This window comes from Phyllobacterium pellucidum (assembly GCF_013327855.1).
Taxonomy (GTDB): domain Bacteria; phylum Pseudomonadota; class Alphaproteobacteria; order Rhizobiales; family Rhizobiaceae; genus Phyllobacterium; species Phyllobacterium pellucidum.
Window position 1 is genome coordinate 1,293,158 of the sequence record NZ_JABUMX010000001.1, and the last position, 230,686, is coordinate 1,523,843.

General features: G+C 59.7%; 201 protein-coding genes, 2 tRNA genes, 3 pseudogenes and 1 riboswitch (1 of these 207 only partly in view). Of the genes and pseudogenes, 105 read left to right on the top strand and 101 right to left on the bottom strand.

Annotated elements, in window-relative coordinates; translation table 11 throughout:
• Positions 1-39 precede the first annotated feature (39 nt).
• Positions 40-174, bottom strand: a complete 135-nt coding sequence (gene rpmH, locus HQ945_RS06400) for a 50S ribosomal protein L34 (protein WP_040853797.1) — start codon at positions 172-174, stop codon at positions 40-42.
• A gap of 240 nt (positions 175-414) precedes the next feature.
• Between rpmH and HQ945_RS06405 the strand changes: the two genes are divergently transcribed.
• Both HQ945_RS06405 and HQ945_RS06410 read left to right on the top strand, forming a co-directional pair.
• Positions 415-1,914: a sensor histidine kinase gene (locus tag HQ945_RS06405; RefSeq protein WP_113280272.1), complete on the top strand. Its 1,500-nt coding sequence runs from the start codon at positions 415-417 to the stop codon at positions 1,912-1,914.
• Positions 1,915-1,928: 14 nt separating this feature from the next.
• The gene (locus HQ945_RS06410) at positions 1,929-3,389 is read left to right on the top strand and encodes a phospholipase D-like domain-containing protein (RefSeq protein ID WP_113280271.1); all 1,461 of its coding nucleotides are present in this window, start codon (positions 1,929-1,931) and stop codon (positions 3,387-3,389) included.
• Here HQ945_RS06410 and HQ945_RS06415 read toward each other — a convergent pair.
• The 3 genes from HQ945_RS06415 to HQ945_RS06425 all read right to left on the bottom strand — a co-directional run bounded on the left by HQ945_RS06415 (position 3,361) and on the right by HQ945_RS06425 (position 6,582).
• Complete coding sequence (locus HQ945_RS06415) at positions 3,361-4,224, bottom strand: endonuclease/exonuclease/phosphatase family protein (protein WP_091919996.1); 864 nt, start codon at positions 4,222-4,224, stop codon at positions 3,361-3,363. The two genes, HQ945_RS06410 and HQ945_RS06415, sit on opposite strands and share 29 nt — an antisense overlap.
• Positions 4,225-4,273: 49 nt before the next feature.
• Positions 4,274-5,557, bottom strand: coding sequence for an NAD(P)/FAD-dependent oxidoreductase (locus HQ945_RS06420; protein ID WP_113280270.1), 1,284 nt, complete (start codon positions 5,555-5,557; stop codon positions 4,274-4,276).
• Positions 5,558-5,655: 98 nt separating this feature from the next.
• Positions 5,656-6,582: a LysR family transcriptional regulator gene (locus tag HQ945_RS06425; RefSeq protein ID WP_113280269.1), complete on the bottom strand. Its 927-nt coding sequence runs from the start codon at positions 6,580-6,582 to the stop codon at positions 5,656-5,658.
• A gap of 121 nt (positions 6,583-6,703) precedes the next feature.
• On the opposite strand from HQ945_RS06425, the gene hglS reads away from it, so the two are divergent.
• Positions 6,704-8,110, top strand: a complete 1,407-nt coding sequence (gene hglS / locus HQ945_RS06430) for a 2-oxoadipate dioxygenase/decarboxylase HglS (protein ID WP_113280268.1) — start codon at positions 6,704-6,706, stop codon at positions 8,108-8,110.
• A 122-nt stretch (positions 8,111-8,232) separates the two neighbouring features.
• Entirely contained in the window at positions 8,233-9,744 is a 1,512-nt protein-coding gene (amaB, locus tag HQ945_RS06435) for an L-piperidine-6-carboxylate dehydrogenase (RefSeq protein WP_091920002.1), read from the top strand.
• Positions 9,745-9,814: 70 nt separating this feature from the next.
• Here amaB and HQ945_RS06440 read toward each other — a convergent pair whose 3' ends face one another.
• On the bottom strand, positions 9,815-10,048 hold the full coding sequence (locus HQ945_RS06440) for a hypothetical protein (protein WP_027230524.1): 234 nt from the start codon (positions 10,046-10,048) through the stop codon (positions 9,815-9,817).
• 265 nt (positions 10,049-10,313) lie between these two features.
• On the opposite strand from HQ945_RS06440, the gene HQ945_RS06445 reads away from it, so the two are divergent.
• Positions 10,314-10,390: transfer RNA gene (locus HQ945_RS06445), tRNA-Arg, on the top strand.
• A 16-nt stretch (positions 10,391-10,406) separates the two neighbouring features.
• Here HQ945_RS06445 and HQ945_RS06450 read toward each other — a convergent pair.
• Positions 10,407-10,658: a DUF1127 domain-containing protein gene (locus HQ945_RS06450; protein ID WP_228017226.1), complete on the bottom strand. Its 252-nt coding sequence runs from the start codon at positions 10,656-10,658 to the stop codon at positions 10,407-10,409.
• A gap of 322 nt (positions 10,659-10,980) precedes the next feature.
• Here HQ945_RS06450 and HQ945_RS06455 point away from each other — a divergent pair, with 322 nt between their 5' ends.
• On the top strand, positions 10,981-12,489 hold the full coding sequence (locus HQ945_RS06455; RefSeq protein ID WP_113280267.1) for a winged helix-turn-helix domain-containing tetratricopeptide repeat protein: 1,509 nt from the start codon (positions 10,981-10,983) through the stop codon (positions 12,487-12,489).
• A gap of 13 nt (positions 12,490-12,502) precedes the next feature.
• On the opposite strand, the gene HQ945_RS06460 is transcribed toward HQ945_RS06455, so the two are convergent.
• Positions 12,503-12,895: a GFA family protein gene (locus HQ945_RS06460; RefSeq protein ID WP_091920119.1), complete on the bottom strand. Its 393-nt coding sequence runs from the start codon at positions 12,893-12,895 to the stop codon at positions 12,503-12,505.
• Positions 12,896-13,059: 164 nt separating this feature from the next.
• On the opposite strand from HQ945_RS06460, the gene HQ945_RS06465 reads away from it, so the two are divergent.
• A complete protein-coding gene (locus tag HQ945_RS06465; RefSeq protein ID WP_113280266.1) occupies positions 13,060-13,569 on the top strand; it encodes a GNAT family acetyltransferase in 510 nt (169 codons plus the stop codon).
• Between the two features lie 179 nt (positions 13,570-13,748).
• Positions 13,749-15,008, top strand: a complete 1,260-nt coding sequence (locus HQ945_RS06470; protein WP_091920123.1) for a hypothetical protein — start codon at positions 13,749-13,751, stop codon at positions 15,006-15,008.
• 7 nt (positions 15,009-15,015) lie between these two features.
• Here HQ945_RS06470 and HQ945_RS06475 read toward each other — a convergent pair whose 3' ends face one another.
• The 5 genes from HQ945_RS06475 to rfbA form a co-directional block, all read right to left on the bottom strand.
• On the bottom strand, positions 15,016-16,428 hold the full coding sequence (locus HQ945_RS06475; RefSeq protein ID WP_113280265.1) for a phosphomannomutase: 1,413 nt from the start codon (positions 16,426-16,428) through the stop codon (positions 15,016-15,018).
• A 92-nt stretch (positions 16,429-16,520) separates the two neighbouring features.
• Positions 16,521-17,426 carry a dTDP-4-dehydrorhamnose reductase gene (gene rfbD / locus HQ945_RS06480; protein ID WP_113280264.1) on the bottom strand — a complete coding sequence of 302 codons (906 nt, stop codon included), beginning with the start codon at positions 17,424-17,426 and terminating at the stop codon, positions 16,521-16,523.
• Positions 17,423-18,493, bottom strand: a complete 1,071-nt coding sequence (rfbB, locus tag HQ945_RS06485) for a dTDP-glucose 4,6-dehydratase (RefSeq protein ID WP_174207814.1) — start codon at positions 18,491-18,493, stop codon at positions 17,423-17,425. The genes rfbD and rfbB overlap by 4 nt, the downstream gene beginning before the upstream one ends.
• A gap of 13 nt (positions 18,494-18,506) precedes the next feature.
• The gene (gene rfbC, locus HQ945_RS06490) at positions 18,507-19,064 is read right to left on the bottom strand and encodes a dTDP-4-dehydrorhamnose 3,5-epimerase (RefSeq protein ID WP_027230531.1); all 558 of its coding nucleotides are present in this window, start codon (positions 19,062-19,064) and stop codon (positions 18,507-18,509) included.
• Entirely contained in the window at positions 19,057-19,941 is an 885-nt protein-coding gene (rfbA, locus tag HQ945_RS06495; protein ID WP_091920143.1) for a glucose-1-phosphate thymidylyltransferase RfbA, read from the bottom strand. The genes rfbC (HQ945_RS06490) and rfbA overlap by 8 nt, the downstream gene beginning before the upstream one ends.
• Before the next feature lie 257 nt (positions 19,942-20,198).
• On the opposite strand from rfbA, the gene HQ945_RS06500 reads away from it, so the two are divergent.
• Entirely contained in the window at positions 20,199-21,008 is an 810-nt protein-coding gene (locus tag HQ945_RS06500; protein WP_081815779.1) for an ABC transporter permease, read from the top strand.
• Between the two features lie 35 nt (positions 21,009-21,043).
• Positions 21,044-21,790 (top strand): ABC transporter ATP-binding protein, encoded by a 747-nt coding sequence (locus HQ945_RS06505; protein ID WP_091921474.1) that lies wholly within the window; start codon positions 21,044-21,046, stop codon positions 21,788-21,790.
• 17 nt (positions 21,791-21,807) lie between these two features.
• Here the strand turns inward: HQ945_RS06505 and HQ945_RS06510 are convergent, their stop codons facing one another.
• On the bottom strand, positions 21,808-22,722 hold the full coding sequence (locus HQ945_RS06510) for a glycosyltransferase family 2 protein (RefSeq protein ID WP_343051177.1): 915 nt from the start codon (positions 22,720-22,722) through the stop codon (positions 21,808-21,810).
• Positions 22,723-22,962: 240 nt separating this feature from the next.
• On the opposite strand from HQ945_RS06510, the gene HQ945_RS06515 reads away from it, so the two are divergent.
• Positions 22,963-23,036 (top strand) — tRNA-Gln (locus tag HQ945_RS06515).
• A gap of 639 nt (positions 23,037-23,675) precedes the next feature.
• Here the strand turns inward: HQ945_RS06515 and HQ945_RS06520 are convergent.
• Together HQ945_RS06520 and HQ945_RS06525 are read right to left on the bottom strand one after the other, a co-directional pair.
• Positions 23,676-24,791 carry an NAD(P)/FAD-dependent oxidoreductase gene (locus HQ945_RS06520; protein ID WP_174207816.1) on the bottom strand — a complete coding sequence of 372 codons (1,116 nt, stop codon included), beginning with the start codon at positions 24,789-24,791 and terminating at the stop codon, positions 23,676-23,678.
• Positions 24,792-24,797: 6 nt separating this feature from the next.
• Positions 24,798-25,097 (bottom strand): hypothetical protein, encoded by a 300-nt coding sequence (locus tag HQ945_RS06525; RefSeq protein ID WP_174207817.1) that lies wholly within the window; start codon positions 25,095-25,097, stop codon positions 24,798-24,800.
• Positions 25,098-25,523: 426 nt separating this feature from the next.
• Here HQ945_RS06525 and HQ945_RS06530 point away from each other — a divergent pair, with 426 nt between their 5' ends.
• Both HQ945_RS06530 and HQ945_RS06535 read left to right on the top strand, forming a co-directional pair.
• Complete coding sequence (locus tag HQ945_RS06530) at positions 25,524-26,969, top strand: oligosaccharide flippase family protein (RefSeq protein WP_228019323.1); 1,446 nt, start codon at positions 25,524-25,526, stop codon at positions 26,967-26,969.
• Positions 26,970-27,006: 37 nt separating this feature from the next.
• On the top strand, positions 27,007-28,002 hold the full coding sequence (locus HQ945_RS06535; protein ID WP_027230540.1) for a glycosyltransferase family A protein: 996 nt from the start codon (positions 27,007-27,009) through the stop codon (positions 28,000-28,002).
• 23 nt (positions 28,003-28,025) lie between these two features.
• Here the strand turns inward: HQ945_RS06535 and HQ945_RS06540 are convergent, their stop codons facing one another.
• Entirely contained in the window at positions 28,026-29,231 is a 1,206-nt protein-coding gene (locus HQ945_RS06540) for a polysaccharide pyruvyl transferase family protein (RefSeq protein ID WP_174207819.1), read from the bottom strand.
• A gap of 305 nt (positions 29,232-29,536) precedes the next feature.
• Here HQ945_RS06540 and HQ945_RS06545 point away from each other — a divergent pair, with 305 nt between their 5' ends.
• The 5 genes from HQ945_RS06545 (at position 29,537) to HQ945_RS06565 (ending at position 36,129) form a co-directional block, all read left to right on the top strand.
• On the top strand, positions 29,537-30,733 hold the full coding sequence (locus tag HQ945_RS06545) for a glycosyltransferase family 4 protein (RefSeq protein ID WP_174207820.1): 1,197 nt from the start codon (positions 29,537-29,539) through the stop codon (positions 30,731-30,733).
• Positions 30,734-30,857: 124 nt separating this feature from the next.
• Positions 30,858-32,228 carry a glutamate-1-semialdehyde 2,1-aminomutase gene (locus HQ945_RS06550; protein WP_174207821.1) on the top strand — a complete coding sequence of 457 codons (1,371 nt, stop codon included), beginning with the start codon at positions 30,858-30,860 and terminating at the stop codon, positions 32,226-32,228.
• Positions 32,221-33,549, top strand: coding sequence for a glycoside hydrolase family 140 protein (locus HQ945_RS06555; RefSeq protein WP_174207822.1), 1,329 nt, complete (start codon positions 32,221-32,223; stop codon positions 33,547-33,549). The genes HQ945_RS06550 and HQ945_RS06555 overlap by 8 nt, the downstream gene beginning before the upstream one ends.
• A gap of 161 nt (positions 33,550-33,710) precedes the next feature.
• The gene (locus HQ945_RS06560) at positions 33,711-34,781 is read left to right on the top strand and encodes an NAD-dependent epimerase/dehydratase family protein (RefSeq protein WP_027230544.1); all 1,071 of its coding nucleotides are present in this window, start codon (positions 33,711-33,713) and stop codon (positions 34,779-34,781) included.
• Between the two features lie 46 nt (positions 34,782-34,827).
• A complete protein-coding gene (locus HQ945_RS06565; RefSeq protein ID WP_174207885.1) occupies positions 34,828-36,129 on the top strand; it encodes a DUF4910 domain-containing protein in 1,302 nt (433 codons plus the stop codon).
• Positions 36,130-36,134: 5 nt separating this feature from the next.
• On the opposite strand, the gene rfbC (HQ945_RS06570) is transcribed toward HQ945_RS06565, so the two are convergent.
• A complete protein-coding gene (gene rfbC / locus HQ945_RS06570) occupies positions 36,135-36,674 on the bottom strand; it encodes a dTDP-4-dehydrorhamnose 3,5-epimerase (protein WP_027230546.1) in 540 nt (179 codons plus the stop codon).
• A gap of 330 nt (positions 36,675-37,004) precedes the next feature.
• On the opposite strand from rfbC (HQ945_RS06570), the gene HQ945_RS06575 reads away from it, so the two are divergent.
• The 6 genes from HQ945_RS06575 to HQ945_RS06600 all read left to right on the top strand — a co-directional run bounded on the left by HQ945_RS06575 (position 37,005) and on the right by HQ945_RS06600 (position 44,452).
• Complete coding sequence (locus tag HQ945_RS06575; RefSeq protein ID WP_091920197.1) at positions 37,005-38,300, top strand: class I SAM-dependent methyltransferase; 1,296 nt, start codon at positions 37,005-37,007, stop codon at positions 38,298-38,300.
• Positions 38,297-39,109: a sugar phosphate nucleotidyltransferase gene (locus HQ945_RS06580; RefSeq protein ID WP_113280252.1), complete on the top strand. Its 813-nt coding sequence runs from the start codon at positions 38,297-38,299 to the stop codon at positions 39,107-39,109. Before HQ945_RS06575 ends, HQ945_RS06580 begins: the two co-directional genes overlap by 4 nt.
• Positions 39,106-39,765 carry a PIG-L deacetylase family protein gene (locus HQ945_RS06585; protein ID WP_113280251.1) on the top strand — a complete coding sequence of 220 codons (660 nt, stop codon included), beginning with the start codon at positions 39,106-39,108 and terminating at the stop codon, positions 39,763-39,765. The genes HQ945_RS06580 and HQ945_RS06585 overlap by 4 nt, the downstream gene beginning before the upstream one ends.
• Before the next feature lie 682 nt (positions 39,766-40,447).
• Positions 40,448-40,927, top strand: a complete 480-nt coding sequence (locus HQ945_RS22810) for a response regulator transcription factor (protein WP_228017261.1) — start codon at positions 40,448-40,450, stop codon at positions 40,925-40,927.
• A gap of 49 nt (positions 40,928-40,976) precedes the next feature.
• Positions 40,977-43,181, top strand: a complete 2,205-nt coding sequence (locus HQ945_RS06595) for a GumC family protein (protein ID WP_113280250.1) — start codon at positions 40,977-40,979, stop codon at positions 43,179-43,181.
• 8 nt (positions 43,182-43,189) lie between these two features.
• Positions 43,190-44,452 carry a polysaccharide biosynthesis/export family protein gene (locus tag HQ945_RS06600; protein WP_051614622.1) on the top strand — a complete coding sequence of 421 codons (1,263 nt, stop codon included), beginning with the start codon at positions 43,190-43,192 and terminating at the stop codon, positions 44,450-44,452.
• A gap of 127 nt (positions 44,453-44,579) precedes the next feature.
• Here HQ945_RS06600 and HQ945_RS06605 read toward each other — a convergent pair whose 3' ends face one another.
• Both HQ945_RS06605 and gmd read right to left on the bottom strand, forming a co-directional pair.
• Positions 44,580-45,569, bottom strand: coding sequence for a GDP-L-fucose synthase family protein (locus tag HQ945_RS06605; protein WP_091920201.1), 990 nt, complete (start codon positions 45,567-45,569; stop codon positions 44,580-44,582).
• Positions 45,562-46,632 carry a GDP-mannose 4,6-dehydratase gene (gene gmd / locus HQ945_RS06610; RefSeq protein ID WP_027230553.1) on the bottom strand — a complete coding sequence of 357 codons (1,071 nt, stop codon included), beginning with the start codon at positions 46,630-46,632 and terminating at the stop codon, positions 45,562-45,564. The genes HQ945_RS06605 and gmd overlap by 8 nt, the downstream gene beginning before the upstream one ends.
• Before the next feature lie 371 nt (positions 46,633-47,003).
• Here gmd and HQ945_RS06615 point away from each other — a divergent pair, with 371 nt between their 5' ends.
• Genes HQ945_RS06615 through HQ945_RS06625 form a run of 3 tightly spaced genes read left to right on the top strand, consistent with a single transcriptional unit; the run spans position 47,004 to position 50,721 of the window.
• On the top strand, positions 47,004-48,263 hold the full coding sequence (locus HQ945_RS06615) for a glycosyltransferase family 4 protein (protein ID WP_027230554.1): 1,260 nt from the start codon (positions 47,004-47,006) through the stop codon (positions 48,261-48,263).
• Positions 48,260-49,516 carry a glycosyltransferase family 4 protein gene (locus HQ945_RS06620; protein WP_051614624.1) on the top strand — a complete coding sequence of 419 codons (1,257 nt, stop codon included), beginning with the start codon at positions 48,260-48,262 and terminating at the stop codon, positions 49,514-49,516. Before HQ945_RS06615 ends, HQ945_RS06620 begins: the two co-directional genes overlap by 4 nt.
• Positions 49,513-50,721: a glycosyltransferase gene (locus tag HQ945_RS06625; RefSeq protein ID WP_174207823.1), complete on the top strand. Its 1,209-nt coding sequence runs from the start codon at positions 49,513-49,515 to the stop codon at positions 50,719-50,721. Before HQ945_RS06620 ends, HQ945_RS06625 begins: the two co-directional genes overlap by 4 nt.
• Positions 50,722-50,746: 25 nt before the next feature.
• Here HQ945_RS06625 and HQ945_RS06630 read toward each other — a convergent pair whose 3' ends face one another.
• From HQ945_RS06630 to HQ945_RS06645, 4 genes are read right to left on the bottom strand one after another with little or no spacing between them, the layout of a single operon-like run.
• The gene (locus HQ945_RS06630) at positions 50,747-51,337 is read right to left on the bottom strand and encodes an LbetaH domain-containing protein (RefSeq protein WP_027230555.1); all 591 of its coding nucleotides are present in this window, start codon (positions 51,335-51,337) and stop codon (positions 50,747-50,749) included.
• Between the two features lie 60 nt (positions 51,338-51,397).
• Complete coding sequence (locus HQ945_RS06635) at positions 51,398-52,069, bottom strand: YdcF family protein (protein ID WP_174207824.1); 672 nt, start codon at positions 52,067-52,069, stop codon at positions 51,398-51,400.
• On the bottom strand, positions 52,066-52,878 hold the full coding sequence (locus HQ945_RS06640; protein WP_091950859.1) for a glycosyltransferase: 813 nt from the start codon (positions 52,876-52,878) through the stop codon (positions 52,066-52,068). Before HQ945_RS06640 ends, HQ945_RS06635 begins: the two co-directional genes overlap by 4 nt.
• 43 nt (positions 52,879-52,921) lie before the next feature.
• Entirely contained in the window at positions 52,922-54,094 is a 1,173-nt protein-coding gene (locus HQ945_RS06645; RefSeq protein WP_091920219.1) for an MraY family glycosyltransferase, read from the bottom strand.
• A 478-nt stretch (positions 54,095-54,572) separates the two neighbouring features.
• On the opposite strand from HQ945_RS06645, the gene HQ945_RS06650 reads away from it, so the two are divergent.
• On the top strand, positions 54,573-55,340 hold the full coding sequence (locus HQ945_RS06650; RefSeq protein ID WP_162737147.1) for a helix-turn-helix domain-containing protein: 768 nt from the start codon (positions 54,573-54,575) through the stop codon (positions 55,338-55,340).
• Positions 55,341-55,355: 15 nt separating this feature from the next.
• Here the strand turns inward: HQ945_RS06650 and HQ945_RS06655 are convergent, their stop codons facing one another.
• Complete coding sequence (locus tag HQ945_RS06655; RefSeq protein WP_174207825.1) at positions 55,356-56,540, bottom strand: MFS transporter; 1,185 nt, start codon at positions 56,538-56,540, stop codon at positions 55,356-55,358.
• Positions 56,541-56,660: 120 nt separating this feature from the next.
• On the opposite strand from HQ945_RS06655, the gene HQ945_RS06660 reads away from it, so the two are divergent.
• Genes HQ945_RS06660 through HQ945_RS06670 form a run of 3 tightly spaced genes read left to right on the top strand, consistent with a single transcriptional unit; the run spans position 56,661 to position 57,667 of the window.
• The gene (locus HQ945_RS06660; RefSeq protein WP_174207826.1) at positions 56,661-57,032 is read left to right on the top strand and encodes an ArsR/SmtB family transcription factor; all 372 of its coding nucleotides are present in this window, start codon (positions 56,661-56,663) and stop codon (positions 57,030-57,032) included.
• Positions 57,032-57,433, top strand: a complete 402-nt coding sequence (locus HQ945_RS06665; RefSeq protein WP_174207827.1) for a (R)-mandelonitrile lyase — start codon at positions 57,032-57,034, stop codon at positions 57,431-57,433. The genes HQ945_RS06660 and HQ945_RS06665 overlap by 1 nt, the downstream gene beginning before the upstream one ends.
• Positions 57,434-57,478: 45 nt before the next feature.
• Entirely contained in the window at positions 57,479-57,667 is a 189-nt protein-coding gene (locus HQ945_RS06670) for a hypothetical protein (protein ID WP_027230559.1), read from the top strand.
• Positions 57,668-57,670: 3 nt separating this feature from the next.
• On the opposite strand, the gene HQ945_RS06675 is transcribed toward HQ945_RS06670, so the two are convergent.
• Positions 57,671-57,913: a hypothetical protein gene (locus tag HQ945_RS06675; RefSeq protein ID WP_174207828.1), complete on the bottom strand. Its 243-nt coding sequence runs from the start codon at positions 57,911-57,913 to the stop codon at positions 57,671-57,673.
• Between the two features lie 116 nt (positions 57,914-58,029).
• Between HQ945_RS06675 and HQ945_RS06680 the strand changes: the two genes are divergently transcribed.
• Entirely contained in the window at positions 58,030-58,923 is an 894-nt protein-coding gene (locus HQ945_RS06680; protein WP_174207829.1) for a LysR substrate-binding domain-containing protein, read from the top strand.
• Here the strand turns inward: HQ945_RS06680 and HQ945_RS06685 are convergent.
• Entirely contained in the window at positions 58,920-59,081 is a 162-nt protein-coding gene (locus HQ945_RS06685; protein WP_091920228.1) for a Thivi_2564 family membrane protein, read from the bottom strand. The genes HQ945_RS06680 and HQ945_RS06685 overlap by 4 nt on opposite strands.
• A 164-nt stretch (positions 59,082-59,245) precedes the next feature.
• Between HQ945_RS06685 and HQ945_RS06690 the strand changes: the two genes are divergently transcribed.
• Together HQ945_RS06690 and HQ945_RS06695 are read left to right on the top strand one after the other, a co-directional pair.
• On the top strand, positions 59,246-59,662 hold the full coding sequence (locus HQ945_RS06690; protein WP_174207830.1) for a VOC family protein: 417 nt from the start codon (positions 59,246-59,248) through the stop codon (positions 59,660-59,662).
• A 6-nt stretch (positions 59,663-59,668) separates the two neighbouring features.
• On the top strand, positions 59,669-60,556 hold the full coding sequence (locus HQ945_RS06695; RefSeq protein WP_174207831.1) for a DMT family transporter: 888 nt from the start codon (positions 59,669-59,671) through the stop codon (positions 60,554-60,556).
• Here HQ945_RS06695 and HQ945_RS06700 read toward each other — a convergent pair.
• Complete coding sequence (locus HQ945_RS06700; protein ID WP_174207832.1) at positions 60,547-61,413, bottom strand: protein-L-isoaspartate O-methyltransferase family protein; 867 nt, start codon at positions 61,411-61,413, stop codon at positions 60,547-60,549. The genes HQ945_RS06695 and HQ945_RS06700 overlap by 10 nt on opposite strands.
• A 14-nt stretch (positions 61,414-61,427) precedes the next feature.
• Positions 61,428-62,366 carry a LysR family transcriptional regulator gene (locus tag HQ945_RS06705; RefSeq protein ID WP_174207833.1) on the bottom strand — a complete coding sequence of 313 codons (939 nt, stop codon included), beginning with the start codon at positions 62,364-62,366 and terminating at the stop codon, positions 61,428-61,430.
• A 160-nt stretch (positions 62,367-62,526) separates the two neighbouring features.
• Between HQ945_RS06705 and HQ945_RS06710 the strand changes: the two genes are divergently transcribed.
• Together HQ945_RS06710 and HQ945_RS06715 are read left to right on the top strand one after the other, a co-directional pair.
• Positions 62,527-63,711 carry an MFS transporter gene (locus HQ945_RS06710; protein ID WP_174207834.1) on the top strand — a complete coding sequence of 395 codons (1,185 nt, stop codon included), beginning with the start codon at positions 62,527-62,529 and terminating at the stop codon, positions 63,709-63,711.
• Between the two features lie 15 nt (positions 63,712-63,726).
• Positions 63,727-64,551 carry an aldo/keto reductase gene (locus tag HQ945_RS06715; protein WP_113280235.1) on the top strand — a complete coding sequence of 275 codons (825 nt, stop codon included), beginning with the start codon at positions 63,727-63,729 and terminating at the stop codon, positions 64,549-64,551.
• Between the two features lie 117 nt (positions 64,552-64,668).
• Here the strand turns inward: HQ945_RS06715 and HQ945_RS06720 are convergent, their stop codons facing one another.
• The 6 genes from HQ945_RS06720 to HQ945_RS06745 form a co-directional block, all read right to left on the bottom strand.
• Complete coding sequence (locus HQ945_RS06720) at positions 64,669-65,496, bottom strand: D-alanyl-D-alanine carboxypeptidase family protein (RefSeq protein ID WP_051614826.1); 828 nt, start codon at positions 65,494-65,496, stop codon at positions 64,669-64,671.
• A gap of 192 nt (positions 65,497-65,688) precedes the next feature.
• Positions 65,689-66,735, bottom strand: a complete 1,047-nt coding sequence (locus tag HQ945_RS06725) for an L-idonate 5-dehydrogenase (protein ID WP_174207835.1) — start codon at positions 66,733-66,735, stop codon at positions 65,689-65,691.
• Entirely contained in the window at positions 66,732-68,138 is a 1,407-nt protein-coding gene (locus tag HQ945_RS06730; RefSeq protein ID WP_113280233.1) for a TRAP transporter large permease, read from the bottom strand. The genes HQ945_RS06725 and HQ945_RS06730 overlap by 4 nt, the downstream gene beginning before the upstream one ends.
• A 3-nt stretch (positions 68,139-68,141) precedes the next feature.
• Positions 68,142-68,714, bottom strand: a complete 573-nt coding sequence (locus HQ945_RS06735; protein WP_113280232.1) for a TRAP transporter small permease — start codon at positions 68,712-68,714, stop codon at positions 68,142-68,144.
• Between the two features lie 69 nt (positions 68,715-68,783).
• Positions 68,784-69,761, bottom strand: a complete 978-nt coding sequence (locus tag HQ945_RS06740) for a sialic acid TRAP transporter substrate-binding protein SiaP (RefSeq protein WP_113280231.1) — start codon at positions 69,759-69,761, stop codon at positions 68,784-68,786.
• Between the two features lie 23 nt (positions 69,762-69,784).
• Complete coding sequence (locus HQ945_RS06745) at positions 69,785-70,537, bottom strand: FadR/GntR family transcriptional regulator (RefSeq protein WP_091950778.1); 753 nt, start codon at positions 70,535-70,537, stop codon at positions 69,785-69,787.
• 295 nt (positions 70,538-70,832) lie between these two features.
• Here HQ945_RS06745 and HQ945_RS22815 point away from each other — a divergent pair.
• Positions 70,833-71,255: pseudogene (locus tag HQ945_RS22815) on the top strand (transglycosylase SLT domain-containing protein); the annotation flags it as partial.
• 202 nt (positions 71,256-71,457) lie between these two features.
• Here the strand turns inward: HQ945_RS22815 and thiD are convergent.
• The 11 genes from thiD to HQ945_RS06805 form a co-directional block, all read right to left on the bottom strand.
• On the bottom strand, positions 71,458-72,252 hold the full coding sequence (thiD, locus tag HQ945_RS06755) for a bifunctional hydroxymethylpyrimidine kinase/phosphomethylpyrimidine kinase (protein WP_113280229.1): 795 nt from the start codon (positions 72,250-72,252) through the stop codon (positions 71,458-71,460).
• Positions 72,249-72,911 (bottom strand): thiamine phosphate synthase, encoded by a 663-nt coding sequence (gene thiE / locus HQ945_RS06760; protein ID WP_113280290.1) that lies wholly within the window; start codon positions 72,909-72,911, stop codon positions 72,249-72,251. The genes thiD and thiE overlap by 4 nt, the downstream gene beginning before the upstream one ends.
• Before the next feature lie 14 nt (positions 72,912-72,925).
• Positions 72,926-73,888 carry an ABC transporter substrate-binding protein gene (locus HQ945_RS06765; protein ID WP_113280228.1) on the bottom strand — a complete coding sequence of 321 codons (963 nt, stop codon included), beginning with the start codon at positions 73,886-73,888 and terminating at the stop codon, positions 72,926-72,928.
• 32 nt (positions 73,889-73,920) lie between these two features.
• Positions 73,921-74,664 (bottom strand): ABC transporter permease, encoded by a 744-nt coding sequence (locus HQ945_RS06770; RefSeq protein ID WP_246272560.1) that lies wholly within the window; start codon positions 74,662-74,664, stop codon positions 73,921-73,923.
• 108 nt (positions 74,665-74,772) lie between these two features.
• A riboswitch (TPP riboswitch) is annotated at positions 74,773-74,875 on the bottom strand.
• A 48-nt stretch (positions 74,876-74,923) separates the two neighbouring features.
• Positions 74,924-75,883 carry a TadE/TadG family type IV pilus assembly protein gene (locus HQ945_RS06775; protein ID WP_162737146.1) on the bottom strand — a complete coding sequence of 320 codons (960 nt, stop codon included), beginning with the start codon at positions 75,881-75,883 and terminating at the stop codon, positions 74,924-74,926.
• 147 nt (positions 75,884-76,030) lie between these two features.
• A complete protein-coding gene (locus HQ945_RS06780; protein ID WP_113280226.1) occupies positions 76,031-76,792 on the bottom strand; it encodes an ABC transporter ATP-binding protein in 762 nt (253 codons plus the stop codon).
• Positions 76,789-77,622, bottom strand: a complete 834-nt coding sequence (locus HQ945_RS06785) for an ABC transporter ATP-binding protein (RefSeq protein ID WP_027230578.1) — start codon at positions 77,620-77,622, stop codon at positions 76,789-76,791. The genes HQ945_RS06780 and HQ945_RS06785 overlap by 4 nt, the downstream gene beginning before the upstream one ends.
• Entirely contained in the window at positions 77,619-78,551 is a 933-nt protein-coding gene (gene nikC / locus HQ945_RS06790; protein WP_027230579.1) for a nickel transporter permease, read from the bottom strand. The genes HQ945_RS06785 and nikC overlap by 4 nt, the downstream gene beginning before the upstream one ends.
• Complete coding sequence (locus HQ945_RS06795) at positions 78,548-79,615, bottom strand: ABC transporter permease (RefSeq protein WP_113280225.1); 1,068 nt, start codon at positions 79,613-79,615, stop codon at positions 78,548-78,550. The genes nikC and HQ945_RS06795 overlap by 4 nt, the downstream gene beginning before the upstream one ends.
• A gap of 22 nt (positions 79,616-79,637) precedes the next feature.
• Entirely contained in the window at positions 79,638-81,248 is a 1,611-nt protein-coding gene (locus HQ945_RS06800; protein WP_162737145.1) for an ABC transporter substrate-binding protein, read from the bottom strand.
• 35 nt (positions 81,249-81,283) lie between these two features.
• Entirely contained in the window at positions 81,284-82,339 is a 1,056-nt protein-coding gene (locus tag HQ945_RS06805) for a dipeptidase (RefSeq protein WP_113280224.1), read from the bottom strand.
• Between the two features lie 283 nt (positions 82,340-82,622).
• Here HQ945_RS06805 and HQ945_RS06810 point away from each other — a divergent pair, with 283 nt between their 5' ends.
• Entirely contained in the window at positions 82,623-82,862 is a 240-nt protein-coding gene (locus HQ945_RS06810; RefSeq protein ID WP_027230583.1) for a FitA-like ribbon-helix-helix domain-containing protein, read from the top strand.
• Positions 82,859-83,287: a type II toxin-antitoxin system VapC family toxin gene (locus HQ945_RS06815; RefSeq protein ID WP_113280223.1), complete on the top strand. Its 429-nt coding sequence runs from the start codon at positions 82,859-82,861 to the stop codon at positions 83,285-83,287. The genes HQ945_RS06810 and HQ945_RS06815 overlap by 4 nt, the downstream gene beginning before the upstream one ends.
• On the opposite strand, the gene gyrB is transcribed toward HQ945_RS06815, so the two are convergent.
• From gyrB to HQ945_RS06830, 3 genes are all read right to left on the bottom strand, one after another.
• Positions 83,288-85,729: a DNA topoisomerase (ATP-hydrolyzing) subunit B gene (gene gyrB, locus HQ945_RS06820; RefSeq protein ID WP_036813457.1), complete on the bottom strand. Its 2,442-nt coding sequence runs from the start codon at positions 85,727-85,729 to the stop codon at positions 83,288-83,290. It abuts the gene before it with no gap.
• Between the two features lie 259 nt (positions 85,730-85,988).
• Entirely contained in the window at positions 85,989-86,411 is a 423-nt protein-coding gene (locus HQ945_RS06825; RefSeq protein WP_091950798.1) for a hypothetical protein, read from the bottom strand.
• The gene (locus HQ945_RS06830) at positions 86,408-88,171 is read right to left on the bottom strand and encodes a S10 family serine carboxypeptidase-like protein (RefSeq protein ID WP_113280221.1); all 1,764 of its coding nucleotides are present in this window, start codon (positions 88,169-88,171) and stop codon (positions 86,408-86,410) included. The genes HQ945_RS06825 and HQ945_RS06830 overlap by 4 nt, the downstream gene beginning before the upstream one ends.
• 217 nt (positions 88,172-88,388) lie before the next feature.
• Between HQ945_RS06830 and HQ945_RS06835 the strand changes: the two genes are divergently transcribed.
• From HQ945_RS06835 to HQ945_RS06845, 3 genes are read left to right on the top strand one after another with little or no spacing between them, the layout of a single operon-like run.
• Positions 88,389-89,768 (top strand): cytochrome P450, encoded by a 1,380-nt coding sequence (locus tag HQ945_RS06835; protein WP_113280220.1) that lies wholly within the window; start codon positions 88,389-88,391, stop codon positions 89,766-89,768.
• A 53-nt stretch (positions 89,769-89,821) separates the two neighbouring features.
• Positions 89,822-90,205, top strand: a complete 384-nt coding sequence (locus tag HQ945_RS06840) for an MbcA/ParS/Xre antitoxin family protein (protein ID WP_091950804.1) — start codon at positions 89,822-89,824, stop codon at positions 90,203-90,205.
• Positions 90,165-90,926, top strand: coding sequence for an RES family NAD+ phosphorylase (locus HQ945_RS06845; RefSeq protein WP_113280219.1), 762 nt, complete (start codon positions 90,165-90,167; stop codon positions 90,924-90,926). Before HQ945_RS06840 ends, HQ945_RS06845 begins: the two co-directional genes overlap by 41 nt.
• Here HQ945_RS06845 and HQ945_RS06850 read toward each other — a convergent pair whose 3' ends face one another.
• Positions 90,927-92,558, bottom strand: a complete 1,632-nt coding sequence (locus HQ945_RS06850) for an alpha-D-glucose phosphate-specific phosphoglucomutase (RefSeq protein ID WP_174207886.1) — start codon at positions 92,556-92,558, stop codon at positions 90,927-90,929.
• A 270-nt stretch (positions 92,559-92,828) separates the two neighbouring features.
• On the opposite strand from HQ945_RS06850, the gene HQ945_RS06855 reads away from it, so the two are divergent.
• Positions 92,829-96,005: a GH92 family glycosyl hydrolase gene (locus HQ945_RS06855; RefSeq protein ID WP_162737144.1), complete on the top strand. Its 3,177-nt coding sequence runs from the start codon at positions 92,829-92,831 to the stop codon at positions 96,003-96,005.
• Positions 96,006-96,081: 76 nt separating this feature from the next.
• On the opposite strand, the gene HQ945_RS06860 is transcribed toward HQ945_RS06855, so the two are convergent.
• Positions 96,082-96,699, bottom strand: coding sequence for a L,D-transpeptidase (locus tag HQ945_RS06860; RefSeq protein WP_027230592.1), 618 nt, complete (start codon positions 96,697-96,699; stop codon positions 96,082-96,084).
• Between the two features lie 180 nt (positions 96,700-96,879).
• Between HQ945_RS06860 and HQ945_RS06865 the strand changes: the two genes are divergently transcribed.
• Positions 96,880-97,374, top strand: coding sequence for an MmcB family DNA repair protein (locus tag HQ945_RS06865; RefSeq protein ID WP_113280217.1), 495 nt, complete (start codon positions 96,880-96,882; stop codon positions 97,372-97,374).
• Between the two features lie 56 nt (positions 97,375-97,430).
• Here HQ945_RS06865 and HQ945_RS06870 read toward each other — a convergent pair whose 3' ends face one another.
• The 3 genes from HQ945_RS06870 to hrpB all read right to left on the bottom strand — a co-directional run bounded on the left by HQ945_RS06870 (position 97,431) and on the right by hrpB (position 101,895).
• Complete coding sequence (locus HQ945_RS06870; protein WP_027230594.1) at positions 97,431-97,994, bottom strand: ActR/PrrA/RegA family redox response regulator transcription factor; 564 nt, start codon at positions 97,992-97,994, stop codon at positions 97,431-97,433.
• Positions 97,995-98,061: 67 nt separating this feature from the next.
• Positions 98,062-99,363 carry an ActS/PrrB/RegB family redox-sensitive histidine kinase gene (locus HQ945_RS06875; RefSeq protein WP_027230595.1) on the bottom strand — a complete coding sequence of 434 codons (1,302 nt, stop codon included), beginning with the start codon at positions 99,361-99,363 and terminating at the stop codon, positions 98,062-98,064.
• 84 nt (positions 99,364-99,447) lie between these two features.
• Positions 99,448-101,895 (bottom strand): ATP-dependent helicase HrpB, encoded by a 2,448-nt coding sequence (gene hrpB / locus HQ945_RS06880; protein WP_113280216.1) that lies wholly within the window; start codon positions 101,893-101,895, stop codon positions 99,448-99,450.
• Positions 101,896-102,080: 185 nt separating this feature from the next.
• On the opposite strand from hrpB, the gene HQ945_RS06885 reads away from it, so the two are divergent.
• The 6 genes from HQ945_RS06885 to HQ945_RS06910 all read left to right on the top strand — a co-directional run bounded on the left by HQ945_RS06885 (position 102,081) and on the right by HQ945_RS06910 (position 107,624).
• Complete coding sequence (locus tag HQ945_RS06885; RefSeq protein WP_027230597.1) at positions 102,081-103,193, top strand: S-(hydroxymethyl)glutathione dehydrogenase/class III alcohol dehydrogenase; 1,113 nt, start codon at positions 102,081-102,083, stop codon at positions 103,191-103,193.
• Positions 103,193-103,666, top strand: coding sequence for a GNAT family N-acetyltransferase (locus HQ945_RS06890; RefSeq protein WP_113280215.1), 474 nt, complete (start codon positions 103,193-103,195; stop codon positions 103,664-103,666). Before HQ945_RS06885 ends, HQ945_RS06890 begins: the two co-directional genes overlap by 1 nt.
• A 23-nt stretch (positions 103,667-103,689) precedes the next feature.
• Positions 103,690-104,349 (top strand): DUF1345 domain-containing protein, encoded by a 660-nt coding sequence (locus HQ945_RS06895; protein ID WP_027230599.1) that lies wholly within the window; start codon positions 103,690-103,692, stop codon positions 104,347-104,349.
• A 13-nt stretch (positions 104,350-104,362) separates the two neighbouring features.
• Positions 104,363-105,199 carry an S-formylglutathione hydrolase gene (fghA, locus tag HQ945_RS06900; protein ID WP_113280214.1) on the top strand — a complete coding sequence of 279 codons (837 nt, stop codon included), beginning with the start codon at positions 104,363-104,365 and terminating at the stop codon, positions 105,197-105,199.
• 262 nt (positions 105,200-105,461) lie between these two features.
• Positions 105,462-107,222, top strand: a complete 1,761-nt coding sequence (locus tag HQ945_RS06905; RefSeq protein ID WP_207719701.1) for a S10 family serine carboxypeptidase-like protein — start codon at positions 105,462-105,464, stop codon at positions 107,220-107,222.
• 12 nt (positions 107,223-107,234) lie between these two features.
• Positions 107,235-107,624: a hypothetical protein gene (locus HQ945_RS06910; protein WP_113280213.1), complete on the top strand. Its 390-nt coding sequence runs from the start codon at positions 107,235-107,237 to the stop codon at positions 107,622-107,624.
• A 171-nt stretch (positions 107,625-107,795) separates the two neighbouring features.
• On the opposite strand, the gene HQ945_RS06915 is transcribed toward HQ945_RS06910, so the two are convergent.
• From HQ945_RS06915 to HQ945_RS06925, 3 genes are all read right to left on the bottom strand, one after another.
• Positions 107,796-108,995 (bottom strand): Mrp/NBP35 family ATP-binding protein, encoded by a 1,200-nt coding sequence (locus tag HQ945_RS06915; RefSeq protein ID WP_174207836.1) that lies wholly within the window; start codon positions 108,993-108,995, stop codon positions 107,796-107,798.
• A 97-nt stretch (positions 108,996-109,092) separates the two neighbouring features.
• Entirely contained in the window at positions 109,093-109,794 is a 702-nt protein-coding gene (locus HQ945_RS06920; RefSeq protein ID WP_343051178.1) for a histidine utilization transcriptional repressor HutC, read from the bottom strand.
• Entirely contained in the window at positions 109,791-111,173 is a 1,383-nt protein-coding gene (locus tag HQ945_RS06925; RefSeq protein ID WP_113280211.1) for a formimidoylglutamate deiminase, read from the bottom strand. The genes HQ945_RS06920 and HQ945_RS06925 overlap by 4 nt, the downstream gene beginning before the upstream one ends.
• 84 nt (positions 111,174-111,257) lie before the next feature.
• Here HQ945_RS06925 and hutI point away from each other — a divergent pair, with 84 nt between their 5' ends.
• The 17 genes from hutI (at position 111,258) to HQ945_RS07010 (ending at position 134,792) form a co-directional block, all read left to right on the top strand.
• Positions 111,258-112,451 (top strand): imidazolonepropionase, encoded by a 1,194-nt coding sequence (gene hutI, locus HQ945_RS06930; protein WP_174207837.1) that lies wholly within the window; start codon positions 111,258-111,260, stop codon positions 112,449-112,451.
• Between the two features lie 2 nt (positions 112,452-112,453).
• Positions 112,454-113,995: a histidine ammonia-lyase gene (hutH, locus tag HQ945_RS06935; RefSeq protein WP_113281190.1), complete on the top strand. Its 1,542-nt coding sequence runs from the start codon at positions 112,454-112,456 to the stop codon at positions 113,993-113,995.
• Positions 113,992-114,795: an N-formylglutamate deformylase gene (gene hutG / locus HQ945_RS06940; protein ID WP_027230606.1), complete on the top strand. Its 804-nt coding sequence runs from the start codon at positions 113,992-113,994 to the stop codon at positions 114,793-114,795. Before hutH ends, hutG begins: the two co-directional genes overlap by 4 nt.
• Complete coding sequence (hutU, locus tag HQ945_RS06945; RefSeq protein WP_113281189.1) at positions 114,795-116,465, top strand: urocanate hydratase; 1,671 nt, start codon at positions 114,795-114,797, stop codon at positions 116,463-116,465. The genes hutG and hutU overlap by 1 nt, the downstream gene beginning before the upstream one ends.
• Positions 116,465-117,010, top strand: coding sequence for a HutD/Ves family protein (locus HQ945_RS06950; protein WP_113281188.1), 546 nt, complete (start codon positions 116,465-116,467; stop codon positions 117,008-117,010). The genes hutU and HQ945_RS06950 overlap by 1 nt, the downstream gene beginning before the upstream one ends.
• 77 nt (positions 117,011-117,087) lie before the next feature.
• A complete protein-coding gene (locus tag HQ945_RS06955) occupies positions 117,088-117,468 on the top strand; it encodes a hypothetical protein (protein WP_027230608.1) in 381 nt (126 codons plus the stop codon).
• An 81-nt stretch (positions 117,469-117,549) separates the two neighbouring features.
• Positions 117,550-118,911, top strand: coding sequence for a PepSY-associated TM helix domain-containing protein (locus HQ945_RS06960; RefSeq protein WP_113281201.1), 1,362 nt, complete (start codon positions 117,550-117,552; stop codon positions 118,909-118,911).
• Positions 118,912-118,934: 23 nt separating this feature from the next.
• Complete coding sequence (locus tag HQ945_RS06965; protein WP_113281187.1) at positions 118,935-119,459, top strand: copper chaperone PCu(A)C; 525 nt, start codon at positions 118,935-118,937, stop codon at positions 119,457-119,459.
• Between the two features lies 1 nt (position 119,460).
• Positions 119,461-120,054 carry an SCO family protein gene (locus tag HQ945_RS06970; RefSeq protein ID WP_113281186.1) on the top strand — a complete coding sequence of 198 codons (594 nt, stop codon included), beginning with the start codon at positions 119,461-119,463 and terminating at the stop codon, positions 120,052-120,054.
• Positions 120,055-120,488: 434 nt separating this feature from the next.
• A complete protein-coding gene (locus HQ945_RS06975; RefSeq protein ID WP_113281185.1) occupies positions 120,489-120,995 on the top strand; it encodes a hypothetical protein in 507 nt (168 codons plus the stop codon).
• A gap of 12 nt (positions 120,996-121,007) precedes the next feature.
• Positions 121,008-121,202, top strand: coding sequence for a hypothetical protein (locus HQ945_RS06980; RefSeq protein WP_174207838.1), 195 nt, complete (start codon positions 121,008-121,010; stop codon positions 121,200-121,202).
• 301 nt (positions 121,203-121,503) lie between these two features.
• Entirely contained in the window at positions 121,504-122,535 is a 1,032-nt protein-coding gene (locus HQ945_RS06985) for a sulfate ABC transporter substrate-binding protein (protein WP_113281183.1), read from the top strand.
• 4 nt (positions 122,536-122,539) lie between these two features.
• Positions 122,540-123,400, top strand: a complete 861-nt coding sequence (cysT, locus tag HQ945_RS06990; protein ID WP_113281182.1) for a sulfate ABC transporter permease subunit CysT — start codon at positions 122,540-122,542, stop codon at positions 123,398-123,400.
• Positions 123,390-124,274, top strand: a complete 885-nt coding sequence (gene cysW / locus HQ945_RS06995) for a sulfate ABC transporter permease subunit CysW (protein ID WP_027230616.1) — start codon at positions 123,390-123,392, stop codon at positions 124,272-124,274. The genes cysT and cysW overlap by 11 nt, the downstream gene beginning before the upstream one ends.
• Positions 124,275-124,285: 11 nt before the next feature.
• The gene (locus HQ945_RS07000) at positions 124,286-125,323 is read left to right on the top strand and encodes a sulfate/molybdate ABC transporter ATP-binding protein (protein WP_036813478.1); all 1,038 of its coding nucleotides are present in this window, start codon (positions 124,286-124,288) and stop codon (positions 125,321-125,323) included.
• A 283-nt stretch (positions 125,324-125,606) separates the two neighbouring features.
• Complete coding sequence (locus HQ945_RS07005) at positions 125,607-134,240, top strand: GH36-type glycosyl hydrolase domain-containing protein (RefSeq protein WP_113281181.1); 8,634 nt, start codon at positions 125,607-125,609, stop codon at positions 134,238-134,240.
• 117 nt (positions 134,241-134,357) lie between these two features.
• Complete coding sequence (locus tag HQ945_RS07010) at positions 134,358-134,792, top strand: Fur family transcriptional regulator (protein ID WP_027230617.1); 435 nt, start codon at positions 134,358-134,360, stop codon at positions 134,790-134,792.
• Positions 134,793-134,874: 82 nt separating this feature from the next.
• On the opposite strand, the gene ptsN is transcribed toward HQ945_RS07010, so the two are convergent.
• The 6 genes and pseudogenes from ptsN to lptC all read right to left on the bottom strand — a co-directional run bounded on the left by ptsN (position 134,875) and on the right by lptC (position 140,241).
• The gene (gene ptsN, locus HQ945_RS07015; protein ID WP_113281180.1) at positions 134,875-135,339 is read right to left on the bottom strand and encodes a PTS IIA-like nitrogen regulatory protein PtsN; all 465 of its coding nucleotides are present in this window, start codon (positions 135,337-135,339) and stop codon (positions 134,875-134,877) included.
• A gap of 63 nt (positions 135,340-135,402) precedes the next feature.
• Positions 135,403-135,996, bottom strand: a complete 594-nt coding sequence (gene hpf, locus HQ945_RS07020) for a ribosome hibernation-promoting factor, HPF/YfiA family (RefSeq protein WP_036813481.1) — start codon at positions 135,994-135,996, stop codon at positions 135,403-135,405.
• A 215-nt stretch (positions 135,997-136,211) separates the two neighbouring features.
• Positions 136,212-137,849, bottom strand: coding sequence for an RNA polymerase factor sigma-54 (gene rpoN, locus HQ945_RS07025; RefSeq protein WP_113281179.1), 1,638 nt, complete (start codon positions 137,847-137,849; stop codon positions 136,212-136,214).
• Between the two features lie 154 nt (positions 137,850-138,003).
• A pseudogene (gene lptB, locus HQ945_RS07030) lies at positions 138,004-138,732 on the bottom strand (LPS export ABC transporter ATP-binding protein); the annotation flags it as partial.
• Between the two features lie 118 nt (positions 138,733-138,850).
• Complete coding sequence (locus HQ945_RS07035) at positions 138,851-139,447, bottom strand: LptA/OstA family protein (protein ID WP_027230622.1); 597 nt, start codon at positions 139,445-139,447, stop codon at positions 138,851-138,853.
• Between the two features lie 56 nt (positions 139,448-139,503).
• Complete coding sequence (lptC, locus tag HQ945_RS07040; RefSeq protein ID WP_091920303.1) at positions 139,504-140,241, bottom strand: LPS export ABC transporter periplasmic protein LptC; 738 nt, start codon at positions 140,239-140,241, stop codon at positions 139,504-139,506.
• Between the two features lie 258 nt (positions 140,242-140,499).
• On the opposite strand from lptC, the gene sppA reads away from it, so the two are divergent.
• From sppA to HQ945_RS07115, 15 genes are all read left to right on the top strand, one after another.
• A complete protein-coding gene (sppA, locus tag HQ945_RS07045; RefSeq protein WP_027230623.1) occupies positions 140,500-141,486 on the top strand; it encodes a signal peptide peptidase SppA in 987 nt (328 codons plus the stop codon).
• Positions 141,487-141,571: 85 nt separating this feature from the next.
• On the top strand, positions 141,572-141,856 hold the full coding sequence (locus HQ945_RS07050) for an integration host factor subunit beta (protein WP_027230624.1): 285 nt from the start codon (positions 141,572-141,574) through the stop codon (positions 141,854-141,856).
• Between the two features lie 41 nt (positions 141,857-141,897).
• Positions 141,898-142,230, top strand: coding sequence for a lipopolysaccharide assembly protein LapA domain-containing protein (locus HQ945_RS07055; protein WP_027230625.1), 333 nt, complete (start codon positions 141,898-141,900; stop codon positions 142,228-142,230).
• Positions 142,231-142,263: 33 nt separating this feature from the next.
• A complete protein-coding gene (lhpI, locus tag HQ945_RS07060) occupies positions 142,264-143,241 on the top strand; it encodes a bifunctional Delta(1)-pyrroline-2-carboxylate/Delta(1)-piperideine-2-carboxylate reductase (protein ID WP_174207839.1) in 978 nt (325 codons plus the stop codon).
• 144 nt (positions 143,242-143,385) lie between these two features.
• Positions 143,386-144,420: an RsmD family RNA methyltransferase gene (locus HQ945_RS07065; RefSeq protein ID WP_425500630.1), complete on the top strand. Its 1,035-nt coding sequence runs from the start codon at positions 143,386-143,388 to the stop codon at positions 144,418-144,420.
• Positions 144,417-145,286 (top strand): TrmH family RNA methyltransferase, encoded by an 870-nt coding sequence (locus HQ945_RS07070; RefSeq protein ID WP_174207841.1) that lies wholly within the window; start codon positions 144,417-144,419, stop codon positions 145,284-145,286. The genes HQ945_RS07065 and HQ945_RS07070 overlap by 4 nt, the downstream gene beginning before the upstream one ends.
• Positions 145,287-145,298: 12 nt before the next feature.
• A complete protein-coding gene (lspA, locus tag HQ945_RS07075; RefSeq protein WP_027230629.1) occupies positions 145,299-145,802 on the top strand; it encodes a signal peptidase II in 504 nt (167 codons plus the stop codon).
• Between the two features lie 247 nt (positions 145,803-146,049).
• Positions 146,050-146,892, top strand: coding sequence for a l-ornithine N(alpha)-acyltransferase (olsB, locus tag HQ945_RS07080; RefSeq protein WP_091920315.1), 843 nt, complete (start codon positions 146,050-146,052; stop codon positions 146,890-146,892).
• A 175-nt stretch (positions 146,893-147,067) separates the two neighbouring features.
• Complete coding sequence (gene mutS, locus HQ945_RS07085) at positions 147,068-149,725, top strand: DNA mismatch repair protein MutS (RefSeq protein ID WP_174207887.1); 2,658 nt, start codon at positions 147,068-147,070, stop codon at positions 149,723-149,725.
• An 87-nt stretch (positions 149,726-149,812) separates the two neighbouring features.
• Positions 149,813-152,626, top strand: coding sequence for a [protein-PII] uridylyltransferase (locus tag HQ945_RS07090; protein ID WP_113281175.1), 2,814 nt, complete (start codon positions 149,813-149,815; stop codon positions 152,624-152,626).
• Entirely contained in the window at positions 152,627-154,225 is a 1,599-nt protein-coding gene (gene murJ, locus HQ945_RS07095; RefSeq protein WP_113281174.1) for a murein biosynthesis integral membrane protein MurJ, read from the top strand.
• Positions 154,222-154,620: a VOC family protein gene (locus tag HQ945_RS07100; protein WP_027230634.1), complete on the top strand. Its 399-nt coding sequence runs from the start codon at positions 154,222-154,224 to the stop codon at positions 154,618-154,620. The genes murJ and HQ945_RS07100 overlap by 4 nt, the downstream gene beginning before the upstream one ends.
• A gap of 90 nt (positions 154,621-154,710) precedes the next feature.
• Positions 154,711-155,790, top strand: a complete 1,080-nt coding sequence (gene trpS, locus HQ945_RS07105; RefSeq protein ID WP_113281173.1) for a tryptophan--tRNA ligase — start codon at positions 154,711-154,713, stop codon at positions 155,788-155,790.
• 54 nt (positions 155,791-155,844) lie between these two features.
• Positions 155,845-156,333, top strand: coding sequence for a universal stress protein (locus HQ945_RS07110; RefSeq protein WP_174207842.1), 489 nt, complete (start codon positions 155,845-155,847; stop codon positions 156,331-156,333).
• Between the two features lie 98 nt (positions 156,334-156,431).
• Positions 156,432-157,010: a NifU family protein gene (locus HQ945_RS07115; RefSeq protein ID WP_027230637.1), complete on the top strand. Its 579-nt coding sequence runs from the start codon at positions 156,432-156,434 to the stop codon at positions 157,008-157,010.
• 53 nt (positions 157,011-157,063) lie between these two features.
• Here HQ945_RS07115 and HQ945_RS07120 read toward each other — a convergent pair whose 3' ends face one another.
• The 3 genes from HQ945_RS07120 to xylF form a co-directional block, all read right to left on the bottom strand.
• Entirely contained in the window at positions 157,064-157,843 is a 780-nt protein-coding gene (locus tag HQ945_RS07120) for an ATP-binding cassette domain-containing protein (RefSeq protein ID WP_113281172.1), read from the bottom strand.
• A 13-nt stretch (positions 157,844-157,856) separates the two neighbouring features.
• A complete protein-coding gene (locus tag HQ945_RS07125; protein WP_051614660.1) occupies positions 157,857-159,176 on the bottom strand; it encodes a sugar ABC transporter permease in 1,320 nt (439 codons plus the stop codon).
• Positions 159,177-159,259: 83 nt separating this feature from the next.
• Positions 159,260-160,303 carry a D-xylose ABC transporter substrate-binding protein gene (gene xylF / locus HQ945_RS07130; RefSeq protein WP_027230640.1) on the bottom strand — a complete coding sequence of 348 codons (1,044 nt, stop codon included), beginning with the start codon at positions 160,301-160,303 and terminating at the stop codon, positions 159,260-159,262.
• A 213-nt stretch (positions 160,304-160,516) separates the two neighbouring features.
• Between xylF and HQ945_RS07135 the strand changes: the two genes are divergently transcribed.
• Genes HQ945_RS07135 through xylA form a run of 3 tightly spaced genes read left to right on the top strand, consistent with a single transcriptional unit; the run spans position 160,517 to position 164,548 of the window.
• Positions 160,517-161,761 (top strand): ROK family transcriptional regulator, encoded by a 1,245-nt coding sequence (locus HQ945_RS07135; protein WP_174207843.1) that lies wholly within the window; start codon positions 160,517-160,519, stop codon positions 161,759-161,761.
• 25 nt (positions 161,762-161,786) lie between these two features.
• On the top strand, positions 161,787-163,241 hold the full coding sequence (gene xylB / locus HQ945_RS07140; protein ID WP_174207844.1) for a xylulokinase: 1,455 nt from the start codon (positions 161,787-161,789) through the stop codon (positions 163,239-163,241).
• A complete protein-coding gene (gene xylA, locus HQ945_RS07145) occupies positions 163,238-164,548 on the top strand; it encodes a xylose isomerase (protein ID WP_113281170.1) in 1,311 nt (436 codons plus the stop codon). The genes xylB and xylA overlap by 4 nt, the downstream gene beginning before the upstream one ends.
• Before the next feature lie 119 nt (positions 164,549-164,667).
• Here the strand turns inward: xylA and HQ945_RS07150 are convergent, their stop codons facing one another.
• A complete protein-coding gene (locus HQ945_RS07150) occupies positions 164,668-165,417 on the bottom strand; it encodes an SDR family NAD(P)-dependent oxidoreductase (RefSeq protein ID WP_027230644.1) in 750 nt (249 codons plus the stop codon).
• Between the two features lie 120 nt (positions 165,418-165,537).
• Between HQ945_RS07150 and glpK the strand changes: the two genes are divergently transcribed.
• Complete coding sequence (gene glpK / locus HQ945_RS07155) at positions 165,538-167,028, top strand: glycerol kinase GlpK (RefSeq protein WP_113281197.1); 1,491 nt, start codon at positions 165,538-165,540, stop codon at positions 167,026-167,028.
• Positions 167,029-167,073: 45 nt separating this feature from the next.
• Here the strand turns inward: glpK and HQ945_RS07160 are convergent, their stop codons facing one another.
• Positions 167,074-169,257, bottom strand: a complete 2,184-nt coding sequence (locus HQ945_RS07160) for a transglycosylase domain-containing protein (RefSeq protein ID WP_091946906.1) — start codon at positions 169,255-169,257, stop codon at positions 167,074-167,076.
• Between the two features lie 180 nt (positions 169,258-169,437).
• Here HQ945_RS07160 and HQ945_RS07165 point away from each other — a divergent pair, with 180 nt between their 5' ends.
• Both HQ945_RS07165 and HQ945_RS07170 read left to right on the top strand, forming a co-directional pair.
• Positions 169,438-169,596 (top strand): hypothetical protein, encoded by a 159-nt coding sequence (locus tag HQ945_RS07165; RefSeq protein ID WP_155810823.1) that lies wholly within the window; start codon positions 169,438-169,440, stop codon positions 169,594-169,596.
• Between the two features lie 345 nt (positions 169,597-169,941).
• Complete coding sequence (locus HQ945_RS07170; RefSeq protein WP_113281169.1) at positions 169,942-171,057, top strand: acyltransferase family protein; 1,116 nt, start codon at positions 169,942-169,944, stop codon at positions 171,055-171,057.
• A gap of 14 nt (positions 171,058-171,071) precedes the next feature.
• Here HQ945_RS07170 and HQ945_RS07175 read toward each other — a convergent pair whose 3' ends face one another.
• Positions 171,072-171,689, bottom strand: a complete 618-nt coding sequence (locus HQ945_RS07175) for a ribonuclease D (RefSeq protein WP_113281168.1) — start codon at positions 171,687-171,689, stop codon at positions 171,072-171,074.
• A gap of 17 nt (positions 171,690-171,706) precedes the next feature.
• Positions 171,707-173,095, bottom strand: a complete 1,389-nt coding sequence (locus tag HQ945_RS07180; RefSeq protein WP_113281167.1) for a M20/M25/M40 family metallo-hydrolase — start codon at positions 173,093-173,095, stop codon at positions 171,707-171,709.
• A gap of 479 nt (positions 173,096-173,574) precedes the next feature.
• On the opposite strand from HQ945_RS07180, the gene polA reads away from it, so the two are divergent.
• Positions 173,575-176,526, top strand: a complete 2,952-nt coding sequence (gene polA, locus HQ945_RS07185; RefSeq protein ID WP_113281166.1) for a DNA polymerase I — start codon at positions 173,575-173,577, stop codon at positions 176,524-176,526.
• Between the two features lie 27 nt (positions 176,527-176,553).
• Here the strand turns inward: polA and HQ945_RS07190 are convergent, their stop codons facing one another.
• The 10 genes and pseudogenes from HQ945_RS07190 to HQ945_RS07235 form a co-directional block, all read right to left on the bottom strand.
• On the bottom strand, positions 176,554-178,137 hold the full coding sequence (locus HQ945_RS07190) for an FGGY-family carbohydrate kinase (protein ID WP_162737221.1): 1,584 nt from the start codon (positions 178,135-178,137) through the stop codon (positions 176,554-176,556).
• Complete coding sequence (locus HQ945_RS07195; protein WP_091946927.1) at positions 178,134-178,820, bottom strand: HAD family hydrolase; 687 nt, start codon at positions 178,818-178,820, stop codon at positions 178,134-178,136. The genes HQ945_RS07190 and HQ945_RS07195 overlap by 4 nt, the downstream gene beginning before the upstream one ends.
• A gap of 1 nt (position 178,821) precedes the next feature.
• Positions 178,822-180,300 carry a mannitol dehydrogenase family protein gene (locus HQ945_RS07200; RefSeq protein WP_113281164.1) on the bottom strand — a complete coding sequence of 493 codons (1,479 nt, stop codon included), beginning with the start codon at positions 180,298-180,300 and terminating at the stop codon, positions 178,822-178,824.
• A gap of 55 nt (positions 180,301-180,355) precedes the next feature.
• Positions 180,356-181,132: an L-iditol 2-dehydrogenase gene (locus HQ945_RS07205; RefSeq protein WP_027230654.1), complete on the bottom strand. Its 777-nt coding sequence runs from the start codon at positions 181,130-181,132 to the stop codon at positions 180,356-180,358.
• A gap of 15 nt (positions 181,133-181,147) precedes the next feature.
• The gene (locus HQ945_RS07210) at positions 181,148-182,149 is read right to left on the bottom strand and encodes an ABC transporter ATP-binding protein (protein WP_027230655.1); all 1,002 of its coding nucleotides are present in this window, start codon (positions 182,147-182,149) and stop codon (positions 181,148-181,150) included.
• Positions 182,150-182,167: 18 nt separating this feature from the next.
• The gene (locus tag HQ945_RS07215) at positions 182,168-182,998 is read right to left on the bottom strand and encodes a carbohydrate ABC transporter permease (protein ID WP_027230656.1); all 831 of its coding nucleotides are present in this window, start codon (positions 182,996-182,998) and stop codon (positions 182,168-182,170) included.
• Between the two features lie 4 nt (positions 182,999-183,002).
• Positions 183,003-183,875: a carbohydrate ABC transporter permease gene (locus HQ945_RS07220; RefSeq protein WP_027230657.1), complete on the bottom strand. Its 873-nt coding sequence runs from the start codon at positions 183,873-183,875 to the stop codon at positions 183,003-183,005.
• Positions 183,876-183,972: 97 nt separating this feature from the next.
• Positions 183,973-185,292 carry an ABC transporter substrate-binding protein gene (locus tag HQ945_RS07225; protein ID WP_027230658.1) on the bottom strand — a complete coding sequence of 440 codons (1,320 nt, stop codon included), beginning with the start codon at positions 185,290-185,292 and terminating at the stop codon, positions 183,973-183,975.
• Between the two features lie 121 nt (positions 185,293-185,413).
• Entirely contained in the window at positions 185,414-186,370 is a 957-nt protein-coding gene (locus tag HQ945_RS07230; RefSeq protein WP_113281163.1) for a sugar-binding transcriptional regulator, read from the bottom strand.
• A 112-nt stretch (positions 186,371-186,482) separates the two neighbouring features.
• A pseudogene (locus HQ945_RS07235) lies at positions 186,483-186,755 on the bottom strand (Rdx family protein); the annotation flags it as partial.
• Between the two features lie 225 nt (positions 186,756-186,980).
• Between HQ945_RS07235 and HQ945_RS07240 the strand changes: the two are divergent.
• The gene (locus tag HQ945_RS07240) at positions 186,981-187,463 is read left to right on the top strand and encodes a hypothetical protein (RefSeq protein WP_246272562.1); all 483 of its coding nucleotides are present in this window, start codon (positions 186,981-186,983) and stop codon (positions 187,461-187,463) included.
• Between the two features lie 82 nt (positions 187,464-187,545).
• Here the strand turns inward: HQ945_RS07240 and HQ945_RS07245 are convergent, their stop codons facing one another.
• Entirely contained in the window at positions 187,546-187,764 is a 219-nt protein-coding gene (locus tag HQ945_RS07245) for a hypothetical protein (RefSeq protein ID WP_113281161.1), read from the bottom strand.
• Positions 187,765-187,769: 5 nt separating this feature from the next.
• On the bottom strand, positions 187,770-189,578 hold the full coding sequence (gene lepA / locus HQ945_RS07250; protein ID WP_027230661.1) for a translation elongation factor 4: 1,809 nt from the start codon (positions 189,576-189,578) through the stop codon (positions 187,770-187,772).
• Positions 189,579-189,719: 141 nt separating this feature from the next.
• Between lepA and HQ945_RS07255 the strand changes: the two genes are divergently transcribed.
• The 4 genes from HQ945_RS07255 to HQ945_RS07270 all read left to right on the top strand — a co-directional run bounded on the left by HQ945_RS07255 (position 189,720) and on the right by HQ945_RS07270 (position 198,008).
• The gene (locus tag HQ945_RS07255; protein WP_113281160.1) at positions 189,720-190,289 is read left to right on the top strand and encodes a DUF2239 family protein; all 570 of its coding nucleotides are present in this window, start codon (positions 189,720-189,722) and stop codon (positions 190,287-190,289) included.
• Between the two features lie 709 nt (positions 190,290-190,998).
• Positions 190,999-193,188: an alpha/beta hydrolase gene (locus HQ945_RS07260; RefSeq protein WP_113281159.1), complete on the top strand. Its 2,190-nt coding sequence runs from the start codon at positions 190,999-191,001 to the stop codon at positions 193,186-193,188.
• Between the two features lie 134 nt (positions 193,189-193,322).
• Positions 193,323-195,572 carry an alpha/beta hydrolase gene (locus HQ945_RS07265; RefSeq protein WP_113281158.1) on the top strand — a complete coding sequence of 750 codons (2,250 nt, stop codon included), beginning with the start codon at positions 193,323-193,325 and terminating at the stop codon, positions 195,570-195,572.
• Positions 195,573-195,713: 141 nt separating this feature from the next.
• A complete protein-coding gene (locus HQ945_RS07270) occupies positions 195,714-198,008 on the top strand; it encodes an alpha/beta hydrolase (protein WP_207719702.1) in 2,295 nt (764 codons plus the stop codon).
• Between the two features lie 182 nt (positions 198,009-198,190).
• On the opposite strand, the gene HQ945_RS07275 is transcribed toward HQ945_RS07270, so the two are convergent.
• From HQ945_RS07275 to pgi, 5 genes are all read right to left on the bottom strand, one after another.
• Complete coding sequence (locus HQ945_RS07275) at positions 198,191-200,173, bottom strand: PhoX family protein (protein WP_113281157.1); 1,983 nt, start codon at positions 200,171-200,173, stop codon at positions 198,191-198,193.
• A gap of 91 nt (positions 200,174-200,264) precedes the next feature.
• The gene (locus tag HQ945_RS07280) at positions 200,265-201,254 is read right to left on the bottom strand and encodes a threonine/serine dehydratase family protein (RefSeq protein WP_027230668.1); all 990 of its coding nucleotides are present in this window, start codon (positions 201,252-201,254) and stop codon (positions 200,265-200,267) included.
• Between the two features lie 115 nt (positions 201,255-201,369).
• Entirely contained in the window at positions 201,370-202,110 is a 741-nt protein-coding gene (locus HQ945_RS07285) for an HAD family hydrolase (protein ID WP_113281194.1), read from the bottom strand.
• The gene (locus HQ945_RS07290; protein ID WP_027230670.1) at positions 202,110-203,168 is read right to left on the bottom strand and encodes a M14 family metallopeptidase; all 1,059 of its coding nucleotides are present in this window, start codon (positions 203,166-203,168) and stop codon (positions 202,110-202,112) included. The genes HQ945_RS07285 and HQ945_RS07290 overlap by 1 nt, the downstream gene beginning before the upstream one ends.
• A 44-nt stretch (positions 203,169-203,212) precedes the next feature.
• Positions 203,213-204,865, bottom strand: coding sequence for a glucose-6-phosphate isomerase (pgi, locus tag HQ945_RS07295; RefSeq protein ID WP_113281156.1), 1,653 nt, complete (start codon positions 204,863-204,865; stop codon positions 203,213-203,215).
• Positions 204,866-205,060: 195 nt separating this feature from the next.
• Between pgi and HQ945_RS07300 the strand changes: the two genes are divergently transcribed.
• Together HQ945_RS07300 and HQ945_RS07305 are read left to right on the top strand one after the other, a co-directional pair.
• The gene (locus tag HQ945_RS07300) at positions 205,061-205,504 is read left to right on the top strand and encodes an SRPBCC family protein (RefSeq protein ID WP_027230672.1); all 444 of its coding nucleotides are present in this window, start codon (positions 205,061-205,063) and stop codon (positions 205,502-205,504) included.
• Positions 205,505-205,634: 130 nt separating this feature from the next.
• Positions 205,635-207,248, top strand: coding sequence for a GMC family oxidoreductase (locus tag HQ945_RS07305; protein ID WP_113281155.1), 1,614 nt, complete (start codon positions 205,635-205,637; stop codon positions 207,246-207,248).
• A 5-nt stretch (positions 207,249-207,253) separates the two neighbouring features.
• Here HQ945_RS07305 and HQ945_RS07310 read toward each other — a convergent pair whose 3' ends face one another.
• A complete protein-coding gene (locus HQ945_RS07310) occupies positions 207,254-208,888 on the bottom strand; it encodes a Na+/H+ antiporter (RefSeq protein ID WP_027230674.1) in 1,635 nt (544 codons plus the stop codon).
• Positions 208,889-209,413: 525 nt separating this feature from the next.
• Between HQ945_RS07310 and HQ945_RS07315 the strand changes: the two genes are divergently transcribed.
• A complete protein-coding gene (locus HQ945_RS07315; protein ID WP_113281193.1) occupies positions 209,414-211,135 on the top strand; it encodes a long-chain-fatty-acid--CoA ligase in 1,722 nt (573 codons plus the stop codon).
• A gap of 16 nt (positions 211,136-211,151) precedes the next feature.
• Here HQ945_RS07315 and HQ945_RS07320 read toward each other — a convergent pair whose 3' ends face one another.
• The gene (locus HQ945_RS07320) at positions 211,152-212,741 is read right to left on the bottom strand and encodes a peptide chain release factor 3 (protein WP_027230676.1); all 1,590 of its coding nucleotides are present in this window, start codon (positions 212,739-212,741) and stop codon (positions 211,152-211,154) included.
• Between the two features lie 295 nt (positions 212,742-213,036).
• Complete coding sequence (locus HQ945_RS07325; RefSeq protein WP_113281154.1) at positions 213,037-213,846, bottom strand: class II glutamine amidotransferase; 810 nt, start codon at positions 213,844-213,846, stop codon at positions 213,037-213,039.
• 163 nt (positions 213,847-214,009) lie between these two features.
• Between HQ945_RS07325 and dut the strand changes: the two genes are divergently transcribed.
• The 6 genes from dut (at position 214,010) to HQ945_RS07355 (ending at position 218,015) form a co-directional block, all read left to right on the top strand.
• On the top strand, positions 214,010-214,495 hold the full coding sequence (gene dut / locus HQ945_RS07330) for a dUTP diphosphatase (protein WP_027230678.1): 486 nt from the start codon (positions 214,010-214,012) through the stop codon (positions 214,493-214,495).
• A gap of 36 nt (positions 214,496-214,531) precedes the next feature.
• Entirely contained in the window at positions 214,532-215,350 is an 819-nt protein-coding gene (locus tag HQ945_RS07335; protein ID WP_027230679.1) for an isocitrate lyase/PEP mutase family protein, read from the top strand.
• Complete coding sequence (locus HQ945_RS07340) at positions 215,351-216,007, top strand: HAD family hydrolase (protein WP_027230680.1); 657 nt, start codon at positions 215,351-215,353, stop codon at positions 216,005-216,007. It begins immediately after the preceding gene.
• On the top strand, positions 216,007-217,011 hold the full coding sequence (locus tag HQ945_RS07345; RefSeq protein WP_174207845.1) for a proline racemase family protein: 1,005 nt from the start codon (positions 216,007-216,009) through the stop codon (positions 217,009-217,011). Before HQ945_RS07340 ends, HQ945_RS07345 begins: the two co-directional genes overlap by 1 nt.
• Before the next feature lie 63 nt (positions 217,012-217,074).
• Positions 217,075-217,455 carry an ArsR/SmtB family transcription factor gene (locus tag HQ945_RS07350; protein ID WP_113281152.1) on the top strand — a complete coding sequence of 127 codons (381 nt, stop codon included), beginning with the start codon at positions 217,075-217,077 and terminating at the stop codon, positions 217,453-217,455.
• A gap of 17 nt (positions 217,456-217,472) precedes the next feature.
• A complete protein-coding gene (locus tag HQ945_RS07355; protein ID WP_113281151.1) occupies positions 217,473-218,015 on the top strand; it encodes an SRPBCC family protein in 543 nt (180 codons plus the stop codon).
• Positions 218,016-218,031: 16 nt separating this feature from the next.
• Here the strand turns inward: HQ945_RS07355 and HQ945_RS07360 are convergent, their stop codons facing one another.
• From HQ945_RS07360 to ubiE, 5 genes are all read right to left on the bottom strand, one after another.
• Positions 218,032-218,619: a GNAT family N-acetyltransferase gene (locus HQ945_RS07360; protein WP_174207846.1), complete on the bottom strand. Its 588-nt coding sequence runs from the start codon at positions 218,617-218,619 to the stop codon at positions 218,032-218,034.
• Between the two features lie 11 nt (positions 218,620-218,630).
• Entirely contained in the window at positions 218,631-219,104 is a 474-nt protein-coding gene (locus HQ945_RS07365) for a GNAT family N-acetyltransferase (protein ID WP_162737219.1), read from the bottom strand.
• A gap of 35 nt (positions 219,105-219,139) precedes the next feature.
• Positions 219,140-220,522, bottom strand: a complete 1,383-nt coding sequence (gene coaBC / locus HQ945_RS07370) for a bifunctional phosphopantothenoylcysteine decarboxylase/phosphopantothenate--cysteine ligase CoaBC (RefSeq protein WP_113281148.1) — start codon at positions 220,520-220,522, stop codon at positions 219,140-219,142.
• A gap of 68 nt (positions 220,523-220,590) precedes the next feature.
• Entirely contained in the window at positions 220,591-222,168 is a 1,578-nt protein-coding gene (gene ubiB / locus HQ945_RS07375) for a 2-polyprenylphenol 6-hydroxylase (RefSeq protein WP_113281147.1), read from the bottom strand.
• A 7-nt stretch (positions 222,169-222,175) separates the two neighbouring features.
• Positions 222,176-222,952, bottom strand: coding sequence for a bifunctional demethylmenaquinone methyltransferase/2-methoxy-6-polyprenyl-1,4-benzoquinol methylase UbiE (gene ubiE, locus HQ945_RS07380; protein WP_113281146.1), 777 nt, complete (start codon positions 222,950-222,952; stop codon positions 222,176-222,178).
• Positions 222,953-223,060: 108 nt separating this feature from the next.
• On the opposite strand from ubiE, the gene HQ945_RS07385 reads away from it, so the two are divergent.
• Complete coding sequence (locus tag HQ945_RS07385; RefSeq protein ID WP_113281145.1) at positions 223,061-224,080, top strand: adenosine deaminase; 1,020 nt, start codon at positions 223,061-223,063, stop codon at positions 224,078-224,080.
• A gap of 32 nt (positions 224,081-224,112) precedes the next feature.
• Positions 224,113-224,739 (top strand): uracil phosphoribosyltransferase, encoded by a 627-nt coding sequence (gene upp / locus HQ945_RS07390; protein WP_027230687.1) that lies wholly within the window; start codon positions 224,113-224,115, stop codon positions 224,737-224,739.
• A 64-nt stretch (positions 224,740-224,803) separates the two neighbouring features.
• Here the strand turns inward: upp and deoA are convergent, their stop codons facing one another.
• The 7 genes in view from deoA to HQ945_RS07425 are tightly spaced (at most 40 nt apart) and all read right to left on the bottom strand, a layout consistent with a single transcriptional unit that may run on beyond the window.
• Complete coding sequence (gene deoA, locus HQ945_RS07395; RefSeq protein ID WP_027230688.1) at positions 224,804-226,117, bottom strand: thymidine phosphorylase; 1,314 nt, start codon at positions 226,115-226,117, stop codon at positions 224,804-224,806.
• 6 nt (positions 226,118-226,123) lie between these two features.
• A complete protein-coding gene (locus HQ945_RS07400; RefSeq protein WP_027230689.1) occupies positions 226,124-226,924 on the bottom strand; it encodes a purine-nucleoside phosphorylase in 801 nt (266 codons plus the stop codon).
• 40 nt (positions 226,925-226,964) lie between these two features.
• Positions 226,965-227,375, bottom strand: coding sequence for a cytidine deaminase (locus HQ945_RS07405; RefSeq protein WP_027230690.1), 411 nt, complete (start codon positions 227,373-227,375; stop codon positions 226,965-226,967).
• Complete coding sequence (locus HQ945_RS07410; RefSeq protein ID WP_027230691.1) at positions 227,375-228,346, bottom strand: ABC transporter permease; 972 nt, start codon at positions 228,344-228,346, stop codon at positions 227,375-227,377. Before HQ945_RS07410 ends, HQ945_RS07405 begins: the two co-directional genes overlap by 1 nt.
• The gene (locus tag HQ945_RS07415; RefSeq protein ID WP_091947021.1) at positions 228,346-229,491 is read right to left on the bottom strand and encodes an ABC transporter permease; all 1,146 of its coding nucleotides are present in this window, start codon (positions 229,489-229,491) and stop codon (positions 228,346-228,348) included. Before HQ945_RS07415 ends, HQ945_RS07410 begins: the two co-directional genes overlap by 1 nt.
• Positions 229,488-230,039 (bottom strand): cysteine hydrolase family protein, encoded by a 552-nt coding sequence (locus tag HQ945_RS07420; protein ID WP_091920400.1) that lies wholly within the window; start codon positions 230,037-230,039, stop codon positions 229,488-229,490. Before HQ945_RS07420 ends, HQ945_RS07415 begins: the two co-directional genes overlap by 4 nt.
• Positions 230,036-230,686, bottom strand: partial view of an ABC transporter ATP-binding protein gene (locus HQ945_RS07425; RefSeq protein ID WP_113281144.1) — the end only. Its footprint extends 882 nt past the window's final position; 651 of the gene's 1,533 nt are visible here — the last part of the coding sequence; its start codon lies beyond the right edge, outside the window; it ends in the stop codon at positions 230,036-230,038. The genes HQ945_RS07420 and HQ945_RS07425 overlap by 4 nt, the downstream gene beginning before the upstream one ends.

Below are 230,686 nucleotides of genomic sequence, written 5' to 3' on the forward strand. Positions count from 1 at the left end.
CCAACTTTGGCAACCGCACCAAGTCGCGCGGTTTTGCCTTTATGCCGACAACCGCTTGCGACCGCGGGCGCGGCGCGCTGCGATTACCTTGCGGCCGCCAGCCGTAGCCATGCGGGCGCGAAACCCGTGGCGACGTGCGCGGACAAGCTTGGATGGCTGATAAGTACGCTTCATTTGTTAAATACCGCGGTGTGCGGCCCTTCTTGTGGTCTGTTCTTTGACAGGAGCATATCAGGACCGCCATTAGCGCATAAAAACACGCCGCCGGGGCGGTCAACCCGGACGTGCGCGGCTTATAGAGGCCCGATGCCGAGAAGTCAATTCGTTGCCGTGATTCAAAATAGGCAAAAACGGCCAAGTGAATTATTGTGCTAATTCATCAGGCGGCTTACACCGCCTGACGACGGAGATCAAATGGCTGCACCGGAACAAAAGTCTGCCGAAACGAGCGCGACACGGCACGCCGGACGACGCTTGCCCGTCTTCAAGCGCCTTTCGGGCAAGCTGCTGCTGCTCACCCTCCTCTTCGGCCTCGTCGCCGAAGTGATGATCTTCGTGCCTACCATGGCCGACATGCGCATTCGCTGGCTGTCGGATCGCCTCAATACCGTCGCCGCCGCGAGCGTTGTCCTTGCGGCAAACGACAGCGAGGAAATTCCGCGCACGGTGCAGGACGACGTACTCCTTGCCACCGGCACGAAAGCAATCGCCTTGCGCGAAAAAGGCGCCTCGCGCCTGCTCGCCGTAGCGGAAATGCCGTCGAAGGTCGATCGCCACGTCGATATCACTGTGACCGACCCGATCACCGTAATTCGCGACGCTTTCGATACGGTAATCAACGGCGGCAACCGGATCATTCGCGTCTACGGTCCGATCGGCGACACGGGCAAGGTCATCGAGCTCCTGACCGCCGACGGGCCGCTGCGCAATGCCATGCTGCGCTATGCAGGCAATGTGGCACTCATCTCGCTGTTTATCTCGGCGATCACCGCCGGTCTCGTCTTCCTTGCCATAAGCCGTCTGCTGATCCGGCCAATCCAGCGCATGAGCGACAATATGCTCGCCTTTGCGCGCTCACCGGATGATCCGCAAAAAATCATCAAGCCCGAGAACCGCGAGGACGAACTCGGCATTGCCCAGCGCGAGCTTGCCGACATGCAGCGCCAGCTCCAGCGCACCCTTTCTGAACAGAAGCATCTCGCCGATCTTGGCCTTGCCGTCTCCAAGATCAATCACGACATGCGCAATATCCTCGCCTCGGCGCAGCTGATGTCCGATCATCTCGCCAATACCAGCGATCCGGCGATCCAGCGCTTTGTCCCCAAGCTCGTACGCACGATCGACCGCGCGATCAATTATTCACAGACGGTTCTCGCCTATGGCGGAACGCAGGAGCCACCGCCGCAACGCCGGCGCGTGAAGCTGCGCACGCTCGTCAACGAAGTTGAGGAAATGCTCAGCATCGACCCGAAATCCGGTATTGAATTCAAAAATCTCGTGCCGGAATCCTTCGAGTTCGATGCCGATCCGGACCAGTTTTTCCGGATCATTCTCAACCTCTGCCGCAATTCGGTACAGGCCATGACCGGCGACACGCGCGACGACGACGCCATTATCAAGCGGCTGACAATAACGGCCGGCCAGATCGGGACGACATCGATCATCGGCGTCGAGGACACGGGGCCGGGCCTGCCCGCCAAGGCGCGGGAGAATCTGTTCAGGGCATTCAGGGGATCGGCACGCTCCGGGGGTACCGGACTTGGCCTTGCAATCGTACACGAGCTGGTACGGGCACATGGGGGAACAATTGAATTGCGTGACAATGAAGGGGCGGGAACGAGTTTCGAAATTCGTATTCCCGACCAGCCTATCTCGCTGGCCGAATGGCGTTCGCGTCGGGATTCGATTTCCTGATATGATGCGTTCGCATGTCTAATTTCATTACAACCTACTGGCCGCACATCTTTTTCGTGCTCTCGGTTCTTCTTGGTGTGCCGGCCGCTATCCATGCGACGATGACCAAGGAGGAGGTGCGCGCAGCGATTGGCTGGGTCGGCGTCATCATTCTCTCGCCGGTCATTGGCGCCGTCATCTATGCCGTTGCCGGAATTAATCGCATCCGGCGCTCGACCATCTCGTCGCAGCGCGAATTCCTGCGCGAGATTGGCCAGGATCAGCTCGTGCGCTTTCACGCGCGCGATCAGGATGTCCTTGCGCATTTCGAAAAGCGCCTCGCCACGATGAAGACGCTCGGCGATAGGGTCAGCCGCTGTCGGCTCACCACGGCAAACGACATCGACATGCTGCACGGCGGCGACGAAGCCTACCATGCCATGCTTGCGGAAATTCAGGGCGCGCAACGCAGCGTCCTCGTCGAAACCTATATTTTCGACCGCGACAAGATCGGTCTGCGCCTCGCCGACGCGCTCATTGCCGCAAAGAAGCGCGGGGTGGAAGTCAGGGTGCTTATCGATGCCGTCGGCGCGCGCTATTCGATACCGACGATCGTCGGCTATCTGGCCAAGCACGGGGTCAAGGTCGACGTCTTCAACGGCAACATCATTATCGGCCTGCGCCTGCCCTATGCCAACCTTCGCACCCACAGGAAGATACTGGTCGTCGACGGCAGGGTCGCCTTTACCGGCGGCATGAACATTCGCGCCGGCTTCTCGCGCGAAATTTTCGGCGAAGACAATGCGCGCGACACGCACTTCCGGCTGACAGGGCCGATTGTCACCGACCTTTTCCACGTGGCGGCAGAAGACTGGCGCTTCACCACGCGTGAGCACCTTGGCGGCGAGGCCTGGGCCATCGAGCCGCCGATAAAGCAGCCGGGCCAGCCGGTGTTTATCCGGGTGGTGCCGTCGGGTCCCGATCGGAGCGTCGAAGCCAATCATCGCATGCTGATGGGCGCTTTTTCGGTGGCGCAGCAACACATCCGCATCATGTCGCCCTATTTCCTGCCTGACCGCGAGTTGATCAGCGCGCTCGTGACCGCGGCGCGGCGCGGCGTCGAGGTCGATATCGTCGTGCCGTCGGTCAATAATCTCAAGCTGGTCGACCGGGCCATGACCGCGCAGTTCGATCAGATATTGAAGAGCCATTGCCGCATCTGGCGCGCATCCGGCAACTTCAACCATTCGAAACTGCTCGCCATCGACGGCGCCTGGTCCTATGTCGGATCGTCGAACCTCGATCCGCGCTCGCTGCGGCTGAATTTCGAGGTCGATCTTGAAGTCATTGATGCGCCGTTCGCTACCGAAGTGGAGGCGCTGATCGACACGGCAATCGCCTCAGCGAAACCGGTGCTCCTGCAAAAGCTGCGTGCCCGCTCATTCTGGGCGAGGCTGATCGACCGGATTATCTGGCTAGGTTCGCCCTATCTTTGATGGCGTTTGTCTCGGCAATCGCGGCCTTGAGATCAACATGCGCCTTGATCGGAAGGTGATCGGAGGCGACGCGCGCAAGTGGCGTGTCGTGCACCTCGATCGCCGTGACGAGGCTGTGCGGATGGCCGAGGACACGGTCGAGCGCGAGCACAGGAAAGCGCGACGGGAAGCTCGGAACGGCGTTCCTCGCCGGATCGAAGATAGGCTTCAGGAAGTGCAGGGACGATCCCTTGCCGACGCGCCACTCATTGAGGTCGCCGAGCAGGAGCGTCGGGCGCGAGGGGTCGGCATGCACCGCATCGAGGATCGCTTCCGTCTGCTGCTGGCGCGAATGCTTGAGCAGGCCAAGGTGGGCGGCAATGATACGTAAGGGCCCCGCCTGAAGGTCGATATCGGCAACCAGCGCGCCCCTCGGCTCCAGCCCCGGCAGCACCAGTTGCTGTACGCGCTGGACGACGCCGGCGCGAAACAGCAGCAGATTGCCGTGCCAGCCATGGCCTTTGGGATAGAGCGACGCCACCGGCACGGGGATCAGCTTGTTCTCCCGCTCGAGGCGCGCCAGGTCGAGAAGCCCGCTGCGTTCGCCAAAGCGCTTGTCGGCCTCCTGGATGGCGACGACATCCGCCCCAATCTCGCTGATGACGTGCGCAATGCGGTCCGGATCGAACTTCTTGTCGATGCCGACGCATTTGTGAACATTGTAGGAAGCGATGAGCAGATCGCTGCGCACGACCTTGGTCGCGCCTGTGGAGCGCTTGTTGCGGTTCCTGACCGCTGCGAGAATGCTGGCGGAGACGCTCGGTCTGAATGGCCGCGTCGGCTTCTTGCTATCCATCCGCTAGGAATATGTCGCAACGCGCAAGATGGCAAGCAAATGCGGATGGCTAAAACCTGTTCCCGACGAAATGCGCGATTTGGGCGCCGACTTCGTAATAACCTTCGCGAACAGTACGGAGTCCCTGCTCCCGCGGCTGGGTGACCGGCAGCGGCAGGTCTGTTTCGCTGACCTTGCCTGCAACGTGCTCGGCAAGAATGCGGCCGAAGACCGTCCCGGGCGCGATGCCACGACCGTTATAACCGCTGAAACTGATGATCTTCGGAGCGAGCGTGTGGAAGCGGGGAAGGCTGTCGCTGGTCATGCCGATCTGACCGTACCAGCCGGCTTCGAATTGCACATTCTTGATCTGCGGAAACACCTTGCGGATCGAGCGTGCCGCCCAGGCCTTGTGCACGGCCATGCCGGTGCCGCGCAGGGCGCCGACGCTGCCAAATACCAGGCGCCCTGCCCTGTCCATGCGGAAGGAGCTAAGAATCTCCTTCGTATCCCAGCCGCCCTGCCGCTCGGGAAGAACAGTTTTCCGAATGTCTTCCGGCAATGGTGTGGTCGCAAAGTTGAAATAGGGCAGATGCAGGAGTTCGGCTCGCAATTGCGGCCACGGCGACGTCGTATAGGCGTTGGTCGCAACGATGATCCACTCGGCCGAGACGGTGCCCGATGGCGTGCGCACCAGCCAGCGATCGCCGCTCCGTTCGGTCGCAGTAACGGGAGAACCCGAATAGATCGCCGCGCCTCTGGAAAGCGCCGCTCGCGCAAGCCCGCGCACGTAGCTGAGGGGCTGGATCGTGCCCGCCCGGCTATCGAGAAGCGATGCGGCATAGGCGGTCGAGCCGACCTTTGCTGCGGTTTCCGCGGCGTTCAGCAGCCGCACGGCCGCTCCGCGCGCCAGCCATTGCTCGGCCCGCTGTTCGAGTTGTTTCACGCCATCATCGCCGACGGCGCAGTGCAGCGTACCATTGCGTTCGAGTTCGCAATCGATCTCGAAACGGTCGACAAGGTTGAACACCGATTGCGGCGCATTACCCAGAAGTTCAAGCAGCCTTTCGCCGTGGACCTGCCCGAGAACGCCCGGCAGGTCATTCGGCATCACCCACATGCCGGCATTGACCAGGCCGACATTACGGCCCGAACCGCCGAAGCCGATCTCCACGGCATCGACGACTGCGACCTTGGCGCCCACATCGGCAAGGTGGAGGGCGGCAGAGAGGCCGGTGAAGCCCGCGCCGATGACCGCGACATCGACCGAAATATCGCCGCGCAAAGCTTCCGTCCGAGGCGCTGGCGGGGCGGTCTTTTCCCACAAGCCGTGGGAGCGTTCATCATTGAGCATGGGATCACCTGAACAGTCGGCCGAGGGCGTGCGGCACAATTACCTATGGTGGTTATAAAGCGCAATCTTGCAACCTGAAGTGAAATTCTTCGAAGACATTATGCGGTGAGCGAATGACCGGTGCCCGCGCGTTCGGACACCTGCTCGGCGATCCAGGTGACGAAGCTCTGCATCAGCGGATTTTCCTTCTTGTGGTCCGGCACGACGAGGTAGTAGCTGTTTTCCGTCCGCAATGGTTGATCGAAGAGGACGATAAGCCGGCCGGATGCAAGCTCCTGTTCGATCAGGTAGCGCGGCAGGAGAGCAAATCCGAGCCCGGCAAGCGCAGCCTCGATGACCATGGAAAAATGTTCGAACCGGTGGCCCTTGTAGGGACTTGCGACGCTCACCTGCGCCGCCTCGAACCAGGAGGCCCAGGATTTCGGCCGCGTCGAAATATGCAGAAGCGGCGCATCGGCAAGTTCGGCCGCTGCCCTGATCGGATTGGCCGCGCAGAGTTCGGGACTGCCCACCGGCACGATCAACTCGCTGCACAGATAGGTGCAGGTGGCATGCGCCCATACCGGCTGGCCATAATGGATGGCGAGATCGAAAGGCTCATCCTCGAAATCGAAGGGCCGCGAGCGCGAGGCGACGCTCAGCGCCATTTCCGGGTTTCTGCGCACGAAATTCGGAAGGCGCGGCATCAGCCAGCGGCTGCCGAAGGTCGGCAGCGTGGCGATGCTCAGCGACGAGGCGGATTGCGAGGCGGCCATGGCTCGCAACATCGTCTCCTCGGTAAGACCAAGCAGGTGCCGCACCTCTGGCAGGAATTTCTGCCCTGCCTCGGAAAGCACCACGCGCTGGCGAACGCGCTCGAACAGCAGCACGCCGATCTGGCTTTCGAGTTCGCTCATCTGGCGGCTCACCGCGCTCTGGGTCAGGGAAAGCTCTTTGGCCGCCTGCGTGAAGCTGCCATGGCGCGCCGCGCATTCGAACGTTTGCAATATGTCGATATCCGGGATCAATCGGCGGCTTAACTTCATTCCAATCTCGCATTAACCCAGTTTGATTCTTCGCAATCCGCAGGCCGGTGACCACTCTATAATCCATAACATGCATGAACGGAAAGAAATTGCCGTCGCAAACCATAACGGAAGCAGAGTTATGAATTCAGCCACGTTTACTTCAACGGACGTGATCCGCGGATCCTTTTCGACAGCGATGTCGGCCATGTACAGGACCGAGGTTCCCGCCTACGGAACGCTCCTCGAGCTCGTGGCGCAGGTGAACGACGATACGCTCGCCGCTTCGCCGAAACTGCGCCACCGGCTGGAACAGACCGAGACGCTCGACCGCATCTCTGAGGAGCGGCATGGCGCTATCCGCGTCGGAACCCCTGCCGAACTTGCCATGCTGCGCCGTGCCTTTGCCGTCATGGGCATGTATCCGGTCGGCTATTACGATCTCAGCGAAGCCGGCGTGCCGGTCCATTCGACCGCTTTTCGGCCTGTCGGTGACGAAGCGCTGAAAATCAATCCATTCCGCGTATTCACTTCGCTCCTGCGCCTCGATCTGATCGACGACGGCGCATTGCGGGAGGAAGCGCGCAAGACCCTCGCAGCGCGCCAGATATTCACGGACAAGGCGATTCTCCTGATCGAAAAGGCTGAAGCTGCGGGCGGCCTCGACGCTGCGGACGCCGCCCTGCTCGTCAAGGAAATCCTCGAGACGTTCCGCTGGCACGACCAGGCCAGCGTCAGCAGCGACCTCTACCGCCGCCTGCACGATGCGCACCGGCTGATCGCCGACGTCGTGTCGTTCAAAGGACCGCATATCAATCATCTGACCCCGCGCACGCTCGACATCGATGCCGTCCAGAAGCTGATGCCGGCCCACGGCATCGCGCCCAAGGCCGTTATCGAGGGCCCGCCCACCCGAGAGTGCCCCATCCTCCTGCGGCAGACCTCATTCAAAGCCCTCGAGGAAGCGGTGTCGTTCCGGGATGAAGAGGGCACGTGGGCAAAGGGTTCGCACACTGCCCGCTTTGGCGAAATCGAACAGCGCGGAGTCGCGCTGACGCCGAAGGGCCGCGCGCTCTATGATCGGCTGCTTGCGCAGGCACGAGAGGTTGTGCGTCCTGCTCCCGACGGTTCGAACGCGGCCGCCTACATCGCCGCCCTCAGCGAAGCCTTCAAAGCCTTCCCGGACGATTGGAACACGATCCGTCAGCAGGGCCTCGGCTATTTCCGGTATACGCCCGTTGAAGGGTTCCCCCGGGCAGCGCTTTCGGCGCGCGAGCCGGCGAGCCTCGAAACGCTGGTCGCCATGGGCGCAGTCGTTTTCGATCCGATCGTCTATGAAGACTTCCTCCCGGTAAGCGCCGCCGGCATTTTCCAGTCGAACCTTGGCGATAACGGTGCGCAGAAATTTGCGGCAAGCCCGAGCCAGCAGGAGTTTGAAGCCCATCTCGGCATGCCGGTCCTCGACGAATTCGCCCATTACGAAGGCCTTGAGAAGGCGTCGATCGCCCGCTGCCGCCGCGATCTCCAGCCAGTCGCACTTGTAGATTGAGAAACTAAAACTTGGGGTCAGGACCTGCTAAGGTGGCTGACCCTCGAACATGGCTGGCAAAAGCCCGTCACGCATCCAATATCTCTGCCAGCCCGGCAGAAAGACAAATTAAGGGAAGCAAGATGACCATTGCTCAAGAAGTAAAGACCCTCCTTTCCAAGCTCGGCGTCGCCGAGGCCGCCTATACAGGCGGCGCGATGCCATCGTTCAGCCCGGTCACGGGCGAGAAGATCGCCGACATTGCCGTCCACTCGGCCGACGACGCCGCAAAGATCATCGACAAGGCCGATGCCGCATTCCGCGAATGGCGCCTTGTCCCCGCTCCGAAGCGCGGCGAACTTGTCCGTCTGTTCGGTGAGGAACTGCGCGCCCTGAAGAACGAACTCGGCCGCCTGGTTTCGATCGAAGCCGGAAAGATCCCCTCCGAAGGTCTCGGCGAAGTGCAGGAGATGATAGACATCTGCGATTTCGCTGTCGGTCTTTCGCGCCAGCTTTACGGTCTCACCATTGCCACCGAGCGCCCCGGCCACCGCATGATGGAAACCTGGCACCCGCTCGGCGTCGTCGGCGTGATTTCGGCCTTCAACTTCCCGGTCGCCGTCTGGTCGTGGAATACGGCACTGGCCCTCGTCTGCGGCAATGCCGTCGTGTGGAAGCCGTCGGAGAAGACCCCGCTCACCGCTCTCGCCTGCGCGGCCATCTTCGAGCGTGCCGCAGCCCGTTTCGGCGAGGTTCCGGCCGGCCTGTCGCAGACGCTGATGGGCGACCGCACGATCGGTGAAGCCCTCGTCGACAACCGGAAGGTTGCGCTCGTTTCGGCAACCGGTTCCACGCGGATGGGTCGCGAGGTCGGTCCTCGTCTTGCAAAACGTTTTGCCCGCTCGATCCTCGAACTCGGCGGCAACAATGCCGGCATCGTCTGCCCCTCGGCCGATCTCGATATGGCGCTGCGCGCCATCGCTTTCGGCGCCATGGGCACGGCCGGTCAGCGCTGCACCACCCTGCGCCGCCTTTTCGTTCACGAGAGCGTCTATGACGCCTTGGTGCCGCGCCTGAAGAAGGCCTATGAGAGCGTCAGCGTCGGCAGCCCGCTCGAGACTTCGGCCCTGGTTGGCCCGCTGATCGATAAGGGCGCCTATGACAACATGCAGAACGCCCTTGGCGAAGCACGCGACCATGGCGGCAAGGTCACCGGCGGCAACCGCATCGAAAACGGCCATGCCAATGCCTATTATGTCCGTCCTGCCCTCGTCGAAATGCCCAAGCAGGCAGGCCCGGTTCTCGAAGAAACCTTCGCGCCGATCCTCTATGTCATGAAATATGATGATTTCGACGCAGCGATCGCCGACCACAATGCGGTTGGCGCCGGCCTCTCCTCCTCGATCTTCACGCTGAACCTGCAGGAGGCAGAGCGCTTCCTCAGCGCCGACGGCTCGGACTGCGGCATCGCCAATGTCAACATCGGCACGTCAGGGGCGGAAATCGGTGGCGCGTTCGGCGGCGAAAAGGAAACCGGCGGCGGCCGCGAATCGGGTTCGGACGCATGGAAGGCCTATATGCGCCGCGCGACCAATACGGTGAACTATTCGACGGCCCTGCCGCTTGCCCAGGGCGTCTCCTTCGACATCGAATAAGTCCAGGGCATAACAAGCCGTTCCCGGTTTCATGACCGGGGCCGGCTCCCGCAGGGGAAATTCTGTCGGCTTATTCGACGATGGTGACAGGCGCCTCGAGCTTGGCGTGCTCGCTGGCGATCTTCGCCTGCCGCGCTGCGACGATTTCCGCATTGCTCGGCTTGAACCGGCCCTGCACGTCGAGAAATGTCGAATAGAAAAGACCTGCCAGAAGCAGTATCGCCACGCCGTAGTCACATACCTTTACCAGGAACGAGCGCGCGTCTCTGCTGTCATCATCATAGTAGTCTCGAGTTTTTTTCATGGCCCCAGTGCCTTATTGTTATACCCGCGCCTATATTTTACGCCTCGCCATGACATCGGACAATTAATCAGTTAGGGGGGCATCAGCGGTGGCCGGAGTATCCCATCGACTACTATTTGGATTGGGACAGGAGTTAGGGCCTAATACTGCGTGACCTCAAGCCGGCCCCCATGTGGCAACGAAGACAAAGCAAAATTCGTCATTGAAGCCTTGGCCCGCATCGGCTAGAAACGCTTCGCGCATGTAAGGCTGACGCCTTGTATCAGCACCCGTAGCTCAGCTGGATAGAGTGCTGCCCTCCGAAGGCAGAGGTCACAGGTTCGAATCCTGTCGGGTGCGCCATTCTTCGATCCCCACCTCACCGTCTCCAGAAGCGCTTGGCGATCTCTTCCTCGACCTGCCAACTCGTCAGGCCGATATCGTCAATCAAATGCGGATTGTCCTTGGCCATTTGCGCAAGTGCCCAGCGAAAGCGGGCCCGCTCGCTCCATGCGGCCATTGTGCTGCGCAACGCCGCGAGGCTGTAGTCTCGGCGCGGTTCAGGCGCCAGGCGCGCGAGCTTCCGTACCAACTGATGCGGGACCGGGGTAATGGTGCGAATATCGTCCATGACAACCTCCTGATGGCTTCAGGACCTGAAGGCCCTAAAGAAGGGTGAATTGTGCAGGATGCGGTCGGCGTCGTAATTAAGCCCTGCCAAATAGTTCTCAAAACTTCCAAACGGAGCTGTACGGGGCGTGTTTGGCGATCGTCCGCCTATTGCTCAACGTTGTCGGCATGCAACCTCGTCCGCGAAGACGCGCATATCCTCGGGCGCCTCGAATAGCTTGAAGGTGCAGGGGGCAACGCTCGCAAACCCGGTCAACGATGCGGTTTCTTAAAGGCGTGCCCAAAGAGTTCTCAAAACGTTCCAAACCGGCTATATCCGCCATATGCAAGGATCGCGCTTTGCCTTTGGTCCGTTCGTGCTTGATCCGGGTGCGGGAACGCTCCTTCGGAACAATGAGCCTGTTGCCGTAGGCTACCGCGGGATAAAGCTGCTTGCGGCGCTCGCCGACCGGCCGGGCGAAATCCTCGGCAAGGCCGAACTGATGGACGCGGCATGGCCAGGCACGGCCGTCGAGGAAGGCAACCTCACAGTCCAGATCGCGCAGCTGCGGAAACTGCTTGGCCCAGCAACCGATGGCGGCGAATGGATCTCCACGGTGCCGCGCGTCGGCTACCGCTTCACCGGCGCCATCGAAAGGCGCGATGGCCCGGCACGAAAACCCCTGGCACTCCCCGATAAACCTTCGATAGCCGTGCTGCCCTTCGTCAATCTCAGCAACGATCCCGCGCAGGAATCCTTCGCCGACGGGCTGGCCGAAGACCTGACCACGGACCTCTCGAGAATCGCGGGCCTTTTCGTTATCGCACGCAACTCGGCCTTCGCCTACAAGGGAAAGGCGACGAATGTGCGCGAGATCGCGCAGGAGCTTGGCGTGCGCTATCTCCTTGAGGGGAGTGCACGCCATGCCGGGGGGCGCGTGCGCATCAACGCCCAGCTGGTTGATGCCGTCAATGGCGATCACCTTTGGGCGGAACGCTTCGATCGCGGCCTCGAGGACATCTTTGCCGTCCAGGACGAGGTCACCGCCAAGATCGTCGAGGCCTTGCTCGGGCGGCTGCGCGCACCGCCGCCACGCAATCGGCCCAAGAGTCTCGAGGCGTACGATCTGTGCGTGCGCGCGCGCAAGCTGATCGACGATTCGCCGCAGACGGCGCGGGAAGCGCATCTTATGCTCACGCGCGCGGTTTCGCTCGATCCGGAATATGCGGAAGCCTATCGCTGGCTTGCCATGAACCACTGGATGGGATGGGTGCATTGGGGCGATCCCATTGAACCGACGCGCCGCCTCGCCCTGGATCTGGCGCGCAAGGCCGTCGCGATCGACCCCAATGACGCCGGCTGCCGCTGGGTCCTCGCCAACCTGCTAGCCTACGAGCGCTGCTTTGCCGAGGCCGATGCGGAATTCGCCAGGGCGATCGAGCTCGACCCGAACGAGGCGGACACCTGGGCGACATTGTCAGACATCGCGGTTCTGGCCGGGCGGGTCGAGGAGGGCCTTGAGCATATCCGCAAGGCGTTCCGCCTCAACCCGTTCCCGTCGGGCTGGTACTATCTGACGCTCGGCCAGGCGCAATACGCGGCCGGCGACTACGAAGCGGCCGTCGAGACGCTGCGCCGGGACGAGACGTATCGCACGAGCTCACGGCGGTTCCTCGCCGCAAGCCTTGCGCAACTCGGCCGGTTCGACGAAGCGCGATCCGAGGTCCAACTGTTCCTTGTCGCCAATCCGCATTTCACGACAAGCCGCTGGGCCGCGACAGAGCCGTTTCGCGACGACGCTACACGTGCGCATTTCGTCGATGGCTATCTTAAAGCCGGTCTTCCGGAGTAACGGACCGACAGACCTAGTCCTCGGAGCGGCTTGTGGAATTGCGACCGCGCTCGTACCGCTTCGCCAGCGGGAACGGCGGCAACCAGGACTCGCGCCGCAGCGTCCAGCTTTCGTAGGTAGGCATCAGTTGGTCGGGGGCATCGAGCGACCCGAGATGCACTTCGATCTCGTCTTTGGTGCGTGCGAAGACCGACGAGCCGCAGCGGGGACAGAAAAACCGTCCGGCGTAATCGCGCGTTTCGCCATCGATCGCTACTGCGTCCTCAGGGAACACCGCAGCAGCGTAAAACAGGGCGCCATGATGCTTGCGGCAGTCGAGGCAATGACAAACGCCGACCCGGTATGGCAACCCCGATGCCACAATTCGGACGCTGCCGCACAGGCAACCGCCGGTGAATCGTTGCATGCCATGCCTCCTTTGAAATCAACCCGCCAGAATGGTTACAACGAACCCTGTCGAGCGTCCATGCACGATCCACCGCTCCTCGCGGCTAGCGCCCATTTTTTGCTGTTCCGCAATGACGAGAAATGTTTAAATATTCAATGGGATAGGAGAAGGGAAAGTGGCCGATGATGTTTGACCGGATTACGCGCATTGCGTTCGGTGTCGCAAGCGCATTCCTTATGCTGCTTGCGTTCGGGCTGATCGCCTATGCGGCCTATGAAGTCGTGCGCTCCCTCCTGATCGACAGAACCGACATTGGAGCAACGCTGCTCGAAGCCGTTGGCTATACAGTCATTGCCATTGCGGTGTTCGATGTCGGAAAATATCTCCTCGAGGAAGAAGCGATCCGTGGCCGGGAGATGCGGCAGGCCGCTGAAGCGCGGCGCAGCCTGACGAAGTTCATTTCCACGATCGCCATCGCCGTGTTCCTTGAGGGTCTCGTCGCCGTCTTCGAGGCCGGCAAGGAGGATCTGCGGATGATGATCTATCCGACGCTTCTGCTTTTCACCGGCGTCGCGCTTATCATCGGCCTTGGCATCTACCAGCGCTTGAGCGCCATGGTCGAGAACGAAATCAGCGATCCGGAGAGTTCAAAGAAGACACCGAAGGCAAGGACGGCGCGCGGAACGGCCTGACCGGCTCGCCCTTCAGGCATCACATATCGGAAGTCTTCACCCATTCGGCTGAGATTGCGGTCGGATCACCTAGCCTTCCGGCGCAGAAGGCGGTCTTTCGGTTTCCGTTACCCCTTATGGACAAATTGATTCCAGCGCCCGGCTGCGGTTGATTCAACGCTGCAACCGAGATTGGAAATATGGACTGGTCGGCGCTCTGGATTCTCACTCTTCTTTGTTTTGGAATGCTGGTTTACGGCCTGCTGGTGCCAGGGCGGTTCTATCATTTTCCATTTTTCGCAGCTGGCATCTTCCTCAGCTTCATCCTTCCGCAATTGCCCGGGCTTGCCAATAGCCGCTTCATTTCGGACGAGGCACTGACAAAAACCCTCCTGTTCTCGACGCTCTGCCTTGCCATGTGCGGCATAGGCTGGCGCTATGGCATGCGCGCCAGGCCGATGAAGGACCACGTTTACAGCGAAGACCATCTTTTGAAGGCTGCCGCAGTCCTCTCGGTGATCGGCGCCTATTTCTTCTATAAGTTCGGTCACCTTCCTGACGACCTTCGGCTGAAGGGCCAGCTTACGGGTCTTCCCGTCGCCTACCTGTTCTTTGCGCGGCTTCTCACCTACGGCCTCGCAATAGCGCTGGTCTGCTACGCGCGGCGCAGTTCGCCGCTCGCGCTTGGCATCATACTCTTCGACACGATCTTTTACCTAGACCGCATCGTCATTGCGGGGCGACGCGGCGAAACGGCTGAATTCTGCCTGATGATCGCGTTGGCCTTCTGGTTCCAGAGGCGTTGGGTAGTGCCGCGTATCGCTGTCGTCGCCGGCCTGTTCTTCGCTATCGTCGGTATGCTCGGCGCCGCCGAATACCGGCAGGCGACCTATTACGGGGCAACGCGCGACTGGAGCGCGGTGGCAGATATCAATCTTGCGGAAAACTGGAACCGTCTCCTCAAGGAGGGCGGACCGGAAATGACCAACGCCTTGATAGCCATCAACTACATCGATGAGACGCATGAATTCGACTACGGCATCGAACACTGGAACAGCATGGTCTTCACCTTCGTTCCGGCACAGATCTTTGGGCCCGAGTTCAAGAAATCGCTGATGATCCCGCAGGACTCCATGTTCGGGCGCTATACGCCGGGCGTCGGCGAAACGCCCACGGGCATGGCGGACGCCTTTGCATCATTCTGGTGGTTCGGATGCCTGAAATTCTTCCTGGTCGCCTATCTCATGGCGCGGCTCTATATGTCGGCGATGAAAGGCAACACTACCGCCCAGACAATCTACATGCTCTCGGCAGTGCAATCGATTCTCGTCATCACGCACTTCACCAACGAGATCGTCATCGCATGGGTCCATATGGCTATTTTCCTCGGGCCGGCGCTCTACTATGCGCGCATTCCCAATGCGCCGTTCTCCAAGTTCGCGGTGAACCCCGGCGGGTAGTCTTACCCTATAGGGCAGTGGCCGCGATCCTCAGTCCCCAGGCTAGAAGTTCCTCCGCGCGCACGTCGGAGGACGCTTCGGCATAACAGCGCAATTCCGGCGCATTGCCTGACGCGCGAAAATGGATGACCTCACCGCTCGCGAGGACGACGCGAACGCCATCGATCGAATCGTTTTCCCAAATGGTCCCGACTTCGGCAAAGAACCGCTCGCGGGCCTCGCCATCGAGGAGACTCTGGAGGAACGGACCGCTGGCGGTTGCGGGCACGTGTTCAAGCCGGCCGCTGCGCGTGAAACGCGAAGGCAGGCGCCCGAGAAGCTGCGATATCGTCGATCCGGTTCGTGCCGCCATGCCGAGAACGCTCATGACCGGGAGCACCGCATCGCGGGTCGGGAGGGCATCGAGCCTGTAGCCATCGAGGTCTGCCGGAGAGCCGAGGAGCACACCGCCATTCGCCTCAAAGCCCACGACGCTATGGTAACCGTCCTTGAGCGCCCGCTGCATGCCCTCAATGACGTAGGGCGAGCCGACCTTCGTCCGGTAGACCCGCTTGAACAAGCCACAAAGCTCGATCGCCGTGTTCGACGTAACAGGCGTAACGACCGCATCCGCGCCGAGGAAATGCGCGGTCAGCAATCCAACACTGTCGCCACGCAAAAAATTGCCGTGCTCGTCGGCAATAAGCGGGCGGTCGGCGTCGCCATCCGTCGATACCAGAGCATCGAGCGAATTTTCGTTCGTTGCTGCGGCAGCAAGGTCCACATCCTCAGGACGCAGCGCCTCCGTATCCACGGGAATGAAAACGTCAGAGCGTCCTATCGCAACGACCGTGGCGCCTGCATGCGCGAGAAGATCGACGAGTACGTCGCGCGCAACCGAACTATGCTGGTAGACGCCTATGCGCTTGCCCGCCAGGGTTCCTTTTCTGAGGATGGCACGGCCGCGAGCCATATAGTTCTGCAGCGCTTCCGGTGAAATCGCGGGAAGGCCCGCCGGACCCGGGGCGGCGGTCCGGTCGACATCGAGGACCGCGAGGATACCCGCTTCGTCGGCCTTGTCGATTTCGCCGTCCGGGCGATAGAATTTCAAACCATTGCGGTCGTCGGGTATGTGGCTACCCGTCACCATGATGGCGGGGACTCCAACCCTCATCGCGCGAAGCGCCAGCGCGGGGGTTGGCAGCGGTCCGCAGTTTTCGGCTTTCATGCCAGTATCCGTTATGGCCGCCATGCAGGCGCCGGCGATACGCCGGCTGCTTGAGCGCAGATCATATCCGACAAGAACGGTGGCATCGGCGGACGTGCCGAATGTGCCCTGCATGTGTTGCAGGAAGGCGCGCGTATAGGCCATGCAAACTGAATCGGTCAGATCCGTTACCAGTCCGCGCAGACCGCTCGTTCCAAATTTGAGACTGCTCATCGTTTTTCACGTTGGGGAAGAGGGCGACTATGGAAACGCTACTATATGCAGCATTTTCTCCCTTGGACACCCAGACGTGCGTCTGCGACAGCCTAAGAAGCGTCCCGGCCCTTTGCTTCCGCCAGGAGACGCGACACGGTGGCCTCAGTTGAAACCTGCCAGTCCGGCGCGCGCCAACCGAAAACCTTGAAAAACTTGTCCGTAGAAAGCCGCGAATTGAAGGGGCGCTTGGCCTTGGTCGGATAATCGGCACTGGCAATGTCGGCGACCTCAGCAAAAGGTCCGCCATTGTTGCGGCTCGATGCAAAGATTGCCCGGGCAAAGCCGCTCCAATTGATATTGCCGGTCCCCGCGAGATGATAGATGCCATAGCCCGTAAACGACGGTTCAACGTCGATGCGCCTGGCCGTCTCAATGATCGCGTCGGCGATATCGATTGCCGAGGTGGGGTTGCCCCATTGATCGCTGACGACCGAGACCTGGTCGCGCGTTTCGGCAAGGCGCAGCATTGTCTTCACGAAGTTCTTGCCGAACGGGCTGTAGACCCAGGCCGTGCGCAGGATGATGTGCCGCGGATTGGCGGCGATTACCGCAGCCTCGCCTTCAAGCTTGGTCCTGCCATAGACGCCCTGCGGACCCAACGCATCCGTCTCGGTGTAGGGCACTTCACCGTCGCCCGCAAAAACATAGTCGGTTGAAAGATGGATGACTGGAACGCCGAGGTCGGCAGCGGCCCGCGCCACAGCGCCGGCGCCAAGGGCATTGATTGCGTGGGCGAGCTCAGGCTCGTCTTCGGCCTGATCGACCGCCGTGTAGGCTGCAGCCGAAACAACAATATCCGGCTTGGCTTCGGCAATGGCGTTGGCCACGGTTGACGGCACGGCAAGGTCGAGATCAGGGCGCCCAAGGGCAATGATTTCGATATCGCCATGGCGCGCAGCACGCTCGACGAGGCTGCGTACGACCTGCCCCTCGGTGCCGGTGACAACGATCCTCATGCGCTCGCCTTGATGTCCGCGCCAAGACGCTCACCTGCATACCGGCCGCTGCGGATCGGCTCCCACCACCATTCATTGGCGAGGTACCAGTCGATCGTCTTGGCAAGACCCGTCTCGAACGATTCCTGCGGGGTCCAGCCAAGGTCGCGCTCGATCTTCGAGGCATCGATGGCGTAGCGGCGATCATGGCCGGGCCGGTCGGATACGAAGGTGATCAGGTCGCGGTAGCGCCCGCCACCCTTGCGCGGCCGCTTCTGATCCAGAATATCGCAGATCGTTTCAACGACATTCAGGTTGGTCTTTTCGTTGTGGCCGCCGATATTGTAGCTCTCTCCGACGGCGCCCTTGGTAACAACGGCCTCGAGCGCGCGCGCGTGGTCCTCGACATAGAGCCAGTCGCGGACATTGGCGCCCTTGCCGTAGACGGGCAATGGCTTGCCATCGAGGGCGTTCAGGATAACGAGAGGAATCAATTTCTCCGGAAAATGGAACGGCCCGTAATTGTTTGAGCAGTTGGATAGCACCACCGGCAGGCCATAGGTCTCGTGCCAGGCGCGCACCAGATGGTCAGATGCCGCCTTCGATGCCGAATAGGGGGAAGACGGTGCGTAGGGCGTCTCTTCGGTGAACATGCCGCTGTCGAAGGGTAGGTCGCCGAATACCTCGTCCGTAGAGATGTGGTGAAAGCGGAAGGCGCTCTTTGCGTCGGCCGGCAATTCGCGCCAATAGGCCAGCGCGGCGTTGAGCAGGCGGAATGTGCCGACGATATTCGTCTCGATGAAAGCGCCCGGGCCATCGATGGAGCGATCGACATGGCTCTCCGCCGCAAGATGCATGACAGCGTCGATCTTCTCGCTCCGCAGCAGGTCCAGCATCGTCGCATCGTCGCAAATATCGGCCTGCACGAAGCGGTAGTTCGGATAGTTTTCGATCTGGCGCAGCGATGTGAGATTACCGGCATAGGTCAGCTTGTCGAGGTTGACCACATGATTGCCCGGATTGGCTGCAAGCTGTCGACAAACCGCCGAGCCGATAAATCCAGCACCCCCAGTAACGAGAATCCGCATCAAATAAACTCCGTCAATAAATGAAGGTTTCAGCGTCGGCGAGCCGCGGCGCCGCGCGGTCCTTGTCCGAAAGCTGGATCAAATCGGTGGCGATAGGCCAGTCGATGCCGATCTCCGGATCATCGAAGCGGATCGAACGGTCATGTGCCGGCGAATAATAATCGGTAACCTTGTAGACGACCTCGGTATTTTCCTCGAGCGTCATGAACCCGTGGGCGAAGCCCTTGGGAACGAGAATCTGGTTCCATTTCGCAGCGGAAAGTTCAAGCGCAACCCACTTGCCGAAGGTCGGCGAGCCTTTACGGATGTCGACCGCAACGTCGATGATCGAGCCGCGAACGACGCGCACCAGCTTGTCCTGCGCCTTCGGCGGCAATTGGTAATGCAGCCCGCGCAGCACGCCCTTGGCAACCGAGAGCGAGTGATTGTCCTGCACGAAGACGAGGTCGATTCCGGCATCCTTGAACAGGGCCGCGTTATAGGTTTCCGAAAAGAAGCCGCGGTCGTCGCCGAAACGCTTCGGCGCGATCTCGAGGACGCCGTCGAGGCCGAGGGGGCGGATATCAAGCATCTGTCGCAAGCTCCGCAATACGCCGGCGCAGATAGGCGGCATAGCCGGTCTTTCCAAGCTGCGCGGCCCGAGCCAGAACCTGCTCATCGTTGATCCAACGGTTCTGATAGGCAATCTCCTCCGGGCAGGCGATCATGACGCCCTGGCGGTGCTCGATCGTCCTGACGAAGGATGACGCCTCGTGCAGGCTGTCGTGGGTCCCGGTGTCCAGCCAGGCATAGCCGCGCCCCAACCTTTGCACATGCAAATCGCCGCGCTCGAGGTACATATTGTTGACGGCGGTGATCTCCAGTTCGCCGCGCGCCGACGGCTTGATGTTGGCCGCAATATCGACAACGTCGTTGTCGTAGAAATAAAGGCCGGTGACCGCCCAATTGGATTTCGGCTTCTGCGGCTTTTCCTCAATCGAGATCGCCCGCTTGGTTGCGCGGTCAAACTCGACCACGCCATAGCGTTCGGGATCCTCGACGTGATAGGCGAAAACCGAAGCGCCCTTTTTGCGGTCGGCGGCTTCCTTGCACAATCGCGACAGGCCGTCGCCGTAATAAATATTGTCGCCAAGTACCATGGCGACAGGGTCGTTGCCGATGAATTCGCGCCCGATGATGAAGGCTTCCGCGAGGCCGTTGGGCTGCGGCTGCTCGGCAAATGTCAAATTGAGGCCGAAATCGCTGCCATCCCCGAAAAGGTCGCGGAATACCGGCAGATCGCGCGGTGTCGATATGATCAGAATGTCCCGGATACCTGCGAGCATGAGTACGCTCAGCGGGTAGAAGATCATCGGCTTGTCGTAAATCGGCAAGATCTGCTTTGACACCGCAATTGTCAGTGGATAAAGCCGCGTTCCGCTGCCGCCAGCTAAAATAATACCCTTCATGTAAGCCAAATTCCTACGTTATCGATAGCTTGGAACCGTTATCCTATCCGCTTGGATAGGACAACTCCTCAATGGGCGATCTCCCGCCAGAGGAGGTTTGCCGCTTAAGGGGGAAAAGCGGCATGAAATCGACCGCACCGCCAGACCGTCGCCATTTCTCGCTTCCGAATTGCGACAGGCAGTCACTATTAAGTCCCAATCTAATGTGCTAACCGCGAGGCTCTGCAAAAGGACGACAGAAGAGAGACTGCAATTCGATGGCCACAGCGACTTCGCAAAAGATGACGGCATGGCAAGATATTTCCGCGTCCCTTGCCAATTTTCGACTGGCGGCGCTGCTCGGATGGCAGGACGTTGCCCAGCGCTACCGCAGATCGAGCGTCGGCGCTTTCTGGCTCACGATCAACATGGGTGTGCTTATCGGCGCGCTCGGATTGGTTTTCGGCACGATCTTCAACACGCCCATGTCGGAGTTCCTGCCGTTCATATGCGTCGGCCTGATCATGTGGGGTTATTTCTCGAGCCTCGTGACCGAGGGTTGCGGCAGCTTCGTTGCCAATACCGAGACGATGCTGCAGCTTCCAATCCCGTTTTTCACCTATATCCTGCGGACCTGGTGGCGCAATACCATCATCCTCGCCCACAACATCATCATCTTCCCTCTCGTCCTCTTGATCTTCGGCAAGTTTGTCAATTTCGACGCACTATTGGCCATTCCGGGCTTCATCCTGGTGTCGGTCAACCTGCTTTGGGTGATGGTCATTCTGGCGGTTCTGTGCACGCGCTATCGCGATTTGACGCAGATCGTCCAGAATATCATGCAGGTCGGCATGTATGTGACGCCGATCATGTGGATGCCGAAAAATCTTCCGGGCGGCGCGCGCTCGCAGCTCATGCTCGACTACAATCCATTCTATCATCTCATCAGCATTGTGCGCGAACCCCTGCTCGGCGGCGTTGCGACACCGCTCAACTGGATCGTCTCGATCGGCATGGCCCTTATCGGTTGGGTCGTCGCACTCCTGTTTCTTAATCGTTACCGCACCCGGATTACTTATTGGCTATGAACATTACATCTCCGCTCCAATTTGCGCAGGCAGACATGACGTCGATGCACCTTGAAAATGTGACCGTGGATTTTCCGATCTACAACACGCGCAGCAGATCGCTGAAGAACCAGGTCATGAGTCTGGCGACGGGTGGCACCATCGGCTCGAACCCGGAAGGTCATGTCGTCATTCGCGGGCTCGAGAACGTCACGCTCAGCCTCAAGGAGGGTGAGCGGCTCGGGCTGATCGGCCATAATGGATCGGGCAAGACAACGCTCCTGCGCGTCATGAGCGGCGTCTACTACCCGTCCGGCGGTAATATCACCATCAATGGCAAGTGCACGTCGCTCATCAACATTTCGCTCGGCATCGACCCCGAGGCGACAGGCCGGGAAAATATTGGAATTCGCGGCGCGCTCCTCGGATTCAAGAAAAAGGAACTCGCAGAACGGTTGGCGGAAATCGAGGAATTCTCGGAGCTTGGCAACTTCCTCGACATGCCGGTGCGTACGTATTCAACCGGCATGCAGCTACGCCTTGCCTTCTCAATCTCGACAGTAATTCAGCCGGAGATCCTGATCATGGACGAATGGCTGGCGACAGGCGACGAAGGGTTCCAGCACAAGGCCAATGAGCGCCTGCACGATCTCGTCAACAAGACTAAGATCCTGATCATCGCCAGCCATTCAAGAGACCTGCTAGTGAAGAACTGCACACGCATTGTCTGGCTCGAACATGGGCGGGTCAAGATGGACGGCGATGCCGAGACCGTGGCCAACGCCTATTTCGGCCATCACTGACCGCCGCATACCTTCGATCAGATCTTGCCGAGAATCGCTGCCACATAGAGGCCGAGCTGCCCGAGCGCAGTCTGCCGATAGACGCCGGATCGAATGAAATAGTAAAGCCGTCGCAAGGGCCCGCGTCCTCGCGCTTTGCTGAACTCATCGAGGATGCCGCGCGATTCCGCCGTAAGCAAGTCGCGGCTTCGCTCAAGCCCCTGCAAGTTGAGGTCGGTCCACTCGGAAAGACGTCCCTTGAAGAGCAGGCGCAACCGCTGCATGGCCGCCATAATTCCTACGTTGGTACCAAACTGATTGCGCACATGCTGGCGGTAGCGCATGAGCATTTCCGGGGAATAGCGAACCTTACCACCAGCCCCCGAAACGATCAGGTAGATCCACCAATCATGGCTGACGAAGCCGGTACGGCGCGAAGCGTCGGCAAGCAAGACACGCGCTGCATGATTGAAGAGCATGGTGTTGCCGCCCGCAAGACTCTGCGCCAGCGCGTTTCTAAAGCTGGGTGAGCGCCTGAACAGCGCTGAAGGCGCGATGGTTTCGCCGTCTTCGGTTATCGCGAGGGTTCGCGAGCAGAACAAGCCGGGCGTCGACAAGGGGATTTTCTCGATCGAAGCAACTGACTTGGCTATCTTGTCGGGCTCCCAGATGTCGTCCTGATCGGAAAATCCGTAATAGTTGGAGATGATATCGGGATTGACGATCAGGGAGCGGAAGTTCTCCGCGTAGCCCTTGCACGGTCCAGGCAGGATAGTGAACCTGCCCTTCGACCACTTGCTGCGCCACACGTCCAGCACCTCCAGGGTAGCGTCGGTCGATCCGTCGTCCGAAACCCATATATCGATCGCGGGGTAGGTCTGGTTTTCGATCGAGGCCAGTTGCTCGTCCAGAAACTTGGCGCCGTTATAGGTTGCAAGGAGGATTGAAACCACTCCGGTGGATGGGGCGCCTGGCAATGCGTTAAAATCCCTGCTGAAGAATGTTCTGGCTGTCTCATGCAGATACAGCTTTTTTCCGTCGCGCATAGCCCAAAATCGCGATCGCCCCTCCTCGCCCTGCCGCCTGTTCCCGGCATTCGGCAAAACAAATGCCAAAAACATGCGATCGGGGGTTTGCATCCTCCAAGAATTCAACTATATGACGACCCGCACCGGCCGCTGCCGGTCGGCTGTTGGGGAATAGGTTAACGGTAGACCCACGGACTCTGACTCCGTTAGTCCTGGTTCGAATCCAGGTTCCCCAGCCAACTGATTTCAACACATTTTCTGATGATTGCAGCGCCAGGCTGTGCACTGCTCCGCGCACCACGTCTGTGCGATCTCCCCTGAAGTGAGCGCGCCATGGACAGGCGTGAAACCCGACCGAAACGGCGGCGGCACGGGCATCGGCGATCCACTGTTCCCACATTTATTGGAAACTAGACAACTGGTTAGCCTTTCGCCTGTCTCAACGAAGTTGACCCTATCGGCGCGTCGGAAGCCTGCCGTAAGTCAATAGTCGAACCGTACACAGGCGAGTGAGCGGTGCCGTCGTTATTGGCGCTACGCATGCTTATCACTCTTGCCAGATCGGGCAGGAGGCCATCGCCGCGCTGCGCAGCAATTGCATGCATGCCCGTCAACAGATTCTCCATGGGCCTCCACTCCAGCTTCGATATGCCTTACCGTTGCACTCGCTCAATCAGCGTGCCACCCGATTCCTGCGCATGCGGAAATTCAACCTGGGGAAACTGCGAGTTACCGCCGCAACGGCGATGGACAGCGCGGCTTTTACCCCCCGCTCCGATAACCGTTGCCGATAGAGTGGCAAGCGTGGCTTGGATAAGAACGGGCGCTGCTGCCTTGCTGCAAATACGTTTGAGGGGTGCGCCGGGCGAATCCCGGTTTCAGGAAATTTCTATCATTTTCGAGACATGCCCCGCGATGGCGAGGCAGGAGGTGAGGCCAGGGCTCTCAATACCGAAGAGATTGACGAGGCCGTTCACGCCGTGCGTTTCTGGACCTTCAATGACGAAGTCTGCAGCGGGCTCACCATCGATGATCAGCTTCGGCCGTATTCCGCAATAGGCCGGCTGCAAGGCATCGTCCGCAAGATCCGGCCAGTATTTGCGGATTTCGGCGTAGAACCGATCGGCGCGCTGCGGGTCAACGGAATAATCTATCTCTTCGACCCATTCGACGTCCGGCCCAAACCGCATGCGCCCGTCGAGATCAAGGGTAAGATGCACGCCAAGCCCTCCCTCTTCCGGCACCGGATAGATCAAGTGCTTGAAGGGCGTCCTGCCGGGTGCCGAAAAGTAGTTTCCCTTGGCATAACGGGCGCGCGGAACAAACCTCTGCGGCAGGCCGGCAATCATTGACGCCACCGCCGGCGCGTAAAGGCCGCAGGCGTTGACGAATATTGATGTTTGCAATTCGTAGCGCCGGTCGTTCTCGACGCCAATGGTCTCGAGCCGCAGCCCCTTATCATCGACCTCACCGCCCACCACTCTTGTGCCAAAGGCGATGGCTGCACCGTGGTCCTGCGCGTCGCCAAGCAGCGCGAGCATCAGTCCATGGCTATCGATGATGCCCGTCGACGGCGAAAGCAGCGCTCCATTGCAGGAAAGGTCCGGCTCCCGGCTTTTGGCCTCCGCCGCCGACAGTTCGACAAGATCGTCAACTCCGTTGGCGCGGGCGCGCGAGGCTATCGTCGCCAAAGTCCCGATCTGGTCCTCATTGGTTGCGACGATCAGCTTGCCGCAGCGCTTGTAGGCAACGCCGTGACTTTCGGCGAAAGCATAGAGCGCCCTCCTCCCCGCAACGCAAAACCGCGCCTTGAGGCTATCTTGCGGGTAATAGATGCCCGCATGGATGACCTCGGAATTGCGTGAGCTGGTCCCGGTACCGATGGTTTCCGCCGCCTCGACAACGAGCGTCTCGATGCTGCGCATCGCAAGTTCCCGGGCAATCGCCAGGCCGATGACACCGCCGCCAGCAATGACGCATTCGACGCGTTCCAACGTTTTTCAGTGCCTTCCATGCGTTGCGAGCGGAGCAAGCTTGCGTTCGAGGCTTTGCAGCGTTTCCATGATCTGCAGCCCGACCCGTTCGTAGCATGGATAATGCAAAAGATGCTCGTTGTCCCAATCGGCAGGCGACAGGCCGTGGGGGCAGCAATCCTGGGGCGCGGAGTTCTTGAGTTCTGTAAGGTATTCCTGGACTGAAACGGAGCTCGGCGGCGTGCCCGTTGCCACATGCATGAAAAGTGCACGCAGCCAGAACTGGGTGGCCATAAGTTCGATGCGTATTTGTTCGTCTTCGATCATGAAAATTCAGATCCCGCCGCAAGGGTTTAAAGCCATCTAACTAAAGACCTTTTTGTTATTGATTGATAATTCGGCTTGACGGATAGAGGACGCATCCAAAAGCGGACTGTCTGCATGCCCGCCACGGCAGTATTATAGCCGCGGTGGACGTTCGACCGATGTCAAGTGGCGTCTCGCTACATCCGATTGATCGCGTGGTCAGCCAGATTTCGCACGGCTTACCTCAAACGGCTTAGCGTGCGCTATCTCATTAGGCATCTTAAATGCCGTCCCTGCTGCAGTTACTTTCGTTGGATCACGGGAGGCAAATCATCTCCTATTGCTGTGCGATCGCAAAACAATCAACAATCAATGCCCTTCGCACATGCGGCATCGAAGCGACATACAGGAGCGCATCAATTGGGCACAGTACGCCGGGCTTTTTTCATGGCGACCTTGGAGCAATATTCCCAAGTGATCGTAAGCTTGGCAATGATCGCCGTTCTTTCGCGTCTGTTGGACACGACAGCAATCGGTATTGCGGTCATAGGCCTCGGAATTGGTACGATTGCGTTCAATATCCGCGAGTTTGCCACCTCGGAGTATCTCATTCAGCGCATCGACGTTTCGCGTGAGGATATCCGTACCGCTTTTACGCTGATGTTCGGCACATCGCTTCTTATCTGCTGCGGTCTGTCTGCCTTTGCCCCCTGGATCGCGGAGTTCTACTCTCAGCCGGCCCTGAAGATGTTCATCATTATTCTGGCATTCTCCGGCGTTATCGATTCGTCCGTCAGCACCATCGCCGCCTTGCTGAAGCGGGATATGCAGTTTGGAGCGATGACCCGGATCAACGCCCTCGGCGTCATCACCAATGCCGCCGTCACGGTCACGCTGGCCTGGTTCGATTTCGGCTTCATGAGCTATGCCTGGGGTACGCTGGTTTCCGCCTTGGTGCGGATGGTGCTTGCGTTTCACGCACGCCCCATTCTCTGGATGTATCGCCCATGCCTTAAAGGTTGGCGGTCCTTCTTCGTCTTCGGCGGTTACAAGGGGGCCTCGACCGTCCTCGACCGAACCTACGAAGCGCTGCCTCAACTCGTTCTCGGACACTTCATGCCGCTCACCGCAGTCGGCCTGTTCAACCGCGCCAATCTCGTATGCGGGCTCCCCGACAAGTTCATGCTGTCGGCGCTGTTCTCCATTGCCTTTCCGGCCTTTGCCGCTGAGGTTCGACAAAATCGCAGCGTAAAGGAAGCCTATCTCAGGTTGATCAGCTATATCACCGCCCTTTACTGGCCGGCCCAGCTTGTCCTTGCGATACTGGCCTACCCCATTGTCCACATCGCTCTCGGACCGGCGTGGGATGGAGCAGTACCGCTCGTCCAGCTCCTGTCGCTGGCTGCCATTTTCTGGTTTCCGAATATTCTGACGTTCCCGGTTCTTGTTGCCTTGGGCGCCAACAGGGAGGCATTCGAGGCGAACTTCATCGGTCGAGGTCTGGCGATGGTGGTTATCTGCGTCGCGAGCTTCTATGGCCTTTACGCACTCGTCTTCAGCCAGTTCATTGTCCTGCCCTTCCAAATGGCGATTTCATTGATCTATGTGCGCCGGCATGTACCGTTCGCATGGACTGAGTTCGCTGCGATACTTTGCAACAGCGCGCTTGTCACCTTCGGGGCTGTCATAGGGCCACTCGGCATATTGGCTGCCCATGGTTTCGCATTCGACCTGTCGATCGGCCTTGCGCTCGTCGCGACCCTCCTTTCTGCGGCCGGGTGGCTAACGGCACTCGTACTGACGAAACATCCTCTCCTTGACGAAATCATCCACATGGTCGAGCTGTTCATGCCCCGGCTGCTCGCAAACAGGCCGGGGGTACCCGCCGAATGATCACCTGGTACCGACATCCGTCTCATGGGTTCAATCGATGAAATCGGTCGATGTCGTCATACCGAACTATAATTATGCCCGCTACCTGCGAGGTTGTGTCGAAAGTGCCTTGAACCAGAATGTCGATGCAATTCGCGTGTTAATCATCGACAATGCTTCGACCGACGGCAGCCAGCAGATAGCGCGCGATATCGCAGCGGAAGATCCACGCGTCGAACTCCTGCTTCGCGAAAAGAACATGGGACCTCACGCATCATTCAATGATGGAATCGAGTGGGCCCAGTCGGACTATTTCCTCATCCTCTGCTCGGACGATCTCCTTGCCCCCGGGACCCTCGAAGACGCGGTCGGTTGCATGGAGGCGAACCCGAACGTCCACCTGACGCATGGAGCAACATTCTTCCAGGTCGAGGGCAGAGGCAGCGATATCGCGCCGAACATTGGCGCAAGGGCGCAGTGGACGATCAAGGATGGCCCGACTTTTCTGAAAGACATTTGCCGCGCCGGCCTCAATTACGTGAGTGGGCCGACCGTCGTGGTCCGTACGTCTGTCCAGAAGCAAGTCGGATACTACAACCCCGAATTGAGCCACACCGACGATATGGAAATGTGGATGAGATTTGCATTGCGTGGCTCGATTGCATCCACCGCGGCGGTTCAGGCCATCGCGCGGGTCCATTCGAACAACCAGTCTGCGACCGTTGGAAACATTCGCCAATGGAGCATTGAGTTTGAGGATGCTTACAACGCGTTCTTCAATGGTGTCGGCGCGCACCTCGACAATTCCGAGGAACTGTTGCGCACGGCGCGTCTTGCGCTCAGCGACCGGGCCTACTGGTCGGCCATCGCTCTGATATGCCGTGGCGAACCCGGCGGACGCCAACTTTTTGCCAGGGCCTTGCACTTGCATCCGGCCGCCGCATTGTTGCCACCCGTGGGATATCTGTGGAAGCGTGCTGGCGCCTGGTCCTTGGCCAAAGCCAGTATTGCATCGCTAACGCGGCGGATGACTGGAACTGCGATTGCAGATTGAAGCTCTGGCGGGCTACGCGCCGATCACCCGGCGATGACGCGATGTAGCAGGACGGCTTCCTGTTCAGCCAGCTTTTCTTGAAGCGAACGATTGACCCCCGCTATCTCTTGCTTGACGGCATCCATGTTGCCAAGCACCTGGTTCGTCTGCTGTTTGAGCTTTTCGACATCAAAGGTTTCGATGTGTTGGCAATAATGAGCCTGCCTGAACTGGGACAGCAGATAGTCGTTCTTTAGATTATAGCTCAACGAAATTGTCGGCCGGCCCGATTTCAGCGCACAGACCACGTTGTGATAACGTGAGACAACGACGATGTCCGTCTGTGCGATTTCGCTCATCAGCTCGTGCAATGAGCCCCCGTGACCGACCGCGATGCGCTCCATGGGAATATCGGGCCGTGTCGAGGAAATTGACTTCATCAACTGCTTTACGGCTCTGCCATCGCGCAGATCGCCGGTCAGAAGGCGTGCGTTATGTCCTTCGTCAATCAGCCAGCAAATATATTTCGTCAGTTTCGCAATATAGTTGTTGTGGATACGTTCGCCTTCCGCATTGTCTGCATTCGCCTTCTTCCATCCATGGTAATCCATCACACCGACCCCGACGGTCGTGCGCGCCGTGTCTTTCGCGGGCACCGAGGCAGGCAAGGGAAGCCGAAAGGCGATGTCCGGATAGCGCAGGTCCGGCGTCACATCGAGCCCAATCCCCTTCATGTATTCCAGTGAGAAATCATCGCGATACGACCGGTATTGCGCCATTCTCGCCGCGGATTTCAAAAACCAGCGACTCAAGGGGTTTTCAATGGGACCCGCTCCAATACTGACGAAGGCGATGCGCGCATTTTGCAGACGCGCAGCCAGGCACCAGCGAAATACAACGAATGGCCAACCGAACGCGGTCTCCTGAAAGTCATCGAGAATCCCCGTGCCGGGGATGATCAGGACACTCACGCCGCGCAGTCCCCTGATGACGGCATAGAGGCTGCCCAGCCTGCGAGGAAAATCCGCGAGCAACCGATTGAGCCTGTTGGACCAATTGCCTTCAAGCTTGACGCCGCCGATGCTGATTGCATCGACCTTGTAGCGTTCCGTGACCGCAGCTGGATTGGAACAGACGCAAAGCAGCGTGGCCTCCTGTTTGGAAGCACGCAGGAAATCGAGCATGGCTTCGAGCGAACCGTCATTGCCGGTGTTTCCGCTGCCAAACTGACCTAGCAAGCCGATTTTCATTCAAGCCCTCAATTGTACATTGCTCGGACCACCGATCGACGCATACTCAACACCTGACCCAAATTCTGTGGCGTGCCGTTGTTCGAACAAGCGGGGTCGATCGGGCACCGGATTTGATCTTGCTGCGCTGCGATGCAAAAAAACACATGGCTCTTGGAACACCGGGGGCACCCGAACGATGAAGGTGTTCCCCCAAAAGGCTACGGCATCTGCCCATCGCGGCAGGTACAGTCGCGAGCCAAATTGCCACTATTATTGCATTGTGGCCGGGCGATGTGGCGCGGACCCCAGCAGGATGAAGTGGAATGAAGTTCGCCTATTTTGTACGCCCGCATATCGGCGGAACCTACACGGTCTTCAAGCAGTTGCGCGAGGGGCTCGCGCCCTACGGCATCGAGGTCTGCTGGATGTCGATGGGCCAAACCGAAGCGCTGAAGGACCCGGAATGGTTCCCGGAATTTGCGCTTGGCACGTCAGTCAGTACGGATGGACTGGCGAACGAGCGCGATCAAGCCCGCGCCCTCGCGGCTGCAATCGAGGAAGGCGGCTTCGACGGCGTGTTCATCAACGTTCTCAGCGACCGAATCCAGACCAACATCGCGCGCTACCTGCCGGAAGCGATCACGCGTATCATGATCGTGCACAACATCACCGCCGGCACCTATGCAGCTGCGGTCGCCGTGCGTGATCATGTGCATGCCGCAATCGGTGTGTCGGATCGGATCCAGTCCGATCTCGTCAGGACCATGGGTTTTGATGCAGACAATACGTTCGCCATTCCGCACGCAGCCGAGACCCGATTGTCGAGACTGCTCAATCGTACGCCGCGAGCCACGGAACCGCTTCGCCTCGTGTTCCTCGGCCGCGTCGAGGACGCTTCCAAAGGCGTATTCTGGCTCGCCGACATTCTCGACCATCTCGACGCCTCCATTCATCTGACCGTGGCGGGGGATGGGCCAGACCTTCAGGCGATGAAGCTCAAGCTTGCCCGCCATGGCAAGCGTGTGACCTTTCTCGGAGCCGTACACCCGAAAGAGGTTCACAGGGTCCTGCTCCATCAGGACGTGATGATCATGCCGTCGCGGTTTGAGGGCTTTGGCCTCACGCTGACAGAGGCGATGGCAGTCGGCTGCATTCCCGTCGTTTCGCGCATCCGTGGCGTCACCGACACAATCATCGACGATGGCATCAATGGTTTTCTCTTCCAGATCGGCAACAGCGCGGAGGCCGCCCGGCTTATTACCGGCATTGCGGCGAATCCGGAAGGGGCGCAGCTCCTTTCGAGTGCCGCGCGAGACAAAGCGGAACACGTCTTCACCCTTGATGCAATGGCACGTCGCTATGCCGAAGTCATCCGTAACATCACGGCCGCGCCCCCCGAAATTGCCCCGCCCCTCGACTTTGCCGACTGGTCGTTCCCGAAAGGGCTTCGTCCGGGCCTGCGCACCTATATCCCGACTCCGATCAAGAACTGGCTGCGCGTCATGCGGGAAAGAACTTGAAGTTTAGGTCCCTACCCCTTTTGACGCTTGCTGCTGACTGAATTGCCGAAGTGAATTTTCCCGGCGCCGCCGTCATATTTGATCGTGGGAGAAAACGCCCGCGTCGTGGTTATGAGGTTAGCAAATGTCGACATTGATCGAGAGCTTCGAAAAATCGGACCAGTTGCGCGGGCCGGCGCATCACCTCATCCCGGGCGGCGCCCATACCTACGCGAAGGGCGATGATCAATATCCGGTGCTATCGCCTGGCTTCATAGCACGCGGGCTCGGCAGCCATATCTGGGACGTCGACGGCAATGAATATATCGAATATGGCATGGGCAACCGGGCCGTCGGGCTTGGCCATGCATACGCCCCCGTGCTCGAAGCGGTCACCCGGCAGTTGCAGCGCGGCTGCAACTTCGTCCGTCCGGCCGATATCGAAGTCGAATGTGCCGAGACCTTCCTTGAAACAATCCCGACGGCCGAGATGGTCAAGTTCTGCAAGGACGGATCGCACGCAACGTCAGGCGCGGTCCGTCTGGCACGAGCAGTCACGGGCCGGGACTATATTGCCCGCTGCAGTGACCATCCGTTCTTTTCGACCGACGACTGGTTCATCGGTACGACGGAAATGAATGCCGGTATACCGCAAGCCGTTCAGGAACTGACACTCGGGTTCAAGTATAATGACATTGCAAGCGTCAAGGCGCTGTTCGAGAATCATCCCGGAAAGATCGCCGGATTGATTCTCGAGGCATCGCGCGGGGACGATCCAGAAAACAACTTCCTGCATGAAGTGCGCAATCTTTGCCACCGCAACGGCGCGCTCTTCATTCTCGACGAGATGATCACCGGTTTTCGTTGGCATGTCGGCGGCGCTCAACAGTTCTATCGTATCGAGCCCGACCTCTCCTGCTTCGGCAAGGCACTCGGCAACGGCTTCTCCGTCTCCGCACTTGCCGGCAAGCGCGAATTCATGCGTCTCGGCGGGCTGGAAGAGACGGGCAAGCCGCGGGTATTCCTTCTGTCGACCACGCATGGGGCGGAAACGCACGCCTTAGCGGCGGCGATCGCCACGATGCGCATCTATCGGAACGAACCGGTTATCGAACATCTCTACGATCAGGGCCAGGCCTTGCGCGCCGGGATCGCGCAGGCAACGACGCGTCATGGTCTTAGCGCCTACGTCAAGGTAACCGGCCGCGCCTGCTGTCTGGCCTATGCGACGCTTGATCAGGATCGAGCACCTTCGCAGGCATTCCGCACCCTGTTCCTTCAGGAAACCATCAAGCGCGGCATCCTCATGCCGTCGCTGGTGGTGAGCTACACCCATAGCGAAGAAGACGTGGCCCGCACGATCAATGCAGTTGACGGGGCGTTGGGCGTCTACAAGCAGGCGCTCGAAAACGGCGTCGAGAACTACCTCGTCGGACGCCCGTCCGACGTCGTCTTCCGTCGGTTCAACACCGGACCGGTGGCGCACCGCCAACTGGAACGTGCATCGAATGGCTGAATATATCCGGCGATGGGCATGCCTGTTGCTGGTGCTTTTTCCGTTTACTAGCCATGCCGATCCGGTGGCATTTCCGCTGCGCGTTTCAGAAAATCACCGCTATCTGGAGGATGCTTCCGGCAAGCCATTCCTCGTCACCGGAGATGCCGCCTGGTCGCTGATTGGCGAGCTGTCGCGCGAAGAGGCGGACAAGTATCTCGCTGACCGGCAAAAGCGTGGCTTCAACACGATCCTCGTATCGTTGATTGAACACCGCTTCAGCCGCAACGCACCGCGCAATTTCTATGACCGCGATCCGTTTCTCGCAAAGGGCGACTTCAGCCGGCCAAATGACGCCTATTTCGACGATGCCGACTTTATCCTGCAGAAAGCGCAGGAGCGCGGTTTTCTTGTCCTTCTCGTGCCGTCCTATCTCGGAGCAGGCGGCGGTGACGAAGGCTGGTACAAGGAAATGGAGGCTGCAGGACCGGCAGCCCTCAAATCGTACGGGCGCTATCTCGGCCAGCGTTTTCGAAAGTACAAGAACATCGTTTGGGTTCAGGGTGGAGACTACAACCCGCCAGACCACGTACTGGTCAATGCAGTCGCGGAGGGGCTGGCCGAAACAAATCCAGAAGCTCTCCAAACCGTTCACGGAAGTCCGGATACCGATATTCAGCGAATGTGGGCGGAGGCGAAATGGCTCAGTTTCGATACCATCTACACCTATGACGAGGTAGAAGACAAAGCGCTCGAACGCTACACTTCCAACGCAAAAACTCCATTCCTGTTCATCGAAGGCGCCTATGAGGGGGAACACGATTCGACCGAGCAGAGCCTTCGTGAGATCGCATACGGTGCCCTTCTGGGCGGCGCCTGCGGCCAGATATTCGGCAATAACCCCATCTGGCATTTTTCCGGGCCTGGACTTTTCGATGCCAAGGACAGTTGGGAAGCGGCCCTCGGAAGCCGGGGAGCACAAAGCATTAGCTATTTGAAGCAGTTCTTTGATGCGTTGCCATGGTGGAAACTCGAGCCCGAACAGGGAAGGCTTCTGGTGGATCCGGACACGCTGTTTCCAGGCACCGCGTTTGGAAGCATGTCGAAGGACGGTAGCCTCGCCGTGATCTATGTTTCAGGGCGCAGCGACGTCGCCATCAATTCGGCGGTACTTGCGCCCCATGCCAAACGCGTCCGCTGGTATGATCCCGCATCCGGCAAATATACGGATGCCGCCGAGCAGAAAACCCAGCGGCGGGAAACGGTAACATTTGAAGTTCCGGCTGCGCAAAATGCCGCCGGTTATACGGATTGGCTCCTCGTGTTCGAGGATCGCGGCTAGAGTCCGGTTCGGTGAAAGTGCAATCGGGCAAAAGGCGTAGAGAACCTCCCCAAAGTGTAGCCCTTGTTACACCCTGATCCACCGAACTCCTCTCTCGCTGTCGAACGCGCCCGGAAGTACCGTTTTTACAAATCCAACGTAAATTTCAAAAGGATTGCGACATGAAAGTACTCGTGACAGGGCATCGGGGTTACATCGGAACGGTCATGGTGCCTTTCCTGATGAAGGCTGGCCACGACGTTCATGGCTATGACGCCGAACTCTATCGCAGCTGTGGCTATGCGCCGGGCGGCTCGATCAAGGATGTTCCGGGGCTCTGCAAGGACGTGCGCGACGTCGAGGTAAGCGACCTGAAGGGGTTCGATGCGGTCATCCATCTTGCTGCGTTGTCGAACGATCCCTTGAGCAACCTCAATCCGGATATCACCTACGAGATCAATCACCGTGGTAGCGTCAAATTTGCCGAGACCGCCAAGAAGGCAGGCGTTTCACGCTTCCTCTTTGCGTCTTCCTGCAGCAATTACGGCAAGTCCGGCGAGGGCATGATCGACGAGACGGGCGAACTCAATCCGGTAACAGCCTATGGTTCGTCCAAGGTGCTTGCGGAAAAGGACATAGCCAAGCTTGCCGATGACAATTTCACCCCGACTTACCTGCGCCCGGCAACAGCCTATGGCCTTTCGCCGATGCTGCGCTTCGATATCGTCCTTAACAACCTTGTTGCATGGGCAGTGACCGAAGGCGTGATCCTCCTGAAGTCTGATGGTTCGCCATGGCGTCCGATCGTTCATATCGAGGATATTTCGCGTGCCTTCCTCGCCGCCATGGAAGCGCCGAAGGACAAGGTGCACAACGAAGCGTTCAATGTCGGCCAGTCGGCCCACAACTATCGCATCCGTGAAATCGCTGAGATCGTTTCAGAGGTCGTTCCGGGCTGCAAGCTCGAATTTGCCGCCGATGCCGGGCCGGACACACGCTCCTATCGCGTCAGCTTCGAAAAGATTGCGCGCGTTCTCCCGGCTTTCAAGCCGGTCTGGGATGCGCGCGCGGGCGCCGAGCAGTTGCACGCGGCCTATGCGACTTCCGGCCTGACGTTGCAGGAGTTCGAGGGACCGCGCTACCAGCGCATCGCCAATATCCGCAAGTCACTGGAGGAAGGTACGCTCAACGAGAGCCTGCGCCGCGTTCCGTCCTCGAGCCGACATCCTGCCCTGGCAGATGCTGTCGTCTAAACGCAAAGCGCATGACATGAACACATTTATGGTCTCGTTCGAAAACATGCGGCCGGCGGCCGACGCGGAAGTGGATGTGGGTATCCGCATCTACGCGCTGGCGGCTCGCCTCTACCCGATCTGCCGCAGCATAACGGGCGAGGGCGTTCGCAAGACATTGCAGGTCCTTGGCCAGCAGATCGACCTGACCCAGCACGAGGTTCCGACAGGTACCCCGGTGCTGGACTGGACTGTGCCGCAGGAGTGGAACATCCGAGGCGGCTATATCAAGGACGCCTCGGGGCGAAAGGTCGTCGATTTTGCCGACCATAATCTCCATGTCCTCGGATACAGCGCGCCGGTACATCGGACGATGCCGCTAAGCGAACTCAAGGCGCATATCTACACTTTGCCAGACCAGCCTGATCTCATCCCCTACCGCACCTCGTATTACAGCGAACAGTGGGGGTTCTGCATGACGCATAACCGCTTCCTCGCCATGGAGGACGGCGAATATGAGGTCATGATCGATTCGCAAAAGGCGGACGGACATCTCACCTATGGCGAATATGTCCATAAGGGAGAGACCGACCGGGACGTGCTGCTATCGGCGCATATCTGCCATCCCTCGCTCGCCAACGACAATTGCTCCGGCCTCGCGCTGCTTGCCTGCCTGGCCAAGGCGATGCGCGGGCGCAAGACCCGCTATAACTACCGCTTCCTCTTTGCCCCCGGCACGATCGGGGCGCTTATCTGGCTAGCCCATAATGAGGCAAATGCGGCCCGGATCGATCATGGCCTCATCGTCTCCTGCGTGGGTGACGGCGGCGGACCGAACTACAAACGCAGCCGGCGCGGCGATGCCACGATCGACAAGGCGATGGAATATGTGCTCAACCGGGAAGATCGCAAGGGCACGATCAAGGATTTCAGCCCTTACGGGTATGATGAGCGGCAATATTGTTCGCCAGGCTATAATCTTCCTGTCGGCTTGTTCCAGCGCAGCGCGTTCGGCACGTTTCCGCAATATCACACGTCCGCGGACAATCTCGATTTCATCGCGCCTGAGCATCTTGCCTCGTCCTACAAGATGATCATGGAGGCAATCGATATCCTCGAACTGGACTGGACGCCGCTCAATCTCTTTCCCAAGGGCGAGCCGCAGCTCGGACGCCGCGGCCTCTATTCGGCGCTCGGCGGTGACAAATCCGCAGGCGAAACTGCCATGGCCTATCTCTGGGTTCTCAACCTCGCCGATGGTCAGCACTCGCTGCTCGATATAGCCGAACGCTCAGGGATGGCCTTCAGCGATATCGTGCGCGCAGCGCAGCTGCTGAGGGAGAACGACCTTCTCGCTGAAGCTGCCTGATCCGGTCAGGCAGGCAATTTATCGAGGAGCGGCCAGGCCTGATCCTTCTCCGACAGCACAGTCGGTTCAGCTGGCCAGGCGATAGCGAAGGCAGGATCGTTCCAGCGGACGCCGGTCGAGGCCTGCGGATTATAAAATTCCGAGATCAGGTAGGCGACAACAGCATCCTCGGTGAGGGTCTGAAATCCATGGGCAAATCCCTTGGGGATATAGAACCGGCGATTATTGCTCGCCGTGAGCTCACAGGCGGTCCAGCGGCGATATGTCGGCGAGTTCGGACGCAGATCGACAATCACATCGAGGATCGCGCCGCCAATACATGACACAACCTTTACTTCGGCGTGCGGCGCGCTCTGGAAGTGCATGCCCCGCAGCGTGTGCTTCTTGACCGAATGCGAGACGCTGTGCTGAACGAAATTGGTTTCAAGGCCATGCTCGGCATATTCCGCGGCGCAGAACGTCCGGGCAAACGAGCCGCGCTCGTCGGATATCGGCAAAGCCTCGATCAGCCAGGCGCCATTCAGTTCTGTCTCGGTGAATCGCATGCTCAAGCCTCGCATCGGTTACGTTCCGCAAGGCCAATTCTGTCAAACTCTTCGCCCGCGCGAAACTCACAATTAGGGGTAGAATTTGCCGTCGGCTCCAGCGCCGACAAGGCTCTTCAATCGCCAGTCTACGGCCGTTTTCCGCCAGATGCTGCCTCCGTTTGAACGACCTGATCCGCCTACGTTCCACCTTCGGATGACCCCACTGGTCGCATAGTCATATCGCCCCTGAAGCGCCGACGCCGTACCTTCTAGCCATGAACAGCAATGATCGGTCCGCCGGGAACGTCTCCTTTGCGCGGATCGTGGCCAGCGACCGGGAGCGACCGCATGAACATTCAAACCAGCACGCTTTTGTTGGCAAACCGCCCGAGTGACAAAGTTCACCATTGTCGCCTGTGCGGCACCGGTTTGAAGCACACCTTCATCGATCTCGGCATGCAGCCGCCCTGCGAAAGCTTCGTGCCGCGCGAACACATCGACTCGATGGAAGCCTACTATCCGCTGCACGTCTTCGTTTGCGAGGAATGTTTCCTGGTCCAGCTTGCTGAATATGTCAGCCCCCAGGCGATCTTCGAAGAATACGCATATTTCTCCTCCTACTCGACAAGCTGGGTCGCTCACGCCAAGAAGTACTGCCACCAGATGGCACGGCAGCTCGACCTCAATCGCAATAGCCTGGTCGTGGAACTGGCCAGCAATGACGGCTACCTGCTGCAACATTTTCTGCCGCTCGACATTCCAGTGCTCGGCGTCGAACCCGCAGCCAACGTCGCCAAGGTCGCGATCGAAAAGGGCGTACCGACGCGGGTCGAATTCTTTGGCGAGAACTATGCACGTGAACTCGTTGCCGAGGGCCTGCGTGCCGATCTCATCGTCGGCAACAACGTCCTCGCGCAGGTTCCGGACCTAAATGACTTCGTCGCCGGCATGAAGGTCCTGCTGAAGCCCGAAGGCGTCATTACGCTCGAGTTTCCGCATATCGAAAAGCTGATCGCCGAAAACCAGTTCGATACGATCTACCACGAACACTTCTCCTATTTCTCGCTGCTGACCATCGAGCACATGGCGAAGCGCCATGGCCTCAAGGTCATCGATGTCGAAGAACTTGTCACCCACGGCGGCTCGCTGCGCATCCATTTCGCTCACGAAGACAGTGCACGCGAGATACAGCCGAGCGTAGCGCGCGTCCGCGACAACGAACTGAAGGCAGGCCTCGACACGCTCAAAGTCTACACGTCGTTTGTCGAGCGGGCGCGCAAGGTAAAGCGTGAACTTCTCTCCTTCCTGATCAAGGCCAAGGAAGAAGGTAAGTCGATCTGCGGCTACGGCGCACCGGGCAAGGGTAACACGCTGCTCAACTATTGCGGCATTGGCACCGATTTCCTCGACTTCACCGTCGACAGGAACCCGTACAAGCATGGGCGCTATACCCCAGGCATGCATATCCCGATCGAACCTGTCGAAGCCATCGACCTGATGCAGCCTGACTACATCCTGATCCTGCCTTGGAACCTCAAAAAAGAGATCGTCAATCAAATGCGCCATGTCGCCGAATGGGGCGCGAAGTTCATCGTCCCGATCCCCGGCGTCAGCATCATCGATCCGAAGGAGTTGCAGCCATGAAAGTCGTCCTTTTCTGCGGCGGTATGGGAACGCGCATCCGCGAATACTCCGAGAACGTGCCTAAACCGATGATCCCGCTTGGCTCGCAACCGATCCTCCGGCATGTGATGCAGTACTATGCCGACTACGGTCATGACGACTTCGTCCTGTGCCTCGGCTACAAGGCCAATGTCGTCAAGGACTTTTTCCTCAACGTCCGGCCGCAGACCTTCTCGGACTGCGTGGTCTCCGGCAACGGCAATGTCGAACTCCTGGGCGAGTCGCAGAAGGATTGGCGTATCTCGCTGATCGATACCGGCATCTGGCGCAATATCGGCGAGCGCCTGTGGGCCGTGCGCGACCAGGTGAAGAGCGAGCCCATCTTTCTCGCCAATTACAGCGACGGCCTTTCCAATGTCGATCTCGACGACATGATCGACAAGTTTGAGGCAAGCGGCAAGATTGGCTGCTTCCTCGCTGTCCGCCCGCCCCTCACCTATCATCTTGCAGACATTGCCGAAGACGGACGCGTGCGCGAATTCCGTTCATCCGACCGCTCGGATATCTGGATCAACGGCGGCTATTTCCTCTTCCGCAAGGAGATCTTCGACTATATGCGCGAAGGCGAAGAACTCGTGCTTGAGCCCTTTACCCGCCTCATCGCCGAGGACAAGCTGATGGCCTACAAGCATGAAGGCTTCTGGCGATCCATGGACACCCTGCGCGACTGGCAGTCGCTCCAGGAGATGGTGGAACGGGGCGACATGCCTTGGACGGCCCATGGTGCTGCGCGAGACGGAACGAATATCCGAGTGGTCAAGGCACTATGAAGCAACTGCCTCTGGCAAAACGCGGTGAACGCCTGTCGATACTTTGCCTCGGCGCCCATTCCGATGACATCGAGATCGGCGCCGGAGGCACTATCCTGAGCCTGATCGCGGATGGAGTGCTCGTCGATGTTCACTGGTGTGTGCTGAGCGCATCCGGGGTCCGGGCACGCGAGGCCAATGATTCGGCTGTGTCGTTCCTCCAGGGCGCTGCATCCTATATGATCGACCTCGGCCAGTTCGAGGACAGTTACTTTCCCGACCAGAGCCGGGAGATCAAGCAGTGGCTGATGGCGCTGCGCGACCGTGTTTCACCCGATGTGATCTTTACGCATGTGCGCGACGACGCGCATCAGGATCATCGCGAAGTCAATCGCCTCACCACCAACGTCTTTCGCGATCATCTCGTGCTGGAATACGAGATCCCAAAATGGGATGGCGATGTCGGACAACCTAACACCTATGTGCCGCTGACCTCGAACATCATGGATCGCAAGGTGGAGCTGCTGATGAAGCATTTCGGCACGCAGCGCTCCAAGGACTGGTTCGATGAACTGACCTTCAAGGGCCTCGCGAGGCTGCGCGGCATGGAATGCCGGGCCGCCGATCGCTTTGCCGAGGGCTTCACCGTTCGCAAGCTCGCGATCACATTCAAGTGAGCTTTCACGCTTGCAAACAGCAAGCCCACGATTCGGAGGCCATTGGCGACCGAATCGCCCTATCGGCACGCTCCTGCTGTGCGTAAATTGATTATCCTAAAGTATAAACCGTGTAATTAAGTAATTAACCCGTCCGATTCTTCGCATTTTTATGACTAAACACCGGCTAAGTCGAACTAATCCTGACTAGGCCTAGATCTGGGCGCTGCCTACATCGGCCCGTTTGCCCCAATCGAATGAATTATTCGAGGATTAAAGACACCCCGAAATAATCGGCGTAAATTGAAAACCGTGAAAAGAAGTGCGGCTGGGCGTGGTTAACACGTTCAATATATCAACTCGCAACAAATATAAAAACTGGGGTAGTAAAATGGAGAATACGCATCCGTCCCTTATGGGGAAACTCGAGAATGAATCCTTTACCCGCGAAATCGTTGTAAACAACAATCAGCACCATCACGCAGTATATAGCAACGATCGCCATTTCCAAAAGTATCAGCCTGAAGATTATCTCGCAATCGTCGACAAACGCGCCCTTGAACGCGAATGTCTTGCTCAGGCTCTTCACAATCATCACATCGGTCTTAAAGTATATACATTCGGTAGCCTCGAAGAATGGCGCGCGTCAAAGCGAAGTGTTTCCCATCTTCGCGCTGTCCTGGTAAACGCCGGCAACCGCAACATGGATGATACCGATCTGACGGCGGAAATCAGCGAACTCGTTGCAACATTCGAGAGCGCAGCTGTCGTCGTCGTCGCCGAAAATGATGATCTCAACTATGTTCTGAAGGCGCTCGAAATCGGTGTTCGCGGCTATATTCCGACAACGTGCGGCATCGAGATCTGCATGCAGGCCATCGAGCTTGCCATTGCCGGCGGCAAGTTCGTACCGGCAAGCAGCGTCCTCGCACTGCGCAAGATGCTCGGCAACCGGAACGACGAATTCCGCCACATCGCAACCTCGTTCACGGCTCGTCAGTCGGCCGTCGCCGAGGGTCTGCGCCGCGGCAAGGCCAACAAGATCATCGCCTACGAGCTGAACTTGTGCGAAAGCACGGTCAAGGTGCACATCCGCAATATCATGAAGAAGCTCGGCGCGACGAACCGGACCGAGGTTGCCTACAAGATTAGCGACATGATCCCGCATGAGACCAGATTCTGACCTGACCTGGGCCAGTTAACCGAAATCTGAACTTGCAGGGGGGTCAATCATGATCGTATCCGAAGTACCGTCCACCCATGGCAGCGGCATGGCGCTGCCTCGCATCGCCTCGCTACTGTGGCGCCGAAAGCTCGTTGTTCTGGCGGGAGTTGCAACAGCCGTCGGCGTGGCGCTCGTCGGCTATATTCTCACACCGGCACAGTATAGTTCCGAAGCGATCCTCGCCCTCAATGTACGTAAACTCCAAGCATTGCCGACGGAGTCCGTGGTTTCCCCCCTGCCGCAGGAAAGTCCGGTGCTGCGGACGGAACTCGACATCATAACCTCGCGAACGATGGCAGAGAACGTCCTGGCCCGGCTCGATCGAGAGGGCTTCAACGCCAACGGGAGGCTCGTTCCCGAGGCGGAGCGAGCCGCATCGCGAGTGGAACCGCCAGTTCCGGACAGCGCCAATGCGGCGACGCTGGAGGATCAGAACCGCGATCGCATCGACAGGCTTCTGTCGGATGTGAATGTTGCCAATGACGGCCGTTCCTACACAATCTATATCAGCTACCGCTCCGATAACCCCGTCTATTCCGCAGCAGTGGCCAACGCCTTCGGCGAGGCCTATCTCGACTACCAGGTCGATGTTCAGACATCGGCTACGCGGCGCGTCGGCGACTGGCTTGGCGGCAAGATCGTCAGCCTGCGTGCAACGCTTGAACAGTCCGAACGGGCCGCCGCCGATTTTCGTGAGAAGTCGGGCCTTGTGAAGGCCAATGGCATGACATTGCAGTCCCAGCAGATCGCTGCACTCAATGGCGAATTGGCCAATCTTCGGGCAAAGCTTGCAGGGACGGAAGCCCGGCTTGCCACGGCGATCGACGCGGCAAACAACAAGGCTGGCGTCGCATTGACCGAAGTCCTGAATTCCCCGGCAATCCTGGCGTTGCGAACCGAGCAGTCCCGCGTCGAACGCGCCATTCTGGAAATCAAGCAGAGCGGCGCCACGCAAAGCGCACAGCTGCCGCAACTCAACTCTCAGCTGGATTCACTGAACGTTCAGATCAATGAAGGGATCCAGCAGATCATCAACAGCCTTCGGAGCGAGATTGATGTGACGCACCGCCAGCAGGCGGCGGTGGAAGCCAACCTGAAGGAGATTCAGGACAGCATGTCCACGGCCAACCAGGCGCTGGTACACGCGGACCAACTCGACCGCGAGGCAGCCGCCAATCGCGCCATCTATGAAAGCTACCTGACACGCTACAAGCAGACGATCGAGCAGGATGGCATTGCCTCGGCTGACGCCCGCATGATCTCGCGCGCGCAGCCGGCATCGTCCAAATCGAGCCCGCGCCTCAAGAGCTGGCTACTGCTCGGCATCATTGCCGGCACGGGTCTTGGCTTCCTCGGAGCATTCCTTATCGAATGGTTCGACCGGTCGATCCGCTCGCCTGAATCGCTCGAAACGATCACCCGCCTGCCGATCATTGGCCGTATTCCCGAGCTCACGCATCGCGAGCGCCAGGAAGTCGCCCGCATGGTAAGGGATGGCCACTCGAGCTTCGGACGAGCCATCGCTGATCTTCAGGCCCACTTGCTATTGTCGTCTTCGCCGAAGGCATCGCGTGCCATCGCAATCACCTCGGCCGGCGATCAGGAAGGCAAGACGCTGATCGTCGCCGGCCTGGCCCGGTCCCTGTCTGCGACTGGTATCCGGACTGTCGTTGTTGACGCCAATTTCCGTAACCCGATGGTTGCGCAGGAATTTGGCGACCAGTTCGGCCCCTATCTCGAAGAGGTGATCCGCGGCAGGCAGACATTGGAAGCTGCGGTTCAACACGATCTCGCGTCGACCATCGATTTCGTCGCTTCGCAAAGCTGCGAAGTTCCAGCCGAATATCTGCTGGGCCACGAACAATTCGCCAAGATGATAGCCCAGTTGAAGCGTCAGTATGACATCGTGCTGATCGATACGCCTGCCCTCAATAACGGCGCAGACGCGATCCGCGTCTCGGCGCTGGTCGATACGACAATCGTCGTCGTACGGCGCGACACGGCAAGAACCGATATGGTGGTTGCCGCCGTTAACAGGCTGCGTGCGGATGGCCGCAAGATCAGTGGCATCGTGCTCAACAGTGATCGCCGGAAAGGCAAGGCTGGCCATATCGATACCTCCCTCCCGAAGATCAAGCTTGCATCGCCTCAGGTGATCAAGAAGATCGCCGGGCATGTCAAAAAATCCCGCTCCTTCACAGCGAAGGCATGAGGTGAACCATGTCAATCAAACAAAAGAACAAAAGTAACGGCATCGGCTTTCGCATCAATCGCACAGTGGCAGCCTGGACTTTTTCGTCACTGTTGCTGCTTTCATCGACGGTGTCCCCGGCCTGGGCTGAGGAGCCTTACAAGATTGCGTCCGGAGATGTGCTGCAGATCACTGTCTATGGCGACGCCGGCCTCTCCGGGGTATTCCCGGTCGGTGTCGACGGAACGATCGGCTATCCGATCCTCGGAAACATTGCGGTCGCCGATCACAGCATCCCGGAAGTTACCGGCAGCATAAGCCAGGCGCTCCTGCAACACATACCAGGCCTTTCGGTCTCGGTGGCGGTCAAGGAATATGCTCCGGTATTCGTTATCGGCGACGTGCAGAAGCCGGGAAAGTATGAGTATCGTCCCGGCATGATCGCGCTCGAGCTCTTCGCCTTGAGCGGGGGGTTGAAACAGGATGCGGGCAAGATCGACGCTGCCGGCGTGCAGCTCGTGGCGGCCCGCCAGGATTATTCCGACACCAGCCTCCAGCTCTTCGCCCAAGAAGTCAGGGAGGCGCGGCTGAAAGCGGAGCTCGACGACAAGCCTTTCGAATATGTGCTTTCGAGCGATACACCAACCGAGGACAGGGATGCGCGCCAGGGCGTGGTCGATTCCGAACGCAGGTTATTCGACCTGCGGCTCGCAACACTCGCGAGCCAGGAACAGGCGTTGAAAGCCCAGACGCAGAACTACCGCGAGGAGATCCAGACGCTCGAAGAAAGCACACGGCTGCGCAACGACGAAATTTCGCTCCTGGAGAAGAATGTCAACGCCTCGCAGACTCTGGTCGACAAGGGCCTTACGTCGCAGTCGACGCTGCGCGACACCCAACGCCAGCTTTCGGCAATGCGCCGCGACTCGCTGGAATTTGGTTCGTTCCTCGCCCGGGCGAAGCAGAACGAGAATGCCATCCAGCAGAACCTGCTTGCCTTGCGCGAGCAGCGCTCGAACGATGCAGCCAGTCAGTTGCGGGACATCGACCTCGACATTATGAGGTTGCGCAAGAAGCTCTCCTTCATCGTGCAGACCATGTCTGAAATCGGTGCAAGCGCGCAGCGTGCAAGCACCCGCGAGGAATCGATCAAACTGACGTTCAGTGTGCTTCGCAATGTGAATGGCGATTACAAGGAAACCGAACTTTCCGAGCATGATCCGATCAAGGCGGGCGATATTCTGCGCGCGCAACTGACCATGCCGGGCCAGGTCGAAAAGAAAATCAATTAGCCAAGTAATTAAATCGAAGAAGCCCGCCGGCGGTTTTAACCCCGGCGGGCTTCTCCGTTGGGTCCAGATTGCAAAAGATCAACCCGCCAGCGCCGGAAGCGCAGGCGGGTTGATCGAATTCTGGTTATTAGGCGGCAGTATCGACGCGCTTTTCGCTGAGAGATACGTGCATGGATTGCTGCCAGCGCAGATAGAGGTCGCTAATGCCGGCCTCGAGCGCCACGCTCGGGCGCCAGCCCATGCTCTCGAGTCGCGCCGGATCGACCAATTTGCGCGGGGTTCCATCGGGCTTGGTCGTATCGAAGACAATCGTGCCTTCGTATCCCACTATCCCGGCTATGAGCTTTGCGAGTTCGCCGATCGATACCTCGCGGCCAGAGCCGATATTGATGATCTCAGGACCGGCATGGTTTTTCATGATGAACACGCAGGCGTCGGCGAGATCATCGACGTGGAGGAATTCACGCTTCGGCGTTCCGGTACCCCATACGATTGCCTTGGAACTTCCCGCGATCTTCGCCTCATGCATCTTGCGAATCAATGCCGGCAGCACATGTGCGTTCTGCAGGTCGAAATTGTCGTTCGGGCCGTAGAGATTGGTCGGCATCGCCGTAATGAATCGCTGGCCATATTGGCGCGCATAGGCCTCGGCAAGCTTCAGACCGGCGATTTTTGCGACTGCGTAAGCCTCGTTGGTTGGCTCAAGCGCACCGGTCAGCAGCGAGTCTTCGCTGATCGGCTGCTCCGCAAATTTCGGATAGACGCAGCTCGAGCCAAGCCACAACAGCTTCTGCACGCCGAGCTGATGCGCGGTGTGCATGATGTTCATGGCAATCATGGCATTGTCGTAGAGGAAATTGGCCGGATAGGTGGAGTTGGCGATAATGCCGCCAACCTTGGCCGCAGCAATGAAAATCGCATCCGGGCGGGCTCTGGCCATCCAGGCCTCGGTATCGGCCTGGCGCGTGAGGTCGAGCTCGTCATGCGAGACCTGCAGGAGGTCGCATCCCTCGTTCTGCAGGCGCCGCACCAACGCGGAGCCCACCATACCCGTGTGCCCCGCCACCCAGATGCGCTTGCCGCGCAGGTCAAAATGATGATCGTCGGTCTCAGCCATAGAAATCGTTCCGCCCTTCTTCGCGCATGATGTTCCTCAGATCAGATTCTACCATTTCCGTCACCAGCGCGTCGAACGAGACCGTATGCGTCCAGCCGAGTTTTTCCCGCGCCTTCGCAGGATTGCCAAGGAGCAGCTCGACTTCGGTCGGTCGGAAATAGCGCGGATCGATTTCGATGAGTTCCTTGCCCGACTTGCGGTCATAACCGATCTCGTCGACGCCTGAACCCGCCCACTCGATTTCCTTGCCGACGGCGCCAAAAGCCTTTTCGACGAATTCGCGCACGGTGTGGGTTTCGCCGGTTGCGAGAACATAGTCATCTGGCTGGTCCTGCTGCAGGATGCGCCACATGCCATCGACATAGTCCCGCGCGTGACCCCAGTCGCGCTTGGCTTCGAGATTGCCGAGGCGGAGCTTCTCCTGGAGGCCGCGCTCGATTGCGGCAACCGCGCGCGTGATCTTGCGGGTGACGAAGGTTTCGCCGCGCAGCGGGCTTTCATGGTTGAAAAGGATGCCGTTGGACGCATGCATGCCGTAGGCTTCACGGTAATTGACGGTTATCCAGTAGGCATAAAGCTTGGCAGCGGCGTAGGGGCTACGCGGATAGAAAGGCGTTTGTTCGTTTTGCGGCGCCTCTTTGCTCTTGCCGAACAGCTCGGAAGTCGAAGCCTGGTAGAACCGGCAGGTCTTTTCGATCTTCATGATGCGCATGGCTTCAAGCAGGCGCAAGGTGCCCAGCGCATCCGAATTGGCGGTGTATTCGGGGGTTTCGAAACTGACCTGAACGTGGCTCTGCGCACCGAGATTGTAGATTTCGTCCGGCTGGATTTCCTGGACGACACGGCAGAGGTTCGTTGCATCGGTCAGGTCGCCGAAATGCAGACGAAAGCGAATGTCTTCCTCATGCGGGTCCTGGTAAAGATGATCGATACGCGCAGTATTGAACGAGGAGGAGCGCCTCTTCAGGCCGTGAACGATATAGCCCTTCTTGAGCAGGAATTCACTCAGATAGGCGCCGTCCTGGCCTGTAACGCCAATGATCAAAGCGGTCTTCGCGGTCATATCTTATCCCCGGTCTCGTGCTCTCAGAGCTTCTTTTCATTTTGGCCTCCGGACCGACTTCCCCGAATGGAAACGGCAACCGAAAACAGTGAAGAATCCTCGTTTCACTATAGAGACCGCGGGCCGGGAGACACTTCGGCAATAGGGATAGGCGCGGCATCCAGGGCGATGGAACATAAGGCGTAGCGGGCTGATTCCGGTCGATAAAAGAGGCGACTATGGATGATGGCTTCTACGGAAGTGGTAGATCCGGGAAACGGGGCACCGACATTGGTAGTGCCTTTGTTGAACTGTCCGTGCCCGCTGCGAACTGCAACAATCGTAGCCAAGTTTTCAGGGCTGGGCACAGCCATGGCTCGAGGCAGGTCTACATGAAGATCGTATTTGCAAATCGCTACTTCTCACCCGATCAATCGGCGACGAGCCGCATGGTTTCAGGGCTCGCGTTTGCGTTGCGACGGCGCGGCTTCGATGTTGCCGCCATCGCCAGTCGCACCATGCACGACAATCCCAATATCGAGCTTCCCGCCGATGAGGTGGTCGGTGGGGTTACCGTCAAACGCCTCTGGGCAACGCGATTCGGGCGCAGCAACATTCTTGGCCGGGCAATCGACTACCTGACCTTCCATGTTTCCGCGTTCTTCTGGTGTCTCGCTAATCTGGAAAAGGGAGATATTTGCGTCGTCTGCACTGACCCGCCACTCCTTTCCGTGACGACAGCGCTGCCGATCCGCTGGCGCGGCGCACGCATGGTCAACTGGGTCATGGACCTCTTTCCGGAAGTGGCGATGGAACTCGGCATGCTGTCCGAAAAGAGCATTGCCGGCAGGCTGAGCAAGGTTGCGCGCGACTGGTCGATGCGCAAATCCACGATGATTGTCTGTCCCACCGCTTCGATGGCGTCCTACCTCGCCGAGCACGGGCTTGACGAAGACCGGCTAAGCGTCATGCATCACTGGTCCGACGGGGAAGAAATCTATCCGGTCTTTCCCGCCGACAACACTCTGCGTACGCGCTGGGGACTCCAGGAAAAGTTCGTCGTCGGCTACTCAGGCAATTTCGGCCGTGCCCACGACTTTTCGACCCTGATCGAAGCCGCCGTGCTTCTCAGCGACCATGACGACATCCGGTTCCTCCTGATCGGTGGCGGCCAGCAGCGCGCCCATGTCGAAGAAATCGTCCGCAACCGCGACCTCAAGAACGTAACGTTCAAACCGCTCCAGCCGTCCGAACACATCGCTGAAAGCCTCAGCACGGCCGACGCGCATATCGTCTCGCTCATTCCAAGGCTCGAACATTGTATCGTTCCAAGCAAGTTCTACGGCGTCCTTGCTGCCGGCCGTCCGACGCTGTTCATCGGCGACGGTAATGGCGAGGTTGCGCGCGTCGTTGCTTCGGCAGATTGCGGCGCAGCGGTCAGGATCGGTGAGGGCCAAAGGCTCGCCGATCATATTCTCAGATTGAAGAACGAGCCCGCGCACCGCGCTCAGATGGGGATCAATGCCAGGCACACGCTCGACACCGTATTTTCGCGCGACCGGGCGGTTGGAGCCTGGTCCGACGTCATGCACCAGTTCCGCCAGCAATCGGCGGCTTCATCGCAAACCTCAGTTTTCGGGCCAGCAGAATGAGCGGTAGCGTCGTTGTCAGTCAGCTCGGTGCGCGCATGCATTACGCAGTGCCACGCATCTTCGCCTCGGAGGGGCGGCTGGCACATTTCTATACGGATATCTGTGCCACTCAGGGATGGCCCCGACTCGTCAACAAGCTGCCGCGTCGTCTGCTTCCGTCATCGGTCAAGCGGCTGACGGGGCGGATACCCAAAGGGGTGCCGGCCGAACTCATCTCGACCTTCCCGAACTTCGGTGCCCGGTCGGCGGTTCGCCGGTTGCGGCAAAAGAACAGTATCGAGCACATGGCCCATACGATCTGGGCCGGTTCGGAGTTTTCGCGCCTGGTGGCGTCGAGCGGCTTCCACGGCGCCGACGGCCTCTATGCCTTTGCCGGCGATGCATTGGAGCAAATGCAAGCCGCCAAACGGCAGGGAATGTGGACCGCGGTCGAGCAGATGATCGCGCCTTGGGACACCGTCGAAGAACTCGTCGCCGGCGAACACGCGCGTTTTCCCGATTGGGCCGGTCCCTATAGCGAGAATCAATATGCGCGGGTATTTGCCGAACGGGAAAAAGCCGAATGGGCGCTTGCCGACGTTATCGTCTGCCCTTCGGAATTTGTACGGCGCAACGTCATTGCGCGCGGTGGCAGCGCGGAACGCTGCGTCGTAGTGCCATATGGGATTGATCCGCAATTTCCGGCGCAGGACATTATCCGTATCGGCGGTCCCTTGCGGGTCCTGACCGTGGGCGAAGTCGGCCTGCGCAAAGGTTCGCCCTACGTCGCCGAGGCTGCACGTATGCTTGGCAAATCCGCTACCTTTAGAATGGCTGGCCCAAGCAGATTGTCACCGGAAGTCAAGGCCGAGATCGGCCGATCCGTCGAACTGCGCGGTATCGTGCCCCGCGCTGAAATGGCCAAGGAATATGAATGGGCTGACGTGTTCCTCCTGCCATCCATATGCGAAGGTTCGGCTACCGCCATCTATGAGGCGCTCGCCGCAGGTCTGCCGGTCATCTGTACCGAAAATGCCGGCAGCGTCGTGCGGGACGGCGTGGACGGCTTCATCGTGCCTATACGTGACAGTGAAGCCATCGCCAAAGCGGTGACCGATCTTAGCGAACACCCCGGCACGCGAGCGGCGATGTCCGAAAGCGCGGTGACGCGGGCCGCAGAGTTTACGGTCAAGCGCTATGGCGAGCGCTTGCTCGAAGCACTTTCCCTGCTTCCATCGCAACAGCACACAGTCAACCAGGCCGCGCTTTCATGAAAATTTATCACGTCGTCAGTTCGATCGATCCAGCGCAGGGCGGACCACAAGTCGGCTGCTTGCGCCTCGCGGCAGCACAGGCAGCCCTCGGCCACGAGGTCGAGATCATCAGCTATGGCGGGAGCGACATCCGGCAACGTGCGTTGCGCGCGGCACACGATGTGCCGCAGCTTGCAAAAGTCCGCTGGCACCTTCTGGCCGACCCGGACAAAATCGAGCGCGTTCTCGGGCTCCGCGCAGCAAGAGCGCTTCGGAACGTATTGAAGGACGCGTCTTTCGTCCACATTCATGGCGTTTGGGAACCAATCCTGAAGCATGCCGCGCGCATTGCCCGGAGTTTGAAGGTTCCATATTGCGTTCAACCGCATGGGATGCTCGATGTCTGGAGCATGCAGCAGAAGCGCCTGAAGAAGCGTGTGGCGCTGCTGCTTGGCTACCGCAAGATGTTGAATGGGGCAAAGTTCATCCACACGCTCAACACGGACGAAGCAAACCTGCTTGACCCGTTGGGATTGACCCCGCCACGGCTGGTCATTCCGAACGGCATATTTCTCGAAGAATTCGCCGATTTGCCAGGCAAGGGATATTTTGCCGAGCGCTTTCCGCAATTGCAAGGCAAGCGGGTCGTATTGTTCCTGTCGCGCCTTCATACGAAAAAGGGGCTCGATATTCTGGCCGCGGCGTTTTCCATGTTGGCCAAATCCCACCCCGATGTCGATCTCGCCGTTGCGGGACCGGACGGCGGCGCGAAGGATGGTTTCGTCAGCCTCGTTACGGACCTCGGGATTACGGATCGGGTTCATCTTACCGGACCGATCTATGGCGCGGAGAAGTTACGGGCGCTGATGGATGCGGCGTGCTTTTGCCTGCCGAGCCGCCAGGAAGGCTTTAGCGTCGCCATTACCGAAGCCCTTGCCTGCGGCCTGCCGGTGGTGATCAGCGAGCCTTGTCATTTTCCCGAAGTCAGGACGGCCCACGCCGGCGCAGTCGTTTCGCTCGATCCCGCGAATGTTGCCGCCGCGATCGGCGATATCCTCGACGATCCGGGTATGGCCGCGATCATGGGCGAGAACGGCAAGCGCCTTGTGCACGAGAATTATACATGGCCGCGCGTTGCGGAACTGACGCTCCAGGGCTACGCATCGCCGAGCCTCAGCGCAGCGACCGGTTCAGCAAATCTCCGCGTCGCTCCCGACCATTCATAGCAGCTTGGATATGCAGGGCTGAAACTCAGCCGTTGGCTGGTTGTTTGCGCGCCCTGACCGGCTGTGCCGGATTGCCTACATAGATCATCCATGGATCGAGTTTGCGCATGGCAACACCCCGTGCACCGAGGACAGCACCTTCGCCGACGACGACGCCGGGGCCGACAAAAGCTTCGGACGCGATCCAGGCGTTGGTCTTGATTGTGATCGGCCGGCTCTTCAGCGGAAAATCCGCATCGTCCACGTCGTGCGTTCCGGTGCAAAGGTGTGTGCGCTGCGAGACGATGGCGAAATCCTCGATCGTGATCTCGGCGACGTTGTAGCAAATTACGCCGGGCCCCATGGATGCATGCTTGCCCATGATGAGGTTGCCGGGCCACCAGATCTTCACGCTGCTTCTGACAATGGCTGACGGGTCGATCGTGGCGCCGAACTTGCGCAGCAGCCAACCCCGCCATGGACTGAGCGGCGAAGGCGTCCACGATGCAAGGAGCGTCCACGATATCATCCAAAGGAGGCGCCTGAGGCGGAACCTAAGAGCAAATGTCGCTCCGCCGAGACGCGGCAAAGGCGCGCTCGCTGCGTCGAATGCCGGATCGTTGTAACGTGAGCGCATTGTCTTACCCCGCCTTACCAATTCTGTTTGATACCCTGTGCCACGTTTGCCGAGTTACATTCATGCCCGGACCTCCCGCGATGGGAACGGCGCCGGCACGAATGTCGAATTGAGACCCAGCCAACCGCGCACGGTATACCAAATCAATTTCGGGAATTCCTTTTGCAGGTAGGTGTCGGTGCCGATCGCCAGTTTCCACAGGGGCTGCAGATTTGTCACCGGGACGGACAGCCAGTGAACGTCCGGCGACGCGGCATGGAAACTTGTGATCGCTCGCCGCGAAGCATACCAGCTTGTCACCACGATGCCGCTGCGAGCGCCCATTCGCTTCACGTAGGGAGCCGAATAGAGCGCGTTTTCCCATGTCGTGCCGGACTGACACTCAACGTCGATGGCCTTCTCATCGACGCCGCGCTCTACCATTGCGGTCTTGATCCAGTAGCAATCGCCATCGCCGCTGATAAGGACGCGCGGCGCAAACTTGCCGAGCCACAGGCTGGCGGCAAGCTTGGCGCGCGCCGGGCCGTCGCCGCCAAGGACGACGATCACGTCGACTTTGGCCGGCTGGTCCTGAATGGTCAGGAACTTCTGCGCGAGGAGCGGAAGCGACAGCACGGAAAGAACTGTCAGGACCGCAACAAGCCCGATGGCCGGAAAGAGATACTCCCGTAACGGCAGGCGTCGCACGCGCTCGTCCGATACCGTCACGGAATGCGCGTTGACTGCGGTCATATCGAAAGGCCAAGCTCTCGCCGCTGCAGTTCCCGCATCTTTATAACGATCATATATTCGTATGACGCAATGAGGCGGCAGTAATGATAGCCCTGCCATCCGTCGAGAAATCCGCCGCGAAGAAAGTACATGTAGGCAAATCGTGCCAGCGGCCGGAAAGGAAGACGATAGGAGAATTCCTTGAGCGCCCTGCGCCTTGCTTCCGGCGTGGCGCTGAAGAAGCTGTGCCAGGGGATGCTTTTGCTGCGCAGGATCTGCAGGGATTCGCGCGCTTCAAAGCCGGAATAGCGGTTGTGCTTATCGAACCAAGCCGCCATGCCCTTGTTGAAGCTGTAGTGGATGAAATGCGACTTCAGGCGGCCTGTCGGACCATCGCCAACCGGTCGGGAGTGGCACTCGCGCTCATATTGGATACGTTCAGGACGTGCAAGCCGCGTGATCCAGGTCGGGTAGAGGCTCGAGTGCTTGACCCAGCGTCCCATGAACATGTTCTTGTAGCGGGCGCTGAACATCGCCTCAGGACGGTTCGGATCAGCGGCGATCGCCAGCATCTCGTCGCGCAAATCGTCAGGCGTTATCTCGTCGGCATCGGGCATATAGACCCATTCGTGCTTGAACTCGATCTCCTTCAGCCCATACATGCGCTGCTTGGTTTCGGTTTCATATTTGTGCTGATAGACGCGGGCTCCGGCGGCCTTGGCGATCTCGACGGTGCGGTCGGTGCTGAACGAATCCAGCACGACGATATCGTCACACCAGCTGAGGGATGCCAGGCAGGCCGGCAGGCACTCTTCTTCGTTGAGGGTCATGATCAATGCAGAAATCACTGTCTCGCTCCGGTTTCTTGGGTCGTCAAACTGCGTCCGAAAGGATGCCAGGCCGGGTGGGCTTGGCCGGTTGCACGGACGTGTGGGTTAAATTGAGGTCGGGCCGAATAGCGCTTGCCGAAACGGCCGAGATTTTCTGCACCGGCGCCAGCGGGCGCTGAACGGTCGTCGAGCGCCCCGACAGCGTTGCGTAGACGAAGGCGCTGTGCACGAGGAACGGCACCACCAACGCCAGTGTCATGGCAAGGTTCGAGATGCCGAGAATGATGCCGAGGCACCCTATGCCTCCGCACACCGCCGAAGCCGCAACGATCGTCAGTGTGGTTTTCGCAGGCGGGATCGCGCGGTCGAGCAGGAGGTGGTGGAGATGCCAGCGATCAGCAGCAAGCGGGCTGCGGCCGGCATGGACCCTGCGCACGATCAGGCTCAACGTATCGATGACCGGAACAATGACGATCCAGAGCAGCACGGTGAAAGCTATGTTGGCGTGGATGGACAGGGTTATGATGAAATAGGCAATGACCGCACCAAGCGCGGTGCTTCCGGCATCGCCGAGAAATATCTTGGCGCGCGCGAGCCATGGGCTGCGCATGTTGAAGGCAAGAAACCCTCCCACAGCCGCAAGAAGCACCAGCATTGGCAGGATCAGCTCCGTCACGCCCTTAAAGCCAGCAATAACCGACAGCCATAACAGGGCGACTGCGGCGCAGCCGCCAGCAAGGCCATCGACGCCGTCGATCATGTTCCAGGCATTGATAAGACCTATGACGAAGAGAATCGCGACGATGGTTAGAAGCGGAAACGATATGGCCAGCAGCGCTGGCGGCAGGGCAATGCCGGTGACAATAGTAGCTCCGGAAAAAGGATTGACCAGCGTCAGGGCAACCAGAAACTGCGCAGCCAGGCGACGCACGGCCGGCAGATCGACGCGGTCATCGGTTATGCCGACCACCAAAGTTACGAAAAGACCTGCCCAAAAATTGACGGGAAGCGACGGCGCGTGGTCGTGCAACATCATGACGAGCGCAAAGGTTGCAAAGATAGCAATGCCGCCGCAGAGCGGCACGACGCCATCGTGCAATTTGCGCCGGTCGGGATGATCGACGAGGGCGAACACAGGCGACACCCGTTTCAAGATTACGACCAGCGCAGCACTTACAATCAATGCTGCAAAACAATTGGTGATCCATGCAAACAAGGCGCACCCCCGCGAATTGAACACTCGCCATGCAAGGTGTGTTCACCTGTCACGGCCAAACCGAGTGGATTTTGGAAAACAGTACCGGCGGGAGTGATTGCGCGCCATTTAGGAGAAGTGAGAAGAGGTTCCACCTGATGGATGAACCCGGCTCGAACTTGTGTGTCCCTTTGGTGGAGTGAAAGAACTTCGCTCGTGGGAAAACAAGCGCTTCCCGTGACCTGTTAGCCGAACGCGTCAACCCCGAAATGATCGGAATAGACGTGTCCGGCCTCGCGCGCGCGTACATCGCACCTTCGCGTCACGCCCGCGTCACGTTTGGTCCATTACCCTTGCCGATTAACATGAAATACAAGGGGTTAGCCGCAACGAATCGGCCTTGGGACGGGGGCGATTCCAATCGAATCATAACAAAATCTGGCGGCTTTTTTCTCATCAAATGGCGTAGGGTAGGATCATGAGTGTGACGGTGGCGCGTATGAGGACTGACCAAATCCAAAACGGCTCCCCGAACGAGGGCGGAGCGAATTTCAAGAGCGGCATCCTCATCTATGCCGAGGCTGGCGTCGTTTTCCAGGGCCTTGTGCAATCACTCGAACGAACGTTTCCCGATCTCAAGGTCGACCTTTCGAACAAGCTTGCCGACTCCGGCGAAAACGACGACGCAATCGGCCTGGTCATGATCCACGCCGATTTTGTCTCCGACCTCATCGACTGTATCGCGCGCTGCAAAATACGCTTTCCCGATGCTTACGTGACATTGATGATCGATGACACGAGTGCGTCCATTCCGGAATTCAACACGCTCTTCGACAATAATCTGGTTCAGGGCCTCCTGCCTTTCAGCCTGAAGCTTGATGCGTGGCTGGCGGTCGTCTGGCTGATGCTCAACGGCGGCGAATATTATCCGTCAACGATTGTTCGCTCGATGGCAAAGGCTGCAAACGGCACACAGGTCAAGGCTCAGACGCCGTTCAGCGCCCAGCCGAAGCATACTTCAATGAATGCCTGGCCGGTAAAGACCCTGACCCTGCGCGAACACGAGATTTTGCAGCTTCTCTCCGAGGGTTTGCAGAACAAGATCATTGCCGACCGCCTTGCCCTTTCGGTGCATACGGTCAAGGTGCATGTTCACAATCTCATCCGCAAATTGCGCGCGCACAACCGCACCCAGGCGACGGCGATCTATCGCGACAGCATGGAGCATCACGGTCTGAAGCCCTTCGATACGACGGTCGTTCACTAGAGAACGAGGACTGCACTAGCCAAATCGAGCCATCGACAATTTCTCCTTGCGGGACGTCGCGCCCGCAAACCGGAGCACTGCAAGCCCCAGCACCGGGAAGAGCGCGCCCAGCCAGCCAAGATGGATCAGCCCGACATGGGAAAGGATCTGGCCGCCTATCATCGACCCGAATGCAACGCCGAGGTAGAGCGCGGAGAAGTTGAGCGAGAGTGCCAATGGCGCGCTTTCCGGCGCGATGGTCAGGATCCGGCTCGCCTGCGCCGGCGGGAACATCCAGGCGATCACGCCCCAGACGAACATGTGCGCGATGAGAACGGGACCGGCGATTTCGTGCGGCAATTGCATGATCCAACTTACGGTCGCCAGCACCATGGCATTGAGGACCGAGGCAGCGACGACAGTGCGGGTCGCACCGAGCCGGTCAGCCAACTGGCCTCCCAAAAAATTACCGATGGCCGCGCCGATACCGAACGATAGGAGAACCACGGGCAGCATCGACTTGCCAAGGCCGACGCCGTCAACGGCAATCGCTGCAATATAGGTGTAAACCGCAAAAGCGCCGGTCATGTAGAGCAGCGTGGTCAGCAGCGCCGGCACGAGGCCGGGGTGGCGGATCACTGAAAGGCGCTGGGACAGAGTAAGTCGGTCTGCGTAAAGTCCACGCGGCAAAAGCGACCAGACGACAACCGCTGCAATCAGACCGATCAGCGCGATGAAGGCATAGGTGCCGCGCCATCCGGCAAAAGCGCTGATAGCAGCGCCAAGCGGTGCGCCGAACGCGACAGCAAGGGTGGTGCCGCCGACGACGGCAGCAACCGCGCGGGCACGATGATGGGCTTCCGAAATGGCGACCGCTGTTGCCTGCGCCGTCGCCGCGTATAGACCAGCGGTCACTGCAATCAGGAGGCGGGCAAGCAGGAGAAGCAGATATGTCGGCGAAACGGCGGCGCACAGCGCGCCAACTACGAAGACCGTCGCGCTGCCGGCCAGAATCGTGCGGCGGTCGAGCGAGCCGGTGAGCGCGGCAACAACCGGGGCTCCGATCGCATAGGCAAACGCATAGGCCACGACAAGATAGCCGGCCTGGACCAAAGTGACGCCCGTATCGCCAGCGATCTGCGGCAGAAGACTTGCCGCGACGAATGCCTCGATACCGATGGCGAATGCACCAAGCGCTAATCCGAAAAGACGAATATCCATGGAGGTCACCTAAATGTTCAATGAACGTTGAACTAACGCCTGGGCCTTGCAGGAGTCAAGCTTTAAGTTCAACAAATATTGAACATTGAAAACTCTCCTGCCAATTGCTATTAAATTCGTATGACAGAATATCTCGATCACCCCACGGCCGAAGACATCGCGCTACCGGCCGTCCTGACCGCTCTTGGCGACGAAACCCGCCTTGCCATCATCGCAATTCTTGCCCGCAACGGCGAAAAAGCGATGACTTGCGGCCAGTTTTTGCAGCTGGGTTCCAAGACGGCCATCAGCTATCATGTGGCAAAGCTGCGCGAGGCCGGCATTATTCATGTGCGCCGGGACGGCACACGCCGCCTCCTGACATTGCGCCGCGACGACCTGGAGCATCGGTTCCCGGGATTTCTGGATTCGGTGGTCACGTCGGCTGTGGCAATGCAAACGCCTGAGGTTTTGGACTATCCGGCAGCACCGGAAACTGCGCGAGGTATGTGATGGAAATCAAAGCAATTGGCTCGGTCGCTTCGCGTCGTGCCCCGGAGGAATATTTCACCGGAACGGTCTGGCAGGACCCTATCATCGAAACGCCCGCCCCAGCGCGGCTTCAAGCTGTTCTTGTGCTCTTCGAGCCCGGGGCTAGGACCGCCTGGCACACCCATCCGCTAGGACAAACGCTGCACGTGGTTTCGGGAAAAGGGCTCGTGCAGGTGTGGGGCGAACCGATCCGCGAAATCCGCGCCGGCGATACGGTGTGGATTCCGCCGGGCGAAAAGCATTGGCATGGCGCCGGGCCTGACACCCTCATGGCGCACCTTGCCATGCAGGAGAGGCTTGAAGGCAAGGCTGCGGAGTGGCTGGAAAAGGTCTCTGACAATCAATACTCCGGCCAGGAATAATCTGTTATCATAAACTACTCAGTGTACGGCGTGAAAGGACACAACATGGCATTCGAAGACATCAAGGCGCAAATTGCCCTCTTGCTCGAAGCGATGGTCCAGCGGCCCACCGATGCCCATGAAATTCACGAGAACCTGCGTGAAAAGCTCAACGAACTCCGGGCCATGGGCATGCCCTTGCCCGATGACCTTGTTGCACTGGAAAAGCAGCTCGAAACCGATTTCGACTCCTAGACTCTAAAGAAACCGCTTCGGACCGTCTCGCAGCAACGCGCCAAGATCATCCTCCCCCGCGCGCTCGCCGCGGGCCGGACGGCCGTCAATCACGCCGATATCGCGCAGCATGTGATCGGAAAACTCTTCGGCGTCGATTCTGACGGGGCGGCGTTCGACCGGGTTTTGGCGCCCGGGCTTGGTCAGAAGGCCGCGAAGCGTCAAGTGGCCGACGGTACGAGCGGCGTGGGTTGTCATCGTGGTCATTGTCTCAACTCCAATGGCGATTTTAGTCTTGGGTGATGCGAACATGCGCCCGTTCCGCCTTGTTTTCCAACAAAACGCCAAGTAGCATGCATAAGCAGAGCTTATGTGAGACGTGAATGAACCTACCTCCCCTTGCTTCCATCCGGGTGTTTGAGGCCGCCGCCCGCCACGGTAGTTTCACCAAGGCCGCGGAAGAACTCGGCATGACCCAGGCTGCGGTCAGCTATCAGATCAAGCTTCTCGAGGAGCGCATCGGCGCGCAATTGTTCCTGCGCCGCCCGCGCCAAGTCACCCTGACGGAGGTCGGCGCCCGCTTGTCGCCGGTCATCAGCGACGCGTTCGACATGATGCGGGCGGCCATAGCTGCGACGCGCGAGAATGCCGACGGCGTATTGACCATCAGCACGATCCCGACATTCGCTGCGAACTGGCTCGTGCCGCGGCTTGGATCATTCCAACTCGCGCAACCAAACCTGGCCGTGCGCCTGCAGGCGAACCGGGAAATCATTGATTTTTCGAGGCAAGACGCCGATATCGGCATACGTTCGGGCAGCGGCAAATGGCCGGGCCTCGTCGCGCACCGTATTTTCGATGCCGATTTCACGCCCATGCTCAGTCCCAAGCTTGCCGCGTCGATTGGGGGCGTGAAATCACCCGAGGACCTTCTGAGGCTGACGATCGTCGATCCCGGCGATCCGTGGTGGCGCCTGTGGTTCAATGCGGCGGGAATTGCCGATCCCGATCTGCGCGGCGACCCCCGCAGCCGTTTCGGCGATCAGCACCTTGAAGGCAAAGCGGTCATTGCCGGCCAAGGGGTCGGCATTCTTACCCCGGCCTTCTACGAAACCGAGCTTGCACAAGGCCTGCTTATCCAGCCGTTCAATATTGTCGGCACTGCCGACCACTATTACTGGCTTGTTTATCCGGAGGCGCGGCGCAACGTGCCCAAAATCCGCGCCTTCCGGGACTGGCTTCTCGGCCAGTTGGAGCCTACTGCTGAAGAGGCTTAGAAGACCGCGAGATACTTCAGCAGCGAAATGATGCCGATCACAATGACGATGACCTGGGCGATCTGCTTCGCGCGCCCGTCAAGCGGCAGCATCTGGATGAGGTAAAGAACGAGGAAGATCACCAGAACGGTGATCAAGAGACTGATCAAAATTGACATTATAAACTTCCTGTTTTTGGGGAACCATATGAGTGTAGCCTCAGATAACTCCTTGCTTTCTATATTGGTTCCATGAAATCCATGACTTGGCAGCGGAATAGGTTTGTTTGGCTGCTTTTTTGCTGTTAGCGTCCGCCGCACCCCGCCATAGATCAGGATTTCCCATGCGCTCGTTGTTTCACCTTGCCTACCACGTCACCGATCTCGACGAGGCAAGGCGCTTTTACGGATCAATCCTCGGTTGCGAGGAAGGACGAAGCACTGACACGTGGGTCGATTTCGATTTTTTCGGCCATCAGATTTCGCTGCACCTCGGCAAGCCGTTCGAAACCACCAACACTGGCAAGGTAGGCGACCACATGGTGCCGATGCCGCATCTCGGCGTCATCCTGCCGCTTGACGCCTGGAACGATCTGGCCGCGCGCCTCGCCAAGGCGGATGTGGAGTTCGTCATGCCGCCGACCGTGCGCTTCAAGGGCGAGTCGGGTGAGCAATGGACCATGTTCTTCCCCGATCCTTCGGGCAATCCGATCGAAGTCAAAGGTTTTGCGGATTTCGCCGGAATTTACGCCAAGCAATAATTCATCATGCCGCAATCCACACTGAAGGCTGCCCTCTGGATGATGGGATCGCTCACGGCGATCCTCATGATGGCCATATCCGGCCGCGAAGCCTCTCGCGAGCTCAATGTCTTCCAGATCATGGAGATGCGCTCGCTCATCGGTCTTGCCATGCTCTATCCGCTCGTCCGTTCTTCGGGCGGCGTCAGGGCCATGAAGACGAGCCGCATCTGGCAGCATCTCGGCCGCAACGCCGCGCATTATGCCGGACAATTCGCCTGGCTCCAGGCCCTGTCGATGATTCCGCTGGCGCAGGTCATCGCTATCGAGTTCACGACGCCGGCCTGGACCGCGCTGATGGCCGTTGCCTTCCTCGGCGAGCGCCTCAATATTTGGCGCATCCTCACAATCATCCTCGGCATTATCGGCGTGGTCATCATCGTCCGCCCCGGCATCGGTTCGGTCGAAACCGGACAACTGATCGTGCTTGGCGCCGCTTTCACCTTCGGCATTTCCTTTACGATGGTGAAATCATTGACGCGAACTGACAGCGTCGTGAAGATTATTTTCTGGATGCTGATCATCCAATCGGCGATCGGCTTCCTGCCCGCCCTGCACGTGTGGCAATGGCCGTCCTTGCACGTCCTGCCGTGGGTGGTCATCATTGCCTTTACCGGCACGTTTTCGCACTTCTGCATGGCGAAGGCGCTGCAATATGCCGACGCAACGGTGGTGATACCGATGGACTTCCTGCGGGTGCCCTTGATGGCTGTTCTCGGCTGGCTGATCTATGCGGAGCGCGTGGATATGTTCACCGCACTCGGCGCAGTCCTCATCCTCTGCGGTAATCTTCTCAATCTCAAGAACCGAACGTCTGTCCGCAACAAGGATGCCGTTTCACTGGCTCAATCGTAGGCGAGACACCAGCCCATTCCCTCAAGCCAGCAACGCTCGGGGGGTACATCGTTTGAACGGTAGAGGCGCGTCACGCGCTTAAGCTCGCCATTGCCGAATGCGATGGCAAGGGCTCTTTCGGACTCTGGATCCCGCATCCCTGCGCAGGGATAAATCGCTACGCCAGAGACCGCCCGCGCAGCGTACGCATCGCCCTCACGGGTAATGAGGAACACGGCGCCGCGGGGACGCGAGCCACGGCCGATCAGGGTGAAGCCATCATCGGTCGTGAGCGGCAGAAGAAGCCGGCCCCCGTCCTTGAGACGATCGAGCCAGCCATCATCAAGCCTGGTTGCGCCGGCATTGACGTAGATCACATCGGCGGGCTCGAACGATAGTTTCGTGCCATCCCCCTGAACGATCTCGACATTGCGGTAACCGGTGAGATATTCCTTCGCGCGCGCCGCAAGATCCGCTTCGATTTCAATGCCGAGAACCTGTCCTGAAGCTCCGGCGAGATGCGCCATGATCGCGGTGTAATAGCCCGTGCCGGTGCCGATATGAACGACCCGCTCGCCTTCGGCGATGTTTGCATACCAAAGGAGGTGGGCATGCAATGACGGTTCGCCATTGTTGATGTGCCGCTCCGGCGCGATGCCGACGAGATCATCCGTATAAAGGTGAACCGGATCGTTATCGGGGCTGAGACCAAAGCCCAGTCCGTACCTGATGATCGGCCATGGACCCGGACCGAGAAAGTCCTCCCGCGGCACCTCGGCAAAGGCCCGCTCGATGCGCGGGTCGTCCACGCCAACGCTTGCAAGCACCTTGCCGGCATAGGCTCGCCTTATGCGTTTCAAGTCTTCGGAATCAGTCATGGGCATGATCTCGATCAGCCAGCTTTCGCTGCTTCAGGAACTGAGAGTTCATCGCACGGTCCAATATTCTCTACCAGAAAATCGACGAAACTGCGGACTCTTGCCGCCAGATATTCATGACCGACGAAGACCGCATGGATGAGTTCGAGGTCGCCGGGATTATATGCCTCGAGAAGCACCTTCAGACGGCCTGCACGAAGGTCATTGATCACATGAAACAGGCCGAGCCGGGCAATTCCAAGTCCTGCGACACACATCTGCTGGGCCGTTTCACCGTTATTGGAGATGAAATTGCCAGAAACGGCCAGGAGTTCTGTTTCCTTTGATTGCGGATTACGAAAAGGCCACTCGTTCAAGGTACGGCGAAAGTTGAAATTCAGGCAATTGTGGTGCTGCAGGTCACTTGGACGCTCCGGTATGCCATGCCTGTCGAGATAGTCCGGCGAGGCGATGACCACGACGCGGCTTTCGAAGAGTTTGCGCGCCTTCAATGCCGAATTGCGCATGGGGCCGACGCGGATCGCTATGTCTGCCCGCTCCTCGATAAGGTCGACAACGCCGTCGCTCAGCGAAACATCCAGCCTGACATCGGGATATTGCTCGAGAAACTTCGGTACGAGCGGCAAAACGCAGGTGACGCCAACAGGCACCGAGGAATTGACGCGCAGCAGTCCGCGCGGCTTGGCGGATGCACCATGGGCGACCGCCCGCTCCGCCTCCTCGATCTCGGCGACGATGCGCATGGCACGCTGATGATAGACCTCGCCTTCTGGCGTGAGTTGCAAGGTGCGTGTCGAGCGGACGAGAAGCCGCGTGCCAAGCCTCTCCTCGATGCGGCTGATCATCTTGCTGACGGCAGACGGCGACAGGCCAAGGCGTCGCCCCGCCGCAGAGAAGCTGTTGAGCTCCACAGCTTGAACGAAGACGTCCATTTCTCCAGCCCGGTTATCCATCTCAGCGCCATTTGTGAACCCGCGTCACAAGTATTGCGCGTTGCACCCCGATTATCAAGGTAATCGCCGCAAGCCATATTCACTGCAACGAACTCAAGGTTCGACATATTCAATTTCGCGGCCGGTTCCCAAAGATCGCCGTTTTGAAAAGGACAGCACAATGCCTCTTGCTCTTCTGGCGTTGACGATCAGCGCCTATGCCATCGGGACGACGGAGTTCGTCATCGTTGGCCTGCTACCCACGGTCGCCAACGATCTCAACATCTCCCTGCCGCTCGCGGGCCTCATTGTCAGCGTGTACGCGCTCGGCGTGACCTTTGGCGCGCCGATCCTCACCGCTCTTACCGGCCGCATCGAGCGCAAGCCGCTGTTGCTCGGGCTGATGGTGCTCTTCATCATCGGCAACACGGCCGCGGCCCTTGCGCCAAGCTATAAGCTGCTTCTCGTCGCGCGCGTGCTCAGCGCTTTCGCCCACGGGGTTTTCTTCGCCGTAGGAGCGACCATTGCCGCCGATCTCGTTGCCCCCAACCGTCGCGCTTCCGCCATCGCCATGATGTTTCTCGGCCTTACCGTCGCGATCGTCACCGGCGTCCCGCTCGGTACCTTCATCGGCCAGCAGCTTGGCTGGCGCGCCACATTCTGGGCCGTATCTGGCCTCGGCGTCATCGCTTTCGCGGCGATTGCCATCCTCTTGCCTTCGCAGATCGCCAAGGCGGCCCCTGCCCGCCTGATCGACCAGGTGCGTGTCCTTGCGAACGGCCGTCTGCTGCTCGCCTTCGGCATGACCGCACTCGGCTATGGTGGCACCTTCGTCATGTTCACATTTCTCGCTCCAGTGCTGCAGCAGATCACGGGCTTCGGCGAATCCACTATTAGCCTCATTCTCGTGCTCTATGGCCTCGCGATCGCGGTGGGCAATATGGTGGGCGGGCGTATTGCCGATGGCAATCCAGTCGGCGCGCTGGTGGTCATGTTCGGCCTGCAGGCTGCCGTGCTTGCCCTTTTCACCATCACTGCCGTATCGCCGGTCTGGTCGCTGGTGACGCTCGCCGCCCTTGGCGCGCTCTCCTTCTCCAATGTTCCGGGGTTGCAACTCTACGTAGTACAGCTTGCAAAGGTCCACACGCCCGATACAGTCGATGTCGCCTCGGCGCTCAATATTGCCGCCTTCAACCTCGGCATAGCTGGCGGGGCATTCCTTGGTGGCATCATTGTCGCCTCCCCGCTCGGCCTTGGCGCAACGCCATGGGTCGGTGCTCTTCTCGTCGTCGGAGCCCTCGGCCTGACGCTCTGGAGCCAGATGCTCGATAGGCGCGCTTCGGCCGCAGTACTGGCCACCTGTTAAGTCAAAGGAAACACCATGTTTAACGTTAATGCCAATGGCGCAGAAATCCCCGCAATCGGCTTCGGCACCTTCCGCATGCCGGGCAGCGATGTGCTGCGCATGGTGCCGGCCGCATTGAAGCTCGGCTACCGCCACGTCGATACCGCACAGATCTACGGCAACGAGGCCGAAGTTGGCGAAGCCATTGCCAATTCGGACGTCGCTCGCGGCGATGTTTTCCTGACCACGAAGGTGTGGGTGGACAAGTATCGTCACGACGCCTTCGTCAGGTCGGTTGACGAGAGCCTCAAGAAGCTGAAGACCGATTATGTCGATCTTCTTCTCCTGCACTGGCCGCAAAGCGATGTGCCGCTTGCCGAGCGCATCGGCGCGCTCAACGAAGTGCGTGATGCCGGCAAGGTTCGCCACATCGGCGTTAGCAATTTCAACACGGCCCTGATGGCTGAAGCAGTCAAGCTCAGCAAGGCTCCGATCGTCACCAACCAGGTCGAATACCATCCCTATCTCGACCAAAGCGCCGTGCTCGACGCGGCGCGCAAGGCCGGCATGAGCATCACCGCCTATTATGCCATGGCGGACGGCAAGGTCGTCGATGACCCGGCAATCAAGGCGATCGCGGCCGCCCATGGCAAGAGCGCGGCACAGGTGGTGTTGCGTTGGCTGGTGCAGCAGCAAGGCGTGGTCGCACTGTCGAAAACTGTGAGCGCGGAACGGGCAAAGGCCAATTTCGACATCTTCGACTTCGAGCTTTCAAACGACGAGATGCAAGCGCTGCATGCCCTTGCCCGTCCGAACGGGCGGATCGTCAATCCCGGCCATCTTGCGCCGAAATGGGATTGATCGGGCGCGCATTTCGCGCCCATTCATGCTCTGAATAAAATCAATGGCGGCCCCTAAGGGACCGCCATTCGAGTTTTCGCGACCATCCTGCCGCGTTTGCGACGGTTGACCTCTGGATTATCGCGATGCCACCTGGGGAAGGTATTGGTTCACAAGGTTTACGACCTGGGCGTCGCGGCTTCGCGCCGTATCGCCGCCCATCACGACGGCAACGAGCTGTCGCCCATTGTCGCTGACCGAGGTGACGATGTTGAAGCCGGAAGCCCGTACATAGCCGGTCTTGATGCCGTCGGCGCCGTTGACCTGATCGAGGACGCGGTTGTGCCCGCGGATCAGTTTGCCGTTGAAGGCGAATTCATGCACGGCAAAGTAATAGTATTGGCCCGGATAGTGCCGTCGCAATGCAAGGCCGAGGAGGGCCATGTCGCGCGCCGTGGTGATCTGCTGCGGATCAGGCAGGCCAGAGGCGTTGTGGAAGTTGGTGCCCTTCATACCGAGGCGGCGCGCCTTCTCGGTCATCAGCGCCGCAAACTGCTCTTCGCTACCGCCGAGATATTCGGCGAGCGCGACCGCGACGTCGTTGGCCGATTTTACCACGATCGCCTTGATCGCCGTATCGACATCGATGGCCTGACCCGGGCGGACGCCGAGCTTGCTGGGCGCCTGCGAGGCGGCATGAGCCGACATCGGAATAAGCGTCGATTTCGTGATGCGTCCGGACTGGAGGGCTTCGAATGTGAGGTAGAGCGTCATCATCTTGGTCAATGATGCCGGAATGCGCGGCAGATCGGCGTTGGCCGAATAAAGCACGACCCCGGTACTGCCATCGACAACGACAGAAGCATATTTCTCGGAATTCAGCGGCAGGACCGCCACTGCGGACGGCGTCGGATCAAGCGTCGCTGCCGTGGTGCAACCACTTGCGACACCGAGGATCACACCCATCAAAGCCACGGATTTCGAAAACGAATACAAAGCCCTAAGAACTCGCCCCACGTTTGTCTTCCGGATCGTTCCACTCGCGACAGAAGCAGAATTCTATCGCGGGATCGTTAATAAATCGGCGTTACCGGCGCTTGGTAACCGATTTCATCGGCTTCGCCAAGCGCCGTTATGGGCACAAATCGCCGCTGCCGCCTACGCGGTCAAAACGACCTTGACGCTGCGCGAGCGGTCGAGCGCGGTCAGAAACGCCTCTGGAGCACCGCTGAGCGGATATTGAGCAGTCACCAGCCGCAGCACGTCGATCTTGCCCTCGACAATCAGTTCGACCGCCTCGAAGAACTCTTCGCCGAAGCGGAAGGTGCCGACAAGATCAAGTTCCTTGGCCATGACCGCGTTGGCCGGCACCGGGATGGTGCCACCCGCAAGATTGCCGACCTGTACAACGGTTCCGCCGCGCCGCACGGTGCGGATCGCCGAGGCCAGCCCCGCGGCGGTTCCGGAGATCTCGAAGGCGATATCGAACGGGGTCCCCTCAGCCAGCGCCGCCAGCTGCTCTTCGCCCTTCGACAGGTCGACGATCTGGTCGGCGCCAAGCTCTTCGGCAAACTTCAGCGGCGCTGCAGCGACATCGACCATCGTCACCGAGCCCGCCTCGGCATGTTTCAGGGCGAGCATTGTCAGAAGTCCGATCGGCCCGGCCCCGAAGACGATGGTTGAGAAACCCTTGACGTGGCCCGCGCGCCGCACCGCGTGCAGGCACACGGCAAGCGGCTCAGCCAGGGCGGCGGCCTCGAACGGCAAATCGGCTGGGACCTTGACGCATTGTGCCGCCGTCGCATCGAAGACGCTGGCAAATCCACCCTGCATGTGCGGGGTTTTCGAGGCCGAGCCCATGAAGTAGATATTTTCGCACAGGTTGGGGCGCCCCTCATGGCAGTAGACGCATTTTTCGCACCAGCGCGACGGGTTGACCGCAACGTGATCGCCGACAGCCACCGACGTGACGCCGCTGCCAACGGCAATCACTTCGCCGGCGATCTCATGGCCAAGGACGAGGGGTGAGGTAACGACGAAATCGCCGGTCCGCGCGTGGCGGTAATAGTGCATGTCCGAACCGCAGATGCCGCCGGCGCCGAACTTGACCCGCACCATGTTCGGTGCGAGCTCGCCAAGATCGATATCGACGACGCGAAGGTCCTCCGCGCCGAAGAGTGTTGCAGCTATGCCTTTCATACTCATCTGATCAGACCCAATTGTGTTGGCAGCCAAAGCGTAATCGCCGGGATGAAGGTTATGGCGATCAGGGCGATAAAGAGCGGCACGAGCCAGGGCAGAATCGCCATGGTGGTGCGTTCCACAGATAGTTTTGCGACCCGCGACAGGACAAACAATACCATGCCCAGCGGCGGATGCAGAAGTCCGATCATCAGGTTGAGCGTCATGATCAGGCCGAAATGCACGGGGTCGATGCCGAATTTGAGAACGAGCGGCAAAAGGATCGGTACAAGGATCGTGATCGCTGCGATCGTATCAAGGAAACAGCCGACGAAGAGCATCAACAGGTTGACGAGGATGAGGAACACCCATTTGTTGTCCGTGATGGAGAGGATCGCCGTCGACAGGAGCTGCGCTGCCTGGCTCACGGTCAACAGCCACGCGAATACCGACGCCGCCGTAACGATGAAGAGCACCGATGCCGTTGTCTCGATGGTGTCGAAACTTGCCTTGGCAAGGCTCGACAGAGTCATGGTGCGGTAGCGGACGAGCCCGAGGAATAGCGACCAGAGTACTGCAGCGACAGCCGCCTCAGTGGGCGTGAACCAGCCCATGGTCATGCCGCCAATCAGGATGACCGGGGTCATCAGGGCCATGACCGCCGAGAAGTCGAAATACCAGTCGGCGGCAAGAAGCAGCACTAGAGCGATGCCGACGGAGGCGTTGACCGATAGCCCGGTCAGGGTCAGGAGATAGATGACAAGCGGTACGCTGAAGACGACGACGATCTCAAGCGAAGCTTCGAGAAGCTGCTTGATTTCGAAGGGCGCGTCAGAGCCCCAGCGCTTGACATAGGCGAAGATGGCGACCGTGAGCATCATCAGCACTGTCATGACGACGCCGGGCACGATGCCGGCCATGAACAGCGCGCCGATCGACACATTGGCCATCATGCCGTAGATGACGAAGGGCAGCGACGGCGGAAAGATCGGGCCAAGGGTCGCAGAGGCGGCGGTCACGCCGACAGCCGCTTCAATCGGATAACCGTGATCCTTCATCGCCTTGATCTCGATGGTGCCAATGCCCGCAGCGTCGGCAAGAGCCGTACCGGACATGCCTGAGAAAATGACCGAGCCGATGATATTGACCTGCGCCAGGCCTCCCTTCATCCAGCCGACAAGCGCGACCGCAAAAGAGTAGATGCGTCCGGTAACGCCTGCCGAATTCATCAGATTGCCTGCGAGGATGAAAAACGGCACGGCGAGCAAGGGAAAGCTCTCGACGCCGGCAATCATGCGCTGCGCAACGATGATGTCGGGCGCCACGCCAAAGAAGACGAGATAAAGCACCGAGGCGACCGCCATGGAGATCGCCACCGGCACGCCGACGAGCATAAGGAAGAGAAAGGTTCCGACGAGCAACAACATGGATCAATCCTCTACCTTGTGAAATTCCTCGGGCCGCTCGAGCACCGAATAGCCGCGGCGCATATTGGCGATGAAAACCTGAACCGAGCGGAAGAGCATCAGTACGAATGCGACGAATACGGCGTAAAAGACCATATTGCGCGGCAGGTCGACCGTGACCATACGTTCCTCGGCAACGATCTGCGTGTAACGCCACATCAGCCACACGGCATAGGCGAAAAAGCCGATGCGGACGATGTCGACGAAAGTCGACAGGGCCCGGGCGACGGAAGCCGGAAGATAGTGATAGAGGACGTCGACCTGGATGTGGCGGGACAGGCGCACGCACATCACAGAGCCGAGGAAGACGACCGCGATGAGACAGTTGGTAGCTATCTCCTCTGTCCAGGCATAGCTGTTGTTAAGGACGTAACGGGTGAAGAACTGCAGAAACACGCAGCCTGTCATGAGCCAGAATACGGCGAGCGTCAGCCAGTCTTCGACAGCATAATCCGAAACGTCGGCCACCGGCGCCGCATCCTCGAAGGAATGGGCGATCTCCTCGGCCGTAACCTGTGTGTGGACTTCCTTTGCCATTGGCATTCTCCGGTCTTCGCATCCAAGTGATGGAATGCCGGGCGGAGCAGCCGCCCGGCCCCCCGCGGATTATTCCTTGATGGCGCGAATGGCTTCCCAATCGGACTTCTCGTAGCCGAAGTCCTCAAACTTCACCTTCTCCATCACCGTCTTTTCGAAGTCGGCCTTGTCGACCTCGGTCACGTTGATGCCCTTTTCCTTGAATGTCGCAACGAGCGCCTTTTCCTTCTCCTCGATATTCTTGGTCGTACGCTCGGCCGCTTCCTGCATGACGTCGCCGAAGATCTTCTTGTCCTCGTCGGACAGGCTCGACCAGAGCTGCTTGGACACAACCGTATTGAGATGGTCCACGATATGGCCGGTCAGAACGATATTCTTCTGCACCTCGTAGAACTTCTTGGCTTCGATCGTTGTCAGCGGATTTTCCTGGGCCTCGACCGTGCCGTTCTGCAGGGCGAGATAGACCTCGGCGAAGGCGATCGGCGTCGTGTTGGCGCCGCAGGCGCGCGGCATGGCGAGATAGGCAGGAACGTCCGGCACGCGGATCTTCAGGCCCTGCATGTCCGAACACTTGCTGATAGGCTTGTTGGACGTAGTTTGGCGGGTGCCGTAATAGCTGACGGCGGCGATGTGGTTGCCGGTCTTTTCCTCATAGCCAGCGGCGAGACGCTTGAAGACGTCACTTTTCGTATAGGCGATCAAATGCTCGGGACCGCGGAAAATATAGGGGAAATAGGTCACGCCGATCGGCTTGAAATCGCGCGCTGCGAAGCTCGATCCCGAAATGATGATATCGACGGTGCCGAGCTTCAGGCCCTGGTTGATGTCCGCTTCCTTGCCGAGCTGTGAAGCCGGGAAAACATCGATCTTGTAGCGCCCATTGGTGCGCTTGTTGATTTCTTCGGCGGCCCAGACGGATTCCGTGTGGAACGGCTCCGAAGTTTCATAGACGTGCGCCCATTTCAGAGCGGTCTGGGCCTGTGCCGCAGCAGCCGAAAGTGCGAGCGCGGCCACCGCTCCCATAATGGCCATAAGCTTGATCTTCATGTCCTTCTCCTCCCAGATTGAAATCAGATCGTGGTGTTTCGTGTCGAGCCTTTCGGCGGATGACCTTTCTCGCTTTCGAGTTCGTCCTCGAAGCTCCTGGAAAATCTCGATTGTGATTGTTGCAGATGGAACTGCATCGCCGCCTTGGCGCGAGCAGGATCGCCCGAAGCAATCGCATCACGAATTGCCCGGTGTTCGGCAAATGCCTCACGCCAGGAAACCGCGCTCTCGAAGTAGCTCGCAAGCCGCTCGAAAAACGGCGTCATGCGCTGATCGAAGAGCTGTCCGACGAACCGCTCGAGCACGGCATTCTCTATGATGCCGGCGATGGTGGTGTGAAACGTCCGGTCAAGCGCAATCGAAGCATGCGGATTATTGAAGGTTTTCGCCATCCTGGTCAGCACGGCATCCATGGCTTCGACCTGAACCGGCGTCACCACTTTGGCGGCTTCCTCGACGATCGCACATTCGATGAGCGAACGCGCACGCAGCAGTTCGAACGGACCTTCGAGGTCGTCCGAGGGGGCGAGCACAGGCTTTTCTTTGCGTTGATTGGTGACGTAAACGCCCGAACCCATGCGGATATGGATCAGTCCTTCGACTTCCAGCGCAATGAGCGCTTCGCGGATTGTCGGGCGGGAAACACCAAGTTCCTCGGCAAGTTCGCGTTCGCCGGGCAATCGTTCGCCAACGGCGAACGAACCGCACTCGATCAAATCACGGATCTGTTCCGCGACCTGCTGATACAGGCGGCGCGGCTGGATCGCTGCGAACATTGGACCTCCCCGCACGGCTCCTCTCCGCGCATGACTGGTAAACTGGCCTTACCAATCATTAACTGATACATTGATATATATGTTGGAGTCAACCCGGCACAACTGGCGCCTCGATCTCAGGCAATTGTTACACATTGTATCGGAAAGTGATTGCCGTCGGCACACGCGAACAAGCTAAGAGAAATCTCGATACTCTGACTTCTTCGACCGGTGACCAATGCTGCCTCAAAACCGATTGCCGCGCGCCTTCGCCGCCCTGAGCCTTGCCTTGGTTCTGGGTGCTTGCTCGACAACCGATCCGAAGCTTCCGACCGCGGCGTCGATCCCGGTTCCCGAGGCTGCGCCACGCGTGGCGGCAACTGACTCTCAGCCTTTAGCCAAGACATCCGACAAATCCGTCGATGGCCTGATCACAAAATACTCGGTCGCCTATGCTGTGCCGGAATCCCTGGTCCGCCGTGTCGTGAAGCGTGAAAGCCGATTCAATCCCCAGGCACGCAACGGGCCCTATTGGGGGCTTATGCAATTGCTCCCAGCGACTGCACGCGGCCTCGGCCATGATGGCAACGCCAAGGATCTGCTCGATGCGGAGACCAACCTCAAATACGGGGTGAAGTATCTCGCGGGCGCCTATAAGGTGGCGGACAGCAATCCGGATCAGGCCGTCCGCCTCTATTCACGCGGGTATTACTATCAGGCCAAGCAGAAGGGCATGCTCGACGTGCTCGAACCTTCGGCAGAGCCCGTACAGACCGCTCTTGTTGCGACGTCATCGGAAGCAAGCACTGCCCCCGCCGCGCAGGCGACGAGCGCCCTGATGACGCCGACCGAACTCGCCTATGCCGACGGCAAGGTGGTGTTTCCGGCGGTGATCCCGCTGCCCTTCGAGCGGCAGGATTTGCTGGCCTCCACGATCGTGCCTACCACCACCGGTGGAAATGGTGCACGGGTCCGCGCCCCCGCCCCACTCTGAGCTCACTGCCCGCGAGCATCGCTGACGTCAAGTAATCCTTGGCGTGCGCCACCGCATCGGCCAGAATCTCGCCCTTGGCCAGTTCAGCCGTGATGGCCGCGGCAAGCGTGCAGCCGGTTCCATGGTCGTTGTCCGTGGCAATGCGGGGGCTGGAAAACCATTCTTGCGTTTTTCCGTCGCACAGAAGATCGCTGCTTTCCGATCCGCTGCCATGGCCGCCCTTGATCAAGACTGTTGAAGCACCGACAGCCAGCAGAAGCTCGGCCTGGCGCACCATTTCAGCCGCATCGCCTGCGACGGGCCGCCCGGTCAGCAGGGCTGATTCCGCAAGGTTGGGTGTGACGAGGGTTGCCTTGGGGAGAAGCACCTGCCGCAACGCATCGATGGCTCCGGGTTCGAGTAGCCGATCACCTGAGGTCGCGACCATCACCGGGTCGATAACGAGCGCCCTGTCCCAGCCGCGCAGGCCGTTGGCAATGCTCTCGATCGCTGCAACTGCGGAGACCATGCCGATCTTGATCGCGGCCACGTCAATGTCTGACAGAACGGCATCGATCTGCGCGCTTATGATCGAAGGCGAGAGATTTTCGATTGCTGTCACGCCCTTCGTGTTCTGGGCGGTGATGGCTGTGATGACGCTCGCGCCGTAGACGCCAAGCGCCGAGAAGGTCTTCAGGTCCGCCTGGATACCTGCGCCGCCGCCGCTATCGGAACCGGCAATGGTCAATGCGATCGCGGTCATCGCCGTGCCTCGAGCGCCTTGTCCACTGCCTCGCGCAGTACTTGCGCAGCGGCCTTCGGGTCGACCTGCCGAAAAATGGCCGAAATGACCGCTATGCCATCGGCCCCGGCTTTGATGGCCGGTGCAGCGCGCGCGAGATCGAGGCCGGCAATAGCGCCGATCGGCAGGTCGGGCTTCTTCGCCCGAATGACCTGCGCCAGACGTTGATAGCCGTCAAAGCCGATGGGACCGTCGGGATTGTGCTTGGCCGGCGTTTCGAACAGCCCGCCGATGCAAGCATAGTCGATATCGCCAGCGATGGCGGCTTCGGCATCGGATTCGTTCTTCACCGTCAAACCGATAATCGCATCCGGGCCAAGCAGACGACGGACGTCGGCGACCAGCATGTCCTCGCGCCCGACATGGACCCCGTCGGCACCCGTGGCAAGCGCCACGTCGACCCGGTCGTTGACGACGAAAGGAACGCCGCTGCCGACCAGCGCTGTCCGGATCGCATGGGCACGTTCCACCATCTTTCGTGTTGGCGAATTCTTGTCGCGATATTGGATGATCGTGGCGCCGCCTCGCGCCGCAGCGAGCGCCAGAGCACCAAGATCTTGCTCGCCGCCAATCGCGTCGACATCGACAATGGCATTCAGCCGGAAATCTACTTTTGGCATGATCTTCTCTTTCATTAGAGCGAAGGAGGTTGGGAGAGTTCGACGGCGAGGTCGCCGACGGCGGGGATCGATTTGATCAGCCCTGCTTCGTGCAGGAAGACACCGAGGCGTTCGTAGCGGCCGCGATCGAGAGCTGCCGGCCTTTTGGCGAAGCGTGGCAGCGTGTCCGTCCACGCCTGCCTGTTCAGCGGATTGTCGAGATCCGGGTAGGCCTTGATGAAAATCTGCCAGCTCTCGTCCGGGTGATTGGTCAGATAGATTGCCCCCTTTTCAACAGCGCCAAGAAAGCGCGGCAGGCGGTTGTCGGTAACGAGATCGCGGTGCGTGACGAAGATGAGTTCGTCATAGACCGGTACGCCGTGCTCCTCGGGAAAGAAGGCGCGGCCGCCATGACCCTCCTGTGCCATCTGAGTCAGTTCAAAGTTGCGGTAGGCTCCGACCGTCGCATCGACCTGGCCCGCGATCAGCGAGGCTGAGAGGGCGAAATTGACGTTGATCAGTTCTACATCCTTGATGGACATGCCTTCGGACTTGAGCATGGCGCCGAGCATCGCATCCTCAAACCCGGAGACCGAGAAGCCGACTTTCTTGCCCCTCAAATCCTTGAGGCTTTTGATGGGACCATCCGCCAGCGTCATCACCGTGTTGAGTGGTGTTTCCACCAGCGTCCCGAAGCGCACCAGCGGCAGGCCGGCGTCATGGTCGAGATAGAGATTGGGCTGGTAGTGGATGGCGATATCAGCCTGCTTTGCCGCAACGAGGCGTGGCGGTGCGGCCGGGTCTGCCGGCGGCATCAGATTCACATCAAGGCCGGCATCGGCAAAGTATCCCTTCTCGCGGGCGATGATAAGAGGGGCGTGGTCCGGATTGACGAACCATTCGAGCAGTACCGTCAACTTGTCGGCGGCACTGGCGGGCGCGGTTGCGGCGCAGAGCGCAAGGCATATGGCGAGGATCGATAAGCGTGTGCGGAACATCAGTCGTCCTTTGTTGCGATGATGGGAGTTGCTCATGTTTGCGGCGCCCAAGGGGTAAGGCGGCGGGTCAGGGCGTCGACGAGAAAGCGCAGGATCACGGTGAGGGCGGCGAGGATCATCAGTGCCGCGAACATGGTTTCGGTCTGCATGCGGGCATTGGCTTGCAGCATGACAAAGCCGAGCCCGCGCGACGAGCCGACCCATTCGCCAATCACGGCGCCGATCGGGGCAAAGACGGCGGCGACCCGCAGGCCCGATCCGAGCGAGGGTAAGGCACTCGGAACCCGAACGAGAAGCAGGGTTGCGAGCGGCGTCGCTTGCGTGAGCGAAGCCACATCAAGCAGATCGCGGTTGGTTCGCTGCAGGCCATCGGCAAAGGCAGACGCCACGGGAAAGAAGATGATGAGGCTTGCCATCACCACCTTGGAGGCAAGTCCAAAGCCGAACCACAGAACAAGCAGCGGCGCGATGGCAAACACCGGGAGTGCCTGCAAGACAAGAAGAAGCGGCCAGACGACATGGCGAAAGGCGGGAATGGCGGCGACAAGCAGCGCGATAATAATGCCGGCGAGCGCGCCGAATGCCAGTCCAAGCAGGATCTCGATGAGCGTGATCGATGCGTTGACGCCAAGATATTGCCGCTGTTCGACCAGCGCCGACACTACCGCAATTGGCCCGGGCAGAATGAATCGCGGAGGCTGGAACAGCCAGACCACCACTTGCCAGAAAGCAGCGACGGCGGCAAGCGCCGCGACCATGCGAATAACGAGGCGCATGGTTGGCAGCTACCGCCGCAGTTCAGATGTCAGGATGTAGGGCACGCTCAGGACTCCATTGCTTTTGGAAATCCGGTCATGCGCGAAGGTGAAGCTGAAAAGGCGCGAACTTTGCTCAATTCCCGTTCCTACGCCGGCATGACCCGGATCAGGTTCAAGGGTCCAGCTCGACGCTATCTCAGCACTGTACAGTGCCCCCCTCGGAATGAAGCGATGATGGAGCGGCGCGAGATCAAAGTCAATCGCGCCGCGTCAGGTCCTAGTGGGTCAGGCGAACGTTCTCGCCGTCGACCGATTTACAGGCGGCCGTGATCTTGTAGTAGAAGTCCTGGTTGGCCCAGCCGCCGCCGTCTTCCCACGCATGGCTGTGGGGCGTGTTGTCACAATTCATCAGGTCGTCGAGCGGCGGCTTGGATCCCACCGGCAGTTGGACGCCATCGACGAACAAATGGTTGACCGTGTTCGGATCGTCGGTTTTCAGCGTGGAATTGTATTTCGAATAGCCCGACTCATTTGTGGCAATGCAATCGACGTATCGCGATTTTCCGGCGTTCTTGTCCTTGTAGCCGACATCGCAACCGTCATTTTTGATTTCCATCTTGAGGTACAGCTTGGTGTAGTCACCGAGATCGAATGTGATCGGAACATTGATATCCGGGTCTGTTTTACCGCCGCCGTTACCATTGTAGAGGTTATGGTCGGTCGCGGTGTACTTGATGGTGCCGACGACAACGTCCTTGCCATTGCGCACGACGATGATGGAAACTTTCTTGAACCAGTAGCCCGTAACCTTGTCGATCGTGATCTTGGCCGTCGTCGGCTTCAACGGCGCGAGCGCCGTGGCGTTGACGTTGATCGGCATGTTGTCCTTGTTGAGAACATGCATGAACAGGGTGCTGGTGTGGCCGCCAAGAGTGATGGAAACCTTTTGATTTTCCGTGCTGAAGTTCAAATTGATATCTTCAGCGCGCAGGCCGAGATTGGCCTGCAGAAAGGCGCGTGCCCTCGCCTCGGCGGCCGCTTTGTTGGAACCGGTAAAGACCGAGGCTGCCGCAAGCGCCGCGGCGTCGGCCGCATTCTGCAGCCGAGAACGGTCATTGCTGGCGCGGCTATAATCCACGGCGAGCCCGGCAAACCCCAGGAGCGGTACAAGCAGCAAACCGAATGTGATCGCGGTTGCGCCGCGGCGGTCTTTTATGAATTGACGTAGATACTTCATGGCCCCACTCCAGTCGATGAGCGCAACCATCAGTTGTCCGGCGTAAATGACGGCTTATGAAATTCGTTCAGATTTTCACGATCTGCCCTGGAACGGTCGTCGGGGAAGAAATGCGTCTGCAAATGGTAAATGTTCGATGAAGCTGCATTAGGCGTTTTGAACGACAGGGCGGACAAAACCCTGGCTCGCAACAAGGAGGTTGCGCGTGTAGTCCTGCGTTACATGACGCCGGGCCAGTTCCGACGCGGTGAGCCGTTCTACCTCCGCGCCGTGTTGCATTACCATGAGCCGGTCGCACATGTGCGTTACGACTGCGAGATCATGGCTGACCATGACGAATGTCAGCTTACGGTCGCGGCGGATCTTTTCGAGAAGATTCAGCACCTCCGCCTGCACTGATGCGTCGAGCGCAGAGGTTGGCTCGTCCAGCAACAGGATCGATGGTTCGAGAATCAGGGCGCGGGCGATGGCGACACGCTGGCGCTGGCCGCCTGACAGCTGGTGCGAGTAGCGGAAGCGAAAACTGGAACCGAGCCCGACCTCGTCAAGCGCCCGCAAGATGCGCCGCTCGATATCGCCGAATCCATGTACGGCGAGCGGCTCAAGGAGCAATCGGTCGACGGTCTGGCGCGGATGCAGCGAACCATAGGGATCCTGGAACACCATTTGCACTTCGCGGTAAAAGGCCTTTGTGCGCGATGCGCCGAGCAAATTGCCATTGACCTCGATCGTCCCCGCGGTCACGGGCGCCAGACCCGCCACGGCGCGCAACAACGTCGATTTGCCCGAACCGGATTCGCCGACGAGACCGAAGGACTCGCCGGGCACCACTTCGAGGCTGACCCCGCGCAGCGCGCGAAAGCGATTGAACGTCACTTCGAGATTGTCGATCTTCAGCGACGGCGTCATGCTGCCCACTCCGGTTTGCGGTCGAGTGTCGGCAGTGGATGCCGGTCAGCACCTATTTCGGGCATGCAGTTCAGCAGTCCCTGCGTATAGGGGTGCTTGGCATTGCGCAGGTCCGTCGCCGCAATTTCTTCGACGATGCGGCCAGCATACATGACGATGACCCTGTCGCAGAACGACGAAACCAGCCGCAGATCGTGCGAGATGAAAATGAGGCCCATGCCCCTATCGCGCACCAGATTGTCAAGAATGCCGAGTACGTCGAGCTGGACCGTAACATCGAGCGCGGAGGTCGGCTCGTCCGCAATCAGCAGTTCCGGTCCGGTGATCAGCATCATGGCGATCATCGCGCGTTGCCCCATGCCGCCCGATACTTCGTGCGGATGGAGATCGTAGACGCGCTCGGGGTCGCGTATCTGGACGGCGGCCAGCATATCGAGCGCGCGTCGGCGCGCCTCGCGCTTGCTGACCTTCTCGTGGGTCCGGAGCGTTTCGACGATTTGCCTGCCGATGCTCATGACCGGATTGAGCGAATATTTCGGATCCTGCAAGATCATGGAGATACGATTGCCGCGCAGCGCCCGCCGTTCCTTGACGGACGTCTCCAGCAGATCGATGCCGTCGAAGTTCAGGGTCTTTGCGGTGATGGTTGCATGCGGAGGAGTGAGGCCCATGATGGCGCGGCCGGTCTGCGACTTGCCGGAGCCTGATTCACCGACAATGCCGAGGCGTTCGCGCCCAAGCGTGAAGGACACGCCACGCACCGCGTTGACGGCGCCCGTGCGGGTCGGAAACGTGACGCGGAGGTCGTCAACCGTCAGCATGGTGCTCATTGGTTGTTGCCTCGCGGATCAAGCGCGTCGCGCAGCCCGTCGCCAAGAAGATTGAAACCAAGGCTGACGATGAGGATGGCAAAGCCCGGCATGGCGGCGACCCACCATTGGTCCATGATAAAACGCCTTCCCGATGCGATCATGGCACCCCACTCGGGCAAGGGCGGCTGTGCGCCAAGCCCAAGAAAGCCGAGGCCAGCAGCGGTGAGGATGATACCTGCCATGTCGAGCGTCACGCGGACAATCAGCGACGACAGGCAGAGCGGCATGATGTGCCGGAGCACGATGCGCGTCGGCGATGCTCCCATCAGCCGGACGGCGGCGATGTAATCGGAGTTGCGCACCGTCAGCGTCTCGGCGCGGGCAATGCGCGCATAGGGCGGCCACGAGGTTATCGCTATGGCGATAACGGCATTCTCAATGCCCGGCCCTAGGGCGGCGACGAACGCCAGGGCCAGGATAAGCTTGGGGAAGGCAAGGAAAATATCGGTGATGCGCATCAACACGGCATCGACCCAACCGCCGGCGTAACCGGCAATCGTACCGACGAGCAGCCCGATTGGCGCCGCGATGATCGCAACGAGAATGACGACATAAAGCGTCAGGCGCGAGCCATAGATGAGCCTTGAGAGGATATCGCGGCCCTGATCGTCAGTACCAAGCAGATAGTCACCACCGGGCGGCAGCAGGCGCGCATTGCGCAGGTCGCCGGCAACGGGCGAATGCGGCGCCAGCAGCGGCGCAAAGGCAGCAACCAGCAGCAAGGCGATGATGATGGCGAGCCCGACAACGGCAAGGCGGTTGCTGGCGAAACGGCTCCAGACGAGATAGGCGCGGCCAAGTCGCGCCTGTGTCCGCGATTGCGGGCGGTCGCTCATCAGCCATTCGCGGCGCGTAAGCGGCCGCGACGTGTTGATTGCCTCTGTCATCGTGCGCGCGTCCGTGGGTCGAGGGCCCGATAAAGCAGATCGGACAGAAGATTGATGGCAACGAAGACCGTGCCGATGACGATGGTTCCGCCGAGCACCGCATTCATGTCGGCGTTCTGCAGGGAGTTGGTGATGTACATGCCGAGCCCTGGCCACGAGAAAACGGTCTCGGTAAGGACAGAGCCTTCGAGCAGGCCGGCATAAGAAAGCGCAATGACGGTGACGAGCGGAACGGCGGCATTGCGCAAGGCATGACCCCAGATGATCCGCGTTTCGGAAAGGCCTTTTGCGCGTGCGGCAACGATATATTCCTGCTCGAGTTCATTCAGCATGAAGCTTCGGGTCATGCGGCTGATATAGGCCAGTGAAAAATAGCCGAGCAAGGATGCCGGCAGGATGATGAAACTGAAGATGTTGCGGAAGGCTTCCCAATTGCCCTGGATCACTGCATCGAGCAGATAGAAGCCAGTAATGGGCGTGAAGGTATATTCATAAACCACGTCGATACGGCCGGGACCCGAGGTCCAGCCAAGCTTGGCATAGAAAACCAGCAATGCGAGAAGGCCGAGCCAGAAGATCGGCACGGAGTAGCCGATCAGGCCAATGATGCGGACGAACTGGTCAATCAGGCTGCCACGCTTGACGGCGGCGAGTACGCCGAGCGGAACGCCGATACATGCACCGATGAGCGTGCCCATTGTTGCAAGTTCCATCGTTGCCGGAAAAACCCGCCTGATATCGGTCATGACGGGGTTGGTCGTCAGGACAGAATTGCCGAAATCGCCCTGCAATATGCCCTTTATGTAGAGAAAGAACTGCTCATAGAGCGGCAGGTTCAGCCCGAGCTCCTCCCGCACCCGTTCCACCACATGGGCGGGCGCACGGTCGCCGACGATTGCCAGCGCCGGGTCGATCGGTATTACCCGCCCAATAAAGAAGGTGACTGCAAGGAGGCCCAAAAACGTGATGACTCCGATCAGCAGGAAACGTCCTCCTGCCCAGAGAAAATTACCAGCCCAGGCGCCGGAACGCCTGGACTCCATTTGTGTGTCGGTACTGCTCATTGCATCAGCCCTTGGGGCCCGATCACTTTGATACGTTGAAGACGTAGTTGGTGTCGAACGACGGTCCGAGCTTGAAGCCTTTGAGGTTCGAGCGCAGGGCCGAGACTTCCGTCTGCTGGAAGATCAAGACGAACGGGCTGGTCGCCAGAACTTTCTTCTGCAGATCCTGGTACATGGCGGCACGCTTGGCATTGTCGCGTTCGAGCAGGGCAGCTTTGGTTTCCTTGGTCAAATCCGGCACATCCCAGGCATTGCGCCATGCGAGGGTCTTGTTGGTGCCTTCATCCGAATTGTTCGGGTTGTTGGTGAAGGTGTCGGCATTCGAATTCGGATCCCAGTAATCGACGCCCCATTGACCGATATAAGAGTCGTGGGTACGAGCGCGATACTTTGTAAGCGTCTGCTTACCGTCACCCGGTATGATTTCCATCTTTACGCCGGCCTGCGCCATCGTCTGCTGAATGGATTCGGCGATGCCCGTCACCGGCTGGTTGTTGCGCACATCCATCGTGAAGGAGAAACCATCCTTCAGCCCGGCCTTTTCCAGAAGCTCCTTGGCCTTGGCGACGTCGAGCTTGTAGGGGTTCTCGTCGAGTTCGCCGAGAATGCCCTTGGGCAGGAAGGTCTGATGAATCTCGCCGATGCCCTTGATCAGCTTTTCGCCGATCGCATCGTAATCTACGAGATATTTCAGGGCTTCGAGCACTTCCGGCTTGGCGAGGTTCGGATTCTTCTGGTTGAGGCTGAAGTAATAGATCGTGCCCTTCGGGGCGCTCGTCGTGGTGATCTCGCCGTTCTTGACGACCTGTTCAAGATCGTTAGGCTCGAGGTTGCGAGCAACGTCGATATCACCCTTTTCGAGCAACAGGCGCTGCGCGGCGCTTTCCTTCACGTGACGATAAATGACGCGGTTCAGCGGCGCCTTGGTACCGTAATAATTGTCATTGCGCTCGAGGACGATGATTTCGTTGGCGCGCCAGTCGCGAATCTTCATCGGGCCCGAGCCAGCGTAAGCGGTCTTCAACCAGGCATAGCCGAAATCGTCATTGACGACATGTTCGGAGACGAGCTTCTTGTCCACCACCGAAGCGACCGTGGCCGTCAGACAGTTAAGAACGAAGCTCGGTGCATAGGCCTGATCCACCGTGAACACGAAGGTCGACGGGTCGGTTGCCTTGGCTTTTTCCGTGATATTGTCCGGCTTCAGGCCAAACTGCGTAAGGATAAACGCTGGGCTCTTGTCGAGCTTGACGGCGCGCTCGAACGACCAGGCGACATCCTCGGCGGTGATCGGATTGCCCGAGGCAAATTTCAGATCCGGCTTGATCTTGAACGTATAGGTCAGGCCATCATCGGATACTGTCCAACTTGCGGCAATATCGGCGACGATCTTCGAAGGGTCGTTGATGTCGAGCCGAACGAGCTTGTCATAGGTATTGCCATTGATTTCGCCGGTGGTGAGCTCGAAGGCTTCAGCCGGATCGAGTGTGATCACGTCGTCGATGGCGAAGGCTTCGACAAGCGTATCGGCGGGCGTTGCGGCAAATGCCGGCACGCCGGACACCAGGATCGCGGAAAGCGCAGCGCCCCCGAGCAGAAGGCGAAATTTGGAGTCGATCTTGTTCATCAGCATTGGTCAGTTCCCTGTTCTAGAGCGATGTCGTCTTGTTATTGTTCTTCATGCCAGGCGGAACGCAGCACGCGCAGCCAGTTGTCGCGGCATATCTTGGCCAGATCCTCGCCTGCGTAGCCGGCATCGCGCAGGGCAGCAACGAGGTTCTGGTTGCCGCTCGCGTCGCCGATCTCGCCGGGGATCTTGGCGCCGTCAAAATCGGAGCCCAGCGCCACGCAATCGATGCCCATGCGGTTCAGCATGTAATCGATGTGGCGGATCATATCTGAAAGTGGGGTATCGGCATTTTCGCGCGCGTCAGGCCGCAACATGGCGACCGCGTAATTCAGGCCCACCAGCCCCTTGCTCTCGCGAATAGCGTCGAGTTGCCTGTCGGTCAGATTGCGCGCGACCGGGGTCAGCGCATGCACGTTGGAATGGCTTGCAACGAGCGGCTGATCGCTGATGCGCGCGACATCCCAGAAGCCTTTTTCGGTGATGTGGGCAAGGTCGATGAGAATACCCAGTCTGTTGCAGGCCAGGACCAACGCCTCGCCCTCTGCGGTAAGGCCGGGGCCGGTGTCCGGCGACATCGGATAGGCGAAGGGCACGCCATGGGCAAAGATATTGTTGCGGCTCCAGACCGGACCAAGGGTGCGCAGCCCCGCCGCATAGAAAACGTCAAGCGCCGCCAGATCAGCGCCTATCGCCTCGCAGCCTTCCATATGCAGGACCGCAGCAAAGGTGCCGTCGCGCATGCACGCTTCGATTTCGGCCGTCGTACGGCAGAGCTTCCAGCCGCCGCCACGCTCCAGGCGCAAAGCGATGGACGCCATTTCAAGCGCGACATCCAATGAAGGAGCCCGCTCGAGCGGCGCGGCCAAGGGCGTCGAATAATGCCCGTTGGCATCGGGGGCCTTGAATGCGAGATCGCCCGAGGGAACATAGATGGCGCAGAGTCCGCCGGCGAGCCCGCCCTTCTGTGCCCTTAGCTTGTCGATGTGTCCGGAGGTCGTCCCCTTGACGAATTCTTCCACGGGATCGGCGCCGTCTCTCGAATGTTTCCACAACCGGTAAAGCACATCGTTGTGACCATCGAAGACAGGCTGCATTTCAATTCCCGATCAGGTTGGCAAACAGCGACATTTCCGTCGGGCAAGCATCCCGCCATCCCGAACCGACGTCGCCGAGTGACAAAAAATCATGACGCCAGCGAACAGGCAATAGCGTTGTTGTACAAAAGTATAAAAGACTTTAGTCGCTTCACAACTGATCGCCTGTTGCACACTGTTAAGTTGTGGACGATTGCCGCCCCCCCGGAATTCACACCGGCGGCCGTTTGCTATCATCCCACCCGATATGATATCATCCACCTGGCGTTATAGTGGAGAAATCATGGCTGCCGTAACCATCAGGAATTTGCCGGAAGAAACGCATCGTGCGCTCAAATTGCGTGCCGCCAAACATGGCCGGAGCACGGAGGCCGAAATTCGCGAAATTCTGGAGGAGGCGACACGCCCGAAGGATCGCTTGAAGATAGGCTCGGAACTTGCCGCTTTCGGCCGCCGCCATGGCGGGCTTGACCTTGAACCCGGCCGGGATCAGACACCCGCAGAACCTGCGGATTTTGAATGATCGTCCTTGATACGAATGTTATTTCCGAGCCGCTGAAACGGAGCCCGGCCCCGGGGGTATTGTCGTGGCTCGATCAACAAGGGGCCGAAACGCTGTTTCTCACCACAACAAGCCTGTCGGAGCTTCTCCTCGGGATTGAACTCTTGCCCAAAGGCAAGCGAAAACAAGGCCTTGATCGCGCGCTGAGCGAACTCATTTCGTACCTCTTCGGCGATCGGATCCTCGATTTTGACCGGCAAGCGGCCTTGGTCTACGCCCCGTTGGTGAGCCAGGCGCGTTCGACCGGACGGACGATCTCAATCGCAGACGGGCAAATAGCTGCGGTCGCAAAGAGCCGCGGATATTCCGTCGCCTCGAGAGACACAATGCCATTCACCGCGGCCGGGCTCACGGTGATCAATCCATGGCAAGAAGAAAAGACCTAGCTAAACGTCGAGGTTCGCCACACTTAGCGCGTTGTCCTGAATGAATTCGCGCCGCGGCTCGACATCATCGCCCATGAGCCGCGAGAACAGGCTGTCGGCGTCGGTAGCATCATTGACCTTGACCTGCAGCAGGGAGCGCGCGTTCGGATCGAGCGTCGTCTCCCAAAGCTGCTCCGCGTTCATTTCGCCAAGACCCTTGTAGCGCTGCAGCGAGAGGCCCTTGCGCCCGGCTGCAAAGACGGCGTCGAGGAGAGCCATCGGCCCCGCGACCGCGTCGGCCTTTTCCTTGCGGCGGAGCACCGGCGGCTGCGAATAGATATCATGGAGGCGGGCGGCGTAGCGATCGAGCTGGCGCGCATCGGCCGAGCCGAGCAGGGCCATGTCGAGGGTCACCGTCTCCTTGACGCCGCGTAAAGACCGCTCGAAGACGAAGCCGTCAACACCATCGTCAGGCGTGGCAAGGCGGCCGGTCCAGCCCTTTTCGGTTTCCTCGGCGATGAGGTCGAGCCGGGCGGCAACTTCGGCGACCAGTTCCTGCGCCTTGACGGTATCGGAGATCGCTTCGGGATTGAGCGCGCCGGCGATGGTTGCCTGTTCGACGACCGCACGGTCGTAACGCGTGTTCAGGCCCTGCAAGAGATGGCGAACTGCCAGCGCGTCATTGATGACAACGCGCAGGTCGTTGGTGGTGCGCACTTCCCCTGAAACCAGCTCCAACGAGGTTTCGTCGAGCCCCGAGTCGATTAGATATTCCTCGAAGGCGGTTTCGTTCTTGATGTATTGCGAGGACTTGCCGCGCGTCACCTTGTAAAGCGGCGGCTGGGCGATATAGACGTGGCCACGCTCGATCAGTTCCGGCATCTGGCGGAAGAAGAACGTCAAAAGCAGCGTACGGATGTGGGCGCCATCGACGTCGGCGTCGGTCATGATGATGATCTTGTGATAGCGCAGCTTGTCCGGATTGAACTCGTCTTTGCCAATGCTGGTGCCGAGCGCAAGGATCAGCGTGCCGATCTGGTCGGAAGAAAGCATCCGGTCGAGTTTGACGCGCTCGACATTCAGGATTTTGCCGCGCAGCGGCAGGATCGCCTGGTTCTGGCGCGAGCGTCCGCCCTTGGCCGATCCGCCAGCGGAATCGCCCTCGACGATGAAGATTTCGGATTTGGCCGGGTCGCGCTCCTGGCAATCGGCAAGCTTGCCGGGCAGCGAGCTGATGCTTAGCGAGTTTTTGCGGGTGATGTCGCGCGCCTTGCGGGCCGCCTCGCGTGCGGAGGCCGCCTGGATCACCTTCTCGACAAGCACCTTGCCTTCGGCCGGATGCTCTTCAAGCCAGTTCGATAGCGCCTCGTTGACGAGACTTTCAACGACCGGGCGCACTTCGGACGAGACGAGCTTGTCCTTGGTCTGCGACGAAAACTTGGGATCGGGGACCTTGACGGACAGGACCGCAGTCAGGCCTTCACGGCAGTCATCGCCGGTCAGCGTGACCTTCGACTTCTTGGTCTGGCCCGAGGCGTCGGCATAACCGGTCATCTGGCGGGTCAGGGCACCACGGAAACCGGCAAGATGCGTGCCGCCATCGCGCTGTGGAATATTGTTGGTGAAGCACAGCACATTCTCATGGTAGCTGTCGTTCCACCACATGGCGACTTCGACCGTCGTACCGTCCTTCTCACCGCGAATGTAAATCGGATCTGCGACAAGTTCCTTCTTGGTGCGGTCGAGATAGCGCACATAGGCGGTAAGTCCGCCTTCGTAGAAGAGCTCGAGCTCGACCGGATCGGCATGGCGCCGGTCGGCGAGCAGAATGCGCACGCCCGAATTCAGGAAAGCGAGCTCGCGCAAACGATGCTCAAGCGTCTTGAAATCGAACTCGACCATCGAGAACGTGTCCGTCGAGGGCAGGAAGGTCACTTCCGTACCGGTCGCATCGCCGGCATCGCCTGTCACCACGAGCGGCGCGTCGGCCACGCCATGGGTAAAGCTCATTTCATGGATCTTGCCCTGGCGGCGAATCTTGAGTTTCAGCCAGACGGAAAGCGCATTGACCACGGAAACGCCGACGCCGTGCAGACCACCCGAAACCTTATAGGAATTCTGGTCGAATTTGCCGCCAGCATGCAGCTGGGTCATTATGACTTCGGCGGCGGAGACGCCTTCGGAGTGCATGTCCGTCGGAATGCCGCGGCCATTATCCGTCACCGTGCATGAACCGTCGGGATTAAGCGTGACGGTGACGCGGGTCGCGTGGCCGGCAAGCGCCTCGTCGATGGCGTTGTCGACGACTTCGTATACCATGTGGTGAAGGCCGGATCCGTCGTCCGTATCGCCGATATACATGCCCGGGCGCTTGCGAACCGCATCCAATCCCTTGAGAACCTTGATGGACTCCGCACCGTATTCTGGCGAGGTTTCAACTGTCAGTTCCGGTGTATCGCTCATGTAGATTCAATCTTTTCTCGGGTCGCCAGGATCGGCGCGCCGTATTTATAGCAGAACCGGGCGAATCATGCCCGGTCCTTGGCCTAGATATAGTGCTTATCGCGCGTTTTTCCAATTCTAAGGGGTGTGAATATCCACGGATCATGGCCAAATTGGCTCATCCGGGCGAGAAATACGACCGGAGGTCCGCACCCGGGCGTGCGCCTGATCCGGCGGGCTGAGAACAATCCGCCAGACAGAGTTAAGGCCGCAATGCGCGCTACTCGATGATCTGGACCGATCCCGACGCAGGTTTTGCGACAGGCGAACGGGCATCGAGGAAGCTCTTGACTTCGCTGAACTTCAAGCTGCCGTCCCGGTCGCGGTCAATCTCGGCGAAGTGATCGACAAAAAAGCCGAGCCCGGAGTTTGAAGCGGATTCCTGCGTGACAAGGTGGGTCGCCGGATCCGCGGCCCGGTCGAAGAGCGAGGCTGTGCGCTGGTCGACTTCGGTCGCGACCCTTGCTCGGGTCAACGGGACCGCTGCCATCCGCGATGGCGCCTTACGCGGCGCGAAGCCACGCTGCATTCTCATGAGGCCGCGCTGCTGCCGCGACTCGCTGTCGAAATCACCCGCACTGGCGAGCGAGGCGCTGCAAATGACGCCAATCAGGATTGACGCACAGATATGATGTCGTTTCATTGTTTCACCTGTTCAAATGCGGGCGGGTTGGATGCGGCAAACATTGTCGCCGACGGCCCATCGTAGAAGGCGTCCAGATCTTGCATCAGGGTGGCATAAGAGCGGGTGTAAAAAGGCGCTACTCCGTGGCCACCCTCGTAAACCTTGACCGGCACCTTGTAGGTGAGGCCGCCTATTTGAAGGTCAACTTCCGACCGATTGAATGGCGTAATCAGATCGTAGTAGCCGTGCTGAACCATGACTTTCAAGTCTGGATTGAGCGTCATGCTGAATGTCAAATCCGGAACGCTATTACCTGCCCGTTCCTTGTTGTCTCCGATCGTTTGAGGATCGGGTCGATAATCCCAGATGTCGATGATCTTACCGTTGAAGCCAACATAAGGCGATTGAGATTCGTAGCCGATGAACTTGGCGTGGTAATCTTTTCGCCAGGCGAAGTAATCGCTCGTGCGATCAAAGGCCGGATCTACGGCTTCCGGCTCATCAAAGTAGCGTCCATCGCCGAGCAAAAGGTCTCCCGTCTCGGGCGCAAATTTATGCGTAAATTCGTCCGGGTCCATATTTGGCGTCGCAATCCAAGGATTGTTCTTTGAACTGTCGCCAGGTTGGTACATTTTACCCACACCGGTATAGGCGAATAGTTTGTCGAGGAATTTGATCCCCTCAGGCTTTTTGATGTAGTCTTCCCAAGGCTTTCTATCCGGCACTTTCGCGTCGGTTCCGCTGAAGACTTCGTAGTAAAGATTACTGAACTCGGATCCGAAGGCGCGCGCATTTGTGGCAAACACCTCAAGTCCCTGATTTCCACGAGCTGTAGACTTCTTGTGGAAGTCCGCCACCATCGCATAGGTCGGGATCGCCCCGCCGCAGCTTGTGTAGAACCGGTAGCAACCGCTCGTTTGATTCAAACTCGGGGAATTCAGGACGAGCCCGGAAAGGACATTTTTGTTCGTCGTGAAGGTCGTGTATTGGCTGGTGCCGCTCTCCAGCAGCAGACGTGCCATGATTGGCGCCCGAAATCCGCCATAAGAGACGCCGTAAATATATTTGGGCGAGTTCTGGCGGTTGTACACGTTCACATAGCGCGTGATGAAATCCCGCAAGACTTTGGCATCGCTATCGGCGCCCCAAAAGTCACTGTTTCTGTTCGGCCAGATGGCGAGGGAATTGCCGGTCCCGACCGGATCGACGAAGACGAGGTCCGTCTTGTCCAAAATCGTGTTGGGATTGTCTTTCAACGGCCCGATGACGTCCTCCGATGGGGCCGGTCCGTCTTCTTGCATCGGCCCAAGGAAGCCAATATCCAGTTCGGCGGATGAGCCGCCGGGCCCTCCGTTGAACACGAAGGTTATTGGGCGCGCATCCCGCGCCTGGTCGTCGCGCGTATAGGCCGTGTAGGAGATCACCGCTTCAGCATTGAACAGACCTGAGCCAGGTTTGGATGCAATCAGCTGACCGGCGGTCGCCGTGAAGGGAATGGAGGTTCCCTTAAGGGCGATCGTGTGCGCTTTGGCGGCCGAGACTTCGCGAGCGTCCGAATGATCCAGTCTTCCATCGGGGTCATAATCTGCAGCCGTTATCGGTTTGACCGGAATGGATGCGGGCGGAGGCGCTGGAACAGTCGACGTCGGCGCCTGCTGAGGCTTGACTGGCGCGGGTTGATTGAACGTCGGCGTCGCATCGGCGCTGTCGGAATCGGATCCTCCGTCGCAAGATGCCAGGAAAACAGCCAGCAAAAGCCAGCAAAGGCGAAAATTCATAATCAAAAACCTCACAATATGGACCGAAACGATATCCGTGCAGGCGGGTAAAAAAGAGGTAGTAGAAATCGGAATTTAAAATCACGTCGCAAGCTCGAGACGGAGCACACCTTATCCAGTTTGCGACGTCAAGTACAAAATGGCTGGTGCCGCCCCAAAAGAAACCATTGGCATTTCTGCACCCACATGCCCACATGGTCGGCAGGAGCCTGCTAATATGAATACTGTTCAAAGCGCCTTTGTTCCTCCAGCGCCCATCCCGCGTACCGGGCCGGTCGGAACCTTGCGCCTTATTCGAACCATTTATCGCAACCCGCTCGAACTATGGGGAGAGCCTTCCTATAATGAACCGTGGGTGTCGATCGACTGGTCCTTCGCCCACACGATCATCGCCAATGATCCTGGCCTCATCCGCCACGTCCTCGTCGACAATGCCAGGAACTACAAGATGGCGGCGGTTCGCCAGCGGATCCTCCGCCCCATCTTGCGCGATGGCCTCCTGACGGCCGAAGGCGAAACGTGGCGCCGTTCTCGCAAGGCCATGGCACCGGTATTTACACCTCGCCACATCAATGGTTTTGCCCAGGCGATGAGGCGGACGAGCGAGACTTTCGCCAAGCGCTACGAGAACCTTTCCGGTCCTACGGACGTGTCGCGCGACATGACCATGCTGACCTATGATATTTTGGCCGAGACGCTGTTCTCCGGCGAGATTGCGGGCGATCCGGACCAGTTTTCGCACGAGGTCGACCGCCTGTTTGAAACCATGGGCCGCGTCGATCCGCTCGACCTTCTTGGGGCGCCGAACTGGATGCCACGCTTCACCCAAATCCGGGGCAGGCGCGCCCTCGCCTTCTTCCGGCAGATCGTTGCCAACACCATGGAGATGCGCCGCAAGCGCATGGACCGGGAAGGCGACAAGGTTCCAAACGATTTTCTGACCCTGCTGCTCAGGGCGGAAGGCCCGAAGGGACTTTCGCGCGCCGAGATCGAGGACAATATCATTACGTTCATAGGCGCCGGGCATGAAACCACGGCGCGCGCACTGGGCTGGACGCTCTATCTCCTCGCCAAGGCGCCTTGGGAACGCGATCTGATCGAAGCCGAGATCGACGCCTTTATGGCGCAGGCGGACGTGCCGCCCCCGCATGCCTGGCTCGACGCATTGCCGCTCACCCGCGCCGCTTTCGAAGAAGCAATGCGGCTTTATCCCCCGGCTCCCTCCATCAACCGCGAACCGATCGAAGACGATCAATATATGGACCTGAAATTGCCCAAGGGGGCGGCTGTATTGGTTATGCCATGGACGGTCCATCGCCATCGGCTCTATTGGGACAATCCCGATGCGTTCATGCCGTCGCGTTTTCACCCGGAAAATCGCGACAGGATCGACCGTTTCCAATACTTGCCGTTCGGCGCCGGGCCGCGCGTGTGCATCGGCGCAAGTTTTGCGCTCCAGGAGGCGATCATCGCGCTGGCGACGCTGCTCCACCGCTTCAGATTCGATGTCGCCGGCGCCTACAAGCCGTGGCCCGTGCAGAAATTGACGACGCAACCCGATGGCGGATTGCCAATGACAGTGCAGGCGCGGCGCTAACTTGATTTCCTAGGAAATATTCTATATATTTCTTTCCATTGAAAGGAATATTCATGGGAATCGCTGCTCAGCCGCTATCAGAAATCCCGGATCGAACCGCCGTCGTTTCCAAGGCGCTGTTGCGGTCATCGGAACTGCTGGGCCTCACCGCAAAGGAACTCGCCCATATTGTCGGGCTTTCGGAGCCAAGCATATCGCGCTTGAAGCGTAGCCTCGATGGCGCGCCGCTCACCGGCAAGAGTTATGAACTCGCGCTGCTTTTCATCCGCCTCTACCGTTCGCTCGACGCTATCGTCGGCGGCGACGATGCGGTGGCGCGCACATGGATGCGAACTGACAACACGATGCTCGGCGGCAAGCCGCTCAACCGGATCAAAACCATTGACGGCCTCACCCATGTCCTCGCCTATCTGGACGCCCGACGCGCTCCGATCTGAAGCCAGGGACAGCCATGGCGGCTGCTGGCGTCTGGTCGAAGCGCAACATCGCGTTTCAACGATGAAACTCGTCGACACGCTCGACGAGCAGGCACTGCTTGAAGATGAACTCGAAGCCACCAAGCCGCCGCTGCCGCCCGCCTGCATTCATCTCGACTATCTGCTTGCGACCCCGTTTCGCTACGGGCGCTATCCAGGCAATTCTCGCTTTCGCCGCGAAGGCTATTCGCCGGGCGTTTTCTATTCGAGCGAGATGGTTGAAACGGCTGTTGCCGAAACCGCTTTTTACCGTCTGCTGTTTTTCATCGAAAGTCCGGGCACACCCTGGCCGCGCAATGCGCTCGAATTCACCGCGTTCGAAGCGCGCTACGCCACGACCCACGCCATCGATCTGACGGTCGCGCCCTTTGCCGAACATCGAAGCCGCTGGACGCATCCAACCGACTATTCCGCCTGCCTCGACCTTGCCGATGCGGCGCTTGCGGCGGGCATCGATCTCATTCGCTACCAGTCCGTGCGCGATCCGCAAGGCGGCGCCAATCTCGCCCTGCTCTCCTGTGCCTGCTTCGCCATGCCAAACCCCGTGCGCAAGACGACATGGCGGCTGCATTTCTCCGACTACGGCGTAAATGCCATATGCGACATGCCGGACCTGCGGCTGGGCTTCACTCTCGCGACTTTTGGCGACGATCCGCGCGTTGAAGGCGCGGCGCGGCAATAATCAAGTGATCACACTCGGCTTGTCGCGACCCGTGTGAGCCTTGATCCCGGCAAGATCCTCCGCAGCGCGGATAAGGTCGGCAAGTGCGCTCTGTGTCTCAAGATCATGGCGCTTCGGATCTGGCTCATAGCGTTCCACGTAGACACGGACCGTCGCGCCCGACGTGCCGGTGCCTGACAGGCGGAAGACGACGCGCGAGCCGCCTTCGAAGAGTACGCGTATGCCCTGGTTTTCGCTCACCGACTTGTCGACCGGGTCGTGATAGGCAAAGTCGTCGGCGGTTGCGATCGTCAGACCCTGGACCTTCGTGCCGGGAAGCGAAGCGAGTTTGCCGCGCAGATCGTCCATCATCTTGTTGGCGCCAGCCGTATCGACGCCTTCATAGTCATGACGCGAATAATAGTTGCGCCCGTAGGTCGCCCAATGTTCCCGGGCAATGTCAATAACGCTCATGCGGCGCACGGCAAGTATGTTGAGCCAGAGCAGCACGGCCCAAAGCCCGTCCTTCTCGCGCACGTGGTTCGAGCCGGTGCCGGCGCTTTCCTCGCCGCAGATCGTCGCCATATCGGCGTCGAGCAGATTGCCGAAGAACTTCCAGCCCGTCGGCGTTTCGTACATGCCGATGCCGAGCTTTTCGGCGACGCGGTCCGCGGCACCGCTGGTCGGCATCGAGCGTGCGATGCCCTTGAGACCGGCCTTGTAACCGGGGGCCAGGTGGGCATTGGCCGCAAGCATCGCAAGCGAATCGGATGGAGTGATGAAGATGCCCTTGCCGATGATCAGGTTTCGGTCGCCGTCACCGTCGGACGCGGCGCCGAAATCCGGGCCGTCCGGCAACATCAAAAGGTCATAGAGATCCTTGGCGTAGACGAGATTGGGATCGGGATGATGCCCGCCGAAATCGGTCAGCGGTACGAAGTTGACGCATGTGCCTTCCGGCGCGGCGAGGCGCTTCTCGAGAATCTCCTTGCCGTAGGGGCCCGTTACGGCGTGCATCGAATCGAAGCGGAAGGTGAAACCAGATTTGATGAGGTCACGTATCGCATCGAAGTCGAAAAGCTGTTCCATAAGCGCCGCATAGTCGGCAACCGAATCGATGATTTCGACCTGCATGCCGGTGATTTCGCGCTTGCCGATCGTATCGATATCGATATCTGCAGCTTCCGCGATGACATATTGCTTGATCGCCTTCGAACGCGCGAAAATCGCCTCGGTGATCTTCTCCGGCGCCGGCCCCCCATTGCCTATATTGTACTTGATGCCAAAATCCTCGTTCGGACCGCCCGGATTGTGGCTGGCCGAAAGAACGAGGCCGCCAAAGGCCTTGTATTTACGGATCACGTTCGATGCCGCGGGCGTCGAGAGGATGCCACCCTGCCCGACGAGCACGCGGCCAAAGCCATTGGCGGCCGCCATCTTCAAGGCAATCTGCACCACGTCGCGGTTGTAGTAGCGGCCGTCGCCACCAATGACGAGCGTCTCACCCTTATATCCTTCAAGCGAATCGAACACCGACTGGATGAAGTTTTCGACATAGTTCTTCTGCTGGAAGACCGGGACTTTCTTGCGCAAGCCGGACGTTCCGGGCTTCTGGTCGTCGAATGGTGTGGTGGCAATGGTTTTGAACATGATGACCTTCCAGTTTCTGCGCATCTGCCTCAATCTATTGGGGCGGGACGTAGCAGGTCAACATGACGATTTTCAGATGAGCCGAGCATGTTTACGACCTTCGTTGAATTGACAGGCCATGCGCGCTTGGCGATTTTCGCAAAAGGGGAGGTAAATTGGCTAAGCGCCCGCCCGGTCGCAAATTCGCGCCGGCAAACATATCGATATTGTTCGGCGATAGAGCCGGCGGATTTTGATCTTTGCACATCATATTTAATTCATTGGGAGGAAATTATGAAATCACGGACCGCATTCGCGGCGGGTCTGGTCGGCGTGTCGTTGTTGGCGGGTTGCAATAACGACAGACAGACAGACAGCAACAACGACACGAGCAGTTTCGAACAGACGATTGCCCAGCAGGCCGGCGAGATTCAAGGCCTGAAGGATGGCCAGAGCAAGCTCGAGGCGGCGGCCGGCAGTTTGGGCACAACGCTAACGCAAGGCGCTGCCGAACTGGAGCACGCGCAGACCATCATCACCGAGATGCAGGCACAACTTGCGGCCAAACCTGACGGCGATCCTGAGGCCATCAAGGCGCTGCAGGCGACGCTGACGCAATTGCAGAACGACCTTGCGGCAAAACCTGCCGGTGATCCGAAGGCTGTCGAGGCGCTTCAGGACGCGCTTGCCGAGGTGCAGGCGAAACTTGCAGCCAAACCGGACGGCGATCCCGTCGCTCTCAAAGCGCTTCAGGACACACTTGCCGAGGTGCAGGCAAAACTTGCAGTCAAACCTGACGGCGATCCTGTCGCTATCAAGGCACTTCAGGACACACTTGTCGAGGTGCAGGCGAAACTTGCAGCCAAACCGGACGGCGATCCTGTCGCTATCAAGGCACTTCAGGACACACTTGCCGAGGTTCAGGCGAAACTTGCAGCCAAACCTGACGGCGATCCAGCGGCTGTCAAAGCACTGCAGGATGCGCTTGCCCAGGTTCAAAAGGACCTTGCTGCGAAACCAAGCGGTGATCCGGAAGCCATCAAGACGATACAAGCGACGCTCGCGCAGTTGCAGAAGGAACTTGCAGCCAAACCTGCGGGCGATCCGGCAACGTTGAAGAACATCCTGTCGCGCCTGACCGAAATCGAGATGGCGTTGCGAAATCCCGATCAATCGGACATGGCACTGACCCAATTCGTCGATCCGATGATCGGAACCGGGCAGGTCCCTCCGACCGATACCGGAAGCACGGAAGACCTGCTTGGCGGATTCACCACGCCATCGGCAAATGCGCCATTCGGAATGATTGCATGGGGTCCCGATACGCCGGCAGTTCCAGGAACGTGGAGCCCGCCTGGCTATCACTACCCGCAAGCATCTATCACCGGCTTCAGCCTGACACATCTCAGCGGCGTCGGTTGTCCTTCCGGCGGCGCGATTCCAATCATGCCGCAGATCGACGCAAAAGAAGGTACTATTCCCTTCAGCCATAATGACGAGGTCGCAAGGGCCGGGTACTACTCTGTCAAAATGTCGAATGCCATTCGAACAGAACTGACAAGTACAGTGCGCAGTGGACTGGGTCGCTTTACCTATCCCGAGGGCAAGCCTGCGCTCTTGAAAATTAAGGCCAGCACAAACTACACCGGATCGTCTTCAACCATCGCGGTCAGCGAAGCCGACCGCACCGTCTCCGGCTATGCAACGGGAGGCGGGTTCTGCGGCAGCGGAAAAAGTTACAAGATATATTTCTACGCAACGCTCGACCGGGCCTTCACCGCCGTGCAAAGCGGCAACAGTGTTACCCTTGCCTTCCCGGCGCCCTCGCCCTCCGCTCCGGTCAAGGCGCTGATGAAGGTCGCTATATCCTATGTCAGCATCGCCAATGCCAAGGCAAACCTCGAAGCGGAGGGCGGGCCTCTCACGTTTGAACAGGCCCGTGAGCAAGCGGATGCGGCATGGAACAAGCGGCTGAATGCAATCCAGGTCGACGGTGGGACCAAAGACGAAAAGACGAAATTCTATACGGCCATGTATCATGCCTTTCTGGCGCCGTCCGTGTTCAGCGATGTGAACGGCGAGTACATCAGTTTCAATGACGCCGGCACCACGAAAAAGGCCCCCGAAGGCCATGTCCAATATACGACCTTTTCGAGTTGGGACACCTACAGGTCGCTTGCGCCGCTTCAGGCTCTGCTTGCGCCCGATGATGTCGGCGACATGATGCAGTCGCTCGTTTTCGACGCGGACGATTGCGGCGGGACTTTCCCGATGTGGGCGGAGGGAAATACCAGCAGCAGCATCATGCCCGGTGATGGCGCATCGATTATAGTTGCCCAGTCGAACGCCTTCGGCGCAGCAGGCTTCGACCGGCAGAAGGCGCGCAAGATCATGCTCGATACGGCGTTTGGCCGCGCCACAAAATGCCGGACGACGACTAACCTGCCGGGACTCGCCGGTTACATCGAACTTGGCTATCTGGCCAAGGGCGGCGGCGAATATCAGGCGACGTCGACGAATATGGAATATGCCAGCACCGACTTTGCCGTCTCTCGATACGCAAGCGGCATCGCTGCAACGGATCCGCAGATCGTCGCTGGAGCCGCAGCAGACGAGCCGAAGACGCTGCTGAAACGTTCCGGCAACTGGGCCAACCTGTTCAACCCGAACTGGCGCAGTGTTGCCGGGCAGCCCTATCCGCAGTTGCAGCCACGTAACAAGGATGGAACATGGACGGCGTACACGCCGAGCTCGAATGGGGATGTTGACTACCGCGAGGGCAATGCCGAGCAATATACCTTCATGGTTCCGCACGACATTCGCGGCATGCTCGCCAAACTGGTGATCGATACGGACAAAGACAAGGGAACCGAAAAGGACGGGATTGCCCGCCTGGATGAGTTCACAAAGAACCTCAATGGCGGCTGGAGCTATCAGCCCGCAAGATTGTGGATTGGCAACGAACCGGGCTTTCTTACGCCGTGGCTCTACAACTGGACGAGCCAGCCGTACAAGACGCAGGCGTTGGTCCGGCGCATCGTTGACGAGCAGTTCACGGTTTCACCTTCGGGGTTGCCGGGAAATGACGATGAAGGCGCCATGTCCGGCGTCTACATCTGGGGAGCCCTCGGCCTTTATCCGGAAATCCCGGCCGTGCCTGGATTTGCGATCAACAGTCCGATCTTCCCGGAAGCGCGGATAAAGCTAGGCAGCGGCAAGATCGTAACGATCGCGGCCGACAAGACCCCGCTCAAATATATCCAGAAACTGACGGTGAACGGTGCAGCCCATGACAGCCCATGGATCGATTTCGACAAACTATCGTCGGGTGCGCGTTTGGAGTTCAGGTTGAGCGACAAGCCGAGTTGCTGGGGTTCCAACCCGCCGGCCGCGCTGCTGCCGCCATCCTTCGCACCGGACGGGACACAGACGCCGCGGCTGAAGCCGGAGAAGGAGTGCGCCCTCAACTGACGCACAAAGCATTCGCAGGACAAAAAAGAAGGGCTCCGACATGTTGGAGCCCTTCGCTTTTTATATGCCGCGAATGCTAGCGGACGATGACCTTGGCGCCAACTTCGGCGCGATTGTAGAGGTCGATGATGTCCTGGTTCATCAGGCGGATGCAGCCCGACGACATCGCCTTGCCGATCGACCACCATTCCGGTGTACCATGAAGGCGATAGCCGGTGTCGCCGCCCTTATTGAACAGATAGAGGGCGCGGGCACCGAGAGGATTGCTCAGGCCCGGATCCATGCCGTCGCGGAACTCGGCAAGCTTCGGCTGGCGCGCGATCATTTCCCTCGGAGGGGTCCATGTCGGCCATTCGCGCTTCAAGGCAATACGGGCGCTGCCCGACCATTCGAAGCCTTGCTTGCCGACCCCGATACCGTAGCGCATGGCGCGGCCGTCGCCGAGGACGTAGTAGAGGTATTTTGCCTTGGTATCGACAATGATCGTTCCCGGCGCTTCGCCGCCGTCATAGTTGACTTCCTGGCGCAGATATTGCGGCGGGATCTTGGTGCGCGGAACCGCTGGAATGACGTATCCCGCGTCAACGACGGAATTATAGGACGCGGTCGAATAGCTGAGCCCGATTGTCGAACAACCGGTCAAGGCGGTTGCACTCATCAGTCCAACCGCAAGGACGATAGTCTTCAGTTGCATGGTCACCCCAGTGAATAATTGTGCGCGAATCGGCGTTTGGTTTAGCTGTCGCCTCTCTTGCGCCAATATTGTTAATGCCTGATTAACTGTAAAGCGCAGTGTTTCGTTAACCATGTTTTGCTCAACCTGGCGATTGGTTTTCCTACCCATGGTTGCAGTTTTGTCGGTATTGTCTCGTTTATGCCACTCGTCTCCCTAGGTCAGACAAGCCCCTTGATAGATGGCCGCCAGTCGGAAAACGCCATGATGGTGCGCCGCGGGGTGCAGCGGCTGTTCCTTGAACTCGGCCTTGCAGTCATGCCGGAACTCTCGCTCGCCTCGGGGCGGCGCGCAGATCTCGTTGCCCTGACGCGCAGTGGCGAAATCTGGATCGTCGAAATCAAATCCTCGATCGAGGATTTCCGGGTCGATCGCAAATGGCCGGTTTACCGCCAGCATTGCGACCGGCTGTTCTTCGCGACCCACCCCGGCGTTCCCGCCGATATTTTTCCGGACGATTGCGGATTCATCCTTTCGGATGGCTATGGCGCCGAGATCATTCGCGACGCCCCCGAGCACAAGTTGCCCGGCGCTACGCGTAAGGCCATGACTCTGCGCTTTGCGCGGGTCAGTGCTGCGCGCATGACGCTCGCAGAACTCGCCGGCATCGAGCTGCCCGAGACCGACGTGGAATAAAGCGTTTCGTTTCAGATTGCTGTAGAAGCAGTAAATGTTTTAATCGTCACCACGATCTAACGCGGGGCGCGCTTGGCGAGGATCCGCTGCAGTGTGCGGCGATGCATGTTAAGCCGGCGCGCCGTTTCCGAAACATTGCGGTCGCACATTTCATAGACCCGCTGAATATGCTCCCAGCGCACCCTGTCGGCCGACATCGGATTTTCTGGCGGCGCAACTTTTTCACCTGTTCGGCGCGTCAACGCGGCAAAGACCTCGTCAGCATCGGCAGGCTTCGAAAGATAGTCTATCGCCCCGATTTTGACGGCGTTTACCGCGGTCGCGATATTGCCATAGCCGGTCAGAACGATCGCGCGCGTATCCTCGCGGCGGGCGCGTATCGCCTCGATAATATCAAGGCCGTTGCCGTCGCCAAGGCGCATATCGACGACCGCATAGGCCGGCGCATTGACCTTGACGCTCGCAAGACCGGCCTCGACCGAATCGGCAATGGCGACAACGAAGCCGCGTGACTCCATGGCGCGTGCGAGCCGCTGCAAGAAGGGCTTGTCGTCATCGACCAGAAGAAGTGTTCGATCACCGCCGATCGCTTCAATATCGTCCTGATCCGTGTTTTCCATCAGGTATTCCTGCTCATTCACTGTAAATATGGATGTTAATGGTTCGCAATGAACAAAAAGTCAAAGATTATCCATCAGTAAGCAATTGATGGCGAGGCCAGATAACAACGACTTCTGCCCCCTGCCCAGGATCGTTGCGATTGCGGAAGGTAATTGTCGCGCCTGAGCGTTCGAGCAATGTCTTGGCGATGAAGAGGCCAAGGCCGAGGCCGCCGCCATGCTCGTTGATCGCGCGGTCGCGGCCGGTGGTGTACGGCTCGCCGATGCGGTCGAGGATATCGGGTGCAAAACCCTTGCCGTCATCGCTGATGACGATTTCCACGGTTCTGTCGCTCCAGCCCCAATTGACGTTGATGGTTTCGCGCGCGAAATCGACGGCATTTTCGACGAGATTGCCAAGACCGTATATAATGCCGGGATTGCGGCGGATAACCGGCTCATTGCCTTCGCCGCGCATCTTCGAGACGACGATGTTGATGCCGAAATTGCGGTTGGGTTCGATGACCTCCTCGATCAGCGAGGAAATCTTGAGGCGCGACATGTGCTCTTCACTGGTCGACGACAGGCTCGTCAGCCGCTTGAGAATTTCGCGGCAACGCTCGGTCTGCGAGCGTAGAAGCTCGATATCCTCGGCGAACCGGTCATCCTTCTTGAGACTGCGCTCCATCTCCTTGGCAACGAGCGCGATGGTTGCCAGCGGTGTGCCGAGCTCATGCGCGGCAGCGGCGGCGAGTCCATCGAGCGCGGAGAGATGCTGCTCGCGCTGCAGGATGAGTTCGGTGGCGTTGAGCGCATCGGCGAGGAGACGGGCTTCCTCGGCGACGCGGTAGGCATAGACCGCGGTGAATGCCAGAGCCGAAACGACCGAACACCAGACGCCGGCGATCAGTACGAAGGGCAGTTGCATCGTCTCGCCCTCATACCAGGGCAAGGGCAGGTAGACATAGGCGAGCAACGTTGCGCAGGCCGTTACCAAAAGGCCAAGTGCGGTCGTTGCATAGGCCGGCAGCGACGTCGCAGAGATGATGACCGGAACAATCATCAGCACGGCGAAGGGGTTCTGCAGCCCTCCGGTCATATAAAGCAGTCCCGCCACCTGCAATATGTCGAAGGCAAGCACGGTGATGGCCGCCCGCGGTTCAAGGCGGTGATTTATCGGATAGCGGAACGACATGAGAAGGTTCAGCCAGGCCGAACAGGCGATCAGCGCGAAGCATATGCTGACGGGAAACGGAAACTTCAGGTAGAGCGCGACGAAGAGCACGGCGATGCTCTGTCCTGCCACCGCAAGCCAGCGCAGCCGGATCAGCGTAGTCAGCCGGAGCCGGCGCGAGAGATAGGATGAGCGTGTCTGGAAATCCTGGACCATGCCGGTGATTTAGAACAAAGCTCACGCAAATGGAAACATGATTCCTGGGAGCCTGCTTCAGCGTTAATCGTTGGTTGTGACCGCTCAGGTTCCCCGCGGCTTCGCGCGGGCAGTGGGCACCGCATTGGCGGGGTCGTCCGGCCAGACATGCTTCGGGTAGCGGCCACGCATGTCGGAGCGCACATCGGCCCAGGAGCCCTTCCAGAAGCCGGGTAGATCACGGGTGATCTGGATCGGCCTATGGGCCGGCGACAGCAGCTCCAGCAGCAGGGGCACCGTTCCGCTGGCAATCGCCGGGTGCGTCCCGAGCCCGAACAATTCCTGCACGCGCACGGCGAGCACAGGCGCTTCCGCCTCATAGCGGATCGGAATGTTCGAGCCGGTCGGCACCTCGAAATGGGTTGGCGCCAAGGCATCGATCTTGCGCTGCAAATCATAAGGCACCAGCGCACGCAGCCCCTCGGCGATCGCATGTCCCGATATCTGGCCGAGCTGAGCCGTTCCCTCGAGATAAGGCAACAGCCAGTCTTCGAGGTTTGCTTGCAACGACGCATCGTCCATCGCCGGCCAAGGATCGCCAAGACCCTGATGCAGCCAGGTGAGGCGACGCCGCAGGATCGCCGCTTCCCTGGACCATGGCAGGATGTCGAGGCCGTGGTCCCTGACGGCCGCAATGACGCCTCGGTCGGCTTCTTCGCCAGTTGGCGCCGGCAAGGTCTTCTCTGACAATGCGATGGCGCCGATACGCGTGACTTCGCGCGCCTGCAAGGCGTTGCGGGCCGGGTCATAACTAACGTGCCTGCCATTGATGATGCGATCGCCGAGGGCGGCGCGTATGTCGGATTCGGAGATTTCCGCTGCCGAAAGAATGCGTGCACGGCCCGCCCGCCCCGCAAGATCGGCGACGACGAGCCATGGCGATTTTGCCAGCGAGGTGACGGGGTCGAGTTCGCCGCCCCGGCCATTGGCGAGCGTGAACTGGCCATTGCCGCGCGCCTTGGCGATACGGTCCGGGTAAGCGTCTATGAGAAGCCGCCCGGCACTCTCCTGCGCATCTGCCCGGCCTGTATCCTTGCCAGCGAGGCGTTTCGCCAGTCCGCGCGCGCGTGCCGCCCGATCACCGCGCTCACGTTCAAAGCGCGCCAGTCGCGTTTCGATGTCGACGTCGTTGCCGCCAAGGCCGCGCTCCGTCAAAACCACAGCGATTTCGGCAGAGCGCATGCCTTGGCCGCGCTCACGTGCCGCGAGCACCATATGGGCCAAGCGGACAGGTAAAGCGAGATTGCGCATAGCCTCGCCCATCGGCGTGATGCGATCATCGTGGAGCGCGCCAAGTTCGTTGAGCAGCGCCTTTGCTTCTTTAACCGCGGGCGTCGGCGGCAAATCGAGGAATGAAAGGCTGGCTGGGTTAGTTACGCCCCAGGCGGCGCAATCGAGGACAAGGCCGGAAAGATCAGCTTCCAGTATTTCGGGCGGCGAGAAGGCTTCGAGTGCCGCAGTCTGTTCGGCACGCCATAGACGCAACGCAACGCCGGGCTCCGTGCGTCCGGCACGCCCAGCACGTTGCTCGACGGCAGCGCGCGACGCCCGCACCGTTTCCAATCGGGTGAGGCCGGTCGCCGGTTCGAATTTCGGCAGCCGCGCCAAGCCGGCGTCGATAACGGCGCGCACGCCATCGATCGTTATCGACGTTTCGGCAATCGACGTCGCGAGCACCACCTTGCGTTTGCCGGGAGGCGGCGGGCTGATGGCAGCATCCTGGTCACGACCCTCCAGCGCGCCATAGAGCGGCGTGACAAAGGTGTCCGCCGGAACACGCCCCTCAAGCGCTGCGATGGCCCGTTCGATTTCGCGTTGTCCTGGGAGGAAAGCCAGAATGCTGCCACTCTCCCCGGCGAGCGTGTCCCGCACCGCCCGCGCCATTGCATCTTCGATCTTTTCGTCGGGCTTCCGCTCGCGATAGCGGATATCGACGGGGAAGGACCTGCCCTTGCTTTCGAGCACCGGCGCACCGCCGAGGAGTTTGGCCACGCGCGCACCGTCGAGCGTCGCCGACATCACCAGAAGCTTCAAGTCGGGCCGCAATGCAGCCTGCACATCGAGCGCCAGGGCCAGGCCGAAATCCGCATCGAGGCTACGCTCGTGAAACTCATCGAAAAGCACCACGGAAATGCCCGAGAGCCCCGGGTCATCGAGGATCATGCGGGCGAACACACCTTCCGTCACGACGAGTATGCGCGTCTTCGCCGAGACCTTGTTTTCAAGCCGCATGCGATAGCCGACGGTTTGACCCACACTCTCGCCAAGGAGGCTCGCCATACGGTTCGCGGCAGCGCGGGCAGCGAGGCGGCGCGGCTCAAGCAGGACGATCGTGCCATCCCCCCGCCATGACGCACCAAGCAGGTGCAGCGGCACTAGCGTGGTCTTGCCCGCGCCGGGAGGGGCAACGAGCACGGCAGCGATTCCATGCGCCAGCGCATCATCGAGCGCCGGCAGGATTTCGGTGACAGGAAGGGGCGGCAGTTCTTTCACGTACAGGTCCGATATCTAAGTGCAGACCTTTTGACAGGCTTGGTATCAGGGAGTCCAGAGGGATGATACGACGCGGCACCTGACGACGAGAAATGTCGCGGATCGGATTGACGACCCTGTGCCCCTTCCCGATAGTGCGCCAAAGCAAATCACATTGCTGATCGAGACGCATCAGGGAGAATTTCATGAAATCGCGCGCCGCCGTCGCCTGGGAGGCCAAAAAGCCGCTCACCATCGAAACGATCGAGATCAGCGGCCCCAAGCCCGGTGAAGTCCTCGTCGAGATCATGGCGACCGGGGTCTGCCACACCGATGCCTACACGCTTTCCGGGCTTGATTCCGAAGGGAAATTCCCGGCGATCCTCGGGCATGAGGGCGCGGGAATCGTGCGCGAGATTGGCGCGGGCGTGACCTCGCTCAAGGTCGGCGACCATGTCATTCCGCTCTATACACCCGAATGCCGCCAGTGCAAGACGTGCCTTTCGCAGCGTTCGAACCTGTGCACGGCCATCCGCTCGACGCAGGGGCAAGGCGTCATGCCCGACGGCACCAGCCGCTTTTCCTGCGAGGGCGGTGAGGTCTTCCACTATATGGGCTGCTCGACTTTCTCCAACTTCACCGTGCTACCCGAAATCGCCCTTGCCCGGGTGCGCGAGGATGCGCCATTCGACAAGATCTGCTACATCGGCTGCGGCGTCACCACCGGGATCGGCGCGGTTATTTATACGGGCAAGGTGTGGCCCGGCGCGAACGTCGTCGTCTTCGGGCTCGGCGGCATCGGCCTTAATGTCATCCAGGGCGCACGCATGGTAGGCGCCGACAAGATCATCGGTGTCGACATCAATCCCGGCAAGGTGGCGATGGCGAAGAAATTCGGCATGACCGATTTCGTCAATCCGAACGAAGTGGGCAATGACAAAGTCGTGCAGGCAATCCAGGAATTGACCGACGGCGGCGCCGATTTTTCCTTCGACGCCACCGGCAACACCAATGTCATGCGCCAAGCGCTCGAATGCTGCCATCGGGGCTGGGGCACCAGCATCGTCATCGGCGTTGCCGAGGCCGGCAAGGAAATTTCGACGCGGCCGTTCCAGCTCGTCACCGGGCGCAACTGGCGCGGCACGGCCTTCGGCGGTGCGCGCGGGCGCACAGATGTGCCGAAGATCGTCGACTGGTACATGGAGGGCAAGATCGATATCGACTCGTTGATCACTCACACAATGCCGCTCGACGAAATCAATACCGCATTCGATCTCATGCATGAGGGCAAGTCGATCCGTTCGGTCGTCACTTTCTGATGGAACCCGGTCCGTATAAAGTAATCCTCAGCGGGCTGGACGAACTCCGCCCGCGCGAACTCTATGATATGCTCAAGATGCGGGTCGACGTCTTCGTCGTCGAGCAGAAATGTCCCTACCCCGAGCTCGACGGCAAGGATGTCGACGCGCTGCACCTGCGCCTGATGGATGGCAAGACGCTCGTCGGCAGCGCCCGCATCCGCAAGCCGGAAAAGGACGAGCCCGCTGCCCGGATCGGCCGCGTCGTCGTCTCTCCGGACCATCGCGGCAAGCGTCTTGGCGAGCGGCTGATGGTCGAGGCCATTGCCCAATGCGAGCGGCTTTATGCCGAACGCCCGATCAATCTTTCGGCGCAGAGCCACCTCAAGGGTTTCTACGAATCCTTCGGTTTCGTGCCGGTGTCGGAGGAATATCTCGAGGACGACATTCCGCATATCGACATGCAGCGCCCCGCTGCGGTCGCAACAGACTAGCTGTCGTTCGAAAAAGGCCCCACATGTGGAAACGACATAATCCCTTTTACATTGCCGCCGTTGTCGGGATCGCCGTATTCGCAGTTGCGGTGTTCCTGCTTTCGTCGCGCATTGCCGCTGTCGTTGCCGCCAATGCGTTTTTCGTCATCTACCTGCTTCTGTCGGCATTCAAGGTTCACAGGCTCACGCCCGACTACCTTCGCAACAATGCGGCCAAATCGGACGAGCCTGTGGGCATCATCTTCGCAGTCACTTTTTGCACTGTGCTCGTCGCCGTCGGCTCGCTGTTTGCGCTGATCAATTCCGGTCAGGACAAGCACCCGCTCGACCTGACGCTGACGCTTTTCGCAGTCCCGCTCGGCTGGCTGACGATCCACATGATGACGGCGATCCACTATGCCCATATGTACTGGCAGCCGGACGAAGACGCTGACGGCGTGAAGGACAAGCCGCGCCACCACGCCGGCGGTCTCGACTTTCCGGGCGACAAGGAGCCCGGCGGCATCGAATTCGTCTACTTCTCCTATATTATCGGCATGACGGCGCAGACGTCCGACACCGCGATCACCAGTTCGCAGATGCGCCGGATCAATCTCGTCCACGCCATCGTTTCGTTCTTCTTCAATACGGTGCTGGTCGCAGCCGCGGTCAATGTCGCCGTCGCCCTCGGCCAACCGCAATAAATCGGGATCACCCATGGAAACGCTATCGACCGCCAGGAGCTTCGAGGGAATTCAGGGCGTCTATCGCCATCGCAGCGAAGCCTGCCAATGCGACATGACCTTTGCCGTATTCCTGCCGCCGCAGGCGAAGGACGGTCCGGTGCCGCTCCTCTGGTACCTCTCGGGGCTTACCTGCACGCATCAGAACGTCATGGACAAGGGCGAATATCGCCGCGCCGCAGCCGAACACGGCGTTGCCATCATCTGCCCGGATACGAGCCCGCGCGGCGAGAATGTGCCGGACGAAAAAGACAACTGGCAATTCGGCAGCGGTGCCGGCTTTTATCTCGACGCCACGCAGGCGCCCTGGTCGACCAACTATCGGATGGCCAGCTATATCGGCGAGGAACTTCCAGCGCTGGTCACGGCCAATTTCCCCGTGGATATGCAGCGCCAGGGCATATTCGGTCATTCCATGGGCGGTCATGGCGCGATCACACAAGCCCTGAAGCACAAGGGACGCTTCAAATCCGTTTCAGCGTTCGCGCCGATCGCGCGGCCCATGGTCGCCGGCTGGTCGCGCCCTGCCTTCGAGAAATATCTCGGGCCAGACGAAGCTGAGTGGCGGGCCTATGACAGCGTTGCGCTCATTGAGGATGGTGCTCGTGTGGCGGAGTTGCTGGTCGACCAGGGTAAGGCCGACGGATTTCTCGACGATGGTCTGCGCCCCTGGCTGCTGGAAGACGCCTGCGCCAAGGCCGGCATTCCGCTGACGCTCAATATGCGCGACGGCTACGACCATTCCTACTTTTTCATCTCAACCTTCATGGCTGATCACATTGCCTGGCACGCGAAGCGCGTGAAGGGCTAAGTGGTCGAACTATTCACCGGCGATGAATGCTGATTGCCCATGATTTGTTCAACTGACAAATCTGATCAGTCTTTAGGCGAATTGACGCTCTGCTCCGCGATCTGAAAAGGTAAACTTTTCAGACGAGGATTCAGCGCCAATGAATTTAAGATATTCATTCCTAGCCGCCTTGCTTTTGCTGACAGCCTGCGACGACAACAAAACGGCGAGTGAACACCCAAACAGTTCTGGAACGTTCGCCGCATCGACCGAGACAGCGGCAATGCCTGTCGCCTCAGTCTCAGGCGAGACCGTGGCGCCTCTGATTGTTACTCCCGACGTCGCGCCTCCTCCCATGGACGCCGTCGTTGAGAGCCCTGCCGACGTAGCCCGAAAAGAGGCGACTAAGCTGGCGGCAGTGGGCCGTACGCTGGAAGCTGGCAATTTGCTGGCCGAAGCCGGGCTTGAAGAAGAGGCATTCGCGCTTCTCGCACCCACGGACAGGGTTATCCACGATCCGAACACATACGGGACCTCGGACGATGAGGCTATTGAATTGTCGGTTGTAGACGAGACCACGTCGGTCAAGCGGAGTAAAATGATGATCAATGGCACGCTCACTCCTTTTACCGCACAAGCGGGCCACTTGATTGCCTATGCACCGAAGGACGCGGCAGCTGGCCAAGAGGCTGCCGAAGCTGCAATATTCTACACGGCCTATACGCGCGACGGACTTCCGAAGGACAAGCGGCCTGTAACATTTTTGTGGAACGGTGGTCCGGGGTCCGCTTCCATCTGGCTGCATATGGGCTCTTGGGGGCCGGTGCGGCTGAAATCCGATGCGCCTTCAATTCCCGAAGAATTTTATAAGAAACAGCCTGAGAGCCTTCCGCTTGAGGAAAACGCAATCACGCTTCTGGACAAGACAGACCTCGTTTTCGTCGATCCACCTGGAACGGGCTATTCGACGGCGATTAGTCCTTACATTAACAATAATTTCTGGGGAACCGATGCGGATGCCCGCTTGCTCCGCGATTTCATCATCCGCTACAACAACGTCAACAACCGCCAGACATCGCCCAAATATCTCTATGGCGAGTCCTACGGCGGTATCCGCACGCCGATCGTCGGAGATCTCCTGCTCGATGAGGGAACGGCGCGATTTTTGCCGGAATCCTCCGGCAAACAGAACATTGTCGTTTCGGGCTTGATTCTGAATTCGCCGATTCTCAACTATGCGAGCAACTGTCACATGGCTTACAGATCCAGTTGCGCCGGATATTTGCCTTCCTATGCGATGGTGGGCGATTATCATAAACTCGCCGCGGCTCGGGGAAATGCATCCGCCGAAAGCTACCTCCAATCCATGCGGACCTTTGTCACAGAAAAATACCTTCCATCGGTTAAGGACTGGAAGACCGTCAAGGACACCGCGCCGGGTAAGGAACTCATAGCGGAGTTGGAAGCCAGGACAGGCATCCCGGCAGCCCAGTGGACCAGCGACATCAACACCAAGCCTGATTGGGTGCAACTCAATCTTGTGCCCAGCTACAAATTGGGACGATACGATGGGCGGATGAAACTCCCGAAAAGTTCACCCTACGGTCCTGACGGTTACATCGATGACGCTTTCGTCAACCAGTTCAAAAGCTATATGAAACAATCGGTGAACTACGAGAATAGCTCGTACTACAGCGCTTGTTGCAGCGCTTACGGCTATTGGCAATGGTTTCATGACGGATTGACAAGTGGTTACAGCAGTTACGACCCCTCCAGCCTCCCGGACCTTAAGGAGTCGCTGGCTTTCAACCCGGAACTAAGGCTGCTCATCATCCATGGCTACGAGGATATAGCGACGCCGGGATTCCAGACCGAGCTTGATTTGAAGAATGCGGGAATGGCGGACCGGGTGCCGGTAAAGTGGTTCGAAGGTGGCCACATGACCTACGACACCGAAGCGTCGCGCGCGCCGCTGAAAGCGGAGATCGACAAGTATTTCGACGATCCGCGCTACAGCCTGCCGCCAGCCATTGCCTCTAACTAGGAGCAGCGAGCCATGAACCATATCATCATATCGACATCACTCTTGGCAGCGCTCATGCTTTCATCACCGGCCCAAGCCTATGACGATCTGCGCAAGCCGCCGGCAGATCCATCCGGCACGGTGCGCGAGCCCTTGACCGAGACCGGCATTCAGCGGGAACTGGACCAGCGGCTACTGCAACGCTTCAAGGTCGCGGCAGGTTCTTCCCCGCGACTGACGAAGCAGCAGGCAAAAGACGCCAATTGGGGCTTCATCGCCGATCATTTCGCCGAAATCGACACGGCTGGTGCCGGCTATGTCAGCTTCGATCAAATCCAGGCGTTCATGGATGCGCGCAGCATTGGCGCAGCCGCCAAGGCAAGGGTCAAGGCCCGGGCATCGACGGTGAAGACGATCGAGTGATGAACAGGTGTGGACGGGTCTCATCGGCCCCTTCACGCGGCCCTACGCCTCGGCTGGAGTCGGCAGCGTCTGAGCGGTTAATCTGTAGAGACCAACGGGCGGGGGTCGGTATCCCCGTGCCAAAGTCCGCAAATACCGAGCGGACTTAAATGCACCTTCAAGGAAACCGACCTACTCGAACACGATCGACGGGGCGGTGCGTCCGCCCTTGGCCGATTGCAACTCGTCCCAGACCTTCGCCGCGATCTCGCGATAGGCCTTGGCCTGCGGACCATCGGGGTTGCTGACGACAACCGGCCTTCCGCTGTCGGATGTTTCACGGATTTCCATAACGAGCGGCACTTCGCCGAGGAAGGGCACGCCGAGGCGTTCGGCCTCCTTGCGCGCGCCGCCATGGCCGAAAATATCGTAGCGCGCGCCGGTATCCGGAGCGATGAAATAGCTCATGTTCTCGACGATGCCGAGAAGCGGCACGTCGACCTTTTTGAACATGTTGAGGCCCTTGCGCGCATCGATCAGCGCCAGATCCTGCGGCGTCGAGACGATGACGGCGCCGGCAAGCGGCACCTGCTGCGCCATGGTCAATTGCGCGTCGCCCGTGCCCGGCGGCATATCGACGACGAGCACATCGAGATCGCCCCACTCCACCTCGCGCAGCATCTGCGTCAGCGCCGACATCACCATCGGCCCGCGCCAGATCATCGGCGTTTCCTCCTCGACAAGAAAGCCGATCGACATGACCTTGAGCCCATAGCCTTGCATCGGCTTCAGCACCCGGCCGGAAACCACTTCCGGCCTGCCATGCAGATTGAGGAGGCGCGGCATGGACGGCCCGTAAATATCCGCGTCGAGAATGCCGACACGATGGCCATTGGCGCTGAGGCCGAGTGCGAGATTGACCGCCGTGGTCGACTTGCCGACGCCGCCCTTGCCGGAGGCCACAGCGATGATCGCGCCAACGCCGGGCACGCCGGCCTTCACCGGCGCGGCTCCATGGGCGTGCGGCTGTGCGCCTTGCGCGGGAACGCGCGGCGGCGGCGTGGCCCCGGCAGGTGCGGAACGTTGCACGGGACGTGGTGACGGCGTTGCCCGCGGTGCGTCATCACTGGTCGGGCCGCCTTTCTTTTCCGCGGTCAAGGCGACGACTGCACCGGCAACGCCGGGCATCGCCTTGACGACGCGCTCAGCAGCGGACCGCAGCGGTTCCAGTTCCTGGGCGCGGGCAGCGGGCACAGTGATCGAGAAGAACACCTTGTTGTCGGCAATGAAGATATCCGAAACGAGGCCGAGTTCGACGATGTTGCTGTTGAAATCGGGGCCCGTCACGGTCTTCAGCTGTTCGAGAACCTGATCTTTCGTCACGTCTGCCATTTAAAATTCCATCCCTGTCGTTCCTTGGGGACTCAAATAGTGCAGTTGGGGCCAAACGCCAATGATCATTTGCATTCCAGCGACGCGGCGGGGCCGATCAGAGCTTTGTCACCATGCGGTGCGAGCCGGGATGGATCATGCGAACGAAGGTAATTGGCTTTTGCGGAAGGTAGGTCAGGCGCTCGATGACGAACACGGGATCGTTCACGCCAAGATCGAGCATGTCGGCTTCGTCCGGGTCGGCGAGGCCCGCATGGAACACGATTTCAGCCTGTGAAAACGGCGAGTGAGTGACAAGCCATTCGTTCGGGCTGACGGTCTCGAAAGTCTCGTGGCGAATGGCCGGCACTGCGTCCAGATTGATCCAGCGGTCCTCATACTGGTAGGGCTTTTCATCGGAAAGGTGCAGACAGCGCACATGCAGCATATCCTTGGCTTTGGTGATGCCAAGGCGCTTCGTCACGCATGCCGGTGCCTTTTCCACGACATTGGAAACGAGGCGAAACTGATAGGCGCCACCCTTGTTCTCGATCTCCTGGCGCACGATCGGGATGACGAAACGTGCCTCGCGCATCGGATGCAGCGCAACACGCGTGCCGGCCTTGCGCTTGCGCACCAGAACGCCGCCGCGCGCAAGCTCCTGCAGCGCCCGGTTTACGGTGGCACGGGCGCAGCCAAACTCGACTGCAAGCACCTCCTCGCCGGGTATCAGCGCGCCGGGCGCCCAGACACGCTCGGCAATGCGGCGCGCCATCTCGGCCTTGATCGCATGGAACGATTTGCGCGCGGTTGCCGTCACACTCTCTCCAGAATCGACGCAAGGCGCGCCTTGTAGGACTTGAATATTGCGGCGCGATCGCGATGCCTGCCTTCGCGCACGACATGGCGTCCGGCCGACCAGACGTCGCTTACCGCATCTCTGTCGCCGGCAAATATCCAGCCGTCAAGCAGCCTGTCGCCGGCAAGGCCTAAAACCGCTGCGTTATCAACATCAAGGGCAATCATATCCGCCCATTTGCCGGCTTCAAGGCTGCCACTCGCCCGCCCGAGTGCCTGAGCTCCGCCCAGCAACGCGGCGTCGAAAAGCGTGCGGCCGCAGGATTTTCCGTCGCGCGAAAGCGTGACGCGCGAAACGTCGCGCAGACGCTGGCTGTATTCGAGCTGGCGCAACTCCTCGGAAGGCGCAATACGAATATTGGAATCGGATCCGGTGCCGAACCGTCCGCCAGCGTTGAGATATTGGACGCCGTTGAAGATGCCGTCGCCAAGATTTGCTTCGGTGATCGGACACAGGCCGACAACCGCGCCGCTCGCCGCGACGCGCAGCGTCTCATCCTCATTCATGTGGGTCGAATGGATGAGGCACCAGCGCTCAGCGACGGGCAGATGATCGAGCAACCAGCTCATCGAGCGCTGGCCATAGGCGGACTCGACTTCCTGAAGTTCCGGAATCTGCTCGGCAATATGGATATGGAAGGGAACGCCCGGAAAATGCTGTTCCAGCGCCTTTAAGTCGCGTTCATTTACTGCGCGGATGGAATGGGGCGCGACACCGAAGCCGGCATCGGGGCTGACACTGGCCGCAGCTTTCTTTGCCTCTTCAGCCAGCCGCACATAGCGGTCGAGCTTGTTTCCGAACCGAAGCTGACCGCCAGCGAGCGCACGGCCGTCGACGCCGCCCTGCATATAGGCGACGGGTAAAATCGTCAGCCCGATGCCAGTTGCGCTGGCGGCGGCGGCGATGCGTTCCGACAATTCCCCGAGCTTTGCATAAGTCGCGCCGCCGGGCTGATGGTGCAAATAATGAAACTCGGCGACGCTGGAATAACCGGACTCCAGCATTTCGACGAAAGCGAAGGCGGCAATCGCCTCAATGTCCTCAGGATCGAGAATATCGAGAAAGCGATACATGACTTCGCGCCACGTCCAGAAGCTGTCGCGTCCGGCGGGGCTGCGTGTTTCCGACAAGCCCGCCATGGCGCGCTGAAAGGTGTGACTGTGCAGGTTGCTTTGCGCGGGGAGCAACGCGTCGACGGTATAAGCATCTGATTCTTCGATGGTTTCCGGTGTCACCGACGCGATGCGTCCGCTCGCGTCCACGCGGATGAGAACGTTGTTTTCCCAGCCATTGGCGGTCAGGGCCCTGCGCGCAAAAACTGATTTCGTGGCCTCGCTCATTTCTTCTCCTGCACCCGATTGACATAATATGTATATACATAATAATGGTATGAGCAAGACCATAATGGGACACGGCCAACGCCAATGAGAAAAATCCTTTCGGGACTTCGGATCGCAACGCTGGAAGACATCGGCGCGCCTTACGGCTTGATCGAGGATGGCGTAATCGGCGTGAAAGACGACCGCATCGCCTGGGTTGGCAAAGACGTTCCCGCCGACTGGAACCATGTAGAAATCGAGAATTTCGGTGGCAGGCTGGCAACGCCGGCGCTTGTCGATTGTCACACCCACCTCGTTTTCGGCGGCAACCGCGCCCGCGAGTTCGAAATGCGCCTCGAGGGCGCAACCTACGAGGAAATCGCGCGCGCCGGTGGCGGCATCGTATCATCGGTCAAGTCAACCAATGCGCTCAGCGAGGATGAACTGGTGGCGCAAAGCCTGCCGCGGCTCGACACCCTGCTGGCCGAGGGGATTTCGACGATCGAGATCAAATCCGGTTACGGCCTGAATATCGAAGCCGAACTCAAGATGCTGCGCGTTGCGCGAAGGCTTGCGACGCTGCGCCCGGTGCGGATCAAGACGAGCTATCTTGGCGCGCACGCCGTGCCGCCCGAATACAACGGCCGCGCGGATGATTACATCGCCGAGGTCGCCCTGCCGGGTCTTGAAGCGGCGCACGCGGAAGGACTGGTCGATGCGGTGGACGGTTTTTGCGAAGGAATCGCCTTTTCGCCGGCACAGATCGCGCGCGTGTTCGACAAGGCCAAAAGCCTTGGCCTGCCAGTAAAACTTCATGCCGAGCAATTGTCCAATCTCGGTGGCGCAAAGCTTGCGGCATCCTACGGCGCCCTGTCGGCCGACCATCTTGAATATCTCGACGCCGAGGGCGCCAACGCCATGGCCGAAGCCGGTACCGTTGCCGTGCTCCTACCCGGCGCCTTCTACGCCTTGCGCGAGGAACGGGCTCCTCCCGTGAAGCTGCTACGCGAAGCAGGCGTGCGCATCGCCGTCGCCACCGACTGCAATCCCGGCACGTCGCCGCTCACCTCCTTGCTTTTGACGATGAACATGGCGTGCACTTTGTTCCGCCTCACCGTCGAGGAAGCACTGGCCGGGGCAACCCGCGAGGCAGCGCGCGCACTCGGGCTCCACAAGGATATCGGCACGATCGCGCCCGGAAAACGGGCCGAGATTGCAATCTGGAATGCAGAGCAACCGGCGGAGCTCTGTTACCGCATTGGCTTCAACCCGCTTCACCAGCTCTTCTTGAAAGCGTAACCATGACTGTTGTTCTCCACCCGGGCTCCGTGCCTATTTCAGTATTGGAAACCATCTATTGGCAGGGCGAGGCCGTACGGCTGGACCAATCGTTCAAGGCCGGGATTGAGGCTGCAGCGGCACGCATCGCCGAGATTGCGCGGGGCAACGCTCCCGTTTATGGGATCAATACGGGCTTCGGAAAGCTCGCCAGCATCAAGATCGATGCGGCTGATGTCGCGACCCTGCAACGCAATCTCATCCTTTCCCATTGCTGCGGCGTCGGCAACGCGCTGCCCGAAAACATCGTGCGCCTGATCATGGCGCTGAAGCTGATCTCGCTCGGCCGCGGCGCCTCCGGCGTCCGTCCTGAGCTCATAAGCCTGATTGAGGGAATGCTCGACAAGGGCGTCATCCCCGTCATTCCGGAAAAGGGCTCGGTCGGCGCATCGGGCGACCTCGCTCCCCTCGCGCATATGGCCGCAGCCATGATCGGCGAAGGCGACGTCGTCTTCGGCGGCGAGCGGATGCCGGCGGGCGATGGGCTTGCGAAGGCTGGGCTGAAGCCGGTCGTACTTGCCGCCAAGGAAGGGCTCGCGCTGATCAACGGCACCCAGGTTTCCACCGCGCTGGCTCTCGCAGGTTTGTTCCGTGCTCACCGGGCTGCCCAGTCTGCCTTGATCACTGGAGCGCTCTCGACCGACGCGGCGATGGGCTCGTCCGCGCCGTTTCACCCCGATATCCATACCTTGCGCGGGCATCGCGGCCAGATCGACACCGGGGCAGCGCTGCGCCGCCTCCTCGAAAATTCGCCGATCCGCGAAAGTCACATCGAGGGCGACGAGCGCGTGCAGGATCCCTATTGCATCCGCTGCCAGCCGCAGGTTGACGGGGCGTGCCTCGATCTCTTGCGCATGGCCGCGCGCACGCTCGAAATCGAAGCGAATGCCGTCACCGACAACCCGCTGGTCCTCAGCGATGGTTCCGTCGTCTCGGGCGGCAACTTCCATGCCGAGCCGGTCGCCTTCGCTGCGGATCAGATCGCACTTGCCATCTGCGAAATCGGCGCGATCGCCCAGCGCCGTATCGCATTGCTGGTCGATCCAGCCTTGAGCTACGGCCTGCCGGCATTTCTTGCGCGCAAGCCCGGCCTCAACTCCGGATTGATGATCGCGGAGGTCACTTCCGCTGCGCTCATGTCAGAGAACAAGCAGATGTCGCATCCGGCTTCGGTAGATTCGACGCCAACGTCGGCCAACCAGGAAGATCACGTTTCCATGGCCTGCCATGGAGCCCGACGGCTTCTGCAGATGACCGACAATCTGTTCTCGATCATCGGCATCGAGGCACTGACGGCGGCGCAAGGCATCGACCTCCGCAGTCCGCTCGCGACGAGCCCGGAACTCACCCGCGCCCACGGCGTTATCCGCTTAGCGGTGCCGACACTTGACGACGACCGCTATATGGCGCCGGACCTTCAGGCCGTAAGCGAGCTTGTAGCCTCAGGCGCACTGAACGCCGCGATTTCGGCCGAAATTCTCCCAGTTCTGGATACGCGTCTATGAGCATTGTCGAGGTCAAACAGGGATCGCTGCCGATCATCCTCGGATTTCCGCACACAGGCACGGATGTGCCTGCCGAAATCTGGTCGCGTCTGAACGAGAACGGCCAGCGTCTCGCCGACACCGATTGGCATGTGGACCAGCTCTATGATGGCCTCCTGCCAGGCGTCTCGACCGTCAGGGCGACGTTCCACCGCTACGTCATCGATGCGAACCGCGATCCTGCGGGTGGCAGTCTCTATCCAGGCCAGAACACCACGGCGCTCATTCCGGAAACCGATTTCGACGGGAAAGCCATCTGGCGCGACGGCGAAATGCCGACGTCAGCCGATACGAAGCTGAGACTCGAACGGTTTCATCGCCCGTATCATGAGGCTCTGTTCGACGAAATCCAGCGGGTGCGCAAGACGCATGGGCTAGCCATCCTCTACGATTGCCATTCCATCCGCTCGCATATCCCGTTCCTGTTTGCAGGGAAGCTGCCGGATTTCAACATCGGGACCAATGAGGGCACAAGCTGCTCGCCGGAAATTGCCTCTGCGGTTGGCCGCATTGCTTTTGCTGCCCGCGGCTACGACGCCGTAATCAACGGCCGCTTCAAGGGCGGCTGGACGACACGCCATTATGGCAAGCCCTCCTCCAATATTCACGCCATCCAGATGGAGCTGACGCAATCGTCGCACCTTGCGACCGAAGCGCCACCCTTCGACTACGACGAAGGCAAGGCCGAGAAGTTGCGCAGGCACCTCAAGGACATACTCGAAATCATCGCACAGACCGCCATTAAACTGGGGAGCAAGTAATGAACAATCCGAGGCACAATATCCGGGAAATCCGCAGTCCCCGGGGCAATGAGCTCAACACCAAATCCTGGATGACCGAAGCGCCCCTGCGGATGCTGATGAACAATCTCGATCCGGACGTTGCCGAGAACCCCAACGAACTCGTCGTCTACGGCGGCATTGGTCGGGCTGCGCGCACCTGGGACGACTTCGACAAGATCGTTTCGACGCTGAAGAACCTCAACGGGGATGAAACGCTGCTCGTCCAGTCCGGCAAGCCCGTCGGCGTATTCAAGACGCACTCCAATGCGCCGCGTGTTCTTATTGCCAATTCAAATCTGGTGCCGCATTGGGCGACCTGGGATCATTTCAACGAACTCGACAAGAAGGGTCTCGCCATGTACGGGCAGATGACCGCGGGTTCGTGGATCTACATTGGCACGCAGGGCATCGTGCAGGGGACCTATGAAACCTTCGTCGAGGCCGGCCGGCAGCATTATGACGGCAACCTCAAGGGCAAATGGATCCTCACGGGTGGCCTTGGCGGCATGGGCGGCGCACAACCGCTCGCCGCAGTCATGGCCGGCGCCTGCTGCCTCGCCGTCGAATGCAATCCGGATTCGATCGATTTCCGCCTACGCACCCGCTATGTCGACGCCAAGGCGGAGACGCTCGACGAGGCGCTGGAAATGATCGATCGCTGGACCAAGGCCGGCGAAGCCAAATCGGTTGGTCTTCTCGGCAATGCCGCGGATGTTCTGCCGGAACTCGTACGTCGCGGCGTACGGCCTGATATGGTGACCGACCAGACCTCGGCGCACGATCCGATCAACGGTTATCTGCCCAAGGGCTGGACCCTTGCCGAATGGCGCGAGAAGCGCGAGAGCGACCCGAAGGCCGTAGAAAAGGCCGCGCGGGCCTCCATGCGCGTGCATGTGGAAGCCATGCTCGCGTTCTGGAACCAGGGCATTCCCACGCTCGACTACGGCAATAATATCCGGCAGGTCGCCAAGGATGAAGGCCTTGAAAACGCCTTTGCTTTCCCCGGCTTCGTGCCGGCCTATATCCGTCCGCTCTTCTGCCGCGGCATCGGTCCGTTCCGCTGGGCCGCCCTGTCGGGTGATCCGGAAGACATCTACAAGACGGACGCCAAGGTGAAGGAGCTGACGCCAGGCAATACGCACCTGCACAACTGGCTCGACATGGCACGCGATCGCATCGCCTTCCAGGGGCTGCCGGCGCGCATCTGCTGGGTCGGCCTCGGCGATCGCCACCGCCTCGGCCTCGCCTTCAACGAAATGGTACGAAACGGCGAACTGAAAGCACCTATCGTCATCGGCCGCGATCACCTCGATTCCGGTTCCGTCGCTTCGCCGAACCGCGAGACGGAAGCGATGAAGGACGGCTCTGACGCCGTCTCCGACTGGCCGCTGCTCAATGCGCTCCTCAACACCGCGTCGGGCGCGACCTGGGTGTCGTTGCATCACGGCGGCGGTGTCGGCATGGGCTATTCGCAGCATTCCGGCATGGTGATCTGCTGTGACGGCACGGACGATGCCGCCGAGCGGATCGGCCGCGTGCTCTGGAACGACCCGGCCACCGGCGTCATGCGCCATGCCGATGCGGGCTACGAGATCGCAATCGAATGCGCCAAGGAAAAGGGTCTCAACCTGCCCGGCATCCTTGGCTGATGCGTATATTACGCGCCGGCGCCCACAAGCGCATGCCGTGGAAGAATGGCGCCGGCGTTACCACCGAGATCGCCATAGCGCCGGAAGGGGCTGCAATCGACAGCTTCGATTGGCGCATCAGCATGGCGAAGGTGCCGGATTCCGGCCCCTTCTCCGCCTTTGCCGGCATCGACAGGGTGCTGGCAGTGCTTGACGGCGCCATGAATTTACAAGTTGGCGCCGGCACGCCCGTGAAACTGGACTCAACCTCGCGGGCAATACCGTTTCCCGGTGATATACCGACGCGCGCCGATGTCATCGAGACGGTGACGGATCTCAACGTCATGGTGCGCCGCGGCCGTTTTACCGCTCGTGTTACACTGCTCGAACGCCAGGAACTGACAGCGGAAGCCAAGGAAACATTTCTGCTGCTTCGCTCAAAAGCTGCGTTGCACACGGGCGAGACTGTCGAAATCGACGATGTGATCCACCTTGCTCGCGGGGAAACGCTGGCCTTCGTCCGCATACCCGAAAGCTGCTGGTTGATCGAGATCAACGCCTCCTGATTTCATTGTCGCTTTGCCGCATAGATTTTGAGCTGACGCTGATGTATTTGATTGGCTCGAACTGAATCGGGGCGTTGATGCGCGGAATCTGGCACGACTGGCGAACGGCATTGCGCATACTTTGCGCCATTGCGCTCGTATGCGTTGCCTTCGCGCATAAGCCGGTTGCCGCCGAAGCCCAGCCAATCGATCTTGCCGCCTATACGCTTCCCGACGGCACCGTTCCTGTTCTCTGCCTCCCCGGCAGCGGCGGCGAGGACAGCCATAAGAGCGTCTGGCATGGCACGGGCTGCGAAGCTTGCCGGCTCGCCGCATCGTTCATCCTGGCAGTTCCGCCATTTGTATCCGAAGCAAAATTCCAGCCGGAGCAATCGATAGCGATAGCGCGCAAATCGATCCTGATCGCGCGCAGCCTCTACCCGCCTTCGGCGCCGCCGCAAGCCCCACCTTTCGCCTGACACAGTTCGTGCCGTAGGGCACGTCACGACGGCCTGCGTTTGCAGATCGTCATGCTTTATCGTCAGACGATTGGATTACCAATGACCATTTCGAGCGTGGCTTCCGCGAAGCCCAATACAATTAGCCTATCCCTTTACCGGGCCGTGTGGCGCTGGCATTTCTTTGCCGGCCTGCTGGTCATCCCCTTCATGCTCAACCTCGCCATCACCGGCGGCCTTTATCTGTTCAATGACGAGATCGACAATACGGTCTTTGCCTATCGCAATGTCGTCGAGCCGAATGGGACCGCGCTTGCGCCCTCGCTCCTGACTGAAACCGCTAAGGCAGCCCTGCCGGGCTCCAAGGTCCTGCGCTATCGCGCCCCGGCCGAGCCAAGCCAGTCCGTACGCGTTGTGGTTGGCACGAAGGCCGGAAAAACCTACGTCTTTCTCAATCCATATACCGGCGCTGTTCTCGGCACGGTTGCAGAGAAGGAAGAGTTCAACTGGGTCGTCAAGAAGATCCACAGCCTCGAATATTTCGGCCTCCCCTTCAATCGTATCGTCGAAGCGGTGGGCGGGCTTGCCCTCATTCTCGTCGTCACCGGTTTCTACCTCTGGTGGCCGCGCAAACAGACCGGCGGCGTCGTCAGTGTTCGCGGCACACCGCAGAAGCGCGTGTTCTGGCGCGACCTGCATGCCGTAACCGGAGCTGGCGCAGGGGCGCTGATCTTCTTCCTTGCAATCTCCGGCCTGCCCTGGTCCGGCTATTGGGGCGATAAAGCCAACTCCGTGCTTGCCAATGCCGGCCTCGGTTATCCGACCCAGCTTTGGGACGAGGTTCCGAGTTCTGAGGTGCCGACCAAGGATGTCCTGACCAATGCCGGTTGGACGGTCGAAAACGCGCCAGTTCCGACATCCTCGCCGAGCAATGCTTCGCCGGTAGGTCTCGACAGTATCGTGGCGTCGGCTAACGCGGCTGGCCTGACCCCCGGATTCGAGGTGTCGCTGCCCTCAGGCAAGACCGGCGTCTACACCGCCGCGATCTTCCCCGACGATATCGCAAAGCAGCGGACCATTCACTACGACCAGTACAGCGGCAAGCCCCTCATCGACCTGAAATTCGGTGATTATGGCGCGGGGGCCAAGGCGATGGAATTCGGCATCGGCGTTCACATGGGCCAGTATTACGGGGTCGTTAACCAGATCGTCATGCTCATGACCTGCCTTGCCATCATCCTGACCTCGGTGACCGCTGTCGTCATGTGGTGGAAGCGCCGCCCGTCCGGTCGGCTTGGCGTACCGCCCATGCCCACGCAGAAAAGTGTTTTCGCTGTCCTGACCCTTGTGATCCTTGGCTTCGGCGTACTCTTTCCCCTCACCGGGTTCGCCATTCTCGCAATGTTGATCCTGGATCAGTTGCTCACGCGCATACCCTCGCCCCTCAAACGTGTATTCTCTTGAAATCCGAAGTGGAGACCCATTCCATGAAAACACTATCAACACTTGCCGCGGCGCTTCTCGTGTCCGCTTCCTTCGCCCTCACAGCGGCCGCGCATGATCACTCGGCAATGCAGGCTGGCACGGAAATGACCGATGCCGGCGCGATGGAGCCGGTAAAGGCCGGCGACCTCACCTTGAGCGATGCGTTCACCCGCGCCACGCTGCCCGGAGCCAAGGTTGGCGGCGGCTATGTGACGATCGTCAACGGATCGAAGGAAGCCGACCGCCTTATCGGCGGCTCCACGCCTGTTGCGGAGCGGGTCGAGGTCCATGAAATGAAGATGGACGGCAGCGTCATGAAGATGCGCCAGCTGAAGGAAGGCCTCGAAATTCCGGCTGGCGAGACGGTAAAGCTGGCACCCGGCGGCCTGCACCTCATGATGATGGGGCTGAAATCGCCACTCAAGGAGGGCGACATGGTTCCTGTCACCCTGGAGTTCGCCAAGGCCGGCAAGGTGGAGCTGCAACTGATGGTCGGCGCGGCCAACGCCACGGACATGGGACACTGAAATGGGGATTCGGCTTCTGCGCTATGGGCTGTGGGCGGCTATTGCCGTCCTCTCCCTCTTGCTGGTCATCACCTATGTCAATACTCGTCTTGGCAGCCAATCTGCGGGGGTGAAACTCGGCACGCCCTTCAACCTCACCGACCAGAATGGAGCGCCCATCACTGAAGCCGCATTCGAGGGCCATCCAAGCGTGCTCTTTTTTGGTTTCACGCATTGTCCCGAAGTTTGCCCGACAACGCTTTTCGAGATGTCGGGCTGGCTGAAGGACCTTGGCGACGAGGGCAAGGACCTGCGGGTTTTCTTCATCTCCGTCGATCCGGAGCGTGACACGCCGGACGTCATGAAAGGCTACACCACGGCTTTCACCGACAGGATCACCGGAATCACCGGCAAGCCGGACGAAATCGAGAAAGTGCTGAAAGCATGGAAGATTTACGCTCGCAAGGTGCCGACCGAGAATGGCGACGACTACACGATGGACCATACGGCCTCGGTAATCCTGCTCGATCGCGATGGAAGACTGAAAAGCACGATTGACTACAAGGAGAGCAAGGACGTCGCCCTCAAGAAGTTGCGCCTGCTCATCGAAAGCTGATGGCGCATGGTTTCTCGTCGCGCTTTTCATGCCCGGCGAGAAACCCTGCCACAGGAAGACCGTTCCAGATTTTGTGGCGTTTGGAACAATTGTATACTAAAAAACTCATAATTTCCTAGAATAATTCTAACCTATTGATATTTTTAATATTTTTAAAGATTTAGTGTTTGACTTTATCAGGTTCGCCAGCCTTTATGCGAACTGGCGCGAGGTGCGCCGGCATCCCACGGATGCATCCCTTTGATGTCTGGGCCTTGAACCCTTTCGATTGGAGGACCTTATGATTGGTCTTTTTCTGCCACGCCTGCGCGTGGTTTCCCTGCTGCCACGGCAGCAACTGCTTTTACCCTCCAGTCCGAAGCGGCTGGCCGATATTCTTCCAGGTCGCCGCAAAGGCTCTTTCGCTGCAACACGCAATCACGAAAGGGCAGGCGATGTATCCGCATTTGACTGAATCGCATGGCGGCAACGGCTGCTATTTCGACCGAACTCCCGAGAAGCTCGTTCTCGAAGGTTATCGCCGTTGGACTGCGGGCTTTGAAACCGGATCGGTAATCGCCTGGGAGATGGCTTTCGGTCTCTACAGCGAGCTGCTCGGCAGCCGCAACGGCAATCGGGCGCTCTCGGAACTGTCGTATTTCATCCGCACCCTGCGCCATTGCGCAATGTGCCCGTTGAAGACATTTCCATTCGGTTCGCACCATGTATGCCGGGAGGAATGCCTGACTTTGGGACTGATCGCGGGCTTACAAAATTGTGACATGGTTGCGGCCAGAACTTGCCTCAATGCCATGGCATGTCCTTCCCGTCAGGAGGATGTGGAGAACGCTGCGATCACCTTTGCCGAAACGCTTGTCGAATTGGACCAGGTGCTTTTGCCGATACCGAAATTCGCAATCGACGACATTATTTCGCGCCCGCAGCGCGCGAGCCTGCACTAAAGGGACGAGCCAATGATCATCAGTTCACGGCTGGAACGCCGCCTTTCCATCACTGCGACTGCGCTTCTGACGGCAGCCGCGTTCGCCATGCCGATCAAGACCCGGACATCTACTGAAAGCCGGCCATCCGCAAACTATGTGAATGTCGCCGAGGCCGGGACGAACGATAGAACCTACCGCGACCACGGCAGGGCGCGCCCTCGTTAAAAGTGGTTCGGCCCCGTGAATTGCGGGGCCGCTCCCGAACCATCCGCCATCCCGTTAGACAACTATTCCACGATAGTATGATTTTTCAGGAAAGGGGCGAAATCGGGCGTCGCATTCCCAATTTTCCGATCGTGCCCGGCCCATCAGGAATCCTGTGCTCCGGCCCATTAGACGACCGTTTCGATAGACTAAGGTGCTTGCGGTAGAATATTCTAATTTTACCCTGTAAAAGGAATTCTTTCTAACGCCCCTAATTTTGGGGCCTCTGCTACGCTTCAGTTCTCATCATACGGAGGCAGGCATGAAAAATTCCCGATTTTCCCTAACATTCGCGGCAGCGTTGCTTACAGCAACGATCGCCGTTCAGCCGATGTCTGCTGCCTTTGCGGACACCACCCTTCTCAACGTCTCCTACGATCCGACCCGCGAGTTCTACAAGGATTTCAACGCGGCATTCGCGGCGAAGTGGAAAGCCGACACCGGCGAGACGATCACCATCCAGAGTTCGCACGGCGGATCGGGCAAGCAGGCCCGCGCCGTGATCGACGGACTCGATGCCGATGTTGTGACGCTCGCACTCGAAAGCGACATTACGGCGATTGCCGAGGCGACGAAAAAAATCAATCCCGATTGGCGCACCAAATATCCGCACAATGCGGCGCCCTACACCTCGACCATCGTGTTTCTGGTTCGCAAGGGAAACCCCAAGGGCATCAAGGACTGGGGTGACCTGATCAAGGATGACGTTCAGGTCATCACCCCAAATCCGAAGACCTCGGGCGGCGCCCGCTGGAATTATCTGGCAGCCTGGGCCTGGGCCTATGGCCAGTACGGCGGCGACGAAGCCAAGATCAAGGAATATATAGCGACGCTGTTCCAGCACGTTCCGGTTCTCGATACCGGCGCCCGCGGCTCGACGACGACCTTCGCCCAGCGCGAACTCGGCGACGTCCTGCTTGCCTGGGAGAACGAAGCCTATTTGTCGCTGGCTGAATTCGGCGAAGACAAATTCGATATCGTCGTTCCCCCGCAGTCGATCCTTGCCGAACCGCCCGTTGCTGTCGTCGATGGCAATGTCGATGCCAAGGGCACGCGGAAAGCTGCCGAGGCCTATCTCCAGTATCTCTACTCCGAAGAGGGCCAGACCCTCGCCGCGAAGCATTTCTATCGTCCGGCCGAACCGGAACTGGTCGCTCCAGACCTCATCAAGAAATTGCCGGAGTTGAAACTAGTGAAGATCGATGATCCTATCTTCGGCGGTTGGGCCAAAGCGCAGCCCTACCACTTCGGAGATGGCGGTACGTTTGACCAGATTTACAAGCCGAAACAGTAACAGCATGATTTCCAACCTCGCGAAAGCAGGTTGGCGGTTTAAGAGGCCGAGTGTCATTCCGGGATTTGGAATGGCACTCGGCTTCACTCTTGCCTACCTCGCATTAATTGTTCTTATTCCTTTAACGGGTCTCGCATGGCGTTCCGCATCCCTTGGCTGGGCCGGGCTATGGCATGTCGCAACCGATCCCCGCACCCTCAACGCACTCAAGATCAGCTTTGGCACGGCCTTTGTCGCGGCGCTGATCAACGTCTTTTTCGGCGTCGTCGTTGCCTGGGTGCTGGTGCGCTATCGTTTTCCGGGTCGTCGCATCATCGATGCGATTGTCGATCTCCCCTTCGCCCTGCCGACAGCCGTGGCCGGTATCGCGCTGACGTCGATCTACGCCAAGAACGGCTGGATCGGACGCTGGCTTGATCCGCTTGGCATCAAGGTTGCGTTCACCCCGATCGGCATCACCATCGCGCTGATCTTTGTCGGCCTGCCTTTCGTGGTGCGCACGGTGCAGCCGGTGATGGAAGAAATCCGCACGGAGGTCGAGGAAGCTGCAGCCACGCTCGGCGCCAATCGTTTTCAGACGATCACGCGTGTGTTGCTGCCCGGTCTCCAGCCGGCGATCCTCACCGGGTTCGCCCTCGCCTTCGCCCGGGCAGTCGGCGAATACGGTTCGGTGATCTTCATCGCCGGCAACCTGCCTTACGTGTCAGAGATAGCGCCGCTCCTCATCGTCATCCGGCTTGAGGAATTCGACTATGCCGGCGCGACGGCGATCGCAGCAATCATGCTGCTGATCTCATTTGCCATGCTCTTCATCATCAATCTTATTCAGGCGTGGAGCCGCAGGAGGTATGGCTATGGTACATGACCTGTCCCAGACCGCAGCCCCCGCAGCGGCGACCTGGCACCCGGCAACGACCGAGAGCCGCGGCTCACGCTATGTGCTGATCGGCATCACGCTGGTGTTTCTCGGATTGTTCCTCGTCCTGCCGCTTGTTTCGGTTTTCGTCGAGGCATTCCGCAAAGGACCGGCCGAATATTTCACCGCGCTCATAGAGCCTGACGCGCAAGCTGCCATCCGCCTGACGCTGCTCGTCGCCGCGATCGCCGTACCGCTTAATCTCGTCTTCGGCGTGGTCGCCGCATGGACCATCGCCAAGTTCGAATTCAAGGGCAAGGCGTTCCTGACGACGCTCATCGACCTGCCGTTCTCGGTCTCGCCGGTAATTTCGGGCCTGGTTTATGTGCTGCTATTCAGCTCGCACAGCTTGCTTGGACCATGGTTCAAATCGCATGGCATCGAAATCCTCTTTGCCGTGCCCGGTATCGTGCTTGCGACGGTTTTCGTGACCTTCCCCTTCGTTGCCCGTGAATTGATCCCGCTCATGCAGCATCAGGGCACGACCGACGAGGAAGCCGCGCTCTCGCTCGGGGCCAATGGCTGGCAGACTTTCTGGCATGTGACATTGCCGAACATCAAATGGGGCTTGCTCTACGGCGTGCTTTTGTGCAACGCCCGCGCCATGGGGGAATTCGGCGCCGTGTCCGTCGTATCAGGCCACATTCGCGGGCTGACCAATACGATGCCGCTGCATGTCGAAATTCTTTACAACGAATATAATTTTGTCGCTGCGTTCGCGGTGGCTTCGCTTCTGGCGCTGCTGGCGCTGGTCACGCTTATTCTCAAGTCATTGCTTGAGATGCGATACGGCGCGGAGCTGCGGGCAGCAGGCGGACACTGAGAGGGTTTGAAATGGATGTTCGCGTAAGTGGTGTGCGCAAGGAATTCGATCGCTTTCCGGCGCTGCACGACGTTTCACTGGAAATAAAGTCGGGCGAACTTATCGCCCTGCTTGGCCCGTCCGGGTCGGGCAAGACAACTCTGCTGCGCCTGATCGCCGGGCTGGAATCCCCCACCGAGGGCAAGGTGTTCTTCGGCGATGAGGACGCCTCGCTGAAGTCGGTCCAGGAGCGCAATGTCGGTTTCGTGTTCCAGCATTATGCTCTGTTCCGGCACATGACGGTCATCGACAATGTTGGTTTCGGGCTGAAGGTACGGCCCTCGAACACGCGGCCCGCCAAGGACGAGATCCGGCGCCGTTCATCGGAGCTTCTCGACTTCGTCCAGCTTTCAGGCCTGGAAAAGCGCTACCCCGCGCAGCTATCGGGCGGCCAGCGCCAGCGCGTCGCCCTTGCTCGTGCGATGGCAATCGAGCCGCGCGTTCTGCTGCTCGACGAGCCTTTCGGCGCCCTCGACGCCAAAGTTCGCAAGGAACTCCGGCGCTGGCTGCGCGAAATCCACGACAAGACCAAGCATACGACCGTCTTCGTGACCCATGATCAGGATGAGGCGCTTGAACTTGCCGATCGGGTCGTGGTGATGAGCCAGGGCAGCATAGAGCAGGTCGGCACGCCGGACGAAGTCTACGACAAGCCAAACTCGCCGTTCGTTTATGGCTTCATCGGTGAATCGAGCCGCCTGCCGGTTCGCATCGAGAACGGAACTGTCTGGATCGGCGAGAAGTCACTTGGCCTTAAGGCCGACCGGCCCGATGGCGACGGCATGCTCTATTTCCGCCCGCACGATGTCGAGCTGGTGGACGGCTCCAACGGCTGCATCGCGGGTACGGTCGTCGCGAGCCGCCGTGTCGGCGCAACGCGGCGCGTCGAACTGATGGTCGCGGGTGCTGAGGAGCGTATCGAAATCGGCATCGATGCCGACCACCCTGCGACTGAACTCTCCGGCATCGCTTTCAGGCCAAGACATTTTCGCGTCTTTGCCCGCGATTGAAGCAGGTAATGCGGAGTTGGCGGGATCAATGCGATCCCGCCTTTTTTGTTTGGGACCACCCCTTGCAACCAAAGCCCGCCTTAACAGTTTCCGGCTGAATTACGCCAAAAGCCCAATGGAAATCTGACTCATTTTCATCAAAACTGATCGCTAGAGGCGAAAGTGCTTCTAGCGTCATTGCCTTGAGCCGATTAGATCGTAAACTGTTCGTGAGGGGGAACGATCCCGAGCGAACCTTGTGCTGCAATCAGAAGATTATTTCTTCCAACCGAAATGATGGCAAATGCCCGCATTGAGTTTCATTCAAGCTTTCACATCCCAGAAAAACACAGCCGGCCAGGTCCTTTCTGCCCAGCCGAACCCTATCAGGGCCCATTACAAATCGATCGATGACTTGCGGGATCTGGGAGCGCGGGTAGCGAAGGGCGAAGACGTCCGCCTGCCCGACTATGAACCGATGGTGTTCGAGCAGCGCACCGTCGAAAACGCCAAGCTCATTCTGCATTCCTATCGCTCGTCCGATGCGGCAGCACGCAAAGGTGAAACGATCACGCCAGCCGCTCAGTGGCTGCTCGATAATTATTATCTCGTCGACCAGAATATTCAGCAGGTTGAGCGCGATCTGCCGAAGAAGTTCTTCCGGCAACTGCCGCCGCTCGCCAACAATCCCGGCATTCCGCGCGTCATGGCGCTTGCCTGGCTCTATGTCGCCCATACGGACAGCCAGTTTTCGCTGAACAGTCTCAGCGCAATCGTCGAAGGCTTCCAGACGGTCGAGCCGCTGCATATCGGCGAACTCTGGGCATTGCCCTCTGCGGTGCGGTTCATCCTTATCGAAAATGCCCGCCGGCTCTCCCTGCGCGTCGAGCGCGCCCGCCGCATGCGCGCCTTCGCCAACACGGTTGCCGACGAGATCACCCTTTACGCTGACAAGGACGCGCTGCCGCAGCTGCTTGCGCAATATGCGCCGGCGGCACGTGACAGCACCTTCGCCACGCACCTCCTCTATCGTCTGCGCGGCGGCGCGACCCATTCGGGCGCCGCAGTTGCATGGCTCGAAGAAGAGCTCGAGAAGAACGGCAGCGACGCCGAAGACGCTATCATCCAGGAACATACGCGCCAGTCCACCGGCGGCGTGACCATGGGCAACCTGATCCGAAGCCTCAAGTCCATCGACGACGTCGACTGGATCACATGGTTCGAGACGGTCAGCGGCGTCGATGCCGTCCTGCGCGAGAATTCGAATTTCGACGCGCTCGACTTCCATTCACGCAATGCCTACCGCGTCGCCATCGAAAAAATCGCCCGCCGCTCCGGCAAGAGCGAGCATGATATCACCCTCGAAGCGCTGGACCTTGCCCAAAAGAGCGCCGAAGAGACCGGCGGCGGCGATGCCGTCACCGAGCAGCGCAAGCGCGACGTCGGCTACTACCTCTCCGGCGATGGCCGGCCCGAACTCGAGGCGAAGTGCGATTATTCACCGACGGTGCTTGAGCGCTGGGTCCGCTTCTATCGGAAGCTCGGCCTTGCCGGGCTCTGGGTGCCGGCATCTTTCTTTTCGATCGCCATCCTGCTTCTGATCCACCACTGGCTCCGTCAGGCCGGTCTGTCGCACGGCATGACGCTGCTTTTCACGGTGCTTGCGGTTTTCCCGGCGATGGAAACGGCCAACGGCTTCGTCAACTGGATCATACCGATGTTCATGCCGCCGACGCGGCTTATCGGCTTCGAATACAAGAACGGACTGCCGCCCGAGGCAAAAACCCTTGTCGCCGTGCCGACATTGATCACCTCGCGCGACTCCGTCGACGAGCATATCCGCAACCTCGAAGTGCACTACCTCACCAACCCGCGCGGCGAGGTCTATTTCGCCCTCCTTACAGACTGGAAAGACAGCCAGAACGAGCAAACGGACGACGATCTCGACATATTCGACTATGCGCGCGAGAAGATCACCGCGCTTAACGAACACTATACGCAGGCCAATCCGCGCTTCTTCCTGCTTCACCGCAAGCGGCTCTACAACCCGCAGGAAGTCTGCTGGATGGGCTGGGAGCGCAAGCGCGGCAAGCTGCACGAACTCAACCTGCTGCTGCGCGGCGATAAGGACACGACCTATTTCCCCTCCAACGAGGAACTGCCGACCGACATCAAGTTTGTCATGACGCTCGATTCCGACACGCGCCTTACGCCGGATTCGGTCAATCGCCTCGCCGGCAAGCTGGTGCATCCGCTCAATCGCCCGATCTACCGGGCAAAATCTGGCCGCGTCGTCAGCGGCTATTCGGTTCTGCAACCGCGCGTGACGCCCTCGCTCACTACCGGTGACGACGCCTCGTTCCTGCAGCGCGTCTTTTCGGTCAACCGCGGCATCGACCCTTATGTCTTCGCGGTATCAGACGTCTATCAGGACGTGCTCGGCGAAGGCACCTTCACGGGCAAGGGCCTCTATGATGTCGATTTCTTCGAAGCGTCGCTCGACGGCAAGATCGGCGAGAACTCGGTGCTCAGCCACGATCTTCTCGAGGGCGGCTACGCGCGTGCCGCGCTCGTCAGCGACGTCGAAGTCGTGGAAGATTATCCCACCGGCTACAATGTCGATATTTCGCGCCATCATCGCTGGACCCGCGGCGACTGGCAGCTTTTGCCCTATCTCTTCAGCACCAAGCCGGGCGTTACGGCCGTCACGCGCTGGAAGATGGTCGACAATTTGCGCCGTTCACTTGCGCCGATCTTCTGGCTGATTGCTGCCATTGCCGGATGGACGTTGCTGCCGCCCGGTCTTGCCACGCTCTGGCTGTGCTTCCTCATCTTCAGCATGTTCATCGTGCCGACGATGATCCTTTTCACCAATCTTGTGCCGACGGACATGAACCTGTCGCTCAAGGGCCACTTCCAGGCGATTCTGACTGACATCTTCTCCGGCGCCGCCGATATCGCGCTTCGCATCACCTTCCTCGCCAATATGGCGGTTTTGATGGGCGATGCGATCGTGCGCACGCTCTATCGCCTCTTCGTCACGCGCAAGCACCTCCTCGAATGGCGGGCCGCCGCCCAGGCAAAGACGAGTTCGCCCGATACGCTGCAGTACTACATGCAACTGATGTGGCCGGCGACGGTCGTCGCCATCATCGCCATCGGCTTGCCCTTGGCCGGCCATAGCCGCGCATGGTTCCTGGCAGTGCCTTTCGCCTTAATCTGGTTCCTGTCACCGATGATCGCCTGGCTCGTCAGCCGTTCCGCCAAGCCACTCGACGATCTCGCCGTCCGATCGTCCGACAAGAGCGAGCTGCGCCGCATCGCGCGCCGCACATGGCATTACTACGATACGTTCGTGACCAAGGAGCAGAACTACATTCCGCCGGACAATTTCCAGGAGGATCCGCATCCGGTGATCGCAACGCGCACGTCTCCGACCAATATCGGCATGTATCTGCTGTCGACGGTCGCGGCACGCGATTTCGGCTGGATCGGCTTCCATGAAACGCTGACGCGGATCGACCAGACGCTCAGCACGCTCGAGAAGATGGAGAAGTATCGCGGCCATCTCTACAACTGGTACGAGACGACGACGTTGCGGCCGCTGCTGCCGCTCTACGTCTCGGCTGTCGACAGCGGCAATCTCGCCGGCCATCTGGTTGCGCTTTCGTCGGCCCTCGAAAAATGGGCGGAAGCGCCTTCCGTCTATCTCCAGAGCGATCTCGACGGCATTCTCGATGTAAGCGACATTCTCGAAGAGGCGATCAACGATATTCCTGATGATCGCCGCGTGCTGCGGCCGCTGCGCCGCCGCCTTGAGGAGCGCGTCGCAAACTTCCGCCGTGCCATCACCACCATCAAGGAGGAGCCGGAGACGGCTTCGCTGCGCACCATCAACCTTTCCCTCTTTGCCGGCGATATCCAGCGCCTCACCGAGGAGTTGCATGGCGAGCTCGAAAGCCCCGCCAGCGTCACCGCCAATGAATGGGCGCTGCTTCTCGTCAAGACCTGCCAGGCCCACACGGATGACGCCATCGGCTCGCATGAGGGCACGGATGTCCTGCGCGAACGGCTGGTAACGCTCGCAACCCGCGCGCGCCAGCTGGCGTTCGACACCGACTTCACCTTCCTCGAGCGCAAGGAGCGCCGCCTGCTGTCGATCGGTTTCCGCGTCGAAAGCAACGAACTCGATGCGAGCTGCTACGACCTTTTGGCCTCGGAAGCCCGACTTGCGAGCCTCTTTGCCATTGCCAAGGGCGATATTCCCGTCGATCACTGGTTCCGCCTTGGACGTCTGCTGGTTCCCGTCGGCTGGCGCGGCGCCCTGATCTCGTGGTCAGGCTCGATGTTCGAATATCTCATGCCGCCGCTCGTCATGATCGAGCCGCTCGGCAGCATGCTCGACCAGACCAACAAGCTGATCGTCCAGCGCCAGATCGAATATGGCGCGTCGAAAGACCTGCCTTGGGGTATATCGGAAGCCGCCTATAATGCGCGTGACCCGGAGATGAACTACCAGTACACCAACTTCGGCGTGCCGACGCTCGGTTTGAAGCGCGGCCTTTCGAAGAACTATGTGGTGGCGCCCTATGCCAGCATCATGGCCAGCCAGTATCAGCCGGCAGAAGCTGTAAAAAACCTGAAGCGTCTGCGCGCGCTTGGTGCCCTTGGCCAGTACGGTTTCTACGATGCCGTCGACTTCACCAAGTCGCGCGTTCGCGAAGGCGAGGACTATGCGGTGGTGCGCAACTACATGGCTCACCATCACGGCATGTCGATCGTCGCGGTCAACAACGTCGTATTCGAAGGGCGTATGCGCGAACGCTTTCACTCGGACCCGGTCATTGAAGCCGCCGAACTCCTGCTCCAGGAAAAGGCGCCGCGGGAAATCCCGGTTCTCCAGGCCAAGGCCGAGAACCCGATGCGCAAGGCCGTGGAAAGCAGCGAAGAAACTCCCTCGATCCACATCATCGACAATCCGCTCGGCGCTCCGCGCGCAACGCAGGTCATGTCCAACGGCCATTATTCAGTGATGGTCACCGCCAATGGTGGCGGTTACAGCCGCTGGAACGGGCTCGCAATAACACGTTTCCAGCCGGATATTCTCGAAAGCGGCTATGGCACCTTCCTCTTCCTGCGCGATATGGAGAGCGGCGACTGGTGGTCGGCGACTGGCGATCCCGTGCGGGCCACCGGCGAAAAGAGCATGACGATCTTCGCCGACTATAAGGCCGAATTCATCAAGGAAGCGGGCACGCTGCACACGACGGTGGAAACCATCGTCGCGTCGGATTCCGACGGCGAAGGCCGGCGCATCGTCATCACCAATACGGGCAGCAAGGATCGCATCATCGAAGTGACCTCCTATGCCGAACTCGTATTGACCAATGACGACGCGGATACGGCCCACCCGGCATTCGCCAAGATGTTCGTCGAGACCGAGATCGACAAGCGCGGCGATACTATCTATGCGACACGTCGCAAGCGCAACAATGACGAACCGGACATCCACGTCGCCCACATGGTCAGCGACAGTTCCGGAACCATGCGCGAAGTTCAAGCGGAAACCGACCGGCGGGCCTTCATCGGCCGCGGCCGTACGCTGCGCAACCCCGCCGCATTCGACGAGGGCGCGACGCTTACCGGCTCGCAGGGCTTCGTGCTCGATCCCATCGCGTCGCTGCGCTGCCGCGTCCGCGTGCCTGCCCACAAGAAGGTGACGCTTGTCTTCTGGACGCTGGTGCGCCCCAACCGCCAGGAACTCGAGGACGTCGTCGGCCGCTTCCGCCATCCGGATTGCTTCGCACGCGAATTCTCGCTGTCATGGACAAGCTCGCAGGTGCGTCTGCATCACATCGGCATCAACCCCGATGAAGCGCAGGTTTTCCAGCGTGTCGCAACCAGCCTGATCTATCCGGACAAGGCACTGCGGATGCCATCCGAAAGCATCGCCAGCGGCCTCGGCAGCCAGTCCGAACTCTGGCCGATGTCCATTTCCGGCGACTTCCCCATCCTTGCCCTGCGCATCGATGACGAAGCCGATATGGAAACGCTCAAGAATCTGCTGCGCGCCCACGAGTACTGGCGCGCGAAAGGCCTGGTCGTCGATGTCGTCGTCATCAACGAACGCTCCTTCTCTTATGCGCAGGATTTCCAGCGTGGTCTTGAAGCAATCTGCGAGAACAGCCGGGCGCGCGGCGCGCAGCTTGGACCGCGCGTTCATATATTCACGGTCCGCCGCGACCAGATGAGCGATGCCAGCTATAATACATTGCTCGCCTCGGCGCGCATCGTGATGCATGCGCAGAACGGCTCCCTGTCCGAACAGCTGAAGCGCATGGAGGGCCTCAGCGCCGACCTCGCGCCCACAGCGGACGCAGCCGCCGGCAAGGTCAACGCGACGGTCGACACGGGCAGCATCGAGGAGATGCGCAATATCGCGCCGGCGCCGACGCAATTGATGCGGACGCGCAACCCGAAGATATCGGGCGACGATCTGGCATTCTGGAACGGCTTTGGCGGTTTTGACCTCGCAAGCGGCGAATATGTCGTCCGCCTCGGAGGGATCACCCAGACGCCGCAACCCTGGATCAACGTCATTTCGAATTCCAGCTTCGGCTTCCACGTTGCCGCGGAGGGTGCTGGCTTTACCTGGTCCGGCAACAGCCGCGATTATCAGTTGACCCAGTGGTCGAACGACCCCGTCAGCAACCGTTCCGGCGAAGCGATCTATATTGTCGATCTTGACAAGAACGTCGCGTTCGCTCCCACGGCTTCGGTATTGCGTGATCCGTCCGTCCAGTACGAAGCGCGCCACGGCCAGGGCTATTCGACGTTCACGTCGCGCCACGGCAATGTCGGGCTTGAACTTACCCACACCATCCATGTCGAACTGCCCGTGCGCGTGTCGCGGCTGAAGCTGACCAACCATGGCGGCTCGGCGAAGCGCCTGCGCGTCTACGGCTTTGTCGAATGGATGCTCGGCAATTCCCGCGCCAAGACCGCTCCGTTTATCGTACCGTCCTGGGATGCCGAAACCGGCGTGCTCATGGCGCGCAATCCCTATGGTATCGACCGTCGCAACAATGTCGCCTTCTATGCAACGAGCGTGAAGCCGAATTCAGTGACGTCGGATCGCGCCGAGTTCTTTGGAACGCTCGGCTCCGTCGATCGCCCGGCTGCGGTTCTGCAGGCAAGGACGCTCTCCAACGTCGTCGAGGCAGGCGGAGACCCCTGCGCTGCGCTCAACGTCGATATCACGCTTGCGGCCGGCGAGACGAAGGAACTGCTGTTCTATATGGGCGATGCCGGTAGTGCCGACGAGGCACGGCGTATCCTGCGCGAACAAAGCAAACAGGGCTTCGACGAGACGCTCGGCGCCTCCCGAGCGCTGTGGTCGAACTTTCTCGGCGGCCTGCAGGTCGAAACGCCCGACGAAGCTTTCAACCTGATGGTCAATCGCTGGCTGCCCTACCAGAGCCTTGCGTGCCGTATCTGGGCGCGATCGGCTTTCTATCAGGCAAGCGGCGCCTTCGGCTTCCGCGACCAGCTGCAGGATACCCTGTCGATGCTGATCCTCGATCCGTCGTTGGCGAGGAAGCAGATTCTCAACGTATCGGCGCGCCAGTTCAAGGAGGGAGATGTCCAGCATTGGTGGCTGCCGACGAGCGGCGCCGGCGTTAGAACGAAAATCTCCGACGATGTCGTCTGGCTCGGCTATGCGATCGCCCACTACACGACGGTCACCGGCGACATGAGCATTCTCAACGAGCAGGTTGCCTTCATCGACGGTCCAGCACTCAATGAGGGCCAGCACGACGCCTTCTACCAGCCGACCATCACCAGCGAGAAGGTAAGCGTCTACGAACATGCTGCGCGCGCGCTCGATCTAGCTGTGGCGCGGACCGGCGCACACGGACTGCCGCTGATGCTCACCGGCGACTGGAACGACGGCATGAACCGGGTCGGCGAAGACGGCAAGGGCGAGAGCGTCTGGCTCGGCTGGTTCCTCATCAGCACGCTGCGCGACGTGATCCCGATTGCCAGAACCTTCAAGGATACGGCCCGCATCGAGCGTTGGGAGGCCCACATAGAGCGCCTCAAGGCAGCACTCGAAAAGGATGGCTGGGACGGCGAATGGTATCGCCGCGGCTATTTCGATGACGGTGCGCCGCTCGGCTCCAAGAAGAGCGAGGAATGCAGGATCGACTCGATCGCGCAATCCTGGAGCGTTCTCTCAGGTTTTGGGGATCCGTCCCGGGCGCGCCAAGCCATGAAATCGGTGGCGACGCATCTGATCGATGACGAAGCCGAAATCATCAAGCTGTTCACTCCGCCGTTCAACAAGTCGCGGCATGATCCAGGCTATATCAAGAGCTACCCCGTCGGCGTTCGCGAGAACGGCGGCCAGTACACGCATGCCGCGACCTGGGCGGTGCTTGCCATGGCGAGACTCGGCGACGCCGACGAAGCCTATCGCTGGTTCAAGAAGCTTAACCCTGTGAACCATGCGCTGAGCGCCGAAAAGGCGGAGTTCTACCGTGTGGAACCCTATGTCGTGGCAGCCGACGTCTATTCGGTCGATCCAATGCGCGGACGCGGCGGCTGGACCTGGTATACCGGTTCGGCCGGCTGGCTCTACCGCGTTGCTACCGAGGGAATCCTCGGCATCACGCGGCAGAACGACCGCCTGTTCGTCGACCCTGCCCTTCCCTCAGATTGGGATGGTTTCAGCTTCGTGCTGCGTAATGGCGACGCCCGGTACTCGATCGAGGTCCGGCCTGCAGGCAAGGGCGGCAAGAAGATTACAGTCAACGGCAAGAAACTCACCAAGGCAGAAGGTGGCATTCCGCTTGAGACCAAGGGCGAACACAAGGTCGTTGTCGAGGTCCCTGCGGGCGGCGTATCGATCGACGCCGTCTCGACCGCGGCAAAATGAATTCTGACGTGCCGCCGGCCCAGCGCCGGCGGCACAGCCACTTGCTCTGCGGTACACCCGCAAAATTCCAGTTGAGAATCTTTGCAACTGACGCGGATCTGACGCATAATCGCGGCCATGAAAAATATCATGAATCAGAAGCCGGATTACGAAAAGGAGTTGCGCAACGCTGGCATCCGCATCACCCGCCCGCGGCGCATCATTCTCGATATTCTGACATCGACCGAAGACCATCCGGACGCGATGAAGATTTTCCATCGCGCCAGCGAGATCGACGACAGCATCTCGCTCTCGACTGTCTATCGAACGATGAACTTGCTCGAAGAGATGGGTGCGATACACCGGCACGCATTCAGCGGTGGCCCATCACGTTTCGAACAGGCGCATGGCGAGCATCACGACCACCTGATCGATATCGATACGGGTGCCGTCATCGAGTTCAAATCGGAGAAGATCGAGCAGTTGCAGGAAGAAATCGCCCGCTCGCTCGGATACGATATCGTGCATCACCGGCTTGAGCTTTACGCGCGCAAGATCAACCGATCTTCATAGGAAATAGCTTAACAATCCTCCACAGGGCGTGGTCGACCGTCTTAGTCTGCGATTACCGCAATCCACTAAAGATCCGTCGCTATCACGCCGCGTTCGACGTTGGCTGGTCCGTGAGCAGCTCATAGAGCAGGCTTGCATCGTGGGCCGTGCGCAGCTTGGCGACACGTTCCGGGTCGCGCAGCGTCCGGGCAATGCGCGACAGGGCCTTCAGGTGATCCGCACCGGCATTTTCCGGGGCAAGCAGCAGAAAGACCATATCGACGGGCTGGTCGTCCAGCGCCTCGAAATCGATCGGCGCATCGAGCTGCGCAAAGACGCCGGTGATGCGTTTCACGCTATTGAGCTTGCCGTGAGGGATCGCAATTCCGTTGCCGACGCCGGTCGAACCGAGGCGCTCGCGCTGCAAGACCGTATCAAACACTTCACGCTCGCTCAGGCCAGTCAAGGCGGCTGCCTTTTCCGACATGGCTTGCAGGAGTTGCTTCTTGGAGTTGACTTTCAATGCGGGCAGGACAGCATCGGGCTGAATGAGATCACCCAGATCCATTATCTCTCTTCCTTCCAGTTACCGTCCGCGCCCATTTCGGGCGCGGGCAGTAGTTCACGTTTGTTATCCACGGGCCGCACTTTGACCCGCTACGGTCGATGGATCGATCCAACCGATATTTCCGTCAGGGCGGCGATATACGATATTTACCTGCGTACTTCCAGAGTTGCGGAAGACGACCACAGGGCTGTCCTTCAAATCGAGCTCGACCACCGCCGAAGCCACACTCATGCTGCGAAGCGCCATCGACGTTTCGGCTACGATCGTCGGCGCGTAGTCTTCAGGAAATTCCTCGTCATCGTCGGGTACCGGCGCCATGACGCGATAGGACACGTCATCGAAGACACCATTCGATCCCGGGGCCTGATGCGACTTCAAGCGTCGCTTGTAGCGGCGCAGCCGCTTGTCCACGCGTTCGCCCGCAGCGTCGAAGGCAAGCAATGGATCCTGAGCTTCACCGGCCGCCTGGAGAACCGTGCCGGTATCCAGACGGACAAGGCAGTCTGCGATGAATCTCGAACCCTGTTTTTCCACTGTGACGTGGCCGGTATATCCGCCATCGAAGTACTTGGCCACCATCTCTCCGATCCGCTCTTCGATGCGGATGCGGAATGCGTCGCCAATGTCCATATGTTTCCCAGATACACGCAGACTCATGATAGCTCACCTTCATTGTGATTTCCGTTTACCAAATCAATCTACACCGATGTTGGAAGACGAGCAAAGCCATCCCGCACAATCCGTGCGAGCGCTCCATCACATTTCGCTTGCTGATTCTTCATGTCCAAACGCGCGCTTTCGCTCCGACCGTCGCAAAGTACCGGCGCTTCTCTCTCCCTGACCAGGCTTCTTTGGCCCAGTTCATTGCCCACTCAAAACGAGTCTACACCCGAGTGATGGAGTAATCTAGAGCCAGGATCTTTCTTGCGCACAGAAGCCTGCGCTTTCTTCTCGCGCCGTCTTTGCACCGAGGAGGCAATGTTCATCGCCTCGCGATACTTGGCGACCGTGCGCCGGGCGATGTCGATCCCCTGCTCCTTCAGCAGATCCACAAGCGTATCGTCTGAAAGGATCTCGTTTGGCGTCTCGGCATCGATGAGCTGGCGAATCTGGTGTCGAACCGACTGCGAGGAATGCTGCTCGCCGCCCTCCGTCGCCGATATGCCGGCGTTGAAGAAATAGCGAAGCTCGAAAACGCCCCGCTTGGTCAGCATGTATTTATTCGCGGTAACACGGCTTACCGTCGATTCGTGCATGCCGATGGCGTCGGCCACGGTACGCAAGTTCAAGGGCCGCAAATATGCGATACCCTGGAGGAGAAACTGTTCCTGCTGCCGCACGATTTCGCTCGCAACCTTGAGGATCGTCTGGGCACGCTGATCGAGGCTACGGGTCAACCAGTTGGCGGTCTGCAGGCATTCGCTCAGGAACGTCTTTTCCAGCGGCGAAGCCTTGGCCTTCGACAGGGTTGCGTAATAACTGTTGTTGACCAGCACGCGCGGCAGTGCGTCAGGGTTGAGCTCGATCCGCCAAGTTCCATCGGCCGCCATATCGACGATGACGTCCGGGACAATGCTGTCGGCGATTCCCGACGAAAAGGCCGTGCCCGGCTTCGGGTCAAGCTGCTGGATTTCCCGGAGCATATCGAGAATGTCGGCTTCGCTGACCTGGCAGAGCCTCTTCAAGGTGTGGAAATCGCGCTTGGCCAGGAGCTCGAGATTTTGCAGGAGGGCCTGCATGGCAGGATCAAAGCGATTTTTTGCGCGCAGCTGGATCGCAAGGCATTCGGCGAGGTCGCGCGCAAACAGTCCGACCGGCTCGAAGCCCTGCATGGCACTGATCAATCGCTCCACATGCGCCGCCCCAACACCCAGTCGCTCGGCTATCTCGTCGATATCGGCGCGCAGATAACCCATTTCATCGAGATGGTCGACAAGTTCCGCGGCAATGAGGCGGTCGGCGACGCTCTCGAAGGTAAAAATAATCTGTTCGCCGACATGATCCCTCAGCGTCAGCGGCGATGCCGTTACCTGTTCGATATTGTAGCCCTCGCCGGAAGACACATAGCCGTCTCCCACCGATGACTTCCACTGGGAGGCAAGATCGCCGCCGATCAGATCATGCGTACCGGGGTCGTCCGGGAAAATATTCTCAAGTGAGCTATCGAAGGTTTCGGACATGGAGCCGGCGCTGATTGTTTCGCCGCTTTCGAGCCAATGATCGCCCTGACCGTTGGGGTGTTCGCCCGCGTCCGCATCGCCCGTGACGCTCTTGCCAAATTCGCCGTCCTCACCGGAAATACGCTCGGAACTACTGGCCCGCTCTTCCATGCCAAAGTAGTCGCCATTGGCGTCATCGCGATCAAGCAGCGGGTTCTTCTCGATCTCCTGTTCGATGAATTGTTCGAGCTCGACATGGGTCAGTTGCAGCAGCCGAATCGACTGCATAAGCAGCGGTGTCATCACCAGTGCCTGGGTTTGCCTGAGAGCGAGTTTTGGCGATAAAGCCATGAGGATGGGAGCACTCCTGTACCGAAGTACAAAACTGGCCCAATCCTTGCTTGTCAATCGCACTGCGCTCAAAAAGCGCTGGCTGCGGCATTTTTGAAGTGGCGGAAAGGCACTACCGACAGAATTTGGGCTGAATCGCGCAAAAGCTGAAGGGTCAGAGACTGAATTGGTCGCCGAGGTAAAGCCGCCGGACGTCTGGATTGGCAATAATTTCGTCCGGGCGCCCATGGGTAAGAACTTGCCCGGCGTGGATGATATAGGCCCGGTCGATCAGCTTCAGCGTCTCGCGCACATTGTGGTCTGTAATCAGCACACCGATGCCACGTCCCGTGAGATGCCGCACCAATTGCTGAATATCCGCCACGGCAATTGGATCGACGCCGGCAAACGGTTCGTCGAGCAGCATGAAATTCGGGCGCGATGCCAATGCACGGGCGATTTCGAGACGACGTCGCTCGCCGCCGGAAAGTGAAATGGCGGGTGCCTTGCGCAGATGGGCAATATGAAACTCTTCGAGCAGGGAATCGAGTTCCTGCGCGCGGGCGCTACGATCCTTCTCGACAATCTCAAGGACCGCCTTGATGTTGTTCTCTACCGAAAGGCCACGAAAGATCGACGCTTCCTGCGGCAGGTAACCGATGCCAAGGCGGGAGCGGCGATACATCGGCATGGTCGTAACATCAAAGCCATCGATCTCGATCGTGCCCTTATCGACCGGAACAAGCCCGGTCACCATATAGAAGCATGTGGTCTTGCCCGCGCCGTTTGGACCAAGAATGCCTACTGCCTCACCCGCGCGCACGCCGAACGACACGCCGTTGACGACCTGACGGCCATTATAGCCCTTTGTTATGCCGCGCGCGACGAGCGTGCCCTTCATGCGGTCGATGGCTGCCGGATCGGCAGGGCGCATCTCATGCGAAAGACTGGATTCCGGCCGCGCGGCGCTGTTGGCTTTTGTGCGACGTGAAAAAAATGACACTTACAGCTGTTCCGCCGGTTCAGTTCTTTGGTTGGTTGTTGGGGGCGACCACAATCGAGACTCGCCCGGTCTGGCCGCTCTTGCAACTTTCAAGCTGGGCTTCGCCGGTCTTGAGTTGCGCGGTCAGCTTGCAGCCTACGGCGACATTGTCGCCCTGGGTCAGAACCACCTTGTTGCCCGTCAGGACAAGCACCTCCGACTTCATGTCGAACGTGCCGTGATCGCCGGTTGCCACCTGATCGTTGGATTTCACGTAGACCTTGTCGTTGACCTCGAGGTGATCGATATCCTGCGAGCCGCCAAGTCCGCCCGTCTTCGGCGCATCCGCGGCGGGGGCCGGATCGCCCTCTTTCTTCTTAACGTAGTAGACGATCATCGAGCCGGCCTTGAGCAGGGTCGCGCCCTGGACGACGGTGACGTTGCCCGTGAAGGTAGCCGTTCCCTCCTTGTCATGGACGACGAGCTTGTCGGCGTCGATCTGGATCGGCTGATCGCCGGAGAGCTTGATGCCTCCGCCGGGCGCATTTTCCTGCGCGACGGCGGATACGACCATCGATGATGCCAACAATCCCAATGCAACAGTCGAAATGCCTATCAGTCTTGCCCCGCGCGACATCGTTCTCTCCTAAAAATTCGGATATTCCCACAACTCTCAGTGAGCGAGCACCAATACTACTCGACTGATTTGACTGCGTCTGTACCTTCTTGCCGTTTTGTGGGCTGAATGACAAGCCTTACTCGCTTCTCAAAGGTCATTACCTTGCCGCTTTCGCTGATCTGCATCGTATCGGCGGTAATACTTGAAGTGCCGTTGCGTATAGTGACCGGATCTTTGGTGGACATGGAATTGCCGGCAATATCGATATCCGCCGATTTCATCTGGGCACTGATGCCATCAGACGTCGTGAAATTGATCTCGCTGTCGAGTTTCAACTGCCGGTTGGCATTATCGAACACGCCGGACTTGGCCTGGACATTGGCGCGCATATCCTTACCGAGCGGAAGCTCCGCGCTGATGCCCTGCAGCGAGATGACGTTGGTGTTGCCGACTTCCTGCAACGCCTTGACCGCGCTCATCTTGTAGGGAAGCTTGTCCTTGGTGAAGCCGTCGAGTTTGGGGTTCGTCATGACAAGCTTGCCGTTTTCCAGCGCGGCATTCTCGAGCGAGATATTGCTCGGCATGTTGGTCGTCGAAAAGAACGTGAACCAGGAAAAGACGGCCGCGCCGACGATCGCCGCTGCTGGGAGCGCAAATTTCAGGATTCGCACGCGGCGCGAATGGCGTTCCGCCGCACGAAAGACACCGGAATCCTTGTCGGACGCCGCAAATTGACGTGCCACCTCTGCGTGGTGATCGGCACCAGCGGCAGCCTGGACGTGCGGATGCGTATCGTTTCTCTGAACTGACATGGCCTGGCTGTTACTACGTAATGACAATAGTATGGCTACTTGGCGCCAATATGGTTATTTTTCGATGAAACGGGCGAATAGATAAACGCGCGAGTTGCACCGCACCACAAGTATGACGTTGGCGTGCGAGATACAAGGTCCTAGCGCATTTCTAATGAAGCGCGAGGAGATGCCGGCGCAGGAACCTTACCCTAGACTTCCCTCTCGTGATGTCGCAGAGATTGTTTTTACCGACGTTGAGAACGAATGGACAAAACGATGGCAAACACGGCTGACGCGATTATTGACAGACGGCGCCTGCGCCGAAAACTGACATTCTGGCGCATCCTGGCGCTGTTGATTGTCGCTCTCGCACTGATTTTGTTTTATTTTTCGGTGGCAGGATCGGATGCGTTTTCCAGCAGGTCATCGCCGCATATCGCCAAGGTCCGCATTGAAGGCACGATCTTCGAGAACGAGGAACTGCTGAAGCGGCTCAAGGACGTGACCGATTCCAACGCCGTAAGGGGTGTCATCCTGTCGGTCGATTCCCCCGGCGGAACGACAGCGGGCGGAGAGGCGATCTATGAGGCCGTGCGCAAGCTTGCCGTTAAGAAGCCGGTGGTTGCGCAAGTCGGAACGCTCGCAGCGTCGGCGGGCTACATGATCGCCAGCGCATCCGATCATATCGTCGCGCGCCAATCGTCGATCGTCGGCTCGATTGGCGTGTTGTTCCAATACCCCGATATTTCGCAGCTTCTGACCAAGCTCGGCGTCAAAGTCGAGACTATCAAGTCGAGTCCACTGAAGGCCGAACCCAATTTCTTCAATCCGGCAAGCGATGAAGCCAAGGAAATGATCCACCGCATGATCATCGATTCCTATGACTGGTTCGTCGGGCTCGTGCAGGAAAGGCGCAAGTTCACGCATGAGCAGGCGCTGGCGCTGGCGGATGGATCGGTCTTCACCGGCCGGCAGGCCATCGCCAACAAACTCATTGACGAACTCGGCGGCGAGGATACAGCCATCGCCTGGCTGAAGACCAAAGGCGTCAACGACAAACTGCCGGTTGTCGAATGGAAGCCCGTGGAAAAATCCTCGCTCGGCCTGTTCTTCTCAAATTCAGCGACAAAAATGCTCGCCCGCTATCTCGGCCTGCCGGAGGAGAGCGCCGGAATGCTGAATCAGCTCACCGGAGACCGCATGTTCCTTGACGGACTCGTTTCTGTTTGGCACGTTGACGGCAAGCCTGCCGGGGCGCAATAAAAGAATATTAAACATATAAGATCAGTGACATAGTCTTGAGGTGGGGCCTATGTCCTCCTGGTCTTGAACCGAAAGGGAACTCGCTGTGATCAAATCAGAGCTCGTGCAGATCATTGCCAACCGCAACCCGCATCTGTTTCAGCGCGACGTCGAGAATATAGTCGGCGCGATCTTCGATGAGATCACGGATGCACTGGCAGAGGGCAATCGCGTCGAGCTTCGTGGTTTCGGTGCATTCTCGGTCAAAAACCGCCCTGCACGCAGTGGCCGCAACCCGCGTACCGGCGAAAGCGTCGAGGTTGAAGAAAAATGGGTGCCCTTTTTCAAGACCGGCAAGGAACTTCGCGACCGTCTCAATGCCAATAGCTGAGGTTCATCGAACGGGCGGGTGAAGCGCGCCGGGAGGAATACATGATCAATCGCATTATCATCGTCCTCGTGCTGGTGCCGCTTGCAATCGTTCTCATAGCGCTGTCGGTTGCGAACCGCGGGCCAGTTCAACTGACGATCGATCCGTTCAATCCCGGAAACCCAGCCCTTTCCTACACGGCCCCGCTCTTCGTTTGGCTGTTCGCTGCCTTGATCGCCGGACTCATCCTCGGCAGTTTCGCTACCTGGTTCAACCAAGGAAAACATAGGAAACTGTCGCGCCAGCGTAAACTCGAAGCGGAACTCCTGCGCAAGGAAGCCAAGAAAGCATCGGTCGATAGTGGTGCGACGCCGAACCTGCCCTCGCTCCACTAGGGCACAATTACAAGAAAACCCAAGGAACAAGACATGAAACTGATCTCCCCGGCCGAGGTCGACAGGCTATTGAATTGGCCGGATATGATCGACGCCATCGAACAGGCGTTCCGCCAGGGCGTCATTCAGCCCGTGCGCCACCACCACACAGTCGAGCGGCCGGATGGCGCAGCATCGACCTTGCTGCTCATGCCGGCCTGGTCGGATTTCGATGCCCTCGGCGACTCCTCCAAGGGCTATATGGGGGTCAAGATCGTCACCGTATCGCCCGATAACGGCGCAGTGGCGAAGCCCGCAGTCATGGGCGTCTACCTGCTTCTCGACGGCAAGACCGGCGAACCCAAGGCACTCATAGATGGGCAGCGGCTCACCATCTGGCGCACGGCAGGGGCATCGGCGCTCGCCGCACGTTACCTTGCGCGCGAAGATGCATCGAAGCTCGTCGTCCTCGGGGCTGGCGCGCTGTCGGGCTTTCTTGCCCGCGCCCACAGCGCCGTGCGGCCGATCAAGGAAATCTCGATCTGGAACCGCAACCTCGCCAATGCCGAAAAAGTGGCGGCGGACCTTACCGCTGACGGCTTCAATGCAAAAGCCGTTTCGGACAAGGATGCGGCAATCGCCGAGGCGGACATCATCACCGCGGGAACGCTCTCGACCGAACCGCTTGTCCTCGGCAGGCACCTGAAGCCAGGCGCGCATGTCGATCTCATTGGTGCGTTCACCCCGACCATGCGCGAGAGCGACGATGAGTGCGTCCGCCGCGCCCGGGTGTTTGTCGACACGAAGGATGGCGCGCTCAAGGAAGGCGGCGACATCGTACAGCCGATCAAAGCTGGTGTTGTGAGCAAGGAGCATGTCATCGGCGACCTGTTCGACCTGACGCGCGGAACGATGAAGGGCCGTCAGTCCGCCGAGGAAGTCACGCTGTTCAAATCGGTAGGTGCCGCCCTTGAGGATCTGGCGGCCGGAATCCTTGTTTTTGAGAAGGCAAACGCTGCATCACAAGCCTAACGGCTCGGATTTCGCTTTCGCCCTGCAACGTCTTGGCTTAGAGCGTTCTAGCCAAGACAGGGAAAGCGAGACTTGAAACCATCCGGCGGAAAAACGAGAAAGACCAAGAGCGCTGCCAGCAAGGCCAACCCCGCAAAGGGTGCTGTGCAATGGCAAAGCCCGGTGAAGCCGCGACCGCAATTTGCCAAGCAGGTGCGCACGCCCGCCATCGACGCTCCCGCGCAGGGGGGCGCACGTCAGGATGCGTCGCCACGACGCGTGCTTGTGCGCCGGTCCGGAGCACGTCCGGAGGAGCGAACCGGCCTTATCCTCGAAACCCTGCCTTCGGAGGACTACGCGCTCCTCGATAGTGGCAATGGCCTGAAGCTGGAGCAATACGGCCCCTATCGCATCGTGCGTCCCGAAGGCCAGGCGATCTGGTTGCCGGCCTGGGCCAAGGCCGAATGGGACAAGGCGGATGCAGTCTTTACCGGCAATACGGATGAGGAAGGCGTCGGCCGCTGGCACTTTCCGAAAGTGCCGCTCGGTGAAACCTGGCCGCTCGCTTTCGACGAACTGCCGTTCTATGGCCGTTTCACTTCCTTCCGGCATGTTGGCGTTTTCCCCGAGCAGGGCACCCATTGGGCGCATATGGACAGGCTGATCCGAAACGCGAAACGGCCGGTCAAGGTGCTCAATCTCTTCGGCTATACCGGCGTTGCCTCGCTCGTTGCCGCGCGGGCCGGGGCAGAGGTCACCCATGTGGATGCCTCGAAGAAAGCCATCGCCTGGGCGCGCGAAAACCAGGAAATGGCCGGCCTTTCCAGCAAGCCCATCCGCTGGATCTGCGAGGATGCGATGAAATTCGTCATGCGCGAGGAACGGCGCGGCAGCACCTACGACATCATCCTACTCGACCCCCCGGCCTATGGCCGCGGGCCGGGCGGCGAGGTGTGGCAACTTTTCGACAATCTCCCCGACATGGTCGATATCTGCCGCGCCATCCTTTCCCCCAATGCGCTCAGTGTCGTGTTGACCGCCTATTCGATCCGCGCCTCGTTTTTTGCGATTCATGAATTGATGCGCGATGCGTTCACCGGCCTCGGCGGTACGGTGGAGTCGGGCGAACTTATCCTGCGCGAACGTTCATCCGGACGCGCGCTTTCCACCTCGCTGTTCAGCCGTTGGGAAAATACATGACGCGACACGACGACCACACCCGAGGCACCGGACTCGCGCGACCCGGCAGGGTCAAGGAAGTGACCAGCCTCACCAACCCGATCGTGAAGGATTTGCGCGCACTCGCGATGAAAAAATATCGCGATCAGGAGGGTGTTTTTCTCGCCGAGGGGCTGAAGCTGATCATCGACGCACTCGATCTCGGCTGGACGATCCGCACGCTCGTCTTTTCCAAGGCAGGCAAGGGCAATTCACTTGTCGAGCAGGTGGCGGCGCGCACCATCGCCAAGGGCGGGGATGTCCTCGAAGTCAGTGAGAAGGTCATTGCCGCCATAACCCGGCGCGACAATCCGCAAATGGTGGTCGGCGTCCTCGAACAGCGGATCCAGCCGCTTGCTGCACTGAGGCCGCGAGGCAACGACGTCTATGTGGCGCTGGACCGGGTCCGCGATCCCGGCAATCTAGGAACGATCATTCGCACGGCAGACGCCGTCGGCGCCAAGGGCATCATCCTGATCGGCGATACCACCGATCCATTCTCGCTCGAAACCGTGCGCGCCACCATGGGTTCGGTCTTCGCGGTACCGCTCATGCGCGCCACCGAGGCCGAGTTCCTGGCCTGGCGCAAAGGCTTTGCCGGGCTCGTCATTGGTACGCACCTCAAAGGCGCCGTCGATTACCGCACCATTCCTTATGCGAACCATCCCGTTGTCCTCTTGATGGGCAATGAGCAGCAGGGCCTGCCGGACCAACTCGCGGCCGGCTGTGACAAGCTTGCCCGGATCCCGCAGGAGGGCCGCGCGGATTCGCTTAATCTTGCCATTGCAACCGGGATCATGCTGTTCGAGATAAGGCGCGACGCGCTCAAACTCGATGGCGGAAACTGAAACAAGAGAACGATGAAAACCAAAGCGCTTTACAATCTATTGGCCGTCGTCGCCTTTGCGGTCGTGAGCGACCAGATCATCAAATATCTGGTCGAGACCGGCATGGATTACCAGCAGCAGATCGACGTGTTGCCGTTCCTCGCACTGTTTCGCGTTCACAACAATGGCATTGCCTTTTCCATGCTCAGCGGTCTGCACGACCTTGCGCTGATTGCGCTGACGCTCGTCATCATCTGCTTCGTCAGCTATCTCTGGTGGACGACGGCGGCAACCCGCTGGATTTCCCGCTTCGGCTTCGCCCTGATCATCGGTGGCGCGCTCGGCAATCTGATCGACAGGAGCATTCACGGTTACGTTATTGATTATGTTCTTTTCCATCTGCCGACCTGGTCGTTTGCCGTCTTCAATCTTGCCGATGCCTATATTTCAGTCGGCGCGGCGCTGGTCGTGCTTGAGGAAGTGCTCGCCTGGCTGCGCGAACGCCGGGCTTCGAAGGGTGAACCCGGGAAGAACTGAGATAAGGCGGGTCGTCGCGCTTGGCCCAAGGATCCGGGCTGGTGCTCTGGGGTCATCTTCCGATGCCACCTTCTCCGTATTCCTTCGACTGCACGAGAGGCCCCAAGCCTGCCACCGTCACGTCATGCTGCCGTCATCGATTTGTAGTATTCAGGAGGCGACCGAACCACCGATCAACCTCTCTTAAGAGCGAATCGACATGAGCATCGCCTTGCTTGAACGTGCTTCACCTACTAAAGATCAGCGCATGGTCTCGCAGGTTGATTCAACGCCCTCGCCTCTTGTGGCGCCTCACCTTGTTTCGGTGCTCGGTCGCATCGGCACGATGGAGGTCTGCCTTGCCCAGACCGAGGACGAGATCGAGTCGGCGCAGCAGCTTCGCTTCAAGGTTTTCTTCGACGAACTCGGCGCCAAGGGATCGGCGACGCTCGAACAGCGCGATGCAGACCGTTTCGATCCAGTCTGCGATCATCTTCTGGTCTACGATACCTCGATCGCCGGCCCCAAGCACAAGCAGATCGTCGGGACATACCGCCTGCTTCGTTCAGAGCGGGCTTTTGCATCAGGCGGATTCTATTCAGCCAGCGAATATTCAATCGAAAGCCTCGTCAGTGCCAAGCCGGATTTGCGCTTCCTTGAACTCGGGCGCTCCTGCGTTCTGCCGGAGTACCGCTCGAAACGCACCGTGGAACTCCTGTGGCAGGGGATCTGGACCTATTGCCGCCATCATTCGATCGGGGTCATGTTCGGATGCGCCTCATTCCAGGGGACCGTTCCTGCAGCCCATGCGCTGCAACTTTCGTTCCTGCAGCACAATTTCCGCGCGACGCCCGATTGGGACGTCCGCGCCTTGCCTGACCGCTACCAGGCAATGGACCTCGTTCCGGCCGAGGCGATCAACCCGCGTGTCGCCATGTTTGCCATGCCGCCGCTCATCAAGGGCTACCTTCGCCTTGGCGCGATGATCGGGGACGGCGCCGTCATCGATCACGATTTCGGCACGACAGATGTCTTGATCATCCTGCCGGTCAGCCGCATCGCTGAACGCTATGTCAGCCACTATGCCGCGGAAGCAAAGCGCTTCGCTTGAGATCATCTGTGGAGAAGAACGCAGGATCCCCGCTACAGAGGTGGGTAAATCCTGCGTTTGCGCATAGATTGCTCCAGACTGGACAAGGGTCTATCAGGAGAGCGCATTGGCGGAACTTGCAACCATAATCGAAACGCCTGCCTACGATGCCGAGCCATCGGCGCGGCCGACGCCGATGATGGAGCAATATATCGAGATCAAGGCGACGAATCCCGACAGCCTCCTGTTCTATCGGATGGGCGATTTCTACGAGTTGTTCTTCGACGATGCCGTCGCAGCGTCGCGGGCGCTCGGCATTACGCTGACCAAGCGCGGCAAGCACCTCGGCGATGACATCCCGATGTGCGGCGTGCCGGTCCATGCCGCCGACGATTATTTGCAGAAGCTCATCGCGCGCGGCTTTCGTGTCGCCGTCTGCGAGCAGATCGAAGATCCAGCCGAAGCGAAGAAACGCGGCTCGAAATCGGTCGTCAAGCGCGATGTCGTCCGTCTGGTAACGCCGGGGACGATCACCGAGGAAAAGCTGCTCGATCCATCCGAGGCCAATTATCTGATGACGCTCGGCCGTGTGAAGGGCGGAGGCCAAGGCCAGTTTGCGCTCGCCTGGATCGATATTTCCACCGGCACCTTCCGCGTCGGCGAAACCGACCCGTCCCGCATGCTCGCCGATATATTGCGGGTCGAACCGCGCGAACTCATCGTCGCCGATCCCGTCTTCCACGATCCGGACCTTCGTCCGATCTTCGACATTCTCGGTCGGTCAGTCACGCCGCAGCCGCCAAGCCTCTTCGACAGCGCAACGGCGGAAAACCGCATCCAGCGCTATTTCGATGTCGGCACGCTCGACGGGTTCGGCCAGTTTTCGCGGGCCGAACTTTCGGCGATTTCCGGCGCCATCGCCTACGTGGAAAAGACGCAGATCGCGGAGCGTCCGCCGCTGATGCGGCCGGAGCGCGAGTCGGAGGGTTCCTCGCTCTTCATCGATCCCGCGACGCGCGCCAACCTCGAACTTCTGCGTACACTTTCCGGCAATCGCGACGGCAGTTTACTCAAGGCAATAGACCGGACGGTTACCGGCGGCGGCGCGCGATTGCTGTCCGAGCGGCTCACCGCCCCGCTGACCGACCCGGAGGCCATTTCCACGCGCCTCGATTCTGTCTCCTTCTTTCTGCTGCAGCAATCGCTTGCCGACATTGTCCGGGAAACGCTCAAAGGGGTGCCGGATATGCCGCGCGCCCTCTCGCGGCTTGCCGTTGGACGGGGCGGGCCCCGGGACCTCGGCGCCCTCGCCCGCGGGTTTGAAGCCGCGGGCGAGATCGGCCGCGTCATCGGAACCGAATTGCTGCCGAGCGAGCTTGCGAGGGTCCGCGATTGCTTCGCCGGGTTGCCGCGTGATTTCCTCAGCCATCTGGAAGCAGCGCTTGCCGATGAACTGCCGCTACTCAAGCGCGACGGCGGTTTCGTGCGGCCCGGCTATAATGCCGAGCTTGATGAAATGCGCGCACTTCGCGACCACTCACGCCGCGTTATCGCCGGCCTCCAGGCCGACTATATGGAGACGACGGGCATCAGGTCGCTGAAGATCAAGCACAATAATGTGCTGGGTTATTTCATCGAGGTGACAGCCAACAACGCGTCGGTGATGACCGATACGGATACAGCCAAGTCAAAGTTCATTCATCGCCAGACCATCGCCAATGCAATGCGCTTCACGACGACCGAGCTTGCGGAACTCGAAACCAAGATCGCCAATGCGGCGGACCGCGCGCTCGGCATCGAACTTGATGTTTTCGAACAGTTGACGCGGGAGACCGTCGAAAATGCCGAAGCGATACGCGCCGGGGCGGCGGCACTGGCGGCGCTCGACGTCTCGGTGTCGCTTGCGGTCCTTGCGGAGGAACAGGGCTATTGCCGTCCGCTGGTCGATCACAGCCTAGCCTTCGCGATCATCGCCGGACGCCATCCCGTCGTCGAACAGTCGCTACGGCGGCAGGCCGCAAACCCGTTTGTGGCCAATGACTGTACGCTATCTCCGGAAGGAACTGGCAAGGGCGCGATCTGGTTGCTGACCGGACCGAACATGGGCGGTAAATCGACGTTCCTGCGCCAGAACGCGCTGATCGCGATCCTAGCCCAGATGGGCTCGTTCGTGCCGGCGGGCTCGGCCCATATCGGCATCGTCGACCGCCTGTTTTCGCGGGTCGGCGCATCCGATGATCTCGCCCGCGGCCGCTCGACCTTCATGGTGGAGATGGTGGAAACCGCAGCGATCCTCAATCAGGCGAGCGACCGCTCGCTCGTTATTCTCGATGAGATCGGGCGCGGTACGGCGACCTTCGACGGCCTGTCCATCGCCTGGGCGGCGGTCGAATATCTGCACGAGAAAAACCAGTGCCGGGCGATCTTCGCCACGCATTTTCACGAGATGACGGCGCTTTCCGAGAAGCTGCCGCGCCTCGGCAACGTCACGATGCGGGTCAAGGAATGGGACGGCGATGTCGTCTTCCTGCACGAGGTCGCCAAGGGCGCGGCTGACCGGTCCTATGGCGTTCAGGTCGCCCGCCTCGCCGGCCTGCCGGAAGCGGTCGTCAGCCGGGCCCGCGACGTTCTGCACCAACTCGAGGCAGGCAATACGTCGGGCAAGGCCGATAAGCTGATCGACGATCTGCCGCTGTTTTCTGTTGAAGTGATGCGCCAGGCGCCCAGGCCGGCACAAGGAAAAGACAGCGCCCTGCTCGCCGCGCTCACCGGCGTCAATCCCGATGAAATGACGCCGCGCGAGGCGCTTGAAGTGCTCTACCGCCTGAAAGGCATTGCAGCAACGAATTCATGAAGGGTGCGTCTGATCTGTTTCAAATGAAGTCATTCCGTTTGAATTGATTTCGCGCTATAGCGAGCCATCATCCATAAAGTCGTGTTCATGAACGCCTCAGACCTGAAACTGGAACAGATCGTCAACCCCACCATACTTCATCGGCAGTTTGAAGATCTGGTCAAGGCGGCGAAGGACAATGGGGCAGCATCCGTCGATCGCAACGACGTGCTGCAGCTTGTCAAGCAAACGCTCGCATCCGGCCGCAAGAAGGCGGAAGAGCTGCTGATGAAAGATGCCGGGGGCACACGTTGCGCCATGCGGCTTTCCTTTCTGATGGATCAGATCATTTCAGCATTGTACGAATTCGCGGTCGCTCATGTCTATCCTGCGGTAAACCCTTCGACAGCCGAGCGCATGAGCATCGTCGCGGTCGGCGGCTATGGGCGCGGCGCCCTGGCGCCGGGCTCGGACATCGATCTTCTGTTTCTCTTGCCCTACAAGCAAACGCCGTGGGGCGAACAGGTTGTCGAGTATATCCTCTACATGCTGTGGGACGCCGGGCTCAAGGTCGGGCACGCCACCCGCAATCTCGATGAATGCATTCGCCTTTCGCTGGCGGACATGACTATACGCACCAGCATTCTCGAGGCGCGTTATGTCTGTGGCAATGAGGAGCTGTTCACTTCGCTGGAAAAGCGGTTTGACGACGAAGTGGTCAAGGGAACGGGTCCGCAATTCATCGAGGCCAAGCTTGCCGAACGCGATGCGCGCAACCGCAAGGCCGGTGCCACGCGCTACCTCGTCGAGCCCAACGTCAAGGAGGGCAAGGGCGGCCAGCGCGACCTGCATACGCTGTTCTGGATCGCCAAATACTACTACCGCGTCAAAACCAGCGATGAGCTGGTCAAGCTCGGCGTGCTGTCGCGGTCGGAGCACAACAAGTTCCGCAAGGCCGAGGACCTTCTATGGGCGGTGCGCTGCCACATGCATTTTTTGACCGGCAAGGCCGAGGAACGGCTCTCTTTCGATATCCAGAGCGAGATCGCCCGGCGTCTTGGCTATACGGCGCATCCCGGCCAGCGTGACGTCGAACGCTTCATGAAGCACTACTTCCTCGTCGCCAAGGAGGTCGGCGACCTGACGCGCATCATTTGCGCGGCACTTGAGGAAGAACAGGCCAAGCACGTGCCGGGCTTCAACAGGATTTTCCTGACCTTTTCCCGTCGCAAGCGCAAGATTGCCGGGACAAGCGATTTCGTCATCGACAACCATCGCATCACCATCGCCGATGACGGTGTCTTCGAGAAGGACCCGGTCAACCTCATCCGCCTTTTTCACTATGCGGACCAGCAGGGCCTCGAGTTTCATCCCGATGCGATGCAGCTCGTCACCCGTTCGCTGTCACTGATCAATGGCGAATTGCGGGAAAACCCGGAAGCGAACCGGCTCTTTCTCGAAATTCTGACTTCCGAGCGCAATCCCGAGCTGATCTTGCGGCGCATGAACGAATCCGGCGTGCTCGGCAAGTTCATCCCGGATTTTGGCAAGATCGTCGCGATGATGCAGTTCAACATGTATCATCACTATACGGTCGACGAACACCTCCTGCGCTGCATCGCGGTGATGTCGGAGATCGACCATGGCGATCTCGGCCAGGAACACCCGCTGGCCAACCAGATCATGCCGGGGCTCAAGAAGGATCGCAAGATCCTTTACGTGGCGCTGCTCCTGCACGATATCGCCAAGGGACGCCCCGAAGATCATTCGACTGCAGGCGCCCGCATCGCAAGGCGGCTTGGACCCCGGCTTGGCCTCTCCAAGGCTGATACCGAGACGGTCGCATGGCTCGTCGAGCAGCACCTGACCATGAGCCGGGTTGCGCAATCGCGCGATCTCAACGATCGGAAGACAATCGAGGATTTTGCCGAAATCGTCCAATCGCTCGACCGCATGAAGCTGCTGCTGATCCTCACCATCTGCGACATCAAGGCGGTGGGTCCGGGCGTATGGAACGGCTGGAAGGGCCAGCTGCTCCGCAATCTCTTCTATGAGACGGAATTGCTGCTGACCGGCGGCTTCTCGGAGGTTCCGCGCAAGGAACGCACCGAACATGCACGGTCTCAGCTCGAACACGCACTGTCTTCCTGGCCGCAGATCGAGCGCCAGTCCTACCTGGCGCTGCACTACCAGAACTATCTCCTGACGGTCAGCCTCGACGACCAGATCCGCCACGCAAACTTCATTCGCGAATCCGATGCGGCCGGCAAGACGCTGTCCACCATGATCAAGACCCATGATTTTGAAGGCGTCACCGAGATTACGGTTCTATCGCCGGATCATCCACGCCTGCTCTCGATCATTGCCGGCGCCTGCGCCGCGGCGGGCGCCAACATCGTTGATGCGCAGATCTTCACCACCAGCGACGGGCGGGCGCTCGATACGATCCTGATCAGCCGCGAATTTCCGACCGATGACGACGAGCGGAGGCGCGCGAAGAACGTCGGCCGCCTGATCGAGGATGTGCTTTCCGGCCGCAGCTATCTTCCCGAAATGCTGGCGGCACGCACCAAGCCGAAGCGGGCGGTTCGCGCCTTCCGTATCGAGCCCGGCGTCGAAATCAACAATACGCTCTCCAACAAATTCACCGTCATCGAGGTCGAGGGGCTCGACCGGCCCGGCCTTCTTTCAGAGATCACCGGGATCATTTCCGATCTTTCGCTCGATATCGCCTCGGCGCATGTGACGACTTTCGGCGAAAAGGTCATCGACGTGTTTTACGTGACGGACCTCGTCGGCCAGAAAGTCACCAACACGGCGCGGCAAAACCGCATTCGTAAGAAGCTGCTCGCACTCTTCGGCGAAGGCGATATAACCACCGCCCAGCCACAGCGGCAAAACATCCTCATGACGGCGGAATAAATGAGTCTCGTCAAGAAATTTGCAACTGTCGCATCCGGCACGCTGATGAGCCGCGTCTTCGGCTTCACCCGCGAAATGCTGATGGCGAGCGCGCTCGGCACAGGGCCGATCGCCGACGCTTTCAACGCGGCCTTCCGCTTCCCCAATACATTTCGCCGGCTCTTTGCCGAAGGCGCTTTCAACGCTGCCTTCGTTCCGCTTTTTGCCAAGGAGATCGAGGCAAACGGTCTTGATGGGGCGCGGCGCTTCTCCGAAGAGGTGTTCGGCGTCCTCTTCACGGTGTTGCTGACGCTGACGATCCTGATGGAAGTGTCGATGCCGCTGATCGTGCGCTATGTCATCGCGCCGGGCTTTGTCGAGGATCCGATGAAGTTCGACAATACGGTGCGCATGGCGATCATCATGTTCCCATACCTCGCCTGCATGTCGCTGGCGGCGATGATGAGCGGCATGCTGAATTCGCTGCACCGCTATTTTGCCGCTGCGATCGCCCCGGTCTTCCTCAATGTCATTCTGATCGGTGTGCTTGCCTATGCCTGGTATACGGGCCAGGACGGCAGGCAGGTCGGCTACGCCCTGTCCTGGGGTGTCATGGTCTCCGGCCTCGTGCAACTTGCGATCGTCTGGATTGCGGTGCGCAATGCCGGCATCACCATCGGCTTTCGCCTTCCGCATCTCACCAAGAACGTGAAGCGCCTGCTGGTTCTGGCGCTTCCCGCGGCAGTAACCGGGGGCATCACGCAGATCAACCTTTTGATCAACACCAACATTGCCTCGGCGAAATCCGGCGCCATTTCCTCGCTCGCATATGCCGACCGCATCTACCAGCTGCCGCTCGGCGTTGTGGGCATTGCTGTCGCGACCGTGCTTTTGCCGGAACTTGCACGCGCGCTTCGCTCCGGCAACCTCAAGGAAGCGTCGAGCCTGCAGAACCGCTCGGTGGAATTCACCCTGTTTCTGACGCTGCCGGCAGCAGCGGCACTGCTCGTCATGTCCGAGCCGATCGTTCGGATGCTTTACGAGCGCGGCAATTTCTCCCCCACCTCGACGCATACGGTCGGCAATATCCTCGCCGTCTACGGGTTGGGGCTTCCGGCTTTCGTGCTGATAAAGGCGTTCCTTCCCGGGTTCTTTGCCCGTGAGGACACCCGCACACCGATGATCTTTGCGGCAATTGCCGTGGCGGTGAATGTCTCGCTCGCGCTAACGCTCTTTCCGATCATGTACGAGACCGGCATCGCCACCGCCGAGATCGTCGCTGGTTGGGTCAACGCCATCCTGCTCTTTGCGACCTTGGTTTGGCGCGGCCACTGGGGACGCGACATCCCTCTCCTCACCCGCATTCCGCGACTGTTCATATCCGCGGCGATCATGGCGATCGGCCTTCATTACGCGATTACATGGATGGGCCCCGCGCTTGCACCGCATGCGCCGCTCCACACACAAGCCGTTGCCGTGCTGACGCTGGTCATCCTGGCGATGATCTCCTACTTTGCCCTTGCCTTCGGCACGGGCGGCGCCAGCCTTGCCATGATCCGTCGCAACGTGAAGCGCGGCGCGAAGGCCGCTGAAGCAACGCCGACAGATGCCGCACCATGAGCCGCCGCATCGGATTGATCACGCTTGTCGTGCGCGACTATGACGAAGCCATCGCCTGGTACACGCAAAAGCTTGGTTTTCGCCTCGTCGAAGATACCGCGCTTTCTGAATCAAAGCGCTGGGTGGTCTTGGCGCCTGGCGACGGCGAAACGCGTATCCTCCTTGCAAAAGCGGACGGACAAGCCCAAGAAGCCGCCACCGGCAACCAGACGGGCGGGCGGGTTGCTTTCTTTCTTCACACGGACGACTTCGAGCGCGATCATTCGGCGATGGTCAAATCAGGCGTCATCTTCCTTGAAGAGCCACGCCATGAGCCATATGGCAGCGTCGCCGTGTTTCAGGATCTCTACGGCAACAAGTGGGACTTGCTCGAACTGAAGCAGCCAACGATATAGGGCTTGAATACTGCGTGTGGCTCTGCCAAAACCGCGCTTCACTGCCATCGGCGCCTGCAAGCCCGATCCCCGAACGATCAAGGACGATTAATGAGCACGTTTGAACAGCTCGTCTTTTCCGGTGTCCAGCCAACCGGCAACCTGCATCTCGGCAATTATCTGGGGGCTATCCGGCGCTGGGTCGCTCTGCAGGAAGACTATAACTGCATCTATTGCGTGGTCGACCAGCATGCGATCACGCAGGCCATGTCCGTGTGGGGCGGTCCGGCCGAGCTGATGCGCAACACGCGCGAGGTGACAGCGGCGTTTCTGGCTTCCGGCATCGACCCGAAGAAACACATCGTCTTCAACCAGAGCCGCGTGCGCCAGCACGCCGAGCTCGCCTGGGTGTTCAATTGTATTGCCCGCATGGGGTGGCTCAACCGGATGACCCAGTTCAAGGACAAGGCCGGCAAGGATCGCGAGAACGCATCCGTCGGGCTTTTCACCTATCCGAACCTGATGGCGGCCGACATTCTCGCCTATCGCGCTACCCATGTGCCGGTCGGCGAAGACCAGAAACAGCACCTCGAACTCACGCGCGACATTGCGCAGAAATTCAATACGGATTTCTCCGACCGCATCGCCGAACTCGGTCTCGGCGTCGAGACGCAATCGGGCGACGAGACCATTGCCAGCTTCTTCCCGCTGACGGAACCCGTCATCGGCGGGCCGGCTGCGCGCGTCATGAGCCTGCGCGATGGCACCAAAAAGATGTCCAAATCCGATCCCTCGGATCTGTCCCGCATCAATCTCATCGACGATGCCGATACGATCTCGAAGAAGATCCGCAAAGCCAAGACCGACGCCGAACCGCTGCCCTCCGATGTCGAGGGTCTCAAGGACCGCCCGGAAGCAGACAACCTCGTCGGCATCTATGCGGCCTTGATCGATGCGGACAAGGAAAAGGTGATCGGCGATTTCGGTGGCCAGCAATTTTCCGTGTTCAAGCCGGCACTTGCCGACCTCGCAGTCGAGCGTCTCGCGCCGATTGCCGCGGAGATGCGGCGTATTTCGGCCGATCCGAGCTATGTCGATGCCGTCTTGAAGGACGGCGGCGAGCGGGCAGCCGTTCTCGCCGAGAAGACGCTGCGCAATGTGCGTGATATTATCGGCTTCCTGCAGGACTAGGACCGGGTGCTGCAAGGGGTGGACGATCACATCGGTTAGGGCAGGAACGGGCAAATGGTATCGAAACGTCTCAGCCGGGAAGCGGGCCATCGCCGCAAATTTCTAGCCGTTATCGACGAGACGCCCGAATGCGAGCGGGCGGTGGCCTATGCCTCGCGCCGCGCCAAGACGACTGGCGGAGTGTTGCTCCTCCTTTTCGTCATTGACACAGCCGATTTCCAGGCTTTTCTCGGTGTCGAGCAGATCATGCGGGCCGAAGCGCAGGAACGGGCAAGCGCGACGCTGAGCAGGTTCGCGGCCAATGTGCGCGGGACGATCGGCATCGAATCCGAACTCGTCGTGCGCGAAGGGCTGACATCGGAAGAGATCCAGAAGCTGATCGAGGAAGACCAGGACATTGCCATCCTCGTCCTTGCGGCAGGCTCGGGCAAGGAAGGCCCGGGGCCCCTCGTTCAGTCGCTGGCGGGACGCGAATCCTTCCCCATTCCTGTCACGGTTGTCCCATACAATCTCTCTGACGAGGATATCGACGCGATTACGTGATCCCGCGGCGAAACGTGATACAATCCTGACTTGAACAGTTGAGTTTTAAGGCCTATATCGCCTTTGAACAATTCTAAACTAGACACGCGAGATCCGTCATGTTTATCCAGACCGAAGCAACGCCCAATCCGGCGACCCTCAAGTTCCTGCCTGGGAAGGTGGTTCTCGACCAGGGGACGGCCGATTTCCGCGATGCTCAAAGCGCAGGCGCAGCCTCTCCGCTTGCCGGCAAGATCTTTGCAATCCCCGGCGTATCCGGTGTCTTCTTCGGCTATGACTTCGTCACCGTCACCAAGAACGACGGTCCGGAATGGCAACACCTGAAGCCGGCCATCCTCGGCGCCATCATGGAGCATTTCATGTCCGGAGCGCCGATCATGACGAGCGCCACGCAGGTTGCTGACGATGCTGAACGCGATTCCGAAGACGAGTTTTTCGACAGCGCCGACGCCGAAATCGTCGATACCATCAAGGAACTGCTTGAGACGCGCGTACGCCCGGCAGTTGCGCAGGACGGCGGCGACATCACCTTCCGCGGCTATGAGAACGGCACCGTTTTCCTCAATATGCGCGGTGCATGCTCCGGCTGCCCCTCATCCACGGCGACCCTGAAGCACGGCATCCAGAACCTGCTCAAGCATTTCGTACCGGAAGTCCAGCACGTCGAATCCGTCTGAGCTTTCACGCTTTAATGTAAAAGAGGCCGCTTCGAGCGGCCTTTTTATTACCTTTAGTTCACCGCGCCTGGCCCCGGAATCGCACCGGGTGGGCATTTGCCGAGAATGATCATGCCGAGGACTTCATCCTCGGTCACGTCGGTGACCTTCGCCGTGCCGACGACCTGACCATTCTTCATCACCGCCACACGATCGGCGAGGTGGAACACGTCGTGAATATCGTGGCTGATCAGGAAAATGCCGATACCCTCGCTCTTAAGCTGCTTGATGAGTTCCCCGACCTGCGCCGTCTCCTGCGGCCCCAGGGCCGCCGTCGGCTCATCCATGATGAGAATGCGGGCATTGAAGAGGATGGCGCGGGCAATCGCCACCGACTGGCGCTGGCCGCCTGAAAGCGCCTTGACCGGGTCCTTGAAGCGTTGGAACCGCGGATTGAGCCGGTCCATCACTTCGCGGGCGCTGTGCTCCATTGCCACATCGTCGAGCGTTCCCCATGGCGTCATCAACTCGCGGCCAAGGTAGAGATTGGCAGCCGTATCGACGTTGTCGGCAAGAGCCAGCGTCTGGTAGATCGTCTCGATGCCATAGGCCTTGGCATCGCGCGGATTGTTGATCGTCGCTTCCTCGCCATTGACACGGATTGTGCCACTGTCGCGCTTGTAGGCGCCGGAGAGCACCTTGATCAGCGTCGACTTGCCGGCGCCATTGTGGCCAAGCAGTGCCACGACTTCGCCCGGATACAGGTCGACCGAGGCGCCATCCACGGCGCGTATGCCGCCAAAGGCGATCGAGACGTTTTCGATATCGACGAGAGGGGTTTGTGCATCGGTCATGTTTCAATCTCCCTCAAGCGGTACGGCGGCGATAGATCGTGTCGAGCCAGACGGCAACGACGAGCACGATGCCGACAACGATATTCTGCAGCGGCGTTTCGAGACCGAGCATGACCATGCCCGAATTCAGCGACTGCATCAGCAGCGCGCCGATCATCGCGCCGGCAATGGTGCCGACGCCGCCGGCGAGCGAGGTTCCGCCGATGACAGCGGCCGCGATCGTCATCAGCTCATCGAGCGTGCCTTGCGCATTGGTGGCAGCGTTGAGGCGGGCGGTCGATATCGCGCCGGCGATGGCGCACAGAATGCCCATGATGATGAAGATTTTCATCGTCACCCAGCGTGTGTTGATGCCGGCAAGATCTGCGGCCTCCGGGTTGCCGCCCATGGCGAAAACGTAGCGGCCGAAACGCGTGCGCGTCGTCACGAAGGTCATGATGATGCCCGTTGCGACCGCGATCAGCACGGGGATGGCGATGCCATGCGGGATGAACAGGCCGCCATCCGGAATGGTGATGTTGTTGGCCTCGGCATATTTGCGGACGATACCGATCGGCCAATAGTAATGATTGGCGATCGAAACCGCACCGAGGACGAGAAAACAGGCGATCGCCGCCATAAAGGCCTCGGCCCAGACCGGACGGCGGGGAAAGTTGAAACGCTTGCGCTGGCGCCGGCCGTTGACGATCATGCCGACAATGGCAAGGCAGGCGACAATGCCGACAACCCAGCTCCAGGTCGCCCCGATCGACCCTTCCGGCCCGCCGCCCATGAGTCGGAAGGTTGAATCCATTGGTGCGACCGTGCGACCTGACGTGACCCACCAGGCAGCGCCGCGCCAGACGAGCAAGCCGCCCAGCGTAACGATGAAGGCGGGAACGCCGAGGAAGGCGATGACGAAGCCCTGAAAGCCGCCGATGAGCGCGCCGACGACGATGCCGAGCCCGAGCGCAATAACCCAGGTGAACGGCTGTTCGAAGCCGATCAGCTTCGGCAGGATTTCGGCCTGCGTCACGCCCATCACCATGCCGACAAACCCAAGCACCGAGCCTACGGAAAGATCGATATTGCGTGTGACGATGATAAGGACCATCCCGGTCGCCATGACCGCGATGGAAGAGGTCTGGACCGACAGGTTCCAAAGATTGCGCGGTGTCAGAAATTGGCCGTTGACGAGGCCGCCGGTTAAAAACTGGAAGGCAAGCCAGATGATGACGAGCGCTCCGATCATGCCGAGGAGGCGGGTATCGAGCTCGGTCGCCTTGAAGAACCTGGCAACGAGACCGAGTTCGGAAGCGCGAGCCCGGTCAAGACTGATGGCCGGATCACTCATGTTAATCTCCCAGTTTTATTTTCTTTTAGAACGCCGCCGATCCAGTGGACCAGCGGCGCTCAATTCTATCAGACTTGAAGGTGTTAGTTGCAGGCCGGTACCGAGCCAGCCTTCACGCCCTGGCAGACGACGTCCTTCGTTACCCAGCCGGCATCGATGACGACGCCGAGATTATCCTTGGTGACCGGAACGGGCGTCAGGAACACGGCGCTGACCTCGACCTTGTTGGCGCCGCCGGCAAACTTCTGAACGTTCGGGATCTCTTCCATCTTCTTGCCGTCGGCAAGAGCCGAAGCAATGCCGGCAGCCTGCTTGCCGAGTTCGCGGGAGTCCTTCCAGATCGTTACCGTCTGGGTGCCGAGGGCAACGCGGTTGAGCGCGGCAAAGTCGGCATCCTGGCCCGAGACCGGCACGGTGCCGGCAAGGCCCTGCGCCTGGAGAGCGGCAATGGCGCCGCCTGCGGTACCATCATTTGCCGCAACGACTGCGTCGACCTTGTTGTCGTTAGCGGTCAGGAACTGCTCCATGTTCTTCTGGGCATTGGCCGGCAGCCAGCCGTCGGTATAGGCTTCGCCGACATTCTTGATCTTGCCGCTGTCGATCGCTTCCTTCAGCACTTCCTGCGCGCCGGAAAAGAGGAAATCGGCATTCGGGTCAGCTGAAGAACCCTTGATGAAGACGTAGTTGCCTTCCGGCTTGACGGCGAAGACACCGCGCGCTTGCATGCGGCCGACTTCCTTGTTGTCGAAGGTGATGTAGAAGGCATCCTTGTTCTCGATGAGACGGTCATAGCCGACCACCGGAATACCTTCCGCAACCGCCTTTTCGACGGCCGGTCCGATGGCGCTCGAATCCTGTGCAAGGATGATCAGCGCGTTGGCGCCCTGCGAGATCAGGCTCTCGACATCGGTCAGCTGCTTGGCGGCAGAGGATTGCGCGTCGGCGGAAATGTACTTGTCGCCATTTGCCTCGAGCGCCTTCTTGATCGCTGCCTCGTCGGTCTTCCAACGCTCTTCCTGGAAATTCGACCAGGATACACCGACGATCTTGTCTTTGGCCAGAACGGGCCCCGCGAAAGAGACAGCAAGGACAGCAGCGCCCGCGAGAGCGGTTGCATATTTCTTCATGGTAATCCTCCCAGTGCACACAGCACGATGACTGATGAACGAGGGCCTACACCTCCGACCCGCGTCTAAACCTCTTTTATTTCGAGGCTCGAAAAAAATAGTGACTTAAAAGCATTTCCATGTCAACATGGATTTTGCTAGGCATAACCCATTGCAACGCAACAACATTTTTGCATTGCACAAAAAGTGGGTTATGGGGAGGAGTGGAATTTGTTGATCGATGAGATCGCGCGTCCCGACGATGTCAGGCGCCAGAATCGTAGACTTGCGCTGACGGCTTTGCGCCGTCACGGCCTCCTGTCGCGCACCGATATCGTGGCCCAGACCGGGCTCAGCCCCTCGACCGTTTCCGCCATCACGACCTCGCTGATTTCCGAGGGCATCATCATCGAAGCGCGCGAGGGCGACCTCGGTTCCAACCGGCGCGGGCGCCCGCAAATTGCCTTGGTGCTCAATCCAGACGTTGCGAGCGTGGTGACCGTGGAGCTCGCGCTTAACTTCGTCCATGCGGTTCTCTACGATTACAAGGGCCAGGTCGTCGCTGAAATTTCGGAGCGGGTGCCAACCCTTGAAATGTCGGCGGACGCGCTGTTTCAATCGATCTTCGCCATGCTGGACAGCCTCATCGATAAACGCCCTTCAGGGACCGGCCCGTTGATGCACATTTCCATGGGGGTCCAGGGCGTTACCGACGCCACGGGCGCCACCATGCTGTGGTCGCCGATCACGCCGGACACGAACATCGCCTTTGGCAAGGTCCTGTCGCGGCGTTATGGCGTGGATGCTTCGGTCGCCAATGATTGCAACATGATAGCCGAGGCGTTGCGCTGGACCGATCCGGAACACTACAGGGAGAATTTCGCAGCAATCCTGCTGTCGCATGGCATCGGCATGGGCCTCTATCTCAAGGGCAAGCCCTTCGTCGGGGCGCACTCTTCGGCTGCGGAGTTCGGGCACATGTTGCACATCCCTAAAGGCGCGCTGTGCCGATGTGGCCGGCGGGGTTGCATCGAAGCCTATGCCAGCGATTATGCCATATTGCGGACGATATCGGGCGAGAACGAATCCACCCCGCCGCCGCAGGATATAGATCCCTCGACGTTCGCGGCCGCCGCCGGCCGGGCCCGTACCGGTAACGGCGATGAGGGTGCGGCCTTCCGCAAGGCCGGCCAGGCGATCGGCGCAGGCCTTCGCAGCCTGTTTTCATTGATCGATCCCGTGCCGGTGGCATTGGTTGGACCCGGAGCCGGCGTATTTGACCTTATGGAAGAGGAATTGCGCGGCGTCATTTCCGGCAATTCCGGCTGGGGCGCGACGCAGGATCTCAGCATACGCTGTTATCCGGACGAACATCCGCTTATCGTACAAGGCTGCCTGATGACGTCCTTGCTTCACCTCGACACGCAAATCTTCGCGCCGGGCGACCTCAAGGACCCTCAATTGAAGCACGCCCTCTAACACCCAAGGAAGGAAGGAAGCCAGCATGTATCTCGGGCTCGACCTCGGCACATCCGGTGTCAAAGCACTTCTGATCGACGAGAACCAAAAGATCGTCGGCTCCGGCACGGGACATCTCGACGTTTCGCGCCCGCATTCAGGCTGGTCGGAACAGGACCCTTCGCACTGGATCCGGGCGACGGAAGACGCTGTTGCCGCGCTCAAGGCGAACCATGGCCGCGAACTCTCTGCCGTCAAGGGTATCGGCGTCTCCGGACAGATGCACGGCGCCACACTGCTCGATGTCGGCGATCAGGTGCTGCGGCCCTGCATCCTTTGGAACGACACCCGCAGCCACGCGGAAGCAGCCGAACTCGACGCCAACCCGAAATTCCGCAGCCTCAGCGGCAACATCGTCTTCCCCGGTTTCACCGCCCCGAAGATCGCCTGGGTTCGCAACAACGAGCCCGATATTTTTGCGCGGCTGCAGCGCGTTCTGTTGCCGAAGGATTATTTGCGCTTCTGGTTGACGGGCGAACATGTGTCCGAAATGTCCGACGCGGCCGGCACGTCCTGGCTCGATGTCGGCAAGCGCGCGTGGTCGCCGGAACTGCTTGCCGCAACCGGCCTCGATGAAAGCTACATGCCCTCGCTGGTCGAGGGAACCGAGGTGTCCGGCATCCTGAAGCCAGATGTTGCCGCGCGCTGGGGCATGGGCGACAAGGTGGTGGTAGCTGGCGGGGCCGGCGACAATGCGGCATCGGCCTGCGGCATGGGCACTGTCGGAGAAGGCCATGCCTTCGTTTCGCTCGGAACTTCCGGGGTGCTGTTTGCCGCCAACCGCGCCTATCTGCCAAACCCTGAAAGCGCCGTGCACACATTCTGCCATGCGCTGCCGGACACGTGGCACCAGATGGGCGTTATTCTTTCGGCGACCGACGCCCTGAACTGGTATGCCGGGATCGTTTCCCGCAAAGCCGCCGAACTCACGGACGAACTTGGAGCAGATCTGCGCACTCCATCGGGCGTGACGTTCCTGCCCTATCTTTCCGGCGAACGCACCCCGCTCAACGATTCAGCGATCCGCGGGTCGTTCCAGGGGCTCGAACATGCGAGCGACCGGGCAGTTCTGACGCAGGCCGTGCTCGAAGGTGTTGCCTTCGCCTTCCGCGATTGCCTTCATGCCCTGGCTGCCGCCGGCACCAGGCTTGAGCGCGTCACGGCTGTCGGCGGCGGATCGCGCTCCACCTACTGGCTGAAAGCCATCGCCACCGCGCTCAACATACCGGTCGACGTACCGGCGGATGGGGATTTCGGTGCGGCCTTTGGTGTTGCTCGCCTCGGGCTTATCGCTGCCGAAGGCGCTGACCCGCATGCCATCTGCGTCGCCCCCGCAACGGATACGACCATCGAACCGGACGCGAACCTGATCGGGGCCTTCGACGCGGCCTACAATCGCTATCACAACCTCTATCCAGCACTTAAGGGAGTTCAATCATGAGCAGCGGGTTTTTCGGAGATATCAAGCCAGTCAAATATGAGGGGCCGGACAGCAACAATCCGCTCGCCTACCGCTTTTACAATCCCGACGAGAAGGTCCTTGGCAAGCGCCTTGAGGACCATCTTCGCTTCGCCGTCGCCTACTGGCACTCCTTCGTCTGGCCAGGCGGCGATCCTTTCGGCGGTCAGACCTTCGAACGCCCCTGGTTCAACGACACCATGGAAGGCGCCAAACTGAAGGCCGACGTTGCCTTCGAAATGTTCTCTATCCTCGGCGCGCCCTATTTCTGCTTCCATGACGCGGATGTGCGTCCCGAAGGCGACACGATCAATGAGAGCAACAGCCGCCTGCACGAGATCGCCGACTATTTCGCCGGCAAGATGGAAAAGACCGGCACCAAATTGCTCTGGGGCACGGCCAACCTCTTTTCCAACCGCCGCTATATGTCGGGCGCAGCCACGAACCCCGATCCAGACGTCTTCGCCTATGCGGCAGCCACCGTCAAAAGCTGTATCGACGTGACGCAGAAGCTTGGCGGCGAAAACTACGTGCTATGGGGCGGACGCGAGGGCTATGAGACCCTGCTCAACACCGACATGAAGCGTGAACTCGACCAGATGGGCCGGTTTCTAAGCCTCGTCGTCGAATACAAACACAAGATCGGCTTCAAGGGCACGATCCTCATTGAACCCAAGCCACAGGAACCCACCAAGCACCAGTACGATTACGATGCGGCGACGGTCTACGGCTTCCTGAAGCGTTTCGGCCTGGAGAACGAAGTGAAGGTCAACCTCGAACAGGGCCACGCCATCCTTGCCGGCCATTCGTTCGAACATGAGCTGGCGACAGCGGCGGCGCTCGGCATATTCGGCTCCATCGACATGAACCGCAATGACTACCAGTCGGGCTGGGACACGGACCAGTTTCCGAACAATGTTCCGGAAATCGCGCTCGCCTACTACGAGGTGCTGAAGGCCGGCGGCTTCACCACAGGCGGCACGAATTTCGACGCCAAGCTGCGCCGCCAGTCGATAGACCCGCAGGATCTTCTGATCGCCCATATTGGCGGCATGGATACCTGCGCGCGTGGCCTCAAGGCAGCGGCAAAGATGATCGAGGACAAGGCGCTGACGAGCTTCGTCGACGATCGCTATGCCGGATGGTCGACGCCCGAGGCTAAGGCGATGCTCTCGGGCAAGGAATCGCTCGACGCGATCGCCAAACGGGTCGAGGACAAGAACATCCAGCCGCAGCCGCGCTCCGGCCGGCAGGAATATCTGGAAAATATCGTCAACCGCTACGTTTGACCGTTCGAAGCCTTCCGTACGGTTGGTCGCCGACAACACTGCGGTGCCCGCTCCCTCCCTCCCCCTTGTGGGGAGGGTCGGGGTGGCGATGAAACTTCCGCCGCCCCATCGTACCTGCGCTAAACGTGCTGGCCGCCGTTGATATGAATCTCGGATCCGGTCACATAAGATGAGGATTCAGTGCAGAGGAAATAGATCGTCTCGGCAACCTCGGCGGTCTTGCCAAGCCGGCGCAGCGGCAGTTGCTCGACGAGCTTATCCGTCCCCGGTGACAGGATGGCCGTGTCGATCTCGCCCGGCGCGATCGCGTTGACCCTTATGCCGTGCGGTCCGAAATCCGAAGCCATTTCACGCGTCAGCGAAGCAAGTGCGGCCTTCGACGTGGCATAGGCCGTACCAGCAAATGGATGGACGCGGCTGCCGGCAATCGACGTAACGTTAACCACTGAACCCTGGGCAGCCTCGAGTTCGTTGAACAGGCCGCGCGCGAGCATGATCGGCGCGAAGAAGTTGACCTGGAACACCGTCATCCACGTCTGCATCGGGGTAACGATCGAATCGAGCCGGTCGCCGGCACTGTTCTTCGGCGATATGCCGGCATTGTTGACGAGTGCGTTCAGCCTGCCGCCCTCGGCCGCGAGGCGGCTGCGGATCTCCGCGACAGCGTGATCGACGTCGGCAGGATCGGCAAGATCGACCTTGATATGGTCGTCAGGACCCGCAGGCCAAGGGCAGTTTTCGGAAAAATCCTGGCGCGAGCAAGTGATCACGCGCCAGCCGGCGCGCGAAAAGCGCTTGACAGTAGCGTGGCCGATACCGCGGCTTGCTCCGGTAAGGACAAGGACCTTGCGTGGCTCATCATTGGACATGGCGATACTCCGTTGCATCAGCCTTAGAGCAAGATCAGCCTAAATTCGAGGCTTATCATGTCGCAGCGATTGATCTGGCCCAACCAAGCAAATATCTTGGCGCCAAATCAGGGGGGAAGCATGAACGGATATGTTTTGGCCATCGACCAGGGCACGACTTCGAGTCGCGCCATCGTCTTCGATCACAATCGCCACGTGGTCGGCAAAAACCAGCAGGAATTCACCCAAATCTACCCGCAGTCGGGCTGGGTCGAGCATGATCCCGACGAAATCTGGCAGTCGGTGCTCAGCACATGCGAAGTCGCCATCGAAAACGCCAGGATTCAGGCCGGCGATGTCGCCGCCATCGGCATAACCAACCAGCGCGAGACAGTTATCGTCTGGGATCGAACGACCGGCAAACCGATCCATAACGCCATCGTCTGGCAGGACCGCCGGACGGCGTCATTGTGCCAGAAGCTGAAGAAGCAGGGGCTGGAGAAGACGTTCACGCGCAAGACCGGGCTGCTGCTCGACCCCTATTTTTCCGGCACCAAGCTCGCATGGCTGCTCGACAAGGTACCCGGTGCCCGCAAGCGCGCGGCCAATGGCGAGCTGTTGTTCGGCACCATCGACAGTTTCCTCATCTGGCGCTTGACCGGTGGCAAGGTGCACGCGACCGACGCCACCAATGCGTCGCGCACGCTGCTCTTCAATATCGCGACCAATGCGTGGGATGACGAGCTTCTTGAGATCCTGCGCATTCCGCGGGCGATGCTTCCTGAGGTGAAGGACTGCGCCGCCAACTACGGCGCTGCCGAAGCCTCGCTGCTCGGCGCGGCAATTCCGATCCTCGGCGTCGCCGGCGATCAGCACGCGGCGACCATTGGCCAGGCCTGTTTCGAACCCGGCATGTTCAAATCGACCTACGGAACCGGCTGCTTTGCCCTGCTCAACACCGGCAGCGATATGGTCCTTTCGAAGAACCGCCTGCTGACGACGATCGCCTACCGCCTCAACGGCAAGACCACCTATGCACTCGAAGGCTCGATCTTCATTGCCGGCGCGGCCGTCCAATGGTTGCGTGACGGCCTCAAGATCATCGGCTCGGCGCCGGAGACCGGCAAACTCGCCGATCACGCCGATCCGAGCCAGGACGTCTATCTTGTGCCGGCCTTCGTCGGGCTCGGCGCACCGTATTGGGATGCGGAAGCGCGCGGCGCGATCTATGGCCTCACGCGCAACAGCGGCCCGGCCGAGTTTGCCCGCGCGGCGCTTGAATCCGTCGCGTACCAGACCCGCGATCTTCTCGACGCCATGCGCAAGGACTGGAAGGCATCGGACAAAAAGACCGTGCTGCGCGTCGATGGCGGCATGGTCGCGTCAGACTGGACCATGCAGCGACTTGCTGACATCCTGGATGCACCCGTGGACCGGCCGGTAATCTTGGAAACGACAGCGCTTGGAGCCGCATGGCTCGCTGGATCGAAAGCAGGCATCTGGCCGAACCGGCGCGATTTCGCCAAGACCTGGGAACGCGAGACGCAGTTCACGCCGAAGATGGACGAGAAGACCCGCAAGGCGAAGATTGCGGGCTGGAAAACGGCCGTCAAGCGTACCTTGAGCCAGTAACTGTTCAGCGATGCTTGCGCGATGCAAAACCGCGCAAAACATCGATCAATTGCCCATGATCAGATCGAACAGGGTTGTCTTGCGCCCCTTGCCGCCACTCACACTGCCGGGCGGCACGGGATGGGTCGATCCAGTCTGATCTCCAAGGTCGGCTGGCGGCATCTGGCCTGCGGGATCGAGCTGGGCCGACGGCACGCCCTCGGCAGCGGGAACGCTGTCGCCCGATCCGGGAAGAACATCGTTGCCCTCGATGACCTGCTGATGCAGCTGATAATCGCCCGGAAGCTGCGCCACCGGCACACCCTTATGCGCGGCGACCATGAAATCTTTCCAGGCGATGGCAGGCAGCGAGCCGCCGGTGATCTTCTTGGTCGGCTTGCCGTCATCATTGCCGAACCATACGCCGGTGGTCAGGTTTGACGTATAGCCGATGAACCAGGCATCACGGAAATTCTGGCTTGTGCCGGTCTTGCCCGCCGCCGGCCAGCCGAACTTCGCCTTGGTGGCGGTTCCGCTGTCAACGGTCTGGCGCAACATGGCATTCATCATGCCGACATTGCGCTCATCGATAACGCGAGACGGCTGCGGACGCTTGAATTCGTAGAGCACCTTGCCCTCGTTGGTCGTCACGCGGCGGATGATGTGGATCGGCGCCTTGTAGCCGCCGTTGGCAAAGGGCACGAAGGAATCGGTGAGTTCGAGGAGGGTCACTTCGGACGTGCCGAGCGCGAGCGATGCATTGGCGGTAAGGTTCGATTCGATGCCGAGCCGATGCGCCGTCGACACCACCGTGCTCGGTCCAACTTCCATGACGAGCTGCGCCGACACCGAGTTCAGCGAGCGCGCCAGGGCTTCCGCCAGCGTCACCTTGCCGAAATACTTGCCGTTGAAGTTGCCTGGGGTCCAGTTGCCGATGCGGATAGGCGCGTCGTTGCGCACCGATTCCGGTGTAAATCCCTGCTCGAGGGCGGAGAGGTAAACGAAGGGCTTGAAGGCCGAGCCCGGCTGCCGCTTGGCCTCGCTGGCGCGGTCGAACTGGCTGTTGGCGTAGTCATAGCCGCCGATCAGCGCCCGCACGGCACCGGTGCCGTCGATCGAAACCATTGCGCCCTGCGACACATTGAGCTTTTCGCCGTTCTTGCTTATGAGGTCGCGAATCGACGCTTCGCCGAGCTTCTGCAAGCCGAGGTCGACAGTCGTATCGACGATGACATCGCTGCGCACATCGCCGATCAGGCCCGGCAATTCCTCCATGACGCGATCAGCGACATATTGCTCCGAGCCGCTCCAATAGGAGGCGGCCCGGGTGGCCGGCTGCTTCATGGCAAAGTTGAGCTCCTTGTCGCCGATCATGCCCTGTTCGCGCATGGCCGCGAGCACGAGCTGCGACCGCTCACGGGCGGCTTTCGGATCACGCGCCGGCGAAAGGCGTGACGGCGCCTTGAGGAGCCCGGCGATGAGCGCCGCCTCCGGCAGCGTCACCTCCTTGGCGGATTTGTTGAAATAGCGCCGGGACGCGGCCGCGACGCCATAGGAACCCGAGCCCAGATAGACCCGGTTCAAATACATTTCGAGGATTTGATCCTTGGTGTATTTGCGCTCCAGCCACAGCGCGAGCAGCACTTCCTGCACCTTGCGCTCGATGGTCCGGTCGGGCGTCAGGAACAGATTTTTGGCAAGCTGCTGGGTAATGGTGGAGCCGCCCTGCACAAGCCGCCCGGAAATCAGATTGGTTGCCATCGCGCGGGCAAACCCGATCGGATCGACGCCGAAATGCGAATAGAACCGCCGGTCCTCGATGGCGACGACGGCCTCGGGAATATAGGGCGACATGTCGTGCAGGCTGATGGCCTCGCCGCCGGAAGCGCCGCGATTGGCAATGAGATCGCCCTCGACCGAAACGATTTTCACGTTTGGCGGACGATCCGGGATGGCCCAGGTCGTCGTCTGCGGCATCTTCGCGGCAAAATAGATGACAGTGCCGGCAAGGCCGATACCGCCCCACAGGCAAAGAACCATCGACCAGTAGACCATACGGCGCAGGAGGCCGATGAAGCCGCCGCCACCTCCGCTACGACGCGTCTTGCGCCGCCTGGATGCGGCGGGCTTGCGCGTCGTCTTGCGTTTTGCCACTGGCCTGTCCTCCGGATCTGCGCGCAAATCGTCGCCCGAACGGCGATCCGAACCAAAGCGCGGTTCGATACGTTGCTTGCCCGTGCCGCGTGCCATGAATGAGTAGTCTCGCCCCGTATGCGTTCGAAGAATGATCCCGCGACCCGTTGCAGGGTAAATGCGGCGATTTAAGGTGCGGTTAAATTGTGCGTGATGTGGGAAAATCGCAGCCACGGGGTGGTTGAGAATGCTGTGGGCGATCGTTACGGTCGAGAAAGCATCACTCGGAGCATACACATGCGTCTTTTCATTCTGGCCGCACTTGGCATCCTGTTGAGCGGCTGTGGCGGCGGGGCTATCGAACGGCTAAACCCCAAGCCCGACGCGGAAGCGCAATACCGTCTTGGCGGTTGCCAGCTGCGCGGGCATGGCGTGTGCAAAGACCTTCCGCAATAGCTCCGTGGGCGCTCTAGAGAGAGCTTATAACTTGGTATCAAGCCCAGGTAGACCCTCTTCGCGATTTCCAAATAATGCCACGCGTAAAATATTATCTTGCGGCCCTTGAAAAGATTTGGGCCCGGTTCTATTTTAATTCTTGCGTAACGAGTGGTTCTCCTCCCATTTTTCGCTCGTTGCGTGTTCCCCTCTGGACGCATTAGCGTTCACAATTCGCCGGGCTCTTAGCCCGGCTCTTTTGTTTTTGGGGCTTATTGGCAATCAGCTTCTGCGCATCACCTGAATTTTATTTCGATTTTTGTTTTTTCCTATATGTAGGTGCCGGTTGGCTTGGGAAGAACATTCATGAATACTATTGAAAAGACGCGCGTCGATTGGGTCGATATTGCCAAGGGAATCTGCATCATCTTCGTTGTGATGATGCATTCGGTGCTCGGCGTCGAGAACGAGGCGGGCGCGCGCGGCTGGATGCATGCGGTTGTCGCCTTTGCCCAGCCCTTCCGCATGCCGGACTTTTTCATGATCTCCGGCCTTTTCCTCGGCCTTGTCATCGATCGCCCGTGGTTGCGCTATGCCGACCGCAAAATCGTGCATTTTGCCTATTTCTACGTGCTCTGGCTGACGATCCAGTTCCTGTTCAAGGCGCCGGGTATCGTTGCGGAAAGCGGCGGCGACGGCGCCATCTCCGCGTATCTTCTGTCCTTCATCCAGCCGTTTGGAACCTTGTGGTTCATCTATCTGCTGCCGTTATTCTTCGTCGTCACGCGCCTTATCAGACACGTGAATGTCTGGGTCGTGCTTATCATTGCTGCCGCTCTCGAGACGCTGCCGATTCACACCGGCTGGCTGGTCATCGATGAATTCTGCAGCCGCTACGTCTATTTCTTTGCAGGCTACGCCTTCGCGCCTGTCATCTTCCGTCTTGCCGCCTGGCTGCGTGGGCGTCCGGCAATGGCGCTCGGCGTGCTCGGCGTCTGGGCGCTCGTCAATGGCTGGCTCGTCTTTCATCCGGCAACGCAACCATTCGCAGCGTGGATCCCGGAAGAATCCTATACGTCCGGCGGCCTTGGCGGCTGGAGCAGCGTACCGATAATCTCGCTCGCCGCCGGCTTTGCCGGGGCCCTCGCCATCGTATCGGTTTCGGCACTGCTCGCCAGATTGGGCGCTTCGCAAGCCTGGCTCGTCAAACCGCTGCGCTGGCTCGGCGCGCACTCGATCGTCGTTTACCTCGCCTTCTTCCTGCCGATGGCGCTTGCCCGCACGATCCTGTTGAAGCTTGGCATCATCACCGATATCGGCACGATTTCGCTCCTCACCGTGATTTGCGGCGTGATCGGCCCGGTCATCCTCTATGGATTGATCCAGTGGACCGGCTACGGGCAATTCCTGTTCAAGCGGCCGCAATGGGCCCATATCGACCGCGCCCCCGCCCCACGTGAGGCGATGGCTTCGGCCGAATAGAACTGCAGCTTTACTTAGCTATGGGCGAAAATATCCTGCTCGTCCCAACCCATGAGGTCGAGCTTGGCGCGGGTCGGCAGGAATTCGAAGCAGGCTGCCGCCTCTTCCGCCCGCCCGTCGCGCACGAGACGGTGCTGCAGGATCGTGCGCAACCGATGCAGGTAGAGCACATCGGACGCAGCATATTCCAATTGGGCATGTGACAAATCCGGCGCCGCCCAATCGGACGATTGCTGCTGTTTTGACAGGTTGACCTCGAGCAGTTCGCTGCACAGGTCCTTGAGGCCGTGCCGATCCGTATAGGTGCGCGACAGCCGCGATGCGATCTTGGTGCAGTATACGGGTTTTGGCATCACGCCGAAGGTATGGAACAGCACCGCAAGATCAAACCGGCCGTAGTGGAAAATCTTGGTAATGGCATCGTCGCCCAGAATCTTGACAAGATTCGGCGCCGTCTTCTGGTCCCGGTCGATCTGGATGACGTCGGCCGACCCGTCCCCGGGTGATATCTGCACGACACACAGGCGGTCGCGATGCGGATTGAGGCCCAGCGTCTCCGTATCTATGGCAACCGCATCGACCTGGTAGCGGCTGAGATCGGGAAGGTCGTTGCGGTGAAAGCGAATTGTCATCGGCCTGTCTCTTTCATTTAGCGGGCCAGCGCATCGAGGATGCGCGCCCAGGACCTCTGTCCCTTGTGGAACGAGGTGAGTTCGTATTTTTCGTTGGGGGAGTGAATTCGGTCATCCTCCAGGCCGTAGCCAACGAGCAGGGAATCCATGCCCAGCATGCGCTGGAAATCGCCGACGATCGGGATGGATCCGCCCATGGCGATGAGTACTGCCGGCTTCGGCCATTCGTCGCTCAGCGCATTCTTCGCCTTGGTCAAAAGCGGTGATTCATAGGCAAGCTGGATTGCCGGCGAGCCGCCATGCTCGTGGAACTCCACCGTGCAGTCGGCGGGGATCCGCTCGCGGACAAAAGCGCGGAAGGCCTCGCGGATCTTCGCCGGATCCTGCTTGTGAACGAGGCGGAACGACACCTTCGCCGACGCTTCCGCCGCAATCACGGTCTTGAAGCCGGCGCCGGTATAGCCTCCGGTAATGCCATTGATTTCGGCCGTTGGGCGCGCCCATACGAGTTCGAGGACCGAGCGGCCCTTTTCGCCGGAAGGGATCGAAAGACCGACCGGTCCGAGGAAGTTTTCCGGCGTGGTGCCAAGACCTTTCCACATCTGCAGGATCTGCGTCGGTGTTTCTTCGACGCCGTCATAAAAGCCGGGGACAGTCACCGCGCCGTTCTCATCGTGCAGATCGGCGAGCGCCTTCGCAAGAATGTGAATCGGATTGGCGGCGACGCCGCCGAACATGCCGGAGTGGAGATCACGATCGGCCGCCTTGACGGTGATGTTTTCGCCGACGAGGCCGCGCAGCCCAACCGAGATGGCCGGCGTTTCCACGTTCCACATGCCCGTGTCGCAGACCAGCGCGAAATCCGCCTTGAGCTCATCCTTGTGGGCCGTCAGGAAGGGCTTCAACGAAGGCGAGCCGGATTCTTCCTCGCCTTCGAAGAGGATCGACACCCTCACCGGCAGCTGGCCGTGCACTTGGTTGTAAGCGCGGCATGCCTCGACGAAGGTCATCAGCTGGCCCTTATCGTCGGATGTTCCGCGGCCCGTCAGTATCTTGCGGCCATTGCCGGCATCCTTGATCGCCGGGTCAAAGGGATCGTTTTCCCAAAGCTCCAACGGATCGACGGGCTGCACATCGTAGTGGCCGTAAAACAGCACGTGGGGCGCATCAGCGCCTGGACCATCGTGATGCGCGACGACCATCGGGTGCCCCGGCGTATCGCGCACGCTCGCGTCAAAGCCTATGGATTTGAGGTCGGCGACGAGCCACTCCGCCGCCTTGCGGCATTCATCCTTATAGGCCGGATCCGTGGAGATCGACTTGATGCGCAACAGGTCGAAAAGCCGCTCCAGACTGTTGTCGAGATTGTTATCAAGTGCGTTCAAGACGGGTTCGAGAGCTGGCATGGCATTTCCTGATTATCTGTGGACCGGGACTCGTAGAGGGAGTTCTTATTAGCGCATTTTATCAGGAGGGGCACAAAAAACTGGCCATCCGGAAGGCCAAAAAGAAATGGTCGCCGTGGCGGGGGGACCACAGGCGACCAGATCACTACACTCATTTGCGGTCAACCCTGGAGAGGGGGATGTGGTTGGCCCGCAGTCCGGGGTCAGGCGGGGGACGAGCCTTAAATCCGGACATCGATCTAACGTCGACACCCTGAATTTGGGAGGCAAACCGTGGCAATTCAAGGGCACGGAAGATTACATCTTTGTAACAAACGTGTGATGATCTGGTGAGCCGGCCCAGGCCCCGCTGGATGCCCTTGCTGGCTGTGGAAAGAACCGCACTCCTGTCAGGATGCGTCAGGTGCCTCCGGATCTTTCGTTGAAAGAAATCGCCATGTCATTCCATTTTTGAGGATCATCATTTAATCCTATCGCCCATGAAAAAAGGTGATCATCTCTTCCTCGTCGACGGCTCCGGCTACATCTTCCGGGCCTATCATGCTCTCCCTCCCCTGACGCGCAAATCCGACGGCCTTCCCGTTGGCGCGGTAGCGGGCTTCTGCAACATGTTGTGGAAGCTGTTGCGAGAGGCGCGCGACACATCGGTGCGCGATACCCCGACACATTTTGCCGTCATCTTCGACTATTCCTCGCACACCTTCCGCAAGGAAATCTATCCGGAATACAAGGCCAACCGTTCGGCGCCGCCGGAGGACCTCATTCCGCAGTTCGGTCTCATCCGCCAAGCGACCAAGGCCTTCAACCTGCCGTGCATCGAAATGAACGGCTACGAGGCCGATGACCTCATCGCCACCTATGCGCGCATGGCCGAGGAAGCCGGCGCCGAAGTCACCATCATTTCGTCGGACAAGGATCTGATGCAGCTCGTGACGCCGAACGTGTCCATGTATGACAGCATGAAGGACAAGCAGATCGGCATCCCGGACGTTGTCGAAAAGTGGGGCGTGCCACCGGAGAAAATGATCGACCTCCAGGCGCTGACCGGCGATTCGACCGACAATGTGCCGGGCATACCAGGCATTGGGCCAAAGACGGCCGCGCAACTGCTGGAAGAGTTCGGCGATCTCGATACGCTCCTGGCGCGCGCGGGGGACATCAAGCAGCAGAAGCGCCGCGAAAACATCATCGAGCACGCCGAGCAGGCGCGCATTTCGCGCCAGCTCGTCACGCTGAAAAAGGACACGCCCGTCGAGGTCGGGCTTGAGGAATTCGGTCTCGAGCCGCAGGACGGAAAGAAACTCATCGCTTTCCTCAAGGCGATGGAATTCAACGCGCTGACGCGCCGCGCCGCGGAAGCGACTGGCGTGGACGCCAGCTCGATTGCCCCCGCCCAATTGAAAATCGAAGCGGTTGCCGAAGCCCATGGCCCGGATCTCGACGTCGAGGCTGGAGATTTCGAGCCCGTAGAGATCAAGTCGCCGTCGGCGGTATCGCCCACGGCGCGGTCGGGTATGGAGAATTTCACGGCAACGCCGGCTGACCTGGTCAAGTCGCGCACCGACGAGGCGCTTGCGGCGCGCTTCGACAGGAGCGCCTATGTTACCATCCGCGATGTCGCGACCTTGCAGGTCTGGATCGACGAGGCCATGACCTCAGGCATCATCGCCTTCGATACCGAAACGAATTCACCTGATCCCATGCAGGCCGATGTCGTGGGCATTTCGTTGGCAACGCGTCCGGGCCGTGCTGCCTATATACCGATCAACCATAAATCCGGCGACGGCGATCTTCTTGGCGGCGGACTGGTCGAGCGGCAGATACCCGAGCAGGAGGTGTTTGCCAGGCTGAAGCCACTCCTCGAAGACCGTTCTGTTCTGAAGATCGCGCATGGGATGAAGTATGGATGGCTGATCATGCATCGCCATGGCATCGACCTTCACCCGCTCGACGACACGATGCTTATTTCCTACGTGCTCGACGCCGGCGAGGGCAGCCATTCGATGGATGCGCTGTGCGATCGCTGGCTCGGTCACAAGCCCATGGCCTACAAGGAGTTGATCGGCTCTGGTAAGTCATCGGTTACATTCGACAAGGTGCCGATCGAGCGCGCCGCCGAATATGCAGGCGAGGATGCCGATGTGACCTTAAGGCTGTGGCGTCTTTTGAAGCCGCGCCTTGCCGCCGATAGTATCGCTTCCGTCTACGAACGTCTGGAGCGGCCGCTCATTCCAGTGCTTGCACGCATGGAAGAGCGCGGCATTTCGGTCGACCGGCAAATCCTTTCCCGCCTCTCCGGCGATTTTGCGCAGACGGCGGCGGCGATCGAAGACGATATCTACAAGCTCGCAGGCGAGCGGATCAATATTGGCTCGCCCAAGCAGATGGGCGATATCCTTTTCGGCAAGATGGGCCTTCCCGGCGGCACCAAGACCAAGACCGGCCAATGGTCGACTACGGCGCAATTGCTCGAGGAACTGGCTGCAGAAGGCCACGAACTCCCCCGCAAGATTGTCGATTGGCGCCAGCTGACGAAACTCAAGTCGACCTATACGGACGCCCTCCCCGGTTATATCCATCCGCGCACCAGGCGCGTCCACACATCCTATGCGCTTGCCGCGACATCGACAGGCCGCCTTTCCTCATCCGAGCCGAACCTGCAGAATATTCCGGTGCGGACGGCTGAAGGCCGCAAGATACGCACCGCCTTCATTGCAGAGCCCGGCAACAAGCTGATTTCAGCCGACTACAGCCAGATCGAATTGCGCGTGCTCGCACATGTTGCGGAAATTCCGCAGCTTACCCAGGCCTTTGCGGATGGCATCGACATCCACGCAATGACCGCTTCGGAAATGTTCGGCGTTCCGGTCAAGGACATGCCGGCGGAAGTGCGCCGCCGCGCCAAGGCGATCAATTTCGGCATCATCTACGGCATTTCCGCCTTCGGTCTTGCCAACCAGTTGTCGATCCCGCGCGAGGAAGCCGGCCAATATATCCGCACCTATTTCGAGCGATTTCCCGGAATCAGGGACTATATGGAATCGACCAAGGCCTTTGCCCGCCAATACGGCTATGTGGAGACGATCTTCGGACGCCGCGCGCATTATCCCGAAATCCGCTCGTCGAATCCGCAGCACCGCGCCTTCAACGAGCGCGCCGCTATCAATGCACCGATACAAGGATCGGCTGCCGATATCATCCGCCGCGCCATGGTGCGGATGGAATCCGCGCTTGAAGAAGCCAAGCTTTCAGCGCGGATGCTGCTGCAGGTGCACGACGAACTGATCTTCGAAACCGCGGAAGCGGAGGTCGAGGCGACGATACCGGTGATCCGCGATGTGATGGAGAATGCGGCAATGCCTGCCGTCTCGCTGTCCGTGCCGCTCAAGGTCGATGCGCGCGCGGCACACAATTGGGATGAAGCGCATTAGAGCGCTGCCTGCCTGGAAAGAATTTCGCTAGAGCGAATCAAGTACGCGCCGCTGCGCGTGCATTTCAAGGAAGATGCGATAGTCACGGTCGAAACGCCGGCGGGCATCTGGATTTGGTTGCCGTTCGCGGCCGCCTTGCTTCATGGCGAGGCATGCCGACGGCAGATCCGGGTAAAGGCCAGCCGCCGTGGCGGCGACCATCGCAGTGCCAAGCAGCACCGCATCCTCGGCAGCCGATGTCACGACCGTGCAACCGGTGGCATCTGCATATAGCTCCATGAGCAGCGGGTTCTTGATATGGCCGCCGGTGACATGCATCGTGTCGATCGCATAGCCCTTGTCGTTCAACGCATCGAGGATATGGCGCACTCCAAGGGCGATTGCGACGCAGGTGCGCCAGTACAGCCGGCAAAGACTGTCGAAGGAGGTGTCGAGCGTCAGGCCGCTGATGACGCCCACCGCATGCGGATCGGCAAGCGGCGAACGATTTCCATGGAAGTCCGGGAGCACGTGTAAGCGTCCCGCAAGATCCAGGCCTTCGCCCGCACGCAGTTCCATGACACGGTCTGTTATCTTCTTGTGAAGCGCGGCATTCGGCTCGCCGACGGCGCCATGCCAACGGATCATGTGGTCGAGCAGCGCGCCCGCTACGGATTGTCCGCCCTCGCTCAGCCAGCAATCCGGCAAGGCGACGCCGTAATAGGGGCCCCATCCGCCGCTGAAAGAGATCGGCTCCGGCGACAGCGCCATGAGGCAACTCGAGGTCCCGGCAATCAGCGCAAGGTGGCGGTCGATCTGCGACAGGTCGCCGGCGAACCCGGCAAGAACACCAAGCGCGCCCGCGTAAGCATCGATCAACCCCGCCCCGACGTGACATTGCGTCGTCAGTCCGAGCGCATCGGCGGCATGTTGCGTCAAGGCGCCGACATCGGACCCGACGGGGCTCGCGCGCTTCGGCAGGCTGCCGCGCTCGAGCATGTCGGCAATACCCATGGACTCGAAAAAGTCCGGCTGCCAGCCCGGCTCCTCATGTGCCAGATAGGCCCACTTGCAGGTCAGCGTACATTGGGAACGGGCGAGCGAGCCTGTTGCCTTCCACGTCAGATAGTCGGCAAGGTCGAAAAAGTAGCCAGCTTTCTTCCATGTTTCCGGAAGGTGCCGCTTAAGCCACATCAGCTTCGGCGTCTCCATCTCCGGCGACATGACGCCGCCAAGATGCTCCAGCACCTTGTGGCGGCTTGCGGTGCATTCATCAGCCTCCGCGAGTGCCCTATGGTCAAGCCAGACGATCGTATCCCAGCGGTTTTCGCCCGATGTCGATACCGTGAGCGGAGCGCCGTCCGCGTCACGGACCACGAGCGAGCAGGTTGCGTCGAAGCTTATGCCGGCGATGTCCGAGGGGCTGACACCCGACTGCACGATGGCGCCCTGGACGGCGATGCACACCGATTTCCAGATGTCTTCCGAATCGTGCTCGGCATGGTCGCCAACAGGCCGGTTCATCAGGATCGGATGTTCGACACGCCCGAGCAGATTGCCGTTTACGTCAAGAATACCCGCGCGGGCGCTTCCGGTACCAACATCGACCGCACAGACGAATTTCGGCATCAACGAACTTTCGGTGTGGCTTCCTGCGAGGCGAGCAAGCCGGGCAATTGCAACATGTCGTTGAATATACGGTCTGGGCCGAGAGACGCAAGTGCCGCCTCCAGCCGGCCCCCGCGCGAGTGTGTGCCGCCGGTGAAGGCGAAGACTCGCATTCCGGCACTTTTTGCAGCCTCGATGCCGGCGGGACTGTCTTCCACCACCACGCAATCTTCCGGATCAGCCTTCATTGTGCGTGCGGCGAGGAGAAAGAGGTCGGGCGCAGGCTTGCCATGCTTCACCATGGTTGCGCTGAAAATATGGGGGTCAAGCAGATCGATCAGCCCGGTCAGTTGCAGCGACAGGCGGATCCGGTCGGGCTGACTAGACGACGCGACGCAACGCGGTATGTCGAGTACCCGCAACGTATCGGCTATCCCGGGGATGGGCTTGAGGTCACGTTTGAACCGCGCGAAGAGATTCGCCCGCATTTCATCGAGATCGGCATCGCTTGCGGCAAAGCCGTAATCCTCGTGCAGGATCTTGCTGATCGTCGTCATGCTGCGCCCGAGGAAGCGGTCATAAGCATCGTCCTCGGACAAGGTCGTGCCGCTCTTGGCGATCATATCGAGCAGGACGGCGATGGAAATGGGCTCGCTGTCGACGAGCACGCCATCGCAATCGAAGATGACGAGTGCGGGCTTGGCCATCTCAAAGCTTGCCCTGGAGATAGAGCGTCAGCGTTTCGCGCGTGCCCTTGTCCCAGAGTGTGCGCAGGTGGCGGGTAAATGTTTCAACGAAAGTGGGAGCGGTCCCGACCTCGCCGAAAATGTCGCTCATTGCGAGGAACGCCTTTGGGTCGTCCTTTGCCTTGAGCGCCTCAACTTTCAGCCGCTCGGCGCTGGCATCAAGATAATTCGTCGGCTTGCCCGTGTCGGTGGTACCCGCGCAAAAACGGCACCAGAGCGCTGAAACCAGCGCAAGCCCGGTGATGCTTTTGCCGGCCTTCAACCGGTCGGCGGTGGTCGGCAGGATGAATTTCGGCTGCCGGTTGGAACCATCCTGGCAAAGGCGTTGGATCGTATCGCCGATCTTGGGATTGGAAAAGCGCCTGACGATCAGGTCGAAATACTCATCGAACGGCATGCCGGGTACTGGCGGCAGGACGGGAATGATCTCATCGCGCTCGAGCTTGGTGAGGAAATCACGGATCAGTGGCTCCTCCATGGCTTCGTGGACGAAATGAATGTCCATCAATGCGGCTGGATAGGCGATTGCCGCGTGACCGCCATTGAGGATGCGTATTTTCATGAGCTCATACGGCGCCACATCCTTGACGAAGGTAACCCCGACCTTTTCGAGTGCCGGGCGGCCGGTGGGGAAGTGATCTTCGAGTACCCATTGCTTGAACGGCTCGCAGAACACAGGCCAATTATCCTCCACGCCGAAATCCGTCGCCAGCATCTGGCGCTCGCGGTCGGTGGTTGCCGGAGTGATGCGGTCGACCATGCTGTTCGGGAAAGCCACATTGTCCTTGACCCACTTCGCAAGGCCCGGATCGATCAGAGCTGCAAGTCCGCTCACCGCATCGCTGGTCACATGACCGTTGCCCGGAATATTGTCACAGGACATGACGGTGAAGGGCTCGGTGCCCTCGTCGCGGCGCCGCATCAACCCGGCAAGAATAAGGCCGAAGACAGTCTTGGGGCTCTTGATATTCGCCGCATCCGCCACGATCGCGGGATGTTTGGGATTGAACACGCCCGAGGCCGGATCGATGAAATAGCCGCCTTCGGTGATCGTCATCGATACGATGCGGATCGTCGGGTCCGCAAGGCGCGAAATCGTGGCTTCGGTGTCAGCCGGTTCAAGATAGTCGATCATCGATGCCGTGATATGGGTGATGCGGTGGCCACTATCCTGCTCGACAACCGTCGTCAGCCAATCCTGGTCGGAAAGCTTCTGGCGCATGGTTTCGTCTGAAGGAAGAACGCCCGCGCCGACGATGGCCCATTCGTGATCCGAACCGCCATTGAACAGTTCGTCGAGATAGACCGCTTGGTGTGCGCGATGGAAATTGCCGATGCCGAAATGAACGATACCTGCCTTCAGATTGGCCTGGTCATAGCGCGGAACGCCGACATTCTGTGGCATCTGCTTGAGCGCTGCTTGCGAGAGTTTAACAGTCATCGGGCTTAACCCCTCTTCTTGTGTCATTTGAACCGGCAAATCAGCGCCGGGAAGATCAGCTCATCCAGTTGCCGCCATCGACATTATAGGTCTGGGCAACGATGTAATCGCTCTCGCTGCTGGCAAGAAATATCGCCATTCCTGTCAGATCGTCGGCAGTGCCCATGCGCCCATAGGGCACCGCCTCACCAACGAGCTTCTTTTTTTCGCCGCGCGGGCGGTTTTCATATTTTGCGAACAGAGCATCGACACCGTCCCAATGCTCGCCGTCGACAACGCCGGGCGCAATGGCGTTCACATTGATGCCATGCTCGATAAGGTTGAGCCCGGCAGACTGCGTCAGGCTGATCACCGCAGCCTTCGTCGCACAGTAGATCGCAACGAGCGGCTCGCCGCGTCGGCCGGCCTGGCTCGCCATGTTGATGATCTTGCCGCCCTTGCCGCGTGCGATCATCGCCCTGGCGACAGCCTGCAAGGTGAACAGCGTGCCGGCAAAATTGACGGCAAACAGCTTGTCATAGCTTTGGCGCGTTATGTCGATGATCGGGGCCAGGTCGAAAAGCGCAGCATTGTTGATAAGCACGTCGATCCCGCCGAACTTGTCGACGGCCTCCTTGACGGCGGCGTCAATCGAAGCCTGGTCGGTTACGTCGAGGCGAACGGCATGGGCACGTTCACCAAGCTCGCTTGCCGTCTGCCTGGCCCGGTCGAGATCGATATCGGCGATAACCACATGAGCCGCGCCCTCGCGCAGATAGGCTTCGGCGAATGATCGGCCGATGCCGCGGGCTGACCCGGTGATGAATGCTGTCTTTCCTTGCAGTCTGTTCATTGGAATTGCTCTTGGTTACTGGATGGCCTGTCCGTTCGCATCGAAACGATGGACGCGACGCTCCTCAGGCGTGATGAAGACCTTCTGCCCGTGCTCGACCGGAAAATCGCCGTCGGTCCGTACAGTGATCTTGCCGATCCCGTCGGACTGGACATGAATCAAGGTGTCGGAGCCGAGATGCTCGGTGACGCCAACAGTACCCGGCCATGTGCCTTCGGTCGTCGAGATACGCATATGTTCGGGACGTATGCCCACCGTCGCGGCATTCAGCGTCGCGGCATGTGCGCCTTCAATGAAGTTCATGCGCGGCGAGCCGATGAAGCCGGCGACGAACAGGTTGCGCGGATTCCGGTAGAGTTCGAGCGGCGACCCCACCTGCTCGATCCGGCCGGCATTGAGCACCACGATCTTGTCGGCCATGGTCATCGCCTCGATCTGGTCATGCGTCACATAGATCATCGTCGTCTTCAGCTGATGATGCAGGTCGCTGATTTCGAGGCGCATGTTGCCGCGAAGTGCCGCGTCGAGGTTCGACAGAGGTTCGTCAAAAAGGAACGCCTTGGGCTGGCGCACGATCGCGCGGCCGATGGCGACGCGCTGGCGCTGGCCGCCCGAGAGCTGGCCCGGCCGGCGATCGAGATAGTTGGTGAGGTTAAGAATGTTCGCCGCGTCGCGAACCTTCTTGTCGATCGCGGCCTTGTCCTGTCCGTCCATCTTGAGCGGAAAAGCGATGTTGCCGTAAACGCTCATATGCGGGTAAAGCGCATAGGACTGGAACACCATGGATAGCCCGCGCTTGGCCGGCGCTTCGTTGGACATGTCCTTGCCGTCGATGACGATGCGCCCGCCGCTCAAGTCTTCGAGGCCGGCGATCATGCGCAGCAGCGTGGACTTTCCGCAGCCTGACGGCCCGACGAAGACGACAAACTCGCCATCATTGATATCCAGGTCGATTTCCGGAATGACCGATGTCGTTCCAAACGACTTCGATACTTTCTGCAGTGTGATGCTTCCCATCATGTCCTCCCTGAAATCTTATTTCACCGCGCCGAATGTCAGGCCGCGTACCAATTGCTTTTGCGAGAACCAGCCCATGATCAGAATGGGGGCGATCGCCATTGTGGATGCAGCCGACAGCTTGGCCCAGAACAAGCCTTCGGGACTGGAATAGGACGCAATGAATGCTGTAAGCGGCGCAGCATTCGCGGCGGAGAGATTGAGCGTCCAGAACGCCTCGTTCCATGCGAGAATGATATTGAGCAGCATGGTCGAGGCAATGCCGGGCACCGCCATGGGTGTCAGCACATAGACGATTTCCTTCATAAGCGATGCGCCGTCCATCCGCGCCGCTTCAAGGATCTCCCCGGGGATTTCCTTGAAATAAGTGTAGAGCATCCAGACGATGATCGGCAGGTTGATCATGGTCAGGACCGCAACAAGACCAAGCCGCGTATCGAGCAGGCCCCAATCGCGGAAGATCAGGTAGAGCGGCACCAGAACGCCGACCGGCGGCATCATCTTTGTGGACAGCATCCACATCAGGACGTCCTTGGTGCGCTTTGTCGGCGAAAACGCCATGGCCCAGGCGGCCGGTATGGCAAGCGCGAGGCCGATCAGGGTCGAACCCACCGATATCACGATCGAATTGGTCACATGCTTCATGTAATTGGAACGCGCCTGCACCTCGTGATAGTTCTCGAGCGTCCAGTCGAAGAACAGGAACTGCGGGGGCGTTGCAATGGCGGTGCCCTCGGTCTTGAAGCTTGTCAGGAACGTCCACAGGATCGGGAAGAAGATCAGAAGTCCGATCGCCCAGCCAAGAATGGAGAAGGTCAGTTTGCGGCGTGTCGAGATTGCTCTGGCCATGATCTTACCTCTCGAGGTTCTTGCCGATGAGGCGAATGAGGAAGAAGGCGACGATATTGGCGAGGATCACCGCGACGATACCGCCTGCCGAAGCGCCGCCGACGTCGAACTGCAGCAGTGCCTGCGCGTAGATCAGGTAGGTGATGTTGGTCGTCTGGATGCCCGGTCCGCCATTGGTCGTGACGAGGATTTCGGCAAAGACGCTCAAAAGGAAGATCGTTTGGATGAGGATCACCACGGTGATCGCACGCGACATGTGCGGCAGTACCAGATAGAAGAAGCGCGACAAGGCGCCGGCGCCATCCATTTCCGCCGCTTCGATCTGCTCGCCATCGAGCGATTGCAGTGCGGTCAGAAGGATAAGCGTCGCAAACGGCAGCCACTGCCAGGCGACGATGAGAATGATCGAAAATAGCGGGACTTCAGCGAACCAGTCGATGGGCTGAAAGCCGAACGATCGGGCGATCCAGGCAAAGAGCCCATTGACCGGATGCATCAGCATGTTCTTCCACACGAGCGCCGAGACGGTGGGCATGACGAAGAACGGCGCGATGACGAGAAGCCGCACGATGCCCTGGCCGAAAAACGGCTGATCGAGCACCAATGCGAGAAGGATCCCGCCGATAACCGTGATGAGCAGTGTGCCGCCGACAAGGGTGAGCGTATTGCCGAGCGCCGTGAAGAATGAGGGGTCGGTCAGAAAGTATTTGTAATTGAGGAAACCGACGAATTCCTCGGTTCCCGGCATGAGAAGATTGTAGCGCAGGAACGAGAAATACAGCGTCATGACGAGCGGCACGATCATCCAGAGAAACAGCAGGATGACAGCCGGTGACATCATGATACGGGCAGTTGCGCGCGTCTGGTGCGTGGCCATGGTCAGGTTCCGATGCGTTTGCCGTTACGAGAAGCAAAGGAGGCTCGGGCGGCCCGCCGACATTGCGTCGGCGAACCGTCCGAGGCCAGGAGGATCCTTATTTGATATAGCCGCCCTTGGTCATTTCGCGGGTGGTGAGCTGCTGGGCGCTCGTCAGTGCCTGATCGACCTTGACGGAGCCGGCAAGTGCTGCCGAGAACTGCTGGCCCACGGCCGTACCGATACCCTGGAATTCAGGGATAGCTACGAACTGCCCGCCCGTATAGGGCACAGGCTTGACGGACGGCTTGCTTGTATTTGCCGCATTCATAGCGTCGAGTGTGATCTTGGCAAATGGCGCCGCCTTTTCATATTCCGGGTTGGCATACAGCGACTTGCGGGTGCCCGGAGGAACGTTGGCCCAGCCTTCCTTGCTGGCGACGAGTTCCGTATAGGCCTTGTCGGTCGCCCAGGAGACGAACTTCTGCGCGGCTTCCGCTTTCTGGGTGCCGGCAGGAATGCCGAGATTCCAGGCCCAGAGCCAGTTGCCGTGATTGTCAGGCCCCGCGTCACCGGTGGGGAACAACGCATAACCCACCTTGTCGGCGACCTTCGAGTCCTTCGGATTGGTCACGAAGGACGCAGCAACCGTGGCGTCGATCCAGATGCCGCACTTGCCGGTCTGGAACAGTGCAAGGTTTTCATTGAACCCGTTGGAGGATGCTCCGGGAGGTCCGGCTTCCTTCATCAGGTCGACGTAGAAGGTAAGCGCCTTTTTCCATTCCGGCTGATCGAACTGTGGCTGCCACTTTTCGTCAAACCAGCGCGCGCCGAAGGAATTGGCCATGGCGGTCAAAAGCGCCATGTTCTCACCCCAGCCCGCCTTGCCGCGCAGGCAGATGCCGTAAGTCTCGGTGGACTTGTCCGTCATCTTCTTGGCGGCTTCGGCGATCTGGTCCCAGGTCGGCTTTTCAGGAATGGTGACGCCCGCCTTTTCGGCGAGATCCTTGCGGTACATGACCATGGCGCTCTCACCATAGAACGGCGAGGCATAGAGTTTGCCGTCGACCGAGACCGCATCCTTGATCGCAGGCAGCAAGTCGTCCGCGTCATACGCTTGGCCGAGTCCATCAAGCGGTAGCAGCCACTTCTGCTTCGCCCAGATAGGCACTTCGTAAGTACCGATGGTCAGGATGTCGTATTGGCCGCCCTTGGTGGCGATATCGGTCGTCACGCGCTGGCGCAGCACGTTTTCCTCGAGCGTTACCCACTCGAGCTTGATATCCGGATTTTTCTTGGAAAAGTCGTCGGTCAATTTCTGCATGCGGACCATGTCGCCATTGTTGACGGTGGCGATGGTCAGCGTGGTTTCCGCGTGCGCGAAACTCGCCATGGCGAGCACCGATGCAGCGCCGAGCAGAAGCGTTCTCGTTAACATTTCATTCCTCCCGAATGTTATGAGCATTTGCTAGCTTGTTGGGCAAATACTCACACAATGGCAAAACAAGTCAAGCGCAATTCGTCGCTGCGTTGCAACATACGACCAAACAGGGTGATATTTACTTTTCGCCGAGAAGCATTTCCGCAGTTTGCTCGTCGGTAATCAAACCATTGATAAGCTTGCCTTTTATGGCCGCCGAAATTCCTTGCATCTTGCGCGCGCCCATGGCGGTGGCGATGACCATGGCGGTCTCGCAAGAAGGGATCGGCGCGCTGGCCACGCGCTCGTTCGTCAGCCCGGCAATGGGCGATCCATTACGGTCGAAGGCGCGGCCGATGATCTCGCAGACGCCTCCAGCGCGGCGCAGGGCGTCGAGTTCCTCGCGCGAAATGAAGCCGTCGACAAAAAGCGGCGCCTCATAGCCAAGATCACCGATGCCGAGAAACGCCACATTGGCCATGGCGGCAAGTTCCAGCACAGGACGGATCATCGCCTGCGCGTGCAGAAGTTCGCGCTCCTCCGGAGAGGAGGCGATGACCGGGAGCGGCATCGGGAAGGACCGCGCCTTGATCTTGTCGGCAATATTGAAAATGACGTTGTAGTAGGCGGCCGAGCCATCCGGCGAAATATTGCCGGTCAGCGATACCACCTTGTGTTGCGGGCATTCGATCGGCGAGAGCTGCTCGATCGCCGCCTTGAGCGTGCGCCCGGTGCCGATGCCGAGCACGATCGGCGTTTCCGATCTCAGCCAGCGCGTCATTTCGGCTGCGGCCGCATCGGCGACACCGAGTGTCGTCGAAGTCGAGCCCGGATCGGTCGGCACAACCTCCGTCATCTTCAGCCCGAAACGCTCGCGCAGTTGCGCGGCGAGGTCGAGGCAGCGTGCAATCGGATGGTCAAGCCTTACCTTTACGAGACCTTCCGAGACGGCGAGCGAGACCATGCGCTGCGCAGACTGGCGCGAAATGCCGAGCTTGGCTGCGATCTCATCCTGCGTATTTCCGGCCACATAGTAGAGCCAGCCTGCACGGGCCGCATCGTCGAGCCGCGTTGTGGTAACCTCCGGCTTACTCATTGAATGGCCCGCCCTTAAGCTCCTCGCTTTGCTCGTCGCTGGCTGGGGTGGTCTCTGCCCCGCCCTTAAGCTCCTCGCTGTGCTCGTCGCTGGCGGGGGCCCGGTGATGCCCATCTGAATGACCGAGATCACGCTCGGGCCAGACGATGTCGCGCACGCGCTGCTTCAGGACTTTCGCCTCGGGGAAGCCGCCATCGCGCTTGCGCTCCCAGATGCTTTCGCCATCGACCTGGATCTCGAAAATGCCACCGGTTCCTGGAACAAGCGCCACCTCACCAAGATCGGCACCGAAGGTCGACAGGAGTTCCTGTGCCATCCAGGCGGAACGCAGGAGCCAGTTGCACTGCGTACAATATCGAATGGTAATGCGCGGTTTTGACGTCATGCTTCTTTAGATATCACTTTCCTTTCCTATTGGAAGCAGGAGCATGAAAAGGGCATCCGAATGTGTCGGGGTCGCTTATCGGTGCCTCCCCTCGCCATCGTGCCGCCCATACACGTAATCGCCTCCAGCAATTCCCGATCCTGTTCCCCGCCACCTCCTGACAGGAGGTTGTCAGGAGGCCTGCGCTATATTTCTGTTTGAGGACACAATAAGCGGGAGGGAACGATGATGGATGCGCGGCCCGAGACAATCGGCAGTGCCACTGATTTCGATTTCCTCATCGGCGACTGGAGCATCCGCAATCAGCGGCTCAAGCATCGTTTTGTCGGCTCGGATGAATGGGACGAGTTCCCGGCGACGTCGCGCGTCCGCAAACTCCTGCAGGACACCGCCAATATCGACGAGATGGATGTTCCGGAGAAGGGATTTGCCGGCCTGACACTGCGCCTCTTTAACCCGCGCGACGGTTCCTGGTCGCTGCATTGGGCCGACAGCCGCAGCAATTGCCTGTTTCCGCCGGTTATCGGGCATTTCGATGGCGGCAAGGGTATCTTTTACGGTGATGACACGGATGATGGCGTGCCGGTTCGCGTCCGATTCCTTTGGACCCCGTCGCCCGAAAAGCCGCTCTGGGCCCAGGCCTTTTCCAAGGATGGCGGCGAGACCTGGGAAACCAACTGGCTGATGGAATTCACAAAGCGCGGCTAACCCGAGCCGCGTTTACGCCGAGCCTGACCGAAGTCGCGGACATCCTCCCAAGCCCGCACTTCGGCCAGCTTGGGGTAGAACCTCAACTGCCGCTCACCTGCTCTTCCTGTTCCACCGTCAGAGGCTTGATGCCGGGTGTCGGAGGTTCGGGGCGGTCGCCTTCGACGATCGGCGCGGGTGGGGGAGCAACGTGATTTACCGTCGTACAGGCGGAAAGCGCGGCGAAGATGAGCCCAATTGCTGCGACATGGCGGGCTTGCCGTAGCGCCGTTCCGAAATTGCAGCTGGCGCTGTCGCTCACCTTGCTCAGTTGTCGCTCATCTTCAGCGCCTGGATGAAGGCTTCCTGCGGAATCTCCACCTTGCCGAACTGGCGCATGCGCTTCTTGCCTTCCTTCTGCTTTTCCAGAAGCTTGCGCTTGCGCGTCACGTCGCCGCCATAGCACTTGGCGGTCACGTCCTTGCGCAGCGCCGAGATGGTCTCGCGCGCGATGACCGTGCCTCCAATTGCCGCCTGAATCGGGATCTTGAACATGTGCTTTGGGATGAGGTCCTTCAGCTTCTCGCAAAGGTCGCGGCCGCGCTTTTCGGCCGCCGAACGGTGCACCATCATCGACAGCGCATCGACCGGCTCAGCATTCACGAGCACCGACATCTTGACGAGATTGCCCTCGCGATAGTCAGACAGGTGATAATCGAACGAGGCATAGCCCTTGGAGATCGACTTCAAGCGATCGTAGAAGTCGAACACCACTTCGTTGAGCGGCAGGTCGTAGGTGACCATGGCGCGCTTGCCGACATAGTTCAGATCGATCTGGATGCCGCGCCGGTCCTGGCAGAGCTTGAGGATCGCGCCGAGATAATCATCCGGCGTCAGGATCGTCGCGCGGATCCACGGCTCCTCGATGGAGGCGATCTTCATCACTTCCGGCATATCGGCGGGATTATGCAGTTCGCGCTGCGTGCCGTCGGTCATGTTGAGCTTGTAGACGACGCTCGGCGCCGTGGCGATGAGATCGAGATTGAACTCCCGCTCCAGCCGCTCCTGGATGATTTCGAGGTGGAGCAGCCCGAGGAAACCGCAGCGGAAGCCGAAGCCGAGCGCTGCCGAGCTTTCCATTTCGAAGGAGAACGAAGCGTCGTTGAGGCGCAGCTTGCCCATGGCGGCGCGCAGATCCTCGAAGTCCGCCGCATCAACCGGGAACAGGCCGCAGAAGACAACCGGCTGCGCCGGTTTGAAGCCGGGCAGGATCTCGGCGGTCGGGCGCTTGTCCTCGGTGATCGTATCGCCGACGCGCGTATCGGCGACTTCCTTGATCGAAGCGGTGATGAAGCCGAATTCGCCGGGGCCGAGTTCATCGACAGCCAGCATCTTCGGCGTGAACACGCCGGTGCGCTCCACGGGATATCTGGCGTCCGTTCCCATCATGCGGATGGTCTGGCCCTTCTTCAGCACGCCGTCAATGATGCGCACGAGAACGATGACGCCGAGATAGGCGTCATACCAACTATCGACCAGCATCGCCTTCAGCGGCTTGTTGCGGTCGCCCTCGCGTGGCGGCGGCAGCTGGTTGACGATGGCTTCAAGCACATCCGGAATGCCGAGACCGGTCTTGGCCGAGATCAGCACCGCCTGGCTTGCATCGATGCCGATGACTTCCTCGACCTGCTCGCGGATGCGCTCGGGCTCGGCGGCCGGCAGATCGACCTTGTTCAATACCACGACGATTTCGTGATTGTTGTCGATGGCCTGGTAGACATTGGCGAGCGTCTGCGCCTCGACGCCCTGGCTGGCATCGACGACGAGCAGCGAACCCTCGCAGGCCGAAAGCGACCGCGATACCTCATAGGCGAAATCGACGTGGCCGGGCGTGTCGATGAGGTTGAGGACGTAGTCCTCGCCGTTCTTTGCCTTGTAATTGAGGCGTACGGTCTGCGCCTTGATAGTAATGCCGCGCTCGCGCTCGATATCCATCGAGTCGAGCACCTGCTCCTTCATGTCGCGCAGATCGAGCCCGCCGGTCGATTGGATCAGGCGGTCGGCAAGAGTGGATTTGCCATGGTCGATATGGGCGACGATGGAGAAATTGCGAATGTGATCAAGTGGTGTGGTCATGAGCGCCACATAGAGCATTTCCCGCCGATTTGGAAGGGCGCGGCGGCAAGGCGGCATGGTTCAGCGCAGATAATTTTACCCGGGTATATTGACGACGCTATTTTACCCGGGTAAAAGCGGCCATCGAACAAGGAACAGGTCATGGAAAACGCGCAAGAAACATACACAGCCTTCAAGGGCGTGGAGAAAATCGCCAGCGGGGCAGCGGCCGAAGTCGCGCTGAAGGCAAAGGGCGCAGGCAGCGACGACGCCGCAGTCCTGATCTTCGAGGACTCCACGGGCCGGCAGGTAGACTTCGACCTCTCGGGGACCGAGGCGGAGATCGTCGCGCGGCTCGATCCCACCACGCAGCGCGGACCCGGCCGGCCGAAGCTCGGCGTTACTGCGCGAGAAGTGACACTCCTGCCCCGGCAATGGGAATGGCTCGCACGCCAGCCTGGTGGCGCATCGGTTACGCTGCGCAAACTCGTCGACGCCGCGCGCAACTCAACCTCGGCACGCGAGCGCAAACGGCTGGCACAGGAAGCCGCGGACCGTTTCATGATGGCGATGGCCGGGGATCTTCCACACTATGAGGAAGCAGCACGCGCGCTGTATGCCGGTGACTACCCGCGTTTCGCCGAGCACACGGAGTCCTGGCCGCAAGACGTGCGCAACCATGCGCGGCGCCTGAGCGATGCAGCTTTTGACCGGACTGATTTCCCGGCCTGATCGGTGGCGCAAGCCAACCCATCAGCGACCAGGTGATTGTTCGCTCAACTGGCACGAAAATTGCGATAACCTTGCACACCCAAGCGACTGGGAGGCTCCGAGTTCGGCGCAGATGGATCCAGTGGACTGCGATCAATCACCGACCATGTTCCACTGGCGTGGTCGAAGCCAGGTGCTACGATCACAACCGATCTCACCGGGAAGGAATACGATGCGCTCACATTCCGAATTGTTGTCGTGCGCCCGATGGGCCAGGAGGCGTTCGTTACGCTCACGGCAAGCACCGGCAAGATGGCTACCCTCACCGCTTCAAGACGACGATGGCCGGGACCCACCGCGCGAAGCTTGATATTTATTCGGCTAACTTTAATCGCCTCACTGATCCAGCGGCAGCAGGACTGGCAGATGTGCGAGCACGGCTGACAGCTGACTGCATGAGCATTCGAATGACCAAATTAGCCCACTCTACCAATAGCAAACTTATGTAACATTTTGATGAATTTAGATTCGATGCGGATTTGTAGTATTGACCCAACTTTTTCATCTGGGGTAAAAGCGCGGCGCATTAGTAATCAAATGAAAGACCAAGAGTTTCGATTGAACGAACAAAATTTATTATCCGAATAATTTATTCGGCTCATACCGATTTTATTGTTTTCCAAGGGTAGTCGCCCTCATGTACCCGACTGCCTAATCAGGAGTTTTCCAGATGATCCAATGGATGAAATTGGAAGTGACACGGGCATGCCTCATCGGCGTGCTGCTCGCCACGACCGCCCTAGCCGGCTGCAACAAGGAAAGCAGCAACGATGCGCAATTGCCGCCAGAATCCACCTTTGCGGCAAAGATCGACTCCGCCAAGCCCGATTCGACCCCGTTGACCGAACCTATCGCGCCAAGCGGGTCCACAGCCGAGGTGCCGAGCGTCACACCCATCGAGCCGACGCCTACTCTCACGCCCGAAAGCGACGAGAAGATAACGCGCTTCACATCGGTTGCGCCGGATATTACGGCCGGGAAATACACCCCGTCATTAATGTTCTACTACAACCTCGGCAACCTCGTCACCACGCCGGAAGATTATCCGGGCAGCAAGCTGAAGGGCGTTAGCACGATGCTCACGCCTATTCGCGGGTCCGTGCGATACCCTGATGAGATCAAGAACGAGGACGGTGCCAAATATCCGGTCATCATCCTCGTGCACGACACCGATACGACCGACGCGAAGAAGGTGATCAAGAATCATCATCAGGGGTTCGATTACCTGGTCTCCGACTTCGTTTCCCAGGGTTATGTGGTCTTTTCGATCGATGCCGAGGAGATCAACAGCTGGACAGAGTTTTCTGGCAGCAACTTACAATCCGAATACGACAAGACTGGCGTCGCTCGGGCGCAGCTGGTGATGGCGACGCTCGACAAGCTACGCTTCGTCAATGAAAAGGGAGACCGCGATTCTACCAATAGCCCTGGCGTGCTCAATGTGCTGAAAGGCAGGCTTGATCTCGAGCGTATCGGCCTCGTGGGCCATGGCCGCGGCGGTGCGGCGGTGGCCAATGCAATCAATTTCAACAAAACGCGCCTAGGGGCGACCGAGGGCCGACTGAAGGCTGCGCTTCTGGCGGACGCAAGTTCAGTCCTGAAGTATACCACTGAGCCTTTCAGCGAACTCGCCAACACTGTTTCCGGAGACCCGGCTGTCATCGACGATGCCAAGTTCAAGGACATTATCAAGCGACTCAACATATCTTACGCTGCGGGCACCGGAGAAGCGGCACCTCACAATATCAAGGCCGCCCTTATGCTGGCACCTTCGGACCGCAAAGCCGTTACCGGGTTGACGGGTATGCCCTGGGCCGTCGTCGTTGCCGGTTGCGACAAAGCTGCCCTCGGCATCAACACCGGGGCAGGGAACCTCGCCGGTGGTCCCATCTTTGACCGCAGCCGTTTCGGGCCCGCCGAGGACGCGTCACCGCACTTCCAGCTTTTCATCCGCGGCGCGAACAGCGGCGCCTACAACACGATACAGAAACCCGAGCCGGCGGCCGCCACGGTCTGCAACCACCCGGTCCTCGGGCCTAGACTCGCTCTCAACGGGGACGATCAGCGCAACAATGCGCGCTTCATCATAGGTTCCTTCATGCGCCTGTTTGTCGGCGGCGAAAAAGCCTTCGCTCCCTATTGGAACGGCCAGGCCCAGCTTCCGCCTTCGGCCTGTCCAGGCGGCAAGGGCACGTGCGACGAGCGCGTGCTCTTGACCATACAGAAGGATGCGGGCAACACGACGCTGATTCAACGCTACGAGACGCCGGCCGCGGCAACGGTAAACCAGCTTGGCGGCGCCTTCTCGCTCAAGGGCTTCACACAGGCCGTCCAATGCCCGATGGCCCCGGAAGGTTGCTATAGCTGGATGCCGAAGCTGTTCGACAATCTCCAGACGGCGTCCGATAGGTACCAGTTGTTCTGGTGGGACAAGAATGCAACCATAACAACCGAGCTCAAGGGGCTTTCCACTGCCGGTAGGGACTATCTGACCTTCCGTGCGGCGCTCGTGCACGATCTCGCGATCGGCCAGGAGATTCTCGTCACCCTGACCGACGGCAAGGGCAAATCCGCCACCGTTGAGGCTAGCGACTTCACCGATGTGCTCTATCAGACACCACGCCCGAAGGGCGATGGCCGGCCGATGATCATCGACCCGCTCGACATGCCTTCGACCATGTTTGGCTATAAGGAAAATCTGCACATGATCGCCATTCCGCTTCGTGCATTCAAAGGGATCGATACAACCAATTTAAGCAAGCTCGAATTGGTTTTACCGAAGGAAGTCGGTCGCATCGCGCTCGGCGAGATCGAACTGCAGAACTTTGGCCGCTTCACCGATACGATTGCGCGTAATTGATGCCGACGAAAGGACCCGACCTTGCGGCCGGGTCTTTTGGCCGCCGGCGGGTGGAAATCATTTGATTTAGCAAATTTTGAAGGGCGACCGATCCGCCGCCGCGGGTCGCCTCGCTGACCAAGGAGTATTTGAAAATGATGCAATGGATGAACCCACGCGCAAGCCGTGCATGCCTTTTCGGCGCGCTTCTTGCCGCTGTCACCGCTTGCGACGACAGAGGGCCCGAAGAGCCCACATCGACATTCGGCACGGCCGCCAACCAGTTGGCACAGCAGCCCGAGATTGCTCAGCCAAATGTCGCGGCAAACCCCACGGAACAACCTCCGGCGACAGGGCCCGTCGTTGGGACTGTCGCCCCGGTTCCGGCCGCGCAATTGCCCGAGTTGATTGATAAACCACTGCCCGTCGTGCCACCCGTACTATCGGCAGCCGATACAGCAACGGCGCGTTTCCTCTCGGTCGCGCCAGACACATTCGATACCGGAAAATACAAGTCGTCCCTGCTGTTCACCTATGAACTCGGCAGGGTTTTTGTCCAGCCGGCTGATTCGATAGAAGCAAAAGACCCAGAGTATGAACTTGCCAAACGCAAGGGCATTCCCTTCGGACTAATCGCGCCGATCCGCGGCAGCATCCGCTATCCTGAGGAAGTGGTGAAGGGCGATGGTGCCAAATATCCACTTATCGTCTTCTTGCACGGCCAGCACAATGGCGACGTCAGCCACCTCGGTTACGACTATCTAGGCAAGGACCTCGTTACCCAAGGTTATGTCGTCGTTTCGATCGATGCCGATACGATCAACATGTCGATGCAAACTGGCATGGACGGCGCCAATCGCGGGCGGGCACAGCTCATGCTTGCGACGCTTGACAAGCTGCGGCAGGTCAACGAGACCGGCCAGGTCGATGGTTATGGTAATCCCGGCATTCTCAACGTGCTGAAGGGCAAGCTCGACTTTGACCGTCTCGGCATCATGGGCCATTCGCGCGGTGGCATGGCGATCGGTACGACGCTCCTGCAGAATGTGGCACGGAAAGGCACCACTTTTACCGATCTTAAAAATTATGTCGCTGAAGCCCGCGCAAGCCTGATCAATTTTAGTTATACCGGCTATTTCCACGAGATGGTCAACTATCCGGACATCTTTGCGGCGACAACAACCACCACGAACGCAGATGGCAAAGCGACTGCGACGGTCGATGAGGCGAAACTGCAAGCAGCCGCCAAGAAATACGGTATCGGTTTTGTTGCCGGCGATGCGCCGCCCTATAAATTCAAGGGAGCCTTTCTTCTCGCGCCGACTCAGACGTTACCGCTCATGGGCATAAGCGATGTGCCGTTCGCAACGCTCGTCGGCAGTTGCGACGGCGACGTGCAATCGTTGTCCGGCCTCGCCTTCTTCGACCGCAATCGCTATAGCGTCGATAAGGACCCATCCTCGCACTATCAACTATGGATGCGCGGCGCCAACCACAATTTCTTCAGCACGGAATGGCGCGAGCGTGACACATTAAGGTCGGGTTGCGCCGAGAACCACATATTATTGAACGAGAAAGAGCAGCGCCGAGCCGCCCATTTCATCATCAATTCCTACATGCGCTATCACGTTGGCGGCGAACAAAAATTCGCAAACTACTGGAATGGCCTGGCAAGGTTCCCTTCAGCCAATTGCCCTGCGGGACAGGGCACGTGCGATGAGAGCATCGTGCTCAGCATTCAGAAGAGCGCAAAGGACCGGGTGGTAATCCAGCGTTTCGACCAGAAAACACCCGAGGAGGCCAAGACTAACCGCGTCGGCGGCGCCTTCGTCATGACCGGCTTCGACAAGACAGCACTGTGCCCACTTTCGATGGAGCAATGGTACTACAGAAAAGGCGGCTGCCTGCCCAAGGCACTAACGAACTTCGAGTACATCGGCTCAGCAACCGAACTGCTTCAAGTTTCCTGGAATGCGCCTGGGGCGAAGCTGACCACCGACCTGAAAAACCTTTCCACCGCCGGCATGGATTATCTCACCTTTCGCGTTGCGGTGACGGAGACGGTGGGCCAGGAAATCCTGGTGTCGCTCACCGACAGCAATGGTAAGACAGCCACCGTCACAGCGAGCGACTACACGGATGCGCTTTACGATATCCCCCGGCCCAAGGCTGGTATGATCCCCATGGTCGACAACCCGGCTGATCTGATGCCGGAGATGAGCTCGATCTACCGTGCCATGAATATGGTTGCGATCCCGCTCAGCGCCTTCAAGGATATCGATACGACCAAGCTCAGCGCGCTTCAGCTGGAAATGCCCCGCGAGAAGGGCGGATTGGCGATCAACGATATCGAGCTGCAGAACTTCGGCCGCGCGCCGAAACCAGCGACAACAGCGCAGAACTAGCATGAGGCCTCCCGCGCCATGGGCGCGGGAGGCTCTCCCTCGGCTGGCCGGACGCGCTGGCGTGAACCGGCGCCGCTGCTCGAAGACATCCTGAATCTTGGCTATCTGGCACGGAAATTGCTGGACAATCGATGTAGGCTCGTGAGCCGGCTGCAGAATTTTGCGCAGCCACGCACGGGAAACATTGATGTTTTAGCTTTTTCAATCGGCGATTGCACAGATTGCTATCAGGAGTTCTCAATGATCCAGCGAATAAAACTTCATGCACCTCGCGCGTGCCTGTTTGGCGTGCTGCTTGCCGCTTTAGCAGGCTGCGACGGGGGCGATGACAAACCGCGGCAACCCCAAGCAACGACATTCGAGACGCCGGCTCTCCAAGCCTCGAACCTGCCACAGGAACCGGTCACCGGCACAGTTGCGGCGGTGCCCGGCACCGACAATACGCCCCCGCAGACATCGGGCGGGGAGGCGACAGCGATCGCCCCGCAGAGATCAGAAGGCGAGGCGGCCCCAATCGCCAAGGCAGTCACCCGCTTCACCGAGATTGCACCCGACGAGAACGGCGGTGCAGGGTTCAAGTCATCGACCGCGTATGCCTACGATCTCGGCAATCTGGTAGCACAGATGAGCGACGATTCAGTTGCGTTTACGTCACCCATCACTATCATAACGCCGATCAAGGGCTGGGTGCGTTACCCGGAAAACACAATCGATCCTGCCGTCGCCGCGCCAGACAAATATCCGGTCGTCATCTTCGAACACGGCAACCATAATAATGCAGATCCGAGCTACCAGGGCTATGACTATTTGGCAAAGGATCTGGCCGAGCACGGCTATGTGGTGCTTTCGATTGATGCCAACGCCATTAATCCTAACGACAAGTTGAGCCAATCACGGGCGCAGCTCATACTCGGCACGCTTGATCGCATGCGCCAGATCGACGGATTTGGGCAAATCGATCTCGGTGGCAACAGCGGCAAGCTCGATCCGCTCAAGGGCAAGCTCGATTTCACCCGCGTCGGCATCATGGGGCATTCGCGTGGCGGCCAAGCCGTTGCCAACACCATCGTTTTTAACAAGACTCGCCGCGGCGTGAAGGACGCCGACTTAAAAAGCGCGTTGCTGGCGAAGCCCAACAGCTACGCCACTTCCTACCCAGATCTCGCCGCCGCCATCATACCAGCCGCCACTGGCAAACCTGCCACAATAGATGATGCGAAGTTCGCTGCGGCTGTCACGAAATACAACATCTTCAATGCCCAAGGCAGCGAAGCGTCGTCCTACGACTTCAAGGCAGCATTCATGCTGGCCCCTACCGACTTTGCCGGCGTGACTGGCCTCGACCACGTCCCACTCGCCAGTCTTCTGCCGTCTTGCGATGGCGACGTGTCCAACCTGCAGGGGGCAAGGGCATTCGACCACAATCGCTTTGGGCCGTTAGATGATACAACGCCGCGCTACCAGATCCTACACCGGGGTGCCAATCACAACTTCTACAACACGGTATGGTCGGCACGGGATAGTATCCAAAATACCTGCAAGTTCACGCGATCTTATCTCAATGCCGAAGAACAGCGTCGCGGCGGTCTTTTCATCATCAATTCGTTCATGCGCTACCACGTCGGCGGCGAGCAGAAATTCGCCTCCTATTGGAACGGTCTTGCTCAGCTACCCAAACCGGCGTGTCCATTTGGCAAGGCGAGTTGTGACGAGCGGATCGTGTTGACCGTGCAGAAGGATGCAGCCCGCAGCAAGCTGATCCAACGTTTCGATGACACAGGCAGCATGACACAGAACAAGCTTGGGGGGGCCGTCACCTTTGGTAGCTTCGATAAGACGCAGCGGTACGGTATGCCGAGCGGTGGCGACACCGCAAAGTGGGAGCTGCCACTCCTCGACGGTTTCGGCGATATCAAGTCGCTGGCCGATCATGTCGAATTGGCCTGGACCAAAGACGGACCGACGATAACAAACGACCTCGCCGGAATTTCGGCGGAGGGCTTCGATTCGCTAACGTTCCGAATAGCGGTTGCTCAGCCAGTAGGTCAGGAGGTACTGGTCACACTTACCGACGGTAAGGGCAAATCCGCGACAGTTACCGCGAGCGAGTTCACCGATGCGCTCTACAACTTTCCGCGTCCGAAAGGCGATGGGCGCCCCATGGTCGACCATCCGGCTGACACGCCACTGATCGGTGATACGTTCGTCAATGTGCTCAGCATGGTTGCCATTCCGCTGAAAGCCTTCGACAGCATCGACACGACCAACTTGAAGGAATTGAAGCTCGCCTTCCCCAAAGAATGGGGGAAGGTGGCTATCACCGATATCGAACTTCAAAATCTCGGGCGGGACAATCCGGAGCTAGCCCCAGCGACAGCCGCAACCGACGGTTCGCCGATCGAAGGGACCTTTACCCCAACCCTTGCTGGTAAATGACAAATACAGTCCCGCCGCATAGGTGCGGCGGGACTGACCATCAACTGTCTTGATCGCAGGAGTTTCGCCAGTGCCTTCTGCACCGGATGCTGGGCCGTGGCTGGCGTCACGTCGCGAATGGGCTGGTGGTCTTGAACCTCCTCGGCAATGTGCGCCGCTGTCAGCCTCGCACCCAGCCAGTCTCAAACGCCGATCTTGCCGCCACCCTTTTTGGTGATGGCAACGACGGAGGGGCGGACCGGCATGTCATCCCTGAAATCCGGCCAGCGCGTCGACAGGTCCTCATAGTAGGAGGGACGGCCGAAGCCTTCCCAATCCTCGCCCCCATCGCCAGGATGCTGCACCGCCACCATCATCGTCGCCATGTCCGGCAGCATCAGCGGGCCGCACATTTCCGCGCCGACTGGCACGCGGAAGAAGAGTTTCGATGTGGTGCGGGCCGGGCCAGCGATATCAACCGCCCAGATACCGTCCGTGCGGCCGGTTTCCTTCGGCGAGTTGCCGTCCGTCGCGACCCAGAGCCGGCCGTCGGCGTCGACGGCGCAATTATCAGGCATGCCGAACCAGCCATTCTTGGTCGTGTCGGTCGAGAACGACGCGCCGACATCGGCCACGGATGGATCGCCGCATTTCAACAGGATTTCCCACTTGCCCTTGGTGGCGGCAAAATCGCCCCCGTCCTCGGTGATTTCGATGATGTGGCCGAAGGCGTTCTTGGCGCGCGGATTGGCGGCGTCGATCTGGTCGTCCTTGCGCTTAGTGTTGTTGGTCAACATCACATAGACCTTGCCGTTGACGCTATTCGGCTGGATATCTTCGGGTCGATCCATCTTGGTCGCCCCAAGCAGATCGCCGGCCCGGCGGGTCTCGATGAGCACGTCGGCCTGCGAGGCAAAACCGTTCTCCGCATTGAGCGGACCCGAGCCATGGACGATGGGCAGCCATTCGACGCCGCCCTCCGCATCGAACTTCGCGACATAGAGCGTGCCGTCGTTGAGAAGGTCCATATTGGCGGCACGATCGTCCGGACTGAATTTGCCGGACGTGACGAATTTGTAGACATAGTCGAAGCGGGAATCATCGCCGAGATAAAAGACGACCTGACCGCCCTTAGCGACGATCGATTCGGCGCCCTCATGCTTGAAACGGCCCATCGTCGTGCGCTTCTTCGGTACCGACGCCGGGTCGTTGACATCCACCTCGACGATCCAGCCGAAGCGGTTGGCCTCGTTCGGCTCCTTGGCAAGATCGAAGCGATCGTGGAACTTGCCCCACTCATAGGCGGTTTCGGGAATGCCCAGCCGCTTGTAGTTTTCAGCTTCCTTGCTGTCCTTCGGCAGTTCACCGCTGAAGTAGCCGTTGAAATTCTCCTCCGACATCACATAGGTGCCCCAGGGCGTGACGCCGCCGGCGCAGTTGTTCATCGTGCCGAAGACCTTGGTACCGGAGGGATCGGCGTTGGTCTTGACACGGTCATGGCCGGCGACGGGTCCGGTAAGCTGCATTTCGGTATTGGCCGTGATGCGGCGGTTCAGCTTGCCATCCTTCACCACCTGCCACTTGCCGTCGACTTTCTTGATTTCGACAATGGTGCCGCCATGGGCCGCCATTTCGATATCGACGCGTTTCTGGTCGGCCGGCGCGACTTCGATCTTGCCCTCGACAACCTTGACGATGCCTGGGAACATCAAATGCTCGTTCGTATATTCGTGGTTGACCACAAGCAGGCCGTGCTCGGAAGAACCGTCGATCGGGATAAACCCGACATAGTCGTTATTGTAGCCGAACTGCTTCGCCTGGGCTTCGGGACTCTGGTTCTTCGGGTCGAACTCCGGCGAATCGGGGAAGAGGGCGTCGCCCCAGCGCAGCAGCACATCCGCATCGTAACCGGAAGCCACGTGGTGTTTCTGGTCGATGCCGGCCTCGACTTCCTCAAAGACGAAAGCCGATTTTTCCTCGGCGCGGGCATCGTCAGCAAGCATGAGGGCCATCGGGCTGACGGTTGCGGCGATGGCGGAAACGGCGAGCGAGCCCTTCAGGAAACCGCGGCGCGAAAAGCGCGAAGCGATGATCTCGCCCATCGTCGGGTTGTTGGTCGGGTTATGGCCCGGCCCGTCGTTTTCTTCGAGCAGGCTGGTGCGAAACGGTTGGGATTGGTCGTTCATGGCTCACCTCTGGCTATCTGGCTGGGGGGACGAGACCCGAGCCTACCGCCCTCTTGTGACGACCAGGTAACAACCGCAGCGGTCTTTTGCCTCAAGCCGCTGCGATCATCCCGCCATAGATGTCGAGATCGACATTTCCGCCCGAAAGGACGACGACGACGGTTCTGCCTTCGATATCGACCTCGCCGCTGGCGAGCGCCGCGAAGGCCGCACAGCCGCCCGGTTCGACGATCAGTTTCAGGTGATTGGCGGCGTCGCGCATGGCTCCGCGCACCGCGCTGTCCGACACTGCGATGGCGCCGGCTAGATTGTGCTTGTTGATCGGGAAGGTGAGTTCGCCCGGCTGCGGCGTCAGGATGGCGTCGCAGATCGAACGGTGGCCAGCCTCGTTGGTGACGCGCTCTCCAGCAATCAGCGAGCGGCGCAAATCATCGAAATGCTCCGGTTCCGCGCCCCAGATTCGCGTCCTCGGCGAACCGGCCTTGACCGCGACCGAGATGCCGCTGATCAGACCACCGCCCCCGGTCGGCACGAAGAGGTCATCGATTTCGAAGCCACGCTCCTTCGCTTCCGCCACGAGTTCGAGGCCTATGGTGCCCTGCCCCGCCATGATTGAGGGGTCGTCATAGGGCGGCACGAGTATCATCCCACGGTCCTCGATGAAGGGTGTCGCGACATCGTCGCGGTTCTGGTTGTAGCGGTCGTAGAGGACGACTTCCGCACCGTAGGAGCGCGTATTGGCGATCTTGGTCTGTGGCGCATCGCTTGGCATGATGATTACTGCGTTGATGCCAAAGAGCTTTGCGGAGCTCGCAACGCCCTGCGCGTGATTGCCGGACGAATAGGCGATGATGCCCCGTTCGCGCTCGGCTTCGTTAAACTGGCTTATGCGATTATAGGCCCCGCGAAACTTGAACGAACCGGTTCGTTGCAGGCATTCCGGCTTGAACAGGATGCGCGCCTTGTATTTAGCATTGAGCGCTTCCGATTCGACAAGGCGCGTCGAAGCCAACTGTCCCTGAAGCCGCCCGGCGGCGGCCTTTACATCTTCTATACCAACGGCAAAATCCTGACTGTCCATGAAGCCCTCGCTGGCGATTAATGGCAATGGCGAATTCATAGCACTGCGATCGGTTCACAGCACCCAAATCATTGTCATCATTGTAGCAGGATCGGCGCTGGCGCGCCGGGGCTTCTCAAGCCCGATCGGCTTCAGCCCGACGCGCAAGAAACGCCGGCAGTTCGGCGATGGAACCGAGAATGGCGTCGCTCAACGGACCGAGATCGTCAAGCGTGCTGTTGCCCGAGAGAACGCCAATGGCGAGGCCCGCGTCTGCGGCATGCGCCATCTCGAGATCATGTGCATTGTCGCCAACCATGGCGATGGCGGCGGGAGCGATACCGGTACGCTCGGCGAAGAGATGCAGCTGATCGGCATGGGGTTTGGCGCGGGCGACAGAATCGTAACCGATTATAAGGGTAAACAGGGCAGTCAGCCCGAGTGCCTCGGCTGTTGCGCGTGCGCCGGCCTCGGAATCATTGGTGGCGATGCCGAGCACGTAGCCTTGCGCCACCAGCGCTTCCAGAGTTTCGCGCAAGCCGTCAATGCCGACAGCGCGGCGGGAGCCTTCGCTCACCGCATAATCGTCGTAGGCGCGAATGCGTTCGCGCTTTTCCTCAAGCGTCAGTTCGGGATGCCAAAGGTCGACGATATCGTGAATCGTTCCGGCAGCGACAACAGAGCCGCCGCGGAACTTTTCCATCTCCCAATCGTACCCGCCCGCCTCGACGAGCGCCCGCGCCTTTGCTTCATCGCCTGCAGCCGCCTCGCGGGCAATCTCCATGGTGATGCCGAACCAGGTGCGGTTGAAATCGACAAGCGTTCCGTCCTTGTCGAACAGAATTCCACGAATCTGCGCCGAGCGGGTGGTTGCCATCATGCCTCCAGCGAGCCCGGACGCGCCGTCTCCGAGCGCTTCGAGCCGAGGAGTTTCAGCAGGTCATCGCCGCGGCGGGTATAGCGGTGGCTACGCCGCGTCAGGATCCGCCCGGCCTGCGGTGCGGTCAGGACAATGTCGCCGCCTGCATCGCCCGGAATAGTGACAACCGTCACGAGCTTGTCGCCCTCCTTGACCTCTGCGCCGATCTCGACGTGGAAGAGAATCATGCCGCCCTGCGGGGCGCGGATCATTTCGACATTTTCGAGCGGGGTCACCGGCCCTTTGAAATCGATATCGAGTTTCACTGCCGCATCGGTAATGACGCCGCGGTGCACGAGGAAACGGTAGAGACCAAGCGCATCCGACCTGCCCGTCTCAACGCCAACATCGGCAATGCCGCGAAACTCTACGGTCGTCACCGCCCGGCGATTCACATTGCGTTCCTCTTTTGACAGCTGGATCACCGGATGGGCGCAGGCCTCCTCGAATGCGGCATCTGCGGTGCTGCTCCAGGAAAGGATAGCGGTCGATCCGAGCGCCGACGCCAGATCGTACATTTCAGGCAGGAATGCCTGATGGATATAGACATAGCTTTCGCTTTCGTCATCGCAATGAAGATCGAGGACGATTTCATGCGGCAGGGCGAGGCGCAGAAGCTGGGCTTTCAACCTTTCAGCCAGAGATTTTGGCGCATCCACGCCCGGAAGACCCGACGTGTCGAAGCCTTCAAGCAAGGGAAAGGACCGGTTGAAATTCACGCTCGAGAAATAGTCGAAGCGGCCAAGATGTTCGTGCGCCAGCCATTGTGCCGAGGCGATCGGATTGGCTTGGGGGACGACCGTGATATTGCCAGCAAGGCGGCCCTCGCGCTCAGCCTTCTCCAGCATCGGAATGAGAAAATGCAAGGCAGCCTGACCGGGAAGCTCGGAGCCGTGCAATGATGATTGCAGATAGGCAGTGACGGCCTTGTCGTCCTTGCCCTCAAAGCGCAGGACGCGCAATTCAATGCTGTTGCCCGGCACATCGCCGGCCAGCGTGATCGTTTCGGTCTTCATCGTTCTCTCCCGAGTATGCTTGGTATGATTGTTGGAACTTAGGCCTATTTGCCACGCCGCTTGCGCAGGTGGGCGACAAGACCTTGCGTCGAAGCGTCCTTGTCCTTTGCCGTTTCCGCTCCGGAGACCACCGGCAGCAGCTCCGTCGCCAGTTCCTTGCCGAGCTCAACGCCCCATTGATCGAAGGCGTTGATCCCGAAAATCTGCGCCTCGACAAAAACGCGGTGCTCGTAGAGCGCGATCAGCCGGCCAAGCGTATAGGGATCGAGCTTGTCGTGAATGATGGTGATCGAAGGCCGGTTGCCGGTAAAAACTCGGTGCGGCGCAAGCCGCTTAACCTCGGATTTCGATAGGTTCTTGGCGGCAAGCTGCGCTGCCGCCTCCTCCAACGTGCGTCCCTTCATCAGCGCTTCCGACTGGGCAAGGCAGTTCGCCATCAACATCTCATGCTGGTTGTCGAGATTGGGCTCGTGCCCCGTGGCCGCAACGATAAATTCCACCGGAATCGTATCGGTTCCCTGGTGCAGAAGCTGGAAGAAGGCATGCTGTCCATTCGTGCCGGGCTCGCCCCACACCACAGGGCCGGTCGGACCGGCGACCGGTTTGCCGTCGATCGTCACACCCTTGCCGTTCGATTCCATGTCGAGCTGCTGCAAGTAGGCCGGGAGCCGGGCGAGGCGTTGATCGTAGGGAATGACCGCGCGGCTCATATAGCCGGATATGGCGCGATGCCAGTAGCCGACAAGGCCGAGCATGATCGGCAGGTTTTTCTTCAAGGGTGTCTTGCGGAAATGCTCGTCCATGGCGTGGGCGCCATCGAGGAAACGGCCGAAATTCTCCGGTCCTATCGCGATCATCAGCGGCAGGCCGATTGCCGACCAGATCGAATAGCGGCCGCCGACCCAATCCCAGAAACCGAAGATGCGATCGGCCGGAATGCCGAAAGCGTCGACCTTGTCGAGCGCTGTCGAGACGGCCGCAAAATGCTGTCCGACAGCCTCTTCGCCAAGCGCATCGGCGATCCATTTGCGTGCCGCCTTGGCGTTGGTCATGGTTTCGATGGTCGTGAAGGTTTTCGACGCAACAATGATCAGGGTCGTTGCGGGGTCGAGTTTGGCGAGCGTATCGGCAATATGGGCGCCATCGACGTTGGAGACGAAATGGGCGCGGGGGCCGTCATGATAGGGCGATAGCGCAAGCGTCGCCATGGCGGGGCCGAGATCCGACCCGCCTATGCCGATATTGACGATATCGGTGATCGGCTTGCCCTTCGAACCCTTGATCGCACCCGAACGCAAGCCCTCGGCAAACGCGCCCATGCGGTCAAGCACGTCCTTGACGCCGGGCATGACGTCTTCACCGTCGACCTTGATCGGCTTGTCGGACCGGTTGCGCAGGGCGACATGCAGCACCGCGCGGCCCTCGGTATTGTTTATTGGTTTGCCGGCAAACATCGCGTCGCGACGCTCCTCGACCTTCGCCGCCCTGGCCACGTCAGCAAGCAGAGCCATGGTATCGTCATTGACGAGGCACTTCGACCAATCGAGCAGGAGATCATCGAGTTCGAGGGAATAGCGGGAAAAGCGCTTCGGATCCTCGGCGAAGGCGCTGCGCATGTTGCGCGGGGCGCCGTTTTTCCAGTGATCCTTGAGAGCCTTGACCGAACGTTTTACTTCGTTCGCTTGTTCTGACGCCATTTTCGTCTCCTGCAACAATGCTTCGGGCGTGGGCAAACTGCCACTCAAACGGATTGAATTCAATTCATCGAGGGGAGAATCTCATGCTTTCTTCGCTGCGGCGAACATGCCTTGCCAATTGCGGGAAAACTGCGGCACGCGCCGCTTCATTTTCACCGCAAAACCATCTAGCCTCCGCTTCGGGAGGAGCCAATCATGGATTTGACTGGAGAGGAACGGATCGTCGCACCGCGCGATACCGTATGGAAAGCGCTGAACGATCCGGAGATTTTGAAAGCGTGTATCCCGGGCTGTGAAAGTCTGGAGAGGATCTCAGATACCGAGCTTGCAGCAGTTGTCGGCGTCAAGATGGGACCGGTCAAGGCACGCTTCAAAGGCAAGGTCGAGCTTTCCAATCTCAATCCGCCCCAGTCCTATACGATCTCCGGCGAAGGCACCGGCGGGATTGCGGGTTTTGCCAAGGGCGGAGCCGACGTAACGCTTATCGACGAGGGCGCGGAGACCGTGCTCGCCTACGTCGTCAATGCCGATGTCGGCGGCAAGATTGCCCAGCTCGGCAGCCGCCTGATCGCATCGACTTCGAAAAAGCTCGCGACGCAGTTCTTCGAGAACTTCAATGCGGCGGTGAGCGGCGGGTAGAGAAGGCAAGAAATGCGCGGATCCTTCTTCCTGTCGCATTTTCCATAGGCCGTGACGGAAAGCCGTTTGGGTTTAGGGGATCGAAGGCGGGTATCTTTTCCGGACATATTCGCATTCGGGCAAGGCATCTATGCGCTCCTTTGACTTCATCATCGTCGGTTCCGGTTCGGCCGGCTCAGTCGTTGCCAATCGCCTCTCTGAGAACGGGCGCTACTCCGTGCTCGTGCTCGAGGCGGGCGGCTCCGATCGGCGATTCTTCATCGCCATGCCGCTCGGCTACGGCAAGACCTTCTATGACAAATCCGTCAACTGGATGTACCGCGCCGAACCGGACCCCGGCCTCGCAGGCAATGCCGACTACTGGCCACGCGGCAAGGTGCTCGGCGGATCGAGTTCGATCAATGCCATGGTTTATGTCCGGGGCGCCCGCGAGGATTTCGACGAGTGGCGCGACCGCGGCAATCCGGGTTGGGGCGCTGCCGATGTCTGGCCCATCTTCAAGGCATTGGAGGACCATGACGGCCCGTCGGACAGTCTTGGCCGTGGCGGGCCGCTGCATGTCAGCGATTGCTCCAAATTGTTTCACCCGCTTGCCAACAAGCTGATTATCGCGGCTCAGGAAGCAGGCCTCGCCTACAATCCCGATTTCAACGGCGCGAGCCAGGAGGGCGTCGGCGCCTTTCGACTGACGACGAAGGGTGGTCGTCGCATGTCGGCGGCGCGGGCCTTTTTGCGTCCAGCGATGAAACGGCCCAATGTGACGGTACTGACCGGCGCCATGGTGACCCGCATCCTCTTCGAGGGCAAGCAAGCCGTGGGCGTGGCATTTACGAGGAATGGGCGCAGCGAAACGGTGAAGGCGGGCCGCGAAGTCGTTCTTGCCGGCGGGTCGGTGAACACGCCGCAACTGCTCGAAATTTCCGGCATCGGCGATCCGGCGCGGCTTTCGCAACTCGGCATCGACGTCGTTTACGCAAACCCGAATGTCGGCGAAAACCTTCAGGACCATCTCGGCATAAATTATACCTATCGCGCCAATATTCCCTCGCTCAATCAGGTGCTGAGGCCATGGTGGGGCAAGGCGATTGCCGGCATCGAATATCTTTTGCTGCGCACGGGACCGCTTTCGATCAGCATGAACCAGGGGGGCGGTTTCTTCCGCACCGATCCGTCACGGACGCGTGCGAATATGCAGCTCTATTTTCAGGCGTTCTCGACGATTGTGCCGAAAAATGGCGAGCGTCCTATCCTGACGCCAGACCCCTGGCCCGGATTTTCCATTGGCCTGTCGAACTGCCGCCCGACCAGCACCGGCTCGATCCACATCCGTTCGGCCGATCCGCTGCAAGCGCCGCAGATCGTGGCGAATGCCTTCTCGACCGAGCATGACGTTGCCGAAATGCTCGACGCGGTCAAATTCCTGCGCAAGGTGGCGGCGACGCCTACCATGTCGAAGCTGATCGTCGAGGAATTATTGCCGGGACCCGGCTGCCGAAGCGACGAGGAGTTGATCGCCGATTTTCGCAAGCGCAGCGGCACGGTCTACCATCCGGTGTCGACCTGCCGCATGGGGCCGGATCCGGCCCAGTCGGTCGTCGATCCGCGGCTGAAAGTGCATGGCGTGGATGGCCTCAGGATCATCGACTGCTCAATCTTTCCGAACATCATTAGCGGCAACACCAACGCCGCCGCGATGATGGTTGGCGCCAAGGGCGCGGCGCTGGTGCTCGAGGATTTGCAGTGAATCGTCTACCCGTACCGCGCCTCGAGCAGATCGATATCGCGCACCATCTTCGTTGCGACGGCAGTCTCTAGCCGCCGGGCGCGCACCAGCCGATAGATCTCCTGACGCTCCGCTTTCAGCGCCGTCGTGAACAGCACTTTCTCGACTTCGTCGGTCTGCGCGGTCTGCTCACGCTCTTCACCGAGACGCATGCGGCCGTCAATGCGCTTGCGGTAGAGTTCCATGATCTGCGCCGCCACATCCGCGTAGAGATCGGCGTCCGGGCGGCCAGCGGCGAGATCGTGCTGCGCGCGCTCGACCGCCATGATGGCCGCTTCTGCGGCGGCGATACGGGCGTAATCTTCCTCCTTGCGATGCGAGGCCTCGACAGGAACCTCGATATTGTTCAGCAGGCGTGGAAGGGCGATGCTGGCAACCACAAGCGAGAGGATGATGACGCCGGCCGCAAGGAAAATAACGAGATCACGCGCCGGAAACAGGCTGCCATCATAGAGGAAAAGCGGCAACGTCAGTATGCCGGCAAGCGTTATGGCGCCGCGTACGCCGGCAACCGACATGGTGGCGACAAGTCGCCAGCTCGGCCGCACGAGGATCTGCTCGCGCGTTCCTGCCGTTCGTGAGAGGGTAATGCTCCAAGACGCCCAGACCCAGGCAAAGCGCAGCGCGCCGAGCGCAAGCGTGATGACCACGATATACACGACCAGCCACCAGGGCGACGAGCGACCCGCGGCGATGTTCTCGACCGCTCCGGAAAAGATGCCGGGAAGCTGTTCGCCGAGCAGGACAAAGATTGCGCCATTGGCGGCGAACTGCACGGTATCCCAGACTGCCGTGCGGCGCACGCGCGTGACGGCCAGCGCCTGACCGGTGATCTCGGCATAGCTCATGGTGATGCCGGCGGCGACGGCGGCGAGGATGCCCGAGGCATGGACATGCTCGGCGAGAAGATAGGCGCCGAATGGAATGAGCAAGCTGATCAGGATCTGCGAGCCGCTTTCTTCACCAAGATGGCGGGCGAGGAAGGCCTTGCCCCTCGTTACGCCGAGCGTGACGCCGACGCCAATGGCTATGCCGCCGATTGCCAGCCAAAGGAAGGTGAAGAATGCGTCCGAAATCGAGAAAGCACCCGTCAGCATAGCCGCGACGGCAAAGCGCATGCAGACGAGGCCGGACGCATCGTTCAACAGCGATTCGCCCTCGAGAATGTGCATCATGCGCGACGGTATCGGTACCCGCGCGGCAATGCCCGATACGGCGATCGGATCCGTGGGCGATACGATCGCCGCGAGCGCAAAGGCGACGGGAAGCGGGATCGAGGGAATCATCCAGTAAATGAGATAGCCGAGGCCTACCACCGTGAAGACAACGAGGCCGAGCGCCATTTCGAGGATAATGCCCTTGTCGCGAAAGAGCCCCTCCTTCGGGATGCGCCAGCCATCGAGGAAGAGCAGCGGCGGCAGAAACAGGAGGAAGAAGATATCCGGATCGAGTTCCACGCGTATGGTCGTCACCGAGGCGATGAGTGCACCGAGCCCGATCTGCACCAGCGGCAGCGGCACTGGCAGGGGCAGCGCGCGCACGATGGAGTCGCTGACCACAACGGCAAGGAGCATCAACAGGATGACGGTAATGGTTTCCACAGTTGATCCGATTCGATCCGGTGATTTCAGGTTGCCACTGCTTTGTCGAGACGAACCTTGGCAACTTTGTGCCCGGATGTCACCAAATCGATGAATCGCCAGACTTGGGTAAAAATGCCGGACATCCAGTTTTTACGTTTACGTTAATGTAAATACTTGCCAGCGCCGCGCCTCTCGCAATAGATAGCAGAGTTGGGTAGCATCGAACGCGGTGGGGAGATTGCGTTCGGGTTTGGGAAGCAAGCAGGGAGGTTTAGTGTGGCCAAAGAGACAACACGCAGGAGCAAATCCGCGCCGTCCACGGACCGTGAAGCAGCGAAGACTGCTCCGGCGCCCGTCAAAAGGACGTCCGGAACCGCCGCGAAGGCGAGTGCCGATGGTGTGGCGAAGGCCGCGGGCAAACCGGCAGCGAGGACCAAGGCTGCCGCCAATACGACAAAGCCGAAGGCTGCTGCCAAGCCTGGCACGGCCACAAAGAAGGCGGCCACGATAGCCGCGCCAAAACCTGTTAACGCCAAGCCGGCAATGCAGCCGAAAAGGGCAAAGCAGGCTGCGCAGCCAGTCGCCCACGCCTCGGCCCAGCCGACACCCAAGTTCTGGGTGAGCAATTATCCGGACGGCGTTCCGGCCGAAGTGACCTCGCCGTACGAATCCATCGCCGATCTTTTCACGCGCGTATTCAGCGACTATGCCGAAAGGCCTGCTTTCAACTGCATGGGCGTGAGCATCACCTACACGCAGCTAAAGAATTATTCCCGTGCGCTTGGGGCATGGTTTCAGTCACGCGGGCTCGAAAAGGGCGACCGCATCGCGGTGATGATGCCCAACATCCTGCAATACCCGATCACCATCGCCGCCATACTTCGGGCGGGCTATACGGTGGTCAATATCAATCCGCTCTACACGCCGCGCGAACTCGAACACCAGCTCAAGGACAGCGGCGCCAAGGCGATCGTCATTCTCGAAAATTTCGCGGCAACGCTGCAGAAAGTCATCACCAAAACGCCGGTGCAGCACGTCGTTGTCGCCGCCATGGGCGACATGATGGGTCTCAAGGGGCACGTCGTTAATCTCGTCGTGCGCCGGGTAAAGAAGATGGTGCCGGCCTGGTCGCTGCCGGGGCATGTACCGTTCAAGACAGCGCTCGCCAAGGGCGGCGCCCAAAGCATGCGGCATGTGGAACTCAAGGCGACGGATATTGCCTTCCTGCAATATACCGGCGGCACGACCGGCATCTCAAAAGGCGCGATCCTCACCCATGGCAATATCGTCGCCAACGTGGCGCAGATGAACGTCTGGTGCGACGTTGCCTATCGCCTCAAGGGCCGTCCGAAGGATCTCACCTTCATCTGTGCGCTGCCCCTTTACCACATCTTCGCGCTGACGGTGAACGCGATGATGGGCATGCAGCATGGCGCGGTCAACATTCTCATTCCCAATCCGCGTGACATACCGGGCTTCGTCAAGGAGCTGCGCAAGCACAAGATGCACATCTTTCCCGGCCTCAACACGCTCTTTAACGGCCTCATGAACAATGAGGACTTCCGCAAGCTCGACTTCAAGGAGCTTATCCTTTCGCTCGGCGGCGGCATGGCTGTGCAAAAGCCCGTTGCCGATCGCTGGAAAGAGATTACCGGATGCGTGATCACCGAGGGCTATGGCCTTTCGGAAACCTCGCCCGTCGCCTCGGCTAACCGGCTCGATGCCACGGAATTTTCCGGGACGATCGGCCTCCCCGTCCCTTCCACCGATATTTCGATCCGCAATGACGACGGCAAGGAACTCGCCCTGCACGAGGTCGGCGAGATCTGTATTCGCGGCCCGCAGGTGATGGCCGGCTACTGGAACCGGCCTGACGAAACCGCAAAGGTGATGACGACGGACGGTTTCTTCCGCTCAGGTGACATGGGTTTCATGGATGAGCGCGGCTTCACCAAGATCGTCGACCGCAAGAAGGATATGATCCTGGTTTCCGGGTTCAATGTTTACCCGAACGAGATCGAGGAAGTTGCGATGGAGCATCCCGGTATCCGCGAAGCGGCGGCGATCGGCGTTCCCAATGATCATTCCGGCGAAAGCGTAAAGCTCTTCATCGTGCGCAAGGACCCGGCCCTCACCGAGGAAGCCGTGCGCGCCTTCTGCGCCGAGCGGCTGACCAACTACAAGCGCCCGCGCTCCGTCGAATTTCGCGACGAATTGCCGAAGAGCAATGTCGGCAAGATTTTGCGGCGGGAACTGCGCGGCTAGAGCCCCCGGCGGCCGGTCAGGCCGCCTTCTCGCGCACCTGATAGTCCTTGATCGCCGTGAAGCGGATCGCCTTCCAGCGTTCTGCCTCATAGGACAGCGAGAAGCTGTTTTGGGCGAGGAACACGGGATCATTATCCAGATCATGGGCGATATCGGCGCGGTGCGCATTGATGAAGCGCTGCAACTCGGCGGGATCATCGGCCGATATCCAGCGCGCAACGGTAAAGCGTGCCGGCTCGAATCCGACAGGCAAGGTGTACTCCACCTTCAGCCGCTCAGTAAGGACATCGATCTGCAACGCCCCGACCACGCCGACGATCGCCGGCGAGCCGTCATCTGGCAGGAACAGCTGCACGACGCCTTCTTCCGCCATCTGCTGCAAAGCTTCGCGCAATTTCTTGGCCTTCATCGCATCGTCGAGCCGCACGCGGCGCAGGATCTCCGGCGCAAAGTTGGGCACGCCACGGAAAAGTAGATCCTCGCCTTCCGTGAGGGTATCGCCGATGCGCAGCGTGCCGTGATTGGGAATGCCGACGACATCGCCGGCCCAGGCCTCGTCGGCGATCTGGCGGCTGCGCGCAAAGAAGAATTGCGGCGCAGACAAGCTCATCGGCTTGCCGGTGCGCACGAGCTTCGCCTTCATGCCACGAGAAAGCTTGCCCGAACACACGCGCAGGAACGCGATGCGGTCGCGATGGTTCGGGTCCATATTTGCCTGAATCTTGAAGACGAAGCCGGTCATCTTCTCTTCTTCGGCCGCGACCTTGCGCGTATCGGCGTCCTGGTCGCGCGGGCTTGGACCGAAATCGCAGAAGGCTTCGATCAAATCGCGTACGCCGTAGTTGCGCAGCGCCGAGCCGAAATAGACCGGGGTCAGATGGCCTTCGCGAAAGGCCTGGAGATCGAAGGGATTGCAGGCGTCGCGAGCCAGCGTCACCTCGTCGATCCAGTCCCGGCGCTCGTTTTCGGGCAAGAGCCCCGAGGCCGCGTCGGCTTCAGGGCCGTTGACCGGCGTCGGCACTTCTTCCTCGTCGCGGCGGCGCACCGTATTGTCCTTGAGATTATAGGTGCCGGCAAAGCTCTTGCCGCGCCCGATCGGCCAGGTGATCGGCGCCGTGTCGAGCGCAAGCTTCTGCTCGATCTCATCGAGAATTTCATACGGATCGCGGCTCTCGCGGTCCATCTTGTTGATAAAAGTCACGATCGGAATGTCGCGCATGCGGCAGACCTCGAAGAGCTTCAAGGTCCGCGACTCGATACCCTTGGCGGCATCGATGACCATGACGGCGCTGTCGACAGCCGTCAGCGTGCGGTAGGTGTCGTCGGCGAAATCCTCGTGGCCTGGCGTATCCAGGAGGTTGAAGATGCAATCCTTGTACTCGAAGGTCATCACCGAGGTAACGACGGAAATGCCGCGGTCGCGTTCGATATTCATCCAGTCGGAGCGCGTCTGCATGCGGTCCTTCTTGGCCTTCACCTCGCCGGCAAGCTGGATCGCCCCGCCGAACAGCAGCAGCTTTTCGGTGAGGGTCGTTTTACCGGCGTCAGGGTGCGCAATAATCGCGAAGGTACGGCGCTTGGTGACAGGATGGTCGGCAGAAGACATGAGGAAGGCTCGAACTTTGTAGTGAAAGGATTGCGCGCCTTCTATCAGCCAATGCCTTCCACGTCGACACTTGGATTTGGTTAAGGGTGGCACAGAGGCTCTGGCCACTAAGGGAGCTGCAAGAAGGTAGTTCCTCGGACAATAGCCGAATATGACGGCGAGGTGGAGCGGAGGATAACAGTGGAGAGGGCCGAGCCCCGACCGCGTGTGTGCTCCAGAGGTACTACAAGAAAAGCCGCAAGGTGCTCCCGCCCGCTCGAATGCGCTTAAACTGCCGTCTCCTGCCTTGGCAGCGCTATACGACCTCGACACGCCTCGCTGCCGCTTCTTCGGCCATGAATGGCTCGATGGCGATGCGTTTCGTGTTTCGCACAGTCACGAAACTGTTGGGTGGCACCGGCATCCAGTTGCCGGCCTCGCCGTCGAGCGGCTCGGAGACAACGCAGAGCCCGGCGCTTGGCGCAAGGCTTGCGGTATAAAGCGAAGGAGCGAAGCGGTCCGTGGCATAGCGCACGGCGTAAAGCTGCCGGCCGTCGGAAAAGGCTGCCGTCAGTCGAATGAAGGCAGGCACGCCCGCCCGCTCGGCTTCGGCAGTGATGGCATTGACCGTGCCCGTCAGGGCCGTCGGGGCGTCATTGTCGAGACCGTGCTGCAGCATGAGCAGGAAGATCAGTTCCGAATCCGTGGAACCCAGCTTTTGCGCATAGAGGCCATCGTCGAGACGCGCCTCCAACCCGCGCCGAAGCTTATCGAAATGGCCGATCTGGCCATTGTGCATGAAGCTCCATCGACCCGACACGAAGGGATGGCAATTGGCGCGGCTCGTCGCCCCGCCGGTCGAGGCACGCACGTGGGCGAGGAAAAGGTGCGACCGGATCTGCCGCGACAGGCTTTTCAGGTTCTGGTCCGACCAGGCTGGAAGGATGTCGCGGTAGAGGCCTGGCTCGTCGCGTTCGCCATACCAGGCAACACCGAAACCGTCGCCATTGGTGCGGGTCTTGGCTTCGTGCGCATCATGGCTCTGTGCGATCAGGGAATGGCAGGGAGAAGCAATGACATCTTCAAGATAGAGCTGCGGTCCAAGATAGGCTGCCCAACGACACATGAATCACCTGGTTAAGAGCAAGTCGGCTCACAATAGCCTGCAATTGCGCCATTGTGAATCGCCTCGATTGGAGTAGCTCGGTAGAAGGGGATTGTGTGCAAAGGATGGATGCTGCAAATCTTGTGAGTTGACGCGTGCCGCCCACTGGTGAAAAAGGTCTCTCATGTCCCAAGAAAACGATTCCGTTCGCCCAAGAAATCCTGCTCTCGGCCTGGTCAGGCTGCCGCACGGTCAGGATATAGACCTGCCCGCCTATGAAACGTCGGGATCTGCGGGAATGGATCTGCGCGCAGCGGTTCCGGCCGATCGTCCGCTCCTGCTCTTGCCGGGGCGGAGGGCCCTGGTGCCGACCGGGCTGATCTTCGAGGTACCGCAGGGCTTCGAGGCGCAGGTGCGCCCGCGATCGGGCCTTGCCCTCAAGCATGGAATTACCTGCCTCAACACCCCGGGGACGATTGATTCCGACTATCGTGGTGAGGTAAAAGTAATCCTGATCAACCTCGGCGAAGACGACTTCTATGTGGAGCGCGGCATGCGCATTGCGCAGGTCGTCGTGGCGCCGGTGGTGCAGCTTGCGATCGAAGAGCGGCAACATGCCAGCGAGACGGCACGGGGTGCCGGCGGCTTCGGATCAACGGGAACATCATAACAGGACGAGACTCTCAGCGTCCAATTGGAGGCCGTTATGGACAAGGGTTTGGTTTTCCGTCAGCTGCATGAAAGTCCCGAGACCTTCATCATGCCCAATCCATGGGATCCGGGAACCGCTAAATTCCTTGCCTCCATGGGATTCAAGGCGCTGGCGACCAGCAGCGCCGGGTTCGCCTTCTCGCGCGGCCTCCCCGATGGGGGGATCACCTTCGATGTGATGATGCAGCATTGCCGCGATCTCGTGGCGGCAACTGACCTGCCCATTTCCGGCGACCTTGAAAAAGGCAAGGGCGACAGTGCCGACAGCGCTGGAGAAACCATATTTGCGGCGGAGGCCGCTGGGCTCGCCGGTTGCTCGCTCGAAGATTTTTCCGGCGATCCGGCACAGCCGATCTACGAGTTTTCCCATGCGGTCGAACGTGTGGCCGCCGCCGCGGAAGCCGCGCGCGCCCTGAAGGGTGATTTCGTCTTCACCGCGCGGGCCGAAAACTTCCTGCACGGGCGCAACGATCTCGACGATACGATCAGGCGGCTACAGGCATTCGAAGCGGCCGGCGCCGACGTGCTCTTCGCGCCCGGCATTTCCGACCGTGAAAGCATAGAAACGATATGCAAATCCGTCTCGAAGCCGGTGAGCGTGCTTGCCCCGGCACCCTTGTCGGTCAGCGAACTCGCATCCATCGGCGTGCGGCGCATATCGCTCGGACCGCGCCTGACGACTGCCGCCTTCACCGCGATCCGGGATGCCGTGCGCGAAGTTCTCGACAAGGGCACATTCGGTTTCTCGCAAGCGGGGGTGCCATTTGGCGACCTGCAGGGGCTCTTCTCTCAAGGCATGGACAAGGACAACTGAATGACGCGCCCCGATCTGGTGATTTTCGACTGTGACGGGGTTCTGGTCGATACAGAAACGCTTGCAAACCGACACCTCGTTAAAATGCTTAACGCTTGCGGCTATGGCATTACTTTCGAGGAAGCGCGCAAGAACCTGTGCGGCATGCCAATGCGCGCAGTCAAGGACAGGGTTGAAGCCGAAGGCCATCTTCTCGGCGATGATTTCGTCGATCGCTGGTACGGAGCCATGCCGATCATCTTCGAAGCGGGCGTCGAAGCCATCCCGCATATTGAGACCGTCATAACCGCCGTCAAGAAGGCCGATCTTTCCTACTGCGTCGCCTCATCCGCCAATGTCGAAAAGATGCACCTTACGCTTGGCAAGAGCGGGCTGATCGCGCATTTTGCAGACGTCCTCTACAGCGCCTCCATGGTGGCGCGCGGCAAGCCTTTTCCCGATCTCTTCCTGCATGCTGCGAGCGAAATGGGTGTCGAACCCGGCCGTGCGGTCGTGATCGAGGACAGTGTCGCCGGGACCACCGCCGGCACGGCGGCGGGCATGCGGGTATTCTCCTATTGCGGCGACGAGCATGCCGACCATGAGGGGCTGGCAGCGGCTGGCGGCATTCTGTTTGACGATATGCGAAAATTGCCGGCGCTCCTGGGGATTGCCTGATGGCGGACCTCCTCAAAGTCATCGACATGCACACCGGCGGCGAACCCTTGCGGATCGTGACGTCGGGCTATCCCGCCTTGCCGAAGAGCACCATCCTCGAAAAGCGCGCCCAGGTCCGCGACAGCTACGACAATTTGCGCAAGATCCTGATTTTCGAACCGCGCGGTCACTTCGACATGTATGGCGCCGTTCTCGTGGAACCAAACCTGCCGGGGGCGGACCTTGCGGTCCTGTTCATGCACAATGAGGGCTATTCAACCATGTGCGGCCACGCGATCATCGCGCTCGGCCGCTATGCTGTCGATTACGGCCTGGTGCCCAAGGTCGAACCGGTGACGACCGTCCATATCGAATGTCCCTGCGGTATGGTGGTTGCTTCCGTAGAAGTAAACGACGGCAAGTCCGGCGGGGTTTCCTTCGAAAGCGTTCCGGCCTTCCTTTTTGCCGCCGACCAGGAGGTGGACCTGCCAGCCTTCGGACCCGTAAAATTCGACGTCGCTTATGGCGGCGCGTTTTACGCGCTTGCCGATGCGACCCAGTTCGGCCTCGAATTCGGACGCGACCCGGCACGCAGGTTCATCGATGCGGCGACCGCCTTGACCGAAGCTGTCAAGGAAGCCGTCCCGCTCGATCATCCCGATCACAAGGACCTTGCTTTTCTTTATGGCTCGATCCTCACCGATGGCAACGATATGTGGAATGAGGCGCCGACGAAGAATGTCTGCATCTTTGCCGATGCGCAGCTCGATCGCTCGCCCACGGGTTCGGGCGTGACGGCCCGGCTTGCCGCCATGCACGCCAAGGGTCAAGTCCGCGAGGGCAATGCACGCATCTTCGAAAGCATCGTCGGATCGCGCTTTGCCGGGTTTGTCGCCTCGCAGACAAAGGCGGGCAATTTTGATGCCATCACCGCTCGCGTCTCCGGCCACGCCTATTACAGCGGCAAGGCCGAATTCCTTGTCGAGGCGGACGATCCGCTTGGGCAAGGATTCCTCGTTCTTTAACGAAGTATCAATATTATTAAACCAACTGGTTGACTATAATTTTCTCCACTGATATTAAACCGTATGGTTGAATTTCAGACACCCCATCTCGACGCTGTATTCCACGCTCTTTCCGATCCAACACGGCGGGCAATGCTGCACCGGCTTTCAAATGGCGAACACACGGTCAGTGAACTCGCCACGCCATTCAACATGTCGCTGGCCGGAGCGTCGAAACATATCCGCGTGTTGGAATCGGCCGGGCTCGTGCGCCGCAATGTCCGGGGCCGCACCCATATATGCGAGCTTCAGGCGGCGCGGCTCGCCGAAGCGCAGGAATGGCTGCGGCATTACGAGCGGTTCTGGACGACGCGCCTCGACGATCTCGAAAAGCTGCTTCGCGACGAAGATCGCACATCGGCGGGAGCAATTGGACCAACGCCGACCAAACCGGCAAAACCTTGAAATCAAAGGAGAACGAAATGGACCAGCATATTGGAAATGATCGTCTCGGCGTTGTCACCGCACCGCGAACGCTTCGCCTCGAACGCCTGCTACCCGGCCCGGTGGAGCGAGTTTGGGCCTATCTAACCGAATCCGACAAGCGCGCCAAATGGCTGGCGAGCGGCCCCATGGCCGACTTTGTCGGTGGGCCAGTCAAGCTGACCTTCCAACATTCGCATTTGTCGGACGAAAAGACGCCGGCAGAATTTCAGAAATATGAAGGCTCGGGCTTTGAGAGCAAGGTGCTGCGCTATGAGCCGCCGCATCTGCTTGTCATCACCTGGCCCGATGGTGGCCAGGATTCTGAAGTGACGTTCGAACTTTCGGCAAGTGGCAGCGATACGCTTTTGAAACTTACGCATACGCGCCTCGCCAGCACCGATTCGATGGTCAGCGTCGCAAGCGGATGGCACGCACATCTCGGTGTCCTGATCGACCACCTTGAGGGCAAAGCACCAGCCGGTTTCTGGAGCAATTACCAGCGCGTTCGCGACGAATACAGCCAGGTCATCAAAGATTAGTTGCGTTAGCTACGACTTACCTGGCCGCAGGAGCCGGTGACAGGCCGGCTTCTGCTCCATTCACAAACTGGAACTTGCGCTCCAGAAGGATGACCGGCTCTTCGGTATAGGTCGTCTCCAGAACCTTCACAAATCCATTCTTCGCCGCGAGCCGCTGAGAGGCAGTATTTTTCGGTGAAATGATGCAGACCGCGCGCTCCTGCTGGAAGAACGTGTCGCCCCACGCCACGACGCGTGACAGCGCTTCGCTCGCATAGCCCTTGCCGTGTGCGTTGGGCGCGAGAACCCAGCCCATTTCCGGTGCGTCGCCGAAACCGGGGGTAATCTCGCGCCTGAAATCGGCATAGCCCATCTCACCGATGAATTCCCCGCTCGCCTTGTCTTCCATGGCCCAGAAGCCAAAACCGATCATGTTCCACAGCCCGCCATAGCGCAGAAGCCGCGCCCAGGATTGCTCGCGGGTCGATGGCTTGCCCGTGATCTGTTCGTAGATCGCCGGATGCTGCCACATGGCATGCACTGCGTCGAAATCCTCGCTGCGGTGCGCGCGCAGGATGATACGATCGGTTTCGAGGATGGGAACGAGATTATTGGTCGGAGACAAGCTAACTCCTGTCAAAGAATCTTAGTAAGTACGTCGTTGGCATACTGCTCATTATCGAGTTCGAAATTATAAATGCCAACCTTCCTGAACGACTTGCGTTCATAAAAAGCTTTTGCCCTGAGATTTTCCTGGTTGACCGTTAGCCAGATTTCCTGATGCCCCGATGAAAGGCACGCTTCCGTCACTGCGTCCAGTAAGGCGCTGCCGATGCCACGGCCAACAAAATGCTCCTGTACGTAGAGCGTTTCGACTTCCGGCATGGAGATTCCGCGGTTTGGGCATCGGGCATTCAATGCGAGCTTGGCGTAGCCGACGAGATGGCCCTTAACTTCACTGACGAGAAAAACCTTCGATTCATCCCCCAACTCGCTGGCCAGACGTTCTTCATTGAACTGACTGAAGACATAATGGGCGAAAACGTCTCGTATGCCGGCTGACGCGTAGGTGTGAAGCCAGACCTGAATTGACAGGGCGGCGAGATTCAACGCATCGGACCTCCCCGCCGGGCGGATAGTGGAGCTCACACTTCCACCGTTTGCAAGGCGGCTGCGATCCTTGCGGCCAGCCGTTCTGCGACTTCATCCTTGCTCATGTTGGGCCATTCTTCGACGCCCGTGCGGGTGACAATGCGCACAGCATTGCGGTCGCCGCCCATGATGCCGGTTTCGTGGCTGACATCATTGGCGACGATCCAGTCCGCCCCCTTCTTGTCAAGTTTCACGCGCGCATTGTTGAGCAAATCCTGCGTTTCAGCGGCAAATCCGACGACGAGGCGCGGTCGCAACTTGCTATGACCAATGCCGGCCAGAATGTCGGGGTTCTCGACCATCTGCAGCGCCGGCGCGGTTTCACCAGGCTTCTTTTTGATCTTTTCGCCAGCCTCGTTGGCCGTCCGCCAATCGGCAACTGCCGCAACCATGACCGCCGCATCGGCAGGCAAAAACTGCTCAACCGCATCGCGCATTTCGCGCGCCGATTCGACATGAACGACGCTAACGCTTTCCGGATCCGGAATGGCGACGGGACCGGAGACCAGACGCACGGTGGCTCCAAGCCGCGCAAGCGCCGCGGCTATGGCGTGGCCCTGCTTGCCCGAAGACCGGTTGGCGATGTAGCGAACGGGATCGATGGGCTCATGCGTCGGACCCGATGTCATGACAATCGTCTTGCCGGCGAGTGGCTTCGGCCTCCTGTCCAGCAGCGTCTCGATTGCCGTCACGATTTCCAGCGCTTCGGCCATGCGTCCGGCGCCGCTCTCGCCGCTTTCCGCCATTTCTCCTGTTCCGGGTCCGACAAAGTGGATGCCGTCTTTTGCGAGCGTTGCACGGTTGCGCCTGGTTGCCGGATGGTCCCACATCTTCGGGTTCATCGCCGGCGCAATCAGCACGCGTTTGTCGGTCGCCATCAGCACAGCCGACGCCAGATCATTTGCCAGACCATTGGCCATCTTCGCCATGAGATCCGCGGTTGCAGGCGCGACCACAATAAGGTCCGCCTCACGTGACAGGCGGATATGACCGACATCGTGTTCGTCCTCGCGCGAAAAAAGCTCGGTGAAAACCTTGTCGGCGGCAAGCGCGCCGATAGCAAGCGGGGTGACAAATTCCTCCGCCGCCTTGGTAAGCACCGGCCGGACGCGTGCACCGCGTTCCCGAAGCCGACGGATCAGATCAAGGCATTTATAAGCGGCAATACCACCGCCGATAATGAGGAGGATTCGCCTTTCCGAAAGCGAACCACGCTGGATCGGCGTCTTCGCAGCCACTGGCGTGGGAGCGTACTCCACCAGATCGCCGAGGATAATCCGCGCCTCCTCTTCCATGGAACGGCCATGGGCTGCGGCGCGCACCCGCAATCTTTCCTTGATGGAATCATCCAGATTGCGAATGGTGATACTGGCCATTTGATTGCACTCAATGGATCGCAGGGATATAATATGCAACCATTGCTAGCACAAAACGTCGTAAAAGCTCAAGCAAAGAGCTTGTAGGTGATCAAAACAAAACACAGTGCAATCACCCAAAGCGCGATTCTCCCAGACCGCGTGTGACGCGCCTCGGCCTTGCCGATTGCCTTGGCGGTCTGCTCGTCAAAGCGAAGGCCATTTGCCGCCATCGTATCGAGTTCGCGCGAAAGGCGATCGGCACGCGCCACCAGATCCGGCGCCTGCCGGGCAAGGTGCAGGATCGCGTGGGCGCCATCCCGCGCATCGATAAGGATGCCTTGCGGCCCGAGATTCTGTCTTATCCAGCCTCCGACAACCGGCTCCGACGCCTTCCACATGTTGAAATGCGGGTCGAGTGTGCGCGAAACGCCCTCCACCACCACCATTGTTTTCTGCAACATGACGAGTTCTGGACGGGTTTCCATGTCGAAGAGTTCCGTAACCTCGAAGAGCAAGGTCAAGAGCTTCGCCATGGAGATCGTCTCGGCCGGCTGGCCGTGGATCGGCTCGCCAATGGCGCGGATTGCCTGTGCGAAGCTCGCAACGTCATGGTGGTGCGGGACGTAGCCGGCCTCAAAATGAACTTCGGCGACGCGGGCATAATCGCGGGTGATGAAGCCATAGAGGATTTCGGCGAGAAACCGCCGTTCCTTCTTGCCGAGCCGGCCGGTAATGCCGAAATCCACGGCGACGATATGGCCTTCGTCATCGACGAAAAGGTTTCCCGGATGCATGTCGGCATGAAAGAAGCCGTCGCGCAGCGTGTGGCGCAGAAAGGACTGGATCAGCGTTTCAGCGAGGCCGATCAGATTGTGACCGGCCGCCCGCAGCCCCTCGATATCCGACATCTTGATGCCGTCGATCCATTCGAGCGTCAGCACATCCCTGCCTGTCCGCTCCCAGTCAACCTTCGGCACGCGGAAGCCAGGATCATCCTTGGTGTTCTCGCCGATCTCCGAAAGGGCGGCGGCTTCGAGACGCAGGTCCATTTCTATGCGCGTGGTCTGGGCGAGCGTGCGAGTGACCTCGATGGGCCGCAGGCGGCGCGTCGCCGGCACGTAGCGTTCCTGCCACTGCGCGACCAGGAAAAAGCTCTCAAGATCGTTGTTGAAGCGCTGTCGCACGCCCGGTCGTACCACCTTGACCGCCACCTTCTCAACCGAGCCAGCAACATTGACATATGCAGGGTGAACCTGCGCAATCGATGCCGCCGCTATTGGTGCGTCAAAGCTTACATAAAGATCGTCGAGCCTCCGGCCGAGTGAACCTTCGATGGCCTTGACCGAGGCTTCCATCGGGAAGAAATCCAGCTGGTCCTGCAGCAACGCCAGATCGTCTGCGACTTCCGTGCCGACCACATCGGGACGCGTGGCCAGAAATTGCCCGAGCTTTACGTAAGATGGTCCAAGCTTATTGATGGCCCGTGACATGCGCTCCGAACGACGCGCGGTCATGGCGCGCCGGCGCGCCAGAAGGCCGGCGACGCGATGGCCAAAGGCGGGAAGACCGCTGAGGCCGTCCGCGGGCAATGCGGAAATCACGCCTTCACGCGTCATGATCCATCCGGCCCGCATCAGGCGGAATGTCGCTGCTAGCTTACTCATTCAGAATTCACAACTTCCAGCCGGAATGCAGGGCGGCCACTCCACCGGTGAAATTGCGCCAGGTAACGCGCTCAAATCCTGCCTTGCGGATCATTTCGCCGAAATCGGCCTGGCGCGGAAACTTGCGGATCGATTCGACAAGATACTGGTAGCTGTCGGCATCGCCGGTCACCGCCTTGCCGATCTTCGGAATGGCGTTGAACGACCACGCATCATAGACCTTGTCGAGGATCGGCAGTTCCACCTCGGAAAACTCGAGGCACATGAAGCGCCCGCCCGGCTTCAGGACACGGAAGGCTTCGGCCAGGGCACGATCGATATGCGGAACGTTGCGGATACCGAAGGCGATCGTATAGGCATCGAAGCTCACATCGGCAAAGGGAAGCTCTTCCGCATTGGCTTCGACAAACTCGAGATTCTCCGCGAGGCCTTTCTTTTCGGCTCGATCGCGCCCGACGCCGAGCATGGAACCATTGATGTCGAGCACGGTTGCATGGGCGTTGCGGCCGGAGGCTTCCACGATCCGGAACGCGATGTCTCCGGTACCGCCGGCAACGTCAAGGACTTTCCAGTTGGCCGTGCGCGAGGGGGACAGCCAGGCAATCATCGAGTCCTTCCAGACCCGGTGCATGCCGCCCGACATGAGATCGTTCATCACGTCGTAGCGCTTGGCAACGCGGTGAAATACATCGTTGACACGCGACTGCTTTTCGCCGTCGCTGATGTCCTGAAACCCGAATGAAGTTTCCATGCCGCCATGGGCGCCGGTGCGTTGCTGGCTCATCTCGATTACCTGATCTACTCTATTTGCGGCGAACCATAGAAGATTAGTTCGCGCAACGCTATTGTCCTCTTGCGCGATGAAGCGACGCGTTTGTTGTCGGGTGACTTGATGGTTCTGAAAGCTGAGTTGCACTGCCATATAGAAGGCGCCGCATCCGTGCCGCTGGTGCAGCGGAAGGCGGCAAAATACGGCGTCGATGTTTCCGGCTTCATTCAGGACGAGAAATTCGTTTGGGGCGATTTCACGTCTTTCCTTCATGCCTATGACCAGGCATCCATGCTGTTTCGCACGGAAGAAGATTATGCCGACCTCGCCGAAGATTACCTTCTGGCGCTGAGCCGGCACGATTGCATCTATTCCGAAGTGTTCATTTCCACTGATCATGCGATCAGCGCCGGTCTCGATCCGCGCGCCTACATCGAGGGCCTTGCCGGGGGCATGAGCCGCGCCAAGGCAGCAACCGGGATTGAGGGGCGCCTGATCGCGACGGGCCTGCGCCACAAGGGTCCCGAAGCCGTATTGGCGGCGGCCCGCTATATCGTGGAGAACCCGCATCCGCTGGTCACCGGTTTCGGCATGGCCGGAGACGAACGCATGCATCGCCCGGGTGATTTTGCCGCCGCGTTCAATCTCGCCCGCGACGCAGGCCTCGGCATAACAGTGCATGCGGGCGAACTTTGCGGCTGGGAAAGCGTGGCCGCCGCGCTCGATGCCATCAAGCCCACGCGCATCGGCCATGGAGTGCGGGCCATCGAGAACCCGAACCTCGTCCAGCGCCTTGCCGCCGATCAGATCGTCCTTGAATGCTGCCCGGGATCGAACGTTGCGCTCGGCGTCTATCCTGACTTTGCCGCCCATCCCTTGCCGGTGCTGGCTCGCGCCGGCGTCCCGGTAACGCTCAATGCCGACGATCCGCCCTATTTCCATACGGATCTTGCCCGCGAATATGCCATCGCGGCCAACAATTTTGGCTATGACGACGCGGGCCTCGTCGCCGTGACCGAGACGGCCCTCAAGGCGGCATTCATCGACGAGGATACGAGGCGTTCATTGATCCAACGTCTCGCAGCGGACAAAACTGTGCGCGCTTCGGTTGAGATCTTTGCGGGACCGGCGCCGAAAGGCTAAGATCGCCGCGTAAAAGAGTGAAGGGGATTTCCATGGGCGTGACGCTCGTTTCTCATCCGCTTGTCCAGCACAAGCTAACCATCATGCGCGACAAGGATACCTCGACCGCCGGCTTCCGGCGGCTCCTGAAGGAAATTTCCCTGCTGCTCTGCTATGAAGTGACGCGCGACCTGCAATTGACCACGATCAAGATCCAGACGCCGCTGGCCGAGATGGATGCGCCGGTGATCGAGGGCAAGAAACTGGTCTTCGCCTCCATCCTGCGCGCCGGCAACGGCCTTCTCGAAGGCATGCTCGATCTGGTCCCGGCGGCGCGCGTTGCACATATCGGGCTCTACCGCGATCACGAAACGCTGCAGCCGGTCGAATATTACTTCAAAGCGCCGGAAGACATCGTTAACCGGCTTATTATTGTCGTCGATCCGATGCTCGCAACGGCAAACTCCGCCATTGCCGCGATTCAGAAGCTGAAGGACCGCGGCGCGAGCAACATCCGCTTCCTGTGCCTCCTCGCGGCCCCCGAAGGTATCGAGCGCTTCACTACGGCGCATCCCGACGTGCAGGTCTTTACCGCGGCGATCGACGATCATTTGAACGAAAAGGGCTATATCGTGCCGGGTCTCGGCGATGCCGGCGATCGCATGTACGGGACGAAATAGCCTTCCGGGGAACCTCGCCCCTGCAAGGGGGACGTGAGATCACAAACCTCTGAAAGTTTGGTGCTTAACCGCCGACGCGCCGCAGGACGGGGCTTACGGTGCGTGGCTTGCGTTCCGAAAAGCTGAACGCCTGCTCGATGGCGCGAACGCCTGCTGCCGCATCGTCGTCGCTGCGCGCATGGACCAATGCAATCGGCTCGCCCGCTTCCATTCTGGCACCAATCGGCTGCAGGTCGGTGATGCCGACGGCATGGTCGATGGGATCCTGGGGGCGGATGCGCCCGCCACCGAGCGCGACCACAGCGACGCCGATGCCGCGCGTATCGATTGACGAGACGAAGCCCAGGGCCGGCGCTTTCACTTCACGGGTAATGGGCGCAACCGGCAAATAGTGGCGGGGCCGCGCCATCAAATCGGTTGGACCGCCGAGGGCAGCCACCATGCGCCCGAAGATCTCCGCCGCCTTGCCGCTGTGAAGCGCTTCGCGGGCCTTCTCCATTGCCAGCTTGTGGTTGGCAGCCAGTTTGCCCGAAACCAGCATTTCGGCGGCAAGCGCAAGGGTCACATCCTCAAGCCTGCTGTCGCGCTTGTCGCCGGTCAGGAAATCGACGGCAATCTTGACCTCAACGGCATTTCCGGCCGCGAGAGCCAGCGGCTCGTTCATATCGGTGAGCAACGCCGTCGTCATGAGCCCGGCGCCCTGCGCCACCCCCACGATGCTTTCCGCGAGAGCGACGGCGTCGCGGGTCTTCGCCATGAACGCACCATTGCCAGCCTTGACGTCCAGCACCAGCGCGTTGAGCCCAGCCGACAGTTTCTTCGATAGGATCGAGGCGGTGATCAGCGGGATCGATTCCACCGTCGCGGTGACGTCGCGGATCGAATAAAAGCGCTTGTCGGCGGGCGCCAGGTTTGCCGTCTGGCCAATGATGGCGCAGCCCACGCTGTGCACCACCCGGCGAAACAAGGCATTGTCCGGCTGGCTGCGATAACCGGGGATCGCATCCATCTTGTCGAGAGTGCCGCCCGTGTGACCAAGCCCACGGCCGGAGATCATCGGCACATAGGCGCCGCAGGCCGCAGCAATCGGCGCCAGCATCAGCGAGACATTGTCGCCGACGCCGCCGGTGGAGTGCTTGTCGACGGCGGGTCCGGGCAAATCGGACCAATCGAGGATATCGCCGGAATCGCGCATGGCGAGGGTCAACGCCACAGCTTCGTCGCGCTTCATGCCGTTGAAGAAAACGGCCATGGCGAATGCAGCGACCTGGCCCTCGGTGATTGAGCCCGAACTCATGGCATTGACGAAAGCGGTGATGTCGGCGGCGTCGAGTGTCTCGCCATCGCGCTTGCGGCGAATGATTTCCTGGGGCAACAGCATGGGTCAGCCAATCTCCCGGATCAGCACCCGGATAATCTTCTGCAGGCGCGCGCCACCCATCGGTGCGATGTCCTTGGTTTCCTCGTGCGAGAGTTCAGCGCCGGTCATGCCGGCACCGTAATTGGTGACGACCGAGCAGGCCGCAACGCGCAGGCCGAAGAACCGGGCGAGAATGACTTCGGGCACTGTCGACATGCCGACCGCATCGGCGCCGAGCGTGCGGGCCATGCGAATTTCGGCCGGCGTTTCGAAGGATGGGCCGGAAAACCACATATAGACGCCGGAGGTGATCTTCTCTCCCGCCTCGCTGGCGGCAAGGATGATGGCGTCCCTGAGCTTCTGGTCATAGGCGGTGGTCATGCCGACAAAGCGTTGATCCGAGGGTTCGCCGATCAGCGGATTGAGCCCCGAATAGTTGATGTGATCGTCGATCAGCATGACGCTGCCCGGCGCAATATCGTGGCGCACCGAACCTGCGGCATTGGTGAGGATCAACATCTCGATGCCGAGGTCCGCAAGCGCTGCAATTACCGGGCGCATGACCGATGCATCGCCCTTCTCGTAATAATGCGATCGCCCAGCCAGCATAAGGACCGGCTTGCCGGACAGATAACCGGCAACGACTTCTCCGGCATGGCCGGAGACGCCGCTATGCGGGAAGCCCGGCAGGTCGGCATAGGGGATACGGACCGGATTTTCGACGGCATCGACCAACGAGCCAAGCCCCGAACCGAGCACCAGTGCCACGCGCGGCGCAAGGCCATTGAGCTTCTTGATGAGAGCGCCGGTTGCAGGTGCGATCATGCGGCACCCACAGGGGCGAGAGCAACGTGATGGATGTTCATCATCCCTTTGCTCCTCCGAGGACTTCCGCTTCGAAGCCGAAGGGGAAAATCTCCTTCATCGTCAAGGTCTCGACAATCCCGTCATTGTCGCAAAGGTGGAGCAGCACATCGGGGCCGGCAAATTCCGCTAGCCGCTGGCGGCAGCCCCCACAGGGGGTGCATTTCGCCTTCTTCTCGGCGACGACAGCGATTTCGGTGATCGTGCCGCCGCCGCCCATGACGAAGTGTGAGAGCGCCGTCGTTTCGGCGCACCAGCCTTCCGGATAGGAGACAACCTCGATATTGCAACCCGAATAAATGCGCCCGTCGCTGGTGCGAATCGCGGCGCCAACCGGAAACTGCGAATAGGGCGAATGCGTCTTCTGCATCGCGGCATAGGCCGCGTCGAAAAGGTCCTTGCTGTTGGTCATCATCTTTCTTTCACGTAGGCAACGCCCCCGGCCTTGGGCGGGATCGCCTTGCCGATAAAGCCGGCGAGCAGCACGATGGTCAAAATATAGGGAAGCGCCTGCATCAATTGCACGGGCACCTCGCCGATCAGGGGCATGGGATGGCCCTGCATGCGAATGGCAACGGCATCGAGAAAGCCGAAGAGCAGGCAAGCGAACATTGCCTGCACCGGACGCCATTTGGCGAAGATCAATGCCGCAAGCGCTATGTAGCCCTTGCCGGCTGTCATGTCCTTGACGAAGCCGGCGCCCTGGGCGGTGGCAAGATAGGCACCGGCAACGCCGCAAAGCACGCCGCAGCAGATGACGGCACGATAGCGCAGCCAGGGCACCGATACGCCCGCGGTATCGACCGCCGCCGGGTTCTCGCCCACGGCACGCAAACGCAGGCCGAATCGCGTGCGGTAGAGCACCCACCAGGTGAACGGGACGAGCAAGAAGGCGAGATAGACCAGGATCGAATGACCCGAGATCAGTTCGTAATAGATCGGGCCGATGATCGGGACACCTCGCATTGCCTCGGCGCCCGGAAGATTGATCGGATTGAAACGTGCCGTATTGGGCAAGGACGGCGTGCGCCCGCCCTGGCTGAACCATGCCTGTCCGAGGATGACGGTGGTTCCCGCCGCGATGAAGTTGATGGCAACGCCCGAGACAATCTGGTTGCCGCGATGGGTGATCGAGGCAAAGCCATGCACGAGACCGAGCGCCACGGATACAAGGACGGCAGCGAGAAGCCCCGCCCAGGCGGAGCCGTACCAGGCCGCAACCGTGCCGGCCGCAAAGGCTCCGGCCAGCATCTTGCCCTCAAGCCCGATATCGAAGATCCCTGATCGCTCGGAATAGAGACCCGCCAGGCAGGCGAGCAGCAGCGGCACAGAGAGGCGGATCGTTGAATCAAAGAGCTGCAGCAGGGTGATCAGAAAATCCATTATTGCCCACCCCCAGCTGTGACCACCGATGCAGTCTCCCGCTTCACCCGGCCCACGCGCTGGAAAATGCGCTGCAGCGACGGGCGGAACATATGCTCGAGCGCGCCGGCAAAAAGAATGACGAGACCCTGGATGATGACGATCATGTCGCGCGAGATATTCGGCATGTCGAAGGCGATTTCCGCGCCGCCCTGATAGAGCATACCGAAGAGAATTGCCGCGAGCACGATGCCGACCGGATGGGAACGCCCCATCAGCGCGACGGCGATGCCGACGAAACCCGCGCCTTGCACGAAATCGAGCTGCATGCGGTGCTGGGCGCCCATGATCGGGTTCAGCGCCATCATTCCGGCGAGGGCGCCGGAAATCATCATGGTGATGATGATGATCCGTAACTCGCTGATGCCTGCATAGCGGGCCGCCTTCGGGCTGAAGCCCATGGTGCGAATTTCATAGCCGAGCTTGGTGCGCCAGATCAGCAGCCAGACCAGGAAGGCGGCCAGAAGCGCGAGCAGGAAACTGATGTTGAGAGGGGCCGAGCGCATGTCGAGGCCGATGATATTGAGCAGCCAGCCGAGGCCCGGCAATTGCCCGCCGTCGCCGAAGACGCGGGTTTCCGGAGCCTGGCTGCCGAGCGGCTTCAGAACGCCGACCAGAAGGTAGACCATGATGCTGGCGGCAATGAAGTTGAACATGATCGTGGTGATGACGACATGCGAGCCGCGCTTTGCCTGCAGCCATGCCGGGATCAGGGCCCAGAGAGCGCCGACCAGTGCCGAGGCGAGGATCGCGAGCGGAAATACCAGCCACCAGGGCAGGGAATTGCCAAGTCCGAGACCGACAATGGTCACGCCCAGCCCGCCAATGTAGGCCTGGCCCTCGCCGCCGATATTGAAGAGGCCGCAATGAAACGCGACCGCGACGCAGAGCCCGGTAAAGATGAAGTTGGTGGCGTAGTAGAGCGTGTAGCCGACACCGTCGCCGGAGCCGAAGGCCCCCTTTACCATCAGAACCGCGGCGTCGATCGGGCTTTCGCCGACAAGCATCACAACGAGGCCTGCCACAAGAAATGCAACGATCAGATTGATCAGTGGCAGAAGCCCGTAATCGGCCCAGGCAGGCAATTTGGCGAAGGGCTGGCTCATGGCAAGGTCTCGATGATCGCGTCAGTCATTGAAATGCGGGCATATTCGCCATCGAGAATGGCCAGTGACAGCGCATGCACGTCTTCGGCGCTCCATAGCTTGCCGCTCCGATCCTTGCGGTCGATGCTTGCGACCGCATCCTCGGGGATCGTTACCTCGAACCCGAGATTGCTGGCCATGCGCACCGTGGCATCGACAGAGTTTTCGAGAAGCACGCCGGCAATGACCAGGCTGCGGACCTGCAATTCGTCCAGCACATCCATCAGATCGGTGCCGATGAAGGCATTGTTGGTGCGTTTGTCGACGACGGGCTCGCCCAATTGCGGTTCGGCCTCCGGCTTGAAGTCATTGCCGTCAGTGCCGGGCCGGTAGGGGGACTGCGGATCGGTGGAATCGTGGCGGATGTGGATGACCGGCAAACGTCGCTCGCGCCAGGCGGCGAGCAAACGTGCTATCGCTTCCTCCGCACCGGGTTGGCCGCGCCGGCCCCATTTCGGATCATCAATCGCTTTTTGAACGTCGATGATGAGGAGTGCCTGGGTCGTCATTCGGCTGCTTCCTTCGCTTCGACACCAGCCATCAACAGTCCGAGCTCGCCTTCGCTGGCATCGGAATCCCTTTCGCCGACAATACGGCCGGCGAACATCACAAGAATGCGGTCCGAGAGGGAACGTATCTCGTCGAGCTCGACGGAAACAAGGAGCACCGCCTTGCCGGCGTCGCGCATTTCGATGATGCGCTTGTGGATGAATTCGATGGCGCCGACATCGACGCCCCGCGTCGGCTGGCCGATAATGAGCACACCGGGATCGCGCTCCATCTCACGCGCAAGCACAATCTTCTGCTGGTTGCCGCCGGAGAAGTTCGCCGTCTTCAGGCGCGGATCGCCGGGACGGATATCGTATTTCTCGATCTTCTTGCGCGCGTCCGCCTGGATCGCCTCGATATCGAGAAACGGTCCGCGAAGATAAAGCGGGTCGTCATGGTAGCCGAGGATCGAGTTTTCATATTCTTCAAAGGCAAGGACGAGACCCATATGGTGCCGGTCTTCCGGCACATGCGCGAGGCCGCGATCGCGCAGTTCGCCAGGGTCGGCAGCGCCGGTGATATCGATGACCTGGCCGTCAAGCAGCACGCGGCCCGAAACTGCCGTTCGAATCCCGGCGATGGTTTCGATAAGCTGCGACTGGCCGTT

Excerpts from the sequence above, each read along its gene's own strand:
- rpmH (WP_040853797.1), bottom strand. The coding sequence starts at position 174 with ATGAAGCGTACTTATCAGCCATCCAAGCTTGTCCGCGCACGTCGCCAC.
- HQ945_RS06405 (WP_113280272.1), top strand. The coding sequence starts at position 415 with ATGGCTGCACCGGAACAAAAGTCTGCCGAAACGAGCGCGACACGGCAC.
- HQ945_RS06410 (WP_113280271.1), top strand. The coding sequence starts at position 1,929 with ATGTCTAATTTCATTACAACCTACTGGCCGCACATCTTTTTCGTGCTC.
- HQ945_RS06415 (WP_091919996.1), bottom strand. The coding sequence starts at position 4,224 with ATGGATAGCAAGAAGCCGACGCGGCCATTCAGACCGAGCGTCTCCGCC.
- HQ945_RS06420 (WP_113280270.1), bottom strand. The coding sequence starts at position 5,557 with ATGCTCAATGATGAACGCTCCCACGGCTTGTGGGAAAAGACCGCCCCG.
- HQ945_RS06425 (WP_113280269.1), bottom strand. The coding sequence starts at position 6,582 with ATGAAGTTAAGCCGCCGATTGATCCCGGATATCGACATATTGCAAACG.
- hglS (WP_113280268.1), top strand. The coding sequence starts at position 6,704 with ATGAATTCAGCCACGTTTACTTCAACGGACGTGATCCGCGGATCCTTT.
- amaB (WP_091920002.1), top strand. The coding sequence starts at position 8,233 with ATGACCATTGCTCAAGAAGTAAAGACCCTCCTTTCCAAGCTCGGCGTC.
- HQ945_RS06440 (WP_027230524.1), bottom strand. The coding sequence starts at position 10,048 with ATGAAAAAAACTCGAGACTACTATGATGATGACAGCAGAGACGCGCGC.
- HQ945_RS06450 (WP_228017226.1), bottom strand. The coding sequence starts at position 10,658 with ATGGACGATATTCGCACCATTACCCCGGTCCCGCATCAGTTGGTACGG.
- HQ945_RS06455 (WP_113280267.1), top strand. The coding sequence starts at position 10,981 with ATGCAAGGATCGCGCTTTGCCTTTGGTCCGTTCGTGCTTGATCCGGGT.
- HQ945_RS06460 (WP_091920119.1), bottom strand. The coding sequence starts at position 12,895 with ATGCAACGATTCACCGGCGGTTGCCTGTGCGGCAGCGTCCGAATTGTG.
- HQ945_RS06465 (WP_113280266.1), top strand. The coding sequence starts at position 13,060 with ATGATGTTTGACCGGATTACGCGCATTGCGTTCGGTGTCGCAAGCGCA.
- HQ945_RS06470 (WP_091920123.1), top strand. The coding sequence starts at position 13,749 with ATGGACTGGTCGGCGCTCTGGATTCTCACTCTTCTTTGTTTTGGAATG.
- HQ945_RS06475 (WP_113280265.1), bottom strand. The coding sequence starts at position 16,428 with ATGAGCAGTCTCAAATTTGGAACGAGCGGTCTGCGCGGACTGGTAACG.
- rfbD (WP_113280264.1), bottom strand. The coding sequence starts at position 17,426 with ATGAGGATCGTTGTCACCGGCACCGAGGGGCAGGTCGTACGCAGCCTC.
- rfbB (WP_174207814.1), bottom strand. The coding sequence starts at position 18,493 with ATGCGGATTCTCGTTACTGGGGGTGCTGGATTTATCGGCTCGGCGGTT.
- rfbC (WP_027230531.1), bottom strand. The coding sequence starts at position 19,064 with ATGCTTGATATCCGCCCCCTCGGCCTCGACGGCGTCCTCGAGATCGCG.
- rfbA (WP_091920143.1), bottom strand. The coding sequence starts at position 19,941 with ATGAAGGGTATTATTTTAGCTGGCGGCAGCGGAACGCGGCTTTATCCA.
- HQ945_RS06500 (WP_081815779.1), top strand. The coding sequence starts at position 20,199 with ATGGCCACAGCGACTTCGCAAAAGATGACGGCATGGCAAGATATTTCC.
- HQ945_RS06505 (WP_091921474.1), top strand. The coding sequence starts at position 21,044 with ATGACGTCGATGCACCTTGAAAATGTGACCGTGGATTTTCCGATCTAC.
- HQ945_RS06525 (WP_174207817.1), bottom strand. The coding sequence starts at position 25,097 with ATGATCGAAGACGAACAAATACGCATCGAACTTATGGCCACCCAGTTC.
- HQ945_RS06530 (WP_228019323.1), top strand. The coding sequence starts at position 25,524 with ATGGCGACCTTGGAGCAATATTCCCAAGTGATCGTAAGCTTGGCAATG.
- HQ945_RS06535 (WP_027230540.1), top strand. The coding sequence starts at position 27,007 with ATGAAATCGGTCGATGTCGTCATACCGAACTATAATTATGCCCGCTAC.
- HQ945_RS06540 (WP_174207819.1), bottom strand. The coding sequence starts at position 29,231 with ATGAAAATCGGCTTGCTAGGTCAGTTTGGCAGCGGAAACACCGGCAAT.
- HQ945_RS06545 (WP_174207820.1), top strand. The coding sequence starts at position 29,537 with ATGAAGTTCGCCTATTTTGTACGCCCGCATATCGGCGGAACCTACACG.
- HQ945_RS06550 (WP_174207821.1), top strand. The coding sequence starts at position 30,858 with ATGTCGACATTGATCGAGAGCTTCGAAAAATCGGACCAGTTGCGCGGG.
- HQ945_RS06555 (WP_174207822.1), top strand. The coding sequence starts at position 32,221 with ATGGCTGAATATATCCGGCGATGGGCATGCCTGTTGCTGGTGCTTTTT.
- HQ945_RS06560 (WP_027230544.1), top strand. The coding sequence starts at position 33,711 with ATGAAAGTACTCGTGACAGGGCATCGGGGTTACATCGGAACGGTCATG.
- HQ945_RS06565 (WP_174207885.1), top strand. The coding sequence starts at position 34,828 with ATGCGGCCGGCGGCCGACGCGGAAGTGGATGTGGGTATCCGCATCTAC.
- rfbC (WP_027230546.1), bottom strand. The coding sequence starts at position 36,674 with ATGCGATTCACCGAGACAGAACTGAATGGCGCCTGGCTGATCGAGGCT.
- HQ945_RS06575 (WP_091920197.1), top strand. The coding sequence starts at position 37,005 with ATGAACATTCAAACCAGCACGCTTTTGTTGGCAAACCGCCCGAGTGAC.
- HQ945_RS06580 (WP_113280252.1), top strand. The coding sequence starts at position 38,297 with ATGAAAGTCGTCCTTTTCTGCGGCGGTATGGGAACGCGCATCCGCGAA.
- HQ945_RS06585 (WP_113280251.1), top strand. The coding sequence starts at position 39,106 with ATGAAGCAACTGCCTCTGGCAAAACGCGGTGAACGCCTGTCGATACTT.
- HQ945_RS22810 (WP_228017261.1), top strand. The coding sequence starts at position 40,448 with ATGGATGATACCGATCTGACGGCGGAAATCAGCGAACTCGTTGCAACA.
- HQ945_RS06595 (WP_113280250.1), top strand. The coding sequence starts at position 40,977 with ATGATCGTATCCGAAGTACCGTCCACCCATGGCAGCGGCATGGCGCTG.
- HQ945_RS06600 (WP_051614622.1), top strand. The coding sequence starts at position 43,190 with ATGTCAATCAAACAAAAGAACAAAAGTAACGGCATCGGCTTTCGCATC.
- HQ945_RS06605 (WP_091920201.1), bottom strand. The coding sequence starts at position 45,569 with ATGGCTGAGACCGACGATCATCATTTTGACCTGCGCGGCAAGCGCATC.
- gmd (WP_027230553.1), bottom strand. The coding sequence starts at position 46,632 with ATGACCGCGAAGACCGCTTTGATCATTGGCGTTACAGGCCAGGACGGC.
- HQ945_RS06615 (WP_027230554.1), top strand. The coding sequence starts at position 47,004 with ATGAAGATCGTATTTGCAAATCGCTACTTCTCACCCGATCAATCGGCG.
- HQ945_RS06620 (WP_051614624.1), top strand. The coding sequence starts at position 48,260 with ATGAGCGGTAGCGTCGTTGTCAGTCAGCTCGGTGCGCGCATGCATTAC.
- HQ945_RS06625 (WP_174207823.1), top strand. The coding sequence starts at position 49,513 with ATGAAAATTTATCACGTCGTCAGTTCGATCGATCCAGCGCAGGGCGGA.
- HQ945_RS06630 (WP_027230555.1), bottom strand. The coding sequence starts at position 51,337 with ATGCGCTCACGTTACAACGATCCGGCATTCGACGCAGCGAGCGCGCCT.
- HQ945_RS06635 (WP_174207824.1), bottom strand. The coding sequence starts at position 52,069 with ATGACCGCAGTCAACGCGCATTCCGTGACGGTATCGGACGAGCGCGTG.
- HQ945_RS06640 (WP_091950859.1), bottom strand. The coding sequence starts at position 52,878 with ATGACCCTCAACGAAGAAGAGTGCCTGCCGGCCTGCCTGGCATCCCTC.
- HQ945_RS06650 (WP_162737147.1), top strand. The coding sequence starts at position 54,573 with ATGAGGACTGACCAAATCCAAAACGGCTCCCCGAACGAGGGCGGAGCG.
- HQ945_RS06655 (WP_174207825.1), bottom strand. The coding sequence starts at position 56,540 with ATGGATATTCGTCTTTTCGGATTAGCGCTTGGTGCATTCGCCATCGGT.
- HQ945_RS06660 (WP_174207826.1), top strand. The coding sequence starts at position 56,661 with ATGACAGAATATCTCGATCACCCCACGGCCGAAGACATCGCGCTACCG.
- HQ945_RS06665 (WP_174207827.1), top strand. The coding sequence starts at position 57,032 with ATGGAAATCAAAGCAATTGGCTCGGTCGCTTCGCGTCGTGCCCCGGAG.
- HQ945_RS06670 (WP_027230559.1), top strand. The coding sequence starts at position 57,479 with ATGGCATTCGAAGACATCAAGGCGCAAATTGCCCTCTTGCTCGAAGCG.
- HQ945_RS06675 (WP_174207828.1), bottom strand. The coding sequence starts at position 57,913 with ATGACCACGATGACAACCCACGCCGCTCGTACCGTCGGCCACTTGACG.
- HQ945_RS06680 (WP_174207829.1), top strand. The coding sequence starts at position 58,030 with ATGAACCTACCTCCCCTTGCTTCCATCCGGGTGTTTGAGGCCGCCGCC.
- HQ945_RS06685 (WP_091920228.1), bottom strand. The coding sequence starts at position 59,081 with ATGTCAATTTTGATCAGTCTCTTGATCACCGTTCTGGTGATCTTCCTC.
- HQ945_RS06690 (WP_174207830.1), top strand. The coding sequence starts at position 59,246 with ATGCGCTCGTTGTTTCACCTTGCCTACCACGTCACCGATCTCGACGAG.
- HQ945_RS06695 (WP_174207831.1), top strand. The coding sequence starts at position 59,669 with ATGCCGCAATCCACACTGAAGGCTGCCCTCTGGATGATGGGATCGCTC.
- HQ945_RS06700 (WP_174207832.1), bottom strand. The coding sequence starts at position 61,413 with ATGACTGATTCCGAAGACTTGAAACGCATAAGGCGAGCCTATGCCGGC.
- HQ945_RS06705 (WP_174207833.1), bottom strand. The coding sequence starts at position 62,366 with ATGGATAACCGGGCTGGAGAAATGGACGTCTTCGTTCAAGCTGTGGAG.
- HQ945_RS06710 (WP_174207834.1), top strand. The coding sequence starts at position 62,527 with ATGCCTCTTGCTCTTCTGGCGTTGACGATCAGCGCCTATGCCATCGGG.
- HQ945_RS06715 (WP_113280235.1), top strand. The coding sequence starts at position 63,727 with ATGTTTAACGTTAATGCCAATGGCGCAGAAATCCCCGCAATCGGCTTC.
- HQ945_RS06720 (WP_051614826.1), bottom strand. The coding sequence starts at position 65,496 with ATGGGTGTGATCCTCGGTGTCGCAAGTGGTTGCACCACGGCAGCGACG.
- HQ945_RS06725 (WP_174207835.1), bottom strand. The coding sequence starts at position 66,735 with ATGAGTATGAAAGGCATAGCTGCAACACTCTTCGGCGCGGAGGACCTT.
- HQ945_RS06730 (WP_113280233.1), bottom strand. The coding sequence starts at position 68,138 with ATGTTGTTGCTCGTCGGAACCTTTCTCTTCCTTATGCTCGTCGGCGTG.
- HQ945_RS06735 (WP_113280232.1), bottom strand. The coding sequence starts at position 68,714 with ATGGCAAAGGAAGTCCACACACAGGTTACGGCCGAGGAGATCGCCCAT.
- HQ945_RS06740 (WP_113280231.1), bottom strand. The coding sequence starts at position 69,761 with ATGAAGATCAAGCTTATGGCCATTATGGGAGCGGTGGCCGCGCTCGCA.
- HQ945_RS06745 (WP_091950778.1), bottom strand. The coding sequence starts at position 70,537 with ATGTTCGCAGCGATCCAGCCGCGCCGCCTGTATCAGCAGGTCGCGGAA.
- thiD (WP_113280229.1), bottom strand. The coding sequence starts at position 72,252 with ATGACCGCGATCGCATTGACCATTGCCGGTTCCGATAGCGGCGGCGGC.
- thiE (WP_113280290.1), bottom strand. The coding sequence starts at position 72,911 with ATGCCAAAAGTAGATTTCCGGCTGAATGCCATTGTCGATGTCGACGCG.
- HQ945_RS06765 (WP_113280228.1), bottom strand. The coding sequence starts at position 73,888 with ATGTTCCGCACACGCTTATCGATCCTCGCCATATGCCTTGCGCTCTGC.
- HQ945_RS06770 (WP_246272560.1), bottom strand. The coding sequence starts at position 74,664 with ATGCGCCTCGTTATTCGCATGGTCGCGGCGCTTGCCGCCGTCGCTGCT.
- HQ945_RS06775 (WP_162737146.1), bottom strand. The coding sequence starts at position 75,883 with ATGAAGTATCTACGTCAATTCATAAAAGACCGCCGCGGCGCAACCGCG.
- HQ945_RS06780 (WP_113280226.1), bottom strand. The coding sequence starts at position 76,792 with ATGACGCCGTCGCTGAAGATCGACAATCTCGAAGTGACGTTCAATCGC.
- HQ945_RS06785 (WP_027230578.1), bottom strand. The coding sequence starts at position 77,622 with ATGAGCACCATGCTGACGGTTGACGACCTCCGCGTCACGTTTCCGACC.
- nikC (WP_027230579.1), bottom strand. The coding sequence starts at position 78,551 with ATGACAGAGGCAATCAACACGTCGCGGCCGCTTACGCGCCGCGAATGG.
- HQ945_RS06795 (WP_113280225.1), bottom strand. The coding sequence starts at position 79,615 with ATGAGCAGTACCGACACACAAATGGAGTCCAGGCGTTCCGGCGCCTGG.
- HQ945_RS06800 (WP_162737145.1), bottom strand. The coding sequence starts at position 81,248 with ATGCTGATGAACAAGATCGACTCCAAATTTCGCCTTCTGCTCGGGGGC.
- HQ945_RS06805 (WP_113280224.1), bottom strand. The coding sequence starts at position 82,339 with ATGCAGCCTGTCTTCGATGGTCACAACGATGTGCTTTACCGGTTGTGG.
- HQ945_RS06810 (WP_027230583.1), top strand. The coding sequence starts at position 82,623 with ATGGCTGCCGTAACCATCAGGAATTTGCCGGAAGAAACGCATCGTGCG.
- HQ945_RS06815 (WP_113280223.1), top strand. The coding sequence starts at position 82,859 with ATGATCGTCCTTGATACGAATGTTATTTCCGAGCCGCTGAAACGGAGC.
- gyrB (WP_036813457.1), bottom strand. The coding sequence starts at position 85,729 with ATGAGCGATACACCGGAACTGACAGTTGAAACCTCGCCAGAATACGGT.
- HQ945_RS06825 (WP_091950798.1), bottom strand. The coding sequence starts at position 86,411 with ATGAAACGACATCATATCTGTGCGTCAATCCTGATTGGCGTCATTTGC.
- HQ945_RS06830 (WP_113280221.1), bottom strand. The coding sequence starts at position 88,171 with ATGAATTTTCGCCTTTGCTGGCTTTTGCTGGCTGTTTTCCTGGCATCT.
- HQ945_RS06835 (WP_113280220.1), top strand. The coding sequence starts at position 88,389 with ATGAATACTGTTCAAAGCGCCTTTGTTCCTCCAGCGCCCATCCCGCGT.
- HQ945_RS06840 (WP_091950804.1), top strand. The coding sequence starts at position 89,822 with ATGGGAATCGCTGCTCAGCCGCTATCAGAAATCCCGGATCGAACCGCC.
- HQ945_RS06845 (WP_113280219.1), top strand. The coding sequence starts at position 90,165 with ATGTCCTCGCCTATCTGGACGCCCGACGCGCTCCGATCTGAAGCCAGG.
- HQ945_RS06855 (WP_162737144.1), top strand. The coding sequence starts at position 92,829 with ATGAAATCACGGACCGCATTCGCGGCGGGTCTGGTCGGCGTGTCGTTG.
- HQ945_RS06860 (WP_027230592.1), bottom strand. The coding sequence starts at position 96,699 with ATGCAACTGAAGACTATCGTCCTTGCGGTTGGACTGATGAGTGCAACC.
- HQ945_RS06865 (WP_113280217.1), top strand. The coding sequence starts at position 96,880 with ATGCCACTCGTCTCCCTAGGTCAGACAAGCCCCTTGATAGATGGCCGC.
- HQ945_RS06870 (WP_027230594.1), bottom strand. The coding sequence starts at position 97,994 with ATGGAAAACACGGATCAGGACGATATTGAAGCGATCGGCGGTGATCGA.
- HQ945_RS06875 (WP_027230595.1), bottom strand. The coding sequence starts at position 99,363 with ATGGTCCAGGATTTCCAGACACGCTCATCCTATCTCTCGCGCCGGCTC.
- HQ945_RS06885 (WP_027230597.1), top strand. The coding sequence starts at position 102,081 with ATGAAATCGCGCGCCGCCGTCGCCTGGGAGGCCAAAAAGCCGCTCACC.
- HQ945_RS06890 (WP_113280215.1), top strand. The coding sequence starts at position 103,193 with ATGGAACCCGGTCCGTATAAAGTAATCCTCAGCGGGCTGGACGAACTC.
- HQ945_RS06895 (WP_027230599.1), top strand. The coding sequence starts at position 103,690 with ATGTGGAAACGACATAATCCCTTTTACATTGCCGCCGTTGTCGGGATC.
- fghA (WP_113280214.1), top strand. The coding sequence starts at position 104,363 with ATGGAAACGCTATCGACCGCCAGGAGCTTCGAGGGAATTCAGGGCGTC.
- HQ945_RS06905 (WP_207719701.1), top strand. The coding sequence starts at position 105,462 with ATGCCTGTCGCCTCAGTCTCAGGCGAGACCGTGGCGCCTCTGATTGTT.
- HQ945_RS06910 (WP_113280213.1), top strand. The coding sequence starts at position 107,235 with ATGAACCATATCATCATATCGACATCACTCTTGGCAGCGCTCATGCTT.
- HQ945_RS06915 (WP_174207836.1), bottom strand. The coding sequence starts at position 108,995 with ATGGCAGACGTGACGAAAGATCAGGTTCTCGAACAGCTGAAGACCGTG.
- HQ945_RS06925 (WP_113280211.1), bottom strand. The coding sequence starts at position 111,173 with ATGAGCGAGGCCACGAAATCAGTTTTTGCGCGCAGGGCCCTGACCGCC.
- hutI (WP_174207837.1), top strand. The coding sequence starts at position 111,258 with ATGAGAAAAATCCTTTCGGGACTTCGGATCGCAACGCTGGAAGACATC.
- hutH (WP_113281190.1), top strand. The coding sequence starts at position 112,454 with ATGACTGTTGTTCTCCACCCGGGCTCCGTGCCTATTTCAGTATTGGAA.
- hutG (WP_027230606.1), top strand. The coding sequence starts at position 113,992 with ATGAGCATTGTCGAGGTCAAACAGGGATCGCTGCCGATCATCCTCGGA.
- hutU (WP_113281189.1), top strand. The coding sequence starts at position 114,795 with ATGAACAATCCGAGGCACAATATCCGGGAAATCCGCAGTCCCCGGGGC.
- HQ945_RS06950 (WP_113281188.1), top strand. The coding sequence starts at position 116,465 with ATGCGTATATTACGCGCCGGCGCCCACAAGCGCATGCCGTGGAAGAAT.
- HQ945_RS06955 (WP_027230608.1), top strand. The coding sequence starts at position 117,088 with ATGCGCGGAATCTGGCACGACTGGCGAACGGCATTGCGCATACTTTGC.
- HQ945_RS06960 (WP_113281201.1), top strand. The coding sequence starts at position 117,550 with ATGACCATTTCGAGCGTGGCTTCCGCGAAGCCCAATACAATTAGCCTA.
- HQ945_RS06965 (WP_113281187.1), top strand. The coding sequence starts at position 118,935 with ATGAAAACACTATCAACACTTGCCGCGGCGCTTCTCGTGTCCGCTTCC.
- HQ945_RS06970 (WP_113281186.1), top strand. The coding sequence starts at position 119,461 with ATGGGGATTCGGCTTCTGCGCTATGGGCTGTGGGCGGCTATTGCCGTC.
- HQ945_RS06975 (WP_113281185.1), top strand. The coding sequence starts at position 120,489 with ATGTATCCGCATTTGACTGAATCGCATGGCGGCAACGGCTGCTATTTC.
- HQ945_RS06980 (WP_174207838.1), top strand. The coding sequence starts at position 121,008 with ATGATCATCAGTTCACGGCTGGAACGCCGCCTTTCCATCACTGCGACT.
- HQ945_RS06985 (WP_113281183.1), top strand. The coding sequence starts at position 121,504 with ATGAAAAATTCCCGATTTTCCCTAACATTCGCGGCAGCGTTGCTTACA.
- cysT (WP_113281182.1), top strand. The coding sequence starts at position 122,540 with ATGATTTCCAACCTCGCGAAAGCAGGTTGGCGGTTTAAGAGGCCGAGT.
- cysW (WP_027230616.1), top strand. The coding sequence starts at position 123,390 with ATGGTACATGACCTGTCCCAGACCGCAGCCCCCGCAGCGGCGACCTGG.
- HQ945_RS07000 (WP_036813478.1), top strand. The coding sequence starts at position 124,286 with ATGGATGTTCGCGTAAGTGGTGTGCGCAAGGAATTCGATCGCTTTCCG.
- HQ945_RS07005 (WP_113281181.1), top strand. The coding sequence starts at position 125,607 with ATGCCCGCATTGAGTTTCATTCAAGCTTTCACATCCCAGAAAAACACA.
- HQ945_RS07010 (WP_027230617.1), top strand. The coding sequence starts at position 134,358 with ATGAAAAATATCATGAATCAGAAGCCGGATTACGAAAAGGAGTTGCGC.
- ptsN (WP_113281180.1), bottom strand. The coding sequence starts at position 135,339 with ATGGATCTGGGTGATCTCATTCAGCCCGATGCTGTCCTGCCCGCATTG.
- hpf (WP_036813481.1), bottom strand. The coding sequence starts at position 135,996 with ATGAGTCTGCGTGTATCTGGGAAACATATGGACATTGGCGACGCATTC.
- rpoN (WP_113281179.1), bottom strand. The coding sequence starts at position 137,849 with ATGGCTTTATCGCCAAAACTCGCTCTCAGGCAAACCCAGGCACTGGTG.
- HQ945_RS07035 (WP_027230622.1), bottom strand. The coding sequence starts at position 139,447 with ATGTCGCGCGGGGCAAGACTGATAGGCATTTCGACTGTTGCATTGGGA.
- lptC (WP_091920303.1), bottom strand. The coding sequence starts at position 140,241 with ATGTCAGTTCAGAGAAACGATACGCATCCGCACGTCCAGGCTGCCGCT.
- sppA (WP_027230623.1), top strand. The coding sequence starts at position 140,500 with ATGGCAAACACGGCTGACGCGATTATTGACAGACGGCGCCTGCGCCGA.
- HQ945_RS07055 (WP_027230625.1), top strand. The coding sequence starts at position 141,898 with ATGATCAATCGCATTATCATCGTCCTCGTGCTGGTGCCGCTTGCAATC.
- lhpI (WP_174207839.1), top strand. The coding sequence starts at position 142,264 with ATGAAACTGATCTCCCCGGCCGAGGTCGACAGGCTATTGAATTGGCCG.
- HQ945_RS07070 (WP_174207841.1), top strand. The coding sequence starts at position 144,417 with ATGACGCGACACGACGACCACACCCGAGGCACCGGACTCGCGCGACCC.
- lspA (WP_027230629.1), top strand. The coding sequence starts at position 145,299 with ATGAAAACCAAAGCGCTTTACAATCTATTGGCCGTCGTCGCCTTTGCG.
- olsB (WP_091920315.1), top strand. The coding sequence starts at position 146,050 with ATGGTCTCGCAGGTTGATTCAACGCCCTCGCCTCTTGTGGCGCCTCAC.
- mutS (WP_174207887.1), top strand. The coding sequence starts at position 147,068 with ATGATGGAGCAATATATCGAGATCAAGGCGACGAATCCCGACAGCCTC.
- HQ945_RS07090 (WP_113281175.1), top strand. The coding sequence starts at position 149,813 with ATGAACGCCTCAGACCTGAAACTGGAACAGATCGTCAACCCCACCATA.
- murJ (WP_113281174.1), top strand. The coding sequence starts at position 152,627 with ATGAGTCTCGTCAAGAAATTTGCAACTGTCGCATCCGGCACGCTGATG.
- HQ945_RS07100 (WP_027230634.1), top strand. The coding sequence starts at position 154,222 with ATGAGCCGCCGCATCGGATTGATCACGCTTGTCGTGCGCGACTATGAC.
- trpS (WP_113281173.1), top strand. The coding sequence starts at position 154,711 with ATGAGCACGTTTGAACAGCTCGTCTTTTCCGGTGTCCAGCCAACCGGC.
- HQ945_RS07110 (WP_174207842.1), top strand. The coding sequence starts at position 155,845 with ATGGTATCGAAACGTCTCAGCCGGGAAGCGGGCCATCGCCGCAAATTT.
- HQ945_RS07115 (WP_027230637.1), top strand. The coding sequence starts at position 156,432 with ATGTTTATCCAGACCGAAGCAACGCCCAATCCGGCGACCCTCAAGTTC.
- HQ945_RS07120 (WP_113281172.1), bottom strand. The coding sequence starts at position 157,843 with ATGACCGATGCACAAACCCCTCTCGTCGATATCGAAAACGTCTCGATC.
- HQ945_RS07125 (WP_051614660.1), bottom strand. The coding sequence starts at position 159,176 with ATGAGTGATCCGGCCATCAGTCTTGACCGGGCTCGCGCTTCCGAACTC.
- xylF (WP_027230640.1), bottom strand. The coding sequence starts at position 160,303 with ATGAAGAAATATGCAACCGCTCTCGCGGGCGCTGCTGTCCTTGCTGTC.
- xylB (WP_174207844.1), top strand. The coding sequence starts at position 161,787 with ATGTATCTCGGGCTCGACCTCGGCACATCCGGTGTCAAAGCACTTCTG.
- xylA (WP_113281170.1), top strand. The coding sequence starts at position 163,238 with ATGAGCAGCGGGTTTTTCGGAGATATCAAGCCAGTCAAATATGAGGGG.
- HQ945_RS07150 (WP_027230644.1), bottom strand. The coding sequence starts at position 165,417 with ATGTCCAATGATGAGCCACGCAAGGTCCTTGTCCTTACCGGAGCAAGC.
- glpK (WP_113281197.1), top strand. The coding sequence starts at position 165,538 with ATGAACGGATATGTTTTGGCCATCGACCAGGGCACGACTTCGAGTCGC.
- HQ945_RS07160 (WP_091946906.1), bottom strand. The coding sequence starts at position 169,257 with ATGGCACGCGGCACGGGCAAGCAACGTATCGAACCGCGCTTTGGTTCG.
- HQ945_RS07165 (WP_155810823.1), top strand. The coding sequence starts at position 169,438 with ATGCGTCTTTTCATTCTGGCCGCACTTGGCATCCTGTTGAGCGGCTGT.
- HQ945_RS07170 (WP_113281169.1), top strand. The coding sequence starts at position 169,942 with ATGAATACTATTGAAAAGACGCGCGTCGATTGGGTCGATATTGCCAAG.
- HQ945_RS07175 (WP_113281168.1), bottom strand. The coding sequence starts at position 171,689 with ATGACAATTCGCTTTCACCGCAACGACCTTCCCGATCTCAGCCGCTAC.
- HQ945_RS07180 (WP_113281167.1), bottom strand. The coding sequence starts at position 173,095 with ATGCCAGCTCTCGAACCCGTCTTGAACGCACTTGATAACAATCTCGAC.
- polA (WP_113281166.1), top strand. The coding sequence starts at position 173,575 with ATGAAAAAAGGTGATCATCTCTTCCTCGTCGACGGCTCCGGCTACATC.
- HQ945_RS07195 (WP_091946927.1), bottom strand. The coding sequence starts at position 178,820 with ATGGCCAAGCCCGCACTCGTCATCTTCGATTGCGATGGCGTGCTCGTC.
- HQ945_RS07200 (WP_113281164.1), bottom strand. The coding sequence starts at position 180,300 with ATGACTGTTAAACTCTCGCAAGCAGCGCTCAAGCAGATGCCACAGAAT.
- HQ945_RS07205 (WP_027230654.1), bottom strand. The coding sequence starts at position 181,132 with ATGAACAGACTGCAAGGAAAGACAGCATTCATCACCGGGTCAGCCCGC.
- HQ945_RS07210 (WP_027230655.1), bottom strand. The coding sequence starts at position 182,149 with ATGGGAAGCATCACACTGCAGAAAGTATCGAAGTCGTTTGGAACGACA.
- HQ945_RS07215 (WP_027230656.1), bottom strand. The coding sequence starts at position 182,998 with ATGGCCAGAGCAATCTCGACACGCCGCAAACTGACCTTCTCCATTCTT.
- HQ945_RS07220 (WP_027230657.1), bottom strand. The coding sequence starts at position 183,875 with ATGGCCACGCACCAGACGCGCGCAACTGCCCGTATCATGATGTCACCG.
- HQ945_RS07225 (WP_027230658.1), bottom strand. The coding sequence starts at position 185,292 with ATGTTAACGAGAACGCTTCTGCTCGGCGCTGCATCGGTGCTCGCCATG.
- HQ945_RS07230 (WP_113281163.1), bottom strand. The coding sequence starts at position 186,370 with ATGAGTAAGCCGGAGGTTACCACAACGCGGCTCGACGATGCGGCCCGT.
- HQ945_RS07240 (WP_246272562.1), top strand. The coding sequence starts at position 186,981 with ATGATGGATGCGCGGCCCGAGACAATCGGCAGTGCCACTGATTTCGAT.
- lepA (WP_027230661.1), bottom strand. The coding sequence starts at position 189,578 with ATGACCACACCACTTGATCACATTCGCAATTTCTCCATCGTCGCCCAT.
- HQ945_RS07255 (WP_113281160.1), top strand. The coding sequence starts at position 189,720 with ATGGAAAACGCGCAAGAAACATACACAGCCTTCAAGGGCGTGGAGAAA.
- HQ945_RS07260 (WP_113281159.1), top strand. The coding sequence starts at position 190,999 with ATGATCCAATGGATGAAATTGGAAGTGACACGGGCATGCCTCATCGGC.
- HQ945_RS07265 (WP_113281158.1), top strand. The coding sequence starts at position 193,323 with ATGATGCAATGGATGAACCCACGCGCAAGCCGTGCATGCCTTTTCGGC.
- HQ945_RS07275 (WP_113281157.1), bottom strand. The coding sequence starts at position 200,173 with ATGAACGACCAATCCCAACCGTTTCGCACCAGCCTGCTCGAAGAAAAC.
- HQ945_RS07280 (WP_027230668.1), bottom strand. The coding sequence starts at position 201,254 with ATGGACAGTCAGGATTTTGCCGTTGGTATAGAAGATGTAAAGGCCGCC.
- HQ945_RS07285 (WP_113281194.1), bottom strand. The coding sequence starts at position 202,110 with ATGGCAACCACCCGCTCGGCGCAGATTCGTGGAATTCTGTTCGACAAG.
- HQ945_RS07290 (WP_027230670.1), bottom strand. The coding sequence starts at position 203,168 with ATGAAGACCGAAACGATCACGCTGGCCGGCGATGTGCCGGGCAACAGC.
- pgi (WP_113281156.1), bottom strand. The coding sequence starts at position 204,865 with ATGGCGTCAGAACAAGCGAACGAAGTAAAACGTTCGGTCAAGGCTCTC.
- HQ945_RS07300 (WP_027230672.1), top strand. The coding sequence starts at position 205,061 with ATGGATTTGACTGGAGAGGAACGGATCGTCGCACCGCGCGATACCGTA.
- HQ945_RS07305 (WP_113281155.1), top strand. The coding sequence starts at position 205,635 with ATGCGCTCCTTTGACTTCATCATCGTCGGTTCCGGTTCGGCCGGCTCA.
- HQ945_RS07315 (WP_113281193.1), top strand. The coding sequence starts at position 209,414 with ATGCAGCCGAAAAGGGCAAAGCAGGCTGCGCAGCCAGTCGCCCACGCC.
- HQ945_RS07320 (WP_027230676.1), bottom strand. The coding sequence starts at position 212,741 with ATGTCTTCTGCCGACCATCCTGTCACCAAGCGCCGTACCTTCGCGATT.
- HQ945_RS07325 (WP_113281154.1), bottom strand. The coding sequence starts at position 213,846 with ATGTGTCGTTGGGCAGCCTATCTTGGACCGCAGCTCTATCTTGAAGAT.
- dut (WP_027230678.1), top strand. The coding sequence starts at position 214,010 with ATGTCCCAAGAAAACGATTCCGTTCGCCCAAGAAATCCTGCTCTCGGC.
- HQ945_RS07335 (WP_027230679.1), top strand. The coding sequence starts at position 214,532 with ATGGACAAGGGTTTGGTTTTCCGTCAGCTGCATGAAAGTCCCGAGACC.
- HQ945_RS07340 (WP_027230680.1), top strand. The coding sequence starts at position 215,351 with ATGACGCGCCCCGATCTGGTGATTTTCGACTGTGACGGGGTTCTGGTC.
- HQ945_RS07345 (WP_174207845.1), top strand. The coding sequence starts at position 216,007 with ATGGCGGACCTCCTCAAAGTCATCGACATGCACACCGGCGGCGAACCC.
- HQ945_RS07350 (WP_113281152.1), top strand. The coding sequence starts at position 217,075 with ATGGTTGAATTTCAGACACCCCATCTCGACGCTGTATTCCACGCTCTT.
- HQ945_RS07355 (WP_113281151.1), top strand. The coding sequence starts at position 217,473 with ATGGACCAGCATATTGGAAATGATCGTCTCGGCGTTGTCACCGCACCG.
- coaBC (WP_113281148.1), bottom strand. The coding sequence starts at position 220,522 with ATGGCCAGTATCACCATTCGCAATCTGGATGATTCCATCAAGGAAAGA.
- ubiB (WP_113281147.1), bottom strand. The coding sequence starts at position 222,168 with ATGAGTAAGCTAGCAGCGACATTCCGCCTGATGCGGGCCGGATGGATC.
- ubiE (WP_113281146.1), bottom strand. The coding sequence starts at position 222,952 with ATGAGCCAGCAACGCACCGGCGCCCATGGCGGCATGGAAACTTCATTC.
- HQ945_RS07385 (WP_113281145.1), top strand. The coding sequence starts at position 223,061 with ATGGTTCTGAAAGCTGAGTTGCACTGCCATATAGAAGGCGCCGCATCC.
- upp (WP_027230687.1), top strand. The coding sequence starts at position 224,113 with ATGGGCGTGACGCTCGTTTCTCATCCGCTTGTCCAGCACAAGCTAACC.
- HQ945_RS07400 (WP_027230689.1), bottom strand. The coding sequence starts at position 226,924 with ATGATCGCACCTGCAACCGGCGCTCTCATCAAGAAGCTCAATGGCCTT.
- HQ945_RS07405 (WP_027230690.1), bottom strand. The coding sequence starts at position 227,375 with ATGACCAACAGCAAGGACCTTTTCGACGCGGCCTATGCCGCGATGCAG.
- HQ945_RS07410 (WP_027230691.1), bottom strand. The coding sequence starts at position 228,346 with ATGGATTTTCTGATCACCCTGCTGCAGCTCTTTGATTCAACGATCCGC.
- HQ945_RS07415 (WP_091947021.1), bottom strand. The coding sequence starts at position 229,491 with ATGAGCCAGCCCTTCGCCAAATTGCCTGCCTGGGCCGATTACGGGCTT.
- HQ945_RS07420 (WP_091920400.1), bottom strand. The coding sequence starts at position 230,039 with ATGACGACCCAGGCACTCCTCATCATCGACGTTCAAAAAGCGATTGAT.